Here is a 230,686-nt window from a genome sequence, read left to right as displayed (position 1 = left end):
ACGAAGATAATTTTTCATATGCCCGATCATGCTTTTCATCGCATAGGGTTCAAATGGAATCCCCAACTCGCTGTTGTACTGTTGAAGCAAACGAACCAACGCCATTTCGCCCACCTGGTACAAGTCCTCGTACAAATCCGGACGATTGCGGGCAATTTTGCCGGCGGCCATTTTCACCATCGGATCGTATTGGCGGATGAGCCGAGTGGCGATTTCGTTATCCTTGGTTTGCTGGTACAGTCTTATCAAACGAGTTGATTCGTGGAAAGACTCTTGGGGAGCCGTTCGGTCGGTCATACCTTCTCCTCGCTCTTCTGGAGTCGGCGGACCATCATCACCTTCGTTCCTATTCCGGCTTGCGTCTCAACGCTGACGTCATCCATCAACGCCTGCATCAGGTAGAAGCCTAGTCCTCCGATCGGAGCCTCGCTCAACTCTTTCTCGTGCAGTGTCACATGTCCCGCTTGCCCCCACGGTTCAAAGCTCTCCCCTTCATCTCTGACCGTAATTGACAAAGCATCCGTTAATACCTCGAACGTAATCTCCATTTTCCCAATTTCTCGCTGGTACGCATACAATACGGAGTTGTTGCAGGCTTCCGACACTGCCACCTTCATATCTTCGATTTCCTCGTACGAAAATCCCATTTTCGAGGCTACGCCGTATAAATTCAACCTAACAATATCCACGTATTCTGCTGTAGCCGGAAGGCTGATGACGATTCTCTCTACTTCCTCTATCATTAATACTCGATCCTTTCCTTAGTGGGAGTTCTCCTGCTCCGCGAAAAACTTAGCTATCCCGGTCATTTCAAACAGTTTCCGGATATGATCCGGTACATCCCGCACGTAAAACCTTGAATTCATTCCTTGTCTCGCCTTTAAGATAGACAGAAAAATACCAATCCCGGTGCTGTCAATATACTTCAGCTCTTTCAAATTCAAGACCAAATCTGCGTCATCTTTGCCTACCAACGGGTCCATGACCTTACGGAAATCAGGGGCTACGGACAAGTCCAGCTCGCCGCGTAACGATACGGTGCATATTCCATTCTCCAGTTGTGTCGTGGTGGAAAATTTCAAACTTTTTCTCGTATTCATGAAAATACTCTCCCTGAAATAGGTTTTCTTATTACTACATAACCCAGCTTGTCCGCCGCTGAATCAAAGGGATTCAGTCACACCAGGAGCACGGCTCCAAAGTGTAACCGAAAATGTAAAGACTGTGCCGTTCTCTTCCAGCGGCTTCGTCTGAAGTTCGCCGCCTAACTGATTCACCAGCTTCTGGCAAACGGCTAGTCCCATACCCAAACCGCCATATCTCCTCGTCATCGCGGAGTCAAACTGGGTGAACGGTTCAAACAACCGGAACATCTTGTCCTTGGGTATACCAATCCCCGTATCACGGATTGTAAAACTTAATTTGATTCTTCCGCTTTCGGCAGGTGTTGAGCCTGTGATCAGATAAATCCTTCCTTGATCGGTGAATTTGACGGCATTGGCCAGCAGGTGCATCAGCACTTTACGAAGTCGACGAATGTCGCCATAGAGGAGATCTGGTATCTGCTCTTCAACCGCAAAATACAACTCCACCCCCTTGCCTGCAATCTCTTGGTGGAATAGGGCAAGGATATCCCGTATCGATTCCCGCAGTGCAAACGGGGTTTCCTCCTGATTCAGCCCCTCTTGGCCCAACTGGGTAAAATCAAGGATATCATTAAACATCGACAACAAGGCATTCGCATTATGGTAGATCAAGCCAGCATATCTCTTCTGTTCCTCAGTCAACTCCGTCTCCAGCAGTAACTCGCACATCACAAATACTCCGTTTAGCGGTGAACGAATTTCATGACCTATCATCGCCAGAAAATCCCGTTTGGCCTGATCTCCTGCTGTAGCCGCCGCCTTGGCCTTCGTGAGCTCGCGGTTTAGGAGCTCTATTTCGCGTCCCTTTTGTTCCAACGCCCGTTTGCTGCCGTCCATATCCTTCATTTTAGCGAAATCCACACCAGGCATTTATCGTCTTCTCTTTCCCGCGGTACGGTTTCTTCAAGGAACAATTGGCTCATCGCATCGCGGTCGAAATCATGACTGCAGGTGTTCAGCCGATCCTCCAGCCATGCCTGCCGTGCCTCGGCGGATTCCTCCTGCGCGTCAATCAATCCGTCAGTATAAAGCACCAAATGACCCGGTCCTTCATAATGCAGCGTCTGCGGATCCGTTTCAATACCGTCAAATAAACCTACGGGCGGCCCTACTTTATCCAGGCGGACCTTTTGTCCGTTCTCTGTGAACAGCATGGCAGGAGGGTGTCCGGCGTTGACGTATTCAATTTTCTTATTCCGGGTATCCACCACGAGATAAATGGCGGTGAAATAATATTGAATCAGTTTGCTCTCAATATGTAGCTGGATGAACCGGCGATTCAACTCTTGAATCACTTTCTCGGGCTCCACATAAGTATGGACGGTGTCTTTCAGAACGGAGGAGATGAACATGCAGAATAAGGACGAGGAAATGCCGTGACCCATCATATCTAGCAAAATGACCGCATACTTACCCTCGCCAAGTGAATACCAGGAATATAAGTCTCCTGCCAGCTCATAGGAAGGTTTGTAAATGGCATCGATTTCGATTTCGGGATCGCGGATTGGAGAGCTAAGTACCGCATTTTGGACAAGCGACGCCAGCTTTAATTCTTCCTGGATTCGTTGATCCCGGTTGCGATGCCAATCCTTCTCCAGCTTAAGCCTCAAAGCCAAACGGATCCGCGCCATCAGCTCGACCTTGTTGATCGGCTTCGTCACATAATCAACGGCCCCGGCATCCAGTGCTTCCGCCAGTTTGTTGGAATCCCCTACCGCTGTGACCACAATGATCGGAATTTCCTTCAGTTGCTCAGAGCGCTGCAAGATCCGGCAAGCTTGGATACCGTCCATCTCCGGCATCATGATATCAAGCAGAATTAAATCGACATCAGACGGCCCGCTTTCCTCAACCGCATCCAAATCCTTTACCCCAAGCCTCTCAAACATTTCCCGTGCAGAAGTGACCGCAGCGGTGTTACGGTAATTTTCCTTCTTCAAGATCTCACGAATGATAATGGTGTTTGTCGGATTGTCGTCAACGATCAATATTCTCATGTTAATCTCCTTAGAATGAGCTTGAGCAATGAGTTATGTATAATCAGCGGTAAAAGAAAAAACGGGGCGCTTTCCCCGTTCCTTCTTACTTAATAGTGTACATTACCCCGCCTAATCAAGGTTGAAACGGCCGCTCGGAGTAGCCGTCGAGCGCCGTCTTAACTCCGATATTTCTGCCAGACATCGGCGGCTACATCCACCCACTTAATCCAGCCTGCGGGTTTGTGGTTCGCCTCCTGCGCGGGCAGCCCGCCCTCGGCTTTCATCGGCTGGACCGGGGATTCCGGTACTGCCGAGCTTTCGGTTTGAGCCTTTCGTTTCGCCATTCGAGGCCGGCTTGCGATTCGGCTGGCCAAAGCAGCCGAAACCTGCTTGGTCGCTAAAGTGACTTCGCTCAGCACCTCCCCGGCATGTTTAACCGATTCCATCAGCGGATCAATTTGCTTCATTTTATGCTGGATATCGCCGGTCAAATCGTTCGCTTGCCGAACAACTTGCCGGACCTCGGTTCCCAGCTCATCAATCGTTTTTTGTACCTCTCGGAGCGTTTCCGTCGTTGTTTGGAGCGAATGCTCCGCCGCTCTCAACGTTTTGACCAGATATACGACAAGCACCACAAAAGCCGCCGCAGCAACCGCCACGCTGATCTCCCAAATCATATCACGTTCCTCGCTTTCCGTCCGTATGCGTTAAGCCGTCTTTCCTTAACTATACACGAAAATGTGCGGAAGATCAGTTGTTTCTTTAGGCGTTGTACCAAGACGAAAAACCGCTTTGCCCGTCCTCTGTAGACAGAGAACGAATCAAAGCGGAATGGATTTTGTTTATTTCAAGACGCTACCGCCATACATGAAGCGGTATACCCAGGAGCCGTCGAGTTGATCGACGATCACTCCTCCAGACTCCGTTGAGTAGGTGTGCAGAAGTTGTCCGTTGCCAAGGTAAATCGCCACGTGGGTAATCCGCTGGCTGAGTTTGTCGATCCCGGCATAAGACTTGGCCGAAGAGCCCTTATAGCTCATGAAGAAGACCAAATCGCCACGTTTCAAGTTGTCGATGCTGTAAACCGCGGTGCCGTTATCCTTAATGTAATCCCCTTGTTGGCGGGAATCCGCAGGAAGCGTAAGGCCTAGCGCATCCCTATAGGCTTGTCTTACGAAATCAGAGCAGTCAAACGTTGAAGTGTTACTGCGGCTTGAGCCGAATTCATACGGCGTACCCAGGTATTTCATGCCCGCCTCAATAACTTGTTCGATCTGTTGGCTAATTCCATTAGACGGTGCCGGAGCTGGCGTTGGCACGGGTTCCGGAGCAGGGGTAGGCGTAGGTACCGGTGTCGGTATTTCAGCTTGTCCTTCAATTTCCAGATATTTGTCCTTCGTACTAACGTAACCTATTGTTCCATCCGCCGTCTGTACTTTATAGAAATAATCATTGCTTTGCTCGAGGATCGTCAGCACTGTACCCGTACCCAACATCGTAAGGACATTCCCCGAGGTGGACGGCTCATCACGCATATTCACGCCATACGTCACCGTAGCCGGCCAACCAAGCGTTGGCTGGGAAGGTGTTGGGGCAACTGTATCGATCTGAAGGTACTTCTCATTGGTGCTGACGAAACCGGTTTGTCCGGCCGCAGTCCTTACTTTATAGAAATATTCGTTACTTTGTTCGAGAATGGTCAGTTGGGTCCCTTTGCTCAACATGTCGATGACATCACCTGCCGTGGACGCTTCATTCCGCATATTGACGCCGTAGATTACCGTAGCGGGCCAACCTAAATAAGGTTGGGGTGGGGCGATAGTTACCTTTTCCACCTGGATGTACTTATCACTGGAGCTGACGTAACCAACCGTTCCGTCAGCGGTTTTCACTTGATAGAAATAACTATTGTTTTGATCCAATACTGTAACTTCAGAACCCTCTTTAAGGAATCCGATCACTTTGCCCGAAAGGGAAGGTTGGTCACGAAAATTGACCCCGCCAACAATATACCCCTTGGTAATGGTTTGGGCGGTGGCGGTGGCGGCCGCGGCCTGATGAGGAACAGCTGTATAAGTAGAGAGAAGAATGGCACTCAACAATGTGATCGCTACGCTTCGTTTCATAAGTAATGTCCTGCCTCCTAATGTAAAATCTAGTTGTTAACCTTCGTTCTAACGTTCTCCTTTCTTTGGTCTTGCCCCCATTATATCCCTTGTCGAAATCAGTCTAAATCGGTCGAATATCACAATGTCCGAAAGCGCATTCAAAGACATTGGCCCTAGTTACCATCCGCCTAAAATAGAGGCAAGCGGCCTATTAATTCCGACCTGAAACCAGCCGATGAAAACGCATCCCGGCGATAAAAAGCTCCTAATATGTATCGAAAGTACCTGATTTTGAAACCACCCCGATCGTTTTACTGTTAATTCCAAATTATCCAATCGGACTATTTATTAGGGATAAACGCCCGGTTTTTAACCCAAAAAAGCCCAAACGGCAGGCCTGGTAAATGTTTCCCTGGCCTGCCCATTTGGGCTTTGTTTCCTTATGTAACTCCCGGTTCGTGTCCACGCACCAATCGGGTCTCCTTATCCCTCTTTGGGCTCAACATGAACATGAACATGCATCACGTTTTGCTTGATTCTCATTCGTTCCTCAACCCGGTCGCTAATTTTATGGCTCTCAATTACCGTGAGTTGTGGATCGACTTCGATCACCACGTCAACCAGCACATGATTACCATGAACGCGAGCTTTCAGGTCTCTAATGCCTTCAACCCCTTGGGTCCTCGCGATGGTGCTGCGCAGGTCACCCAGTTCTTTCTCATCAAACCCGTCGGTTAGATTATGCGTTGATTGACGGAAGATGTCCCAGGCGGTCTTACAAATGAGCAGACCCACCGCTATCGCAGCCACTACATCCAGCCACGGCAACCCAAATTGCGCACCGATGATCCCGATGGCAGCCCCTACGCTGACCATAGCATCCGACAAATTATCCTTCGCAGCCGCCATCAGTGCCTGGTTGTTGATCTGATTGGCCAATCTCCGGTTGTAAGCGTAGACCCCGCCCATCGCCAATGCGCAGACAGCAGCTACTGCAGCCGAGAGCACATCAGGCTGGCTATGTTCACCTGCAGCCAACGAACGGATTGCGTCTAGAATGACTTGAATGCCAACCATCGCCATAATGAAAGAGGCAACCAACGCGGCGATCGTTTCCGCACGAAAATGGCCATAAGCATGATCCGAATCCGGCGGTTTTTGCGAGATTTTTAGACCGATCAGCACCGCCACGGAAGCCACGATATCCGTGAGGTTGTTAAAACCGTCAGCCAATAAGGCGTTGGAATCAAAATAAAAACCGCTAACTAATTTAAAAGCGGACAGCAACAAATAAGCGGCAATGCTTACCCAAGCCCCGCGCTCCCCTTTTCGTATATCGTCATAAATATCCAAGTCCCGCACCTCCAGACTTCTCCCCGAAACCATTGACCTACTTTTTCGCAAACCTAAGATGACATTCCATGAAAAGCGTTTAATCATCGTAGCAAATAAACCCCGAGTAAGTCTAGAGAAACAGTGTTGCCTCCGGGAAAAGCCAACCTTCATCATTATTCCCGTTGTACGCGCTTTTAAAAACGTATAAAATAGGGACAGCCCCTTTTTTACTTACGAGGAGATGATATCGGTGACGGAAGATAAAGAACCACGCAAAATCGATTTAGCCGAAGCAATGCGCCAAAAGCTGCAACAGAAAAAACAACAGCAACAGGCGGGAAACAAGCCTGGGATGAAGGACAATCTTCAAACCAAGGCGCTCAAGAGCCAAAATAATAAGAAACCGAACAATCAGCGCCGCCGGACAGGTGGTTCGTAAGAACCCAAGCAGCGCAAAGAAGCCGCACGGAGCAGGTCCCTTTGGACCCGTCCGCGCGGCTTTTATTATTCGGCTTATCGTAGATCCGTTTAGACTTCTTCCGGATACATCGATTTCCGCAGGTTTTGGATTTCTTCGCTTTCCAGGTACTCATCGTAAGTCATGACGCGGTCAATGATCCCGTTTGGCGTAATCTCAATAATACGGTTGGCGATAGTTTGAATAAACTGATGGTCATGCGATGTGAACAGGATCGTTCCATCGAAGTCGATCAGCCCATTGTTGAGCGCTGTAATCGATTCGAGGTCCAGGTGGTTGGTCGGTTCGTCGAACAGCAGCACGTTGGCCCCGTTCAGCATCATTTTGGCCAGCATACAGCGGACCTTCTCGCCCCCGGACAACACGCTTGCTTTCTTCAGCGCCTCTTCACCGGAGAATAGCATCCGTCCAAGGAAGCCGCGCAGGAACGTCTCGTCCTGGTCGTTCGAATATTGGCGCAGCCATTCGACCAGATTCAGATCAACACCATCGAAATAACTGGAGTTATCCTTTGGAAAATAAGCCTGTGACGTAGTAACGCCCCAGCTGTATTCTCCGCCATCCGCTTCCAGCTCGCCCATCACGACTTGGAACAACGTCGTTTTCGGCAGGCTGTTTGGTCCGACAAACGCGATTTTGTCGCCTTTGTTCACGACGAAGCTGACATTATCCAGCACCTTATCGCCTTCAACGGTTTTGGTCAGCCCGTCGACCGTCAGCAACTGCTTGCCGGCCTCGCGCTCCGCTTTAAAGTTAAGGAACGGATACTTCCGGTTCGAAGGTCTCAGATCATCCAGCGTTATTTTATCGAGCTGCTTTTTCCGGGAAGTCGCTTGCTTCGATTTCGAAGCGTTCGCAGAGAAACGCTGAATGAACGCCTGCAGCTCCTTAATCTTCTCTTCCTTCTTCTTGTTGGCGTCCCGCTGCAATTGCAATGCGAGCTGGCTGGATTCGTACCAGAAGTCGTAGTTACCGACATACATTTGGATTTTGCCGAAATCGATATCCGCAATGTGTGTACATACTTTGTTCAGGAAGTGGCGGTCATGGGATACAACGATGACGGTACCTTCATAATCCATCAAGAAGTTCTCAAGCCACTGGATCGATTCAAGATCCAAGTGGTTCGTCGGTTCGTCCAGCAGCAGGTTGTTCGGGCGTCCGAACAACGCTTGCGCCAACAGGACGCGGACTTTCTCATTGCCGCTGAGCTCGGCCATCTTCTTATCGTGCAGCTCGCGCGGGATCCCAAGACCAATCAGGAGCGCGGCCGCATCCGGTTCGGCGTCCCAGCCGTTCAGCTCGGCGAATTCGCCTTCCAGCTCGCCGGCACGCATGCCGTCCTCTTCGGAGAAGTCCGCTTTGGCATACAACGCGTCCTTCTCTTTCATAATCGAATACAGCCGGCTGTGGCCCATAATGACCGTTTCCAACACTGGATATTCGTCGTATTCATAATGGTTCTGCTTCAAGACGGCCATTCGCTCACCCGGCGTCATAAAAACTTCGCCTTGATTCGCCTCAATTTCGCCGGAGAGAATCTTTAGGAACGTCGACTTACCTGCCCCGTTCGCCCCGATCAAACCATAGCAGTTACCGGGGGTGAATTTTATATTTACGTCTTCGAAAAGTGCCCGTTTTCCGTACCGGAGCGTTACACCGTTAGTGCTGATCATGTTAGGCATTACCATCCTTTTATCATAGTGAGTGCGGACTATCTCAAATAGTCGATACTACTGGCGTATTATATCATAGATTACCAGTGAAATTGAACCTAAAGCGCAGAAAGCCTGAAATCAACCCCCATTAGCTCGTCTTCTGCAGGGTCGCCCACCTGCCTGCGTCATCTACCAGGATCACCCACCTGGTCACTTGCCTGAGTCACCCACCTCAGTCACCTACCTCAATCACCCACCTCAGTCATCCACCTCAGTTACCCACTCAGTCACCTACCTCAGTCATCTACCTCAGTCATCTACCTCAGTCATCTACCCGGGTCCATCTACCTGGGTCGTCTACCTGTGGCGACTATCTTGCCCCCAGTCCTTCCATAGCCCTTTGCCCCTTTTGCACGATTATCCCTTTCGTTCAGTAGGGTTGCTATGGATACTAATTAATTGAGATTTTTTCCTTGTCACAGGAACATACGTTTGGTATAATGGAAACAAAAGGAACGAATGTGCGTATTTTGGATTTAGAGGTGGACGGACATGGAAGTTAATGCGAGAATGGGTCAACATACAATTAGCAGCAGTTATGACAGCGAGGAAGCTTGCATGGAGGCGTTAATCGCAATGAAGTGGCGAAAGGGCTTCGTCTGTCCGCGTTGCGGTTACACCCAATGTACCCGCTTGAACTCCCGGCGAATCCCCTTGTTTGAGTGTGGAAGTTGCGGGCATCAAGCGTCACCTTTGGTCGACACGATTTTTGAAGGAACACATCTGCCTCTCTTGAAATGGTTCCACGCTCTGGAACTGTTCCTACTTCCCGACGGGATCTCGGCAATGCGGCTAAGCCAGGTGATTCAGGTCACCTACAAGACCGCCTGGTTAATGCTGCACAAGATCCGCCACACCCTCGGAGAATCCGATGCTCTCGAGCTCTTGAGTGGAGACGTGAAGGTGAACTGTGATCGATATGGGGGAGATCCGCTTCGGTGCAATCAGTTTCCTCATCCAAATGCCTTAGCAGTCGTGGCTGGGTGTACGATAACGGAGGCGGGCGAACCGGAGCAAGTGAAAATCCATCTGATCTCGCAAAAGAGAGGGGATAGAATTGTCCATCGTCACGAACTCGCTAAATTTATTCATCGACAGGTGGATATTTCCACGTCGATTATTCTGTCGCCCCCTCTGGCATTTAAGCTGTATATACCTTTGCGTAGAGTGGTAAGAGAAGCGTGGGATTCACTTAAAAGTACCTATGTTGCCTTGGGACCGAAGTATCTGCAGGCGTACTTGAACGAGTACACCGGACGCCGCCAGCTGCGCCGGTCCGATGCAGAAGGCACGGTGTTGCAGAAGTTGCTATGCATGTGTATGGCCATTCCAGCGATCTCTTACCACAAGCTGATCGCACGCCAATCGAAGCTGCCCCTTCTCGCTACGGCTTGATCAACGCCATCTGAATCAGCCAAACGAGAAGGATTAATTACAGCAATTCCTCCTGATCAAACGGGATAATCATGCAAAGAGGGTGCCAGACAGATCCAATTGCACCTCACAGCTTCAGGTAGCGCTAGATAGCAACAGACAGTGAACGCGCAGCCACCCTCCCGCCAGCGATTATTATTTGATTCGTCCGCTCAACTGCGCAATTCTCTCCGTAGCACCTGGCGGCGGCGTGACCGTCGGTTTCGGCGTCAGATGAGGCAGTCGCAGTGTCTCCCCATGATGCAGCAGCCGAACTTTGTCTTCGGAAATATCGCGCCGTTTCCGGTCTGCTTCTAAGCGATCAAGCGCCTCCTTAGCCGTATCATCGGCCAGTCTGAACGTGCCGTAGTGCATCGGAATCATCAGTTTCCCTCTGACATCAACGAATGCCTGAAGCGCCTCCTCCGGAGTTGTATGTTGGCTGGTCATAAACCATTCCGGCTCATACGCACCGATCGGCAGCAGCGCCACATCAATTTCATAACGACTCCCGATCTCGGCGAAGCCCCGGAAATACCCGCTGTCCCCGGCAAAATAGATGACTGGCGGCTTTTCCTCAGCCTTAGACTGCACCGGTTCCAAGACATACCCGCCCCAATGGGACGTATTTGTATCGAACGGCGTACGTCGCGTCCAGTGCTGGGTCGGCACAAAGGAGATGTCAACCTCCCCGATCCGCACCTTCTCCCACCAGCTCATCTCTTGCACACGTTGGAACCCTTTGCGGCGCATTTTTCGCCCGAGTCCGACGGGGACCAAAATCATGGTATCGCTGCCGTACAAACGACGGATCGAAGCCATATGCATATGATCGTAATGGGAATGGGAAATCAGGATCACGTCGATCCGAGGCAATTTGTCGATCGGGACACCCGGTTCACATAACCGGCGCTGGAATCCCATTCGCATCGCCCATACCGGATCCGTCACGAGATTGAGTCCCTGATACTGAATAAGAAACGTGGAGTGGCCGATCCAGGTCATCGTGGTCTCCACGCGGTTTTGATGTAAGTAATCGAGCTGCGGCGGCTGATTAGGGATGACATAGGAATAGTCCTTCTTTTTTCTGCGGCGTTCTTCCCGCCATTGTCTGATCTGCTTCAACGTCTTGTCAGTGCTTACGTTATCGATGTTGTTGTAGCGCGTTCTTCTTGGCATCGCTCCGGCTGCTCCTCTCCGCATTTCTTTTGCTTTTCTCCTATTTTAGAGTAATTTCGGCGGCAAACCAAACTTCTTGTTTCAATCCATCCGGTCCTTATATTTCCAGGCATAAATAAACAGGAATATAACTGCTCCGACAACAACTAGCCCCGGCGCCACCATCATCATAAACCACTCCATCGCGATCACCCTTTCCCCGGCGAGCTGCCCCGTACGTATTTTGCGTCAAACAAAAACAGCCGCATTAACAGGAACAAAGAAGGAATAAGGATGCACAAGCCCGCGATAAAAGCCGTGATCAAGGCGACAGCCATCGTCTCGTTCGTGAAGCTCTCATGGATGCTGACCTGCTTGTAGAGAATATAGGGCAGGTGGCTGCGGCCATATCCGTACCAAGCAAACGCAAACTGCAGCATGACCAGCAGGAATGACCAGCCCAGCCGTCGCTTTTTCCAAACCAATGCAACGGCTCCCAAGAAACAGGCTAACGAGGCGATAAACATCCACGCTACCTCCAGCATATGAGCGTAATGCTCCGGATTTTGCCGGTTAATCTGAAAAAAGGCGAATACACAGGCCAGAATTGTCGGCCCGCTCCATAGCAACGCATAACCGCGCAGCACTTCGAATGCCCGTCGATCCCCTGCTTTATCCGCGTAAAACGCAAGAAACATCGCCGAAATGTACAACACGGACACAAGCGCCAGCACAATTACCGACCAGGTATACGGATTTCCGAAAAAGGCGGCCCAATTCAATACCACCTTCCCCTCGCTCTCGCCAATGATCCCGCCTTCTGATATCGCCAGGATCGTCGAAAGGGACGCCGGAATCAACAACCCCGTTGCCCCATAAATTCCCATATAGGTTTTGTTGTTCGCCTTGCTGCTGCCATATGTATTGTAGGCGTAATAGGCGCCTCGCAAAGCGAGCAGCACAGTAACCAGACTGCCGGGAATCAACAATGCGGTGCCGTAATAATAGGCGGAATCCGGAAAAAAACCGACTAAGCCTACCACAAAAAAGATCAAAAATACGTTGGTCACTTCCCACACCGGGGACAGGTAGCGCTGAATGATATCGTGAATTTTATTCTCATGGCCTGTAAGCACGCTGTAGTAGCTAAAAAATCCTGCCCCAAAATCGACAGAGGCGATGATTAAATAACCAAACAAAAACGTCCATAATACGGTAATGCCTACAAGTTCATAGCTCATTGTCCTTTCCCTCCTTCGAGCCCAGCTTGGCGCAGCTCCGTCAATACGTCCTTGTTCCGGAACATCCGGGACAATACGAGAATACAGGAAAGGCACAGGACCAGGTACAGCACCGCGAACAACAACAGCATCGGGCCGACGCTTTCTGAAGTGGTAGCAGCCTCACCCACCTTCATATAGCCGCGGATGATCCACGGTTGACGGCCGAACTCGGCAAACATCCACCCCAGCTCGATTGCTACCATCGCCAGCGGACCCAACGCCAAGATTCCGAGCAGAAGCCACACCGGATAACCCTTTTTGCCGCCAGGCAGGTAACGGCGCAGCAGATACAGGAACGGAATCAGGACAAGCAGCGCCCCAATCGTGACTTTGAGGTCAAACATATAATGGATCAGCAGGGGCGGACGCACATCTTCTGGAAATTCCTCCAGCCCGATCACCCGGGTGTCCGGCGAGTTTCCCGCGAGGATACTGAGCGCATAGGGAATTTCCAGCGCGTATCTGACGTTCCCGGCTTCATCCAGCACACCGCCGTAAATCAGCGGAGCCCGTTCCATCGTTTCAAAGTGCCATTCCGCAGCGGCCAGCTTCTCCGGCTGGTACTTGGCCAGAAACTTGCCCGAGAAGTCGCCAATCATTGCCGTAGCCAGGGCAAACACGAAGGAGGATACCACCGTCAGCTTTAGCGCCTTCTTGAAATAGGCGTGTTCCCGTCCACGCAGCAGACTGAAAGCGGCGACCCCAGCCAAAATCCCGGCACTGACGGTATACGAGGATGCCAACACATGGGCAACTTTGGTCGGGGTTGCCGGATTAAACATCGCTACCAGCGGCTGAAAGTCAGCGATGACTCCGTTCTTTAGTGTAAATCCCTGCGGCGTGTTCATAAAAGCGTTTAACGTCGTGATGAAAAACGCCGACGCAGAGGAGCCGATGGCTACTGGAATCAACAGGAGGAGGTGCAGAAGCTTATTTTTGAACCGATCCCAAGTATACAAGTAGATGCCAAGAAAGATCGCCTCCACGAAAAAGGCGAAGGTCTCCATAAACAACGGCAACGCAATCGCCTGCCCGGCAACCCGCATGAATGTTGGCCATAACAGGCTGAGCTGTAATCCGATTGACGTGCCGGTCACGACACCAATCGCTACAGAAATAACGAATCCGCGAGCCCAGCGGCGTGCAAGTAAGGTATAATGCGGATCGGCGGCGCGAATTCCCCGCCATTCCGCGAGCGCGATCATCAGCGGGACACCTACGCCAATCGACGCAAACACGATATGTACGAACAAGGTCAGCCCGGTAAGCATCCGGCTTAACGTGACTGGATCAAGGTTTGCCATGACGAAGCTCCTTCAGGAGAAGTAATGGAGGAAACGGATAACGCTTTTGATAAAGGCATACAACATGATCACGGCCACGAAGAGGCATACGATCGCTAGAGTTCGCTCTTGTTTCTGAAACATGTCCTCGCCTCCTTGCCACTTTAGTGTGTCGCCGTTGTTCCTTTTTATTCCTTCTGACGCTTGGGCAAAGCGGTGCATTGAGGTACAATAAGGTGGAAAGGAGATGTGGACATTTTATGAAAATTGTATTTATCGAACCGACCCCCAGCCCCAACTCTATGAAGCTGCATCTGGACGAAAGCCTAGAGCCGGGGATTCGGAAAACATATACACTGGACAACGAACGCTCTGCCCCGGCCTGGATCCGTGGGTTACTGCATATCCCAGGAGTCAAAAGCGTGTTCCATACCGCAGACTTCGTTGCATTGGACCGCAAGGGAAACGCTGATTGGGCGGCTATTCTGAGCGAGGTGCAGAAGCAGTTTGGTCAGGAAGGGGTCGAATCGGCCTGGAGCCCGGAAAGCGGGGAAGCGTTGGGATACGGTGAGGCGCAGGTGTTTGTGCAGTTCTTCCGCGGTATCCCGATGCAGATCCGGGTGAAGGCGGGGAATCGCGAGGAGCGAATTTCGCTGTCCGAGCGGTTCGTGAACGCCGTAACTGAGGTGGCCAGCGCCACGCTGATCAAGGAGCGCAAGCTCACCGACTACGGCGTCCGCTACGGCGAGTTGCCCGACATCGCTCGAGAGATCGAGCAGGAGCTCGAAGCGGCATTTCCGCCGGAGCGGCTGAAAGGGATCGTGGCGCAGGCAATCGCCCATGGCCGCAGCGAGACGGAGTTCGTTGAGCAGCGGCGCGAGCTGACCCTGGACGAAATCCGCGAGCGGATGAAGGACCCCGATTGGCGCGTGCGCTACGCCGCGCTGGAGGCACTGCAGCAGCCGGGCGCAGACGCGCTGCCGCTGCTAGGGGAGGCGCTGCGCGACCCGCAGATGCAGCTCCGCCGGCTCGCCGTCGTTTACCTCGGCGATCTGCGGACGCCTGAGGCGATGGAGCTGCTGTACGAGGCGCTGCGCGATGCCTCCGCCGCCGTGCGACGCACCGCCGGCGACACGCTGTCCGACATTGGCGATCCCGCGGCCACCGGGCCGATGATCGCGGCGCTGTCGGACAGCAGCAAGCTGGTCCGCTGGCGCGCGGCCCGCTTCCTGTACGAGGTCGGCACTGACGATGCCTTGGAAGCGCTGCGCGCTGCGGTAGACGACCCTGAGTTCGAGGTCGGCTTACAAGCGCGCATGGCCGTTGAGCGCATCGAATCCGGCGAGCAAGCTGCCGGAACCGTATGGCAGCAAATGGCAGGCCGCGATCGGGGAGACAGCAAATAACCATATGTCATTATTTTGACATTGCCTGACAATCCCCCATACGCTATACTTTGAAAATGTAAATTTCATATGACCTCATCATTTCTAGGGTGAGGTAGAGGTCGCGATTGTGAAGAGTACACCGGAGGAGGCGTGAGAAGCCGCCCGTGAGACCGGTCGAAAGGCACCGTCGCCGAAGCTTGGCTGCCGCTTCTGTTGGCATTCGGGCTGGGGCTGTTACCGAAAGGGACAGAACTGTCACGGCTATTCCTGTCACCCGGTGGATGTCGTGTTGAGCTATCTTCATGGAATGGTGCGGATTAACGGTATAACTATGGCCGCGGAGTCCTTTCCGCGGCCTTTTTTCTATGGAGCTCTATAGGCCTGTCGGCGCATCGGAGACGGGATACGGGGAAAACTATGAGCTTAGAAGGAGTGTTTCACCCATGAGTAAACAACAAACGTCGGACGATCGGCTTCAGCCGGGACTTAAAGCTCGCCACATGACGATGATCGCCTTAGGCGGTTCGATCGGGACCGGTCTGTTCCTCGCAAGCGGCGGCGCGATTGCCTCCGCGGGCCCTGGCGGAGCACTGCTCGCTTATGCCGCCGTCGGCATCATGGTCTATTTCCTGATGACCAGCTTGGGCGAGCTAGCTACCTATATGCCGGATTCCGGCTCGTTCGAAACTTACGCTTCCCGTTTCGTCGATCCCTCCCTAGGCTTTGCGATGGGCTGGAATTTCTGGTACAACTGGGCAATCACCATCGCGGCTGAACTGTCCGCAGCAACATTGATCATTAAATATTGGTTCCCCGACAGCCCATCACTGCTCTGGAGCGTGTTGTTCCTGGCTCTGATCTTCCTGTTGAACGTCCTCTCCGTGAAGGGTTACGGAGAATCGGAATATTGGTTTGCCATGATCAAGATCATCGTCGTCATCGTATTCCTCATCATAGGCGTACTTATGATCTTCGGAATCATGGGCGGCGAAGCGGTTGGCTTCTCCAACTTTACGATCGGCGATGCGCCGTTTCATGGCGGATTCTTCACCATCCTCGGCGTATTTATGGCTGCCGGCTTCTCGTTCCAAGGAACGGAAATGGTTGGTGTCGCCGCCGGGGAAAGCCATAACCCTAGGGAACATGTGCCCCGCGCGATTCGGCAAGTGTTCTGGCGTATTCTGGTCTTCTACATTCTGGCCATTCTTGTCATCGGCATGCTGATTCCATACACCAATCCGAATCTGCTGCAAGGCGGGATTGAAAACATCGGCGTCAGCCCGTTTACGCTGGTCTTCGAAAAAGCCGGACTGGCCTTCGCCGCCTCCGTCATGAATGCCGTCATCCTATCTTCCGTGTTGTCGGCCGGCAACTCTGGGATGTACGCCTCCTCGCGGGTGCTGTATTCCCTGGCCTTGCGCGGGAAAGCTCCAAAGTTCCTGGCGAGACTGAACTCCCGCGGCATTCCGATGAACGCGCTCTTTATGACAACGCTCGTCGGCATGGTCGCATTCTTCGCCTCTCTGTTCGGCGACGGCGTGGTGTATAACTGGCTGCTTAACGCTTCCGGAATGTGCGGCTTTATCACGTGGCTTGGTATTGCCATCAGCCACTATCGTTTCCGTAGAGCCTATGTGGCCCAAGGACGGGACCTAAATGACCTGCCCTACAAAGCGCGTTGGTTTCCGTTTGGCCCACTGTTTGCTTTTGCCCTTTGCTTTCTGGTCATTCTGGGGCAGAACGTGTCCGCGTTTACCGGTGAAACCATCGACTGGTATGGCGTCGCCGTATCCTACATCAGTATCCCGCTGTTCCTGTTAGTCTGGTTAGGCTACAAATGGACCCAAAAAACAAAGGTCATTCCGCTGCAGGAATGCGATCTCGAGGTACAACCTGTGCATACCGAGACATAATTGCTAAAAAAACGAGCGAGAGTCCTGACTTCAACGTCATCGACTCCTGCTCGTTTTATTTTTACTCCCAATGGATCTCCACTCGTAAATCCTCCGTGCCTTCCAGCGGCTGCATCAGATAACGGATATTGCGGATACCCAGGTCATATAACCCGGCTAGGTCCTCCAACAGCTGTTCATCCGAACCGGCGTAACGTACGGTTACCGTACCTTTTCCAGCTTTCAAACCGTTCTTCACCCGATCCGTTAGCCCTTTGGCATTGGACACAGCCGCGTCGGCGTCATACAGGTCATAACCTAAACTCGTTTTCAGAGCAAGATAAGTTTCCATCTTCGCCCCGCCCGCCTCAATCAACTTCTGGAGTGTCGTTAAATAAGGCACGGACGCGAGAGGATAATGCGCTGCGACCCAGATGTGATCCTTCCGCATCTGCTCATCCGTTCGCAAATAATACGTATAGTTGACTCGCTGCGGTACATCAGGGACCGGATCGTCCCAAGTCGTGTCCAGATGGTACCAGCGATTATCGAGCCGCACGAGGTTCCAGGCATGAAGTTGGTCACCGGCTGTACCTTCGACCAAACGGTTCTCGATGCCGGCTTCCTTCAATAGCTCGTAAGTCAGCAAGGCATAACCTTGACATACCGCTTCGCCGGTTTTCAGCCCTTCATAAGCCGTATATTTTTGCAAATCGGTATCATATTTCAAATTCACTACGACATAATCGTGAATCGCTTTGATTTTCTGATGCGTATTCATGCCCGGTTCGATCAGCTGCTTCAGGATTTCCTTTACCCTTTGGCGCACGTACGCAGTCTGCTGGGCCGTTTCGCGGTAGTGGACCTGCAGCGTAATTTTGGCCGAACCTGAGGTCCCTCGCCAGGAGTACACATAGCGATCCACGATATATTTCGTATACGGGTCAGCATCAAGCGCCTCGTTAACGGCCTGCTTCAGCTGCTTCTCTAAATTTTTGGTCGATCCTTTATATTTCAAAGTAATCGTTGTACTCCGCGCCTCCATCCCTTCCGCTAACTTGGTTTGAAGTTGCTTGGAAGTGGTGACCGTAGCTGGCTCCGCAGCCGCATGAACCGGGACAGCTACCCAGCCGAGCGGTTCAGATCCCAGCAGTATACCACCGATCACCCCGGTTATGAGCCAAACCTTCGAAAGTTTCCCGATTTTCTTTCCCAAATGGCTTCCCCCACCTTCCGGTCAAGCTGCATAAAGTGTACTTCTCCCGGTCTTTCAAGCCCATTGTAACACAGCGGTTCCCGCAAAAGCTTTCTAGTTTTGTCGAACGAAAGGAAGGTTTCGGACAAATTCCCAAATCACGATTATTCGCAAAAACGACGTCATTCTGACGCCTAATTTTCACATTCAGCTTCTACAAATACAAGCCGGGCTTATGTATAATAAAAAATATCAACTTGTGATTTATATCATTGCATAATTATACTAACATCCACAGGAATGGAGAATTGGATCGGATGACTATCGTGAATATTTCGGATATATCCGTGGAATTGTTTATTGCCGTTATGTTTTTTTTGCTTATTGTCGCCCCCTTGGTCAGTCTCGGTGTGCTGAGACTATTTCAAGGGCGCAAACGATCCGGCTTTACGTTGATCGGCAGCGGCGTGTTGGGATATTTCGTCTTTCAGCTGGTTGCCGGACTGTTCAGCTAAAGCTCCGTACGATATAAACGTAAAAAACGGCGATACAGGTCTTGACCTGTATCGCCGTTTCGTTGTGCCGTTATTTGACGGCCGCAGCAGCTGTTTCATGTTCCGTGCTCTCGATAAACTTCTCGCAGTCGATGGCGGCCATACAACCGCTTCCCGCAGCGGTGATCGCTTGGCGGTAACGAGTGTCCTGTACGTCGCCGCAAGCGAAGACGCCAGGAACGTTGGTCTCGGATGTGCCGGGTTTCACCACGATATAGCCATTCGCATCAAGATCGATTTGCCCGCCCAGGAACGAGGTGTTCGGGTGATGGCCGATCGCCACGAATACGCCGCTGGCCGGAATCACTTCCTCATTGCCAGTCTCGTTGTTACGTACCTTCAGACCGGTAACTCCGTGTTCGCCGGCGATGACTTCAAGCGGCGTACGATTCAGCGCCATCTCGATTTTCTCATTCGTGCGCACACGATCCTGCATGATTTTCGATGCGCGCAGCTCGTCGCGGCGGTGTACCAACGTGACTTTCGAAGCAAAACGGGTCAAGAAGCCGGCTTCCTCCAACGCGGAGTCGCCGCCGCCCACCACGATAATCTCCTTGCCGCGGAAGAAAAATCCGTCACAAGTCGCGCACGTGCTTACGCCGCGCCCTACATTCGTCTCTTCGCCCGGAATGCCCAGGTATTTGGCCGTAGCCCCTGTCGACAATACCAGCGTCTCGGCAACGAGCTCGCCGAGCCCCTCCACTTGCAGCTTGAACGGACGTTGGCTCAGGTCCACGCTGTTCACCCAACCGGTGCGGAATTCGGCGCCGAAACGTTCGGCTTGCTTGCGCATATTATCCATCAATTCCGGGCCCATGATCCCTTCCGGGAACCCCGGGAAATTCTCCACTTCCGTCGTTGTCGTCAATTGGCCGCCAGGCTGCGGACCTTCGATAATCAGCGGATTCATGTTGGCGCGTGCCAGATAAATTGCGGCGGTCAACCCTGCCGGGCCTGTGCCGATAATAATTGATTTGTACATATCCTCAAACCCCTTCAAATGGACTTATCCGAATAAAATAAGAATCATTATTGCTTGATTCTAATTATGTGAAGACGGCGGCTCCCTGTCAATCTTTGTAACGGAAGGGTTCGGTGAAGGTTAAATGAAGGAATGATGAAGGGCTCTACGCCGACCAGGCAAGAACGCCATTACCGAAGCAGTCGTAACCCGTTTAGAATAACCAACAGCGTGCTGCCCTCATGACCTACTACGCCCAGCGGCAACGGAATACCCGCCGCAAAATTGCTTAATATCAGCATCAAGATGACCGCTCCGGCAAAAATCAGGTTCTGCTTCACGATCCGCCGGGCCCGCCGGGCAAGCGATATCGTCTCTGCGATCCGCTCGATGCTGTCGTTCATCAGCACAACGTCCGCCACCTCCAGCGCCGCCCCGCTGCCGCCGCCGCCCATAGCGATGCCCACGGTCGCCGCAGCCAGCGCCGGCGCGTCGTTTACCCCGTCGCCGACCATGGCGACGCTGCCGTAACGCTCCCGAAGCGCCTTCACGTGCTCGACCTTTTCCTGCGGGAGCAAATCGCCGTACACGAGGTCGACGCCGATCTCTCCGGCCAGCGCGTTTGCGGTCACGCTGCGGTCGCCCGTCAACATCGCGACGGAAAGCCCCATCTCGTGCAGCCGGTCGATGGCCGCCTTGGCCTGCGGGCGAACCTCGTCGCGGAGCGCGATCAGGCCGGCGTATTCGCCGTTCCGCTGAATGGCGGACACGGTGTGACCTTCGGCGATCCAGGCGCGAAGCTGCTCGGCCAGCGGCCGTGGCAACATCGGATCACCGTCGTCCACCTTGCCCACGCGCCACGTTGCGCCGAACACCTCTGCCTCGATGCCCCAGCCGGGCAGCGCCCGCAGTTCCTCCGCCCCGCGAAGCGGGACCCCTTCGGCCTCTGCCTTGCGTACGATCGCCTTAGCCAGTGGATGCTCCGACAGGCTCTCCGCCGCAGCGCAGGCAGCCAGTACCTCCCGCGGGGCAAAGCCCTCCGCGGTGTAGAGCCCGGTCACGACCGGCGAGCCCTCCGTCAGCGTTCCGGTTTTGTCGAAGGCGACGACCCGGATGCTGCCCAGATGATCCATATGGGCCCCGCCTTTAAACAACACGCCTTTGCGGGCACTCTTCGACATCGCCGAGAGCATCGCCGGCATGACCGACGAGACGATCGCGCACGGCGATGCGACGACGAGAAATACCATCGCCTTATAGAAGGCGAAGGACCAGCTCCAGCCGACCAACCACGGCGTGAGCAAGATTAACGCCAGCGTGGCGGCCACGATCGTTTTGGCATAAATCCCTTCGAGTCGTTTGATGAATCTCTGCGTCCCCGGCACCTCCTGCTGAGCCTGCTCCACAAGGGTGATGATCTTGGAGAACAAGGTGCCTTCCGCCGGACTGGACACCTCGACGTATATCGCCCCTTCTCCGTTCAGCGTCCCGGCATTCACGCCATCGCCGGGCTGTTTATCAACTGGAATCGATTCACCGGTGATCGCCGACTGATTCACCGCGGAGCTCCCGGTCCGGATCGTTCCGTCCGCCGGAATTACCTCGCCCGGTTTAACGAGCAGCAGATCGCCGACGGCCAGTGCCTCCACGGGGACCTCCTCCATCCCGTCTCCGCCGACACGTAACGCGGTTTCCGGTTTCATCGCGATTAGCGCGGAGATGTCCTTACGGCTACGATCGCTGGCGAACGATTCCAAAGCGCCGCTCAAAGCGAAGATAAAGATCAGCATCGCCCCTTCGTACCAGTAACCGATCGAAGCCGCGCCTAGGGCTGCAGCGATCATCAACAGATTAACGTCCAAATCCCGCTCTTTCACTAACGTGATCAGACCTTCCCGTGCCTTCACATATCCCCCGACCGCATAGGCGGCAATATAAAGCGCCATGGATACCCATGGCATCGCCCCTTGCATCCCCCAGACCCAAGCGGCCAACATCAACCCGCCGCTGCTTAACGCGAGCAACATCTCCTGATGGCGTAAGAGACGTAGCCAATCGAACCGGCGTTTTCTGCCTGGGTTAGGTTGATTCGCAGTTTTTTGCGCCTCTTGTATCGTTCTTCTATGCACAGCTTCCAAAGCGATCTCCTCCTTATAAGTGACTTGCGCTGAGAATGAAAATTATTGTTAACCCCCTAAAAATGGCGCAAGCTGCCCCGGGAAAATCCCGGAGCAGCTCACAATTGAGAACGATAATCATTTTTGTATTAGGACAATAATTTTGGTTGAGTGAAACTTTACTTATATTTTATGCCAATTCTCCCGCCGTGTAAACACCCGGTTGAAAGCTCTTAAACCCGTTTAAGCTCCCTCTAGCCTCGAAAGTTGCATTTAGTACAACATTTTAGTGTGATTCCAGCCGATTCCGGCGAAAACCCCATCCACGCGCAAAAAAAACCGCTGACCGGGACGATTAATACCGTACTCCCGATACAGCGGCTTCTGTAAAATAACGGATTAGGCCTGGCTGGCGGCAATCGCCTGCTCCAAATCATAAAGGATGTCGTCGATCGACTCCGTCCCTACGGATAAGCGAATCAAGCCCGGTGTGACGCCGGCGGCCAATTGCTCCGCTTCTCCCAACTGCTGGTGTGTGGTGCTGGCCGGATGGATGATCAGCGACTTGGAATCGCCGACGTTGGCCAAATGCGAGAACAACTTCACGTTTTCGATCAGCTTGCGCCCGGCGTCCACGCCGCCGCGGATTTCAAACGTAAGGATGGCGCCTTGGCCTTTCGGCAAATATTTTTGCGCCAATTCGTAAGATTCGTGACTCGGCAGTCCGGCGTAGCTGACCCACTCGACCTGCTCGTGCGCTTCCAAGAACTGCGCCACTTTCAAGGCGTTCTGGCTATGGCGTTCCACGCGCAGGTGCAAGGTTTCCAGCCCTTGCAGCAGCAACCAGGCATTAAACGGCGATAATGAAGCACCTAGGTCACGCTGCAGTTGAACGCGAGCTTTAATGATGTAAGCCAACGGACCAACCGCTTGCGTGTAAACGACACCGTGATAACTTGGATCGGGTTCGGTCAGACCCGGGAATTTCCCGCTGGCAGCCCAATCGAACTTACCGCTGTCAACGATGATCCCGCCGATTGAGGTGCCGTGACCGCCGATGAACTTGGTTGCCGAATGCACGACGATGTCGGCACCGAAGTCGATCGGACGCAGCAAGTACGGGCTTGGGAACGTATTATCGACGATCAACGGAATGCCATGCTCATGAGCAATCGCGGCGACCGCTTCGATGTCCAGCACATCGCCTTTCGGGTTGCCCAGCGTTTCGGCGTAAAGCGCCTTCGTCTTGTCCGTGATCGCGGCGCGGAAGTTTTCCGGATTCGAGGAATCCACGAACTTTACGTTAATGCCAAGCTTGGGCAGCGTTGTTGAAAACAGGTTAAACGTGCCGCCGTACAGCGTAGTGGAAGAGACGATCTCGTCACCCGCTCCAGCGATATTCAAGATGGAGAAAGTGATCGCTGCCTGGCCAGAGGCCGTTGCGAGCGCCCCAACACCGCCTTCAAGCGCAGCCACGCGCTTCTCGAATACGTCATTGGTCGGATTCATGATACGAGAATAAATATTGCCGAATTCCTTTAAGCCAAACAGGTTAGCCGCATGCTCCGTGTCGCGAAAACCATAGGACGTTGTTTGATACAGCGGGACCGCCCGAGAGTATGTAGTGGGATCGATCTCCTGACCGGCGTGGATCGCCAGCGTTTCCGGGGCATATTGACGCTCTTCAGACATGGATAATTCCTCCTTCGAATACTTGCACTTCGTTCAGTACAGAGTTTTTTTCCTATTCTCTCACATCTCATGGAATTTGAAAATAGGAAATCCGATAATTTTTATATGAATTATCCAGTTTGAGCTCTACGGCTGATATTTGCGGATAAAATACGCTTCCCCAAACGTGGGCTTGCACGCTTTGAGTCCCGGAAAAGGGGGATTCTCCCCCACCAGCTTGACATAAATACCACCCGATGTTTCCCGAAACTCGATCAGGCCCGCCTCCGGACAGAGGTCGAATTGCTCTCGCGTAAGTTCGCCCTCCCAGAGCGGGCAGGGCAGATCCGCCAACCAGGACGTTCTGCCGCCGTAAAAACGTACTTTTCCCTGATCCAGCCACAGTACATGATCGGCCGCCTCCTCCCATTCGCTCAGCTCATGTACCGCCGCAATCACGGTCCGCCCTTCCGCATATCGATTCAGGTAGGCGATCGCCAGCTTCCGCTCTCCGGTATCCATGCCGTTCAACGGTTCGTCGAGGAACAGAAATCTCGGGGCGGCCAGCAATGACTGAGCCAAAGTGACCCGCCGCTGCACGCCCCCAGACAACCGCTTGATCTTCGTGTGACTGTAAGTCTCCAGTCGAAAATCACGAAGCAGCTCGCCGGTCCGCTCCGAATCGAATACCCCCTTCAGCTCAGACAAGTACAGAAGCAGTTTATATGGAGTCATGTTTTCGTACAGCTCGATTTCTGAAGGCACATAACCGATCTGGCTGCGCACTAGCGGCAAATCCGACTGGGCCGACTTCTCTTGGTAGAGGATTTCTCCCTTGTGCGGCAGGTTTACCGTCGCCAGCAGCTCTAGCAAAGTGGTTTTTCCCGCTCCGTTGACCCCAACGAGCAGGGTTAACCCCGGCTTCAATTGCAGCCGGTCAATTTGCAGGATAAATCCGCCGGCAGGGCGCTCTCGCAGCCCCTCGATGCGAATCATGGCTGCGCACCGCCCTGCGCACCGCCTGTCTGCAGGTTCCGGCTGCGGATATACGAACGGAACAGCAGGAGGGCGCCAACCAGCAGGAAACCTACGTTCATCGCGATCCCTGCGCCTACTCCCAACCCAGCCCCCGTCTCAGCGTTTAAGCTGATCGCCGAGGTCTGGTCGATAAGGAGCAGCCAAAGAGCGTAGACGCCTCCCGCGAACAACATCCCCGCTTGATGACCGTAACGAAACAAGGCGTACATCGCCGCCCCTCCGGTGAGCAAGGAAATCCCCAACCATTCCAGCAAGAAAGGAATGAACGGCAACCCAGCTTCTCCGGCAGACGCCACGCGGATGCTCACCGCAAAAGAGCTAACCAGCGCCCAACCAACCACCAACGCCATGACCATCAGCATACGGCTGTAGATGACCAGCGCCGGCGGATAAGGCGTAACGCTCTCGATCGCGCGCATCCCCCGGTCCCAGGTGCGATAGCTGTACAGCATCGAAGCGATCAGCATGAGTGGCGTGATCATTGAAAACATGTTGGGCATCCGGTCCCCCAACAGCCAATTGGACACTGGCTGTTCCGGATCAACCAATAACACCAACATGATAAACACAAACGCCCCGGTCATCATCAACGAACGGCGATTCATGCGGAATTGGCTGCGCAGCAGCCGGCCTAAGGACGGCGGTTCGACCCGCGCGTTAAAATCAAGGGATGCGGCAGCATTTTGTGCCTGCAGGGCGGCGAACTCCGGCTGCAATGCTTCGATTAACGCCGCGGTTTCCAACGGGGTTGGACCCGGTTGCAGCGCTTGCCGCAGCGGCTCACGCAACTCCCGCTCCAGCCGCTCCAGTTCTTTGTCAATGGATGGTTCCATGAGTAGGCACCTCACTTTCCTCTTCGCGAATTTTGTTCTTGGTGTCCCAGTCCAAATGAGGATGATCGACCGAACGGGCCAACGCCCGCTTCAGCTTGCGCAATCCACCGTACAGATGCGATTTCACCGAGCTCAGCGGCAGCTCCAGCAACTCGGCGATCTCCTGCAGCTTCAAGTCATGGAAGAAGCGCATGCGTACTACCTCCTGCTGGACCTCCGGCAACTGAGTCATCGATTTGGCCAGCTGCTGCACCGTTTCCTGCCGTTCGATCAATTCCTCCGCTCTTGGCGCCGGGTCGGCATCCTCCGGGATCTTATCGGTACCGGTATATTCCGAACGGTAAGAGGCGCTGCGCCAATAATCCCGACATAAATTGAGTGCCACTTTATATAGCCAGGGGCGAAGCTGCTCCATCCCGCCATGTCGCTTGAGATGGCGGATTAGCCGGATAAACGTTTCCTGGACGATGTCCTCCGCTTTGCCCCGATCCTTCAATTGGCTCGTGACATAGGACAACAGCGGTCCGTGGTACCTCGTGACCAGCAGCTCGAACGCTTCCTGGTCACCGGCGGCCATTCGCTCGGCCAGCAGCGAGTCCGATATCATGAAGTTTCCTCCCCCTTTGCACTTCTCTTATTCCTCTTCTACGCTGATCCAACGTTCCCTCTTCCCAAATAACCAGACGGCCAAAATAAGCAAAATCATCGACGCGACCAACAGGCCGATCCGATTGTGTGGAAAGGAATACGTTTTTTTCAAATAACTTGCGTATAAGGTCCACCGCCCCAACCATTCTCCCGAGCTCATCGTATCGAGCACCCAAACGGCAAAGCCGAGCACTAATCCTCCATAAATTCGGCGAAACGCAATAACTCCGGTGGTACTTAAGGAGATCAACAACACGTAAGCCGGAAGGTTCTGAAGAATCAGCGAGCCAGCAGTCATCTTAGCTTTAGGGTTCACCTCGGCGCCGTTCCACGGATATTGAGCCGTCCATATCCCCCCAAAATGCCAGGCATATACCGACATTAGGATCATCCCTAATCCCGCCGTCAACAGGATGGCTAGCAGCCATCTTCGGAAGACCAGCATTCTTAATGAAACGGGATACGTGGCGATGACCTCCATGCCGCCTCCACTAATTTCCCGCTGGAACAGCAATAAGGGAATGATGATCGCCAGCGAAAACAGGGCCATTTCCGAGAAATAATACACATTTCTTGGTCGACCGGGATCACTAAGCAGGATGCTGAGAATATAGACGACGAACAGCAGCAGTGCCAGCCACGCCATCGGTTGTTTCTGTACTTTTAGCTCCAAGGTCAGTCCGCGTAGCCAGCTTCGTGCATCAGTTCGCATCTGCATCATGCATCACCCGCTTCCATTCCTGTTCCCATTCGGCATACGGAATCGGTCTAGGTCCGCCCTCTGCGTCGACTTGATTAGGGATTTCCAATCCAAGCGCATAGAAATGGTTTAACACCTCTTTCACCTGTTTGTTCTTCCCTTCATCCAGCGCCCCGGCTACTTGTGCCGCCATCCGCAATCCCACGTGATCCGGATCGGCATCTTCCGAAGGCTCAAACAAGTTGTACAACAGGCCGCCCCCAGAACCTTGCTTCAAATCATCGGCGGTATACCCTTTATACTCTCGGTAATACATATACCACATCAAGGCGCGAAGCTGCGGACGCACATCCTCGGATGCCTTCAGAATGTTCATTTCCCCTTCGTTCGTACCGAGCAGCATCGAGTTCATCAGTTGGTCTGCGAAGTAATCCACTTCGCTCACCAACCAGATCAAGTAATAGGTTTTATTCTCTATGTCGAAGGAGTGGTTGTTGTTCATCGACAGCATCAGTACTTGATCCAGTTTAGGATCCAAATGGTTGACCCATCCGGCAAAATATACGTACTCCCCGGCCCATGCTTCCAACAACTTTTCGGCCGTTTTGACGTCGTAGGGCGTAGTCACGAGGCGAACCGGCAGCTTCGGGTTGCTCACTTCTTCAAACTCCCCACTGTAAAAGCGGATGACTGCAGCAGACTTGCCTTCAAACACCTGCCCTTCGCCGGTCTGTTCCATATGTTCCAGGTTTCCGTATACCTTAGAAGCGAACCCGGACGTGGAGATCCGGAATTGGGAGGTCGGAAGGTGCCAGCCGCCAAAATCAACCGCTGCCTGCAAAGAGTCGCTCCCGCCGCTGTTCTTCATATAAACCGGAAAATCCCCCGGCAGTGGATACCATGCCATATAGCCGGGCAGGAGGACGTTCTCCCCCTTAACGAAAGCCAGATACGAACCTTCGGTATAATTCTGGGCTACATAATCCATGACTTTACCGGCATATTCCATTTCGACTTGGACCGTCTTGTCTGCGTTTAAAGGAGCGGTCAATGGAACCGTAAGCCTCTCCCCTTCATGAGAGAACTTGACGGGAGAACCCGACACCGTTAACCGGTTCACCTGGAACGTACGATTAAGCGTGAACAATAGCTCGCTGCGTCCCGTTAACTGGCCTGCCGGAATATCCAGCGCCGCCTTGATTTTCAAGCGATCATCCGGCTCCCGTTGCAGGTTGATATCATACCGCTCGATCTGAAACGTTTCGACTTGATGATCTCGGAGTGCCTCTACGGTCTTGACCCCAGGGTCGCTAAGCTTCGCATGCAATTCGGCATAACGTTCACCCCAAATGGAGAGATAGGGAACGAAGGCACCGACCGCTAACACCAAGGCCAAGCCCCCGGCCACCCAGTTACTTCGCCGAAAGGCAGTTGGGCGGATCCGGTTGAGCAGGAGCACGCCGGCCGTTAGCAACAGCAAAGCAAATGCCAACACGAACCAACGGGAAGCGGCTAACTCATCCGCGATCAGCCGGATCCCCCACGTTTCAGCATCGGCATCCCCAGTCACGAACAGTTGATTTAAATGAAACGTGCGCAGCACATACCACTTGTTGCGATCGAGCAGGAACATATCCAGAAAGAACGTTCCAAACATCCAGGCGCAAAATGCAATCAAATAGACGGCCCGATTGGCGATACAAATGGCGAGCAGCATCGCCAGCGCCAAGGTCACCAGATAGGAAACCTCGAAGGTTAGCAGATAATAAACCGCAAATTCCCGGGTGATTGAAAACGCTACGTCCATCCTCGCAGAGTTCCAGGCGAACGCGGCTCCGGCCAGCACCGAAAATATCGTAAAATACAGTACTGCTGCCGTATATTTCGCTGAAATCCTGGACATATAGGACACCGGCAGCGCCGCATTCCATTCATAGGAGGTACGGCGAATGTCTCGGCGGATTGTCATCACGCCAAGGAGCATCGTCAGCCCCAGGCTCATCGTGTGCAGCAGCGTCAGGCTGGTGTACGAACGTTGAAAAAACAAAATTTCACGTCCTGGCAGCCGTTCAAGATTCCAGAACACGAGCAGGCCGAACACGATCGGCAAACCCAGCAGCCACCGGTTTCCGAACAGCATGCGAAGCTCGAATTGAAACAATCGTCTCCATTTGTTCATCCCCGAGTCGCCCCTTCCGTCTGGCCCTTTCGGAGCAGGGCCAGATATCCGTCCTCCAGGGTCGGCGGAACGAGCGTGGCCTCTTGGGCTCCTTCCAGCGGGACTTCGCCGATGATTCGGCATAACAAGCCGCCTTCCGTCGGACGCGTGGACACGACGGACATCGGATCCAGCCGGGCGAATTGGCTCTCGCTGAGGCGAACCTCCCACACCTTGCCTTGTCCGAATTCCTGCAGTTCGGACAGATCCCCGGACAACTTGACTTTCCCTTTGTCGAGAACGGCGATTTGACGGCAATTGCTTTCGATATCGGCGACGATATGTGTCGACAGCAACACGATCCGTCCCAGACTGAAGCGGGTCAACAGATTACGGAAGCGGACGCGTTCCTCGGGATCCAAGCCGGCCGTAGGTTCATCCACGATCAGCACCTGCGGGGAACCAAGCAGCGCCTGGGCGATGCCGAGACGGCGTTTCATACCGCCGGAATAGGTCTGCACTCTTTTTCGCGCCTTATCCTGCAAGTTTACTTGTTCCAGAAGAGCCTCAATCTCCGCTTTACGTTTCTTCTTGTCCGTCATCCCTTTCATCACCGCGACATAATCGAGGTATTCTACTCCCGTTAGCTGCGGGTAAACCTGAAATTGCTGCGGGAGATAACCGATCATGCGGCGGATTTCCTCCGCCTGGCGCAGCGAGACGCCAAACAGCGTCGCCTCGCCCGAAGTGGGTGGCGTGAGCGTGGCCAATATACGCATCAGCGACGATTTCCCGGCACCATTGGGGCCCAAAAGACCCACCATACCTTCGTTTAGCGTTAAGGTCACATCATCTAGCGCTAGACCACCACGCGTATATTTTTTGGATAAATGATCAATGTGTATCATACTGTTCCTCTTTTCCAAGCGTTTTATCAAGTGACGCCTTCCGCGGGAGACATCTGTAGCTGTAACGGAAGACGTCCATAAAAAGTTTGGATAAACGGAAAAAGGGTGCCATTTCCACATTCGCTCTGGAATAGCACCCTGTTTCTCCCTCATGTAGCTTTCTTGCGCCAGCCTTCGCCGGCCCTTGTCTTAATAGCTGTTTTGACTGGTTTGCCCTTGGGCGATAGCCACACCGGCACTGGTGCCCAGGCGCGTTGCCCCCGCCTTAATCATCGCTTCGGCATCTGCCAGCGAACGCACGCCGCCGGACGCCTTCACGCCGACGTTTGGACCCACCGTTTTGCGCATGAGCTCGACCGCTTCCACGGTCGCGCCGCCGGTCGAAAATCCGGTTGAGGTTTTCACGAAATCGGCTCCGGCTTCGACGGATAACTTGCTTGCCCGAACGATCTCCTCGTCGGTAAGCAGGCAGGTTTCAATAATGACCTTCACCAGCGCTTTTCCAGCGGCAGCTTGGACAACCCCGGCGATATCGCGGCGTACGAGTTCGTCGTCACCGTCTTTAAGCGCACCGATGTTAATGACCATATCAACCTCACCGGCCCCCTCGGAGATAGTATGAGCGGCTTCGAATGCCTTCACTTCCGGCGCCGAAGCGCCAAGTGGGAAACCGATCACCGTGCAGACTTTCACAGGAGATTCTTTCAAGATCTCTGCCGCAGTTTTCACCCATGTAGGGTTAACGCAAACCGATGCGAAACCGTATTGCTTGGCTTCTTCAGCCAGCTTGATGATGGCGGCGCGTCCGGCGTCCGCTTTCAGCAGGGTATGATCGATCATGGCAGTGATGGATTGGGAATGAGTAGACAAGGGAATTCCTCCGTTCGTTTTATCAAATCTAGAATTCTGGCTGTGCGGATCTTCAATATAAACTGGAAATCGTCACGCCGCTCGGCAGCTTGAACGGGTGCTCCGCATTGATATGATCATAAAACATGATGCCGTTCAAATGGTCGATTTCATGCTGCATCACGATGGCATCAAAGCCTTTAAAACGCAGCTTGACCTCGTTGCCCGCCTCATCGCAGGCTTTGATCTGAACCTTCTCATAGCGTGGAACGAACCCTTGCACCAGGCGGTCTACCGACAGGCAGCCTTCGCTTTCCGGCAAATACGTCATCGCCTGGGAATGGCTGATGATCTTCGGATTATACAGGGCCAGCGGCCGGTCCTTGCCGTTCTCGTCCGTCAGCAAAGCGGCGAACATCCGCTTGTTCAGCCCGATCTGGTTCGCCGATAGCCCCACGCCTGCGCGCAGCTTGTATTTCTTCGCCACCTCCGGGTCCTGGCTGTTCTTCAGAAACTGCAGCATCGCTGCCATTTCCTCGCGGTCTTCCTCGGTCGGAGGAACGCTGACGGGCTCCGTCACCACTCGAAGAATAGGTTCCCCTTCTCTAACAATATCATCCATCGTTATGATGTAATCGCGGTTGAATTTACTCATAAATAAACAGTTCATCCACCTTCGTCTGCAAAATATGCGCAAGCTTGAATGCAAGCTCAAGCGTCGGGTCGTACCGGTTATTCTCCACGCTATTGATCGTTTGGCGCGTCACGCCGCATTCCGCGGCCAGCTCGTTCTGGGTTAAGCCCAGGCGTTTCCGGAGCTGCTTGATCTTATTGTTCATCGGCATCACCAGAATGTCAAAAGTTTTGGACTTCACCATGGTATCACGACCCGATAGACCTGTCAAAATCAAGATTTCATCTTGATCCCCCAAACCGAATCCTTCCGAAATCCGGCCGCTTCGCGCAGCATCGGAAGCCGCTCATCTTCCGGATAATGCTGTTCTAAATAAAGAACATAAGCCTCTCTCAAGCGGATCTCTTGATCCAGCTTGTTATATTCACTTGGATGCTTCTCCAGCCGTGCCAATGCGGCATCCCAGCGCGCCAGGTCCGCTTTCGTGGTTCTTCCTTTGCGGGTCCGATCCGAGAGCGAGGTTAACTCCTCATAAGATTCCCGGAGCTTGGCGGAATATTTAAACTTCTGGTTAAACAAACCCAGCAACACAATAATGAGGAAAAAGATGATCCACGCCCCGATATGCTCCATTCGCTGCCCCTCCTTCGCCGTTCAAACAAAAATAAAAGCTCCCGCTTCCAGGAGCCGTAATTACTTTGGGGTTCAATGCAAGTTGTTATTTATATTTATGCCAGTCCTGTTCACTCGTATTTAGCAGGTGTTCGAAATCATTCTCGAGTCGCTTCTGCTCGGCGCGGCGCGCTTCTTCCTTGCGGATGCGAGCCTCCTCCTGACGCCGTTCCTCCTCTTTCTTCAACTCATTGGCCTGCGCCTTCAGCTTGGCCAACGTATCCTCGCCAAGCAGATCCTTCAGCGTAGCCGGTTTATCTGCCGCGGTATTGGCCGGCGCCTCTGGACCGGAACGTCCCTTCTTCTTGCTCATGGATGCTTCACCTCGGTTCCGACGATCCTCTTTAGTTCAAGCCTAAAGTATCATAGTCGAAAAAACGTTGTCAATACGGCGTGAGTTGATCCAATCCACGGAGGAACAGGCGAAGATTAAATTCCAGGCTGTCCCTAAGCTCGAGCGGCAAGCCAAACGCTCCGCGGCGGTCCAGGGAGGCGAAGCCGTGAATCAGACTTCGCAGCCCGCGCACGGTGTGCAAAGCCTGATCCTCCGTTAAGGAATAGCTGCCGAGATAACCCAGGATCAGACTCACAATGCGCCCACTTGCTTCCTGCAACGCCACATCCGGACCGGGTGCGGCTTGCGCCGCATCGTACAACCCGGGATACGCATGTGCGAATTCGAGATACGCCTTGGCAAAATTGCGGATTGCGGCTTCCCCCGATGCTTCTCCGGTAGACGTTGAGATGTGCTCATAAAGCCGATCCAGCGCGTATTTCGCCAATTCCGTGCGGATTTGCTCTAGGCCGCTCACGTGGTTATAGAGAGAAGGAGGCCGAATCCCCAGCTTCCTGGCGACCGTGGTGATCGTCACAGCTTCTAATCCTTCCGCATTTGCCACGTCTACGGCAGCTAACAGCACCGCCGTGCTGTCAATCCCGATTCTTGGCGACATGTTCATCCTCCTTCCGGCCGAAATCAGCCGCTGCGGTTGCAGACGGCGCCATCCCTAGCGCGCGTTCGGCCGCCGCGATCGCTTTGGCTATGGCGGCGGCTGGCTGCTCCAGCACCGGCCCGTGCCCGACCGCCAGCAGCGATGGGTTCAGTGAGGCCAACTTGCGGGCGCTGGTCAACGCAGTTTCCTTATGCCAGGTGGCCAGCGCGGGGAACGGAAACAGCGGTCGCACAGTGCCGCTCACGGCGATGCCCGCCCGAGTCTGGAAAGCGTCGCCCGCAATAAGCGCACCGCTGCGCGTGTCGAGCAGGGCAAACGTACCCGGCGTATGACCCGGCGCCGCTACCGCCTGCAACGAACCGATGCGATCCCCATCCATAAACGTGACGTCCGCACGGGTGACCAGCTTCTTCGGCACCCCGCCGCGGATGGGGGAGGACGGCTCGCCCGGATCAAGCGAAACATCGCCGTCCATCAGGCGCGCATCGCGAGCGGACACATACACCGGAATCTCGGGAAACCTTGCCTTCAAGGCATCAAGCGCGCCGACGTGATCGTCATGCACATGCGTGAGGACGATGCGCGTCAGCGGTTTGCCCGTTTCTTGTACAGCCTGAAGAATCCCTTTGGCGCTATACGGCAGAGCCGCGTCAATCAGTGTTACGCCATCCTCTTCTTCTATCAAGTAACAATTCACCGGAAACAACCGGGGCATAAACGACAATTGCTGAAGTTGTCCGTACTTCGTTATTTTCATGATTATATCGCCTCTCTTCATTAACTAATACCTTTAGTTATAATCTAAACTAAAGGTATTAGTTTTACAAGAGGTATTTTATCTATTTAAATGTCGTACAAGCGTATCTGTCTGAATATGCTGTACAAGCAGCTTTATTTTACTTCTATTGTTGGAGGTTTCGCCATGAACAGCTTTCTTAGCTATGTGCTACTCGGTTTATCTTTATCCGCCCCTATTGGGCCGGTGAATGCGGCTCAGTTGGACAAAGGCATCCGCGGCGGGTTCCTTCACGCCTGGTTTGTTGGCCTTGGCGCCTTATCCGCCGATCTGGTGTACATGCTACTCGTTTATTTTGGCGTGGTGCACTTCCTGAACACTCCGTTCATGAAAACCTTCCTCTGGTTGTTTGGTTTCTTCGTACTCACCTATATTGGCATCGACAGTCTGAAGCAAGCCGGCAAAATCCCGGAGGGCGAAATGAGAGGCAGCGAGCCGCTGCGGAAATCGTTCCTGTCTGGATTTCTCATGTCCGTCAGCAACCCGCTGTCCATTTTGTTCTGGTTGGGGATTTACGGTTCCGTATTAGCCCAAGCCTCGGCAAACGTACGAGCCCAAGATCTGATCATCAACAGCAGCGCCATTATCGTCGGGCTGCTGCTCTGGGATTTCACCATGGCCGGGTTTGCCAGCGTGTTTCGCAAGCTGCTGACGAACCGGATCCTGGTCCTCATATCGGTCTTGTCGGGCGTGTCCTTGATTGGCTTCGGGCTTTACTTCGGCTATCAGGCCGCCGTACTGCTGGCGCAGCGGTTATAAAGTTTACGTCGTCCGCTTGGGGCGCAGCACCAGCGACTTCGCCTGGCGCCCCCGCCGCTTGGCTTGCTTCTTCGGCTTCCAGATGACAAACTGCATAATTAGCGTCACAATCCCGATCACGCCAACAAACGCCAAACTACCCCAGAAGCCCGGCCGGCTCGTGTCATGGAACAAGGTTCCTGTCACCGCCAATGCAATCAATGCCATGCCGCCCCAGCGTTTGACCTGTCCAAATCCGCTAAGTTTCAGGAGCTTACCGGAGGTCACTAATATAAAAAACCAGTTGTAAAGCAGAAGCAATCCGGCCGACGTCGTAATGTACTCATAAATGCGTCCCGGCATCACAAAAGACAGCACTACGGAAGCTGCAAGTCCGGCGGCAGTTAAGCCGATAGCGTAGAGCGGACGCTCCCGCCAGGCCTTCCGAGCAAACAACGGAGGCGCATCCTTGTCTTTTGCAAGTGTGACCAGCATGGTCGTCACTGCATATAGGGAGGCCACCATGGTGGAAAAACCGGCCACGATCAGCACGCCGTTAAACACATGAGGGATAAAGGGCAACGGATATTTTCCTAAGGCCGTAACGAACGGACTTCGCTTGGGGTCGATGGCGTTCCAGGCAACCATGGTGACCGCTAGCCCGATCGATAATAAATACACCACTGAGAGCAACAGCAGCATTATCGTTCCTGCTTTTGGGGCTTCCTTCGGGTCGCGCAGACGAATGGCCATCATCCCCATCACCTCGATGCCGCCGAAGGCATAAAACGCAAAGATAAATCCCGACCACAACCCCATCCCTCCTGCCGGGAAGAAGGTCTTGGCCGTATGCGGAAATTCCGGTGCTTTACCGCCGCCCCCGGGAATCCAGCCCATCAGCGCAGCTCCAGCAACCACCAAGAACATTAGAATGGCGGCAATTTTGATAACCGACAGAATATTTTCCATCGAATCGAATACCTTGTTGCCCAACAGAATCACGCCAAGTCCCAGCACGGCATATCCGATCGCAAAAATCCACATCGGCACGCCGGGGAACCAGAAGCGCGAGAACAACGATAACGCCGTCAACTGGCTGCCCATGATGAGCAGCTCCGAGCTCCAATACACCCAGCCGCTGCCAAACCCCGCCCAGCGTCCAAAGGCCCGTTTCGCGTACGAACGGAAGGAGCCTTGCTCCGGTCGATCCGCGGTCATTCGTGCCAACACCTCAAACACAGTGTAGGTGCCAACCGCAGCCAACAGGAACGCGATCAGGATGGATGGACCCGCCATACGAATGCCGATGCCTGAACCGAGGAAATACCCGGTGCCTATGGTCGACGCCACCCCCAGCAAGGAGAGTTGCCACCAGCGTAACTCTCCTTTTTTTCCCTCACCGTTTTGCGCCTTCGCCATCCCACTTTCCCCCGTTTCATCGAAATTCAGTACCCTGCCATCCACCTATTCTGCGGTCAGAGAGAAGGAAATATGTAACCTTGCTATTGTCAAAAAAAGCACCCGAAGCCCGCCTACTCAGCGGCACCTCAAGTGCTTCAAAAAGTTGTTGTCGTCTGAAGAAATTTGTTATTTCCCCGTGTCCTTCACCGGCTCCGGCCCGGATTCCTTGGACGGCCAGAAGGCCGCCTTGCCAAGCAGCATCGTGATGGCCGGCACAAGGAATGGACGCACGAGGAACGTGTCAAGCAGCACTCCAACAGCGGCAATGATGCCGAATTGCACCAACACTTGAATCGGCAGCGTTGCCAGTACGGCAAACGTTCCGGCTAGGATCAGACCGGCCGAGGTAATAACATTCCCGGTTTCATTAACGCCTTCGCGGATCGCATCCTTCAGCGGCATCACCTTACGTTTCTTCCAGATGCTCGAGATCAGAAAGATGTTGTAGTCCTCACCAAGCGCGACAAGGAAGACGAAGGCATACAGCGGAATCAACCCTTGGATCGCGGCGTTGCCCATCAGGTCGTGAAGGACAACCCAACCGATACCCAACGCGGCGAAATAGGATAATACAACAGTTAGGATCAAGTAAATCATTGCGACAATCGAACGGAGATATACAAGCAACAGCAAAGCGATCAGCCCAATAACGATAGGGATAATGACCTTTGTGTCTCGAGCATTGGTGTTCTCAGTATCGTATTGCGTAGCGGTTTGTCCGCTGATCCACACCTTATTCTCCGGTTCGCCGATGCCTTTGGTTGCTAACAGGCTTTCCGCTGTCTTCCGCAGCTCTGGAATATGCTTCATCGCTTCGTTTGAATATGGATTGACATTAAACTGCAGCTCAACGGCCCGGATATTGGGGTTGGTCTTGCCTTCGGCCGGAGCAGATACCTGACTGACAAAAGGCAAGTTGCTGAACATGTCTTGCAGGTTGATATCTTTACCTTCCGTATCCACCATCAGCTTAACCGGAGCTAATTCCCCCGGCGTAAATTTATCGGCGATCACCGCAAATCCTTCCCGAGAAGGCGTATCCTCCGGGAAGGAAGAGAGCAGATCCACGGTGTATTCAATGCGGGTCGCCTGAGAAGCCAATACTCCTAGAAGCAGCGTTGTCACGATAAAAATCGTCCATGGCCGTTTCGTTACCGTTCGGCCGATCCAACCCGTCGAGGCTTTAGCTTTGGGCTGGCGTACCGGTTTCTTCCGCAACTTGACTCGTTCGGCTTGCATTTCCGGCGTGCGCGGAACAAACGGGAAGAAGGAGGCGCGGCCCAAAATGGCCAATAACGCCGGTACAAGCGTCAAGCTGGCGATCCCCATGATCAGAATCGACAAGCTAAATGGCACACCAAATCGTTGTACAGAGCCGTATTTAGCTAACAGCAGCACCAGCAGGGCGATCACGACGGTAAATCCGCTCATGGCGATCGCGCCGGAAGACCCTTTAACTGCGGATGCCAGGGCTTTCGTCTTATCCTTCTCCTCCGTCAACAGCTGCCGGAAATGGGAGATCAAGAACAAGCAGTAATCGGTTCCCGCCCCGAATAACAGCACAGTCATAATTGAAATGGCTTGCGAGTCGACAGTGATCCAGCCTTGCTCGGCCATTTTGCCAAGGATCGGTCCGGCTACGCCGTAAGCAAAACCAACGGCAATCAGCGGAATGATTGCCAGAATTGGCGAACGGTAGATGAGCAGCAGGAGAATCAGCACGATCAAGACGGTGGCGATCATCAGCGAAACGTCGGCACTCGAGAACAGCCCCACCGCATCGATCGAGATGCCCGCCGGTCCGGATACTCGGGCAATGAGCCCATGGTCTCCGAGCTTAACGGCAAACGGATCATTCCCAAAAATCGTCTCGGCTTGGCTGCGGATCTCTTCCATGCCGGTCTTCATCACCTCGGTTTCCGTCCCCTTGGCGAAGAAGAACGGCAACACCCACGTTGTGCCGTCTTCGGACGCCTGCTGCTTGAGCGCCGGCAACGGCATTTGTTCGAGCGGGAGTACAAGTTCCACCCCTTCTAACGGATTATCGGTGAAATACGAAGTCAGCGCCTGCAGGCGGGTGTAATCTTCATCCGTCAGCCCGCCTTCCCGCGTCCAGACCGTTAGAGCGGGAATGCCGCTGTCGCTCGGAAATTCCTGCTCTGCCAGCTGTTCGGCTATCACCGAGGGCTGGTTCGCATCCAAGTTGGCCGCATTATTACGCTCCATCGAGTTGACGCTGGGCCATAGGGCGCTTAATCCGCCGGCAAGCAGAATCCAGACGGCCAACGTAATCCACTTGGTTCTTCGTCCAGCCACCAGTCGGGCTAGTCGACCTAGTATTTGATCCATTTATGATTCCATCTCCTTGTCTTTATTGCAGTTCCACGTGATTTAAATCACTCTGAGTATTAATTATATATACCGGTAGGTTAATTATCAAATGAAAAATATGATATAATGTTTGCTCAGTACAAGTTGCTCGAGGTGATGAAGGTTGACCCCACCGCATAAACGATCTTTGGGACGGCCCGTCCAGCAGCCGGACGCCCTGGCGACGTCCGAGCAGATCCTGCGCACCGCGTCGCTCTTGTTTATGGAGAAGGGATATAAGTCCGTGTCCATGAATGAGGTCGCCGAGCAGTGCGGGATCACCAAAGCCAGCGTCTATTATTATTATCCGACGAAGCAGGATTTGTTTGTCGCCTCCGTCGCGACGACGCTCGCGCGGGTAAACGGGCGAATTCGGAAGCTGCTGGTGGAGCCCGGCACGTTTCGGGAAAGACTCCTACAAATTACAATCAACTATTTAAGAATCCCTCGGGTTCACATGGATGAGATGTTCCGCAGCATTCAGCATCATTTGTCCGGAGAACAGCAGGAGACTTTAATTCGCCATGAAAACGATTTGTACGAAACGCTTCGCGAAGGGTTTGCCCAAGCCGCCGAGTCAGGTGAAATCATCTGCAGCGACCCGAACCTGGTCGCCCATCTGTATGTATCCATGTTGCGGGTGGGAGAACGCCAATATGCCGACAAGAACAAGCTGTTTCCTTCGGCGGAACAGGCGGCTGAAGCGATCGTTAATTTTTTATGGAGAGGCATTCATAACTAAATTAAAAGGGCAAAGGAGGAGAACTAGGCTGTGGCATTCGGCGTGTCGAGAGAGGAATTAGAAGCATGGAAACAGACGGTGGCCCGAGGAGAAATCGGCTTCTTGACTCATTTTTGGCTGGATCCACGATTTCCTGAAGCCAAGACGGTCACCAAGGTCGGCTGTTCCGATTTGGAGCGGCTCAAAGCCTGGTGCGAATCCCACGACCTTCCCGCCCGATATATACATCACCGTTCGCTATTTCCCCATTTCGACCTGATTGGACCGAAACAACGGGAAGTGCTGCGGGAAGAAGGGCTCTGGGGTCAACTGGAGCGGTTTCGCCTCCTATAAACGAAGCAAAGGCTGCTCGCTGGGGTTAACCCATGCGAACAGCCTTTTTTTGTTCTTTTAGTGCCCTGAAGGAGCAGATAACCCTACCCGTTCAATCAACCTTGTGCTCTCCTCGTTTAATCCAATGATGCGGATTTCTTTGCCAAGTTGATGATATTTGAGAATCAGCTTCGAAATCGCATTTACGGCGGACTGATCCCAGACATGCGACTTCGAAAAGTCCACCGCCACCCGCTGCGGATCGCCGGCCGCATCAAACTCCAGCAGAAAATGACTCACCGTTCCGAAGAAGAGCTGTCCAGCGACGACATAGGTTTTGGCTCCTTGCTCCTCACGGACGGAAGTCCGGATTCGGGCCATTTTCCAGGCAAAGGATAACGCACTGAGCAAGACTCCTATCCCCACGCCGATGGACAGATTATCCGTGGCGACCACGGCCACCACCGTCACCACCATAACAAGCGCGTCCGACACGGGAACCTTGCGAAGTGATTTCAGGGAATTCCAATCGAAGGTGCCGATCGATACCATAACCATGACGCCAACAAGCGCCGCCATCGGGATCTGTTGAACTACGTCCCCTAACACGATGACTAGGAACAGAAGGCCCACGCCAGAGACCAACGTCGACAACCTCGTCCGACCGCCGGATTTCATATTAATCATCGACTGGCCGATCATGGCACAGCCCGCCATCCCCCCAAAGAATCCGGTCACGATATTCGCCAACCCTTGGCCCTTCATCTCACGGTTCTTGTCACTTGAGGTGTCCGTGATCTCATCGATCAGCGTTGCGGTCATGAGCGATTCCAACAGCCCCACGAAAGCCAGCGATAACGACACCGGGAAGATAGTCTTCAACATGTCCCAGGTTAATCCGACTTCGGGAAGATGGAACGCCGGCAACGCCGACGTCATTGCGCCCATGTCGCCGACCGTCCTCACATCCAGATGCAGGGAGATGGTTAATATGGAGACCGCAATAATCGCAACCAAGGCCGAAGGTACCGCTTTGGTCAGCCGCGGAAACAGATAAATGATCGCAAGTGTTAACGCCACTAACCCGTACATCAACCAACCTTGTTTTTCGAAATGGGTGAGCTGCGCCATAAAAATCAATATAGCTAATGCATTCACGAACCCCGTCATTACCGGGTGCGGCAAGAAGCTAATAAATCGGCCCAGCTTGAGATAACCCATGAGTAATTGCAAAATTCCGGCCAAAACGGTGGCTGCAAACAGATACTCGATGCCATGGTCGCGAACGAGTCCGCCCATCAGCAGCGCCATCGCGCCGGTAGCCGCAGAGATCATACCCGGTCGCCCGCCGGCGAAGGCAATCACCACGGCGATACTAAAGGAAGCGTACAATCCGACCATGGGGCTCACGCCGGCTAGAATCGAAAACGCGATTGCCTCCGGGATCAAGGCAAAAGCTACTGTCAGTCCAGACAACACATCGCTTCGGGTATTCGCAAACCAAACCCGTTTTATATTTAAACGATGAAGCAAGTAAAATCCCCCCTCTTTCATATCTCTCAAACAGGACCGGTGCAACGCGCAACGTCCTAGATTATATTAAAGATCGAATCGCCACTCAAACCTCCAACCCTGCATTAAAGCGCTTAAGCGGGGTAATTTCTCGGCTTTCCTGCCCGCAGCCCCGGAATACTTTAAATTTGATTAGTCACGCAACAAAAAAGAACCCTGCCGTCAGGCAAGGCTCTCGGTCATTCAGAGAATATTATCGTTTATTGAAGATGTCCGTCAGCACCGGTACGATTTGCGATTTACGGGACACGACGCCCTTCAGCACCGCTTTGTTGTCGGCCAGCTTCACATTATAAGCTTGCTCCACCGCATCGGCCGCTTTACCCAGCGCCAAACCAACGGAATCATTGTTCAAGATATCGGTCACGACAAACAAGAACAGATCCAGACCTTTGCTGGCGATGATACCGTTTAGAGCTGCCTCGACTTCGCTTTGACGGGACAAGACATCGTTTACGTCCACCGCATTCACTTGGGCGATTTCCACTTTGGCTCCGCCCATTTCGAATTCTTTGGCATCCAAGGAAATAAGCTGCTCAATCGTCTTATCACTGAGGTCTGCTCCAGCCTTCAGCATGTCCAGCCCGTACTCTTCAGCGTTGACGCCAGCGATTTGGGCCAACTCACGTGCAGCGGCGACGTCCTGATCCGTGCAGGTCGGCGATTTGAACAGCAAGGAATCAGAAATGATGGCAGACAGCATAAGGCCGGCGATATTGGCCGGTACGGCTACGCCGTTTTCTTTGTACATTTTATTCAGGATGGTTGCGGTGCAGCCCACAGGTTCAGCCCGATAGTACAACGGTCCGCTCGTTTCGAAGTTGGCGATCCGGTGATGGTCGATGACCTCGGCCACGCGCACCTGATCGATGTCGGAGACGCTTTGTTGACGTTCGTTATGGTCGACTAAGATCACTTCCTTGACTTCACCGGCTACCGCTTCAACCAGACGAGGCGCTTCAAAACCGAAACGCTCCAGCGCAAACGCCGTTTCCCCATTGACGCTTCCCAGGCGCACGGGCTCCACATCCCAGCCCAATTTGGACTTCAGGTCCGCGTACGCGATCGCCGAACAAATCGTATCCGTATCGGGATTCTTATGACCGAAAATCAATACTTTTTCCATCTCATTACTCCCCTTTAACATGAATTCATGTCAAAAGTATAGCTTATTAGCGGAGGAGCAATCAAGAGCGCATCCCCGCGCGATATCTGCGATTTACATCCCCGGACAAACCGGGTACGATCAACACATGGCTTTTGCGCGCAGGACCTTCTCCGTTGGTGCTCAGTCGACCTTCAGTCGACATTCAGCAAACGCTCAGCATCATCGCGCATAATGGAGACATCAGCGTTTGAATGACAACGAATGGATAGGTGCAAGGGGGATGACTTCAATGAACCAGGTCAAAGGGGCAAAAGTGCTGCTAGTAGATGATGAACCTCATATCGTACAGTTCCTCGAGTTGGGGCTACAGAATGAAGGCTTTGAGGTACGTACCGCCGGCGACGGCATGAACGCGGTCGCGATCGCAGCCGAGTTTCAACCGCATGTTATCGTGCTGGATGTGATGATGCCAGGGATGGACGGTTGGGAAGTCTGCCGGCTGCTGCGGAAGAACGGCGAGAACGTAGCGATCATCATGCTGACGGCAAAGGACGAGGTGGAAGATCGGGTTAAGGGACTGACCCTCGGCGCTGACGACTACGTCGTTAAACCGTTCAGCTTCGAAGAGCTGCTGGCTCGAATCGGCGCGCGACTGCGCAATCAGTTTCCGGCGCTGTTCGGCGAAGTGGCCATCGGCCCGTTCCGCCTGGACGATCGACGCAAGGAAATTTCTTATTCGGAACGGGTGCTTGAATTATCCCCGACCGAATACGAATTGTTGAAATATTTAGTGCTTAACCATGGGATCGTCTTAAGCAAAACGACGATTTTAGATAAAGTCTGGGGTTACGACTTCGGTGGCGAGGAGAATATCGTGGAGGTCTATATCCGCTCTCTCCGTGAAAAATTGAATGATCGGGAGCATCGGTTAATTCGAACGCTGCGCGGCGCGGGTTACCGCGTCGATCTGCCATGAAGCCCCTTGCCGGCGGAAGCCGGACAAAGACTGGCGGAAAGCGGATCGTTTACGCCGGGAAGCGGTTGATCGGAGGGCTGCGAAGCCGGTTCTCCCCGAGCTCGCTCCGCTTTCAGCTGCTATCCCGATCCCTGCTGTTGTTAGCCGCGCTCCTGATCCTGATCGGTGTATTCCAATATGTGATCATGAAAGACTTCCTATATAAGAACCAAGCCGAATCGATGGCCTCACAGATGCGCGGCCCGCTCCGGGACGTCTTCACACGGGCGGGACGGCCGGCTGAACATACGGGGTTGCCGAAGCCGGAGGCGGATGCCGCCGGGACTGGGACGAATGGCGGACGTCCTCCGCAATTGTTCATCCCCAACACCTCGCTTGCGATCATCAACAACGATAGCGGGTTCATCGACTTGAACGCCGAATCCGGCGCAGTTGCGCCCCGGCTGTCTGATACCGAATATGCCACCTTATTCGAAAAGGATACGCCCGGGCGGCCGGAATCGGAGAGTTACCATGTGATCGAGGATGAGGACGGGAAGGAGCAGCTGGTTGTCTTCCGTTCTATCGGTTTGCCGGGCGAACAAGGCGAACGCGCCTGGCTTGTACAAATGGGCACTTACACCGCGCCGCTGCGCGAAGTCGTGATGCGGCAGCTGCTGACGTTCGTCGGTCTCTCTCTCCTGGCATTGGCCGGCGGACTAGCGCTGTATCTGCCGATTTTGCGCAGGGCCTTAACGCCGCTTAACCAAATGGTACACACCGTGGAAGATACGAACGCCGGTAATCTTGGCAACCGTTTCACGACTGCATCGGGCCAGTCGGAAATCGATCGATTGGGGATCTCATTTAACGGGATGTTGGAGCGGCTCGAGGAATCCTTCGAAGCTGAACGCGAAGCGAAGGAACAGATGCGCCGGTTCGTCGCCGACGCTTCCCATGAGCTGCGAACGCCGCTCACCTCGATTCACGGCTTCTTGGAGGTGCTGCTGCGAGGAGCCGCCAACCGGCCGGAGCAGTTGCATACCGCGCTGAACAGCATGCTGGGCGAATCGCAGCGAATGAAGAAGCTGGTCGAGGATTTGCTGACGCTGGCTAAGCTTGACCGCACCCCGGTCGTCCAGCGGACGCAGGTGCAGCTGGACGAGGTGGTCGCGGAGATGGAACCGCATCTGCGGATGCTGGCTGGGGAGCGCGAGGTGCGGTTCGACCTCCAGCCAGGGCTGATCGCGATGTGCGACTGCGACAAGATCAAACAGGTGGTTCTGAACCTGTTCCACAACGCCGTACAGCACACGGACCCGCGGCAGGGGACGATCGCGGTGCGCCTCTCTGGCTTGCCGGGCCGGGCCGAGCTGGAGGTGCGGGACAACGGGCCGGGCATCGCCGCCGAGCATCTGCCGCATGTATTCGAGCGGTTTTACCGCATCGATGCTTCGCGCACGCGCAAACAAGGCGGAGCCGGGCTCGGCCTGTCGATCACGCAATCGATCGTCGAAGCCCACGGCGGCACGATCGAGGTCGACAGCGAGCCGGGCCAAGGCGCGGCCTTTAAGGTGACGTTGCCGGCGGTATAGCGGGAGCTTTGCAGTTAACGGCTAACAGACCGTAATGACGTTATTTGCCTATTTCCCGGACATTTCCCGATGTAGCGGACCCAAATGCCGTTATTTAGCTCCAGTTAGTGGACTGACAGCCGATTGTTGCAGAATAACGTCATCTCAGTCCGTTAGATCTAAGAAACCGTGTCGTTGAGGCTAATAACGTCTCTGGAGTCCGTTAAAATTGCTACAAAAAATGGGATGCTGCATTATCGCAGCATCCCTTTGTATATTCCGGGCACCGAGCCCTCGATCACGATCGCGCCGGCCGCTTTGGCGTAGAAATCCTTCGGGCCCGCACCGCCGATCACGGCATAACCATAGCCGTCCATCCGCATCAAGTAGAGCGTATAGAGCAGCAGCTGTTTGCCAATACCCCGGCCCCGTTCCTGCTCATCCACGCCAGTCGGGCCAAAGAACCCTTTCATCGTGGTGTCGTAGCAGGCAAAGCCAAGCAGTTTGTCGTTCTCCGTGGCGATGATGCAGGTGATCGGCGCGCGGGCGAACCCCACTTCGCATTCGCTGACCCAGCGCATATCGAAGTGCTCACCCACCCACTTCGAGACCACGTGCTTCTCCGGGGCAATGGCCCGGCGGATGGTAATCCCGGTACGCGCCTCGTAGTCCTTAACCGATTCGAATGGGGGCAGATCGTATAACTTCACTAACATATCGGACATGCGTATCGCTCTCCTTTGTTAGAAAGACGTGTTTTGTGGGCTATTATACGTCTTACGTTCCCATCCGACAACCGTTTTTCGAACCATCCCTGCGCAATCACCCCGGCCACCTCTTCGTCTCCCGTTACTCCGCCGCTTCTATGACATACTCCTGGTATCTTCCGTAGTCGCTTTGCCGGCACTCCAAAGTCAGCTTCGTCCCTTCGGCTTCATAACTCGTATCCAGCACGTTGGCGTGTTCGTTCAGATAAGATACCAGCGATCCTTTATCGAAAGGAATCAGCATCGTACATTTCATGTAATCCTTGAAAATCCGACTGCGGATTTCGCCCACCAGTTCGGCGATCCCAATGCGGGGTTTTGCCGCGAGATAGATAATATCTCCCTGTACGTCCGGAATCGCTTGTTCCGTCCGATCGGACTTATTATAAGCATAAATCGCCGGGATATCGGTGATGCCGATTTCTTTTAACGTCTGATGAGTGATTTCGATCATCCTTGCAAATTCCGGATTGGAAAAATCAACGACATGGATCAGCAGATCGGCTTCGGAGACCTCTTCCAGTGTAGATCGGAACGCCTTGACCAGATGATGCGGCAGCTTGCTCACAAATCCAACGGTATCCGTCAGGAGGAACGCCTTGTTATCCTCCAGCGGGATATTGCGGACGGATGTCTCCAGCGTGGCGAACAGCATATCCTTCTCAAGCACCTGCTTCTCCTGCCCCGGGCTGTACGTTTCGAGCAGCGCGTTCATAATCGTCGACTTCCCGGCGTTGGTATAGCCGACAAGCGATACGACGGGCACGTCGTTCTTCTTGCGCTGCTTGCGCTGCGTTTGGCGGTGGGCAACCAGCGTCTCCAGCTCACGGCTGAGCGCGGTGATCTTCTCCTCGATCCGCCGACGGTCGAGCTCCAGCTTCGTTTCCCCCGCGCCGCGGTTCTTCGTGCCGACTCCGCCGCTCTGGCGGCCCAACGATTCCCGCAGCCCGATCAGCCGCGGTAGCATGTACTTTAACCGGGCCACTTCGACTTGAAGCTGGGCCTCGCGGGTTTTGGCCCGCTCTGCAAAAATATCCAGGATCAGCAGTGTCCGGTCAATGACCTTGCACTGCAGATCGGACTCCAGGTTACGGAGCTGCGACGGGGACAACTCGTCATTGAAGATGACGAGATTTCCATTGTGCGCTTCCATGAGCGCCCGCACCTCTTCGATTTTGCCCGTGCCGATATAATGCGACGGGGTAACTTTAGGCAAATTTTGCGTGAGCACGCCAACGACTTCAATGTCACAAGCCTCCGTCAAATTAGCCAACTCTTCCATGGAATAGTCGAAATCCGCCTGATGATTCAAATTTACGCCAACCAAGATGGCTTTTTGCTCCAATGTTTGTTGTTCCGTCATATCTGAGTTCCTCCCTTTAGGAAAAAAATAAACACAGGCACGGCACCTGTGTTTACGCAAACGGTTCCCAAAACAGCCCGAAACCAGCAAACTGAGGATATCGATCCCCGTTCGCGTTCCCGGCCAAATCAGGCATATTCTATTCTAAGGTTCCATGCGGTTCCCTTTATCATAGCACACCTATCCCGTTCGCCCTGCACAGGTGCAGAGCCTTTGGCAGTATTCAATTAGCCGCGCAAAGTGGTAAAACGGAATTTAATGTACAACACGGGGAACCCTCCGTTCTTTTCATAGTGATTCCAGTTTATCACAATTCGTATTCGTTCACAATCCAGGGAAGTCCGTCCACCCAGGTTTTGGGGTAGGCCTGAAACAATACTTCCTTTTTCGCGTATATAAGGGAGAAAAGGAGGCGGAACTTATGGGCGGATTCGATCCCTCTCCGTTTGGCGGAGGCGGTTTCGGGGGTGGCGACATCATGTTTACGATCGTCCCCGTATTTATGGTTATATTTTTTGTGATCTTCATCGTGCTGATCGTTTCTAGTGGGGTCCGTTATGCAAAGAACGCCCGCTCTCCGCGAGACACGAGATATGCGCGAATCGTTTCGAAGCGGATGGACGTGCAGCACAGTTCCAGTCACATGAGCGATAATAACGCGATGCACAGCTCTTCTTCCCGAACGTATTACTACATCACGCTGGAGTTCGATAACGGCAGCCGTCAGGAATATTTGGACGTGAAGAATCTGTACGGCCTCGTCGCCGAAGGCGATGTCGGTTATGCCGCCGTCCAGGGCGACTGGATCGTGGCATTCGAACGCGATACGGCGCAGCGCCCAAGCGGCGGCACGTATTAATTGGAAGCAAAAGGAGGTGTCCCAAGTGTGATCTTGGGGCACTTCCTTTGCCGCGTTGTTGATGACCAATTGAACCCGATAAGGTGAAAACTTAACGCTATTTCAACCCTTCCTCAAAGATTTAGCCTCAAGACCAACTCGCTTGCGTTTACGATATCCGGACGGGGTCTCCCCGTAAACCTGGCTGAACATTCGCGCAAAATGGTCCGGACTGTCGATGCCGACATCCCCAGCAATCTCCGCCACTTGCCGCGTGGTGTAGGCCAGCAGCTGGGCTGCTTTTTCCAAACGGATCTTGTTAACGGTGCCGATGATCGTATCCCCTACCTGCTCTTTAAACAGATGCGACAGTCGGGAAGGCGACATGCAGCTGCGCTTGGCCAGGTCCGGAATGCTTACCCGCTCGCGATAAGACTCCCGCAAATACCCGACGACATCGGCTATTCTTGGATCAATAGCAGCTTCGTTACTGTCCTTGGCAACCTCCACGCGGAGCAACAACAAGGCTTCCTCTAACGCCAGCTCCGCTAATCGATGATGAAGCTCGGAGTTACCGCCCGAGCTGCTGTACCGAACCATCCGCTGAAGGGCTTCGGCGAAGCCGTTAGGTCCAGGACTGCCGTCAACCTGTAAACGGACGATGCCCTCCGTTTGCTGCGGAAGGTACAACCATGGGCGAAAGGAGGGGTCCGGAATAAAATGAACCCAAATAAACTCCCACTTCGCTCCCGCCGTGCTGTAGTGGTGAGGCAAACCGGGCAATAGGATGACCGCGTCACCTGAACGGCATGGCGCAACTTCCCCGGCGACATGAACTTGCCCCTCTCCGGTCAGCGTATACATCAGTAACCAACCCACAGGATCGGGTGGGCGGTGTATCGAATAACCCGCGGTTTCCGCATAATGCCCGGAAATCAGAATTCCGTAGGGGCGCTCCTCGTTAATAGCATAATTCGTCGGTTTTTTAGCCATATCCTCTCTTCCTTCATCCGGCAATAAACATCTAAAATGAATATAACCGATGTGGACATCCACATCCAGATGCAACATGATCCATCGGATCTAATATCCTTCAGGAGGCAGTTTTCCCATGAAAAATGCAAACACTGTCTTAAAACTCGAAATCAGCCAAGCCAACAAAACGATCCGTCCCGGCAAGCTTGCCCTGCAGGCGGGAAGCAACCCCAAAGGAGAATCGTTTGGATTTACGAACTTCTATATGACCCGAAACGGCGAGCCCTTTATTCCCGTTGTCGGCGAGTTTCATTTTTCCCGTTTCTCTTATTTGCATTGGGAGGAAGAGTTGCTGAAAATGAAAGCCGGCGGCGTACATCTCGTCGCGACCTACGTATTCTGGAATTACCATGAGGAAGAAGAAGGCGTGTTCGATTGGAGCGGTAACCGCAATCTACGGCATTTCATAGACCTCTGCGCCAAGCATGAGCTTCCGCTGATTCTACGGATTGGCCCGTTCTGCCACGGCGAAGTCCGCAATGGCGGCATCCCCGATTGGGTATTTCGCTATCCCTTGGAGGTTCGTTCCAATGATGAACGATATTTAACGCTTTCCAGACGTTTGTACCGCGAAATTTCCCGGCAAGTTCAAGGCACCTATTATCAAGAAGGCGGCCCGGTGATCGCCGTGCAGCTGGAGAACGAGTATATGCACGCCGGCGCGCCGTTAGACGCTTGGGGATACAGCGGCGACAAATACGTAACCGCAGGAACCGGAGGCAACGAGCACTTGGCGGAATTGCGCCGGATTGCGGAGGAAGTGGGAATCCGCCCGTTATTCTTTACTGCAACGGCTTGGGGCGGGGCCGCCGTCCCCGAGGAGGGCACGTTACCGATGCTCGCCGGGTACGCCTATACGCCGTGGATCCCCAACCAACCGCCGAGTCGGGAGTATCTGTTCCAGGATCTGCACGTTACACCTGCCGAGCCGGTGAATTACGACAGTATGGAGTACCCGGTGGCCTATTGCGAAATGGCAGGAGGGATGCAGGTCAGCTATAAAGCCCGGCCTTACGTGCCGGCTGACAGCGTCGAAGCGATGACGCTGGTGAAGCTGGCAAGCGGCAGCAATCTGCTGGGTTATTACATGTACCACGGCGGCTCCAATGCCGTAGGCCAAAAGACGTTCCTGAACGAGTCCGGTTTGCCGAAAATCACCTACGATTATCAATCGCCCTTAGGCGAGTTTGGTCGGGTTGGCGAATCGTATGATCGTATCCGTGTGATCTCGCTGTTTCTGCATTCCTTCGGACGATGGTTGGCTCCGATGGGCACCCTGCTGCCCGATGGTCAAGAGCAAATCGCCCCTGAGGATACCGAGCGCGTTCGTTGGTGCGTTCGGCAGAAGGACGGCTCCGGATTTGTGTTCCTGAACAATTTCCAGGATCATGTCGAGCTGCCGGATCGCCGGTTGCGAATTGAATTGGATACGCCTCAGGGGAAGGCGTTGTTCCCTCATACCGGTGAGCTCACACTTCGGAGCGGACTAGGCGTCATCCTGCCGTTCAACCTGAAGCTGGATGGATTGTTTATTGCGAGCGCAACCGCGCAGTTGCTGACCCGGCTTGTAGCAGGGAACGAAACGGTGCTGGTGTTCTATGCCCTTGACGGAATGGCCCCTGAGATCGTGCTTCGCAAAACCTCGGGTTCCTCAGTCGAAGCTAGCAATGGTAGTGGGGTTGTAAATGAAGATGACGCCCATTGGATAGTTCGCCCAACGCCCGGGCAACAGCACCAGATCCTCGTTAAGACGACCGAGGGTAGAGCGGTACGACTTGTGACCTTAACCCGAGAGGAAGCGTTGCAAACTTATCGTTTCGACGGGCTGTGGGGCCAAGATACGCTCGTCCTTAGCACGAGCCATCCGGCGATGAAGGACGGGCAGTTGATTTGCACCTCACCAGGACAAAACAACGTGACCTTATCTCTATTTCCCGCTCCTTCACCATCCTCCGGATTGCGGAGCAGCACGGGGGAGTTGTGGGAATCTGAAAGCGGAGGAGGACTGTTCCGGTCGTACACCTTGGAGTTCCCAGCTTATCAGCCTGAGATGAAGCTCACTTCCCTATCGGATCGATCGGTGCTGCTGGAGATTCCCGCTGATTGGCCGGACGACGTTGTTGACGTATGGCTGAAGGTGGATTATGGCGGCGACGTGGCGGCCGCCTATCTCGGTGACCGGATGCTGACGGATCATATCCATTACGGACAACCTTGGGAGATTGGACTGAAGCAGGTCCGTCACGAGTTGGAGAACCATCCGCTGCAGCTTTCGATTACGCCGCTGCGCCAAGGCACGGTGCATAGCTTCGTGAATCAAGCCTATGTGGAACGGTTCGAAGGGACCGAGATTGCCAAAATCCACGATATCCAGATCATCCCCCATTATTCCGCACGTCTTTGGCCGCGGATCGAGTAGTGTGAAACACAACAAGCGCGGGTGCAGGAGAACTCTCTCTTGCACCCGCGCTTTTCGTGCGTTGCTCAATTCACCGGAAGTCCCCGCTCACGTGCAAAGTTGCCCCAATGCGGTTTCCGGCCATCGATGTCGATGAACCTGTATTCGTCGGACAAGTCCCAACTGGTCAGCGCTTGGCCGGCCTTGTCGCGCACGTTCGGATCTCCGGCCAATGCGGCCACGGCTTGCCCAACGAAATATGGCGTTTCCGATTCGGCGTATAACGGTTCCTTCTCAATAGCGTCCCGCCAATTGGCTTCCTGGACGCCAAAGTAATCCAGCATCTGCTCAGAGCGCAAAAATCCGGGGGTCACCGCCAACGCGGTCACGTTATGCGGCTTCAATTCCTCGGCCATGGCAGCGGCCAGGTGGATCGGGGAGATTTTCGCCAGACTGTAGTACACGTTGCCTCGATAATTGTAGGTTGAGCCGTCGGTGATTTCGATAATCAGCCCTTCCTTCCGCTTGATCATCATCGGTACCCCGTAGTAACTCGTAATCAGGTGGGTTCGGACGGCCCGTTCCTGCATCAACAACCCGTCGGCCAGCGGCTGCTCCCAGAACGGGGTGTTCCAGTGAGTGAGGCTCTCGCCGCCCCAAATATCATTCACCAGAATATCTAAGCGTCCGTCCTGCTCCTTCTCCACTCGCTCGAACAAAGCTTTAACCTGTTCCGACGAAGTATGATCTGTGCGGACGGCGATCCCGTTTCCGCCACGTGAGGTCACCAGCTCCGCCGTTTCGTCGATCGTCTCCGTCCGACCGATGTCCGATGCCGCTCCTCGCACGCTACGTCCCGTGCAATAAACGGTCGCCCCGGCCGCTCCTAACATAACCGCAATCCCTCGGCCTGCTCCACGCGTTGCCCCGGCAACTACGGCCACTTTTCCCTCTAATGGTTTCTTGTCCATGGTTATATTCGCTCCCTTTCCAGCTCGAATTTCGCACGTGCCCTTGTAGAATAACAAAGTATATATGTCATCTATTGTCTTATATCCGTGATATAATCATTCCAAAATACTTGTTGCGGTCGAGGGGGAAGTTTAGTGCGTGCGGATCGTCTGCTAAATCTACTGCTGTTATTGCAGAACCGTGGAAAAATGAGCTCTCGCCAGCTGGCTGAGCTACTGGAGGTGTCGGAGCGTACGATCACCCGGGACATCGAGGCGTTAAGCGCGGCGGGCATCCCGGTGTACGCGGAGCGCGGCTCTCGGGGCGGCTGGGTGTTGTCCGACAGTTACCGAACGAACCTGACCGGCATGCGTCCGGAGGAAATCGTCTCACTGCTGTTGACGAACCATAACGAGCTGTTGAGGGATCTCGGGATTCAAGGGGATTTTAAGGCCGCCTACCAAAAGCTGTTGGCCGCCGCCCCCGCGCCGATTCGGCAGGATGCCGAGCTCATCCGCGAACGCATCCATATCGATGGGGCCGGCTGGCACGCTTCAGAGGAGGCGTTCCCATGGTTGTCCGCCGTGCAGGAGGCGGTATGGACCCAGCGGAAGCTGCAGATACGCTACCGCAAAGAGGAGAACGCTGCCCAGCGCATCGTACGTCCCCTGGGGCTCATCGCCAAACGTAACGTATGGTACTTGGCCGCCGAACAAGAGCCGGACGGCGAGCTGCGCACGTTCCGTATCTCCCGTCTGGAGGATGCTCGCATCCTCGAAGAAACGTTCATTCGGCCGGATGGATTTGATCTAGCGGCGTACTGGGAGCAATCGACCACTCGCTTCAAATCCGAGCTTCCTCGGTATCTTGCCCGCATAAGAGCGACCGAGTTCGGGGTGAACCGGTTGCGCCGAGAACGATTCGTCAAGGTGGATCATACGGAAGGCCCGGACAATCAGGGCTGGCTGCTGGCGGAAGTCGACTTCCAGACGCTGGACTGGGCTTGCGGCGTGATCCTGGCAGGCGGCAGGGACGTCGAGGCGCTGGAACCAGCGGAGCTGCGAGAGCGAGTGAGGGCCGAGGCCCAGGCGATTCTTGCTTTGTATGAAAGGTACTCTTAGGTAAAACCTCACCGCCGGACGCTTTGCATGATTATCCCTTTGGATCAGACCGCGTAAAATCAAATCCACTCGGGAAGAACATGTAGAAGGAGAGCATACAGGAAGAGTGCATCAGCTCGAACCTAGCTCCCCTGAACGAAAGGGATAATGGTGCAAAGCAGCCATCCAGAGCCCCCCCACATATCAAACTTGCTATATTAAAATAGCCGGCCAGGATGAAAACTCCTGATCGGCTATTCATTTCCACTGTTTACGGTTGCAGGAATGCACGAGGCGAAACGTAGACGAATCGCTCGCCCCGAGCCATGACATGACCTTTCTGCTCGGGAAACTGCTCATACATATATTCTACGAAATGCCCCGGTTTCTCCGCATTCACCGCAAACAGGTCATAATGCAGCGGGATGACCGTGTCCGCCCCGATTTCTCGGGCGAAATGCGCCGCCTCCCGGTAATCCATGTTGCCGACAATTCCACGCTGTTGGCGGAAGTAGTCTCGCCCATTAATCGGCAGCAGGGCGATGTCCGGCTTCAGGGCGCTAACGCGCGCGATGAGTTCCGGGTAAACGAGCGTATCTCCGGCATGGTAAAGCGTAACGCCGTTTAGCTCCAGGACGTACCCGACATACCGGGGGCAGCCGTCCGCATCTCGCTCCAGCTGCTCATGGGCCGCCGCGATGGGCGTCAATCGCAGCTTGGAGAATAACTCCAGCGGCTGACGGTCGTCCGCAGTAATGAGCCCGGAGGCCGGTATGCCCATCTCCAGCAAGGCTGACTTACAGCAAGCTGGCGCTACGATCATCGCTTCCGGACTGCTCCGATGCAGCCAAGGCAATGTCCTCGCATCCATATGATCATCATGTTCATGCGTAATCAAGCAGAGATTGACTCCTTGAATCTCTTCCGGCGCGATCGGCGCTGGAAATACGCGCCGCCAATCGCCGGTATCCAGATCGCCCGATAGATAGGGGTCCACGTAAATGGTGATTCCGTCCCCTTTGATGATCACGCTCTCCTGGCCGAGATACCATATGGCCAAGGTTCCATAAGGAGCTTCTGTCCGGGCGATCTCGCGAATGAATGCGGCGCCTTTTCGATCTTGTTCTGTCATTTGGTTGGGGTACTCCTTGTCTTTAGGATCCCGCTACAATCGAACGTATGGTTTCCAAAGGGACCTTCGGCTTGCGGTCATAGGTCAGCAGGCCGTTAATTTCCTGCTCCACGTCCGTAAATTGGGTATAGCAAAAGCCTTGAACCACCGGAGATTGCAGCATCGGTACGATAACATTCTGCAGCCGCTGCGCAAAATCCTCCTCATTCTCCGCACCCGAGTATCCCCAGCCTTCCCAATCGTTCACCTTAAAGGAAATCCCGCCAAACTCCGTGACCAGAATCGGTTGCCCCTCGTAAGGGAAGCCGGGCACCAGGATCATCCGATTGCCGGGCTGCACGGTCAGAGCGGTTTCGACAGTTGCATACCTCTCCGTCAGCACTTCCTTACGCCACTCGTAATCATGAATGGTGACCAGATCTGTGGCAACCAGCTCCCATCCGTCATTGGAGATGACCGGCCGCGTCGGATCCAGTGATTTGGTCAGGTGATACAGCGATAATGCATGGTGTTGTTGCTGCTTGTCGATCAAAATGTTGGTCACGCCCCAGCTTTCGTTAAGCGGAACCCAAGCCACGACACAAGGATGGTTGAAGTCCCGCTCCACCGCCTGCATCCACTCGCGCGTCACCCGGGCTACGTAAGGCTCCGTAAAACGGTAGGCATTGGCCATTTCCCCCCACACCAACAAGCCCAGCTTATCCGCCCAGTACAAATAACGGGGATCTTCGATTTTTTGATGTTTTCGGACTCCGTTGAGCCCCATTTCCTTCACCAGCTCCACATCCCGGCGTAAATCCTCATCGCTTGGCGCGGTCAGCAGGCCGTCCGGAAAATAACCTTGATCCAGCACCAGCTTCATATAATAAAAACGATTATTTAAGTGCAATTTACCCGCTTCCACGGAAATTTTGCGCATTCCGAAATAACTTTGAACCATATCCACGGCCTCACCGTTAATCAGCAGTGTAAGCTCCAAATCGTACAAATTTGGCCGCTCCGGTGTCCACCAACGCCCCAGACCATGATCGTTAAAATCGTCTAGGTGAATATCCCGGCGGCCCGACTCGTGACTCAAGGAGAAGCAATCCTCGGCAACAAATTCGCCGTTAAAGGTGATGACGACTTTCATGCTGGCTTTGATAGATGCGTTATGCCCCGCCAAGAACACCTCCAGACCGATATCATTCTTATCGATGTCCGGAATTAGCCGAATCCGATCAATGCGTGTCTCTGGCACCGGCTCGAGCCAGACGCTTTGCCAGATCCCGGTCGTCCGCGTGTAGAAGATCCCCTCCGACTGGTCCTCCCAGTATTGCTTGCCCCGCGGAAGGGACACATCGCGGCTGTAGTCGGTCGCCTTCACGACAAGGACATTCTCGCCTTCATTGATCACATCGGTGATGTCGGCCGTAAACGGGGTATGTCCGCCTTCATGCATCGCTACCAACTGTCCGTTCACCCAAACCTTAGCCTCGTAATCGACGGCGCCGAAATGCAGCAGCAGGCGTCCGGTCTTGTATGCCTCCGAAACGATAAACGTTCTCCGGTACCAGACCTGGTCATGCACAGCCGGATCGCCGATCCCGCTGAGCTTACTCTGATAACAGAACGGTACATTAATGGTTCGGCTGAAATCACGCCCCTTGTTCCAGCCCTCTCTTTCGCCGATTCCTTGATCGTCAAATTCAAACTCCCATTCCCCGTTCAAGCTCATCCAGGTATCGCGAACAAACTGAGGACGGGGATAATCATTACGCAAATATGGATTTGTCATTTTTCCACTCCCTTTGACTGCTTATATTGTTTTTTTGTTTTAATACACATTTCTTGTATTATTTAAGCTAAATATATCCCCCAAACTCACTTTTGTCAACGCTTACAATCAATTTCATCAGTAAAATAGGGTGTTTTTGTTTTACGGTATTTTTGTAATTAATTGTCCGTGGAACAAAAAGAACCATCGTTCCAAGAAGAAACGATGGTTCGAATGAACTTAGGTATTAGATTGCGTATCATCATCAAGCGTGTAGGCGACCTGAAGAACCAAATCCTGATCGTAGTCGCCGAACTGCTTCCCAAATAGATTCACGCCGCCTTTATGGATCGCATCCGGTTTGACGCCGATTCGAACCCGTAAACTCGGACGTTGATCGAGCTGCAGATCACTAATAGCGATATCGGAGATCTTCTGCATATCCAATGTCGTACGTTCGTGGTCAACTCGCCATGTCTTCAACAAACCGTATTGCGTCGTCCAGTCTTCCCACCAAGAAGGATTTAATGCGCCGCGTCGGTCCCCAAAGTCGCCGGGACTCGTCCACATGCCGATCTCGACGCCATTGACCCAAACGGAGATGTCCGAGGGCCAGTCATTGTCGTAGTTCGGCGCCTCTGAGCACATTTCCATCGACAACTCCAACGACTGAATTCGTGCATTTTGCGGAACCTCCAACGGGAACCGGTATTCCACATACCCTTTGCGAAACCACAAAATCTGCGCCCCTACATGCTTAGGGTGGTAGAAGCTGGCCGGCTCGTCTTCTCGAACCAGCATCCCTTCGCTGGACGCCATGCCACAGGTAGGATGAACCTCGCAATCACTATAGTGACCAATTGGCATTTCGACCTCATAAAACTTCATACCGTCCTTCGACGTCCGGATGCTGGTATTCAAGGAGAACAGAATATCATCATAATTCCGGCTGCATACCTTCATCGCCCCGCGGACGGCCGGAAGCAATTCCGTATTGATCAGTTTGGCCGCTTCCAGCACCTTGACGTTGTTCGCTACCGTTGACACCGGCAGTTCTAGCGTCTCGGCGAGTTCAATGATATTCATGCTCCGCGTGTTAAGCAGGCGAAGAATGTCCACGCGGGACCGCGTGGAGAGAGCGTGAGCCACCTGAACCAACTTATCCGGTTCGTGTATACCGACTTCCAGCATAGGAACCTCCGTATCCGTATTCCCAAATCATGATCTTACTTTCTTGACTTTACTACAAAAAGCTGTAATAAATCAATATTCATAAATTTTATCACGATTCCGGAATCATCAACGGCATGATGTCGAAGGAATCCAGCTCAAACTCCCCGCGATCCTTGGTGAACCGCAATTTGTTCACCCCGTCCTTCAGCTGAATTCTCGCGGTGGCCAACCCCCAATTTCCCCATCCCTTCGGCAGGACGGCAAGCGAGACGGGCGAACCCCGATTGACGCTTAATTCAACATAGGCTACCTCGCCGTCAAGACTCCCGTTCGCAGCTCTTACGAACAAGATATATTCTCCCGCCGCCGCTTGGACGGAGTATTCTGCATGACTATCCGCCTCATAGCGAGTACGCCCCACCTCTCCTGAAGGCAGGGACAACGGTACGTTCGGGTCAACGGGAACACCGAGATTTGGCGTGTTATCCTCATTCCAGGTAAAAGATTGCGCCCGTACTTCCCGATTCCAGCCGGCATCCTTATATTTGGCCACATGATAAACGATCCAATCTTCCGTACCGTCAGGTGACGTGGTGAAGGAATGGTGCCCCGGGCCGTACAGCCCGTTGCCGGAGACGAAAATCGGCTCATCCCTCTTGTGCCACGAGTCCGGATTCAGCAAATCACTGCCAACCTCGGCCGTGATCAATCCTAAGCAATAGTCGTTCGTCCAGCTCCCGCTCGCCGAATAGACGAGATTAATAGTTCCGTTTCGAATCGCCACCTGCGGACCTTCATTCACATACGGCGAATGGTTGGTTTCCCAGTCATAGGTCGGCCGGGCGATTTCCACACGTTCCGAGTCGATCGTCCAAGGGTTGCTCATATGGGCGATGTATAGATTTTGACTGACATTGACGTCCCCTTCCCAACCGGACCAAATAAAATATAGCTGTCCATCCAACTGTAAAACCGTGCCGTCGATCGCCCATCGGTTGGTTGAGTCGGTGATTTGTCCTTTTTGCTTCCACACGCCTTCGGTCGGATCGGCCGAGGTATTCTCCATTACGTACATCCGATGGTTCACGTTGTCCCCGTCATCCATCGCGTAGTAGATATACCAGGCTCCCTCAATATAATGAAGCTCGGGAGCCCAGATGCCGTGACCGCCCGTGGGAATCACCCTCCGGGGAGCCGCATCCACGCCAGTCAGGCTGGCGGATTTCCAGACCGTCACATCGCCGCCGGTCGTCTTCGTGAAGTAGTAATAACCGTCTGTATGCTTATAAACCCAAGGATCCGCCCCATCCTGCATCAAGACATTATAGAAATCGTCCCGCTCCGCACCGCCGGTGCCGGAGCCGGTACATCCCACCTGTGAAATGAGAAATAAACAAATGGCGGGCAGCAGCGCTTTTCCGAATCTTCTCTTTTCCATCCTTATGCTCATCCTTTAATCGATCCGACGTAGACACCTTTAACAAAATACTTCTGCAAGAAAGGATACACAACCAGAATCGGTACGGTGGATACGACAATCGCGCAATATTTCACCAACTCCCGGAAAGCGGTCGAACTTTGGGCACTGTCGATGACGACGCCGCCCGCGCTGCCGATCGTTGTTGCCGTCGAGTCGTTGGCGACCAAAATTTCCTTCATTAATAACTGCAGCGGGAACAGCTCCCGATCCTTCAGCAGCACCATGGCATTAAACCAGGAGTTCCAGTTCCCCACCAAGTAGTAGAGGAATATTACCGCCAAGGTAGCCTTGGACAGCGGCAAAATCACTCGAACTAAAATAGCCGCCTGGCTCGCACCGTCAATCGTTGCCGCTTCCTCCAGCTCAGCCGGCAGCGCCTGGAAACTCGTTCTTAATATGATGATATTCCAGGTGCTTAGCGCCGTTGGCAAGATCATGGCCCACAGGTTGTTGTATAAGTAGATATCTTTCATCAATAGAAACCATGGAATCAATCCGCCGCCAAAAAACATCGTGATCGTGATCAGAATCATGATGAAGTTTTTGAAGTAGAGATCCTTTCTCGATAAGACGAAAGCGCCCATAATTGTCATAACCATATTGATCAGCGTACCCAACCCCACGTAGATGATCGTATTTTTGTAACCGACCAACAGACTGTTATCTTTAAAAACCAGTTTATATCCGTCCAACGTGAATCCGAGCGGCTTCAATAAGATTCCGCTGTGCGCCATAAGTGCGTTTGGGTTGCTGACGGAGGCAAGCAAGATATGAAGTAGTGGATAGAAGCAAATCAATGTGATGGCAGTCAGCAAGGTGTAGTTCATGGCGTCAAAAACACGATCCCCGGTCGTTTTCGGCTTCCAATGCCGGGATCTCAGCTTTTTGCGACCGGACAAGGCCATCCCCTTCTCTACCATAAGCTCACCTCCGAAGTACGTCTGGCGACCCGGTTCGTTGCCCACAGCAACGCAAAGTTGATCACAGCGCTAAACAAACCGACCGCGGTCGAAAAGCTGAGACTGGCCTCTCGTAAGCCCCTTCGATAGACGTAAGAGGCAATAACATCCGCTGTATCGTAAGTGAGAGGGTTGTAGAGCAAAATAATTTTCTCGTATCCGGAAGCCATCAGTCCGCCAATCGCAAAAATAAACAGGATGACGATAATCGGGGTAATTTGCGGTAACGTAATGTACCACATCTTCTTGATTCTGCCGATACCGTCGATCTCTGCTGCTTCATATAAGGCAGGATCGATCGAACTCATCGCGGCCAGATAAATAATGCTGTCCCAGCCGATGTTCTGCCAGATGCCGGAGAACGTATAAATCGGCCTGAAGAAAGAGGAATACCCGAGAAGCGAAGTGTAGTCCTTACCCGTAATCCATTGCAGAACTTGCGTCACGACACCTTCATCCGCTGTGAAGATATGGATAATCCCGCAAACGACCACCAAGGAAATAAAGTGAGGCATATACGTGATCGTTTGGACGGATTTCTTGAATTTGCCGTCGCGAATTTCGTTCAGCATTAACGCCAAAATAATCGGCGCGGTAAACCCAAACACGATTCCCCACACATTCAGGAGAAGCGTGTTTTTGATGACCCTCCAAAAGTACGGTCCCTGAAAGAAATCAATAAAGTGCTTGAATCCGACCCAATCGCTTTCGGCAAATCCAAGCAACGGCTTATAATCCTTAAAGGCGATGAGAACCCCCCACATCGGGCCGTAACAGAAAACAAGGAACCAAGCGACCACCGGAATGGCCAGTAAGTAGACAAACCAGTTTTTCTTCAAATCCTTCTTGATCGTCTTTCTCGTAGGATTGGGCTTAGGCGCCTTGGCGGAAGGCGCGATATTTCTTAATTTACGGACGATCTCCATGAACGAACCACACCCCTTCTTATTCCGAATTCACTGAAACAATAACGAGGGGCCCAAGCTCATCCAAGCTCGGTCACCCTCGTTATCTTTCATCATTCATCTCAAGCCGTGCGACTGGTTCTTATCTTGTGTTATAACGATCCAGCGCAGCCTGATGAATGCTCAGGAATTCGTCCAGCCCCATCTTCTTGGCTTCGTCCAGGAACTTGTCGTAAGCGTCCACCGGCAGCTCGCCTTTGATGATTTTGGCGAAATATTCACCCCGTATGGTGGACAACTGGTTGCCCAGCTCCGCTTCTCGGGAGGCTTCTTCTTTCGTAAACGAAATCGGAGGGATCGCCATACTCGTATCCATGTTTTCGGTCCAATACTTTCTGATATCGCCGGAATAGCTGCCCTTGGCCACAATCAACGCATTGGAGTTATGTTCGTCGCGGATGTCCGGCCAGCTGTGTCTGCGGTATTTATCCAGCGCAACAGCCACCGGTTGGCCGTCGGGATCATTGTACATGTAGCTATTTTCCGGATAATAAGGTTTGCCGCTTTCATCGATCAGATGTACCGTACCGTATTCGCCGTAGTTATAGACTTCCCAGCCCTTCTTGGTATAGGCAAAATCCAGCCAAGCCATCGCAGCTTCTACGTTCTCGGCTTGCGTCGTGATCGCCGCCTCAGTCCCCGTTCGCTTGAAGTTCTTGTAGGTTGTTGCGGCTTTATCCCCTTTGTTCAGGACCGGATTCAAGGCGCCAACAAAATCGATATTATTCTGTTCCTTCCAATAACTCCACATCGTATCGGGTGAATCCATCATGACGGCCGTCTTGTCGGAAATGGCACCGGACATTCTTTGATTGAAGTCGGCGGTTGCCCAGTCTTTGTTCAACAGTCCTTCTTTATTCCATTGCTGCATCATGGCCAGGTATTCCTTCGCCTTAGGTTGAGCAGGGCCCCAAGCTACCTTACCGTTGCTGTCCAGGAAAGTCCAATCCCACACGCCATAAGCGCCGTTCAGGATCCCGGTGAAGATTTGACCGTAGTTCGATCCGTAGTTCAGCGGCTCGCTGTAACCCACTTCCTTGGCTTTAGTCAGAAAAGTATGCCACTCGTCAATCGTTTCTGGCACGGGCAGCCCAGTCTTATCCAGCGCTTCCTGCTTGATCAGCATGCCGAACCACATCCACTCCGAATAAGGAGCGATCCCGTAGAAACCGAGTAGTTTACCGCTATCGGTGACCGTCGTTTTTCTTCTCGTCTCATCGGAATTACGCCAAGCGCTATAGTTCGGGGCGTTCTTCTCCATCAAATCGGTGAGATCCAAATACGCTCCATCGTTAACACCCGCCTCGAAGCCCCCGGGATACCGGCCAGGCTCGATGATGATGTCCGGCAAATCACCGGAAGAGATCATCAAGGTGAACGCATCCGCTTCCTGTCCTACCGGCGGAGTGATGAAGTTAACCTTAATTCCCGTCAATTTCTCCACTTGCTTCTGAATCGCATGGTTATTCATATCCGGGATGTTGCGGTTCGCAGGCATCCAGACATCCAACGTCACGTCCTCTTTGAAGGGATACGCGGAGTAGTCATTCGGAATTTTCTCATCGAAAATATCACCCAGATACGTATCGTTCAACGTCGTGTTGATCTCATTGATTTGTTCCTGAGTAGGTGCCGTATTTCCGCGGATGTCCTGACTCATGTCCGTAAACGTCGTTTCATTTTTGGGCTGCTCTTCGGAGACATTCTCGGTGGGCTTATTCTCGGAAGCCTTGTTCGCACCACCTCCGCTGCACGCCGTTACCATCGAGATAGCTAGAATAAGAACGAAAAGAAAACCAAAGAAACGTTTCGATTTGTTATTCATAGGATCCTCCCATATATTAATCTCAAACTCAACGAACCCCCGCGACCACCACTTTCTCCATCACCTCTGTCGTATTGGCTCAACCCCCTCCATATTCACATCGACCACCATGAAATAATATTATTGTTTTATTACAATAATTTTGTATCTTTTCGTTGATTATAATCCCCTGTCGCTCTGATGTCAACGCTTTCATTTAATTGATTTCTGGTTTTTATGAATGAACTCATATGATATCTCAGTACATCAGATTAGTTCCATAAAAGTTGTAACAGTATCCATGAATTTCATTCTCCGGCAGGTCGCGAAACAGGTACGCCCACACCCGTTGGAACCCCGAAATCCGGAAGCCCGTTTGCTTTCCATCCAAAACTTTGGATTCTTGTGCTGCGAAGAGAACCTGCTGAGCGTGGTTGTTCCGTCTCCGAATAATCATAAGCGTGATAAACGATCCAATCCTCGGAGCCGTCCGGAGAAACGGTAAAACTGTTGTGCCCCGGTGCATAGACTCCGGCTGACGGATGTTTGGCAAAGACGGGTCCGTCCTGTTTGATCCAGGAGTTGGCGTCAAGCAGATCGGCAGATTCCGGAATCCTCGTCATCCCAAGGCAGTAATCATCCGACCACGTGGCACTCGCTGAGAAGATCAGGAAAATCCACCCATTGCGCCGCAAAAAGACCGGCCCTTCGTTAATCGCCATCCCGCCTTGCTTCTCCCATGGCTCTGTCGGGGCCGAAATCAACACATTGGGACCTGTCAGCGTCCACGGATTGGTCATGCGGGCAGCATAAATCGCCGATCCGTAATCGGGAAAGTTGCCGTAGCCGGAATAAAAGAAGTACAGCTCCCCCTGGTGCTGGAGCACGGTTCCATCGAGGCCCGGAACTTCCGTGTTTACCGCGCCCTTAAAACACCACTCGCCGTTCAGCGGATCATCACCCTGAAGTTCAAGCACGCAGATACGTCTTGTGTCGTCCCCGCCACCGTCGTTGGCGGTATAGTAGATGTACCACCGACCCTCAATATTGTGCAACTCCGGCGCCCATAGGTTCCAGGAAAAGGGGCCGTCTGGCTCAGGAACCCATACCGTCTTCGGGTGAACCTGACCGAGTCCGGTCAGCGTTTGGCTATGCCAAAGGGCAATCCGGTCCCCTAACGTGACCGACATATAGTAGCTTCCATCGGGATGCCGAATCACCCAAGGATCGGCACCGTTTGACAAAATCGGGTTAGAAAATGTACATCTCTCCATGTTCTTCCTCCTCATTTTGAAATAGCTCTAACAGACTGGTTAATTATTTGTTTTATTACAAACATTTTATTTTGTTCTCATCACCATAATCCCATCTCAGATGATTGTCAACGTTTTCATTCGGAGTGAGGGTGGGGAAAACAAAAAGCCATCCGCTTCCCCGCAGGGGCAGATGGCTTCATTTTACTTTTGGGACCGCTGGAGTGCCTTTAGGAGCAACGCCTGCTGTTCCAGGACATCATTTAGCATTTCGAACAGGGTGTCTAGAGTGACCTCGGTTGATTTGAGGTTTTGTTGTTTGCGAGAAGTGGATTTATGTTGGATCTCCTCCACCTTCACGCGAAGCGGATCGGCTGGAATGTGAAAATGAACCTTAGCGGCCAGCTTCTTAGTTGCCATCTACGAACACCACCTTTAGATCACCGTTGCGATCGAGACCCACTGTTTTTAAGGCGTAAGCCCCTGGTTCGTCGCTGCTGATCGTGACCTCCGCAACGCCTTTCGCCGCCTTCACCGTTTGCCGTATCCCGTTTAATTCAACAGCCACTTCGTTGTTAAACTCCTTTTGCACCTGTCCTTGCCAATCAACGACGGTGATTGTTACCGTTACCGTATCTTCACCATCCGCCCGAATTTGAGTCTTATCCGCCTCCATGCGGACGAAATCCCCCGTGAAGCCGCCATCGGCGTACCGCGTAAACAGCAGGTTTCCTCTTTTGTACTGCTGCTCACTGATCGGGACCAGATTCGGCGATTCTACCTCTCCGGACAGTTCGCTCACCGCAAACACCCGGCCTTCTTCATCAATTTGTGCATAATAATTAGGCAAACTCAATCACCTCCCAGGAGATCTCGGCATAGGCCTCGTAAAATCCCTCATAGAAGTTAAATCGCAATTTATTGCCGTCGACCAACCTTGCACAAACCGAACCGTCCATCATGGGTGAGGTTTGGAACCAATGAGACAACCCTGATGTGGTGATGTTGACGAATGTCTTTTGCGGATTTACCGCGGAGATCGTCACCTCTCTCACTGTGGACCCCGTTCCATTCGGATAAAAATAGGAAATACTCGCCGAACCTCGCTGAACCCCTTTAATCCCCACGTCCTTCCACCCCCATCCCTCAGAATATTGCAGCGATCCCTTATGGATTCGAAAATCCGGACTTTCTTGAACATCTCGGCTGAATACGCCAAATCCCGAGACGTAAGCGATATTGGTCTGATTCCCAGGTTCCGTCAGCGTCAGCCGTACATACGAACCATGAAACAACTGATCGAATGGATGGTATTGGGGAGGCTGCTCTGTGCCGCTATGAGAATAGGTGTACGCTCTAGTCCAGTTGGTATTGTCACTGCTGATTTCAACATAGAAGTTTCGTGGCGGGGCGACCCAGTTATTTTCAAAGCTGATCCCTTCAATCTCGTAATATTCGGTTGTGAGATTCACGGTTATCGATTGAGGGAACGGAACCGAGCTTCGATTGACCAGCCAATAGTTATCACCGTATTGACGATACGGTGCAGTCGGTACGCCAACGACCACACCTCCTGTAACGGTAAACGGCTTGTATTTGGCGACGTTCCCACTGAGCCGCCCGGATTTCAAATGCCTGCGGCACAGCGTTGCACGTGCGACCCGATCTCCGGTTACAGCGGATAAAGCGATCCGGTCCGACGTAACCGCCCCGACAGCGATCCCTTCGGTGCCGATTTGCGGTGCATCGCCGGCTTTCCCGGTATGTCGATGACCTCCAGTCGCACGAAATAAAGCATCGATCGCTTCGATATTTTCGTTCTGAGCCGTTCTTCTGACGGTATCTGAAGGCTCAAATGTAGTTAAACCGCTAGGCAGTTTTGGCATAAGTACTCCCCTTTCTTAAGTAACCTCATGATCGTTTAGCCCCCGGCTTCCATACTTCCAACTCGTCCCAAGACATGTCGAGTGCGTCGAGTTTCTCCCATGTTAATTCGGCCGCATCCAGCTCTTCCCAACGTAAATAAGTAAATTGGAACACCAATTGGAGATGGGCTGGAACGATTTCACGCAGCGCGTTTTGCATATCCGGTAAATTTGGCGGAACCCCGCGCTTACCGATAAAAGTGATCACCACTTCGTACTTGTTGAAATTTTCTTGAACCTGGATTTCCCCGTTTTCAAACGAATCCGCCACCTCTTTGATGACGGCCAGCGTCACGGTTCCAGCTCCCCGAATCTTCGACTTAATGACCGAGCGCCGTTGTTCCTGAGGTTTGCCTTCGTCAATCGGAATGCCGCAAATGGCTTCCCAAGTGGCTAATCCCCAAGTTGCCCGATCGATAAAAAATTGATCCAATACCTCCCGGATCTCGGCGTTCAGATCAACCAACTCTTGAGCTTCGCGCGTGATCAAATTACCGACGAGGCCCGGCTTCCCGTTGGCTTCCCTCGGCATATAGTAATCAGGTAAATCATCCATCATCTCATTTTGGATATTTCGAACCATAACAGCTTTGCTTGGACTAGACAACAAAATTCACCGTCCCGGCCACGGCAACCTGCTCATCGCCAATATTCAAGTTTTGATTGGCCACGCCGTTAATGGTTAGGTTCTTGAAATCCGTAACGGCCTCGATATCGAGAAGCAAACCAAAAATCCGGTTATAAGGGACAACTGGGCTTTGGAAGGCCAAGTCGGCCAGAAACGCCTTTAATTTATCGCTGAAGAGCGCCTTGACGTTCGCCAATACCGCACCTGAAGCCAGCGTCACGTTCGCCGTCACATTAATCTTCAATTCCTGGGCAGGCACCACGGTGACTGAGGCTCCTACAGGCCTCCGGGCATCCACTGCCTCCCTTACATCCTGTACGATGGTGGAGTTAGGAGCAATTTTATCCTCCGACAATACACACAACTTCACGGTTCCGCCGCCGTTCCACACAGGGAACACCTTAACGTCGCCCACCCCGCGCACTTCCAGTGCCCATTGGCGGTAATGCCAGGCATTGCCGCTGGTTGCGGGCCGGCGTACCCGGTCGAAATAACGAACCAACAACGACTCATCCGATTCGGTTTCCGCACCGTTCACGAATTCCTCGGGGTTGGTCACCGTTACGATCCCGGACAGGTTCCCCAGCACCAGCTTGACACGTCCCTTATCCACGTTGCCTCGTTTACCGCCGGCAGCAGCCACCGCTTTTACCGTCGCCTTCTTCTGCTTGATGATCCCAGGTTCGGTCGTGATAAAAATGACGGCCTCCTCTTCATCTGTCGATACAGCAGTTCCTTCCGGGATGATCGTGTCCTCATCTCCACTAAACACCAACTTCCCTTCCGCCTTCACGCTTGGACGGCGAGTTAAGCCAAGTTCTCCAGCGCGGAGATCCAGATACTCGGAAGGCTGCTCCGGGCCGGCGAAGCCGAATTTCAGAACATGGTCCAGCTCGATGTAGGCGTGTGCCAGCTCAATGGCCGCAGGGGAGAGCAAATCGTAGGTGATGGACCCCTGACGGGTATCGATCTCCTTCGGCGAGGCGTCCCGCATCCGCTGCAAAATGGCTTCTTTCGTTTGATGTTCAAACACGTTTATATCCTCACCTCCTGCTGAACGTCTCCTTCTGTCGTATGAACCGTAAAGGTCACGAACAGCTTATCGTTCTCCCTAACGATTTGAAATTGATCTACTGAGGCGACGCGATCATCTTCCTGCAGCGCTTCGGTAATCACCCTCGTGATTTCACTCTTGAGCAGCTGCTGGGAAATGTCCTGGCCCAGCAAACTTTCGATTTCGCAGCCATATTGGCTGTTGTAAATCAAATACCGGTAACGTGCCGTTTGAATCGCCTTGCGGATAAATTGACGGATGGCCTCCGTTCCATCAATGATCCGCTCGACCACTTGACCCGTTTCGAAATCGAGAGCATACGTCCGGGAAGGAAGCTTCTCCGGCTTAACTTCCGCATAACGCTCCTCCCTTCCTTGCAGCGGAGACAACGCCATCAGTACATCACCGCCCGATCCAAAATAAGATAGGTTTGGCCTTGATGAATGCCGGCCACGATCACGCGATCGTCTTTCTTCAGTTCGTCCGTGAATTCAAGTTCGGCTTCTTGCACCGTCAAATTTGCGGAGGACATGCCGAAGGAAGTAAATTTTGTGATCTCACCACTCCCGCTTGATACGACCAAAACGGATGCCTGAGTGATGGAAGTGGAAGACACCTCCGTCTTCCCCTCGCTCTTCACGTTCGCCTTCCGCGTGTATTTCGTTAACGACTGAGCCACGATTAAATCATCCTTCTCCAGCTCCACGTTCATATGATCCACCTTAATCTTCAGCTCAGGCGGCGGCGCCGTCACTGTCGCCAACTCCAAGGTAATGTCCGAGTTGTAGCCGATGGCTCGGATTAATTGCACAAGCTGGCTCGCCCCCGAACCTTCGATGCGTTCCATTAACCGGCCCCCTTCTCTTCCTTGTATTCCAATTTGGGAATGTCGTCCGTCGCCGACAAGGTTAAAGACATCGTGTGTTTGCCATGCTCGAAGCGATGTTCGTCGGCCGAAACGTAATACCCGCCGAGAATGCCCGTTACGGATTCCTTGACGTAAACGCACGAGCCGGAAACCACGTCGGCGATCCCCAAACAATCGATGCGGGCTTGATCCTCGATGGTCGCCAAATCCTTAAGCAGTTGCTTGGCGCGCTGCTCCATCTGCGAAGAGGTCATCGCCTGATCCGGTTTCTCCAAATGCTGCATGATACCAAACTTCCGGATCAGTTCTGAATCCTTGGCACTGGCAGACAGCTCCTTCTTTTTCCCGTCCTTGCCGACGACCTTGATTTGGGTGCGTGTTTCTTCAATGGATTGCGAGTAACTGGCTCCTAGCAAGTTCACGCCATTCTCCAGCACCCACTTTCCCTTCTGTTCCTTACGCGCCAGTAGCTGCAGCTTACCTTCCTTCGACGTAATCCAGAATCGTTGTCCGTTTTGCTTTTCGGTTTCGGTTAAGGCCGTCACCATCATTTCAAACAGGGTCTTGTCGCGTAAGACCAGCTTCGGGATGACGTAACCCGTATCCTGAATTTCCCCCATCGGAACGGAGAACTCGTTGCACAGTCGCTTCACCACCGCAGAGGCCGTTTGCCCGCGAAAGATTTTCGTATCCTTACTTTTGGTCAGGTAGATGTTTTCGTCGTAAGCCGTTAGAGACATCTGGCCTTTGGAGTCGATCTCATCGGCAAACAGGACGCCGCGAAACAGCTCTTGATCGTCCAGGAGAAGGCGCAGCTCCCCGCCTTTCTGGAGCTTCATATACAGCTCGCGTAGATCTCCGGTATTGGACAACTCGACCACCAGCTTGCGAGCGGCCTGTTTGATATCACCGGACCAATTGACGGACTTGACGATCGGATCCAAAAAAACGTCTTGCTCCTGATCTTTATAGGTCACGCTCCAGTTCATGAGGGAATCACCAGCTTCTGGCCGGGAACGATCCGGTTCGGGTCTTTCCCGATCACGGTTTTGTTTGCCGCGTAAACTTCCCTCCACCGGTCACCGTTGCCGAGCGTCCGCTGCGCGATTTTCCACAACGTATCCCCAGGGATGACAACATAGGAGGCCGGAGGCGTCTTCGTGTCAGGGCGATATTCACCCGTAATCACCATCGCTTTCCCCGACCCGGATGTCTCCACCTGACGGAACTGCACTTCCTTGTATTCCTTCAACTCCAGTTCGAAAAAAACATCGCCCGGGTTCCCCGCGCGTTCGCTGTACTGGAAGGAGCGGATGGTCACCAGCCCTTTGAGCTTGGTTCCCGTAATGTCGAGGCGCACCGGACGTCGGCTTCTCATCCAGCCCTCAATTTTCTCCACGGTTGCCCAGGGATCGGGCAAGGACTCATATTCGCAATATCCGGGGTGGTAGTCGCGCGGAAAAAAGGAAGCAAACGAATATTCCTTCAGGACCGCCTCCCCGATGACCGTGTATTCTCCCAACTGCGTAACCTGGATATCCTCGTAGCCGTGAGAGCTTTTGACCGACACCTGCTCCGGGTTCACCGGCAGCCAGAGCCACTCCTTCTCATCGATCGTCTTCAGCCAAAACTCCAGCGATGCCATTACGCCATCAATCCTCCCGCCGCTTTGATTTCGCGGGCCAACGCTCTAGCGATTGCATCTATATCGGATTCCTGGCGGACATGAAACGTATTGCCCGTAATCGATATGGCGGCTCCCCCGCTCGCCCCGTTTGAGAATTCCCGGTTCTCAGCGGCCGTCATAATGCGTTCACCCTTGTGCAGCCGGGCCATCATTCCGTCGTAAGGCACATAAGACATGCCGTGATAACGGCTCGTCGGCGGACCGCCGTTCGATGTCGCTGTATTTCCGCCGGCCCCCCCATTTTCGTCACCGCTGAAAATATCGAAGACGCTGAGGAAGGAGCTGATTTTATCCTTCACTTTGTTAACCTGCTCCACGATCCAATCCATGTGGTACTTGAACACGTACGCCAATCCTGCGACGGCCACCCCTACCAGCAGGACCGCTGCGATTATTGGAAGAAACGGCGCAACGGCCGCCCATCCCGCCACCGCAGAAGCCCATAAGGCCGGTGCAAAGACGCCAAGCAGCAAGGCGGCTATAGAGCCGATCGTAGCCAGCACGATATCCCCGTCCCGAGTTAACACTTCAACGATGGAGGCCAGGGCTTCGCCGAGGGGCAACATCGCTTCCCCTAAGGGCGCCAAAGCGACCGTAATCCGGTTCTGGAGCATATCCCATTTATCCCCGAAGGTTTGGACCTCGCCGGCTTGGTTCCGAATCGCGTTGCCGGCCGTACTCATCGCCGCAACCACACCGCCGAATTCAACCTGCCCGTTCTTCAGGGCGGCCACCAGATCGCCGCTGACGCTGTGACCAAAATACTGAGCAGCCAAAGCCGCAGCCTCCGACTCAGTTGCCGCCGCTTTGATCTTAGCGGTAATAGCAGCAAGGCCTTCGCCTTTCACATCCTTCCGGAGCGCATCCTGAATCGGGGTTAATCCAGCGGACTGCCACTTGGCCATTAAGGCCATTGACTGTTCGAAACTAAGTCCCATCTGTTGCAGAGGCAGGCCGAGCGAACCCATATTTTTGAGCAAATCGCCCATCCCCGCCCCGCTGACGCGGCTAGCAGCGAAGAACTGATCCATCATCAAGGTTCCTTCGCCGGCCTTCTTGCCCCAAACGCTCATGACCGAAGCGGCCGCGTTGGCCGCTTCGGCGCTGTTTGCTCCACTTAACCGTGAGGCGTCCAGCACCGTTTTGGACATTGCGGTCAAAGTTGTCCCCGTAAGTTTGGCTTTGCCGCTCAACGTCCCCATCACACTGGCGATCTCGTTCAGATTTTGTGGCACCTGCCCGCCTAGCTCTCGCAGCGACGCGACCATCCCTTTCATTTGGCCAGGGCCGGCCATCGAAGCCCCCCGCAGCGTACCAACCGCCGTGCTGAATTCCTTGGCTGCCGCAAGCGAACGATCCTGCAGTTGACCGAGTAGGCTGCCTGCCGTGCTAGCCGCGGACGAGAGCATCTTCTTCCGGTCTTCCGGCAGGTTCTGAATCGCGGTGTTGCCTGCGATATTTTGCAGCCGTTTGATTCCTTTTAACTTTGGCGGAGCGTTGGGTCCCACGGGAAATCCAAGCTTCGCGGCCAAGGCGTCGTCCGCCTTCTTCTTGGCCGAAGCCGCTCTCTTGTCCTGAACCTTCTGCCACATCCCGGCAAACGGCTTGCCAAGCGCCTTCGCCCCTTTGGAGACACTTTCCGCTTTGGCCTTAACTGCCCAAGACAAATCCAGCATAAAGTTGTCGACGGCCGGCTTCATCGCAGCCAGCTTCTTCCGCATGATCCCAGCGGTAGCACCTGTGGCGAGCTGGAGCGAAACAAATTGTTTGGCTACCTTGGCACTGGTGCTCTGCGTCGCTTCCAACTCTTTCCCGATGCGGGCAAATCCGCTGACCTGCTCAAGCTGGGATGTTGTTTTTTGCAGCTGGCTCATCATTTTGTTGAGCTTGTTCAAGTCGTTTAACGTTGCTTTCGAAAAGTCGGGAATACCCCCGCCTGCCGATGAGCTCAACCTCCTCGCCTCCCCTGTTCAGCCTTTACGGCTTCAGCCTGCGGGCGGCTCTCTCCTGCTCCTTGCGCGCCTTCTCCTCCTCTTCCAACTGCAGCATCATCGAGGCGTACATAAACCGTTTCACGTTCTCATCTTTGTTGTACACCTCATCCGGCGGCAGGTGATGGCGTTGGAAGATCAGATGCAGCAAGAAGGCTTCTCCGCCCGCTTTGATCAGTTTTTTATTTCATCTTCATCGCTGTCGAAACCGCTAATCTCCAAAATTTCTGCGGACAGCTTGGCGATCTCACCGGCCAGCAGCAACCCGAGGATTGCTTCGGTTGGCGTCCCGTATTTCTCAACCAATTCCTTGGCGGACCAATCCGGGATTAGGCACGCTTTCTGGATGACTAAGGCGCCGAACTGTTCATCGTCGAGCACTTTTTCCCGCTTGGGCCCTTTTCCGGTAAAGTGGGTGCACTGCTCCTGGATTCTATGAATCGTTTTGCCGTCCAGCGCCTGAATTTGAAAATCCACGCCCAGCCGTTTCATCGGAACGTCCTTTTTCGGTTTACTGTCCGCCCCAAGCAAAGCTTGAAGCACGTTGTTTTGTCGGTTATCCGTAATCGCCATCGATCTTCATCTCCTTAAAATGGTGTATGCCAAAATGGATGGGGGCAAGTACGTAAAATGTTCCTACGATCGAGAAATCCGGAACCAAAGGCGACCGCTCCGCTTCTTCGGAATCAATTTACTCCCTTGCCTGCATCGCATTCATTAATTCAACGGATCCCCTCGCTCGTTACTCCGCGACGAGTTTATCCAACAATTCGTAGCCGGTAAAATTAAAAGGCAGCTCTTCCTCCACGATGGAGCCGACTTCAAAGTGCATCAGCGGGATTTTATCAAATGTAACCCCTTTAAGACGGACCCGGTAAGCTCCGTAGGACTCCGGATCCTCCAGCTTCAAGATCAGCTCCGTCGTAAATGCACCTTGTTTGTCATCGGCGATTTGTCCGATGAGCTCGACGAATTCGGATGTTACTTTATATCCGGTTATCGTCCCGGATCCGCTGAGCCCGGTCACTTTATGCGCTGTCCAGCGCGTACCGGACCGTTTGATTTCCTCCTTGGTAATTTCCACGTTGGCTTCGGCCGATTTGACGTTGGTCAACCAGCGGCCATCATAATACACATATCCGAAAGTTCCATTGATCACTCGGGTTGAATCCAGCACTGATACCCCTCCTCATGAGATTGAATTCCTCTTCTTGCTACACCTTAATCGTCAGGAAAATCCGCTCCATGCTGTCGATCTCCGTAAAGGCGATCAGCAAATACACGGTGTCGCCTTCCGACTGCCGGTCCGGATCCAGAGTTACCGCGATATCCGTCAGCACGTTGTTTAGCTCCAGCCGTTCCAAATAAGCCTTCACGGCCGAGATCAGTGCAGCCTGCCCATCGGCGTTGTTATCCAGCTTGCCGATATAAGCATCGGCCGCCGCCTTCGTAATATCGGTGGAGATCGCTTGACGCGCCCGCATGGCACGAACCTTCTTCCGGCTCGTGACCAGGCCTTGTTCCACCTTAACCTTCTCTCCGTCATGAACCAGCACAAGCGACCCTTTCTGCAAGGCGGCATGGATCTCCGTATTCCGCAGCCGTTTGGCCACGTCGCCTGCATACACCGGAGCATACGTAATCGATTTGTTGATTCCGGTCCCGGCGATTAATCCGGCGACATAAGGGGCGTAACTCGCGGAACTGTATACCGTCCCTTCGATATTAACGCCGCTGATTAAATTCACCGCATAATCGTCTGCCAAGTCCACGCTGCGTTGGTTACCCTTCGCAGGATCCAGATCGTCTTCAGCTTTACCGCCGAATACCGTCAGGAAGTGCTTGCCTTCATCGTCGCGGCTGTCCGCGCACCATTTCAGCGTCGCCTTTTGCTCACTGGCGGGTACTTCACCTGGAAAAACAAATACGTTAAAATGCCGGGTGCTAAATACGTCGCGAATCGCGGCGTAATCAGCAGCAGCTGGATCCCCTCCGCCACTCGGTACAGGCACCGTATAAACGAGCACCTCTTTCGCCCCTCCCAAGAGGGAAAAGCGAATCGGTTCCACAAACGCGTCGCCAAACCATTGGGCTGCTTCGGATTCTTTTTCCACGGTAAAAAATTGACCTGCGCCAGCTCCCTCATACTGGAACAACGGCATTGCCACCGTTCCCCGGGCGCCACCTTTGATTTGCGCTGCTGCCGCCTCCACGAAATTGATGTACAAACCAGGTCGTACCGGCAAGCTGGTTGTATCCCATGTTCCACCCATGACCTCACGCCACCTTTCAGTTGTTTGTCGTGCGAAATTCCATATGTTTGATTTTGTCTTGCGATCGGAAACGAATCGGTTCACGCGATTGAACCAATAGCGCCCCCTGGCATTTCTGTAAGCCGTTCTCAAGCGGTTCGGCTGAAGTGATCGTAAATGAGTCCACTCGAATGGATAACGTCCCGGCACTTCCTGCTTCACCGGAATCCGTACTTTCGTTCATCACGTATCGACTGAGCGACTCCATCTCATATAACGCCGTTTCCACCGTGCTCGCATAATACCCGATCGCATATTGGCGTTCGAGCAGCGTATGGCTTCTCGAATCGCTTCTGCGGACTTCCTGCTTCAGCAATACTACAAATTCCCCGGCCACAGGTTCGGCAGGCTCCTGGAACCAATGAACCGTAGAGTCGGGAAACCTTCTCGTGATCAACTCCGTTAAACCGCCAACTTCATCGGCCAATAGCACGTCACGATCCCTCCCTTGGGTCGAAACCCTTCTGCCGCTTCCTGAGTACTTTTATAAATTCATCCCCCGTTTCTTCGCATCGTGATCATTTCAGCTGACCATTCGGCCGCATTACGGATTATAGAGCGTTCCTCGACACGCCGAATAGGATGAAATTTCTTCACCTGGGGGTGAAGATAAATCATCCTGTTGCGGGGATCCGATCGTTTGTTATACTGGACTTACTTGTAAACTTCTGTAAGAGGAGGCTGGGAAATGGAGCCGATCCGTGTCATGCTGGTGGAAGACGATCCCTTCTGGAGGGATCATATCAGTGCGGATTTAAGCGATGAGCCAGATATTGAGGTGGTTGCCGTGGCGGCCACGAAGGAAGAAGCGCTTGAAGCCGCAGGTCGACGGAAGATCGACGTGGTGCTGATGGACATCAATTTGACGGGCAACCAGCTGGACGGCCTTGAAGCAGCGGAGCGAATATTGCGGCTTCCCTTGCAGGATTCGGTAAAGATCATTATGTTGACCTCCATCACGGAGGCGGAAGTCATCCTAAAATCGTTTCGCCTCGGCGCCATCAATTACATCAATAAGGCGAGTTATCAAGATATCCTGCAAGCGATTCGCGAAGCCCAGATCGGACGCGCCTCTATCCATTCGGACGCCGCAGGGATTATGCGCAGTGAAATGCAGTTGATGGAGTTATCGCCAACGGAACGCGAGGTATTCGACCTGCGCCAGAACGGCCTTAGTAAACGGGAAATTTCCGAACGCTTACATAAATCGACCAATACGATTAAATCCCAGCTGCGCAGCATTAAGAATAAACTGACTCATTTCAAGATGGATTAGCCCGATCGGCCCAAGCGCGCAGCTTGCTGGTTGCCTTCAGCCTGCGGGATGGATTGCTCGGCCGATAGCGAATCGCCGGAAAGTGCAGGATGAACGTTGTCCCCTTTCCTGATTCGCTCGAGACGGTCAACTTACCTCCATGCTTGCTGAGAACACTTGAGCAATAGGATAAACCGAGACCGTAATTCAAGGCGTTTTTTTTCGTCGTAAAAAAAGGTTCGAAAATCTTGGACATATACTCCTGGGGAATGCCGTTCCCCGTATCGCTGACTTCAATCCGAAAGTCTCGGCGTGAGGCTGCCGAACGCAGGGTAATCGTACCGCCGGAAGGCATGGCATCCAGAGCATTGCGAATCAGATTCGACAGTGTTTCACTGATATGAACGGCATCGCAAACCAGCCGGCCATCGGCCCCATATTCAGCGGACAAGGATACCGGACGATTCTCCACCAGCGTGGCTGCCGACTGGATCACGGAATCCATCAACGAACCAACTTCGTATTCCCCCTCGTCAAGGACGATATCTTCGGCTTTATCTTTGATTCGATTTACCATATGCAGCAGATGGCGGGTTAACCCATGAACCTGTTCAATCGTATGGACGGCTTTGCCGGTCTGTCCCGATTGTAGGAGTACACCGCATTTTTCCGCCAGATAGTCGATCTTCTGGATCTCGTTCTTAATCGTATGGTTCAGAATCGATACCCCCATCGTCAGCGTGCGAATGGAATAATCCAGACGTTCCCGTTCGATGCGCAGTTTAATGCCCAGGAATCCGTAACGCACCGTGTAGAACAGGATGAGCGATACGGCGCCCAAGATAACGATCACATTGCCATGCCACATGCCGTTGCTTTCCAATTCAAGGCTCCACCACCCCAGCTTTAACGATTCGAAGCCAAGATAATCGCTGGTATACGCCCAGATCATAATGACTGGAAACAGCAGGATTCTTCTCCGGACGCGCCGCAGTTGCACATCTTTTTCCCGTGCATAGGCGCGGTAATAGAAATAGCAGCCCAGACCCACATAGATCCCGTCCCAATAACGAAATCGCTCTACCTCAAACGTATTCCAGGGTTCAAATCGCAGATGAGCGAGGAGTAAGGCCAGCGCGCCAACAAAACCGATGATCGACAGCCCCTGCTTCAACCGAAGCCCCATCGACTCGTTTAACCATAAGCCGCCCATGAAGAACGTAAAGGGAAGGAGATAGAAATGAATGTTCATGGCCACCACGGTGGAGATATAAAGCCATCGGCTAACCGTTTCGGGCAGCCATTCGGCTCCTTGAACGACCGGCATAATGGTCAGATGCATCGCGAAGGCGTAGCTGGCGGCCCCGCCGAGCAGCAGCGTTAACGCAATCCATAGTTGGCTTCTCCTGCGGTGAAGCAAAAAGACGAGGCCTAATGACCAAAGGGATAAAAACATCAGAATATATAAGATTTTCATGAATCGTAAACTCCTTCGCCTCAGCGTTATTCCAAATTTACTATTATTTTATATTCTTGAATGGATTCCCTATGAATTCAAATAATTCCTGCTATCCTTTTGGCTATTTTTTTGTGAGCGACTAGGTTTGTCGGCATGGCAAAAAAAGACTCATTTCTACTCAACAAGTCAAGTAGGAATGAGTCTTTCATATATTTCTGCATGCTTAAGTTTATAAGAAGCTAAATAGGTTTTAACACATCCAGCGCCGGCAGCCTATTCCCCTCATAATCAAACAACGTCAGGTTGGCCCAATTATTGTCATGTCCGACGGACCACTCCGCTTTGGCGGGGATCCAGGCCGGCTCCCACCAGTAGAATCCGGTTCCCAATCCGCCCGGCGTGTCCCGAATAATCTGGAGAAAATCACGCAGATAGGCGGCTTGGCCCTCCGGCGAAGCCGGATAACCGGCATGGGTCTGCTCTTTGCTGTTGACGATGGGTTCGGGGATCGGCCCTTTCTGTAATGTCCAGGGATACGCCGTTTCAACCACGTTGATCTCCTTGCCAAACGTGGTCGCCAGCTTCGCGAGATTGGCGCGCAAATCGTCCAGTGTCCCGTGCCACCAAGGGTAAAACGACAGTCCGATTGTATCGAACTCGACCCCGTTCTCCTGGAACCGTTCATAGAAAGCCACGCTGGCTGGCAAATCCCCGCCCCGGTCGATATGGATCATGACGTTGATCGAAGAGTCGACCGCTTTGGCTGCGGCGGTGCCGGCTTTGACCAGCCGGGTGAACTTCTCCCATTGTTCCGGCGTGTTGAATTCCCCGTCCACCTTGCCGTCATTCCAAAGCATCCCGGGTGTGATTTCGTTGCCGATTTGTACCATGTCCGGCAATGTTCCTTCTGTTGCAGCGCAATCAGCACCTGTGCGGTATAATCGCCCACCGCATGAACCAGTTCGTCAAACGACAGCTTCTCCCACGCCTTTGGCTTGAACTGCTTGGCCGGATCCGCCCACCTGTCGGAATAGTGGAAATCCAAGAGAAAATGCAGCCCCAACGCCTTGATCCGTTTCGCCATGAGCAGCGTCCGTTCCAGATTGCAAAACCCGCCAGGCGGTTCGTTCCAGATGCGCAGCCGGATCGAGTTGACTCCGCTGCGCTTCAAGATAACAAGCAAATCCTCCTTCGCTCCGCCCTCTGTGAACGTCCCTCCGGCAACTTCGATTTCGTCCAGAAACGACACATCCATCCCATTGATAAAGGGCAACGTCATCGGCTTAAACCTCACGTTTCAAGATAACGATACCGTTGACCGGCAGCTCGATTGCGCCCTCTACCGCCCGGCCGGTTTCGGCATCGGTATAGCTTTGGCGATCGAGCTCGACGCGGGCGGCGCGGCCGGAGAAGTTCTGCACGAAGACGTACTCGTGCGCACCGTCCGTCCGCGGGGTTGCGGTAACCCCCGCCGGCAGCTCGGTATCCAGCGCCCGGTGAACGCCGGCATCCTGAACAAGCTTGCCGTAAAGCGCCTCGTAGAAGGCCAAGTCGCTAACACGGGCGGCCAAATAATACGCTTTGCCTTGGCCCAGCTCATTGACGGTCAGGACCGGCTTCCCTGCGTAGAAATCGTCACGGTATACGCCAAGTACCTTGGAACCTTCCGCATGGATATGCTCGCACAGCTCATGGATTTCATACGTCCCGCTGAGGCCGAGCGAATTCCCGTCTTCCAAAATCAGCGCGTTGCGGTCATGGTCATGCAGGCCGTCGATTTCCTCCGCCCACACGCCTAACGTCTTGCGCAGCGGTCCCGGGAATCCGGTTAAATGACAGAGGTCGTTCTCATCAACGATGCCGGACCAATACGTGACAAACAAGGTTCCTCCGTCTTTCACGAACTGCTCCATCTTAGCTCCAGTTTCTTCCCGCAGCAGATAAGCCATCGGTACAACGAGCAGCTTGTAGCCGCTAAAGTCATCAAACGAGCCGATGATGTCCGTCGGCACACCCAGTTCCCACAAGGCGCGATACTGCTGCATGACGGTCTCTTCATAATGGATGCCTTTGTTGCGCGGCCCCTGTGAATCATGGATCGCCCAGCGGTTATCCCAGTCGAACAGAATGGCCGCTTCCGCCGGAACGGTGGTGCCCAGCACTTCCGTCAACCCGGCGAGCGTTTGGCCCAGCGATGCAACGTCCTCGAACACCCGCGTATGCTCATGCCCAACGTGGTCGATGACCGCGCCGTGGAATTTCTCGCTGGAACCGCGGCTTTTCCGCCATTGGAAGTACTGCACGGTATCGGAACCGTGAGCCACCGCCTGCAGGGAGGACAACTTATGCATGCCCGGACGCTTCAGCTTGCTGACCGGCTGCCAGTTCGTGAGGGACGGGGTGCTCTCCATCAGCATAAACGGCTTTTGCTTCAGCGAACGGAACAAGTCATGGTTAAAAGCAAACCAGGATCCCACGCCGGCGTCGGAATCGGTCTCATGCCACATCGGGTAGGCGTCCCAGGAAATAACGTCCACCACTTTCGCGAACTCGCGGTAATCCAGCCCGTAGAACAAGTCCATCATATTCACGGTGCACGGCAGTTCCGGGCTGATCCGCTTCAGCGGTTCAATTTCATGCTTGTAGAAATCAATCGTCTGGTCGGATACGAACCGGCGCCAGTCGAGATTCTGCCCATGCACCATCATTTCGCCATGCGGGGCCGGGGACTCCACTTGCGACCAGGACGTGTACGTATGACTCCAGAAGTTCGTCCACCAGGCACGATTGAGCGCGTCCAGCGAGCCATATTTCCGCTTAAGCCAGTCGCGGAAGGCGTCCTGGCAATAGTCACAGTGGCACTCCCCGCCGTATTCGTTGGACACATGCCAGCCGACTACCGCCGGATGTTTGGAATAGCGCTCCGCCAGCTTGGTGTTCATCTGCGTGACTTTTTCCCGATAGACCGGGGAGGTAAAGCAGTGGTTATGACGCATGCCGTGGAGGTTGCGGACTCGATTCTTCTCGACACGCAGCACTTCCGGATATTTCTCCGACATCCAGGCCGGGCGGGCACCACTTGGCGTAGCTAACCAAGCGTAAATGCCGTTCTCGGCAAACGTATCCAGCACGCGATCCAGCCATTCAAACTGGTAGACGCCCTCTTCCGGCTCCAGCGAAGCCCAGGAGAAGATCCCGATGGCCATTACGTTACAATGGGCCAGCTTCATCAAGCGGATATCCTCCGCCAACACTTGCGGATCGTGTAGCCATTGGTCGGGATTATAGTCGGCACCGTGCATGAAGACTGGCAATTTGTCGCTGATAGGCGGGTATTTCATTGGTTTTGGTGTTGAGCTTCTACTCATCAGAATATCTCCTCTCCGTTTCTGATCTGTATGACTTTAGTGGAACTACGTCTTCCGGGGGGAACTGCATCTCCCAGGGGAACTATACCTCCCGAACGGAACTGTATTTCTCGGGCTGAACGGTCTCTCCCGGGCCGAACCTTATCGCCCGAAATGCAAAAGTGCAGTTGATATCGAGCAAGTGCCCTAGTTACATCCGCTCAACTGCAAAAGTGCAGTTCATTTCCGGTAAAATGCCCCAATTGCGGCTGCTCAATTTCAAAAGTGCAGTTTATTTCCGGGCAAACAGCCCTTTTAACCTCAAACGTCACCTACCGGCTGTACAATTGCATTTCACACGCTGATATCAGGGGATTTTCTCAAATTCAAATGTACTTTTACAGTTCGACACTCTCCCCAACGGTCCTTCCTCCAAACATCCTTCGACGTTGCCATGAAAGAAAAGGAGGGGACGGGCGTCCCCTCCTTTCACCCAAGTCGCCTATCTTATTGAACTTGAGCAGCTAGGAATGCGTCGATTTGGCTCTGCAGTTCTTGTTGAATTTTATCCAGACCGGCCGCTTTCAGTTGTTTGTTCAGGTCAGCTTGACCTTTCTCCAAGTCTTTGATCAAACCGTATTCCAGCGGAATAGCGTAACGCAGCATCACGTTGCCTACGTTCGCAACTTCGTTCTTCACTTTGGAATCGTCAAAGACGAAGGTTTCCAGCGGGAAGTGGTACACTTTGGACTGCCAGTCGGCCAACATTTTGTTGCCTTCTTCCGGGTAGGAAGAGTCGGTGCGGTTCAGCAGCGAGTTCCAGCCCCATACAGAGTAGCCCGACAGGTTGTAATTATTGAAGCTTGGTCCTGGGCTGTACTTGTCGTCGCCAATTGGCTCGTAGTGTTTACCAGCGACTCCGTACATCGTCAAATCATGAATTTCCTTATCGTTTTGCAGCAAATCGATCAGCATCAACGAACGTTCAACATTTTTGGAAGTCGCGTGGATCCCCAACCCGTTTTGCGTGGAAATCGCACCGATCTTCTTCTTGTCCGGCGTCAAATCGGCAATATTCACTTCCATTTCCGGCTTGTCGCGGCGGATTTCGCCGATGTTGCTCGAGATGGTCCCCAGGTTTTGCGCATAAGAGGAAGTTTTGCCCGCTTTGATGTCTTGGAAAACGTCGTTTTTGTTGCTCACGATGTTCTTGGACCAGCCATTGTTGTCGGCCAAATCCTTATAGTATTGAATCAGCGCGGTGAATTCCGGCGTATCGTATACGTTGAAGACTTTCCCTGTTGCATCGTCCAATTTGTAAGCCAACGGGAAGTTGTAGTCGACCAGGTTCCATTCGTTTTGCTGCTCCAGCAAAATTTGATCCAGCTCATGCCATTTCCATCCGTCAGCCGGTTTGGCGCCAAAAGGACTGATGCCTTTCTCGCCGGCCCCGATCGCTTTCAAATAAGCGGCGTAGGTTTCCGGACTGTTGACCGGATCCAGGTTATACTTCTTGCGCAGGTCCTCCCGAACCAAAACGACTTTGTCGGTCACTTCTTGGTTGTTGTTCGGCACCATATACTGCTTGCCATTCACCTTAGATTGATCCCAAGAGGCTTGCGGCATCGCTTCCCAAGTCTTCGGAGCGTACTTCTGCAGCATCTCGTCCGTCAACTCTAGGAAACCGCCCTTCAGCACCTGGTCGTTATAGAACGCCCAGTTCGCCGTGTAAGCGATGTCAAAATCTTCATTCGCTGCGAACTTCAGCGGATATTTCTGGGTCCAGTCGGCCCAATCCAAAAACTCGGTTTCGACGGTTGCGTTGATTTTCTCTTTCAGCAGCTTGTTAAGCTCGCCGTACACCTCGTCATAATCCGCCGGTTTGCTGCCGACCATCAACAGCTTCAGCGTCACTTCCTGGGACGTATCCACAGCTCCGTCAGTTGTTGCGGTATTGGTCGTCGCGTTGTTCGGAGCCGCCGCGTCCGGAGAATTGCCACTACCCGCGTTGTTATTCCCGCCGCCGCAAGCGGACAGTAAGGTCGTCAACGCCAGTACCATAGCCACAAGAAACGTTGCTTTCTTTTTCAGTTTCATGACCGATGTTCCCCCTAAAATTGTGATGGATGAAAGCTTTGAATGAATGAGAGTTCAAAAGATTCAGGTTATGATGATTCTTTTGAGCCTCCTTTATGTGATAACCGGGTTGCCCCGAGGTCACCCTTTCACAGCACCAATCGTTAAACCTTGCACGAAATAACGTTGGATAAACGGATACACAATCATGATCGGGCCAGTCGCCACGATCGTCATAGCCATCTTCAGGCTCTCCGTCGGGATATCTGACGAGACGACAGCTCCCGCTGCCATCATGGCCTTGCGCATCCCGTCCATGTTACCCAGCAAGCGGTACAGGTAGTACTGCAGCGGCATCAGGTCGGAGTTGGAGATAAACAAGAGCGCATTATACCAATCGTTCCAGTAGCCTAGGGCAATAAACAACCCGATGGTGGCCAACGCCGGCTTCGACAGCGGAATTACAAACCGCAGGAAGATCGAGAAATCGCCCGCTCCATCGATTTTGGCCGACTCAATGATCGCCTCTGGGATACTGCTCATGAACGATTTCATGACGATAATGTAGAAAACGTTCATCAGCATCGGCAGAATCAGCACGATCAGCGTATCCTTCAGATCAAGATAATTGACAATCAGCAGGTACCACGGCACGAGCCCGCCACTAAACAGCGTGGTGAAGAAGAAGAAGAACGAGAAGTGGCTGCGCCATTTAAAATCCTTACGTGCCAGCACATAAGCTGTCATCGAGGTGAGGAACAACCCGAACAGCGTACCCAGCAAGGTGACGGAAATCGTGATGCCGTACGCCTTCAGCATTTCCTGCGGATACTTGAACAGGATGCCGTAAGCTTCCAGCGAGAACGCGGTTGGGATGAGCTGGAACCCATTCTCGATGATTTTGCTCTCCTCCGTCAGGGAAGAGGAAATGACCAGGATGAAAGGAAAGAGACAGAAAACTGCCAGCAAAGTGAGTGCAATATATCCGATAATCTGCAGCAGCAGTCGGTCCATCGATCTGCGTTTACGGGCCTCCGGCTTAGCGGCCGGTTGCAAGTTTGGTGCCATCGTACTCATAAGCGTTAACCTCCACTCGTTTCAATCGTGTTGATGGTTCATCCGGTTGCTCTAACACACCTAGAACAAAGCGCGGTCCTTGTCGTATTTGCGTACGGCATAGTTCGCCAGCATAATGGTCGCGAAGCCCAGAATGGACTGGTAGAATCCCGCCGCGGCGGACATCCCGATCTCGTTCGAGGTCGTGAGCATCCGGAACACGAAGGTGTCGATGACATCGGTCGAGGAGAATAATAAGCCGTTGTTGCCAACCATGTTATAGAACATTCCGAAATCCCCGCGGAAAATATTCCCGATCGCCAGCAGCACCAAAATGATGACCGTCGGATAGAGGTTCGGAATCGTGATTTTGCGAATCCGTTGGAAGACATTGGCGCCGTCGATTTCGGCGGCTTCATACATCTCGGTATCAATGCTGGTGATGGCTGCCAGGTACATGATCGTCCCGTAGCCCAGCGTTTTCCACGCCGATACAATGACGAGGATGACCGGCCAATAGGCGGCCGTATTATAGATGTCGATCGATTCCAGCCCGATCGCATTCAGGAGGACATTAATCGTACCGTAATCGAAGTTAAACAGGTTATAGGCGATCGCGCCAACGACAACCCAGGAGATGAAGTAAGGCAAGAACATCACCGTTTGCGTAATTTTGCGGAACCATTTCCCGGCCACCTCGAACAGCAGAATCGCCGCAAAAATTTGAACCACATTGTTGACCACGATAAAGGCGATATTGTATAAAGCCGTGTTGCGAGTTACCCGCCAAGCATCTCCGGAATCGAAGAAAAACCGGAAGTTATCGAGCCCGTTCCACGGACTTCCGAACACCCCGCCCGTATAGTTGTATTGTTTGAATGCCAGGACGATCCCCGCCATCGGCACATAGGCAAATAGCAGGAAGAACAGGACGGCCGGCGTCAGCATGAGCAGCAGAACTTTATATTTCTTTACGTCGTTCCAAAATCCGCTTTGCTTCATGTTTCGAACTCCCCTCTTGGTTGTCTCTATATTCTTCAGTATAGTGGAGAGCGCTTTCGACCGGGATTCAGCGAAACAACAAAAACTAATACAAATTCCACGATGACGAAGTTTGCCGAAATAGAAAAGACCTGCCTCCGCAAAATACCGGCGAGGGCGAGGTCGGTGAAGTTTGATGAACATGTTTATATTTTTTTCGTTTTCCGGTACTCCCCGGGCGTCATCCCGGTCGCTTGCTTAAACTGCCGGTTAAAGTAAATGATGTTCTTATAACCCATCCGCTCGGCGATTTCATAGATTTTCAGCGTTGGATCGGTCAGCAGTTCGCAGACGCGTTTCGTTTTGAGCTCGTTCAGATAGTCGGTGAAATGACGGCCCGTTTCCTCCTTAAACAAGTATCCCAAATAATTCGGAGTGAAATCGAAATGGGCTGCGACATCCTTCAGCGTCATTTTTTGCTCGAGATTGTTTTCGACATACACCATGATCTCCTGGATCAACTTGCGTTTCTGCTTCTGCTTCTTCACGTACAACAGCTCGGACAATTCAAAGAACCGCTTCCGCAGCCAGGACGTAATGTCATGGATCGTCTCGAATTGGAACAACAGCACCGGCTGGTGCGAATCCCATTTCAAGAGCTCATACAGATTCTCATTTATTTCGCGCAGATCGGCATGCAGCTGAGTCGTGATCCGGATGATCAAATCGTAAACATCGTTCTTCTGGGCCAGCGGAGAACCTTGGTAGAACAGCTCCAGCAAGCAGTCGTCGATCGTGACAAGGTCATATTGCAAAATCGCCTTCAGCATCCGTTCAAGGATTTCGTCCGTCCGGGCCCCGGCAAAGCGGCTTTCGCCCGGGTGCACCCGGCTTTCGCGGATCAGCCGGTCCTTGCCGACCAGCCACTTGGCGCTGAGCGCGGCCTGTGCTTGACGGTAGGACGCCCGCAGGCCCTCTTCATCCAGCGCGAAACCTCCGACCCCAACCGTCACGGAGAACGGGGATATCCCCCGAACCGCCCGGATCAGCTCCTCCAGCAGCTCCAGGAACGCCGTTTCCGGTACGGACGCAAGCAGGACAAACCGTGTCGGTTGGCTGACGATAAACGTACCCAGTTTCATTTCCATGGAAAAATGCCGGATGAACGCCATGACCTTCTGAATTTGCTTGCGCCGCTCCTCCTCCGGCATATCGCCGGTCTTCCACTCCAGGTCGTCGATTTCGACGAGGGCTGCCGCCGTTCCCGTTTTGAAGAGCGTCTGCAGAAACCCGCGGATATGCCCCTCCACCTGCTCCGGGGAAATCTCGTTCAGCCAGCGCAGCAGCAATTCCTCGTTCACGAGCGTAAGCGCCTCCGTAAACGTGCGGTCCTGATCCCGTTCCCGTTCGATCGCGGCGCAGAGCTCGCCCAGCATCTTATAGAGCTCCTGATCTTCCACGGGCTTCAGCAAATAACCCGAGGCGCTGATCTTGATTGCCTCTTTCGCGTATTCAAAGTCTTCGTGCCCGCTGATGAATACGATTTTGACGCCGGGATGAATCTCTTTGGCTTTGCGGGCGAATTCGATTCCCGACATGATCGGCATGCGGATATCGGAGAGAATCAGGTCGATCCGCTCCTGCTCCATCGCTTTGAGTGCATTAAAGCCGCTATTGGCCGTCGCCGCTACCTGCAGGTTCAGCCCGCTGCCCAGCACTCTGCGCCGCAGCCACTCGAGATCGACCGCCTCGTCGTCGACAAGCAATACGTTGATATTCATGGCCGTCATTCCTTCTGGTATTTTTGCTCCTTAACTCGAGCATACTTGTCGTTCTTTGCCCTGAACATAGCGATTTGCAATGAAAACCTATACAAATCCACCGATTTCCCGTATTGATTCGCTCGAATCTCCGAGGTTACTCCATGAATGGAAGCTCCCCAGGGTTCGCCGGAAGGACGATCTGGACCGTCGTTCCGCCGCCGTAGATGCTGGCGATGCGAATTCCGTACTTGTCGCCGTAACGGAGCTTGATCCGTTCGTTGACGTTCTTCACCCCGTAGCCGCCGGATTGACTTGGACCGATAAGCAGTCGCTGCACCGTTTCCGGTTTCATCCCGATCCCGTTGTCGATCACTTTCAACTCCAGATTATCGCCTTGCCGTTCCCCCGTAATGACGATCGCGATGGATTCGCCAAACCAAGCGTGTTTAAACGTATTTTCCACGAACGGCTGTAAGATTAACTTCATCACCTGCACCTGCAGCAGCTCCGGATCCACATCCATGTAGACGGAAAAAGCGCCAGCGTATTTCACCCGCTGGATATCCAGATAAGTCTCCACCTGCATCAATTCATTCTCCAGCGGTGTAAATACGTTCCCTTGATTCAAGGTTAGCCGGTAAAACCGCGACAAACCCTGAACCATGTCCGTCACCTTGGCCGTTTCACCCAGATTAGCCAGACTGCTGATCGTCGACAATGTATTATACAGAAAATGCGGATTAATCTGCGCTTGAAGCGCCTCCAGCTCGGCTTGTTTCTTCTGAATCCCCTGCACGTACACGCTGTTGATCAGCCCTTGGATATTGGCGGCCATGACGTTAAACGCATCGGCGATATGCACGAATTCGTCGTTGCCCGAGAAGCGGATCCGCTTCTGGAAGTTCCCTTCCTGGAACGAGCGGACAAGCCAAACGATCCGTTTCATCTTCCGGCCGGACAACCGGGCCACGATATACCCGATGAACGCCATACCGAGGAAGCTGATCCCGCATACGGTAAAAATCACGCGCTGCAGTCTGCCGGCATCCTTGGTCAGATACGCCTTCGGAACCAGCGCTTCAATCACGAAATCGGAACCTGGAATCGGTTCGTGCAGGCTCAGATAGTCGTCATGCCTGGCTCCCATTTCGGCGTTGCCCCGTTGATAGAGCAAGGCGCCGTCCGACGCCGCGTTAATCAAGCGCACCGTGATCCCCTGTTCGACGGGAAACGTGGAGAAGTCGCCGAATAAATCATCCAGGGAAGCCGTGATGCGAACATACCCGATCACGGTCATGTTCCCGCTGTACGAAACCAAACGGCGGATATGGGAGATGTTCCCGAGCCGCTGATCGGTGTCGATCTGCAGCCAGATGTTGTCCCGTTCGGAATCCTTGAATTCCTGATACCAGGCGCTGTCCTGGATATCCTCGAACGGCAGGATATAATAATCGCTGTCCTGGATCGGCTCTTCCAAATTGTCGCCCGAAACGATGTTCAGCTCGCTGTTCAGCGTATACAGCATCAGCCGGATATCGTTGCCGAACAGTTTGAGCGGCGCGGTGATTTCCGGAACGATTTCATCGAGCATCACCAAATAGATATCATAGGGCTCGCCCTTGGCCTGCAACGCCCGCTGAAACGCCAGGTCGCCGAACAGGGTGTCCGACATCCGCTGGATTTCGTCCATCTGATAGCGGATGTTGTTTCGGGCTTGTTCCATGCCGGTGCGGATGTTCGTCTCGGCCATCTCCGTTCGGGATTGGATCAGCATCGTGTACGATGCGTAACCGATGATCGCGTCCGTCAATAAGACGAGCAGCAGGTAGGGAATCAGCATTTTATAGGTGAAGGGAATGTATTTTTTCATCGGCCCCAGGCTTTCTCATCAATTTAATCGCTTACACGAATCCTCATCTCCATCATATCGGCCCTTGTCCGGAAAATAAACAGCAAAAAAATAACCAATCCGGGTTGATGGCCTTCTCTTGGCCAACCCAAATTGGTTTATGGGGTGTTCTTATAAAATTTCAGCGTTCTTTACGGCATGTTCCCAGCTGGGGAAATAAAACAAAGCGTTGCGCATCAACTCTGGATCGTTTTGCTTGACCTGTTTCTTGCTTAGTGAGACCCCATCATTCTGCAACCGTTTGATTCGGCGGACCACTTCATCCGCCCCTAGAGTAGCATCCATACAGCTTTGCTCCTTCCGTATCAAGTTGCTACTAGGTTTTCTATATTTTCCCTCAGATATACCTTGGTTGCTAGTTTTTCTTCATAAGGTTGCGTGCTCGCTTCGATCGCCGCCAACAACCTGCCGGTCACAGCGTAACGCCATCGCCGGAACGAGGGAGCTTGCCGCCCTTCCCGGTCAGGAAGACCCGAATCGCCTGGCGATTGGCGTACGCCAATACCAGCAGGTTCACCAGCCATACGCCCCATAAAGCGGGAGGAGCACCGGAAACCAGGAGATAAACCGATAATAGCGCCATGCCGGCCACGACCTGGAAGCCGTCGGCTTCCCGTGACGCGTATTTCCCTTTTTTATAGAATGAAAATCCCGCAAGCAGCACGGCCAGAATCACCGCATAGGCCAAAGCAGCCTCAAATCGGGTTAACGCGCTCCAAACGCCGAAGGTTACCGCAATCGCCTTGCCCCCCTTGAATTTCAGAAAGGGCGAAAAAGCGTGGCCAAGAATCGGCGCGGCGGCGACGATCACCATTCCGTAATCCCCTCCCAGCGTTCCCGATTCGATCAGAACTACCAGCGGCACATATCCTTTCAGGAAATCCAGCGCGATGCCCGCCAGCCCCCAGCGGTAACCGGCGGCCCGCCATAAGTTGAATGCCCCAGGGTTGCCGTCCCCGACGTGCTTCAAGTCTTTCCGGGCCACCTTGCCCAGCCAATAGGAAAACATCAACGCCCCGCATAGGAACTCGGCGACAGCCAGCCATAGAATCATCGGTCTCCCCTGCTTCCTACCTGCACGTCCCGGCCTTTCCAGGTGACCGATCCGCGAAACGCCACCTGATAGGCCGAATAGAGCAGCACCACCAGAAAGAAGAGCGTTGACAACACGTGAAGCAAAGGCATGAATAAGCCGAACTTCCCTACATAACGCACCAGAAAATAAAGCTGCGCCGCATACAGCAAATACCCGAACAGCAGCGGATAAGCCCATGACGTATGCCAAAGGAACAACGCGCCTTCGGAAGCGATCAGCCCGATCAGCCACGCAGCAACCAGCAGCGTGGTGGCCGGCCTAAGCTTGGCGGTGCTCAGCACCGCGCCTTTGCCGAACCCCTCCAGCTCGCTGCGAATCCCGTTCGGATACATGCGGAAGGAGACGAGGCCGCCGCCGAGAAAATTGGACACGGAGATCCCCGCCGCCCGGAATTTGGCTCCAAGGTTCAAATCGTCCAGCAGCTCCGAACGGATGCTGTCATGGCCTTGGATCGCATCATAATCGCGGCGCGTCGTTACGATACAGGAGCCATACAACCCCTTATTCGGGCTGTTACGTTCAAACGGCGATGTAAATGCAAATACGCCCAAGACGTTGGTAATCAACGCCAGGCGTTCGTAGAACTTCTCCGTGACATGAAACGGCACGGCGGATATGACGCCTCCCGCCTCAGCCCGTGCCCGCAGCAACGACTCCAGCGCCCGGGGCGCGAGGCGGATATCGGCATCCAGGAAGGCGATCATATCTCCGGTTGACTGCCGGTATCCGTTCCATACCGCCCAAGTCTTCCCGGTCCAACCGGGAGGCAGCGCCTCGTTCCGGATCACCTTTACCCCGTAACTCGCGGCAATGTCATAGGTTTCATCCTCCGAGAAATCGTCCACCACGATAATCTCATAGGGCGGATAGGTTTGCTTTTGCAGCGAACCCAGCAGTTGCGGCAAATTCCCCGCTTCGTTCCTCGCAGGAATGATCACCGACACCTTCTCGCCTCGGGGAGCAGGCGTTACCCGTTCGGGAAGCATAACCCTGCGAAATAATATCCATCCCGCAATCCATCCGATTGCCCATACGATCCAAAATCCCATCGCTGCCCCACCTCTCCGCTTGCCGGAAATAAAGTGAAATCACGTATATGAGTATTCTATGTCCGTAATAGCGTAGATGTCCGAAAAAGTATGAGAGACTACCGCTAGTGTAGTCGACATTCCCGGATTTTTCAACGAATCCGGGCAATAAAAATCTACATGGGTTCTCCATACTTTCCACACAATTGCTCTGTAGAATGGGTTATGACTCAAATAACTTACTTGGAGGAAACGAAACATGAGCATGACGCACTACATGTCTTTGCTGGCGGATAACCAGCCGTGGAACTTGATTTTATTCATGGCGATCCCCGTTATCTTTGCAGAGACGATCACCGTCACCGAATTTATCATCTTGTTTAACCGGGGGCGGCAGGGCGGCCTCAACACCTTCAATAAAATCTGCAGCATCTTGGCAGGGCTTTATTTTACCGGCATTTTCCTCTATTTGTTCCCTACGGCGTTCATTCCTTTGACCGTTAACGGCGAATGGCACACCTGGGTGGATGTCGTGGCTGTCGGGTTCTACCTGAGCGGGGCGTTCTTCCTGCTGCCGCTGGCGTTGCTTGAACTCGGCGTCATTGGCCGCAAACGTTCCGAGGACGAGAAGCTGAAGCTGCACTTTATCCTCGTCAGCGGATTCCTCATCGTCGCCCACATCGCCATGATCTTCGGGATGGTCAATCCGGAAATCGTCGGCGGCATGGCCGGGATGTCCCATTAAGCGAGCAAAAGCCCCTTTCGGATGGAAAGGGGCTTTTTTATTGCATCTGCTTAGCTTAAATTCCTAACCCTATGATTTTATGATAACGTGCTAAAGATGTCGTCCAGCGGAATATCCGCGACCGCCATCACTTCGTCGGCCGCTCCGTAATACATGCGGACAGTATTTCCGACCAGCAGCGCACCACAGGAGAACACGACCCCGCCGAAAAATCCGTTCACCTCATAATCCGCTTCCGGCTCGATAATCGGCCGGATCGATCGCCCGATGACTTTCCCCGGATCTTCCAGATCAAGCAGCACCGCCCCCATACAATAACGATGGTTGGCATCCGCCCCGTGGTACAGTGCAAGCCAGCCGCGCTCCGTACGGATCGGAACCGCGCCGCCGCCCATTCTCGCCGAATCCCAGCCTTGCTCGCTTAGGCCCATCAGAAAGCGGTGGTTGCCCCAATGCAAGAGGTCCGGAGATTCGGCGATCCACATCTCGGGCGCGCCGAACGATTTCGGAACCGGACGGTGCAGCGCATAGTATTTCCCGCCTATTTTTTCCGGGAACAGCATGACGTCTTTATTCTCGGGAGCCAGCATAAGCCCGTGCCGTTTGAACGTGCGGAAGTCCTTCGTTTCCGCCAGGCCTGCGCCAACACCGCGAACGGACGCGGAACTGTAGGTGATGTAATACGTATCCCCGATTTGGGTTACTCGCGGATCTTCAATCCCCCAAGCTTCCAGGGCGTTCTCCGGGAACAGGGCAGGCTGCGGATCGATGTCGAAATGAACGCCGTCCCTGCTTCTTGCGACACGGAGATGGGAGAGGGACGTAAGCATGACCACCCGTCCGTCCTTCGCCACAAAGCGCGTATCGGAGAAATCGTAACGCGGATCGGTATCTTCATAACGCTCCACGATCACCTCGGTCCCCGCTTCGTTTAACCGGGGTACAAGCACTTCGCCGTTCCGGACCGAAACCGGCGCTTCCGCGACACGAAGAAGCAAAATCGTTTCGTCTTCGTATTGGGCAACACCGGCGTTAAATGCTCCCAACACTTTAAAATCAGGGCGCGAGGGCTTGACATCCTGCGTTCGGATCAAGGGATTTTGCGCGCAGCGTTTCAAATTCATAGATGATGTACCTCTTTCTGTTTTGTTATTTACCGGATACCACGGCATCGATTTGCGCTTGAATCTCATCGATGACTTTCTGCCCGCCTACGCCCATGATTTTCTCCTCTAACATCGCTTTGCCTTTATCCGCAGGTAGTACGCCTTGGGCCAGCGGCAGGAATAAAGAGTCGTGGAACGGCGTGATTTTGGCGTATTCGGTTTTCACTTTTTCAGCATCAAAGGTAAACCCTGCCGTTGGGCTGAGGGTAAAATTAGCCGGGTCGGCGGAGAAATCGAACCACTTCTTGTCATCCGCCGTCATTGTATCCGGCGTGCGGTTGAGCGTCGGACGCCAGGTCAGCGTATAGCCTGGGAAAACATAACCCGAAAGCACCTTATAACTCGTATCACCAACGGGTTCCCAATCCTTCCCTGGGATACCGTATTCCATTAAATCGTGGTTTTCCTTGATCGACAGCCAGTTGGCAACATCCATAGCTAAATCGGCATGCTTGGAGGATGTGGGAATGCAAAGGAAATTCCATTGTTGGAAGGCGGTATACGGTTTAGCCTTATCGCCGTTCGGCACGAAAACCTCCAGCTTATCGCTTCCGTCCTTCAGCATTTCCGCATATTTCAGCCCTTCCACACCGTCAGCCGCATAATAAGTAGCCGCGTATTTGCCTTGTTTGAACAAGGTTTCGGCATTTTGCTCCTGGGCGATGTTTTTGGACAATATACCGTCTTTATAGTACTTGGTAACGCGCTCAAAAGCGTCCGCGATCATCGGGCTTTCCCATTGTCCGACGACTTTCTTGTCTTTGGTGGAATAAGCGAACATGTTGACGCCGATTTCAAGCACTTCATCCTGCGCCATATTGGCGGAATCGCTTAGGATAAACGGCAATTTGTCCGCTTTGATTCCGTTGATGACAAACGGTTTGATGTCCTTTTCGTTTTCTTTAACCGCATACAAAAACTTCTCCAGATCGGCCAGCGTTTTCAGCTCGGGCAACCCGTATTTTTCGCGCAAGTCCTTGCGGATCAGTAGACCGTATACCGATCCTTGCGTCGTTCCGAGCGGAATACCCATAATTTTGCCGCCGAACTTGTTGTATTCCCACATCTCGTCGGGAATGGATGCCTTCAGCTCAGGCCGTTCCTCTACCATAGCGTCCAACGTTTGGAGCGAATTGCTGGCGATCATCTGGTTCATAGACAGCCATGGCGCATCCAGGTACATGTCGAAATCCTCGCCGGCGGACATTTTGACCGCTACTGTATTGCCGTAATCCGACCACGGGAGAAAGTTGATATTCAGCGAGGCGCCGACGTTGTCCGTTTTTAATTTGTCATTGACAGCCTGCAACACCTCATCGAAACCGACCGGTTTATCCCCCGGAAGATAGGCCTTCAATTCCACGATTTCTTTTGGGGCATTGGTAGCAGCGCCTGCACCCGCATTCGCATTACCCGGTTCCGCATTCCCGCCGTTGCCTCCGCAACCGGCCAGCAGCAGCGCTGAAGCCAATACGGTAGCCATGGCTGTGCCAAACATTTTTTTGAATTTCACTTAGTTAACCTCCCTGTTAATTGTGTGTTCAAAAAGTCAGGTTTTTAGCACCGAGAAGGTTGGATGAAGCTAGGGACTGAGTAGCGGAGCGTACGTTTTGGGTACGTGAGCAACGGAAGTCCCGACTGAATTCAAGATTCGATGTCGACGCCACTTCCTGACCCGCTTCGTGATCAAAAGATGACTTTTTGAACAACCTTTTAAATCAATCATCTATGCTTAACCGGAAGATTCCGGTTAATGCCGGAATCTTCGGTTACCCTTTCACGGCCCCAACCGTGAGACCTTTGACAAAGTATTTCTGCAGCATCGGGTACAGCAGAATGATCGGGCCGATCGTCAGAACGGTCGTTGCCATACGCACGCCGTAAGTCGGCGGCGTGATCGCGATGGCCGCGCCCGAAGGAATCAGGTTTTTGGCGGCCTCCATATTCGATACCATTCGACGCAGAATTAACTGCAGCGGAAACAATTTTTCATTATCCACGAACATGAGTCCCATAAACCAGTCATTCCAGTAGTTCAGGGCATAGAACAAACCGACGGAAGCCAGGATCGGTTTCGAGATTGGCAGGATGATCTGGAAGAAAATCCTTACTTCGTTGGCTCCGTCGATCCGGGCGGCTTCCTCCAGTTCTTCGGGAACAGTGCGGAAGAAGCTGACCAGCAGAAATACGAGAAAAGGCTGGCATAACATTGTAAGAATAAGCACCCATACGGTATTTTGCAAATGCAGCCACTGGCTGACTACGATATAGAATGGAATAATGCCTCCCGAGAACAACATCGGCAGATAGCAGAAGAGCAGGAAAGGCGTCCGCAGGACATTCCGTTTATTCGCCAAAGAGTATGCAAGCATGGCCGAAATGCAAAGGGCACTTAGCGCCCCGACGGCGGTGACCAGAACCGTCACTTGGTAGCCGCTGAACAAGACATCCGACTGGAGCACCGCCTTGTACGCGGCTAAAGAAAACTTTTGCGGAAATAAGGTATACCCGTGCGCGATCAGTTCGCCCTCATCGGTGAAGGAACCGATGACCATCAGCAGAAAGGGGAACAGACAGAATAAGGTGAACAATAGAATGATCGTATAGGCAGTCACCGAAAAAATCCGGTCCGGAACACTCTGTCTCATCGTTTTGCCTCCTAAAAAAGTGTGCGTTTAAAAAGTCGGGTTTTCAGGACTAAAAAAGTGCGGATTCTTTGGATACCTTGCGGGTCACCCCGTTGGCGACGAGCACGAAAATCAGGCCCATCACCGATTGGAACAGCCCGACCGCCGAGGACATCCCGAAATCGTGCAGTTGTCTCATCGAGCGGAACACGAAGGTGTCGATGACGTCGGTTGTTGGATACAGCAGGGAGTTGTCCCCGATAATGGCGTAGATCATCGCAAAATCCCCGTTGAAGATCTTGCCTACGGAGAGCAGCGTCATGATCATGATGGTTGGCACCAGCAACGGCAAGGTGATGCGGAACATAATCTGCAGCTTGGAGGCTCCGTCGATTCGGGCCGCCTCATATAAATCCTCCGAAATGCCGGTAATCGCCGCCAGGAAGATAATCGATAGATACCCCGCCCCTTGCCAGACCCGAATCACGGTAAGAATAGCGGGCCACAACCTCGACTCAAACATCCAGTTGACTGGTTCCATACCGATATTTTGCAGCCAAGTATTAATCATCGGCTCTTCCCCGCCGAACATGGACTGAACGATCATCCCGACCACGATCCAGGACATGAAATAAGGCAGGAAGATGAGAGATTGCGAGATCCTCTTAAAATATTTGTTGCGAATTTCATTGAACATCAGCGCGATAAGTACGGCGGCAACTGTCGTAAAGAAGATAAACAGCGCGTTCAGCACTAATGTGTTGCGTAGGACAGTCCAAAAATCGTCCGAGGTAAAGAAATAATCGAAGTTTTTGAAGCCAACCCATTCGCTTCCCGTTATCCCTTTAGAGAAGTCATAATCCTTAAATGCAATCGTGATCCCGTAGATGGGAAGATAACTGAATACGAGGAAAAATAGCAGGCCAGGAACGGCCATCACGTAAAGGAAAGGATTTCGAGCGATATGTTTTAGTTTGGATCCTCTCCCTTTGTTTCGATCGTACTGCATGGTTTCAAGTCCTCCCTTATGTGTCTAAAATCGGGTTCCGGTGTTGTGTTGTCTGCGGTCCGATGTCGTCACCATATCAAGCCCCAGGTCGGGAGGACAATTCCGGCAAACTCGGATTCTTCCCGCAAGCGCGGATTTCGCCTTTTCCCAAAAGCATCACTTTTCCAAAAAGGAACGATTTTGCTGACGGAAATTCGCAATATGCTACAATAAGTCTGCGCTTTAATGCTACCTCTTTAACAAAGAGAGAGAAGTAACGGGGGTTTTGGCATGTCGAAATTAAATTTTTCGCTCCTCGCTTCATTCAAGAAACATCCAACTTACATGAAAATCATTTTTTATTTTGTCGGCGCGAACGTACTCGTCTTGGCCATCTCCTTCCTGTTGCTGTACTGGCAGTCATCAAGAACGCTGCTGAAGGAAATCGGCGACCATTCCGAATCGCTTCTGCTGAATAGCGCTCGAAATACAGCCGGACTCATGGAATGGTCCTTGGATTACAGCTACGCCTCAAGCAATGACAGCGACCTGAAAGTGTACGCGCTCTCCGATCATTACACGGATTTTGAGACTTATAACGTATGGAGCCGGCTGGGGAAGATCAAGAATGCCAACCCCGCGATCGATTCGGTCTACTTGATCAACGACTACACCGACACGGTGGTCGATTCCCGGTTGGGTATCAATGACGCAGTCACTTTCTACGACCAGGATATTTTGGAGCGGCTGCGCGATTCGAGACTGGCGGACGGGGCCGTTCCCTTACCCAGGACACTGACGCTTCCCCTTAGCGGTAAGGCCACCAAAGAGGTGATCACCATCGTCAGACTGTACGAAAAGGGCAGTTCCATTTCCGCCTTCGTCATGAATATAGATACCGATAAATTAATGAACTTGCTTCAGAATAATTCGAACTATCCCAACCGACAAGTTACCGTGTTGAATGACCGGAATGAAGAGGTATTCAGCACCGCCCGCCTTAGCGGCGAGCAAATCTTGGAGCTTAGCCATCAAGGGGAATTAAGAAAAGGCGGTTGGGAGTTGTTTAAGCCCCATGATCAGGAAGAGCAGCTTATGGTTTACTCGACAACTTCGATTAAAGGAATTCAAGACTGGACCTTCATTGAGAGCATTCCGAAGGCGGTCATTCTGGGCCGAATTGCCGTGCTCCGCAACATCAGCCTGTTCTTGTTTCTAGGCCTGTTCGTTGCTTCGCTGACCGTCATCATCCTGATCTCCAAGCGAGTATACTCTCCCATTCAGGAATTGGTCAGCAGTGTCATGCGGCAGTATCGGGCCGAGCGGCTAGAGGATCGTAAATCGGGAACTGAGCTTGATTATTTATCCAGTGTCTTTACAGCCCAAAAAGAACAGATCGATGAATTGACCGAGCATTGGCGACATAACAAAATTCTCGGCAAGGAACGGTTCCTGCGCGAATTTTTAGGTGACGAGGCCGGCTCCCCTGCTGAAATCCGCAGGCATTTCAAAGAGTGGGAGATCGATCTGCCAGAAACCAATTTGTCTGTTGCGATTTTTCGGATAGATCGCTTTGTGGAATTTACGGGGATCTATTCGGAGAAAGACCGTCGGCTGCTCCGCTTCGCGATGGCGAACATTATCCAGGAGTCGCTCCAAGCCTCGGATCACCGGCTGCAAACGGTCGATATGGGGAACGATCATATCGCCGTCGTCCTGTCTGCAGCAGCACTGTCCCCCGATTTCGCGGACAAGCTGCGCGGATCCCAGGAATTGCTGCAACAGTACTTGTCGATCGGAACGACCGTGGCCTGGGGAAGAACGCTCCATAGCCTGACCGACATGCACGAGGTGTATTTGGAAACCTACGAATTAACGCAGGAGCGATTCCGGTTTGGTCACGGCGCGATGATTCTTATGAGCCAATTGTCCGGCGCCCCCGGCCTGCTGTTCCATCTTCCGCTGGAGAAGGAGCGTCAAATGGCGCAAGCGATCCAGAAAGGGAACCGGGATACGGTACTGCAGATTATGGCCTTTGCCGTAGAAACGCTGAGGGAGTTGCCCTATTTTGAGTGTAAAATGTCGCTGATCGCTTTGTTTAACGATATGCGCCGGTTGATGCAGGATCAGCTGCATCAGCCGTTGCCAAGCTCATGGGGATTGACCTCGCTCGAAAATCAGATCATTCGGCTAGAGACGCTTGAAAGCGTAGCCCTCTGGATGGAAAAGCTGCTGGACAAAACGCTGGAGGACATCACGGCTGCTCGCAGCCTGTCCAGGAACGCGGTGCTGATCGAGCAAGTGGAGCGTCTGATTGGAGAACGGCTAAACGATCCTAACCTTTCCTCTAAAATGCTGGCCGATGAGCTGGGGTTATCCGTGAACTATCTGCGTAGCTTATACAAAGCGGAGACGAACCGATCGATCACGGACACGATTTCGGAAAGACGGTTGGATTTGATTTGCCGCGAGTTACTGGCTTCCGATTCGCCGATTGAACCGATTATCCAAAACTATGGGTTTTCCTCTTTAAATACCTTCTACTCCGTCTTTAAAAAGGTGTACGGAATGACTCCGGCTCAGTATCGGAGATCGCATAAGAAGGACATGAAATAAACGTGAAATACAGGTTGTCCATCCACAAAAATCGTTAATTTTTGAAATCGTGTTGTTTTTGAGAAGTTCGTAAATCTGCGCTTGCAGAAAAAATTGGAGCTTGCTGGAATTGTCGTCGCAGCGGGGGCTTGGTAAGGTTACGACACAAATAACGGGACGCGGCTGCGATGCCGGTCTCGAGGAAAGGAGAACGAATCGGAAAGCGTTGTCATTAACTTTTTGAGTTTTTAGTTAAACAAAGGAGGTCATGTGGATGGCTAACCAAATGCAAAGATGCTTAATGGGATTAATCTATCTTGCTACTCAAGGGGGATGCGCTCATGAGTAATAAGAACATCCCAAACTGGGCGAAAGGCGCAATTGGTTCGCAAGCTGGGGATCATGAGCGGCCGCGGCGATAACGAATTCGTTCCGAACGGTACTGCGACCCGGTCGGAAGCGGTAACCCTATTGGTTCGAATACTAGAACAATAAAAACATAAATAAAATGCAGGCATAGCGCAGGAACAGAGTTGTTCCTCATACTGTGCCTGCTTTTTTGCTGTTATCTCTGCGGGTTTCCGCTATCGGGAGCGGTTAAACGAGACCGGTTCGTCTCACAAACCCAATAACCCCTTCAACAAAAACCAGACCACCGGCACCAACAACGCCGGCAGCATGTTCAAGGTTTTCGCCTCGATGATTTTCAAAATCGATAACCCCGAGCTTGCAATCAGCACGCCGCCGACGATGGAGATTTCGGTCAGCAACGGGGCCGTTAGGAAAGGCGCCAAATAGTCGGCGCTCATATAAATCGCTCCCTGCCAAAGAAAGAGCACGACGGCGGTTAGTGCAATCCCGATGCCATACGAGGAGGCCAACACCATGGAGGTCACGAGATCCAGGGTTGCGTTCATGTACAGGTAGGTGTGATTTCCGTGAATTGCGCTTTCGATCGGTCCCAGGATCGACAGGGTCCCGATGCAAAACAGCAGAATTCCCGTGGACAACCCCTGACCTAGATTCGAGGTGGAGAAACGCCCGACCAGCCTCTGGAAACTACCGTCGATATCCAGCGCCGTCCCGATTAGACTCCCCGCCGCCAAGCTGATAATGAACAGCACGGGAAACGAGCTGTCCTTCATATTCGTCACCGCGGCGTTAATCCCCAGCAGCGTAGCGGCCAAGCCGATCGCGGTAAACAGCGCGGTCTGATACTTTTCCTTTAGCCCTTTCTTGAAAATGCTTCCCAGCACGCTGCCCGCCAAAATCGCCGCGGTGTTCACCAATGTCCCGATCATATGCCTGCTCCCATCCGTACAAGATCTTTAGTCTAGTAAATGATAGCGCAATGCGGATTTGCCGTCTAGCTAAGCGAGTCGTTCCGACCCAACAACAGATCCACGTCCACGGTGATTTCCGCGCCATCTCGATCCGTAAACGCCGCGATTTTCGCCTGCTCCGCGGACCAGGCGAGCGGGCTCATGCGCACGAAATCACGCAAGGCCTCGGTATCTAACCACTGCCGGTACTTCAAATGCACCACTTCCATCTTAGAAAAATGTTGGCGGAACAACGATACGATGTTGGCGTTGGAGTAATCCCTTTTGTTGCTGTCGCCATGCAACGTCTCTCGCAGCTCCCGCAAGTAGTCCGCACCCGGAACGACTTTGACGAGAACGCCCCCCGGAGCAAGGATTCGCTTAAACTCCCGATAATTGGCCGGGGACAGCAGGTTGAGTACCACTTGAACCGATTGGTCCTGCAGCGGCGCATGGGCCAAATCCGAAAAGACCCAAAGTCCATCCGCATACTGTCGGGCAGCCAAACGGATGCCTTCTTTGGACAAATCGACTCCCAGGCCAATCCAGCCCGACGGACCCAGCCCATGCATAATTTTCTGCAAATGCGAGCCTTCCCCGCAGCCCATGTCGACGACCAAGCCGCCAGAAGCAGGGTTGCCGGCTCGGTTCGCGATCATTCCTGCGATCGTCTCGTGCAATGGGGCGTATAGACGGCTCCCCGTAATGATGCTCCGTCTGGCGTCAAAGAGCTCCTTGTCGTAATGGCTATGAGCCGGACGAATCGTCAGGTTAAAGTAACCTTGCTTCGCCATATCAAACGCATGCCCTTGGGGGCAGATCAAACTTTGCGGGCCGTTCGCGTCAAATCGCCCTCCGCATACCGGGCATTTTAAGATCGATATATAGTTTCTCGCGCTTCTCGCGCCGTTGATAGGAAAATTCATGCATTCCCTTCCTTTCCTTTGCCTCGCGGTACAGAGTAAAAGGGGAAGAAATGCCCAAGAACATTGAAGCCCGATCGAAAAGCCCTAATAAGGCCTAATGGGCGCAAAAAAAGAAAGACAGCACGGCCGCCTTCCTTCATTCACCTATTGAATATATCCGATGAAGAGTTATGAAAATGGGCAGACTGATCCCGTTTACCCTGTTCCGGCGAACAGAGCCTTTGAACATATGAAATTACTTGTTCAAAGCGGAATGACGCAGTCTGATGTAATGCACCATTTTCCCTACCCCTCCTTATCTTCGTTCGATCATGCATGTTAATTATAACGAAACTTCAAACAAAAACATAGTTCGATCGCCAATTTCAGTATCTCCTCTCTTTATGGATCGGCGAAAGTTTTGTTATACTGGGAACAAACCAACCAAGAACGGGGGTCTGGAAATGAAAGACCAAGACATGCTGGCCGTACTGAAGGTCCTCTCGAATGAGACTCGGCTTAACATCCTATGTTGGCTGAGGCAACCGGAGAAATTGAGATACGAACTGCCGGATGTCATCAAAGAGGAATTTCCAGGAAGCGTATGCGTCGGCTCCATTCAGGAAAAATTCGGATTGGCACAATCCGTGATTTCTTCCTACTTAGCCAGTATGCAAAAAAGCGGACTGTTAGAATCGCGCCGTCATGGGCAATATACCTATTATCGGATAAATGATGAAGGGATCGACGCCTTCTTGGAGCATTTCGCCGCCAAGTTGAAACCAAACAAATAATCAGGAAAATTCTACAATTTCCCTTGCCTATTTATAAGTTTATCTATATATTTAGATATATGTATGGAATATCGTTAGAAGGAGAGATCACCATGTCCATTTCCAAAACGACAACCGCCCTATTCCAACCTTTTGAAGGCGGCGGTCTAAAGCTTGCAAACCGGGTCGTCATGGCCCCCATGACCCGGTCTTTCTCGCCGGACGGCGTTCCCGGTCCTGACGTGGCCGGCTATTACCGCCGCAGAGCGGAGAACGGCGTCGGACTGATCATTACGGAAGGCACGGTCATTAACCACCCGGCAGCACCTGCGGATCGGGACGTGCCTCATTTTTACGGTGAAGAGGCATTGGCAGGGTGGCAGAAGGTCGTCCATGAAGTGCATGAAGCCGGGGGCAAAATCGCTCCCCAAATTTGGCATACCGGCACGGCCCGCCAACGGGAGACATTCCCTGAGTCGAATGTCGATCCCATCGGCCCATCCGGCCTTAGCTTAACCGGCAAGCCGGTCTCCGAACCGCTGACGAAGCAGGAAATCCGGGAGCTGGTTCAGGGTTATGCTCAATCTGCCGCTGATGCGAAGCGCCTCGGCTTTGATGCCGTCGAAATCCACGGGGCACATGGCTATTTAATCGATCAGTTTTTCTGGGAGGTCACCAATAAGCGTACCGATGAGTACGGCGGCGACCTTGTCGGGCGTACCCGCTTTGCCGTTGAGGTCATTGAAGCGGTCCGGGCCGCGGTTGGGCCGGAGTTCCCAATCATTTTCCGTTTCTCGCAATGGAAGCCTGTCGACTACAGCGCCAAGCTGGCCGCTACCCCCGAGGAACTGGAGCGCTTCCTGGCTCCTTTAAGTGCTGCCGGCGTCGATATTTTCCACGCCTCCACTCGCCGCTTCTGGGAGCCGGAGTTCGCGGACTCGGAGCTGAACCTGGCCGGCTGGACGCGCAAGCTAACCGGCAAACCTACGATCACCGTCGGTTCCGTCGGCTTGAACTCCGAGTTCACCAGCTTGTTCGAGTCGGGCCAAGGCGGGGAAACAACCGGGATTGAGCAACTGGTCGAGCGTCTTGAACGCGGCGAGTTCGACCTCGTTGCCGTCGGCCGCGCGCTGCTGACCGACCCGGCCTGGGCGGCTAAGATCCGCGACGGCCGCGTAGAAGAGCTGAAGCCTTTTACGAAGGAATCTCTCGCCACGCTGAGCTGAGGGGCTGAATTGAAACTTTCTTAACAATAGGAAGACCTCTTCGAAACGTTCGAAGAGGTTTTTTTTATGAATATGACACCCAGTTGTCATATTCACTCCCGTATAGTTGATCCTGCAGACCCAATCAAGATCAACTATAGAGGAGAGATACTCATGCAAGGCTTGAATTCTAAAGTCATCATCATAACCGGAGCTTCCAGCGGAATTGGCAAAGCCACCGCTCAATTAATGGCCGCTCAAGGAAACAAAGTCGTATTAGGCGCCCGGCGGGAGGATCGTCTCCGAGATTTAGCGGCCGAAATTGTCCAAGCCGGAGGAGAAGCCGTCTTTTTGAAAACCGATGTCGCCTCTTATGCCTCGATGCAGGAACTGGCCCGATTCGCGATGAACCGTTACGGGCGGATCGACGTGCTGGTGAATAACGCCGGGATCATGCCGCTCTCGATGCTGAACGAGCTGAAGGTCGACGAATGGGACCAGATGATCGACGTCAACATCAAGGGGGGGCTATACGGCATCGCCGCAGTGCTTCCCGTGATGCGGCAGCAGCAGTTCGGCCATATCGTACATGTATCATCCGTCGCTGGGTATCAGGTCTCGCCGACTTCCTCCGTTTACAGCGCGACGAAAATGGCAGTGAGAGCGATCGCCGAAGGGCTGCGCCAAGAGGAATCTCCGGCTTCCCGCATCCGTTCGACTCTCATTTCCCCCGGCCTGACGGAAACGGAACTGGCGGATGGAATCACGACTCCCGAAATCAAAGCGATGGTCGGGCAAATGAACCAGGTAGCCATCTCACCGGACAGTATCGCACGGGCAATCGCTTTTGCGGTCAACGAGCCCGAGGATACGGGCGTCAACGAGATCATTATCCGCCCGACCGTGCAACCGTCTTAGGTGAGATTGCCGTTTCATAGCCGATGGCTATCTCCGGGCTCGATCCCAACGTCTTGCTTCGCGATGATCGCCGAGCCGTCGGCGAGCTGATCTCGGACCCCAGTCGAAACGCTCAGCTTGATTTAGCAGTATTGGACTAAATTCAAAAAAGACCTTTTCGGTTCTTCCCGAAAAAGGTCTTTTTGCTTACGGGGCACTGGTTACGCCTGTCCCACCCACCCGTGGCTGCTGCCGCGCACACCCTCGGCCTGCAGGTTCGATGAAGCCGTAAACTTGCCGCTTAACAGCCCCATCGCCAGCGGAGAATTATTGATGCTGCTCAAACCGTGCCGCTCGCACAATTCCACCATGGCGCTATCGTTGGATAGCACATTAAAAGGATGCGGAAACGACCGGAGGGAGCTTCCAGCAGCCCAACTGAGTTGCTGTTCTGGTGTTTCTGTAGCTCTTTTCACGTTTATCCCTTTTGTTCAGACGGGGTAGTTGTTCTGGTACACGCGTTTTGAAATTTACATTTCCCGATTTCTTTTACCGTTCGTTCTCATATGCTAAGATAGGGTGGAAGGGGTGACACGTTATGGCACGCAGCAAGGAGTTTGAGGAAAATGAAGTCCTCCTGAAGGCACTGCACCTATTCTGGGAACAAGGGTATGAGAAGACTTCGCTTCAGGATCTGGTTGAGCATATGGGGATTCATCGCCGAAGCTTGTACGACACGTTCGGGGACAAGCACACGCTTTTTATCAAAACGATGGAGCGGTATGCAAAGCTTACGGACGCTACCCTGAAAGCCGAAGCCCAGCGCGGTCGTACGGCAAAGGAATCCATCCGCCTGATCTTCGACTATCTGATCGAAGCCAAAGGCGAGCAACCGATCGGCTGCTTCTTTGTGAACTCGGCAACCGAGTTGGCCTATAGAGATCCTGCCGTAAGCGAATTGACGAACGAGGGGTTTAGCAAGGAAGAGCAATTGCTGGAAGGGCTCATCCAACAGGGGCAACAGGCAGGGGAAATTTCGGCCAATCAAGAACCTAGCTTGCTTGCGTCAAGCTTGCATACGACCATGATTGGAATCCGGGTCCTACGACGTACATCCGCCGATAAAAAGAAACTCCATCAGATTGCGAACGTCTCGATGTCCATGCTCGATAAATAAGTAGTCGTGTATAATCAAACAGAAAGCCCGCAAACGAAACGTTTGCGGGCTGGTCATTAGATCCCCATTGGAAATGGATCAGGCCGTTTCGATCCGAACCGCTTGCGTCTGCGCCTCTATGCATAAAGCCGCCGCTTTAAACGCATGCTCCTGTGTCATTGCGTTTTCCGTTCCGTTCAGGATATCCAATAGGAATGCGCCAAAATAAGGGTACCCCACTCTCCCGGAGCAATCATAGTGGAATTCGCCTTCGTGATTAACCAAATAAAGATGATTGCCGGACACTTCCCGGGCGATGTCGATGTATTTGCGAATTTCGATATAACCTTCCGTCCCCAAAATGAGGGTTCTGCCGTCGCCCCACGTCCCCAAACCGTCGGGAGTCAGCCAATCCACCCGAAAGTAGAAGGTCGCCCCGTTATCCGCTACCAGCGTCGCGTCGCCGAAATCCTCGAATCTGGGATAGGCCTTGAATTTGTAATTGGCGACCTTGCTGTGCAGCACCTTCGCATCCTTAGCCCCTGCGTAATGCAGGAACTGCTCGATCTGATGGGACCCGATATCGCATAAGATCCCGCCGTAACAGTCAGGGTCGAAGAACCAATCCGGCCGAGCCTTGGGGTTGGCGCGATGCGGGCCTGTGCCGATCACCTGTACGACCCGGCCGATCGCGCCTTCCTCGATCAGTTGGCCGGCAAACACGGCGCTCTCCACGTGAAGACGTTCACCGTAATAAATTCCCCATTTGAGCCCGGTCTCTTCCGTTTTCCGGCGCGCCCGATCGACCTGCTCCAACGTGGTAAAGGCCGGTTTATCCGCAAAATAATGCTTGCCGTGCTCCATCGCCCGAAGCCCCAACGCGCAGCGTTCGGAAGGAATGCAGGCCGCAGCGATCAATCGGATCTGCGGATCCTTCCAAATCTCCTCCTCGGACGCGGCCGCCTCCGCTTGAGGAAACGTCTCGATGAATCGCTTCACCTTCTCCGGATCCGGATCGTAAACCGCTGCGAGCTCGGCTCCGGCCTCGATCAATCCGTTGCACATTCCGTAGATATGTCCATGATCCAATCCGATGGCCGCAAACCGGAATTCGCCCTCCCCGACTACCGGGCTCGGCTTTCCTTTCGGCGCGTAGTTCATGCCGTCCTGCTTCTTCGTCATGTCGTTTGCTCCTTTCCCCCTTTAGCTATTGCCTCCCGAGGTGATGTTGTTGTCGCTGAAATTCTCCACGCTGGTCTTCTTCTCGTAAAAATAAGTCGCGTTCTGCAAAATCCCCTCTCGCGTATAAAAAGGACTATCCGGACCCAGCGGCAGCTTCACCGTTTGCCCGGTGCTGGCCGACTGGTAAATTGCCGTAATCAGCTCCAGCGTTCTTCGGCCTTGAATGCCGTCCACCAGCACGGGCGAGCCCTGTTCGATCGCATTCAGGACGTCGTGGATTTGGCCGCGATGACCTTCATACGGAAGCTCGGGTTGCTCGTCGTACGCTTGCTGAATTCGGGCTTCCAGCTCCTCATCCTGCTCGGGGAATCCGTTTGGCTTCGAAACGGAAGCCGCCACCTTCCAAGGTGCGGACACTCGCGCGTGCTTCCCCTGGAAGATCAACTGCTGCTCCTGGCCGTGATGCACGACGGAGCTGGTCAGTTGGGCTAATGCCCCGTTATCGTAACGGGCGATGGCGACAGAGATGTCCTCGACCTCGGCATTGTCATGGGAGGTGTTGCTCATCACCGCGGTGATCTCGGCTGGCATGCCGTTCATCCATTGAAAAATATCGATATGATGCACCGCATGGTTCAGCGTGCAACCGCCGCCTTCCTTCTCCCAAGTTCCTCTCCACCACAGATCATAGTAACAATGGCCTCTCCACCAGTAAGAGTCGACTTGCGCGTGCACGATCGGCCCCATGAGCTTCGTGTCCAATACCCGCTTCAGCTTCATCATGGGGGTGGTGAACCGGTTTTGCGCCACGACGGATAACATTCTCCCGCTCTGCTCCGCCGCCTCGTTCATCCGGTCACATTCCTCCAGCGAAGAAGCCATCGGCTTTTCGACGATCACGTGCTTACCTGCTTTCAAAAAAGCGATCGCCGTCTCCGCATGGGTATACGGAGGCGTGCATACGGATACCAGGTCGATGTCGCTGCGTTGGAGCATTTCCGAGTAGTCGGCGTAAATTTCCGCATCCAGTTGAAACTGATCCGCTTTTTGCCGCGCCTTCTCTGGATAAATATCGCAGATTGCCACAATGCGGCACTGCTCCGGGAACTGCAAATACGCTTGAATATGGGCCGGCGATATCGCGCCGGCGCCGATTACCGCTACCTGTATCAATCGGCTCCCCTCCTGTTACTTCTTGTAAAACTCGTCGTAGGCCGCCTGTTTCCCTTCCATGACCGCCTTGCCGCCCATGGACATATATTCCTCGACCTTCTGGTCATAGACCTTGTCGAATTGATCCGGTTTGGCCGTGACGATCTTGGCCAGCATTTCTTTTTCGAAATCCTCCAGGATTTTGGCGTATTTGATTTCGGCATCCACCGCAATATCCACGCGAGGCAGGGTATACCCGTCGTTGGTGCCTGCTTGAATGCTCTTGACGGTGAAATCCTTAAAGTCAGGATCGAAGGCATTGGCCGCAATGTTCTTGTTCGGGTCCTCCGTCGAAATGTACTTGCCATTCAAAATAATGCAGTAGTCATAGTAGTTGTACAGCAAGTTCTGAGCCTCCGGCGTATTCAGCAGCAGCGGCAGCCCCTCTTCGCTCATTTCGTAAGATACGCCTTCCTCGCCGTTTTGCAGCACCAGGATGTTGTTCGGATCAGCCATCCAGTTGAGATATTTCACGGCTGCCTCCGCGTTTTTGCTCGTCGCCGGGATCATAATGTAAGCGCCGGTCGGGTCATAGATCGGCTTCGGATGTTTCCCGTCGGGAGTGGAGAACGGATCGATGGCCTCCAGCACCGCGTCCGGATTATTCGCCTTCAGGTTGGCATAGTAGCCGTTATATACCGGTTCATTGGTGTTCGGCGTGCCCGCCCCGGCAACGCTGTTCACGACTTGCTGGGCGAACGCCTGGCTAAAGTCGTCGCTGAGCGCAAAATCCGGATCGATCAGTCCTTCGTTGTACATCTGGTTCAGCAATCGGTACCCCTCTTTGCTTCCCGGCTGCAGCCAGCGGGGAACCGAATACAGATTCTTATCCGTAATTTCGTCCCATTTCCAGAAGGAATTGACCAGCGGCATCATATGAAACACGTCGATGTAGCTGTAAGGGACGACCTTGCCTCCCGTTTTGCCAGGATCCTTCTCTTTAAAGGCACGCATGGCATCCACGAATTGCTCCGTCGTTTGCGGGAGCGGGAGATTTAATTGATCCAGCCAGTCCTTGCGGATGAAGGTAGTGGTCTGAGCTTGAATCACGCGCAGCGCAGGAAGGGTATATTGCTTCCCGTCAAACACGCCGTAAGGCAGAGAAGGCTCCAGCACTTTCTTCAAGTTCGGCCCATGCTGATCAATGAGCGGTCCCAGGTCGGTTAAACCTCCGCTTTTCACGTAGTTTTGCACGGTGGGCTTATTATACGTGAACACGATGTCCGGAGCGGAGCCCGAGGCCATCAGGACGTTCAGCTTATCCACCTCTTCGGCGCGAGGAACCGTGACGAATTCGACGTCGATATTGTTCGGGTCGCCGAAATTTTTCTGGATATACTGGGTCATGAAGTTATCCGTTATTGGCGGCTCCCCCGCCGGCGTATTGTTGCGGTCAAACAGCTCCACTTTTAAGGTAATCCGTTCCCCTTTCGGTTCGGATTCCTTGGCATTATTCGTCGCCGCGGCATTCCCGCCGCCGTTCCCCCCGCCGCCGCAGCCCGCCAAAGCCAAGCTCGCGGCCAGGACCAACGCAACTAGGGCGAACATCGAGGAGCGTATTGGTTTGCGCATGGTGTTGCCTCCCTTTTCAATTTGTTTATATATAGTGACCTTCGGCGTTGCCGTCGATATGGAAGGTTTCGCCCCGCCGAAAGACAGCTATCGATGTGATCCCTGCCGTCCTACCCTTTGACGGCCCCCTGCAGCATGCCGGAAATGAAATATTTCTGCAGCCAAGGATAAACCAGCAATATCGGCACGGTGGCAAACATGATGCTGGCCGACTGAATGCTCTGAGGAATCGGAGTCGCGGCATTAAAGCCTTCTTGCGCTGTGGCATCATTCACCTGGCTGTTGATGACCATCTGATATAACTTGAGCTGGAGCGGGTACAAATTTTTATCATTGATGTAGAACAAAGCGTCCTGAAACATATTCCAACGGTCCACGGCCGAATACAACCCGATGGTTGCGAGAATCGGCAATTGAAGCGGGAGCACGACCTGCAGCAGAAACCGGAAATGGCCGCAGCCGTCCATCCAGGCCGAGTCCTCCAGTTCATGAGGCACGCCGGAGAAGGACGTTCGCATAATAATCAGCAAGAACGCATTAATCATCAGAGGCAGAATGAGTGACAATGGCGAATTAAGCAAACCCACCTCTTTGACGAGCATATAATTGGGGATAATTCCAGGATTAAAGAACATCGTTACCACGATCAGGCCGAACATCACGTTACGGCCTTTGAAGTTTCTGCGGCTTAACGCATACGCAGCCATAATGGTCATCACCAAGGCTACCGCGGTATAGACGACGACCAGAATCACCGTCAGCACCAGGGAACGCATCATGGAAATGTCCCCAAATACCGCCGAATACGCATGGAAGTTCCACTCAACCGGCCACAGAAACACTTCTCCCGACATAATGGCCCGGTTGCCGCTGAAGGATAAGGCGAAAATATGGATCATCGGCACGACGCAAAATAAAGCAAACAAACCGATGAATACGATCACAAGGCTATCGATCACTCTATCAACCGGATTCCGAATCACGAGAGCTCCCTCCTTTGCTAGAAGATGCCTTGCTGGTTCACTTTTCTGGAAATGAGCTCGGCGGTGAGCAGCAAGATCAGTCCGATGACGGACTGGAACAATCCAACGGCCGTCGCCAGCGCGAATTGCGCCGACTGAATTCCGACCGTGTACACATAGGTGCTGATGACCTGAGCGACATCCATGACGTAACCGTTCTGCAAAGCATACGGCTGCTCGAAGCTGATATCCGCCATATGGCCAATCTGGATAATAAACAACACGACGATCGTCGGCTTGATCCCGGGGAGGGTAATATGCCAAATTCTTCGCATCCGGCTTGCCCCATCCACTTCGGCGGCTTCGTACAGCTCCTTATTGATTCCTGTAAGCGCTGCCAAGTATAGGATCGTTCCCCAGCCGGCATAGTGCCATACCCCGGCCCCCGTGTACGTAAGGATCCACAGCACCGTGTCTTCCAGGAACGGAACCGGTTGACCGCCGACACTTTTGATGAACTCATTTACGCTGCCGGTATGGGTAGCCAGCAATTGAATGACCATCCCCCCGACGATAACCCATGAGATAAAGTGGGGTAAATACAGCAGCGTTTGGCTTACGCGTTTGTACCATTTGACGCGCAGCTCATTCAGCATAATCGCCAGGATGATCGGAATCGGGAAGGTAAGTAAGGAGATGACATTCAGCATTAAGGTGTTGCGCAGCGCTTTATAAAACTGCGGCATCCCAAAGATCTCCCGAAATACATCCCATCCAACCCACTCGCTGGCCCAGACCCCCCTAAAAATGTTGTAGTCCTTAAACGCAACCACGACGCCCGCCATGGGAATGTACTTAAATACGAGAAAGAACGTCATTGGCGCGAGCATCAGGAGATACAAAGGCCATTGCCGCTTAAAGGCGGCCATGCCATTAAGCCGCTTGACGGGGAGCGAAGAACGCGCCCGCCTGACTTCCGTTTGCATCCGCATCCTCCTTTCGAGTGTAAGTCCATGGCTTGGTTGCTGCTTACTATACCGCAGGAACGAACATTGGGAAATTCTCCTTTTTTGGGGGCTTCTTCTCTTTTAAAAGAAGTCGTTTCACCTTTTTTATATGCCTAACCTTTGTTGAGATAGCGGGCTGGAAGGGCGGTTCAGTCAAAAGAAAAATCGCCCCAAGAAGGAAAAACTCCCTCCTTGGGACGACTGGACTTCAACGCGTTCATCTGGCTGATTCAGTTTAAGGTGTTCCGCTGCTCTGCGCTTGATATGCTTGGTGTTTCTCCTCACGGACCTGCTGTCCGCCCATGGATAAATACTCCGCCACTTCCTCGTCGTATACGGCATCGAATTTCTCCGGAGATGCCGTAATGACTTTCACGAAGACCTCGTCGTTCTTCTCATTCAAGATGGCGGCATACTGAATATCGGAAGGCAGGATCGCATGAATGCGCGGGGTCTCAATACCGTCGTTCATGGCGTACTCTACGCTCTTGCGCGTAAACTCCTCGAATCGCGCGTTGGAGGCATTGGCTTTCAGATTCAACCGTTCGTCCTTGCTGCTGACATATTTCCCATTCAAGATGATGCAATAGTCAAAATAATTAAATAACAAACGGTCCGCATCCTCGCTCTCCAGGGTGACCGGCACGCCATTCTCCATCTGGTACGTCACCCCTTGTATGCCGTTCTGCAGCGTGATGATGTTCTCCGGCTGCGCCATCCAATTCAAGTATTTGATGGCTGCCTCCGCGTTTTTGCTCGCTTTCGGAACCATGATGTACATGCCCGTATCTTCCAGGATCGGCTTGGGCTTCTTGCCGTTGACGTTCGTAAAGGGATCGATTGGCGTCAAGATGGCGTCCGGATCATTCCTTAACAATTCGGCGAGATATCCCATATATACCGGCTCATTCGTATTCGGTGTTGCAGCTCCGACTCGGCCGTTTATCAGGTCTTTCTGAGATTGCTGGGCGAACCGGTCCAAGTGGAAATCCGGATCGATCAGCCCCTCATGGTACAGACGATTCAGAAACCGGAACGCTTCTTTGTTTCCGGGCATCGTCCACCCCGGCTCGGCGTACAAGTCCTCCATGGTGATCTGGTCCCAATCCCAAAATGAGTACTGTAGCGGGGCTGTATGATAGTAATCGATTTGACCGAAGGGATAGATGATTTCTCCGTCCTTTCGCAGCCGGTCTTCTTTAAATGTCTGAAGCGCCCTGTAGAAGTCCTCCGTCGTCTCCGGTAAAGGCAAGCCGGCTTCCCGAAGCCAATCCTCCCGGATCAAAGTGGTGCTTCGAGCCGTCAATACCCGCTTAGCCGGGATCGCAAACTGGGTTCCCTCGAGCCGCCCGTAACTCAAAATTTCCTCCCCCAGAAGCTGCTTCAGCCGGGAGCCGTATTGATCCAGCAAAGGCGACAAATCGGTTAATTTGCCTTGCGTGTAGAAATTGTAGACCGTAGGCAAGTCGTAAGTGAACACAATATCCGGCGCTTGATTCGCCGCCATCAACACCTGCAAGCGCCTGACCTCCTCCGCACGGGGGACTGTAACGAATTCGATCTTGATCCGTTCTGGATCTCCGAAATGCTCTTGAATGTACTGCGTCATCGCGTTATCGGTAATGGTCGGCGCGCCAATCGGCTTGTTGCTTCGTTCAAACAGTTCGATTCGAAGTGTGCCCCAGCCGTCATCGGCCGCCGCGAATCCGTCCGCTTCGAAGGAACGGATCGGGTCCGACGCCAACCCCAGTCGATCCGTATCCTCAAATCCGCTGCAACCCGCCGCTAATAAGCTCAGGATGACGATGACCGCCAGCCTCGATAACCACGACCTCGCAAGCCGCATAAAGCTTCCTCCTCCCACGTTAGGTTGACTAAGCTCTAAATCGTACGATACATGTTGCGGTACTCTCCCGGCGGGATGTCCTGAAATTTCTTGAAGGCGCGGTAGAAGGAGTTCACATTCTGGTACCCGATGTTCTCCGCAACCGATTGAATCGAATCCTCGGTTTCCAACAGGAGCTGTTTGGCGTGCTGCATCCGAACCTTCAAGACGTAATCCACGAATTTTTCTCCCATTTCCTCTTTGAAAATAAGACTTAGCGCGCTGGGCTGGAGGTTCAGATAATCGCTGACTTGGACCAGGGAGAGGCCGGGATCGGTATAATGCGCATCGATGTAATGTTTAGCCTGCATCGCTAAACTATGATGTCTGCGGGCTTGACGATCCTCTTCCACGCACGCCTCGAACTGGTTCATGAGGCTCATGAACTGTTCCTGAAATTCTCCTAACGATTCCGCCGTCTCCGTCATCCCCGCGAAACGCTCCTGAAAGTCGCCTTTCCAGCGTTCCTGGATCGAGGAGGATAAAGCCAGAACCGCCTTATCCATTCGTTTGAGAAACGCCTGGGCAAACTCCGCCATATCGCGCTTGCGAAACCGCATTTTGCCAAGCTCGTTGAAAATCTGCGATAATTTCTCCCGCCATTCGGTATCATTCATGCGGAAAGACTGGGCGGCATAATCCAAGGCTTGCAGATAAGCGTATCGGTCCAGATTGATAATAGCCGCGCTTTTGCGATTATCTATAATCGAATGGATGCCGAAGAGGGTTTTGAGCTCCACGTTCTCCTGCGCGTTTCGATAGGAATCCGCGATGGTTTCGATCGACTTGGAGTCCGCCCCGATTCCGATCGAAATCGTCAGCTCCAAATGCTGATGAATCCATTTCTTGAATTCCTCCGCAAATTCCGCCGCTGCTAGATTGCTGCGCGGTTCGGACGCCGTATGATGCACCACGAAAGCGATGCGATGCGGCTCCATCCAGGCATGCCATACAAAGGAATGATGGCTATGTCCCAAATCGCGGAAGGCGCTTTCGATAATAAACTTAAGCAAGTACTGGTCCTTGACCTTATATTTATCCGTAAACCAAGCATACCGGTCCAACTCTGCCACCATCACACCTAATCGGTCATAGGGGACGGACAGATTAAACTCAGCCAACTGCTGCTGAAATTCTTCATCGGACAGAACGAGATGCCCGGCCAACAAATCGTGAAAAAGCCGCTGCTGCCGCAATAAGCTGTCTTCTTTATGTAAGTTCTCGTAATCCAGCGAACGCTTTAACAGATGGTCTAATGCCATCTCGATGAAGGTAAACTCATTGTTCGCCCCCTTGATGCCAAGCTCCTCACTTTTTCGGTATGAAAATTGGCTTACCTTTTCCATAATCGATTGAATGGGTTTGTAATGGATATGGGTCACGATCGTGAAACCAAGTAAAGCCAGCAGAATCAGGACGACCCAAATCACCATCCATGCGTTGGAGAAGAGGGAGAGCCAATTATAGCCTTGATCATGCACTCCCTCCGAGACATAAGTCCAGCCGGTATAATCGGATTGAACTTGAATTGGACTCATGGCCGGCTCCGAATCCGGGGATTTATCGGTCGCAGCATCGATCAAACGAACTCGATTGTAATCGCTTTCACTTAGCGAGTTGAGATATTCCAGAAAGGAACGCTGATACACGTTTACGACAAGGGCTCCCCGCATGTCGTTCCCGGTAAAAGCAAACTTCATCAGGGAGACGACGGGCTGTTCTTCTTCCTCTCGGGGCAGATAGGCAAAGGATCGCGGATTAAACCAACCTGCGGATTCCTTATTGCCGTAGCTCGCCGTCAAGAAGTCTGCGTCACCAAACGCATTCAGTGAATACGATCCCAAGTCTGAGATAATCCGCTGCTCGGCTTCATTATAAATGTAGATGGTGTTGGCAAACGGCAAAGCCAAGCTTAATTCGATCATCTTCTTCTGCAGCAGGAAGTCATCCAGCGCATCCTTGGAACCCTTCGTGAAGTAGTCCTGGATCTCGCCATCCATCAACAATTTGCTGACAACATTACGCTCAATCAGCATCAGATTCGCATCTGCATTAAATACGATCCGATCCAGGATCGCTTGGTTGGTCTCCAGGTATTTGCGCTCGGAAGCGTTGTTGAGAGCCAGGAATATCATGAAGATCATGGAGGAAATGATGACAAAGAGAATCGGAGCATAGGAAAGAATCGTACGGTAATACCAGTTCATTCGCATAAAGCCAACTCTCCCAAACCGTTTCATTCATTATAAATGATCCCATTGGTGTTGTTAATTAACAATTTATTCGGGGCTCTCATTTTTTATTTAAGATTTTAGATATTTATTGCGTTGCGTTGCTGCAGGACCGCCGTTACAAAAACCAAAGCAACTAGTACAAATGACACAGATTAATATGTCAAAGGCAGGTATAATGGTTAGGCCTTATTACCCAAAAAAGACTGCATAAAGGACGGCGTAAAACATGAAGAATTTGTTTAACCTGCATTCCATCCGGCTAAAACTGTTAGGTATTCCCCTCGCAAGCGTATTGATTGCGATTCTGGTTATTGCTTTTAGCGTGACCAACATTACAGAACGAAGTCTACTAAACCAAATGAAAAATGACGGGCTCCTGATCGCAAATCAAGCGGTCTCGCAGCTTGAAATGAGCTCCTCAGCACTCGAAATCATCAATTCCTCTACAGAAGCTGATATCCGAACGTTAGGCGGTTATCTGAATGCAAACATTCAGTCGGCCACCAATAATGAATATTTGACTGCCATTGCCAAGCAATTTGAAGTCGACGAGATCAATTTGGCTGACGCGTCCGGTACGATCGAATACTCCAATCTGCCCACCAGCATAGGAACCGTTTTCGGCAAAGAACATAAGGCCCAGCAGGTTCTTGGCGGCGGAGCCGCTTTCTATGTGGAAGACATCAGAAAAAGCAAGGAGACGGGGGACTACTATAAATACGGATACGTGAAACGAAGCGACGGCGGAGTTATTCAGATCGGTATTTTGGCCAACAAAATCCAGGCGTTTACAGACAGTGTTGGGTACCAGTATTTAATCAACAATCTGAGCAAAAACGAAGAAATCGTATATGCCCTCTTCATCGATCCGAACTTGAAGGCGACCGCCCATTCAGATCCGGAAAGAATCGGCATTTCCCTGGATGATGAGGGAAGTAAGACGGCAATACAACAAGGCAAGACGTACACTTCAACGTATTATTACGAGAAAGAGAAAACGAAGGTCTACGATATCATTCTCCCAATCAAAAAGGACGGCAAAGTTCTTGGCGCAATCGACATTGGACTTTCGATGGAAAATACGGAACAAACCATAAACCAGATTATGTGGCTCACAACGGTGGTCAGTGCGGCTGCTTATATTCTAATCTCGCTCATTTTGCTCTTTATTACCAATCGGGTGATCAAGCCGATCCAACAGTTGGCCAAAGCCTCCAAGGAAGTGGCTGACGGCGAACTATATCACGAGATTACGGCAAAAGGCAAAGACGAAGTTGGTGCCTTAGCTTTTAGTTTCAGAGACATGGTCATCCATTTGCGAGGCGTCGTATCCGGCATTCAGAGCAAAGCCGATCAAACGGACGACATGTCCGCACAGTTGGCTACGGCCTCCACCCAGTTAAGCTCTGCTTCCAGCGAGGTCGCGACCGCGATTCAGCACGTGGCCGAAGGAACGGCTTCGCAAGCGGACGAGCTGACGCAAATGGTCGAGTTGATGTCGGAATTGGCGGAACATCTCGATGGAATTCAGGATAAGATGGCTTCGGTGAAACATCATGTTGATGGAGCAGAGGACAAAGCCGGCGTAGGCAAAGAAAACATCGAGATCGTCTCTTCCTCCAGCGGAAGCTTGACGGCAGCCGTCCAAGAGGTCCACGTCAAACTGACGGCGCTCGCAGACAGCGTCTCGCAAATCGGCATGATTACCCAAACCATTAACGGAATCTCCAATCAAACGAATCTGCTAGCATTAAATGCCGCAATTGAGGCGTCCAGAGCCGGGGAGGCAGGGGCAGGTTTCGCTGTCGTCGCCGGAGAAGTTCGCAAATTGGCGGAGCAATCCAAAATCGCTACGGAACAGATCCAAGCATTGATCGAATCCATTGCCGTTGAAACGAAGGAAGTCCTTCACACGTCTCACGAAGTGGAAGACCTCATGGGTAACCAGGTGCAATCGGTTGAGCTCACGACTGATTCCTTCCGGGATATTCTTGAAGCGATATCGGCGATTGCTCCATTGATCGAAGAAACTTACCTTAACATCCAAAACACGCTTCAAACCAAAGACACCGTCGTCGATAAAGTATCGGCCGTTTCGGCCTTTGCCCAAGAAATGTCCGCCTCTTCGGAAGAAATCTCCGCCTCGTCCGAAGAAATGCTGGCCAGCGCCCAGGAGGTCTCCAGCCACGCGGGTCAACTCAACGACATTTCGGTATCATTGAACAATCAGATCAAGCAGTTCCAACTGAAACCTAAATCTTAGTCCACCAAGGCCTCAAAACCCACGAACCCGAATCATCCTGCAATGCTGCAGCGTGGTTCGGGTTAACTACTTCTCGGCCGCTTCTTCAAGCCTTACTTCTGATCCGCCCAACGCCACCATGCCCATGTCCCGAGATAACCCGCAAAGCCCACAACGATAGGGATGATATAGCTTACCGGTTCCAACGGGAATACAGCCCCGCCGCTCTGCGCCAGCTGAAGAGCCGGGATTGACCATGGGAGATAGGCGCCTAGACGCGTCGGTCCCCCGATTAGGGCAACCATCAGCGTACAAAAGGCGAAAGCCATCGGAGCCAAGTAACCGCGTGATACACAGGCGATCCATATCACCGGGCCGCACATGAACAGATGTATAGCGGAAATAATCAACAATTGGAGCACAAGATGCAGCACCTTATCCATCGAAAAGCCAGGCACACCCACGACAAGACCCAACAAGAGCGCAAAGCCCACGGTGATCAGAACGACCACCAGACACCCGACAATCGCCGACATCGATTTGGCGGCAACGATTTTCCCCCGTGATACGGGAAGTGCCAGCAAATCCTTCATGGTACGGTCAGCATATTCTCGTCCAAACGTCCAACCCGCAACCACGCCAAAGCCGACAATACCAAACACGCTCGCAAACATAAACACGACATTACTAAGATAAGTATTCCAATCCCCCTCGCCAACGCGAATGGCCGTAACGAACAAGAAGAATACCAGGGTTCCCCACAATACATAGGAACGGTATAGCTTCGTATTTTCGGTCCGAATGGCTGCAAGCAAAGATCTCATTCTTCCGTTCCCCCTTTGGCTCCAATTGTTTTGAGAAAATAATCCTCCAAATCCTCTTCCTCCACCTTCAATAGAGCGAGTGGAAGACGCGCATCCGTTAGCAGCTTCGCCACGTTCTCCGGTTGTCGGATGGCGTGTTCATCGGATACCTCCAATTCCCCGTTATCGGTGACCCGGACATGATAACCGCCACTTCTCAGGACGGTTCGCGCGGCCTCCGTCTGATCGTTGACCCCGATATAGAGGCGTTTTTGCCGGAGTTGTTCAAATTCGTCCGCCGATAGTTCCTGCAGAAGTACTCCGCGATGAATGATTCCGATTCGTGTGGCGATCTTCGAAATCTCTTCTAAAATATGACTTGAAATAAATACGGTCACCCCATGCCGTTCAGCTAAATTTCGTAGCAGTTCGCGGACTTCAACGATTCCGGCCGGATCGAGCGCGTTAGTGGGTTCGTCGAGAATCAAGATCTCCGGATGATGTAGCAGCGCTTTGGCTAATCCGAGCTTTTGTGCGTTGCCCAGCGATAAATGCTTAGCCTGAGTGTCGGCATATTCGCTCATATTCAGTTGCTCCATCACCGCCTCCACGGCACTCCGCTCCCGAATTCCACGCAGCCCCGCGAACAGCTTTAGGTTCTCCCTTACCGTAAATGTGGGATAGGCAGCCGGGGTCTCCACCAGATAACCCACGCGTTTCCAAAACGCTTCTCCCCCTTGGGTAAGCTTTCTACCGAATAAATAGACCTCTCCTGAGGTAGGTTTATTCATCCCCAGTAAGCAGCGGATCGTTGTTGTCTTACCGGCGCCATTTAGGCCGAGGAAGCCGTAGATTTCCCCTCTCTTTACTGTCATCGAAACCTCGTTAACGACGGTTCGGCTGCCATAACGTTTGGTCAGATGCTCGGTGCGGATGATTTCTTCCATCGCAGATGCCCTCCTATTTTTACAGATACATCTTATTTGATTGAACGTTCGTTGAGTAAAATAGTCAAAAAAATTTACTTCGCCCACAGTTGTACATAAAAACGGGCGATCCGCTGCATCTCTTTCTGGGACAGCTCCCGGCCATTCAGGATTTCCCGGACAACAGATACTACAACATGGGATAGAAATTGCGAGGCGGCCATCTCAAAATCCATCTCCCGGACATTTCCCTGGGCGGATTGCTTCGACAGGTAATCGGCTAGGGCCGCAAACGGTTGTTTGGTCAGCTCATCCAAAGCATCTTGCTGCTCTTGTCCAAGTAATTTCCGTTCCCGCATCAAGATCTGGAAGTATTGTTGATCCTCCTGGATACGCTGGGCAATTCCGTAGGTGAGCTGAAGCAAAACCTCATCCAGTACCTTCCCGCCTTGGAATAGTTCCTTGAAGAAGACCACAAACTTGGAGATTCGCTCCTCCTGAGCGGTTTGCAGTACTGATTTCAGGATTTCCAGCTTGCCCCCGGGAAAATAATGATAGGTTAACGCCTCCGCCATGCCAATCTCTTTATTTAATTCGCGCATGGAGGTCGCATGATATCCCTTCTCCGCAAACAGCCGTTTTGCGATATCAAGGATTTGCTGCCTGCGTTCAGCCGCTTGCAGATCCCGGCTGGTTATTCGGTTGGTTCTCCGCTCGGTTGGCATTCGTAGACCTTCTTTCCTTTCACTAAACGATCGTTGAGTAAATCATAACCGCTGGATGTGTTGGAGTCAAGTTGTGCTAATCTCAAGCAACGCCGCAAAGTAAAAAGCCGTCGAGGCACGGACCTCGACAGCCTAAGCTTACTGTTTGGTAATCATCCACGTGACGCCAAATTTATCGATCACTTCTCCGTAATGAGCTCCCCATGGTTGAAGGGCGAACGGATACTTACTCTCTCCGCCCTGACTTAAGTTGGCATAGGCCGTTGTGGCTTCCGCCAAATCATCATAAACGATCGAGATACTGGTGCTGCGATTGTACGATACCGGCTCAAGAGAGTCCGCAAACATTAAGGTGTTCGTCCCGGCTACGGTCAAAGCCAGATGCATGACCTTCTCCTTCATCGCCTCAGGTGTTCCCGGCGCTTCCCCGTAGGTAGCCAGAAATTGAATTTCTCCGCCTAAAGCCGCTATGTAGAAGTTGGCCTGGCTTCTTGCATCCTCCGACATCAGATAAGCGTAAATTTGGGCTCCCATTCTAAATCAACAACCTTCCTCATTAATTTGGTCCTTCTGTACATGTAGACGAAGGAATAATGCGGAATTCATCGGTGGTGATTAATTAAATTTGGTCGATTTGTAAGCCTAGAAATCTAAGAAGTAGTTTCCATTCGGAAGCTACTTCTTTTTATCGCACCCTCTCAAGCCTTCTGAACCATAGGTAAAGCCGAATAAAATACATCACGATGCATATGCCGAATTTTGTCCCAATTGCCGGGATTCGTCGTATCTGGAGAGCGGTGCTCCAGAATGGCCTGATATAGCAAGGTTTTCTCTTCCATATGAGCTACATGCCGTTTGGCTTCTTCGAGCTTAGCGATCGCCGCTTCTTTATGCTCCATCATAAGAGCGAAACGTTGCGGAATCGTCGCATCCCCTTCGAGACAGAGATCAACGTACGTTTTGATCACTTCAATTGGCATCCCGGACTGCTTGAGACATTTGATGCCATGCAGCCAATTGATCGATTCTTCATCGAACATCCGAATGTTGTTCTGATTCCGTTGTAAGCTTGGGACCAACCCTTTATCCGTGTAGAAGCGTATGGCGTGCTCGGTAAGCCCCGTGATCTGAGCGGCTTCTTTGACCGTATACATGCGTGATCCTCCTTGCAATAAAATAAATGCATCTCGCCTATCTTCGTGTAACACGAAGTCCATAAGCTTAAGAGGACTTGCTCGTAAACGTGGAACTTCCGGTAGGCCATGTGGAGAGCGCTTGCTCCGCAACAGCTTCCAGCATATCGCGACTGAAGCCGGCCTTGGCTTGGACCGCCATCCCGTGGAGTACAGCCATCACAAATGCGGCTAGTGCAGTACAGTTCGCGGTCTGCGGCAGATCCCCTTCTTGCTTTGCCCGTTCCAGGCGATCCCGCAGCAACGTCTCTCCCTCCGCACGCGCATCGATTAAGGCCAGGCGGATCGGCTCAGACTCATCCGAGCCAGCCAAGTCGCCGTGGACATATAGACATCCTCTATGATCCGGGTAACGAGTTTGCAAATCGGCCGCGCTGCGGAAGAGGTGTGCGACCACCTCCCTCGAGGTCGGCAATGCTATCGCCGCCGGGAAGAAATCATGATAGTGCTCGTAGTAACGTTCCAAAACTTGGCGGAACAACGCTTCTTTATTGCCAAACGCCGAGTAAAGCGCGGGGCGTTCGACACCCGTGGCCTGCGTCAGGTCGGTGTACGATGTACCCTCGTAGCCCTTGCGCCAAAACACGCAAAGTGCCGCGTCCAGTGCCTGTTCCACATCGAATTCGCGAGTACGTCCCATCCGTAAGATCACCTCTATTTTTTCTGTACGTTATCATAACACACGTTACGAATTGCTGCCAGCCGTTCGATCGGACAAGAGCCTGCAGTAAACGTGCGCTGGAAATAGCATGATAGATTCTGTAATTGAGTAATTGACAGTTCCCACCAGATTGGTTAACATGATATAACATAACGACCGTTATGATATTTCACCAAAACCCCGGGGGCGTGGACATGGCTTAAAATTTTCAATAAAGGAGCAGGGATGATATGTCGAAAAGCGTAGGAAAGTTTAGTGGTAAAGTTGCCTTGGTTACAGGAGCAAGTCGTGGGATCGGTGCTGAAATTGCCAAGAAATTAGCGGCAGGCGGCGCGGAATGGATCGGCGTACATTACGCCAACAATCGGGAAGCGGCTTTAAAGGTTGTTGATGAACTTCAAGCATTGGGCTCAAAGGCAGTAGCCCTCCAGGCAGAACTAAATGATGGCCTTACCGGTGTAAAGCAGCTGTGGAATACACTTGAGGAGGCGGTCCGCTCGGAAATTGGAACCGTGCACTTGGACATTTTAGTTAACAATGCAGGAATTGCGCCGGCCATTCCTTTTGAAGAAACGACAATTGAAACGTTTGAAGAAGTCGTTAATGTGAACCTGAAAGCTCCTTATTTTCTTATTCAAGCAGCCAGTCCTTTTATACGTAACGGCGGACGAATCATTAACATTTCTACAGGCTTTACTCGGGTTGCCGGTCCAATGCAAACCATTTATTCGGCTTCCAAAGGCGCTGTTGAGACACTGACCTTGGCTTTGGCGCCACATTTTGCGGCAAAAGGAATTACAGTGAATGCGGTAAGACCGGGAGTAACGGCTACGGATATGAACAAGGATTGGCTCGCCCTCCCGGAGGCTCATGCTGAAGCCGCTTCAATGTCTGCATTCGGGAGAGTGGGAACTACCGAGGACGTTGCGGATATCGTTGCGTTTATAGCTTCTGAGGAAGCACGATGGGTTACGGGGCAGTTTATTGACGCTACTGGGGGGACTAGACTTTAAGAATAAAAACGCAACGGCCTTAAAACGTTGAAGCGAGCGTTCTTAGGCCGATTTTGGGTCGTGATCGGCATTTCAAAATCGAGTAGCCTTTTTTATTGAACCAACGTGCAGTATTGGTCAATCGATTTACTCGCAATGTAAAGTCGTTGGGACCTTCATTGTATTGAATTCATCAGCTCATAGTAATATTTAGAATCATTAGTCTTATTAAGGTTATACCAGTCGTCTAATGTTTTTGGAGAAAACACATCCAAAGCTTTCAAGATGTGTGTAGAAAATTCCAACTGAGTTATTCCAGATGCTGTGATCAGTTTTCCATCAGTTACAGCAGACTCCATCTTGTAATAATTTTCTCCATTATAAGTGGGACAGATCATTTTGAGGTATTCCAGATCATTACTTGTATGCCCACGTGAATTCAGCAATCCTGTCTGGGCAAGTCCCATTGTAGCACCACCGATCTTTCAATGCTGCACTCATCCAAATTGATGTCAGGCAGTATTTCAATCCGCCCATTGTAGTTACTGGAGTCTTATCAATTCCCACGGTGACTATTTTTGATGGGGCCAGCCCCTTTTTATAAAATCTTCCCGAGTTCAGTTCGGCAGTTAAGTAGCCTACTTCCCAGTCTGCCATTGTGTCAAAAACATAAAGATATACCGTATTATTCATTTGCAAGTTCTCCTTATTTTACAATTCATCAAGTGATACCAATCATCCATCGGTAATCCATGATTATCATCATAATAAAATGACTTCACTGACATCCGCTGTCAGTGAAGCTATTAAAGTTGATAATATTCCATTAGCTCAAGCAATGAACCCGTCCTTGCCGACTAAATCAGGTAATAGATTTCAAGTCTCCTTATAAAGGTTATTATCAATTCTCCGAGTGAATAGGAAAATCATAGAGGCGAACAAATTTAGTGCATATGCACAATTATATTCATTGGAATATCAATTGTTTGATTACCTAATTCTTAATATAATGAAACCGTATTCAAGTTAGTGAATTTAGGAACTTTTAAGGAGGGATAACTTTACCACATCGCAATTGCACAACAATAGATAGAGACCGAGGCTATGTGAATGAGGTTTAATAGTACGGTGCATTGTAATAATAGGGTCACCGAATTAGAACAATCAACCTGAGGAGGATTTTTTAGATGACAGCAGCATTAGATATATCCTGGATTGGCGCTTTAGCGGGTTTGGCGCTAGCGATTATATTAATTTTGTTGAGACTAGCGCCCACTTATGCACTAATTCTAGGAGCAATTGTTGGTGCGTTTATAGGCGGTGCGAATTTTTCGGAAGTCATCAACATCCTGATTTCTGGAACTCAAAGTGTACAAGGTACCGTTATACGAATTATCGCTGCAGGTGTTTTTGCCGGCGTGATGATGGAATCGGGGTCAGCCGGAACCATTGCAGAATTCATCGTTGATAAACTAGGTGGAACGAAAGCGATGCTATCCCTTGCGCTCGCTACCATGGTGATCACAGCAGTAGGGGTATTCATTCCTGTGGCCGTCTTGATTGTTGCTCCGATCGCGTTATCGGTAGGTAATAAAATGGGGTACTCCAAAATCGCTTTGCTCGTAGCCCTCTCTGGTGGAGGTAAGGCGGGCAACATTATCTCACCGAACCCAAACACTATTGCAGCAGCCGGCGGATTTCAGCTCGATGTAAACCAGGTCATGCTTGGTGGAGTCGTTCCTGCGCTTGTTGGATTGGCCGTTACTGTCATTATCGCATCATTCAATAAATTTAAAGGCACGAAAGTAACAGATCAAGAAGCAGCTGAATTGGATAAATCCAGTTCAAAGAACCTGCCTCCTTTATCCAAAGCTTTGGTAGCTCCAGTCATCGCGATTGTGCTGTTGATGATTAGTCCCATTGGCTCGATGCTTGGCGCAGACTTTTTAGAAAAGCTTAAGATTGATTCATTGTTTATTTTACCGTTTGCCGGCGTAGTCGGTGCCTTAGCTTTAGGCAAATCGAAAGATATACTGAACTATTGCACGGCCGGTTTGAATCGAATGACTCCAACGATCTTGATTATTATTGGGGCAGGTGCCATTGGTGGATTGATTACGGCTTCTACCCTACCCGCAGAGGTTGTTGCATTGGTTGAATCGTTGGGCATCTCCGGAGTCTTCTTGGCACCTATCGCAGGCGTGTTGATGGCTGGGGCAACGGCATCGACTTCAACAGGGGTTATTTTGGCCACGGGCTCCTTCTCGAATGCGATTCTTAATACAGGCGTTGCTCCTCTATCGGCTGCAGTAATGACCCATGCGGGTGCTACGGTCATCGACCACCTGCCGCATGGAACCTACTTCCACGTGACACGGAATGCGATGGGCATGAGCATGAAGGATCGGATGAAGGTTGCCTTGTATGAAAGCATCGTCGGTTTAGCAATGACGATCGTAGCCGTGGTTCTATTCGGATTTATCTTATAAAGGAATGGGGAATCATCAATGAGTAAAGTATTTATGCTGGCTCCGGACTCATTTAAAGAAAGCATGACGGCAAAAGAAGTGTGTGAAGCTATGGAGATCGGCATCAAAAGAGCTATCCCGGATGCAGAATGTATTCATGTTCCTATGGCGGATGGAGGTGAAGGCACGGTTCAGTCGTTGGTGGATGCAACAGGTGGTACCATCATTCGGAAAGAAGTGACAGGGCCTATTGGAACGCCAGTTATCGCGCATTATGGAATTTTGGGAGACGGCAAGACAGGTGTCATCGAGATGGCATCTGCTAGTGGAATTCATCATGTAACGAAGGAAACCAAAAACCCTCTCATTACGACTACCTTTGGAACGGGTGAACTAATAAAGGATTGTATTGAAAGGGGGATTACGGACATCATTCTAGGCATTGGTGGCAGCGCTACGAATGATGGAGGAGCAGGTATGGCTAGAGCGCTGGGATATAAATTCCTGGATAAGGAAGGGAAAGAGTTGCCGCTTGGCGGAGGAAGCCTCCTTGCACTGGATACCGTTGATACCACTGACGTGCATCCGCAATTAAAACATATTCATATCCTGGTTGCTTCCGACGTGACCAATCCACTTTGTGGTGAAAAAGGTGCCTCCGTAGTCTTCGGGCCCCAAAAGGGGGCCACTCCGGAAATGGTTGCCTTGTTGGATGAGAGCTTAAGACATTATAGCAACGTCATTAAGCAGCAACTAGGAGCGGACATTCTAGATTTACCTGGAGCAGGCGCCGCAGGCGGCCTCGGAGGCGGATTGCTGGCCTTCACGAACGCAACCATGAAAAAAGGAATTGAAATTGTCATTGAGTATACGGGACTTAAAGAAAAACTCCAGAATGTAGATTATTGCTTCACTGGTGAAGGCGGGATCGACTTTCAGACGAAATTCGGCAAAACCCCTTATGGAGTCGCTAAGGCAGCAAAAAGCGTGAACAGCGATATCAAGGTGATCGCTTTGGCGGGATCTGTCGGCCAAGATGTAGAGGCTTTATACGATGAAGGGTTTGATGCCATCTTTGGTATTGTTCCAAAGGCAGCCGATCTTGATACCTTATTAGCAGAAGGCAAGGAAAATGTTGCTCGTACATCGGAAAATATTTCGAGATTGTTAAAATAACACTTGGAGGACGGCTTCAGCATTATACGGCCGTCCTCATTTATTCTACTCGGTTAATCAGCATCAGGATGAGTTCCATGAGCTCCATGACATTTTTGGGATCTTTGCCCGTAGCTTGATTGATTTTGTTTAATCGATAGTTTAACGTGTTCCTGTGGATCATCAGTTTACTGGCAGTTTCATTTAAGTTAAGGTTGCAATTAATATAAATCTGTAGCGTTTTGATTAATTCATAATTTTGTTCAAGCACATGGGCTAGACGCTCTAATCTGACATCATTTTTGAATGATTTCAACATATCAACGATTAAATCACAATTCGCGTAGGATATATGCTTTTGGTTCGTGTAGACCCCCTTCAGCACGCGCATCGCCGACTTGGCCTGCGCAAGCCCATCGGCAATCTTATCATTCCAATTACTCATCGATATCAAGGTGTTGGGATAGTGCTTTTCTAGCGCCTGTTGAAGATCTTCGATCTGATCTGCTACCTGAACGACGATACAAAGTGAAGTTTGCGTCATTTTGAAAAAGGGGACACTTATTGCAAAATGCTCGTCAATCTCTGTGGGAGATTCCACGTAAATGATCTGGAAAGGTCTCGTCAACTGAATACCATAGATCAACGCCTGATCGATCATTTCCTGCGTATAAGCAGTTTCCGCATTGATGACTTGGGTAAAAAACTCTTGTTTGAGATTTTTCTGAACGTTCTTCTTTTCCATAGCGATGCTATTGTCGATTAACAAAATCACGGCTGACTTCAGAATGTTACCGAAGGGTCTCGTTACCTCTACTTCACCGCTGATTCCTACTACTCCAATAATGTTGCCATTCAGCTCAATCGGTAAGTTAATTCCCTTCTTTACGAACTCCTCATCTTCAAAAATTTCCACGATCCTTCGTTTTTGTATGGCTTGTACTGCACCATGGTGCAGCGTGCCGATTCTATCTTTATTTCCACTTCCGATGATCATGCCAGTTCGATCCATAATGTTAATATTATAGGGAATGTCTTTCATCATTCGATCGACAATGCTCTGGGCCTGAATATGTGTTAACTCATACATGGAAGCTTCTCCTTCTTCGTTCATTAATCGACTCTCACAATAACCCGTGCGATAGATGAATCTGTGTATTTTCTAATATTGTCTCTAGTGATCTAATTCACTTAGAGTCCCCTAAGAGATATCTACCCCGTTTGAAAGTTCCGTTTGTTCATCTAGTTAGTTCTATCCAACTTCTCGAATTCGCTCCTCGAGCTTGGCTTCAATCCCTTCTAAAAACATCTCGATGACCAAATTAGGCATCATCGGGACTCTTTTAGCAATCCCACACTTTTGTCAATAGTTCCAGACCCTTTTACTGGTTCCACACATTTTTGCCACCAGACATACTTTTATGTCTCGAAAATAAAGTGGTATCAAAGGGTAGGGATAAAGAAAGGAAAAGGATCGGGTTACAAGGCACAGAACTACCTTGGGTAACAGCCTGAGCAAAGGCCTGGGTAGACTAACCCCACCGCCTGAGAAGCCTTGAATAGCCTGAGAACGACTTCTGAGATTAGATTCGAGAAGTACACTGCATTCCCCTTCATTCCCCCCTATTCCCTATCCCCTAAAACAAAGAAAAGCTGAGCAAATGCCAGGAAATAATCCTGGATCTGCTCAGCTTTGATACGACTTTATTTGCTTTGATACGAGTTTGGATACATTAATATCAGTTTATTTGCTATTCACACAAAGTTGTTATTCGGTATTAAAGTTGTGTACTCATTTCATTGATTTTAATAGCTTTTTTTATATAATACTATGGATTGTCGGCAAAGTCGTGTACTGGCCACTATGAATAAATTCATGTCGCAATCAATGCTTGACTTTTTCGATGAAATAGAGCCACCATTCCGGTCATGGGTGAGCCAAGCCTCCGTCGAAAATAAGCTATCCCTCCGGTGAAGGTTCCACCTATGTGGATATCAATCCCGAGAGATCCATGGAATCCACGCTTTAGACCGTTATCGAGGGTATTGGGTCGAGAGTTGCATCGGCAAGCGTGCTTTCACTTATTTTTCTTTGCTAGCCGCCCGAAGCGAATTGAGAGCGCAAGATGGTGGATCCGATTTGATGGCGCGCTTTCTTGCAAGTCCTGAGCCTCCCCAGTTAATCTGCTAGATTTGAGCGATCACGGGGTGGCTACTGGAAGGTTCCCCGTTCGAGACGGCGATAAAACAGCCAGAAGCCATTTACATCCCAATTTAGGATCTTCAGCTTGTCTCGCTGACGGTTGCAGAACACAAACAAGCTGCTCGAAAGGGATTGTGTGCATAAACCTCCTGCATTAGAGCTGCTAAGCCATCGATTGATTTGCATAGGTCCGTGCTGCCACATGCCAAATACACCGGAATGCTGGTTGTTTGGCGTAGGGATGGGAAATATGCGTGCCGTCCAGGTTAATGACATCACCGTCCTAAAGGCGAGTCGCCTCATCCTGTTGGGATGATCGAAGTGACAATTAGCCCAAACTGGCCTTAAATCTTTAAAAGAATCAAATTTATATGTTTTTCTAATTTAGTAGAGCGAAGCGGAACAAAATGATGGATTACCTTCATCTATTTTAAGAAGTACTCCACCCATTTTAAGCTTCCATCGTGATCGGTATTCTTAATGAAAGATGAATACCTAGAAGTAAGTGTGTTATATTTCAATACTGGCACAACTCCACTTTTAGTCGTTTCTCCATCGATAAAAAAATGACTGTTCTTGTCCCAAAATACTTGATGAAAGTCTTTTTCTTTCGTCAGTGAACTTGTGCTTATATGACCGGCAATAATATCCTTATGAAATTTCCCAAAGGTAGCAGGGAACTTACTCAAAAAATACTCATCTGTTGTTCCATACCTCCAGTATTCCTCCGCTTCTTCATCTATTCCGGCGTGAACGAAGATTTGGGCTTCTGTCTCATAATAGAGCGGCAAGCCTTTTACCCATTTTACGAGTTCTGAATGGTTCTTCAAGATGTCCTCTTTAATTATTTTCGAGATACGAAACAAAAAATCATGATAACCTTTCTCGGACTTTAGCTGTGATATTTTCTCTCTGGTAGATATCGAGATGAATGAATTCACCGTTGCAAATCCATTATCAGAGTTTAGCCATTCAACATTCCAAATATCGCGATCCTTTGCACTTATGAACTCAAGAAACAATTGATCATGATTCCCTTTGAGTACAATGACTTGATTAGGGTAGTTCTCAGCCAGCTGTTTTATTGTATACAAGACTCCACAACTGTCTGGACCGTAATCGATATAGTCTCCGCAAAAGACCAACTTGTTCGCTCTATCGGATTCTAGATCGATCAATGCCAAGGCTTCTTCCAATGGATGCAAATGTCCATGAATATCTGAAATTGCATAAATCATTGGCATAAACCGACACCTGCTTTCAACGGAATGTACGTATTAGTATACTGCTGATTCACTGATTTGTTTCAATTTATCTGATTTCATGGTGCAAAAATAGACCACCGATTTTCTTATACTAACTTTAGTGGGTTCATTGTTCCTTGATAAAGAAAGCCTAGTGAAAACGCGGCAGTATAGAAAATGAGAAAATACTAAATGAAGAGGTGGCTTGAAGAATGGACAAAACACAACATAAGGTTCTAACGGAAGAAGAAGCTCGGAAACTCGGAGAACATATCGTTGTCATTCCAGAAGGATACACTCATATCGGACAAAAAGCTTTCTATTGTAGGAATATGATTGCTGTGCACATCCCGGAAGGCGTAACAACCATCGATGATGGAGCATTCCTCTTCTGTGATAACCTCGAATACGTAAATATTCCGAATAGTGTAACGCATATCGGCATGAATGCATTTGATAAATGCAATCAACTAAATACCATCACGATTCACGCCGATATTACAAGCATAGGCGAGGGTGCATTTTGCAACAAGGGTTTGCAATGGATTGAGGTCGACAAGAATAATCCTTATTTCTCAAGCGAAGAAGGGATTCTGTTTAACAAGGATAAAACGACCTTGCTTGCCTATCCTTCGCAACGAAAGTGCCCATTCTATTTAATCCCAAGCAGCGTCACTGAAATAGCGGATTGTGCGTTCGGATGGGCCAATATTAGACAAATCTTTATTCCTGACAGTGTGACGAAGATTGGTGATAATGCTTTCTACGGGGGTCACTGTTTTGTAGATACGAATAACCCTGCGTATTCAAGCAAAAATGGTTATTTGTTTAATAAAGATCAAACCTATCTGATTAATATCCCTGAGGAAGCGGACAAGATTTTTATTCCTAAGAGCGTTAACAGAATCAATCTAATGATATTTGAAGGTTGCGACCCCTTGAAATTCGTAATCTATTGCTATGCCAATTCTTACGGCCATCAGTTTGCAGAAGAATATGAGTTACAATATGTGTTGATTGATGGCGGAGTGCAAACCCAAATCAATATTGAGGTGAATGTATGGGAACGGACCATCCCAAAAAGATGAATGTATTAATGATCATTGAAATTCTTAAACTGTACAGCGATGCCGAGCATCGGCTTTCGCAGCAAGAAATTGCGGAATTGATCCATCAACGCTATCAGGTAAAGGTTGACCGCCATGCTCTGAAGAGAAATTTGCTGAACCTAATTGATTTTGGCTACGACATTGAATATACAGAAACGGTACGCAGGAAGAAAAATGGTGAGGATGAGGTTCTTTATTCGAATTGGTACCTCAACCGCGAGATCACCGATGCAGAGCTCCATATGTTAATCGACAGTATGCTGTTTTCAAAATATATTCCGTTCGGACAAAACATCGGATTGGTTAAGAAACTGAAAGGCTTATCCAGCAAATACTTTCGATCCAAGCGAAAGCTTCCAGAAGGGCGACTGGAAAACCAGCATATTCAACTCCTGCTTGCAACCGAGGTTATAAACGAAGCGATGACGAAGGGGAACAAGGTGGCTTTTCAATTTATCGAGTACGGAGTGGACAAGAAGCACCAAGTCGTATTGGGGAAAGACGGCGCACCCCGAATATATAAGGTTAGTCCTTACGAAATTGTCGTTACCAACGGGAGAAATTATCTGATTTGCGCCCATGACAAAGGTGACTCATTATACAATTACCGGCTTGATTATATGTGTGCGATAGAACAGGTTGAAGACGAAAAAATTCGCTCCTTGGATGAAATCCCGGGTTATGAGCATGGGTTAGACTTGTCCAAATATATGGAAGAGCATATCTATATGTACGGCGGCAAGAGTGTGCGGGTGAAATTTCGTGCCGATCTTCGTGCCAACAGGAATATAGTCGGGCATATCCTAGATTGGTTCGGGACGAATGTGCAATTCTCCGACATTACCGAGGATGCAATAACAGCGACTGTCAGCGTCAATGAGATGGCCATGTTCTACTGGGCGCTTCAATACGGAACATCGATAGAGATTGTGGCGCCGGTAAGTCTACGCGAGCGTTTGCGAGAGGCCGCAAATGCAATATCAGAGAAATATAATCGCGAGCTATGAAGTGGGAAAGAGATAATCATTATTTTGCAATGAAAAATAAGTATACGGAGGCGCGAACTATGAGTAATGATCGTTTCGAAGGCCTAAACCTTATCACCTATGACTTTAAGAATGAAGATCCTTGTGAAGAAGTTAGAGATGAAAAGGACCCCTTTCGTAAATTCGAGTTATATAAAAATAGCAAGTCGAATTTTGATTGCGATAGCTCCAAGCTAGCATATCGAATATATAAACTACTGTGGGGATGGAATTATCGAAATAGATTTAGCATTCCCGATAATCTTAAGGGAAAGCTGGAAGCAACCAAATGGGAGAGGCTTGGACCTGATACGATGAACTCGTTTCTTACAACGTATAATCACGCTTGTAAAATCTACTCTCAAGACCATGACAAGGTTCGAGATAACTATTCTCTTAAAAAGTTTGCTAGTCTGACTCATTCGATTGGTAATTTTACTTTGGTACCTTTCAAACTTGATTTTCGGCAGGATGTCAAGTCATTCAATCAGAATAGAGGTTGGCATGGAAGTGAATATTTTGTCTACGATTACTTCGATCTTTCACTTAAATTGATAAAGGAAACTGTCAGTGAGACTGGGTTTAAAGCCTACATTGACACATTCTACCTTAACGATTATGTCGATCATAAATATGACATTATTCCGTTATTTAGGGGTCATGTAGAATTATTGAAGGAAGATAAACTTCTTCTTGAAAATCCTAATAGGTTTCTGCCAACTACTGAAGCTGAACTTATCGAGTATTTAAGGAATGTTCTTGAGAAAATCGAATCTCGCGGGATTAGAATCGTTAAGGAATTATTAAATAAAAATCTGATCATCCCACTAGCTCAGAATAGGTTATCGTACGAGCGGAAGCACAACAAGATAAGAGACGGTTAAAGCCTTCTCCCCTGAATTTGCGGCGATTAAAACGGTAACAGAATTCATTCAAGTAGGCTTGTAGATGTTTTTCGCCTAATCCGTGATAGGTCCCTGCTAAAAATGCTTTTACATTCGAAATGATGGTATGAAGCCACTGTAGATGATCCGGGTTTTCAACAGGATTAAATTCCTTCGGTTCATGCTGAAATCCCTCTTTCGCTAGCGCTCGGTATGATCGATAAGCATCGCTGTTAATCGTACTCCCAGGTTGGATCGATTCATTCGCAAATTTCACTAGCGTACTGCCTTTTACATCTGGTATGACCTCCATTTTTGCATACTGAGGATGGCCACGCTCATTTAGAGAAAGTCCGACCAGAACGGTAGCTTTTTCTGTGCCGCGTCCACGTTTTCCGCCTTCTGTCGGGGCACCGAAAAATGCATCATCGAGTTCTACAATTCCGGCCAGGCTATAGGAAGCATCGCGTTTGCCCATCGCTTTTCGTATCTTATGGAGGATTAGCCAAGCTGTTTTATAGGTTATATCAAGTTCCTCCGAAAGCATCGTTGCAGATACACCACGCTTGTCATGGGCAACCAGAAAGATTGCAAGGAACCATTTCGTCAGATCTGTTCTTGTTTTCTCCATAACAGTACCAACCGTAACCGTTGCTTGATAACGACATTGTTTGCATTCGTAAAGGTTTAATTTCCTAGTTTTGGTTGTGTAATACTGATTGTGTCCACATTTTTCACAGACATAGCCATTCGGCCACTTCATCGAAAATAGGTGGTCTTGACAAGCATCATCGGATACAAATCTCTTTTGAAATTGTATAAGATTCATTGTTTCATGCTTGGCCATCCCCAACACTCCCCGAACGTACGTTTTCTATTATTATAACAAACGTATGTTCTTATGGATAGTGCTTTCTGAGCCAAAGGGATGATCAGAAATAAAAAATTATGATTACTTCTATGTTTACAGCTCAATCAACTTATTAAAGGAGAGCCTAACTGGAGGTTACTCCAGGGGCTCACCCTTTACCGAAGGGTGGTACAAAAACTCCAGAGACGTGGCTCTCACTCACCGGAACGATGGCTCAATTTGCTCCGGAGTATTCATCAATGCTTCGCCCTTTTATGAAAGATGGCCTACTCATTACTTATTGTCTCGTTAGAGCTAATTGTATTTTTGTACTATAACTTTAATTTGAAAATTTGTTTGTTTTGCAAACCGCGGATTATCGGTGTCCATTCCTCGTTGTCAGGGGTTATTCCAAACATATCTTCAACCATTTGCAGTTTTGCATCCATTGCATCTATATAATGTAGAGCTACCGCTTCTGGTAATTGAGGCTGCACCGGGCTTCCCCATTCACCTAGATTATGATGGGATAATACCAAGTGATGTAAAGCCAGGACGATATTTGATTGCAGATCGATCCCAAGTTTAATTGCGGCTTCTGTAATCCAATTCGAAGCCATACTTATATGTCCAATCAATTTTCCTTGGTTACTATAATCGATTACCATACCATACTCCGAAACCATTTCTACTGGTTTAGCAATATCATGTAAAATTACACCTGCCTTTAGCAAGTCCGAATTGAGAAATGGGCGCTGCCGACAAATAAATTCACTCAGTTCAAGCATCCGAACGATATGGTATGCCAACCCCCCATAATATGCATGATGATGAGATTTGGCTGCGGGTGATGAATGCATGTTATCTTTGACTTTCTCAAAACAAAAAGAAACAATCGTTCTAACTTCATCATTACTTAAACTGTTGATGGCTTGTTCAATAATAGAAATGAGCTCTTCTGATCCTACAGGAGCTGAACGAATAAAATCTGTTATGGATATCCCGTCTTGTTCCGTTGCTTTACGAATTCGTATTACTTTAACTTGTAGTTTTTCACGATATACCTGAACCAAGCCTTGTACCTTAACAAGACACATCGGAAAGAATGTTTCAATATCGGTCTTGCTGGCATCCCAATACTTCGCAGAAATATTTCCACTTGAGTCGGCGAGTACAAGATCTAAGTAATCTTTGGGGATCGAACTATTTGTTTGTTTTGCTTCTATTTCTTTGATTAAATAGAATCCAACAATTTCATCCCCATCTTTTAATCCCTTTATCAAAGTATTTATGGACACAACTCCACCTCTCGTTCTACACCAAATGCAAAAATGTTCCTTAAAGCTTGTGCAGTAATTAATTATTTACATTAGAGTTCGCCGCGGCTTCATTTGTGCATTCAAGGATGTTAAATATACATGTTTAAAACCTTCGTTTCCGAATTTTCTTGCTCAGATTCATCGAATGCAAACTTGATATCCCAGCCCTTGTCTCTGAATATGTTTATTTCATCTTGATTAATGTAGCTAGCATTCATACCAAATGCAAATAAATGGGTAGGCCTACTCATAGCAACATATAAAAGATTTCTTTCAACCCACTCATTATCATAATTAGTGTTATCAAGACAATAAAATGACTTAAGCATTTTCGAATGTATCATGTCAGCTTCTTCCGAGTCTATCAATAAAACCGATCTATGAGTTTCACCTTTAGCAGAATGAATGGTACCAAAAATCAATGTTTGATCGTCATCTTCATTAATCTTAGATACGTCAGAGTTATTGATTAATTCCAGCACGCTCGATATTTTTCCAAAAATTGCATTTGTAGCATTTATAGCTCCTGAGTCCTTCTCGATAAGTATGGAATTTATAGCAATTTTCAAACTGTCTTTATCAAGTTGTCCTCTTTTTATGCCTTTTATTAAACATTTTTTTATATCAGTCTGTTTTGGATGCTCTCTTACCCATTGTCTATAATCTATTTCAAACTCTTCAATATTGGAAAGTTTATTATAGATAAGATCATTGACTAACTTTGATATATGACCAGTATACGATTCGCTATTTTTTATCTTATAGTTCGTGACACTTTGGTGGTTACCATCAGTTTGATACCCATTAATCGCCAATTTCCTTATTGATAGAATACTATCTTTTTTCGTACTCCTTGAAAAATTCTCATCAGCAAGATACTCCGTAAATATTTTCTTGTAGTAAGGAATTAATTGCTCATTTCGATTATATAAAATTAACAATGGATTAAAGGATTTCTTCTCTTTAAAGCACTCTACTTGTATCCCATTTATTATATTAGGGAGATGTTTAGCAATCTCATCTCCAAATCTATTGCAAATTTTTAATTCAAATTTATTTTTATTGTCAACACTTGGCATTTGTCCATAGAAATCAAGAGTTTGGTTGGGATCACCAACAACCTGAAGAACGTTACCCTCATTTGAAAAGATATTTTTTAATATAGCAAGGCTACTTGCTTTTGTATCTTGAAATTCATCAATGAAAACGTATTTAAATCTTTTCCTTAACAAGGATATGTTTTTTCTATATCCCAGAGCTGCTTCAGCGAAAAGAAAAGTATCATTAAAAGTAAAAAAGCCGAGCCTTTTTAATTCCCATTTAACATTAAACATATGAGTATGATGCCTTTCAAACCTATCCCAATTTACTGTGTTTTCTAAGATGATTTTATCTGTTTTCTTATCATAAATTAGATTACAATCTTGAATTTTTCTGATCACAGCACTTTTAGGACCACTACTCCAGCCCCCGAAATATGAGTTTTTATGAACCAATGTGGAAATTAATGATGAATAATCGTCGTCTTCAGCAAATCGCAAGTTAATCGGGTTTATATGCTTTTTTATGTAAGGAATAGCCAAAAAGGTGTTGAAGAATTGATGAACCGTCCCCACAAAATGTGGGTGATTAATTTGCGCCAGACCTAGCCTTCTTAAGATTTTATTTATCTCATCAACCGCAACATTGGTTTGTGTAATAATACATACTGCATCCTTTGAATTCGAACTAGCTAATTTCATCAAGAGTAAAACTATCTTTGCTGCTAGACAAGTTGTCTTCCCAACACCCGGCCCAGCGATTATATATTTAGATTCCATTAACTCGATAAATTCCCGCTGATTTTCATTGAACCTTTTGTTGCCTAGTATAGTTTTTTCAACTAAGTCAAAATCATCTTGGTTAAAGTACATCTACTCACCACCTGTTACATGCTTTATAGCATCAATTAAATATTTTAACTTTGGGTCGTTAGCAAGAATTGTAGCCAATTCGCTTTTCTTATCCAAGATCTTCGCTGATAACAATTGTGACACAACTGATTTTGATACATTATGATCAATCATAAATTGATAAACTTCAACAGCTCTTTTTTCAGAATCAGGTATTATTTCCCATTTTTCCTTTTTCGAATTTCGGTTCCTCGCCTCTTTATAATTCGCTTCCAATATAGAGTCCTGTAATAATGAAGATAACCCGCTTTCGGCTATTGCGAATTCCAATGTCCATGGAGAACTGATAAATACTTTTGTTTTCTCAACTTCATGCATATAACTACTTTGTATTTTCTTTGCTCTAGCTGTTATTATTTCTTCATACTTCAGAGTGTTTTTCTTCGTTAAAATATCATGTATTGCTTGCTTTTGTTCTGTAGTCATCTTCCCATCAATAATTTTGTTTATTTTAATAATAAGACTATCGAAATTACTGAATAGGCCTATAAGTGACTCATCTTGCACAGGAGAAATGATCTTTTTAATATCCTGTTCATCTTCGTGGTCAATCTCAAAGTAGCACAAGTTCTCATCATAATAAGATACTGGTTTCATGTCTAAATCCGTCACAATAGAAACCGGGAAGTTAAGTTTAAGATCATCTTTTCTAAGAAAAATAGATGCATATCGCTTAAATGCCAAGTTTCCTACATTTATAATCGAAACTCCATAATCATAAAGTGGTCTGTTGATAACTTCCGCCAAAGTAGGAATTAATAAATTTTCGGCATCCCCTTCGACACATATTATCCCTTGCGCAAAAAACATATTTGATTTTGTTGCATCCAAGAATCTCTCTAGGAATTTGTAGTCGTCACTTTCCAAATGCGTTAAACCAGACCTCATAGGGAATGCCGCGCTATTGTAAATAAGAATAATATGTTCGAGTGAAATCGATGATGCTAATATAGGACTATGTGAAGTAAGAATGTATTGAATCCCTTCTTCCTTACTTTTCCGTTCGAAATATTTGATTAACCTTAATTGCGATTGCGGATGTATGTGCGCTTCTATTTCTTCAATCAGAGCAATCTTTGCCCCTATAGTATTATCACTTAAAAGAAGTAATTCTGCGGCCATAAATAATAAATTTGAACTGCCTAGTCCACTACCGACATCGCCCAAACTTAATTCTAATTTCTTCAACGCCTCTTCGAACTTCATATTTTTCGGCTTTATCTCTGGGCTTTTCTTTCGATTCTTCTCAAAAAAAGCCTCGATAACCTTACTCATCTTTTCAAGTACTGGTTTATCAATTATTTCCTGTATTTCACTAAAAGCATTTGAAAGAATATCTTCAATTTTGCTTTTTGATGCACCACTATCATTTTGGAAGTAACTCAAGTTTTTAAGAATCTGAGCAAATCTAGACCTACTTCCAGAACTCAACTCTAATTCGGCATCTCTTAATGGCTTTAGATATGTGACCGTTAAAAGTTGTTTGACACTGTCACTTAACGGCTGCTCCCTTTCTTCCTCTCCACCAGATATACTTCTAATTATTTTAGATTTCATATTTATATCTACTGTTTGCTCTGCTTCCAATAAAATTCTTAAATACGAAGCACCTTCTCTGAAATAAATCCATTCAAAGAAAAATGCCTCCTCATCCTCAGTTAAAGCTTTGAAAATGTATTCTATTTTTATTGATTTACTATTATCATGAAAATCAGTATCTCTGATCCATAATGAATCTTGACTATTTGTATTCAGACCCAATTTTATTGCATCAATTATTGCTGTTTTTCCAGAATCGTTTTCACCAACAATTACGTTTAAGTTAGCATTAAACGATACTTTCACCCCAGGCTGGCCATTTTCACGTTCTCCAAACTTTCTCCAATTCCATATACTCACAGTATCGAGATACAATATGATCAGTCCTTACGTATTTTTATTTATAAGTCCGCATCATCACAATTATTTGATTTCATTTTAGCAATTCGACACATATTAGCTTTTTCCTACTTTTTCCTCATTCAACTTGTTTCGGAATGATGGAAACTCCTTACCCCAATGAAATAATAGACTACAAAAAAAACAACCCCCGCCAATAGACGAGGTGAGAAGCGGTTATTCAAATTATCCTTCACTTTCAATCTACAAAAAACTCCAACCAGCATATCATGACAATATACCTGTTTGAATAAATATATGCAAAATTTCACCCCTGTTGTCTGCTTACATTTATTCTAATGTTAGTGAGAATTCCCAGTCTATCGATCCACGCATGTCCCGAACATCATTTCTCCATCATTATTTTTTCAATTAGATCAAGAGTTACTTTTTTCATTATAAGACCCTGTTCTGTTTTAATAAATAGCACTTGTTCACCTACCGTTAAATCCATTTTTTCACGAACTCCTTTTGGAAGTGTGACTTGATACTTATGAAGAACTTTTGATACTTCAATTTTCATTAGTCAACAGCCCCGCTTATTTGAGGTGATTTAAATTTCGATTTCGAATACAGTGAACTGACGATCCTTTTTTTCTATAAGTTAAAATCCTTAGTTTAACCCCAGTCTTCTGTGAGATCCAACTTTCTATTACAAACATCGCAAAACACATAGATGACAGTACCAAGACTTGTTGGAATAAATGTATAATGTTGCCGCTCATTTTCCATGTCGGGAGAAGAGCGGTTTTTTCTTGCCAAGAGTGGCGGAGATAGTAGACAATGATTGGCGGGTGCAGCCGGAGGCTGCGCCGACAATCATTGTCCAAGGAGCGGCACAGCTAAAATAAAAGAGGAATACGTTATGGGCTGCAACCCCGTATTCCTCTTCCCAACGGCTATCGCCAACATCATCGTAATGGATTGGAATGAGTCTGTCCAGAGCTATTTTTCGATTGTAGTTGTAAATGGGGGCATTCCCCATCAAGACAGACCTCGGCGTTGTCCTCACTGTGGACAAGAGCACCAGCTTCTATATCGCCATGGTCACTTCACGAGAACCGTCATTACTTTGGAAGAAACTCGTGAGATCCCCATCTACCAGTTCTATTGCCCATTACCGGAATGCGGGGGGACCTTTGGCTTAATCCCCGACTTTGTAGAGAAGTATCATCAAGTAGCTCTTGACGTGAAGGAAGAGGTCATTCGCCAGCATGACCAAGGCACTTCCCTAGCTCAGATAGCCACCCAAAGCGATTCCCTCCCCTGCGGTCCATACTCCGAGAAGACCCTCTGGCGGTGGACCTCCATTTGGAGAGAGCGGTTGATTCAAACATCGTTTTATCTATGGAGTTGGATTCTGACCCTGCTCCCTCATATGGAGCTATGGTCGGAACAAGCACGCAGACGCTCCCTTTGGGGCGGCTTCTTTGAGTTGTGGGACAGGGTGCAGTCAAAGCTCCGCCAGTATAGTGATATTCGTTTCGTTCATATCCTGCATCGGCATGTCCGTTCATTGGAGTTGGCGGTACCGGTACATGATCCCAAAAAAGATGTCCATAGCTGCGGTAGCCGCCTGCCTTCACAATGAAGATACGGGATTCCCCCCCATCTTTCATTGATAAAGGAGCGTACCCAACCGATGGAACAACAAGTAAAAGAACAAATGGCCGCTTTTCGTTACAGCCTAATCGCCCCGATTGTCAGTCGGCAGACCCCGATGGCACCCGGTGAGATCAAGGCTTATTTGGAGCAGGCTGCACAGCAAACGTACCACATACCCGGAAGTACAAAGACCCGCGTCAGCATCCGATCCCTTGAGCGGTACTTGTCTCAGTACCGAAGCGGACAATGGGAGGCCCTCAAGCCGAAAGGGCGGTCAAAGAGAACGGCCACCGGTATTCCTGCATCTGTCCTGCAAGAAGCCATCCGGCTGCGAAAGGAACGGCCGGAGCGCAGTGTGGAACAAATTATCTTCATGCTCAAGGAGAGTGGCCTTGTAGCCCAAACCGACATTGCAGCAAGCACGCTGGCTCGCCAGTTGAAGAAGGCAGGAGCAAGCCGCAAAGACCTGATTCAGTCGCAAGCCGCCAAGGGATTTCGGCGCTTCGAGGCGGAGGATGTCCATGTGTTGTGGCAATTTGACTTCCAACATACACTGTATCTTCCTGATCCGGCAGACCCGAAGAAAAAGAAGAAAGCCATTCTGTTTGCCATCCTGGATGACTACTCGCGTCTGATTACTCACGCCCAGTTTTATTGGGACGAGAAGCTACCGCGTATGGAGGACAGCCTGAAGAAGGCGATTCTAAAGCACGGCATTCCGGAACAGTTCTATTGCGATAATGGAGCTGCTTTCTCCTCTCAGCACCTGGTCCGAATATGCGGGAAGCTGGGCATCCGCCTTTCACATAGTACCGTATTTCGTCCTCAGGGACGCGGTAAAATTGAACGCTTCTTCCATTTCATTGACACCAGCTTCAAACCCGAAGCGTACCAACAGATCGAGCAAGGGCGCATCCTGACATTGGAAGAACTGAACCAGGGCCTTGCTGCTTGGATCGAGGGGTACTACCATATCCGGGAGCATGGCTCAACGAAGCAGCCGCCGAAAGTGCGGGCTGAATCCAGCAGCCGGAAGCCACGCCGGGCCACGCTGGCGGAGCTCATGGACATCTTCCTCTGGGAAGAGACACGAAAGGTAGACAAGACCGGCTGCGTGAGTCTGGCCGGTAATGCCTACGAGGTTGATCTGGAGCTCTGCGGGGAGCGTGTGCAACTTCGGTACGATCCATTTGATCTCTCCCGTATTCAAGTGTGGCACCAAGACAAGCAATGGCCTGATGCCACCGTCATCGACCTTACCCGCCGTTACGACAAGAGAGTAAAGCCGGAAGCTGTGCAGCTGGTAGAAGAACATGATGGACAGCTCTCGTTTCTCGAATTGGCAGAGCAAAAGCGCCAAGCAGCTCTTGCGGAACAAGATCCGGTATCCTACGCCGCCGGGGGAGGTGGACAGGCATGATGACGACCCTGACAGCCCCCGTTGTACAACCGTTTAGCAAAGAACTGAATACGTCCTGTTGCTTCGAATCTCGCAGCTACAAAGAAGCGTTAGCCCGTCTAAACCTTATGATTCAAAACCGCTATCTGGGTGTGCTCACTGGGGAAGTAGGCGGCGGGAAATCCACATTGATCCGCCGATTGTTTGCCGATTTGGATGATATGACCTACGCCCCCATCTATCTCTGCAAGGCCGGACTCAAGCCGAGAGATTTCTACGGAGCGATGCTCACTCACATGGGTGTAGAGCCTTGCTACAACGTAGGGAAAGCCCGACAGCAATGGGAGGAAGCCTTGCAGGCGCGAACGGCGCAAGGTGAGCGCATGATGGTGGTCGTGGTGGATGAAGCCCATGAGATGAGTGATGCCATGCTGAGTGAGCTCCGCTTCGTCATGAACCACAACATGGATTCCTGCTCTCTATTTCCGTTGATTCTGGTTGGGCAGCCGGAGCTGCGGAAGATCCTGCGATTGAAAAAACACGAAGCGACGGTCCAGCGCATTGGCATGCAGTACCACCTGACGGCCATGACGAAAGAAGAAACCTACGGCTACATTCGGCACCACATGAAGGTAGCCCAGATGGACAAGCCCCTTTTTGCTGAAGGTGCCCTGCAACGGGTTTTTGCAGCAAGCCAGGGACTTCCGCGGGTGACGAACCAGATTTGTACCCAAACACTTCTCGACGTTACAAACAAAGACCTGGAAGTGATTGAGGAGAGCCACATTGCCCGAGTTCTGGCCGATATGGACCGCCAACGGGGCATTGGCGGGTCATCTTCATAACGTCGTGCAAATGCATCCCCGGAGATTTCCGAGGGATGCATTTGCACCACCCTATGATTGGCGCTTCATCTCTCACTGTGCTGGCGGGTTGGCATTATATTTCTTCCGTCATTGTCGGTGATTTCTCACCCGCCAGATTAGCTGAGAAGCGACAGGTTGAGTTGTTCTTGGCCTTGTAGAGCCAATACTTTAACTGGTCCGTCTTACAACCGTTGGCCGCGCACCATGCCGACATTGTTAAACCACTGGCACGATAATCTGAGATTCGAGCCTTCCAGTGCTCGCGTGTCTCCTCAATTTTCTTCATCTGACGATCACCCTTTTTCTAAGATGAGCCTATAATCTCATGATTAGAAGCCACTTAGAAGGTGGGGAGGATTTGACGCTTACCAACAAAACAAACTCCTACGCCCGCCACCTCTTGATCTGGTATAGTTGAACAATCACAATAAACACTTATAGTCTGCCGATCATGTAGAATACATTGCATTTCCTTTACTCGCTCGATCGGTATTTTCGATAACGGATGTTTTGATTCTGTATATCTTAACATTCGACTTTTCATCATAAACCCTGCCTTCCTAAATACATTCTACTCCGTTATCTGTGGGCCTTCATTTTTCACACACGTGCATATTCAAGCGTTTTTTTAAATATACTCTGATCCCAGATCCCCCAATTATTTATTGGTTGTCCAGCGTTCGTCATACACGTCCTTTGCTTCATTTGAAGACATTTTCTCAAGAGGCTCTTCGAACTTAAGAATGACAGCAGCTGCATCTACTGATTCTGAATATCCAGCCTTATCGAAGGCGCATATTAATGTTCCGTCCGCTTGTTTTATGCTGATTTGAACTTGCAATTATAAGCCGCATTTTCAACAAATAGCCGCTAGTGTAAACATGGCATGAGAATAAGAATATTGAGAAGTATTGGGATTACAAGGACATTTTCACTTCGGTGACCTTCTCGTATGAATTTTTGCTCCGACCTTTTAAGTATAGGTTATTTGTCTTCGGAATAAACAAGACTAAGTGCAGGACGCTAGGGTATGACGTAGCACATTAACTATCATCGTTTTGCAATCTTTTCAAAACACAACCCAGTTCTCTACGAAAATCCATTACAATAATATGTATAAACGAGAGGAAAACTCATGCGTTTTAATAAGTACAGAAAATAGTCTAAATAGAATATTAGCAGGTTAATAATATACTTCGGTCATTTAGTCACCTCTGTGCGCTAATAGTTGCAAACGGCAATTGCATTTTCTCTAAAAGATAAAACTTAAATAGGTCGTGATCGTATGCTACACAAAGCTGCTTTATCATTTGAATTTTTTATTAAAAACATTCTTAAAGAAGAATTTACTCGCTGGATGACATCCATCAAGGAGATAGACAATAACGGAAGCACAGCATCTTGCAAATCATATTTGACCATTAAAGAAATATCGGAATTAACAGGAATCGGTACTTATACCCTACGACAACTAACTTATGCCCGAGCCATGCCACATCTTTTAGTAAAGTCCAGGATCATTTTTGACCACTCTAGCATCGCAGATACTATTGCAAAATTTAAAGAAGAAGGTTGGAATGATCCTGATAAAATGTGGGATGTAAAAAGGGTCCAGGAGGATATAAGAAACTTTTCGTCAAAAAAGGAGAATCAACAACCCATGATCGATGAAATTATCCGTAATATCATAAAAGAAGAGTTAGCTGCTTTTTCTGAAGATATCCTTAAACAAACGAAGAAAAGTAAAGAAAGCTATTATGGGAGAACGATTTTAACTATAAAAGAAGCTGCAGATTACTTTCGTACAAGCACTTCAACAATTTATAGCTTGATCAAAGAAGATGGAATGCCACATCTTAAAATTCAAAGTAGGTTTTATATTGTAATGGAGGAGGCTGAAGCCTTCTTGTGGAGAGAAACAGCAAAATCATATGCCACATCAGGTAACGTATATTGGCAACGGTTACTTCAACGATTAGATTGGGAGGAAAAAGAACGTGAGATTGCGTATCAAAATGCTTTAAAAAGGTACGGGAAATGAAATGCAAATGGCCGAGCAAAAATCTTCGTCTACAAAAAGTTATGAGATTTAACTGGTCCCTCGTAGGATGGAGATATAATCACACGTTTGATCTCAACCTATTTTTTAGTTCAACTATTTCAATAATCTCAAGCTTATCATAATCATTCAATTTTCTATACCCCTCTAATAATTGCTCCTCACTAACGTCTTTATATGTAGTTCCATCATCTGCTTCGCTACCAGTCAATAGCCAGTTAAGATTTACATTATATTGTTGTCTAAGTGATATTAATGTTTCCGCAGATGGATTAATATTGCCCATTTCTATTTCGCTTAAATTACCTTGAGAAATCCCAATACTCTTCGCAAATTGTGTTTGGTTAAGATTGTTTTCTTTCCTAATGCATTTTATTCTGTATCCTATGTCTTTCATCCAAATCCCTCACTGTTCACTTATGTAAATTAAGTTAGTTAGAACATGCTTCGACGCACTATGTCTAATTGTAGAAAAGGGGGCCCTTCATAATTCTCATCGGGCCCCCACTAGTTGCTTCTTACATTTCTCCAAACATGTAGTTCCATACTTACTTGTCCCACACATTTAGTTAACTGGCATTTTCCAATTCAAAATGTAACGTGGAGACCCTGGTCAAACCAGGTTCTCCACTCGCCACTTATAATCATCAGTACATAACATTAAACCCTTAGTACACAACTTACTTGCCTAGTACACAACATTAATACAATTAGTACTCGACATTTAGGTTAGTACACTACATATTTACATCTGGTACACAACACTAATACCAAATTCCAGAAGTTACAAAGCCATAATGGACTCATATTCAGCGATGGTGTCTTCCTTAACTGGCGGCTGTGATTGGACGTAATTCTCCCACGCATCCACGTCCAACTGGATATTTTCAATCTGGAGCAAATAGCCATCCGATGCATTTGTCAATTGAAAGTGATCATGGTAGGGCTCCAGCGTTTTTCGTATATGATAAATTGTCGTATATAATTGCGAGTATGCTTTATTCGGATCTTGCTCCGGCCACAGCAGCTCGATAAGCAGCGATTTGCGGACCAAGTGCCCCCTGTTCTGCAGTAAATAAAGAAACAATTCCTGAGCCTTGGATGTTCGCCAACGAAGCAGCGTGAAATGGTTCTCATCGGACTCAATCATGGCTTGTTGAAACATCTTCATATTGATCGTCGAGTTTAGCGGGGATATCTTGTTGAAATGAACAGCTTTTACAGCCCCTGCCCTTAAACGTTCTTGAATACGCTGCAGCGTCACCGTTAATCGTTCAATGCCAACCGGTTTCATAAGATAGTCGAGGGCGTTTAATTCAAACGCTTTGATCGCATATTCATCATATGCTGTACAAAAAACAATATTTAATTCCGGCTTGCTCTCCAGTATCCGTTCGGCTAATTCGATTCCATTTATTTCAGGCAGTTGAATATCCATAAAAGCGACATCCGCTTCATGATGAAGAATAAATTCGAAAAAAACTTGTGGATCGATAAACTTCTCTATAATCTCAATATCCGCAATTTTTCGAAGTAGATGCTCCAAGTAGTTCAAAGCTAGCTTTTCATCATCTAGTAGAACAACCTTCATGATATTCTCCTTTGACTACATCCCATTTCGTACTATTCCAAATTATAGCATATAACGAAAAAGAAGCCGAGCGATCTCAGGAGCAAATGCCTGATTTCGGCTCGGCTATAGGTTGAAAATATGCAAAAATCCTTTAAGGAACCTCTACCACAAAAGGTACTGTAAATACTTTGCCGTCTCTTTGGAATTGCCCCCATATTTTATAGGTGCCTGAGCTTGGGAAGCTCGTCATGAACTTCGCGTCCGGTCCCGTCGCTTTCTCTTCCAGCGGGTGGACATGGAGATACTCTTCCGTATCCTCGCTCAGAATAACGACATGCCCCACCGCTCCCAAATACTGCTCCAAATCCGTTATCGGCTCTTTCGTCTCCGCATCGGCAAGCTTAAAGGCTAACTCGAAATCCTTGCCCGCTTCCGGATGATCGTTCACAAGCGTTACTTCTACTCCGTCCACGACTTTGGAATGGGATTGATCCTGCGTTAGAGGCACTGCCTCGGCAGCAGCTCCGTCAATGGTGATCCACTCGGTCTGGGTCGTCTTGCTTCCGCCGGACGGAACATAATCGGCAATCAACTTATACTCCCCGCCGGCAGGGAAGCTGTTCGTGATCACGAATTCGCCTTGGCCGTTATACTCGGGATGAATATGGTTGAAATACGACAGATCCTTGCTGACCACGATCAGGTGCAGCAGCTTCTCATGCTCAATGTCGAAATCCTCGACCGGATTTCCCGCTTCATCCTTAATCTGAATACGGATAGAGGTCTCTTCTCCTGCTTTCGCATTATCCGCTTGCCAGAACGCCTCCGTCACAATGGACTCCGCCTCGTCGCTGTCGCTTCCATGCGCGTCAGACGCGCCATGCCCATGTCCGGCCTCCTCTTGCTGCGCCGGTGTCTCTCCATTATCCGCCACAGGCGTATTCGCCTGTCTGCCGAAGCCATAGCCGGCAAAGAACGTCATCACAACTAACAACAATATGATCGTAAACTGTCTTCTGCTCAACCGGTCGTTTCTCTCCTCTGCTTTTTTATCGACATGCTGTAATCGAAGGGCGTTAAGCACAACGCTTACCGAACTCAAAGCCATTGCCGCTCCAGCGAGCCAAGGCTCCAGGTAGCCCATAGCCGCAATCGGAATGCCAATCACATTGTAAGCCAGCGCCCAGAACAGATTTTGCTTGATGTTGATCATCGTCTTCTTGCTCATGGAGATCGCGTCGGGAATGCTGTTCAAATCGCCGCGCATTAACGTCACATCCGCAGCTTCCATCGCCACGTCCGTTCCCGTCCCGATCGCCATTCCGATATCCGCGGTCGCAAGCGCCGGAGCGTCATTGATGCCGTCTCCGACCATCGCTACCTTCTTGCCTTGCTCTTGGAGCTTTTTCACTTCATTCGCCTTGCCGTCTGGAAGAACTTCCGCACGTACATGGTCGATTCCAACCTGACTTGCGATTGCCTTCGCGGTACGCTCATTGTCGCCGGTAATCATGACAACTTCGAGACCGAGCTCTTTCATACGGGCAACCGCCGCGCCGGATGTTTCCTTGACCGTGTCCGCCACGGCTACCATCCCGGCATACTGGCCGTCGACGGCAACCAGCATAGCCGTCTTGCCTTCGGACTCCAGTCTGCCCATCTCTTCGAACGCTTTGTCCGCCTTCACGCTGTATTGCGCCATGAGCTTACGGGTGCCGATCATGATGCCCCGGCCTTCTACCACGGCCATAATGCCGTATCCCGGTATCGCTTGGAACGATTCCGCCTGCGGGAGGGCAATTCCTTTCTCCCGGATGCCTGCTACGATCGCTTCAGCGAGCGGGTGCTCGGAATTTTTCTCCGCTGCGCCAACCCAAGCGAGCAGCTGCGACTCTACAAAACCGTCTTCGACCCGAACATCCGTCAATTCCGGCTTGCCTTTCGTTACTGTACCTGTTTTATCCAGTATTACCGTAGTAATGCGGTGGGTATTCTCCAGGTGCTCGCCGCCTTTGAACAAAATGCCCATCTCAGCTGCGCGCCCGGAGCCTGCCATAATCGACGTCGGCGTTGCAAGACCCAGCGCGCAAGGGCACGCGATAACGAGCACGGCGATCGCTTTCTCAAGCGCGGCGGCTACATCGCCCGGTTCTACGGCGAAATACCAGATCAAGAAGGTTAACACCGCGATGCCGACAACGATCGGAACGAAGATCCCGGATATAACGTCCGCGACCCGCTGGATTGGAGCCTTGGATCCTTGCGCTTCTTCTACGACTTTAATGATCTGCGACAGCGCCGTTTCTTTGCCTACCTTCGTTGCCTGTACCTTCAAAACCCCGTTTTTGTTCAGCGTCGCCCCGATAACCGGTTCGCCCGCCCGCTTCTCCACGGGGATGCTTTCCCCGGTTAACATCGATTCGTCTACGGCCGAGACGCCTTCGACAACGACACCGTCGACCGGAACCTTCTCGCCCGGCTTCACCAGGAACACATCGCCGACAACGACGTCTTCTACCGGCACATTCATTTCCTCGCCGTTCCGAATGACGGTAGCCGTCTTAGCTTGAAGGCCCATCAGCGACTTGATCGCTTCGGAGGACCGCCCTTTCGCTAACGCTTCGAACAGCTTGCCGAGCAGGATTAAGGTAATGAGCACCGCGCTCGTCTCGTAGTACAGCGCCTCCGGCACTTCCCATACCGTAACATACAAGCTGTAAAAGTAAGCTGCCGACGTACCGAGCGCCACCAGCACATCCATGTTCGCGCTGCCGTTCCGCAGCGCCTTATATGCCCCGACGTAAAATCTGGCTCCGATAAAAAATTGAACGGGCGTTGCCAGGGCAAACTGGAACCATGGCTCCATGAATATGTCAGGCGACCATATCCAAGATGTGAAGGAGAAGTGGCCGACCATTGCCCATAATAACGGGAATGTTAATATCGCAGAGATGACCAGCATCCATTGCTGACGGCGAATTTCCTTCTGCCGGTGGTCGCCGTCGTTTTTGGCTTCCGCCTTGAGCTTGGCTTTATACCCCAGCTGCTCCACCTTTTTGATCATATCGGAAGGGCTGACCATAGAGGACATGTATTCCACATGGGCGGTCTCAAGCGCGAGATTCACTGTCGCCTTCACGCCCTCCAGCTTGTTAAGCCCTTTCTCTATGCGAGTCGCGCAAGCCGCGCACGTCATGCCCGTAATATTGAAGTCGACGGTTTCCTTCACCGTGCCATAGCCCAAATCTTTAATCTTCTGCTCTAGGCTGGACATATTCACCTTATCCGGATCGAATTGAACGGACGCTTGCTCGAGCGCAAAATTGACATTTGCTTGGGACACGCCCTCGAGCTTGCTCAGCCCCTTTTCGATTCGGTTAGCGCAAGCCGCGCATGTCATTCCTGTAATTTGAAAAGTAGCGTTTTGATCGGCATTGCCTGCTCCAGACTGACTCATCTGTATCACCTTTTCCGAAAGGCCTTAACGGCCATATTGTTAAACTACTTCGTACCCTTGATCCTCGATCGTTTCCTTAATCTTATCCAGTGTTAGCTTCGTTTCGTCGAAATAGACCGTTACGCTGCCGGATTGCAGATCGACCTTCGCCTCCGCCCCCAGCTTTCCTACCGCGCCTTCAATGGAATTGACACAGTGGCCGCAGCTCATTCCTTGCACATTGAATCGTACGTTTTGCATCGTTCATTCCTCCAATATTTATCATCTGACTCCATAATAGTATACCCCCCTATAGTATGTCAAGCGTATTTTCGCTCCTTTTTTCCGCCCAAAAAGATCGCCCAAAAAGAAAAGGTTCGTCCTTAGGAGCGAACCTCTTTACGCCTCTGTCGCCGCAACCGCGCAGAAAGCCGTTACTTCATTAATTTGTTAATGGTGACCAGCAGCTCGTTAATGATATGAGGATCGCCTTCCTGGATCTTCTCCACGACGCAGCTCTTCATGTGCTCCTCCAACAGAAGCTTCCCTACCCCATTCAAGGCCGATTGCACGGAAGCAATCTGATTGAGCACGTCGTCGCAATACGCGTCCTTCTCGATCATGCCTTTAATGCCGCGAATTTGCCCCTCAATCCGATTTAAACGGCTCGTTAAGGTCGCTTTCTTCTTATCGGAGTTCGGACTGTGATGGTGATGATGCTTATGTTTGCCTGTTTCCGCTGCCGTTTCGTTTTCCATGGCTCATCCCTCCTAATGTATAAATTATACCCTAGCCCCCTACTCTAAGCAAAGCGCATTAAGCGGCGGCCGGCAGATTTCTTCTGCGGAAGAAAATCAGCAGGATGATGCTGACTGCGGATACCGCTCCGCTAACGATAAACAGAGGCTGGAAGCCGTTGTCATAGGTTGCGAGGAACAAGCCCGCGATGGTCGGTCCCATCGTGGAGCCTAAGGAACGGAACAGACTAATGTATCCTACGGCCAAACCCGTCTCTTGGGGAGGCACCACTTGCAATATAAGCACATTCAGCGGAGCGCCGATAATGATCCCGATTCCGAACCCCATAATAGCGATCAGCGGGTAGAACAAGCCTAATGTATCAACCCCGGCTGCCATTGCCGCTCCTGCTGCAAGGGTTAAGGCGAATCCAAGGATAAGAACCCGTTTCGCTCCTGCTTTATCGACTAAATATCCGCCGACAAGAGACGCGAGTACGGAAGCGATAGCGAGCGGCGTCACGCTCATGCCGGCTGCGCCTTTGGAAAGGCCAAGCACGGTTTCCGAGAAATACGGGATCAGATTGGTAGCTGACGCCATGACAAAGCCGGATACCATAGACGTTAGCAGCAGGGCTAATGTGCTCCCATTCGTGAAATAGGCAAGCTTCATAACTGGATCCCGCGATTTGCGTTCGATCATAACGAGAAGAGGAATGAGTACGACTCCGAGTCCCAGGAATCCCGTGCTTTGGAGAGTTATCCCTAACATAATCGATAGAATGATGAGGGTCAGGACGACAATGCCAGATACGTCAACCTCTTTCTTCACGATCGCCTGTTCTTGCTTCATTCTAGCGACAAGGACCAGAATAACCGCCGAAATCGGCACGTTAATGAGAAAAATCCACTGCCACTCCATATTTTCTATAATCATGCCGCCAAGCACCGGTCCTAATATCGTGCCCAAGCCGAACACCATTCCGATCAAACCAAGCATCCGCCCTCTCTGTTCAGGCGGGTAAGACATGGCGATCTGCGCGGTAGTAATCGGGAATATACCCCCGGTGCCTATGGCCTGAATAGCCCGTCCGATCAGAAACACGGTAAAGCTTGGGGCCAGGGCTGCCATAACAGAGCCCAGGGCGAACATCGTAATGCCGAAGGCAAAGGTTTGTTTCCGGCCGAAGCGGTCCGACAGCTTGCCGAGCACAGGAATGCTCACTGCGAATAGCAGCGTATAAACCGTAAAGCTCCATACCCCCCACTCGGTATTTAGTTCAAACTCCTGCAAAATGGAGCTTAACGCCGGTCCTACAATGCCATGGTCCAGCGCCCCCATAAAGATTCCAAGAAGTAAGGTTAGAACGGTTGCTCCCCTTGATAAGCCTTTCGAATTAAGCTGCGACATGTCTTTTCTCTCCTTCGTTCACTGTTTATATCGATAATATAGTATACCCCCCTACCCTATGTCAATGAGTAAATTAAAAATATTCCTCTATACGCAAAAAGCTGCCGGTCAACCAGCAGCTTTGCGTAATCGACTACAGCTTTACATAATCGCTGAAGTATTGAATATGCCCTTCCACTCTCTGCTGAAGCTCGTCCGTTTCTTTGTTGTCGAACTTCAGCAGCAAATATTCCGTCATCATCGCGAAGATCGGATATTGATACTCGACGGCCAGCATCCTCGGACTGTACGCGTCCTTGATCTTCTTCTGCTGCTGCAGCAACTGGAAGGCCGACTCCAAAAAATCAATCGTGCCTTTATAAATATAAGTCAATATGACCTCCCGCGCCCGCTGGTCGCGATACTGCTCGATATTCAGGATCCTCCAGATTTGCGTTAAAAGCGGATTCTCGATGGTTCCCTTAAATTGTTCAAAGCCTTGCCGCAAAAAGTCGTCCAAATCCATATGCTGCAAAATCGACTCGAGCTGCTCGGGAGTGGGAAGCGAATTGCCTTCGCTTGCGTTCGTGAATAGCTGATAAATGGATTGCAGGATCTCGTCTTTTGTTTTGAAATGATTATAGAGGGCGCTCTCTTTGATCCCGACATGCTTCGTAATCTCGCGAACGGACACGCCGGAGTACCCGTTCCGGGAAAATAATTCGATCGCCACTTCAAGGATGCGCCGCTTCGTCTGGCCCGTCTCCCTGCTCGGAAACATCGTCTCCATGCTAGATCCCCCTCTTATTCCGGGGCCCGTTACGATCCCGGCTTATTACCATGTTTACCTTCCAAAGCTTGAATATACCGTTCGGCGGATCTTTGCACAGACTCGGAAGCATGAGCTTTGACCGCTCGGTGGAACGCGTTATAAATCCGGTCAAATTTCAATTCCTTCACTCTGTCCGCGATAAGCTTCACCTTGAAGGCAGGCAGCGGAATAAGATTCGGATAGCTGTACATAAAGCTCACCCATCTCGTGTCCTGCACGACTTGAATGATATCCCCGGTGAGCAGAATGCCTTTGCCGTCATTGCCCTGCTCCCAATGCACGACGGTCCCTCCGTCAAAATGTCCGCCTAGACGATGTAAGGCAAGACCCGGCGCGAGCTCCAGTTTTTCTCCGGACCAGAATTGCGTGGAGGAATCCTGTCTCACGACCCACTCCTTGTCGGCTTCATGCAAATAGACAGGGACGTTCAAGGCCTTCGTCCACTCCACATGCGTCGTGTAGTAATGCGGATGCGAGATCGCGATCGCGTTAATGCCGCCCAAGTCCTTTAAGGCTTGCAGGGTTGGTTCATCCAAGTAGGCAACGCAGTCCCATAGAAGCTTAAAATCGCCAGCCTGAACGACATACGCCGTTTGACCGATTGCCAATCTTGGCTTTGTCGTCAGGCTGTAAAGACCGTCTTCCTCTCTTATGAACTCGTTCATGTATGTTTGACTCTCCCTCAGCTCCTCCAAAGTCGTCCAGGACTGCCCATTCGGATTAACGTATTGCCGCTCTTCATCGCAAATGGAACAGCGTTTAGGAGCAACCGGGCTAGAAGGATACTGCGTACCGCATGTCGTGCACAAAAAATACATTTCCGCCACCTCCGGCATCATCATAAAGCTTCGTATATGAATTATATTAAAATGGATCTATCAACACAATAGTTAACGTTCGTTCTTTAGGGTCCAAAAAAATAGAGTTCATTTCATGAGCTGCTTAACCGCGCAACCATGCTCTTCGAGCATCTCGATCATCTCTACAAAATAAACGGTTTGCGAATCATAAGATAAGCTGACCAGACCCTCTTGTACGTTTGTCACCGCTATGATACCGATACTAGCGAAAGTGTTCTGGATTGCTGCTTCTTTGCAGCCGTATAAATGTTCAACCATTAAATTTACGTTATTCATGACGTTCACAACTCCTAGCTAATTACGTTTAAATCGAATATATAAACAAGGTAATGGCAAGCTGTAAATCCATTACATAATGCGCCAAGGCGATCGGCAGCAATCTTCGCGTGCGGCTGAAAATAAAGCCAATCGCGATGCCAAGCGGGATAAACGCGACGAATCGCCACAGCATATACGGCACGTCCGCCACAATCGGGAGGACGATGTGTTGGAAGGCTAAAGCAAGTCCAGCGAGCAGGATGGCTAGCCACTGCTTACCCGTAATCTTCTTCAATCGCGGAAGCGCGTAACCGATGTAGGTCGGCGTTTCAACGAGACCATTGGATAACGGGAAGATGACGAGCGCAATGACGGCCGCCCATACCGGCAAAGGCTGGAACATCAGATCCGGAGGCACGAAGGAACCGAGAATGACAGCCGAGAAGACGTACAGCGGAATCCCGCCGAGCGCAAAGCCTACTGCGAGCAGCCAGGCAAACTGTTTCAAATCCTTCCCTAGACGCTTCTTCTGGAAATCAAAAATACGGCTGTAAGCCTGGCCTTCCCGGCGAAGGAACGAACGAAGAACAATAAACGTCGCGAGGTTGGCCAATATCGCCTGGAAGGGCCACCATCTCTCGGCGGCTTGAAGCGGATGTTCATTCCCAGCCAGCGCGGAAGCGCCGACGATCAACAGGCCAAACAGAATGAAAAAGATCGTGCGCATCAGGAGGGAAGACCATACGAATGCGATACTCATTTGTTTCAACTCCTTTTCGATTAACCTATAAAATTTGGTAACCACATAATAAATGAACGAACGTTAACATGTCAATAGTTAACGTTCGTTCATAAGAAATATTATTTTATGTCCTTAAACTTAGCATACTATCTCAATAGACCGAGTAGGTTTGCCCGGTTTGAATTCCTTCCACGCTTTTCCGGTAAGCCTGAGCAACTCTGCCGGCAGGCACAGGCACAAAGCCAGGGAAATACGGGCCGTACTTCTCGATAGACTCAATCACCATATTGGGACTAACATTGTTAATCCGTATACCGCGAGGCATCTCGCATGCGGCTGACTGGACAAAGGCTCTGATCGCGCCGCCCGCCATCGCGGACGACACGCCGCCTTTGATGGGATCATCCATGATGATTCCCGTTGTCAAAGTAAAGCTGCCTTTATCCTGAACGTGATCGAGTCCAAGCAGAACGAGGTTCACTTGTCCTTTGAGCTTGCTTTGGATCGAAATCTCGTTGTTCTCCGGCGTAAGCTCTTCAAGCGCGCCAAAATAAGTGCTTCCCGCGGTACAAATTACCGCATCCACTTGACCTATGGTCTCGTACATGGCTTTCATGCTTTCTACGGAGGCGATGTCCACCTCAACATCCGCGCCATTGCGGCCCGCCGTAATGACCTCATGCCGTGTTGCTAACTCATCGCGGACCGCGCTTCCTAACGTCCCCGAAGCTCCAACTAATAAAATTTTCATAAGTGCGCTCCTATTCCTTACTCCGCCACAACATATCCCTTATCATGAATGAGTTGAATAATGTTAGCTAATTGCAGCTTCGTTTCATCGAATTGCACGTCTACAGTCCCTTGTTCAAAATTGACCTGCGCGTTTACGCCGCTTTGTTCAAGCGCGCCTTCAATCGAACGAACGCAGGAACGGCAGGACATGCCCGCTACCTTAAGTGTTGCTGTCTGCATTCGGATTCCCCTCCTTTCATCATGATCTAATAAGATAATAGTATACCCCCCTACCCTATGTAAAGTATTTTTTTCTTTTCCGAAAAAAAAACCGACCGCCCTATTAAAAAGGAACAGCCGGTTTAATGATCATGCCATCGAGATCTTTACCTTTGTACGGACTTCTTCAATCCGCCGCATTTTGTTATCCCAGCAAGCTTGGCTTAGGCTCACCGGATATTCGGCTGGATTTAACGTGCGCTTATATTCATCCCACAGCACATTCAGATTGGCCTTCACGAATTCCCGAATTTCATAAAGGCTAGGGATCTGATACACCAGGCTGCCGTTTTCAAAAATGGCATGGTGCAGCTCCCTCGCTTCGAATCCTGTCGCATACTTGGACAAATAGGTGTGTACGGGATGGAACATATGCAGGCGTTCTTCATTTTGCGGCTCTTCGTGTTCCAATGCGATGTAGTCGCCTTCCGACTTGCCGCTCGTCTGATTTACGATCCGGTAGACGCGCTTCAATCCCGGCGTCGAAATTTTTTCCGGATTCGAGCTGATTTTGATCGTATCCGCCATGCTCCCATTCTCGTCTTCAATCGCTATCAGCTTGTAAACAGCGCCCAAAGCAGGCTGATCATAGGCTGTGATGAGCTTGGTCCCAATGCCCCACACATCAATTTTCGCCCCTTGCGCCTTCAGATTAATGATCGTTTGCTCGTCGAGGTCGTTCGAAGCGTAGATCTTCGCATTCGGATAGCCCGCAGCATCAAGCATCCGGCGCGCTTCCTTCGATAGAAAGGCCAGGTCGCCGCTATCTAGTCGAATGCCCAAGAAGTTGATGCGGCCGCCGAACTCGTTCGCGACTTTGATGGCATTCGGAACGCCCGAATTCAGCGTGTCATACGTATCGACAAGGAACACGCAGTCCTTATGGGTTTCGGCATATTTGGCGAAGGCCTTGTATTCGTCGCGGTATGCCTGCACCATCGAGTGAGCGTGCGTCCCCGCCACAGGAATGCCGAACAGCTTCCCGGCTCTGACGTTCGAGGTCGCCTCGAAGCCGGCCAAATAAGCCGCTCTTGTTCCCCAAATCGCGGCATCCATCTCCTGCGCCCGTCGCGTGCCGAACTCCATGCTCAGCTCTTCGCCAACCACTTGTTTGATACGGGCAGCCTTCGTGGCGATCAATGTCTGGTAGTTCACGATGTTCAAAATCGCCGTTTCGATCAGCTGAGCTTCGGCAAGCGGAGCCTCGATCCGCATCATCGGTTCATTCGCGAACACGATTTCGCCTTCCTTCATGGAGCGCAGCGTGCCCGTGAAGCGGAGCGTCCGAAGATATTCGAGAAACCCATCGCTGTAGCCGTCTTCGCGGAGATAATCCAAATCGCTCTCCGAAAAGCGGAAGCCATGCAAGAAACGAATGACGTGCTCCAGCCCGGCAAAAACCGCGAAGCCGTTGTGGAACGGAAGCTTGCGGAAGTACACCTCAAACACCGCTTTGCGGTTATGCATGCCGTCCTGCCAATACACCTGCGTCATATTGATTTGATATTTGTCCGTGTGAAGAGCAAAGCTGTCATCATGGTGATCTAACTTAGGAAGCGCAATCTTGTTGGTCAACTTATATGAACTCCTTTTTCACGACCGTTGCCCCGATCGAGCCTTTGAAATGCCTGAGCGCCCATACATGCCCATCCGGGTCAAAGCTGGCGACAGCATCCTCATGAATTACGATCTCGAACCCTTTGTTATAGGCGTCAACCGCGGTATGGAGCACGCAAATATCGGTACAAACCCCTGCGAGATGAAGCTCGGTAATTCCTCTTGCCCGCAGCTGAAGCTCGAGGTCGGTTCCCGCGAACGCGCTGTACCTCGTCTTATCCAACCAATAGACATGGTCGGCCTTCTTGTTGCGCTGATACACATCCTCCAGCTTGCCGTAAAGCCTGCGGCCTTCCGTCCCCTCAATATTATGCGGCGGGAACAGCTTCGTTTCCGGATGGAAAGGATCGTTCACTCTATGCATATCGATCGCGAATACGACGAAGCCACCGCTCTGAACGAACGTTTCCGTTATCGCTGCAATCCGTTCCTCAATCGCCTGCCCCGGCTCTCCGCAAGTCAGCGCCCCGTCAGCCGCGACAAAATCATTCGTGTAATCGATGTTAATGAGCGCTTTTTTCTTGTCCATCAGGCTCGCCTCACTCAATAATAAATTTTCATGCCTCCGTCAATTGTATAATTCCCGAACTAATCTCATAAGCATGCTCAATGGTAAGGGTAAAGCTATTGCACGTCAACTGCGTATCCGCTGCTCGGCACCCGATCCTGCTGAGCTCGGAATCCCGGACGTGTGGCACAATAATTGACGGACCGCAGCCTGCTCCCACCTGGAATCGCCCAACCATTTCGTACGATATACAATATTTTGGATATGCTGCCTAGTTCCTTCATCTTTTTACTAAGATTTTAACACGATCTGATCCCAACAAAAAAGCCGAGCAGCAATGCTGGCCGGCTTTACTTGTTAAGCATGCTTAATTTTCACCTTCGGATTCGCTGCTGGCGGATTCTTCTTGCGATTGCGGCGGTTCGTGAACAAGTGCTTCAAATACGGAAGAAGATAGTAGTCCGCACCGAATTTACCGGCATTTGCGCCTGCCGCCAGAATGATCGCACCAAGGAGCACCATCCAAGGGTTCGTCGATACGGTACCGGCAAACATGAACATGAAGTTCATCATCAGTCCGAAGAACATCGCCGCCGTCGTCAGCGCTCCAAGCAGCAATCCAATGCCAACCAGAAATTCTCCCCACGGAATCAAGACGTTGATCAGCTTCACATTTGGAATCGCGAAGTTTTCCAGGAAGGCTGTAAACGTTGGATACACCAGTTCGTTAGTTCCTTTATCAAGGACCGGATTAGCGACAGCGCCGTTCAAGAACCCGCCTGCGTTAAAGCCCCCCGTAATTTTGTGCCAGCCCGCCGTCATCCATTCCCATCCCAGATATAACCGAACTACCGTGAACAGCATTGCAGCATACTTGTTTTCCCTAACAAATTTCATCATTTCAACCATCTCCTTGTGATTTCTTATGTATTCATCATATCCCCTGACACGTTGCTTTCCTATCGGGAGAATCACTGAAAACATGCAAGAATCTGCCTGAAATATCGTTAGGGAAACGAAGCGCAAACCGGGGGAAAAACGATCAGAATCCCTAAGGGAATTCCCTCTTACTGGTAACGAACTAGCAATGCCGCAAGTCCCCGTCGAATCGACTCCTTCAATTCCTGCGGCTCCACCAGTTCAACTTCATCTCCTAATCCGATAAAAAAATCCGTATAAAAAGGCATATCGCGCAGCGACACATCGGCATCGATTACGCCGCTTCCGTCTTCAAGCACTTGCAGCATGGGGGCGAGCCACAGTTCGGCCTCGCAGCGCTGAGCTCCGGATCTGGTGAGCCGAGCACGAAGACGAACCGGATCGCTTGGCTTGGCATGTTCCTGTCTGGAAAGGCTAATGTCTCCTAAATCGAGCGGCTCGATTCCGGACTTATCAGCCGCCGCTTCCCGGATCTTGTCGCACCGAAACACGCGAAACCCCTCCCGCAGGAAGCAGTACGCCTTGCAGTACCATAAACCATTGTTCGCATAGAGTCTGACCGGCTGGATCTGGCGGCAGCTCATCCCCTCCTCCCTCGAATCGTATTCGATCGAAAGCACTTTCTGATGAACGGCCGCATCGAGAAGGATGGCCAGAAATGGCGCATTGACGCTCCTAACCGGAGTAACAAAGTCTACTCTCCCCTTCATGCCGTCAATCCGATCCCGAACATCTCCGGGCATATGTAGATAAAACTTGCTCAGCGCAGAGGCGGATTCCGCTTCAAACGGCAATGAAGAGTAATGACGCAGGGCATGCACCGCAAAAAACATCGCCACCGCTTCTTCCTCCGTAAACGCAATAGGAGGGAGCACTCTCTCCCTTATCACCTGATAACCTCCATGCGGTCCTACTTCCGAATATAGAGGTACGCCAAGCTCGCTGAGCTCCTGCAAATCCCTAAGGATGGTTCGTTTCGAAACCCCGAATTCATCGGCAAGCTCCTGAACCTTAAATCGCCGCTTTCGATTGACGGTCATCATCAGTTCCATCAGCCTTTTGGACTTGTGCATCCGAATTTCCCCTTTTTTTTATTGTTAAAACAGGTCCATGACAAGTTCTGTCACCATTATGCCTTACGATAGACTATGCAAGCAACGCTATACGAAATAGGAGTGATTGTCCATGCGCAACTATACCGCGTTATTCTTCCTCATCATGTTCATGATTGGAACCGATACGTTCCTGATCTCGCCTCTGCTCCCGACTCTCCAGATAGAATTCGGCGTCTCCACGGATATCGCCGGGTGGATGCTTGGCGCATACACACTTGGATCGGCTATCTTCGCGCTGATTGCCGGCCCACTCTCCGATGGCTGGAACCGAAGAACGGTTCTGCTATGCGGATTGCTGGGATTTTCGATCTCCACGATTCTATGCGGCTTCGCCGATAGCTTCTGGACGATGTGCCTATTCCGCTTTCTTGCAGGCGTCAGCGCAGCGTTCACTGCCCCGCAAGTATGGGCTTCCATTCCCGCTGTTATGCCTCCTGCCAAAATATCGAAAACAATGGGCATCGCCTTCTCCGGGCTGGCCGCTGCTCAGGCGCTTGGCGTTCCGATCGGGAGCTGGCTCGCAGCCGCTCATTGGTCCGTTCCATTCTGGACGGTTGGCATCGCTTCACTGCTGCTGAACATCTTCGTGTTCTTCATGCTGCCCGATATGAAGCCTGCAGTGAGCGAGCGGACGTCCATTCTTCGAAGGTACGTTCCACTGATCCAGAGCAGCAAAGCCAGAAGCGGCTTTCTTGCTTATCTGATGCTTCACTTGGGAAGCGGCACCGCTTTTGCTTTCGCCGGCAAGTGGATGGCCGACAGCTTCGAGCTTCCGATCGGGCAGATCGGTACTGTCATGATGGTTCTCGGACTAGGCACGCTGCTCGGTAGCGTTATTAGCTCGTATGTCATTCAAAAGCTCGGCCGTGTAAATGCGGTGCTAACAGGAATGCTGCTAATCATCATGCTTTATGCGGTTATGCCGCAGCTGACGAACCTCCTTATTGTGACGGTCGGTTATCTGATCATTTATACGACGCTTGGCGTTTTGTTCCCTACAGTCATGGAGGCACTCACGGCGCTTAACGCCTCCATTCGGGGAACGATATCCAGTCTTGCCAATTCGACGATGAACGGCGCGAATACGCTCGGCGCATGGATTGCCGGTATCATCTATGTTCAGCTCGGCGGTTATTCATCGATTGGCATCTTCGCCGCTGTGTGTCTAGCGATATCACTTGGAACATTTCTGCTTGGTGGTGTGCTTGGGAGAACGCAAAGAAAGAAGGTAGCGCTTCCCGAATAAAAGGTCGCCTTCGACATTGATGGTCGGTTGAATGCTCAGCCAACGTCACGCACAGTCTAGCATCCGAACGAAATGGACGTCTATTGCACATTTTTGGACCCGGGGCTCTACGGAAGGATGGTACATAATTGCCGTTTTTCACTTTTTTGCAATGTGGTAAACTATTGTCATCCCGTTTAGAAAGGCGGACAAGCGATGGAGTATCCATTTACGATTCAACCTCTCGCCTTCGAGGCGTTCGAGAATGACAGCCAGGCGCAACTTGAGAAGTGCAAGGAATGGGGGCTGCTCTCCGAGAAAGCGGTCAAGATGAAAAGCTTCTACTACAAAAGAGACGGCATGAGCCTGCCCTGCGAAATTGCCGGCTTCGTCGACAAAGCAACTGCAATCATCCGCTTCAGCAACGGGCAGCTGCACTGCATCCATCCGTCCTACCTGAAGGAAATGCAGGCCTCGAATTACGGCGTGAAATCCGCTGCGGCTGAGACAGGAGACGTTGCTGCCCCTGCCGATCAGTCCGATACGGCTTCCGAGGCGATAGCATCTGAACCCGCTCAGCCTGCCGAGCCTGTTAGCGGCGCCGCGTCCGCTGCTCCAGAGGTCAAGGAAGCACCTAAGAAAGGCAAAGCCAAGAAGGAGAAGCTGGAGCTCCCGGAAGGCAAGGTTAGCATGACGGCGACGGTTCAAGAATTCACCACCGTGCCGAATAACTTCTCCGACAATGATGACGAGGTCGTGATCTATGAGGCGGTATCGATTGTTGACCCCGCTTTGGAGCTCGGCACTGCCTGGTCCAGCCACAGCGCTACACTGAAGAAGCTCGAGCTGGCTATCGGGGATACGATCACTTTCGATGCCAAGATCGTAGCCAAGAAGCTGACCAAGCATCCCGTTCCGTATAAAATCAACAATCCCGCCAAAATTCAAAAAGTGAACAGCTAAGCCCTGTAAATCTGATCCTGCCACTTGAAATAACCATAAATAATAACAGCTTCCGCTACGAAAAGAAGCCAACGTTCCCAAGAGGCGATATTGATCAAGGTGTAAATCCCGAGTACATCTTGAAATATGAAGTGGACAGGAAATACGGCAAACATGAAATCCAATATAATATTCGTCAGCAAATATACCCAAAACTTCCGGTATGTAAAACGAAATATCCATAACACGATAACGGGAAAGCCGCCAAGAATTAAGGACGCGAATAACGGCCGTAACGCTGGAAAAATGACCGTATGAATTTCCCAATGCTTTTGATTAAAGGCGTAAACGTTATACAGGATCATTAAGAAGGTTGCAAAAATGGCGACAGGCATGAAGCGTTTAATATCTTCTTTCTTCATGAAAAATAAGCTCAACCATGGTCCAATGAAGAGGATCCATAAAACAATCTTATTCAGCATATACTCGCGCCCTTTTTCTGGTAATAAATGTAGGGTTCGCCGAGCGTAACCATCTTATTCAATAATTAATAAGAGGGGCTGTTTGGAGAAATACTTTTTATGGAGTGAGACTGGAGGTGAGCGATCATTACAAAATTCAAAAATCCCGATAAAAACAACCCAAAGCATACGACGTCACGATCTAACGATCCGAACGACCAAGGAAAAGGCAACCTGCAAAAAAATTCGAAGTAATGATGGCATACCAAGCGGCAGCCCAGAGTTCCAGACTGCCGCTGGTATCGCTATAACACCGACTTGAATGAATGCCGAATCACATCACCACGGCTAATGATCCCTACGAGCACGCCGTTCCGTTCTACCGGAAGTTTTTTAATATGCTTTTCCCCCAGAACGGCAGCAATCGTCTCCAGCTCATCGCTCCATTGCGCTTTTATAACTTGTTTTTTGGCAATCGCCATAACATTTAATTTTAAGATGCTTTGTAAGCGCTGATCGAATTCTTCATCATCGCCTTTAAATAAATAGGAGAAGTAGACGGAGGTAATGATCCTGTCCTGATGCTTGCCGATATAACGCATGATATCACCGTCGCTGATGTATGCGACAATTTCGTTGCGGTCATTAACGACAGGAAGGCCGCTAATTTGGTGGTCGATAAACTTCTCGATCACCGTCCTGACCGTATCGCCTTCCTTAACCTTATGCACTTGGCGAATCATAATCTCGTAGGCTTGCATCATAGCACCCCCTAATATTTTCTTTATCATACACAAAAATATCAGGCCAGGTCTGTGCAAATCTACATTGACATGTCGAAATTATAGTAGTCCTGTGCATGCACCGCTTTGAACCCAACGGATTCGTATAACCCTAGAGCATGGTCGTTTTTCGTTTCAACCTCTAAGTGAATTGAATACCCGGCTGCGCGCTGCTCTTGAACGACTCGGCTTAGCGCTTTTCTGCCAATTCCTTTTCCGCGGTACTCTGGCAAAACAGCAAATCCATAAATCCACGCTTGCCCCTCATCCCTGCTCACCCGAATTTTCCCAACCGTTCCTACGTCCCCTACAATCATGAGGACTTCGGTGTTATCCCCGTACTCCTTACCTTCCATCGCCTTTGCGTCTTCTTCGTCTATTCCAAACCCTGTAACGGATAAACGTACGCGCATTTCGTAATCCTCTGATGTTGCTTTCCTCAAAACAATATCGTCCGATTCTCCAACAGCCTTAGCCTGCCACTCCATCTGATGCTCCGAAAAGGCGTACTCCGCGCCTTGTTTCATCAAAAAAGCTTTTCCCGCTTCCGAGCTCGCAGGCGCGTTCAATAATATTTTCTTGTATCCGTATTGCTTGATTGCTTCCATTCCTTGATGGAATAAGCGCTGGAAATGTCCCTTTCGCCGTTCGCTTGGCTTCACCATGCCGCATACTTCAACGGTTGAACCAAATGGATACAACCCTAAAAACGCGATAAGCTCGTTATTTTCATAGTGAAAAAAATCCAGATTATCCGACTCGCGTCCTCTGAGCATTTCCCAGTTCAGCTTCAGCTGCAAGCGGTCATGCGTCTCGCACTCTTGCTGCAATTGTTCGATATCTTTTAATTGTTGGATCCGTAACATCGTTTCCTCCTAATTACCTAAAGAGATATTTATAATAAGCCGGGAATTCTCGTATGATGGAGTACATATCTCTCCACTCAAAGAACTCCGCATGAGCTGAATATACTTCATCCATATCCATTTTTCTAAATGCTAATTTTGTTCGTGGCACATGGAAATATTGCGTTATAACCATAACGGAGTCCAAATCCAATTCTTTCATTAACCTGCTGGAATTCTGGGCGGTCATATAGGAGTTGTATCCGTTATTATCCTCTAAAATGATTTCTTCCGGTATCCCCTTATCAACTAAGTATGATTTCATGACCTTTGCCTCATCGAAACCTTCCTTGCCTAAACCGCCGCTTACAATGATAAAAGTAAAATAGCCCTCAGCATAAAGCTCTGCGGATTTATCTAATCTTGCTTCTAACCGCGCAGAAGGCTGACCGTTAACTTCCACCTTATTCCCGAGCACGACAGCTGCGTCCACAGGCTTCAGTTCGTCATTCAACCCATCTATGATCACGAAAGCAGTATGTATGATAAACCAGGCGAAAAGAATGGCTGCTAGGAGTGCAAACCGCTTTATGAACACAACGTTCATCCTCTCACCTCTTTATATGGACTAAATTGAATTAGTTTTAGTTTACCATGGGCAACCCAGATTCCGGTTATAAAAAAACAATATAATGCAGCATAAAGCACAATAAAAGCAGCCGGCCTATCGGCCGACTGCCCTTGTCGCGAAGTCGCTAACTAACTCGTTAGCTTACTTAAGGTTGAAAGCTCTGCGCCGCTGATCGTTTCAACGAAATGCGGAGTACCTCGTCCCGGCTCCGGGGCAGGATGCTGCGCAGGCTCGGGGCCTGAAACGCTCAAAATCCATGCCGCGTACCAGCGGCCAAGGCCTTTAAGAAACAATGGCAGCAGCAACGTCAATAGGACACCGACTCCACAAGAGATCCAGGAGCGCTGGGCAGACGTCAGATCCCAGTCAAGCAGCCGGTCCAACAACCCCCATTCGCTTGAAAACAAGTTGAAATCAAACGCCTGCATACCTACCTCGTAAGCAATCGGCGACAGCAGAAGCGCAAATGTCGTTACGGGCAGCACGATAGCGAAGGTAAACGCTGCGATGCTGATCGGAAGCTGCATTATCCCGAACAAGATGCCGCGATACGATCTGCCATCCTTCAGAACGGACAGCAGCCAAGACCGCCACCCCTGCTGTTCTCCGGCAGCCTGCCCCGACTCCGAAGGAGCGGAAACGCTAGGATGCTCCCTTCCTAAAAGCCAGGCCGTCACATCTCTCACTTCTCCAGCCATGATCATCCGGCACAGGACAAGTGTCGCAGCCAGCAGGGGCACGCCGATAAGAAATACTGACAGCGGAAGGCTTACAGACAATCCCACAACCGCAATAACAAATGCCGCGATCCCCTTAGGAAGCGACAGGACGAGCATATTCCACGCTTGCAAAGCACTTTGTTTCTTCATGAACATAACCACGCTTTCTCGTATTGTTGCTCTCATTGTAGCCCTTTCTGCCAGCCCTCATCCTCCTCCTGGCGAACGGAATCGGAGCCGGACCTTAGTCCAGCTCCGAGGCCGTTTCCCTGCTTAAGCTGCTTTCCGATTGTATGCTCGCACCGCAAATAGATAGGCGACGATCAGTATCCCCAAGCACCACGCAAGCGCGACCCAAATATCATTGCCTACCGGCTGACCTGCCAGGAGCGCCCGAATGGCATCCACGATCGCGGTTACGGGCTGGTTCTCGGCAAAGGCGCGAACGACCCGGGGCATCGAATCGGTCGGCACAAACGCCGAGCTGATGAACGGCAGGAAGATAAGCGGATAACTAAATGCGCTTGCGCCTTCCACCGATTTGGCGGTCAGTCCGGGAATAACAGCGACCCAAGTCAACGCTAAGGTGAACAGCACGAGAATGCCGGCTACGGCAAGCCATGGCAATATGCCTACCGACGAACGAAAGCCCATCATTAACGCTACGGCAACGATGACGATAAGAGAGAGAACGTTGGATACGACCGAGGTCATCACATGCCCCCACAGTACGGCGGAACGCGCAATCGGCATGGAGTGAAATCGCTCAATGATGCCCCGTTGCTTATCCAGGAACAGCCGGTAAGCCGTGTAGGATATCCCGCTGGCAATCGCAATCAGCAGGATGCCAGGCAGCAGGTAGTTCACATAGTTATCGGTGCCGGTCTGGATGGCGCCGCCAAACACGTAGACGAACAGCAGCATCATCGCGATCGGGGTGATGCAGACGGTGAAGATCGTGTCCATACTGCGGAAAATATGGCGCATGGAACGTCCAAGCATCACGCCCATATCGCTGAAAAAGTGGTTTTTTACAGTTTCCATTTACATAGCCTCCTTGTTGCCGATGATCGAGAGGAATATTTCCTCTAATGTCGGCTGTTTTTCAACATACTCCACCTTCGCGGATGGGAACAGCTTCTTCAGCTCGGCAAGCGTGCCGCTGGCAATAATTCTGCCCTCGTGCAGAATGGCAATTCGGTCGGCAAGCTGCTCGGCTTCCTCCAAGTACTGCGTCGTCAGCAGGATCGTCGTGCCGCCATCCGACAGCTCCTTGACGATCTTCCACACCTCGATGCGCGCCTCGGGGTCCAGCCCGGTAGTCGGCTCGTCGAGGAAGATGATCTTCGGATTGCCCACAAGGCTCAAGGCGATGTCGAGCCTGCGGCGCATGCCGCCCGAATAAGTGGCTGCCTTGCGGTCGGCGGCTTCTGTCAAGCCGAAGCGCTTCAGCATGTCGTCCGCCACCTGGCGAGGGTCCTTGAGGTGACGCAGCTTGGCGATCATGATCAGATTTTCCCGTCCGGTCAATATTTCGTCCACGGCGGCGAATTGCCCGGTCAGACTGATCGACTGCCGTACATGGTCAGCCTGCGCCGCAACATCGTATCCGTTAACGGTCGCCGTTCCGCCGTCTTGCTTGAGCAGCGTCGCAAGGATTCGGACCGTTGTTGTCTTGCCCGCACCGTTGGAGCCGAGCAGCGCGAAAATGCTGCCCTTCTCCACCTCGAAATCAACGCCCTTCAGCACTTGATGCTGCTTGTAGGACTTTTGCAGTCCCTTCACTGCGATTGCATTTTCCATCCTTATTTCCCCCTTTTTTGGTTAGATTCTTGATAGATGTCAACGAACGTTTTGGAATCTTTGATGAGATCGTCGCAGAAGGCCGCTACGTCTCTGCCCGTCACATCGAGCACGCCTTTTCCCGAGGCTGCACCTTCTTCAAACAGATCGACGATTCCCGAGAGCAGCCCCGTCCCTTCGGCTAGTTCCACAGGGCCGACCTTAAAGAGATATTTTTGAATCTCTTTATACACCACTTGATAATCCTGCGGGAGCGCTTTGACGCGCGCCACATGCGCTCTCCACTGTTTTTTGCCTTCGATCATATCCCGTATGCTCATCTTTTTTACCCTCCTATTTTCTTTGCGATATTATGGTTGAGCTGCTCGCGCCACTTGTCGCGATAAGACTTTGCCCCTTCTTCGCCGGCCAGCGCCGAACAGAAGCCTTCGATATCGTCGCCCAAAACCTCTTGGACGCTCTGACCGTCCGCCGCCGTTTCTTCGAGAAGGCAGAGCACGCCGTCAAGAATCGGCATGAGGTTGCGACCGGAGAAATTCGAGTAATGCCAAAGATTGGCATCAATTTCCTCCCATGCCGCTTGATATTCAGCCGGCAGCTTATTGACACGCGATTCAAAAACTTTCATTTCTCTCTTCATGTCGCTGCCAGTCACTTTTTCCCAAAAATTCATTGTTTTCTCTCCTTTAACTCATTCATTTTTGATGATACGAACTCCCATTTCTCCCAAAACTTCCGCAGCGCCTCACGCCCATCGTCGTTGAGCGTAAAAAACTTTCGCGGCGGACCCATGTCGGAGGGCTTTTTGGTGACTTCTACTAACTTGTTTTTTTCAAGCCGAATCATGATGGTGTATACCGTTCCTTCCACAACATCCGAGAAGCCGAGGGCATTCAGCTGCCGCGTGATTTCGTAGCCGTAGGTTTCATTGCGGCTAATGATTTCGAGGACACAGCCCTCAAGCACGCCTTTGAGCATTTCCGTTAAGTTTTCCAGCACAATCACCTCTTTCGCTATTCTGTATGACTGGTATTCTGTATCACTGGTATTTTGTATTACTTACTACAGCTATAAAGTAACACGTAGTACCAAGAATGTCAATAGCGTTTGCTCTTGTGATTTCAAAAAAATTTTTGAATAAAAAAGGCTGCCCTGACTATCAGGACAGCGCCGAACAGAAAACGAATTGGACTATTATTCCCCGTTGCAGAACCGGATAACCGGCTCCCCGTCATCTGGCTTGACTCCATATGTGTCTCTTCCAGCAAAGCAGAGATCTTCTGCATTGCCTCCAGGATGGAATGCGGATGGAATGGGTCTCGGTGTCCCCATCATTTTAAATGCTTTATTCCTAATCGTAATCTTTCATTGGCCGAGAAGGGCATGACAAATTGTCATGACATCTATCAAATTGATCTGTATAAATGGATGAATATGGGTGGACAATAAAAAGCGGAATCATACCGCGGTAACCGGTCAATATCAAATCGTTGGGAGGGAGCCCTCATGGAGATCAATAACAAGGAAGCTGCCCTGCTAAAGGAGAGGTTCAACGCTTCAGGCGATTTTCGAATCCGGCATCTGGCCAAGGACCAATGGACTCTCCAGTACTATTATCTGTCGTCCCTGTGCGATGACAATCTGCTTCATAGCATGATAGAGAAGCCTTTTCTTGCGAGTCGGACGCCTGAAGATTTTACTGTTTCCTTGCTTGCCTTCGGAGCCGTGAAACAAACCGCCGATTCGAAGCTCCACGACCGAGTCACCGATGGGAACGCCGTTATACAGCACATGGGATGCGTGTATTCGATTAACGTCAAGAAATCGCTGAATGATCAAAGCGAAGATGTAAAGATCGAGCATGCCCTCATGGGGCCCCAGAAAGCGTTATCCGAGGATTTGTCGGCGAATGTCAATATGATTCGTTCACGCTACAAGAAACAAGAGCTGCATCTGGAGCAATATGTGCTGGGTCGCTCCTCCAGGACAGATGTTGCCCTGCTGTACGATGCCCGTCTAGCAAAAAAGGATATTCTGGACCGCGTGAAGGCCAAGCTGCTCTCCATTGACGTGGACGTCTTGCAGTCAACGGGGCAGCTCGAAATATTAATGAACAATCGCAGGCTTTCCCTATTCCCGACGATGATCATCACGGAACGTCCGGATCGGATCGTCTTGAATATTTCGCAAGGGAAAATCGTCATTCTGCTGCAAGGCTCTCCTTTTGCCCTTGTCTTGCCTGCTATATTCTTTGATTTCATGTCGGCGATGGATGATTTGTATCAAGCGTATTGGATATCGAGAGGGCTTATTGTCATTCGTTATATCGCATTGGCCATTGCTCTGACGCTGCCGGCTTTGTATATTTCTCTGATCTCCTACAACCCGGAGGTGACGAGAGTGCAGCTGACGATGTCGATTGCGGGAAGCCGCGCAGCCGTGCCTTATCCCTCTTATTTCGAAGTCATCTTCATGCTCTTTCTCATTGAAGCCTTGGTGGAGGCCAGCCTTCGCCTGCCCAAATTTATCGGCTCGACCGCTACTACCGTGGGAGGACTGATCCTTGGACAAGCCGCGCAGCAGGCCGGTCTCGTGAGCAGTATCATGATTATTATCACTTCGGCTGTGGCCATATCCAATTTCGTCATTCCGATCAATACGATGAGCGCGGCCATGCGCTTTGTCAAATATCCGCTCATTATACTCGCGATCCTATTCGGCTTTATTGGAACCATTGCCGGCATGTTCTTCCTGATTGGATATTTGGCGAATATACGCAGCTTCGGCGAGCCCTATCTCAAATTATTCATTGGGGAGCATCGATCCAGCCGCCCGGATAAAAGCAGGTGAATCATACCATGATGCGATATTTCTATTACATGGTCATCATGTGCATGATGATCAATGTCATGCTTAACGTGCCCACAATCCTCATAGAGAAGAGGTTCGACGGCGCCGTTATGGCCATAATTGCGGCCATCCTATCCGGAGGCTTGTGCACGATTGTATTTATCAAGTCGCTGAAACGGTTTCCGAATCTGGGACTTCCCGAAATCTTTCGCGCGTATCCAGTATGTCCGCAAGCCTCCGGATCCCGAATCTGTCTCCGTAGCTTCCTATCTCTTCACGGGCTACATTAATATGGCCGTCTTTAACCGCTATTTTGGCAAAAAGGATAAAATTCCAGGACTGTGGCTTATCCCGATTCTCGGCAGTGCCGTAATGTTCTCTACGTTCTTTATCCCCATCGGCTTTCATGGCACGGAAGGCGTTGAGTCTTTCATCTATGTATGGATCAGCACAGCCGATTCGATGCGGATGGAATTCGGCTTCGTCGAGAGGGTTATCTACATAATACTGCTAGTCTATTTAAGCTTATCTTTATTGTTCATTACGGTAACGTGGCATGTCGGAGCCGAGCTGTTGAAGGATGCATTCGCCAAAAAACGGTGGACGCCGGGCGTCGAACAAAAATTCGGCTGGAAGCTTTGGATCATCATCATCCTGTTCAGCACCCCCTACCTGTTCATGGTCAAGTTTCTGGATGAGAAGCAATTTTTCGAATTGATTCGGGAATGGCTCAATCTGCGTTATCTGAGCGAGATAGCTCTCGTTATAATCGTATTCTGGCTGGGAAGGAAGGCTGCCAAATGATTCGAAGGCTGATCCTCTGCGCGTTGGTTCTCATGATCGGCGGCTGCAGCGGCTTCAAGGATATTGATAAGCGTTTTTTTGTTGTAGCCGTTGGCCTGGATCAAACCGAAAATAAAAAAAAGCCGTACCGCGTCACGCTCAAGCTGAGCATACCTTCGCCGAAAATCGAACCCGGAGAGACCAATAAGTTCGAGCTTGTCTCGGAAGACGCGGCGTCTATTCAAGAGGCCATTCGGCTTATCAAGTCGAAGGTGGACAAGGAATTGGACTTCGGACATGCCAAAATACTGCTGTTCGGCAAGTCGCTTGTGAGCCGTTCGATCCGCGAGCCGCTTGATTGGTTTCTTCGAAGAAGGGATATCCAGCTGATCGGCTTCATGGGCGTCGGCGATCCAAGCGCCAAGGAACTGCTGAGCGTGAGCCCAAAGTCGGAGCGGCTCCCCGCCAATTCGCTTATGCTCAGCTTTGCTCAAGAAGGAACGGAATCGTCTTATATCGTGACAGAAAGCCTGTCCGATTTTCATCGCCGTTTGAAGGAAAGGGGCAAGGATCCCTATCTGCCTGTCATTCGGCGCCGCGACAGCTCTTTTATTATCGATAAGGCGGCCCTGTTCGACAAAGAAAAGATGGTGGGGATGCTCACTCCGGATCAAACCAGGGTGTTTAATGAGCTCATCGAGAGCAAGATCAAGTTTGAATTCAAGACGGTAACGCCGAAATTCAGATACAATATATCGGTCCCAAGATATAGGATCAAATATAAATTGCTGAACCTTGATACGGACGAGCCGACCATCAAATTCAGCATTAGAGCCGAAGGCCAGGTTGAAGAGTCGACATCGCCTCTATTCTATGAAAATTGGAGCAAGCTCGAGCAAATGGCCGCGGAGCAAATGGAGCGGCGGTTCCTGAACGTGCTAACCAATCTGCAAAAAAAGAAGGTGGATCCGATAGGCTTCGGTCTCCGGTACCGTGCGATGGGCTACATCGAGGAGCGTGATTGGGAGCATTGGCTTGAGCTTTACCCCCGCGCGAAGTTCGATGTAGCGGTTGACATGAGGTTAGTCGATACAGGGGTCATTAAGTGAGAGGGTCACAAGCTGCTGTGCCGGAATATAAGAAGCCGCTCCGTTCAATCGGAGCGGCTTCCCTTATGTCTATTCGTTAATGAAGCTTAGATGCTCCAGCATGTGGCGAAGCATGACGACGCACTGTGCGCGTGTCGCGGCGGCTTCTGGCGCGAAGCTATTCTCCGAGACGCCGAGGATTACATGTAATTCAAGGAGTCTGCCGACCGCAGGCCTCGCCCAACCGGATATGGCCTCGGCATCTTCGAACGCCGCCGCGAAGGCGGCTGCTTCGGTCGGACTCTCGCCCGCGAAGGCGATCGCCCGGTCGATCATGACCGCCATTTGCTCGCGCGTAATCGCTTCGTTCGGACGGAACGTTCCGTCCTCGTAGCCGGTAACGAGCCCCGCATCGAGCGCTGCTCCAGCCGCTCCGGCATACCAGACGTCCGGCGTTACGTCGGCAAAGCCTGCACCGCCGGACGTATCGGCGATGCCGAGCGACCGGGTCAGCAATGCCGCGAATTCGGCACGCGTTACTAGACCTTCCGGATCGAACGTCTTATCCGACTTGCCGTCCACAATCAGCTTGCTTGCAAGCCGCTCGATATCAGGCTTCGCCCAATGCCCTTGCACGTCGGAGAACGACCGTTCCGAGCGAATAACGGTATAAAGGCTGTTATGCATCGCATAGAACGCAGCCTCGGAATCCCCGTTCGCGGCGGTCTGGAACACCGAAGGCATGGACCGCGGCGATCCTTCGCCGCTCAAGCGGATGACGGTCGCCGTGTACGGGTCGGTCTCGCCGCTGAGCGCAATCGTACGTTTCGTGTATGCCCCTCCCGGCTCCGTCTGCTCCTGCCCGTTCAGATAAATCGCGAATTCGACGGGCGCGGCAAGCATCTCCAGCCCTTGTCCGGCCAAGGCGTCCTTCACGGCGCTTGCGTCCGCTTCAGAAGAGGCCGAGATCGCGATCGTAACCACGCCGTTCTCCGGCAACGCCGGCCAGTAGCGAAGCGGAAGCCGGTAGCTTGCCCCGTTGATCTTAAGCTCCAGCTCAGCCTCGGGACGATTCTGCTGCACGTCGCGAAGCGCAGCCGCCGGCAAATCTAGCTTCACTACCGGATCCTCGTTATCGACCGTAAGGATAGCGAGATCGCGGCTATCGAACAAGGTGCTGACCGCTGACGCATCCGCGATCAGGCGCAGGACGCTTCGGCCGTCGGGGGCCGTCTCTTTCTTGAAGGAAAGCTCAAGCGTCTCGCCGTTCCAATCGACCCTCAGCTTATCGGGCACCGGCAGCGTCACGATCGGGCTATAGTCACCGCTTCCCGAGCCGACGGCCGTCAACGCGATTTCTCCGACGTCAATGGATGTTCCAGCAATGACGGTGACCGCGGCTTCCTTCGCGATGTAGCCCGATGCCTCCGCGCGCAGCGTCTTAGCGCCCTGCGCGACGTTCGCAAGCGTGAAGCCGCCCTCCGCATCGGTCGTCGCTTGCGCTGTATCGATCGAGACGATCGCCCCGGCGAGAGGATCGCCGCTCGCATTGTACACCGATCCCGTTACCGCCCCGACGGACGATTGGATATGGCTTGCGTCCAGCAGCACGCTCCGCCAAGCCTGAATGCCCGCGGCTCCGGCTTCGTACAGGGTCAGATAACGGCCAACGCTCACCGCCCCGATATCGTCGCCCGGCGTATACGCGATCGCCCCAGCAGGGAGGGAGTCGCCAATTTGCGGCCTGGCGTCGATGGAATCGGTAAGCGTATAGTAGAATGCATGTCCCGAGGAACCGAGCGTCGCGGAAACCTTCGCCGTTCCGTATGCCGTCCCTGGTTCGATCGCGAAGTCTGCCGGCTCCGGCGCGTACGCGAAGACAATCAGCTCGAACGTCTTCTGGGCGGTGAGGTTCCCGGCATCGACAGCCGTCACTACGATATCGAACGTACCGCTCTCGGTCGGCGTTCCTTCGAGCTTGCCGGATTCGCTCAGCGTTAAGCCACCCGGAAGTCCGGCAGCGCTCCAATCAAGCTCCACGTCCGCGCCGGCAAAAGCCCCGAGCGTAAATGCATAAGGTTCATCCTTCATCGCGGCAGGCAGCGCTTCCGTGACAATCTCATGCCGCAAATAAGGATATCCGTCGTTCACGTTCGAGTGGATCGCCCACCTATTCGTAAAGTCCCAGCCGGAATAGCTGGAGGCCTCCTTCATCGAGGCGTCGCTCAGTCCAACCGCCCCGCTTGCTCCTCCTTCTGTATGTTCGCTTGAGGGAATAAGGAAATAGGAGCCGGAGACGGCACCTGAGTCGGCTTGGAAACCGAGGAAGCGTTTCACATAGCTCACCTGTTCGGAGGACACGTCCCAGGTGGTATAGCCGCGTACGATCGAGCCTGTGATCAAGAAGCCTGCAAATCCGCCTGAGTAAACCGTATGATAGTCCGACTCGAACGTCGCTGTACCGCGCGCATAGGCGTCTTCGACGCGCCCCACTCCTTTGCTCCCGATAAGACCTGCGGCGTATTGATTGGGCGTCGAAGCGCTAAACGCGGAGGCGATCGAGTAGGAGCGCGTAATGTTGGCGTTCGCCGAACCGATCAATCCCCCGGCTACCGAAAGTTTGCCGCTTGGCGGCTTCGCACGAACGGTGCCTGTCGAGAACGACCGGTCGACGCTGCCGCCTTCCTGCAGTCCGATCAAGCCGCCGGCATAAATGCCGGCATGGATGTCGACCGACACACCGACGTTCTTCACGATGCCCGTCGACTCGCCAAAAAAACCGGCATAATCGTAGTTGTCCCCGTCGTCGGCTGCGTCATCGACAATCGAGATGCCGGTAACGCGATGACCGCCGCCGTCGAACGTACCGCTGAAGGGCGCATGGCCATTGCCGCCTAACGGTCTCCAATTGTCGACTCCGGTAAGAGCAATGTCATTCATTAATCGAATCTGGGCGGCCAAATAGTCCGCCTGATGGCCGCTGATATACAACAGCTGCTCAGCTGTCGATACCTCTACCCAACCGTCGGCGACGGGCGGCGGATCGGTCACGGCAGCATAGGCTACAGGCGCATGCAAGCCCGGCGGCAGAACGAGCAATAACGCGAACAGCCAAGCGAAAGCGCGAAAAGAACGTTTCATCGGCAATAGTCCTCCATTATGAGCGAAAAATTTATTAAGTTCGTTAATAGTATACATGATTTAATAGATTCTGGAAGTTTCGTTTTGGGCTCGGGTTGTTCTATTTCACGATTCGTTGTACTTTTAAAGCAATAGCTGCTCTTCAATTGATCCTTCCCGATGCTGCCGGCTACAGTCAAGCTGCAAGCTATACTCTATCGAAAAGGGTGGTTTCGAACATGATGACTTCCGATGAAATACGGCTGGCAAGAACAGAACGGACGGAGTGGTTCCTGCGAGACCGCTTCGGGATGTTTATTCACTGGGGACTGTATGCCATCCCCGCGCGCGGGGAATGGGTGCGGAGTGTCGAGAAGATGGATTCGCAGACGTATCAAGCCTACTTCGAAGCGTTTCATCCGGAACGTTACGATCCGCAAGCTTGGGCGAAAACGGCAAAGGCCTCCGGCATGAAATATGCGGTGCTCACAGCCAAGCATCATGACGGCTTCTGTCTCTACGACAGCAAGCTGACTGATTATAAATCTACGAAAACCCCTTGCGGCAGAGATCTGGTAAGAGAGTTTCTGGATGCTTTCCGTCATGAGGGCATCAAGGTCGGCTTGTACTACTCCCTCCTCGACTGGCATCACCCGGACTACCCGGCTTATGGAGACCGGCATCATCCGATGAGAGAGAATGAGGCCTACAAAAACCGAACACCTGACTTCGAGAACTATTTGGCCTATATGCACGGGCAAGTTAAGGAGCTGCTGACGGATTACGGCAGGCTGGACTTGATGTGGTTCGACTTTTCCTATGACGGGATGACGGGCGAGACCTGGCGGGCAACGGAGCTTATTCGAATGATCCGTTCGCTGCAGCCGCACGTCCTGATCGATAACCGCCTGGATGCGAGCGGAGAGTACGGCGGCAGCATCAAGTCCGCCGACCCTCTTGAGTACTCGGGAGATTTCGCGTCACCGGAGCAGATTATTCCGCCAGCGGGCGTCGTCGATGCAAGGGGATGCCCGGTGCCTTGGGAGGCGTGTATCACGTTGAATAACAATTGGGGCTATCACGCGAACGACCCTATGTACAAATCACCGAAAACGGTCATTCGGAAATTAATTGAATGCGTCAGCAAGAACGGTAACTTACTGCTCAACGTGGGGCCGAATGCGAAGGGCGAAATTCCGGCGGAGTCGAGGCGGATTCTTGCCGAAATCGGCGATTGGCTGACCGCAAATGGCGACAGCATCTATGGCTGCGGTGCGGCGCCGCTTGAAAAGCCGGAATGGGGACGTTATACCAGGAAGGGAAATCGGCTGTATGCCCATATTTTCGAAGAAAGCGTCGGTCCCGTCAATCTGAATGGGCTGGCCGGAGTAATAAAAAGCGTGAGGCTTCTCGCCGACGGCTCCGAGCTGACACTCGTCAGGCCTTGGAACACGGCAGAATTCCGAGCGGATGCTTTCATCAATTTCGGCACGCCGGAGCATTTTTCATACCCGCTGCCGGATGATCGGGCCACGGTTGTGGAAATTACATTGGAGGAGCAGGAACTTAAATAAGGGTTCGAACGAGCCTTCCGCGCTCCCCGTCCATCTCCCCTTGGCGGGGATCGGGCATTAATCGCGCCCTTAAAGAACTATCTCGTTATTCCACACAATCGAAAGAGCTGCCTCTCGGCAGCTCTTTCTTGAAAGGAAGCTTGCTTCCTCGCGCTCTTCTCTTACGCAAAGGATTGAGAAAAGAATGGAGTCTGGGGAAAAGAGTGAAAGAAAAGCCGAAGGATAATCAGGAGGAAATCCCGAAAATCGGTCGGCTCAATGGTAAATCTTTAGTGGTTAGTGGCAGACTGAATTTGTGGGCTACAGGCGTGCTTGTTATTTGGTATTAAAGTTGTGTACTGAAAGTGTTATATTTGCTGACTTTCTTAAAATTGATTAATTTTAAGTTGTGTACTCTTTCAATTAAGATTGTTTAGTGAAATAATAATTAAATTCTTAAAAACTGCATTACTAACAAGCATTTTAGGTTTTTTTATCTGTTTTGCATGTTACACCGCATTACAATTTTTGATCGCTGAAAACATCCAGGACGGGAGGCTATTCCGTGCAAGGCATAGGCATCTTACAATTAAATATATTCAAAACCTTCTTACATGTTTCCCAACTACTCCTTAGGGGTCAAGAATTACGCAGCCCTATTGAAAAAAATCGAACTGTACCACTAACAATTTTCCAACTCACTTAAGAAAGGGGCTATTTTTACTTTACCAGTATTGTTACTAATACCAATTTTTTTTGCGTTTATAATTTTGAATATCTCATTTTCGTTGTACCAATAATTAATATAAAATATATTTTTAAAGGGTTTTTTGAGATATTTCAATAATGAGTCTAGTGATTTCAAATCTATCGAATTGATTAATGTTACATCCGCAAGCTTCTGCCGAAACCTTAAGGCATTCGAATTTTCGTAAATTTTCCAAGTTTGATTCGGAATTGCTATTGAGATTACAAGGATTTTATCTTCATTCCAAATATTTTGAAATCTCTTCTGAACTTCAAAATTTAGAATACCGTAAGGTATTACAAAAATAGCTCTAAATCCTTTTAAAAGCACAGTTTTTGCTAATTCATAATCCTTATTATTTTTCAAACCAAGTAGTAGTACCGCGCTGTCTATAGGAATTTCATTTATTACAGTTAACAAGGATTCTATTTCTTTTTCGGAGGATTTTGCATTAGCTAAAATTGAGAGTTTCTTCTCCCTCAATAAAGCTGTATTTCCAATACAATACAAGTTAAAACCTGCACGTCCGGCAATTTCCCTTGGATACAACTCGTCGTTAGGAAAGATAGTAATTACATTATGTTTAGCAAGTTGTTCAAGCCATTCCTCATTTTTTTTGTTACTTACTGAGCTTGTGGGATTAAATACAAGAATTTTTGCATCAAGGCCACCTAAAAAGTTAATAATCATTTCTTTAACTTTATCCCAATTGAGACCACCATGACCACAACCTAATGCGGGTAGCGTTACTGTAGCTTCCTTGTGTTCAACAAGATAGTCTCGCAACCAAACTAGACCCTTTTCGATATATTCGTATTCTGAAGGGTTTTTCCAATGAATTTTTGTCGGGAAATTTATAATAGTACAAGTCGTTAGTAGATCCGACTCTATCCAAACGTGCGGCTTGCCCGGAGCAACTTCTTTATTCTTACAAGCCAGGACGTAATCATTAAACATTCGGGGGTATTTATTTTTAAATGCCAGTGCAACCCCAGCACCCATTACCCCTACACAATTTACGGTGTTAACTCGAATGTTTGCTTTATAATCAAAAAAATCGCCTGTTACAAACTCTAACACTTTTCACACTCCCTTCGCTACGAAAATGATCAATTTTCATTTTTACTTTTCCTGTTCGTTTAATTGTCTAGTATTTCTTCAAGAAGATCAGGAATCTTCTCCTCTATAGTATCAAACCAATCACTATTAATTGATTTAATATCAGCTAGTGTTATTGCTGCCAAAATATCTAATTCATTACTACATAGTTCAAGGTCTCTTATTTCTTTTTCACTTCTTCCCTTTCCTAGTATTTCACCAATTAAGTCATGATAACCTACTAGAAGGCAAATTAAATTTATCTCGTATTCTGATAATTCCTCAAATTCCTCAACAAGTATTCTTTCCATCATCTTTAAAGAATCAACCGGGTGATCTGCGTATGATGGTTGCACTCCATCCTTCCATTTTGATTTCGGTCCCTTACCTATATCATGGAAATATGCCGCAAGTTTTACAATTGATTTATCCTCAGCATCAAGTCCAATATAGTAATCATTTGAACTTAAATTTTTCACTACATCCTTTGTATGTTCACAAACTGTATTACTATGAACATCGTTTTTTGTCTCTAATTTGTTGATCCCTTTCAATTCATCAATAATACAAAAATTATTCTTAATTTTAACAATAGCATCTTTCACATTAAGAAATGATGGGTTTGAAGGTTTTACCTTAGATCTTTTATCTAGTATTTCTTTAGTTATTTCATTATACAGAGCTTTCAACATTTTTGGACCTGTAACAAGGGACTCATTTCCTCTGTCCTTAAAGTCTTTGGTATCCCTAAAAAAGAACTTTGTGAAATAAAAATTTGTATCATTAAATGGTTCATAAGTAATTTTTGGTGCATCTAAGCCCTTTTCCTTGAAGAGCTCTTTAATTCTTTTTTTGCATAACTCATTAAAAACAATAAAACATTCTATCCAATCTAACGGTACATTGTTATAGACCAGAACCTCGGCCATTCTTGCATTCAATTCACCTTTTGGGGTTCCCCATCTTTTGGAATCTATTTGTGTCCAATTCAAATTATCCAAGTATTGTGGATCACTATAGAAATTAGGAGGGGTAATTGTGTTCGCCGAAGCATCCGTGTATATAACATGTTTTTCTTTTAACTTATTTATTGATACAGCTATATACACTACGTACGGCTGGTCTATATTTTTATTATTTAATACAGAGAGTAGCATTGGATTAGTCCCTGCGAAATAGAAGGGGACATAATCATGTATACTGCCATGTGGATGACAAGGAACTTGGGTACCACTTCTCCTATTTTGAATATTTTTATTGGCTATGTTTACATGATCTATCCCTCTTAATTTTTTTTCATTTGTTGAAATTAAACCGTTATCAATAATTGATTCTACATTCTCCATGTGTGTAAAATGATAAAAATATCTATTAGCATGTTTTCCTGGAATCAAACGAAATCCCCTCCAATTTATTTCGTTATTATACATAGAAGTGCTTCAACTTGTTAAGGCAACATTTTCTTAGTAATTGGAAACCCTTAGAGTTTGCTGTAGAAATTGCCGTAGTGGCTTCCGCTTGAAAACTTTTATGCTACATTATTCAAGACTCATAGTATGTTGTGCACTCTTAACATATCTATTGCTTCTGAGAGGTAGACTATACAGCATCACACCGCGGTGTATGTCCATTAAGCATAAAATGCCATCCTAACTATTGGCTATAAATAACCCTTAACTGAATTCCGGTAATCTCTAAAATATATTCGTATGCCATGTCAAAATATTCATCTGCTCTCCAGTCATTTGTCCCTTTGATAAACCCGGTTAGACTTGTTTATTTCTACAACCACAATAGTGTAGTTAGTAAATGAGACCTCTGTTTACGGAGAATTTAAGCTCATAGAATCGTCCATAGTAGTCAAAATGACCTACGCTGTTATTTCACCATTTTACAAAGGAAGGATAAATTTTACAATAGATAACCAATGAATTGAATTATGAAAATACCCCCCCCCCCATTTAGTGAGGCGTTTGAGCCATCTTACATGGTGGATCTTCTTACCAATATTATTTTCAAAGTCAGGTAGGTCAATCTCCATTTGCTTAACCTTTATTCACATAATAAGGGACAGCCACCTTGCAAGCTGCCCCGGAAGTTATTCATCATCAGCATCGTCATCCTTACTGTTGCTGACCAGATAATAAATGTTACCTATTAGGTTCACAGTCCGAAACCTATAGTTTAAATTTAGTGATTTCTCTCGAGTTATTATAATTACATCTTTTCGAGCCGAGGGATTAGCTGCTTCCGCCTCTTTACTTTGGTCTGAGGTGATTGCCTTAAATACTTGTCGACCGGACAAAAAGAAAACTGGACAAACACTGATAGAGTCCGTCTTAACGTAAATTGCAATAACAATCACTATAATGGCGAGTGTCACCATCAAATTTACAGCTGAAGCTTGATCTATAGATACTAATGGAACCAGTAAAGTCATTAAGAAAAAAGAATAGTCATTTACACTTAAACGCTCATACTTCCTGACCGAAACATTCTTACCTAATTGTTTAGTCTTTAATTGACGATCATAGTCACTGAAAAGCCAAACTGCGACCAAGCGGTATATTACTAGCGAAATCAGGATAATCACGGCCATAATAAGTATGTCAAAGACAGTCTTATCCAGATACTTTGCGAACCATGTTGCCCATTCGGTTTTCTTAAAGTAATCTTTACTGTCGATAAAACGGTAGACCATTATCAGGATTAAGGGAAGGTATGCTGCCGCCCATAAAATAACCTGTTCTCGTTTGCCCCACATTTTCGATCTCCCTCCCAAAGAGGAGAACCATCCCCCCTAAGGATTACTCATAGGCAACTGCCACCTTGTAGTCTTCAGTTACAAATGATTTGACAATCTTATTTGCAAAAAAATGTATCAGTGGTTTTGGTGAGGCATCCTCAGTGAAAATGACTTTACGGTTCTTCAAGTCTATATACTCAAATAACCCCCACAATATACCGTACTTCGCGATATATCGTTCTTTTGCAGTCTGGTCTTTGGGTTCATTCTCTTTAATTTGAGACAATTCCTTACATCTCGCATCAAAATTCTTCTGAACAGCTGCCATCGTTTCAGAATTAATATTCGCTAGTGTTCTCGAATAAGCATATTTCTTACAAGACTCTTGAAACATCTTGCTGTTAGAAGCTTCACTATCGAAAAATGGCATTGAGATAATCTGTTCAATATTTTGGTCTCGGCGTTCAATCATATGATCACTATAAACAAATGCATTTTCAAACCTTTGAGCACTCACGATATAGATGTAATTGTTGACAATAAAGAAATCAATACTTCCCCCGAGATCAATCATAGTGTCATCCACGAACTCATACTGACTAGCATTCTTGTACACCAAAATCTTTTTCGAGGAAGCTTTCATGCTGTTTTTCTTAATACTTCTGTAATAACAGAAATAAGCAGTCTCATTATTGAATGTTAATTTAACAATTTGAAACTTTGTATCCTTCTCGGGATACTCGGGGTCTGGATTGCTTAAGGATGTGGTCAGTTTTCCAACTTTATCAGAAAGTTCCTTATACTCTTCATTAACTGTAAATTTGGCAATTTGATCGTTTATAGAAATCTCGTGATTGTAGTCCCCCACAAGAAAAACCTTATTCTCGGTTTCATCTGCTTGCTTTAAACCATTCAAACTTTTCACTACATTCTTCTTAAGCCAAGTTATTACATCAGGTGCCAGTTGAATCTCTGCAGATTGGTATAGTTGGTCAGCTTCTTTTTGCAGTCTAACCAGATGAAACGACAAATCTACATCCTTTAATTGCTCATCGGACATATTGCTGAGTTTATAAATCAAATTATCATTATGGTTTATGTCCATGATAATCCCCTCCAAAGTCAATGATTCGACATAAAGGAAGGAATTACCTCTTTTGCAATTTCCGAATTGTGCTGAAATGTGGAGGGTGTTAGCAAAAGAATCCTTAGTTACCCTTAATTGTAGAGTGAATGTCATCGTGCAAAGTTAATCCGACCTTACCCAACCCGATTCCCGTTACTTTCTTGTAGTTCATTTTGCTTGTGTCCTTCCTAAAAAACATGATTTAAAAACCCCATTCCTCCATCAGTTCCTTACTCAAAAACGCAATGAAACCCTAATACTTTTTTGAATCCAGTGATTTTGCTTTCTTCAACACTTTAACTTCCCTCTCCTTCAAGATAAGCCCGTATCTTCTCTTTTACTTTTTCGGAACAATTTTTGAATCTATGAGATCCAAGCAGCATACCAATAGTGACATTGCTATAATGCCTTTGGAACATCTTAACTGTTTGTGGGATTACTCTGAGCTGAAAATCTTCCTCTGTTTCTAAATAACTCTCCAGAACCGCAACGGATCTTGGAAATTTATCACCCTTTGTTAAAATTCGTGCTTTGTCTTTTACTGACATATTATTTAAAATTGTATATCGCTTTATCTGCATAGTAGGGGGATTTTCGTAAATGTTTTTGCATTCTCGTATTAGTTCAGTTGATAATTTCATATCCTCTTCAATCCAGTTAGGACTTTTAAAATTATGATCGGCTGGAGGTAAGACACTTTCCATCCAGTCTCGTTCCTGCTTCATGAGAGTATAATATTTTCTCCGTCCCATAAGCTTTCTTAGTTCCGATCTGCTCAAATTGGGATTATCCCTAACAAGGGACAATAATTGATCCCTCGGTTCCAAAGCCGGCTCTGCAATATCAATCGCCGCGGCAGACTCTTTCAAGGAAGGTATAATTGCTGCTTCATAAGCTTCTCTTTGATTTATGTATTTATACACTACCCTTTTGTCAGTATTTAAATGTAGTGCGGTCTCGTACACACTTTTTGTCTGATCATAGACCTGATATAGCTTTTCAAGCCACTCTGGACTGCCTTTGAGGTTTTTAACCGTATTGGTATTATAAATGTCCTCGTCAAAATGAAAATGGATGTATTTTTTTATAGTGCTTCTATCAGCTCTCAGAATTTCCGAAATTGCTTTTATGCTTTTCTTTTGTTTATATAAATATTTCAATCTATCATGCCATGTTGCCCCATACTCAACCACTTTCGTTTTTTGAATATCAAATTCTAACGATTCATCTGTACAGTTTGACTGATAACTCATCCCACATTCCTTACATTTGAATAAACCTATATACTTCTTTAATTCCCTCGAGTAATGCCAGTCACAAAAATGAATCGTTTGAGATAAATATTTATGGCAAGTCTTGTTAATGCATGGCCACGCTCCCTTACCAAAGGGAATTCGCTCCTCATTCAGCCTTTCAAAATCGGCAAACTCAATTAATCTCTGTAATCCCCCTATCAATTTTTGAATAACCAGCATATGGACCATGGGGTTTTTCAATGCATTTCTCTCATCAAATATCCTTAATGCACTGCGTGATTCTAGCTGCTCAACAGGCGCATTCAACCTTTCTAATATTTCTTTTGAATAAATGTCAATGACTTCATTGCGAAACTTATGGTTGATATACCTTCCGCCTTTATGTTGATATCCTTTTTCCTTGGCTAAATAGCCGTAAACATCAAAAAGGTTCTCCAACCTTAGGTCCCCGTTTAAAAGAAGATGAATTTCTTTGGCTAACAACAACTTTATCTGGCTAAACTCTTCGTCTTTATCTATCTTTATCGGCTCCGATAGCGAATGTCCATTTATACACTTAGTGGTCCCTAAATAACTATCTCCGTATAGTTGTCCTAGAACCACATTACATGTTCGGCACCTGCTGATTAACTGGGAATGATGGATATGGCAAACATCTACTCCAGACACTTGATGAGATCGGTGAATGTACACTTCCCCAAACTTCTCTTTGTCCTCTTCCATGCACATTGGGCAATACCTAATTTCTTTCGATATTATAGAGGTAACCAAAGAAGCGGCTCTCGTTTCACCTTTCCGGTATTCCGTCATTCTCTCATATAAATGCGCCCGATTACGACCAGAAAGAAACGGGGAGTACAAAGGATAAAATGTATGTTTCTCAATTAATGCATTGACCGATGGAAACAACGAACGTGGAAGCTTTTCATACAAATGCAACATGTTATGGGGTAAAAATGGTATCCTCCTTGAGTTAATCCCAAATAGGTCCTGCACTCCCTCAAGAAAAGAGCATCCTTTTCGAAGGACATATCGGTAAATAATACTTCTTAACTCTTCATCAGGATATGGAGTAGGAAAGGTTGTAATATTGTTAGTCATGGTCCACCTTCAGTCATGAACTTTTGGAATTCCTCGTTTTTAAATCGTTGTAATAATCAACTTGATTCTGGACTTGAGCACGCAGCCTCTGGGCTGCTTCCTTTCTTAAACCCGCTTCTCGTATCACTCTCCAGCCCAAGACTACCGGTTCTTCTCTATATATTTTTTCAGCGGCAATTTTTATTCGTCTAATTTGAAATTGCTCAGAAGTTTCTATTTCTTCTAATATGAGTTTTCTAGACAGCGGCAAACATGCAATCTTCTTCTCCAGCCAAGAACGTCTACCAATGCGTCTGCCAATTTCCGATATTGTCACCCTCATAGGGTGATCAACGATTGATTTAATCTCATGGGTAGCCTTGAGGATAAGGGGGATTAATTTTGTATCCCTTTCCTCCCAATCAACCCTTGATGAATTGATTGACTTCTTATCCCTTTTGAAGGACTGCAGCCATTCCGAATCATGTCTATATAGCCATGCATAAACGTGAGCGGCTTTATGCCTAAGTTCAGTAACCGTTGATTCTGGAAAATCAGTTGATAATGCTGTCCATCGTTCTCTATATGACTCCAACTGTAGAGTATCGGTATCCATACATTTTAAATTCTTCGGCTCATCAGAGGCTTGAAATTTTTTCCCGATGGTTGAAAAATGAACACCTAGGATATTTGCCATCTGCCTTAGTGAAATGTCTTTTGTAACCTTAAGCTCATTGAATCTAGCTTCCCATACATCGCCAAACTGTTTAATTCGTCCGACTTTAAATCTATCATTGAATTCGGAATCTGGACCACGCCGGCTGTATACAAAACCGCAAGAGCATTTGAACGTCCCTACCGGCAATCGTGTATTCGTACAAGAAGTTACTTCACAATGGTTAATAACATCTCTCCTGAAGTGTTCACAAACATTGTTCAAACAAGGCCACGGACCCATTCCAAACGGATGGTAGGATTCAAACCCTCCTCGGGCAACTGTTTCAAAAGTTTCATTGAGAAAAAAGAGCATCAGTAGATGCCTTAATGGATGCCCTGAATTATCTTTGCGTATCAACTTATGTAACCAAGTATCATCTGAGTTCGTGTTTATTGTAGAGAACAATATCTCGAGTACATTTGGGTCAATTACTTCTAGGAATCTATCCCTAAGTTTTTCGAATCGAATACTTCCACTGGGCGTAATCATAGCATTCTCATATAATTTGCTTAAATAAAAATCGTGCAGCGATTCCAAACTGACCCGCTCATAATCCGTGTGCAACAGCTTATACGACTGTTTCGCTATATAAATAAAAAGCTCTTTATATTGTCGAGCTACTGCTTCATCTAGTATCATCTCTCCCACTTGCTTTTCATTAAGTGCTACAAACTCATGTCTATTTCGTCTCATAGTAGTTGAGATAGTTGATTCTAGCAATTCACACTTATGCTTGTGGCAAAAGTGAACACCAGGGATTTGGTGCGACCTATGCCAATAAGGGACTCCATACTCTTCAATATCATCTTTCAAGCATTGGCCACAGTATTTAAGATTTGGTGGTATTTTAACCGCACTAGCCAACAATCCTAATCTTGCATGAACAGATCCCCCCGAGTCCCCGGTCATGGTTTGCTCCATAAAATGGATACGGTTGTCAGGGAGAAAACAAGCGAAGTAAGGAAATAATGTATGGTTAACTATTAATTCTTGAGCCGTGACTTTTCCTTTCATGAGAAGACTGATCTTTTCTATATGAGCGGGCAGACCAGTAACTGCACAAACACTTGATCGATCATAAAGGTCTAATATTGTCGCCTTGGTACTAGTATTCCCGACAAAAAGATGGTATCTTGCTAGAATGCTATAAAGCAATTCATCAGGGAAAATTGAAGGGAAGAAACTACTCAGTATAACCACATCCTATTGAGGTTTATACTAATAGTTTTCCCCTTCTTTATAGGTTTATAACAAAATCCCTCAATTTATTGTGATTTCCCAGCCGGAAAAAGGATATCTCCCGATCCAGTGTAACCTGCATCAACAAGAGACTGATGAAACTCCTCCGGAGTTGTTCCTGCAGATTTGGGTACGTGATTGCGGAGATCCGCCGGATCAGCTTCTACAAAACCAGCCATCAAATGTTTGGCCACTTGCATTCGCAGGACGGTTATATCAACATGCCCTTCATGCTGTTTTATCGTATGTAATGAGATTTCTTCTGCTTTATCGGGTGAGGCCCCTAGATTCATGGCTAGTTTAACAAGCTCAAGATATTTGTTTCGATCATGGTCAATATTGCTTTCTGGCATTGTTTTTGTTCGAAGAACGCCATGGATACTTACCTTTTCTCCAACTTCCGAAAGGTAACGGGAAAAATCGTTCCACTTCGGATATAAGTCATCTATATCGTACAGCGTCGATCTGTTGTTTGTTTTCAATGCTTTAATCATGGGTTGTACCAACTGAAGATGTTCAGCCGCAACTTTTTTGAGTCTGGAAACTGTGATACGCTCATTTCCTTCGCTTTCTCCAAATGCTATCGCATCCCATTGAACCAACATGTACAACTTGACCGCAATATCGACGATACCTTGGGTTAATTCATATATGGTTCTTCTAATAGGATCGGACAATTTTGTCTTTGTTGCCGTCCATTGATATCTCCATAAACTTGATACGAAATAGTCCCAATCTTCGCCTTCCGACATGCGATCAATTATTACGTCCCCTTGTCCGCATCCCCTTCGAGCTTGACTGAATGAACCACCAAACAGTTTAAGAGCTTTATAGGTTCCTACTAAGACAACGGGAACCCCAATTGTATTAATCAACTGTGTGAAAAAATTCAACATTTTTTCTGACCCGCCACTCTTGGCATGGCTTAAATTTTGTATTTCATCAATAACTAAAGTGCCAAGACAATGAAGCGATGCTATTTGTGCCATTTGGGGAATTAGTGTATCTACAGTCGAACCTCTTGAAACAAATTTTTTGAAGTAATTAGTTCTCAATACAGCATCTACGGCTTGAAAGAAATTAATGCAAAGTCCCTTTATTGATCCATCAAACGGACAATTGAGCTTTAGCCAAACCAACTGATCCAATATTAAAGGCTTACCCTTATATTCTGAATGCTGAATAACTTGAGGATAGAGGAGCAGGTTCAGATCCACAGCTGTACTTTTCCCCTGCCCGCTTACTCCGATAATGTTAAATCCAGCGGCAGTCGATCGAATTCCTGCAGTATTCTCCCCATTTTCGTTAACGCCCGCTTCCAATATGTTCCCGAAGCCAATATGAAACTGTTGTGCGTACTCCTTACTAAGTGGACTTCGCGCCACATATCCGTGTCTGATCATTCTAGAAAACCGCTGTTCTATGAAGAGGTGAATAGGGAGGATTTCAACATAATCACTTAATTGCTGAACGCAGTGAAGCCTCAGCTTTCTGCCTAAACTACGCTGCGATTGATCATAATCGGGATAACAAGGAATTGCATTTAATAGTTCATCCTCCTCAAGAATATGCGGTAACGATTCAATTAGCGGATTTCCGAAATACGTCTTAATTACTTGTTCATGATTGTACTGTGCGCTGACTATCTTCCCTTTAAGGACAGGATTTAAAGTATATTGCTCGTTAGTTACCATCAGTTGGTCCCCCACCAATAATCCATTTTGAAATTTGCCATCTTAATTGGCAGAAAATTTGTCGTGTAGTTCTCGTTAGCTGTTAGAAGTCATTTTTTCTTTTTTTGTCGTTGCCCAGTTATTGATGATTGTATTTAACTCATCAAGGGTTAAGAATCTCTGTTCGGATGCATTCCCTTCGTTACTATTATCAATATTTTGCTGTATATCTCTTATTTCACGTTCTGCGTTAAACTTATTTCTTTCAGGCACTAATGAAAATGCAAAGTTGTACTTGGTAAGTAGTTGTTCAATTCCTGGCTTTATTGAACTCTTTGAAATCTCAAAGCAAGCAGGGATTTGCTCCTCTTTATTTAAAATGATGGCTTCCAATAATGCTTTATGTGCCTCTTCTAAATTACCATCTATTGATAAATGGAACGCCCTGATCATTCTGATACTTTTATCAATAGCAAAATATAATGTAGGTCTACCAATGACCTTACTCCGATCATGATTAGATACAACATATTGATCGAGAACACAATCAATAATAACCGTTCGGTTATTTACAGCGCCTTCAAATAATTGGTTAAAATATTCTGAGTTAATCTTCATCTTCTATCTCCTCACTTTTCTTTCTCCTTAGTTTTTCAAGCAAAGACATTCCTTTTAGTTCTTGCTCTACATCACTCTGGTCGTGGTTATCTTCAGCAGTTGAATTATCTTCAACATATAAACTATTCTCGGCATCTCTGATTGGATTGGTTTCTACTCCCAAAACAAATGCTTGATTGGCCTGTAACTCTCTTCTGACATCGGCTCGTTTTTCTTGAATGTTAGCTTTAAATTCTGTATTTGTAATATCAGTATTTGCTCTCGCCAGTTTCGATAAAGTAATTTCCTCATTTTTAATTCGCTTGATTTCCTCGTTCATTTTAAACTTAGCTTGATTTTGAATATCCTTATGTTCAGCAATTGCGAGCTTCTCTTCTTCCTGCAGCAACTTAATTTCCTCGAGACTTAGATCCGTAAATCGATCTGAGACTTCTGCGAGATCACATTTGTAGAAACCCAAGCCGTCTGGTTTTTTCACATACACATGATTCATACATCTTCTATCATAAGCAACTGCTACAGACCGAGAATCTCCTTTAATAAAATATCCTGCGTCAATTAACTCATCGCTTCTATAATGAATACCTTCTAAAGTAATTCCTAGTCGATTTGCTGTTACATTTCTACTAGGTAGGATATTTAATCGGATAATATCCCGGCTCAATGTTCTCAAATGCCCTGCCCGATTCTCGATACCCCAATTCCATAAATGTATAGGTACCGCCATTACAGAGTCAGGAATCATACTTGTATCCAACGGATAATTATTTATTATTTTGCTGTTATTATGGAAAAGGATATAATGGATCATTAGCTTAATGAACCCTCGGAGGGACATCTTTGCGTCCAGTACATAATCTTTACCGCCACGCTTTTTAAAATCAGGTTGTACCGCTCCAGGGGCCCATTTCTTAATTGTTGTATTCACAGTCTTAAAACTTGACTCCACAATTCCTTTCCAATCTGCCCGATAAGGTGGTTCATTTTTAATTACAATACCTAGACTAGCAGTTAACGAATCTGCATTCTTACTTTCTAACTCACCTCTATCACCAATTATAACTTCAGGTAAGTGATGAACAGGCCACTGTGATTCTTCGATATGTATATCGTACTCTGCGCAAAACTCAACTTTATTAGTTGTTGCATTTTCTAATGCCATCATAGCCCCTTGCCAAGAAGGTCCCTCTAGGCCGACATAAAAACCGACAATCATTCTACTAAAGACATCGATGACGAGATAGATTACCGGTCTTCCAATGACTTTAGTACGATCTTTATGGCTAACAAGATAAATATCCCCAATAGTTGCATCTATCTCATAAATGCTTCCTGGACCGGCTGCCCTTCTAGTGGCATTTCCTAAAACCGGACGATACTTTAGATTAAAATTACGCAGCCCTTCTCTTGCGATTAATATTTCTTTATATTCCTCTGTTTGTTCATAGTGGTACCTAAGTTGATCAATTGTCGGTACTTTGTAACTGGGCATCGGTACTATTTGCGTTACACCATCAACTATTACTTCCTCAAGAAAATAGGTGTGCCACATTTGTTCGTGCACAAATTCTAAACTATTTTTATTCGTCTTTTTATACCACTGTGATAGGGATGCTGTCATTTTTCTTTTGATCTCATCGGTTATGACTATACCCACCAGTTTAGGATCATCCTTATTTCTTTTTGCCCTTATGTTACGCTTGCCAACTTTAACGTCATTCTTCCTCTTTTTATCGGGGTCATCCAGTTTGCCGCATTTAAAATAGTGAGGCAATAAAGCATACTTTATCTTTCCACCCGTCCAATAAAATCTCAAATACTTATATATTAAGCTTTTACTCTTTTTACTTCTTGAAATTAGATCCGCAATAAACTCCCCCCGAAAGGCACGGTCATACGCAGCTGGCTCATTCTCAACCAGGTCTTTTATCAAGTTCCACTTTTCTTCGAGGTCGCCCCCGTACTTATTCAAATATTCTGAATTTGGATTCATTAGTATTGCGTAAGGGTCAGCCACATCCTTCGAGTAGATACCATTCTGTAATCCCTCTTTTATCTCACTAAATTTCCTCAGTTCTGGAAATGGCTTTTTTTCTGTAAGGGATATGGTAAATACGCGGCTTTTATCCGGGTATATATAAAGAACCCTCTCGATAACCTCCTTATCATCAACTTTATATTTAAGCAAAGTATTAACATTAATTTCCCGCTCGCTGCTCATTGTTTTTCATCACTGCTCCCAGAATATTGTTATTAGCCCAACTAATTTGAATTGGCTCTAAAGCAGGATTGATTCTAATATTCATGTCCACTAACCATCTTTTGTTGGCTAAGAGATGCCTTAGTATAAATAGACAAGACCCAATCGGTAAACCAAATTTTCGGTCACATTCAGCTGCTACTTTTGCGCATGGTTTAACCCGATTCATAAATGCTACAAATAGCTCCTCCTCGATTTCGTTAATAATGTTCTCATTAAGATGGTTCATGCCAATAAGCCGGCGGGCGGAATGAATCCACATGACGTTTTTAACCAAATTATATTGAATATCGTCTTCCGTAATTAATCTCCATTTCACTCCTTCATCTGCAAAAAACCTTCTTTCGATTTCAAACTTTTCCAGCGTTCGCTTGGTCAATTTCGACTTCGGCTTGACGGTATGTGCCCAATATTCCATGCCCTGTTCTGTCTTTACAGTTAGCATGAAATCTGTAGTCATAACAATTGGTTCTCTTGTATTCGGGTCTTTTGGATGTCTAATTCCTAGAGTTTCAGCAATATGCAAAGTTTTCTCCAGCGGAAGAAGAGGGAATTGTTCACGGATATCTGTCGTGCTTTGGGACCACTCACACATATAGAAGTATGCTGTCTCCAAATGCTCTGAAAATAAATGATGAATTCTTCCCGTCTTCCATCCCTTAATTCGGCTTGCAAGCCCGATTGACGGAACATCATGAATAGTAAGCCAAGGTTTATAATGTATACCTTGCCCCTGTCCCCGTTTCTCTTTGATTTTCCTTATAATAGAACTTCGAGTAGTTGCCCGTTTACGCTTAGCCATAGTAGTTAAGCTCCCTTCTAGGGTATAATTCTAAGTTCCACAATTTATCTGAGTTTATCAATTTTTAATCTACTAATTAAATTAGTTATGTAATAATAATTTACAATGATGATAGACGATTAATAATACACTTGTCAACACCTTTGTTAAACCGTTTGCAACTTTCGTGGCAATATGCTACCTTTAACTAAAATGTTCAGTTTTGTATTCAGTTTTATATGTAGAAAAGTGAAAGTTCATAGGTAGGTGGATTTATGTTAGTACTAGGGGAAAGAATAAAAAGTTCACGTATATCAAGAGAGTGGACTCAAGAAGAACTAGCTAAGAAAATCGGCACAACTAAACACGTTATTTCGAATTGGGAACGTGACAAAGCTAACCCCGATCCAGCCCAAATTGTTGCATTAGCTGATGTTTTTGAAGTTTCGACTGACTACTTGCTTGGGTTATCAAACTTTCCTCAACCCCACTTCTGGGACCCATTTGGTCAGCTGTCTATAATGCCTGTGATTGATTACTCTTTTGTCCAAGGAATGGCATGGGACCTCCCCAGATTGATCAATTCAGGCATTACACTAACTGTAAATGGTACTGAAATTGCTCCTAAAGACAAGAAATTGATTACCACCATCATTGAACTCACTCTTGAAAGAATTAAAGAAGCTCAACGTGAGATTTAGAAGAGGGACCTTCGAGTCCCTACCCCAATATGAACAAGATTCCCTGCTATGTTTATGTAATGCTAAACCAATTACCAATCTTCTGTTAAATCTAAAACCCTCTTGCAGATATCACATTGCACCTTGATGACAATTCCCACTCCCGTGGGAATGAAGGTATAAGCGAATTTCGCACCAGTAGCATCAATTGGTTTACACGAATCCCAATCCTTTATCTTTTGAAATATTTTTTCTGTAATCGTGAAAATCATGGTTCACCCCCATCTACCTTTAAGCAGAAATGCCTTCAAGTTGTTCGATCCTGCTCTCTAAGCACTTTATATAGGTCAACATTGCATCGAGAGTTCTAGGAGTCACAAATCCTGGCACGCCATTCTTTTCATTCTTAATCCTGTCATCAAATTCCTTGCTTCTCCTCGGTTCAATTGGCCCCCAGCGTTCTTTTCGATACTTCATAATTTTTTCCAAACAGTTTGTCCAAACCTCAAATGTCTTCTGAAGCATCATGAGTTTGTAGTAGTGATCCGGGTTATTAGTAAATGGGTAGTCATAGTACTTCTTTTGCCGTTCTATATTTAGTTTGTATTGAAGAATTACTTGTTCCACCTCTTCGATTAGTTCATCCACGTAGCAGTTCTCCTTTATTTCGACTTTTATAATTCTTATTAGCCTTAAATTTCTCCCGTAATGTCTTCAGTCTCTGAATACTTTGGAAATAGCGCTGAAGTTTGATTTCTGACGGATTATTGCTATTACCGATTAAATAGCATTTCTCGAGTTCCTCAACATCATTGACTAGGTAAATAACGGATTCAATCTCATGCTTATAGGCGACCTTGACTCTCCAACTCTTTCCTAGCACGGCCCTCTCAAACCACTGTTCACGAATTGCCCTAGGACATGTAAATCGATTACCTCTAAAATAAATGCCTCTGGCGGTTACTATACCGCAGCCGTTTTTGTACATATCACCGATCAACTCCCCAACAATATATTTTAATCCTAATATATCCAATAAACTATAAACTTAAACAAATATCTAATATTAGATTTCTTTGTTAAACTGAATGTCGTTAAATAGACCTATTATGTTAATGAGAGGGGCCGCCAGTGCCTAAATAGCGTCCGGAAAATTCATAATCAGTTAATTCAACCTATTTGCTTTGACGATCGTATTGATGAATATTTTGTTTAAAAGAGCCATTCCGATAGGTATTGGGCTGCCCATTGGGAAAAATAATTCATTTCTCCAATACCCGGGGCCACCATTTATCAGTTCAACCGGGCGATATAGAGATCCATGGGATTTCCAAACTATGACATACGCCCAAGGGCATGGTATTATAATGGGATGAAGCATGAGGTGAAAAAATATGGCGATATCATTCCGGCAAATGGCGGAAGAAGCATTACATAGGACAATGCTTCATAACAGCGAGACAGAGATAGAAAATCTGACAAGACAAATGGAGTTGCTAGATCAGCATGGAATGAGTAATCTCAATCAAACGCTGCTGCTAAACGCAAGAGGAAGTACTCGAAATATCCCCGATTTTATTGCAGAGCATAACTTTGGTGCTGATCTGATCCGTCATGACCCGCAAGGCGTACATTTGTATGAGCCTCCCGGATACGTCCGACCGCCTGATTTTGTGCTGCCACGGGGCAATACAACCTTTTATTTGCAGATGAAAAGGCTTAATCATGGTGAATTTGAAAATCGCAGAGATCATATGCTACGGCGAATTCAAGATCAACTACGAACGATTCCCTTTGGCAAATTAGCGGAAGATTTTACGGAGCAAGATGTGAATCCGCTTGTCCGTTTAATCGAAACTGCCGCCCAGGCTGATGACGCGTCGGAGATTTCATACCCGGATGAATGTGATCCGAAAGCCACTTTTTTCTTGTTTGACCCGCGAAACACTCCACTGGCTCATTTGACGCTCGGCAGCACCGCGGACATGGATTGGCGGGATCTTACTGGCGAAGCCGAAGCCCAAATCCGCTCAAGTCTTGATAAAGCTATCGGTGCTTTTACATGGAATAACGATACGCAGCATGTAAATCTGATTATCATGGAAGCGGATCGGTATGACGATACGGACATTTCGCAAGCTGTATTCGGTGAGGAAATCTATACTGTGAATCCAGGCGTAGCTGCTTTGAGAACGGCGCGTGATACGGATGGCTATTTTTATCAACCCCAGAATGCAGACAAGCTTTGCGGTGTGATTGCACTCAGAAGAACCCAACGCGGATCCTTTATTTCTGGCTACCGGAAAACTTTGTATAACAACGAGCGTTTTGAGGGCTACGTAGTCCAAATTAGGCAGGAAGTCGGTATCGATGAAGTGGTTAGAGTAAATGATCGTCCTTAAAAAAGCTAAGGTTTCTAGGATTGTTGCATTAGTCTGAATCCGCTCGAGATCATGCCCCAAAATGTTAATGAGATGCCAACTGTTTAAACTGGCATCTCTTTTTCTTAAAAACCATTAATGAATTTATGCTAAAATAGATGGCTGCAATTTGTTTTCTTCCGGAATATCCAGTTCAGACTCAGTTTTCATCTGTCTCTTAATCGTCTCCTTCAATAAGCATCTTAGAACGATTCATTTGTCATTAACATCGTCATCTAAAATAAATCCTTCTCTTCCGATTACCCATCAGATAAATCAAAAAGTAGCGAATTACCGAAGTAACCCGCTACTTTTTTTGCTCATTGCCATATACTTTTAATTATCTCGGTTACTTCAGCAATTTCATCATTTGAGATAAAGGGCACTTGACCAAAAATTAAACCCGATTCTCCTTGCAGTCGTGCTGCCAGATGTCCTTTTCCTAACAATCTCTCAGCACCCTTTTCGCCAAGAGCGATCTCAGATGTCCCCACACTTTCTACGCGTAAGATCAACCGGTTACCAAGGTTATCACGTAGTTGGACGGGTAATACATTAGCATCAGGACGCTGTGCGGCGAAAATTAAATGAATACCCGCGGCCCTTGCCTTTACTCCAAGACGTTGAACGATAGACGAAACCGAGTTTCTATAAGTATCGATTAACATCCATTCTGCAAATTCGTCATGAACGAGAAACAATAACGGAAGTTTTTCTTCTTCTGAAACCTTCTCATTATAATCCTTCAAGTTGTTTACCCGTTGTTCCCGAAATGCCAGATACCTTCTATCCATTTCCTCAGCCAAGAACTCTAGTATATTTACTGCTCGTTGCTGATCAATAATAATACCTTCCGTTAAATGGGGCAGGTCTTCGAGCTGCTGATAATCAACCCCAAACTTTGGATCAATCAAATAAATTTTTGCTAATTGTGGTGAATTGGTAACACAAATATCTAAAATTAAATTTTGCAAAAGTACTGACTTTCCGCTCCCTGTCGCTCCAGCGATCAATGAATGTGGTGAGTGTTGTTCTAACCCTTCAAAAGGCCCTCCAAGATTTAAATATAAAATCTCTCCATCAACCTCTTTTACTCCAATAACAAAACTCATATTCATTCCGGAACGATTGGATTGAATACTGCGTGTCCTCCAAACATCCCCGAGTGAAATGGTTTGTCGTTGTGGCCGCGCTATCGAAACCACGATTTCACCCGGTAGTGCAATGATGTTAATAATATCGAGGGCATGTGTGGTCAACAATTGCGATTTTTTCTTCTCAATATCCTCAACCCGTAGCTGATCAGAGCCTTTTAACTTAATGACTACTGCGTTCGGTGTTAATCGATAATCCAGAACCTTTGCTTGTAAATTGTAGCTGATCAATGCTCCCTTTAATACAGTAACAGTATGATTAACCCATTCATCCGCTGCTGTATTATCATCCTCCGCAGACAAATGATTATAAATCCACGCACTTAATAATGGTTTTGCCCAAGGGATATCTGAAAGTTCGTTTACCTCGACGATTTGCTCCATTACATCATCTTCGTGCTCACTTCCAGAACCAACTTCATCTGTTGATTGTCCCTGTTCATTTGAGTCCATTTCAGCTTCATGCGTATTATGTGGAATGTCAGATTCGGTTTCATCATCAAGACCAAATAAGTTCACTCTTTTTGCTGGTAGATGAGCATGATAAGCTTCCCATGGACGTAAATCCCCGATTTGTTCCCGATTATTAATGACCGATTCACCACGATGAAAGGCTAAAACAAGCTCTTTTACCATCTCCCTTGAATATATTTCTTGGTAACAATGCTTAGTATTAGTAATCGGTATTTGCTCGCTCTCCATTTGCATGTCTACAGCTGTAGATAAGAACACATGAGAATAACCCTTTAATTCTATTGGGACCGATCCGTTTCGAATCCCCTCACGCCACTGTTCAATTGATAATGAAGAGTTTTGGGTGAATTCTAATCCGTCATTAAACATATCTCCCAAGCGAGATAACCATAGATCTCTATCCAGTCTACCAGGACTTCCAAAGATGGCGTTATTCATTCGAGAGATAGTGTCTCGCAATTGTTTCTGCGAATTTTTCTTAGCTTCAGCCGCACCTTTGACATCCACATATTTCGCTTCTGTAATCAATACTTGCAAGTAAGGTTGTCCATCTTTTTCTTTTGGACAGAGTGCTAAAATATCGGCGATCTGCTCTTCTTTTTGCCCTAACCATGAAGCATAATCATCTAGGAAGTACCAACCTACTAAAGAAGATTTTAATTCTGAAAGAATAAGAAGTTTACTTAAAACTACCCCGATTAATTCACCTGCAAAAACCCCACGCTTAGCGGCACGTAAGACAATATCACCAGAAATCCCATTCGCTTCTTCAATGAACTTTTGGGTTAAATTAAATAACCCCTGATCATCCAAACCCAAATTTAGTGATTCCAGCCTTCTCTTGACAAGTACTTGCAGTAAATTTAGCTTAGATTTTGATGAAACAATAAGATTAGGTCCTTGGGTTCGGCCATGTTGATACTTAATTACCTTAACACCCTGATTTTTCAATTGCCTCCTATCTAGGAGATCGTCATAGTTAACAACCCATTCACCAAGGGTATGAGCCTCATCAAAGATTCCTCGGACATCTTCATTTTGAAATGTTATTTGTCTTGCTGGTAGATAAAGTGTTGCGTCATTAGATTCTACCGCATTTATCATCGAATATAACGAACTTAAGTAAGTCACGCCAATATCAGGTTGGCTAGGGCAGGTTAGATAAACGGTTGATTTCAGATCATCTCTAGCTGCAGAACGTCTTCTAGCCCACCTAGGCGGGTAATGCATTAATATGTTAGGAGTGTTCACAACCGGTTCCTGTACCCAAACTAATCTTGCTTGACGTGAGATGACATCTTGTAAAAAGACAATATCAGCCGGTTTATCGTCCTTTGTTGCCGATATAGGTGCTGCGTCTGCCATAACTTCAACGCGAAGCCTTGCCATAAAATCCCGCGAGATTTCGCTTGCAACAAACGTATCGGGATCATTGTCGTCGCCTTCAACCATTTTCATGTATAGATCGTTTAGCTTTTCCGTATCCCGATGTCTTAAAATGACTTGGCACCTTACTTCTTCTTCATTTTCATGGAGAGAAGTTAAAGCTCCAACAATAGTCTCGGGCAATCGTTTTGAATCGCAGTTAAACAACACTACACTGAGATTGGTCCGTTCATGCGGTTGCAAATTTAAATATTTTTTAATTACCGAAAGTACCTTTGCACTTGCATCACGCGGGTCTTCATTCGTACCCTGATTCTCTTCTTCTTTCACGGGTGATTCCATTAAACTGTAATCATTGACAGAATCAGAAGTTGTCAACAATTGAGTTTGCTTACCCTTATAACCGACAGCTACTTCTGGATAATAAGGGTGTCTGATTTCTTCTCGATGATCGGAAAAAAATAGCCCTGAATCGCCAAAATCTACTTGGTTGGATTCCAAAATATAATTAATAATTCCGGTTAATTGCCGTGCTTTAATTGCTTTCGCTGCCATCCTCATTGGATGCCATGGAGCAATAATAGCGGCGGGAGTCCTTCCTTCCACTTGTACATTTCCGATTTTCATTATAGGATGCCAGAGTTCAATCCGATTAAGGTCGCCTTGAGCATAAAGCTGAAGGCATTTCAACAACTCATTGTAGGCATCACTCTGATCCAGTAAGGAATCGGCCGAAACACCTTTCGACCTCCAATCTTCTATTGCCTTGGTGTAAAGTGCCGAAAAAACTTCCCATCTCGATAAAATAACCTGAAATCCATCTGAAGAAATTCGTTCCTCAGAAAATGCTATTTTCAAGTTTTTCACAAAAATTTTGCTTAGGTCTTCCGATCTTGAAGACGGACCAATTAATGAGCCACGATCTTGCCCGTAAACTGCTTGGAACGTCCCTACGTCATTCAAGGAAAGGCTTTGTAGTTTTCCCTTTTTACTAATAGGATTTTTGCTGACTGTTGAATACGAAAATGGACGTTCCGAAAGGCGTTTTAAATCATCAGAAAGCTCCATTCCAATTGCAAGAGGCTTCCCTTGCCAGACAAGCCGAATCGAATTCTTTTTTCTACTCCCTGTAAAATCTGAATATGTCAACTCAATGTCGAATATAATTTGTGTTGCCGCTTTAGATGTCGATGTGTTCTTTTTAGGATCTGTTTTACTTTCAATTAACTCATCATATTCAAATAATTTTTGGGTTTCCCACTCAACAAGGCGATTCGTTAACTTTTCAATTCCACGGTAAGTCATACAGAAATACATGCCTACGTCTTCATTTAACTCTAACCATCTTTTTTTTCCATTTCCCCGAATAGTTCTAATCTTTAGAGTTTTCGCCCCATGCATATTTTCGCATTGGGAAAACAAACGTTCTACAGCCTCTAATAAACCCACATTAAAGTCATCGCATTCAATGGGCTTCCCGAATACAAATTTATCCCAATCTGATTTTAGTGGACGTTCTATTTCTAACTCCTGACGATGTCGTTCATAAAAATCCTTATCTTCTTCGTTCGCTGTTTTGTCTTTACGTTTTTCCAATGCCGTTAGATAGCTTTTCTCTTCGTCAGTCAGCACATCAGGATATTCGTCATCGAAAAATCGAAGCGTTCTTATTGCAAGATGTGGCTTTAAAACTTTAATATCTAGAAACAGTAGATGAATCTTGTCCCTTTCCCATTCGATGCTGGCTAATGCCTCCGAAGCCTCGGTCCATCCTGGTGCAGCCTCGATAAATGCCTCAATCACTGGATGGTGTTCTGATGGGATTTGATCTCTTTTTTCTAAATAGAATGCATTCAGATGCTCATTTTCGTATGTTTGACGCGATGGATTTTGCTTAACTAAATAGCAGGCCCTCTTATTAATAGCATCCTGAAATAACTTCTTCCATTTTGAAACATGATTAAGAGCCTTGTCAGGGATCGCTTCGAAATAAATGGAGTCTCTTGGGATCCGAAGCGCAGGTAAAGCCCAGCCAAGAGCATTAATAAGCGGTATAGCTTCTCTGGCCATAACATCACGTGTCAATACCACGTAGTTACTAAATTGCTCTAAGCTACACTCATATGCCTCTTGTAATCCCTTCAGTGCTTGTTTCCAATGTCCCTTTTGCTCTTCAGATATTAATAATTCTCTACCTGCAGTTTCAACCCAAATATCCGGAACAGCTTTTAGATCCCCTGCTCCTATCGTCGAAATGTCCCGCAAAGAAGTACCTTGATCGTCGTTTGTATTAGCAAGAATAAGTGCATCCTTGTTACACGCAGCATGTCGCCATTGAGTTGTTCTGAGATTTGTCACTACGTCATCTGGTAACCCCATTCCCTCAACTAGAGATTTGGGAACTTTGATTTCTACTCTAGGGTTCAACTGCGTGTCCTGAAGAATGTTCAGACAAATAGCCGATACAACTTCGCCGGTTAATCGATCAAGAAGGAACCTTGCCACTCCATCAGGGTTATCCGATGACTCATTTTGGAGTTGCCTTCTAAAAAATTCTTTCGCCACCTGGCCTATGAGTTGAATTTCATCAGTCATTGTTTAATTCCTCCCGAGATGCAAAAGGATTCTCCACATAGGCGCAGCCATCTGAAAGTCTTTTTAGAAGCCCCATGCTTGACAACCGTTGCTCAAGTCTCGATGCATTTTCCGAGAATGCCTCCTGATCAGCTCGACCTGAATTTATATAAGACGAGGCCTGCTTATCCCCAATAATAAATCCGTACTTCAAGAATAACTCCTCCAAAAAATCTTGAAACTCCATTCGGGAAGGCACTACGCATAAAACTAATGACTTGATTAATAGATCCTGCGGTGCATACCTATAACGTCGGCTACCTCTACGAGATGAAAGGCCGATTTCCCTGCTCCAAACATTATGGAATTTATTTAAGTGTTGATTATGTCGATTGATTGCATTTTCAAGTAATGCGTTTAATAGTTCCTGCGGAGAATCAAAATCGTAATCATCTTCTTTACTTTTCTTCGGCCATTCAAATTTCTTCTTTAAAATATCCCGACATTCCAATAGCTCATTAGAATTTATTGCAGATTGCCATTCATTAGTTTCACTTACCTGGCGTATATATCGTTCAACAGCGGAACGAGACAAAAGATTATTTTCATAAAACGAATCTGCAGAAAGTTCACGAACTACCGTTTTCTTAGGCGATACAATTTCCAATACAAATGTCGCTTTATCGGACTGCCCTAATACTTCCTTTGCACGGTTTAGACTATATATGAGCATATGAATTCCCATAACATTAATTAAATGTGGAATCACGTCGTAAGTAGGAATATTACATTCAAATAATCTTATCCAATCTTCCGCTATAGCTTTATATTCAGGCAAATCTAAATAAGGAAGATAAGCCCCTTCCCTTTTTATCGATGAGGAATGTGACAACTCTACGTCGGGTTGTATAGCTGACACTAAGCGGTTAAACTTGGAGTCATTGTTTAGAATTCGATCTTCAAAGTGTTTAAGAAGTTCCTCACCTTTCCCACTTCGGGCCAACATTAAATATAATAACTCACCAGTTCTCGCAAAAAATCTCCTATCCTGCGAAATATTAGTTCCTTTCACATTCAAATCTTCATAAAGACAGTCGGGTCCAAATGGAAATATGAATAATGAACTCCATCGTTTATTATTTTCACCTTCAATCGTGGATGAAGACAAAAACTCCACGACATCAATAAAATCTTCGAATGAGGAAAATCGGGATTGTAGATAAGAAAAATTAGGGGTTTGGATACCAGCGCTGTCGGCCCCCATTGTCTCTATCCACTTTTCCCACTGGGCATGATTGTCGTTTCTAAATTCTCGTTCAATAACCCTCATACGAGGATTATTGAAAAGTATATTTCGAAGATATAGTCTCTGTTGAGGTGAATATGATAAAGTATTTGGAGATGTTTCCTTTAACGCTCTAGCGGCATGCATTTCTGCATTTAGCACATTTAAAAACTCCATGAAGCAAAGCCAGGGGGTTTGCTCATCGTAAAGTCGATGTCCCCATATAGCTTCGTCTACCCACATATCCGAATCAATTTTTGCCGGACGTTCCAAGACAGCACGCATTAGTAAAGTACCTCCACTGTCTTTTTATCTATATTACCTTCTGCGTTGAGCTTCAAAATGTGTAACGACATACTATCGTCAAAATATTCGTTTTCTCCATCTTCCACTTTTCTTCGCTCAAGTTGCTTTAACAGCCGGCTCTTAAACGCCAAAATGTCTTCATAGCATTCTCGTGAAAAACTACCTGGGAGAGCTCCTTCAGCAACACGAGACAAAAACTCATAACGTATGAGATGTAAATACAACTTCACAGCTGGGATGGAAGGACTTGACGATAGACTAACTTCTATATTGATCTTACCATTGCTATCAGCTTTTATCTGAACGCTTTCGCCACGATCTCTCATGACTGATATTGAGCTTTCGAATATTTTGCTTAACCTTGCTTGGGAATGACTACCCGAAGTAGCTAAAATCAATTTATCCAGCGTTTTTGTAAGCAAACCAGTCGATATCCGATTAAGACCTTTCACTAAACGGGAAATAACTTGTGAAGAGGCTCTTCCCCCTTGCTGAATTGTTCGATATACTTTCGTTAAAAACTCTCCAGCATAATGGAATGTTGTGAGTTCCCAAAGTTTAAATTCATCCACTCTTCCTTCTGGTATGCTAAAAAACAGCCGTTGGCGTTGAGAACGGACTAGTTGTAGGAAATTCGCTCCCTCATCTTCTGAAATGCCCTCTAAGTACTCCTTCTGATGAATTTTATATGTATAATCGGCTCCATAATACGTATCTGAAAGCATTAATTCTTGGTAGTTATTTTTCAATTCCGGATCGTCTTCGCCAAAAATCAAAATATTATCGATTTTATTACTCGTTTCGTTGCCGATTCCAAATCGACCTAACGTTTCAAACACGGCAGTTGATTCACGTCGACGCTCCGGCAGATTTTCACCGAATATATTTCGGTAGATGCTTGCTTTTGCAGTTGTTCTTTTTTCAATGATATTAGGAATCTCCTGGCACCTAAGTAATCTATCTCTGGCTTCGGGATGACCTAAGATCATATTGGAAACAAGCAATAATAATTGACGAATAGGTAGATGAACTCCGTTGATTTCGCATAACTCCAACAAATCAATCAATCTTGTTCGGAGAACGCTATTAGCCTGCTCCCCTTCAAGCCTTTTCTTATTTTCCCAAATCGGACAACGAAGTTCTACATCATGGTGATCACGAAAGACGCAATGGTCACATTCTCTCCATCCATCATGTGCCGTCACTGCTTCAATCACCCGCGGTAACGCCCAAGCAGCACTAATACGGCTTAAATTATACAGGCGTAAATCAAACCGGGGGTGCTCCGGAAGGTCCGTAACCATCATATCTTCGATGATATTTAGTATTCCCTTAGCATCATCATCTTCGTCTACTTGTTTTAATGCTTCCAAAAGTTGACCATCATTCGCAGCGATCAGGAACAACACATCTGCCCTCTTACCCTTAATACATTGTGCAAATAATATAAGGATATCTCGTTCTTCAGGTGCTAGCTCACTTAAATCTTTTATAACGTATAAAGTTTTACCGTAATGAATTGATATTTTTTTTATATTGCCCGATTCTTCCCATTGTTCAAATGTGCCACCAAGTTCATACCATGTTTCTCGACTATGATACGTTTTCCCATCGCCCGCTGTTCCCGTAAGTATAATCGACTTTGGGTTCTCTGAATTAAAGTTCTCAATTAACTCAGCTAAATATGGAGCCTCTATAAGAATTGGTTCAATTCCCTTTTTTTTAACAATACGTTGAATAGTCTCGTCATACATATTGTCGTTACTTGGAATGGGTCCATATTGACGCAAAAAATTAACCCATGATGAATTTGGAGTTGATGTGGTCATTTAAACTTCACCTCACCGTGTATCTGTTTTCCGGTAAAAAATAAAGCTACTATATATGATTTCTACTTAAACTGCGCTTATCCTTTAATTTTCAAGAAATTCCAATAAAAAAAGCCCTTATTCAGGGCTTGGGGCTTCATTAGCTAAACACACAAACACAAGGCACTTCATCTTCTTCTGTTATATCGCTACTTCTTAATCGTTGACCAGACTCAATTTCTTCTCTAAACTCTTTCAAAGCCAATGGTTGGCTATTCCGTTTCAGTATAGTAACATTGCCTAGCATTTCCCGAAGCTTTTCTTCCATCTCCTCTTGCTTTTTATAAACTTCGGGCCATGTTTTAAACAAATGTTCGTAATGATTTAAACCGCCGCGGACACAGCGTCCACCACAGTTCGCATGTGAAAAACCTAAATAGTACATTTCTGGTAGCTTGATTTTCCATTCATTTTCGATAACCTCTTTTAAGTTAATATCTTTAATATTGGCATCAATGAGTGGAAATCTTGTTTCTACCGGTTCAAGGGCATGATGAGCATAGAGCTCAGTCAAGTTTTGTTGCCGATGTTTTTCGTGTGGCCCGATGCCAAAATATAGAATGGGCTCGTACCCCTCATCACGTAGCTTTTCAATATAAACAACTGTCTGCTTCACCTTCAATTCCGAGGAACATTTAGCAAGCCTAGAATTGCCTAAAAACCTTGTTTCAATAAAAACATCTTCTGGTGTCCTTAAATCCTCATCTTGTACGTGGTTGAAATCTATGCCAATATAATCAGCCACATCATACATAAATCTATAATTATCAGGGTGTTCCCACAGAGTGTCAGTAAAAAACAGCACGCTGTTTTCTTTTCCATGCTTTTGCACCATTAAGTAAGCAACATATGCACTTGCGGCACCCCCGCTAAACATTGCGACATGCTTTATTTTTCTGTTCATATTGGCAACTCCTCTCAATTAATCCTCTGAGATTTCTTTCAATAATTCCAAAAGTAAAATCTGTATCTCAGCCTTAGGGACCTTCCTCTTCATTTGTACCATATTTGCCCTTGTTGAATTAAATATAGCTTGTGATTTCTCCGACAAACTAACTTTAGGGATTGCAATCGAACTATTACCAACTTTTATTTCAATATACGATGCTACGTTTATTTCACTCTTTAGATTTTCTAGATAGGTATTTACTTGTGAAATAAAAAGTTGGTCTGTTGTATCGGACCAGTTTTCTCTTTTTACCCCTACTACCTTTTCGCACAAGTGATCGACCCAGTTCGATACTTGAGCTGTTAGAATCGATTGTACGAAAGGATTGCTAGCTTTAACTATCGCTTCTTGTTTTTCAGCCCATCCCTTTAACTCATCAAACGATAATGCATTTGCTGCTTGAAGAATGCATTTACCGATATGGTTTTTATGTGTTTCATTATAATCCTCGCACTCGGAGCGTACACTACTTAAAACCTCCATCTTATTAATACTTTTACATAATTGATGAATCCGCTCTATAGAAGTCTCCGGTTGAACCTCGCCTTGACGAATACATTCTTTTATTTGGTTCGCGAGTTCTGATAACTGGCCTGTGTTTTGCGTAATCCGCGGTAATGACCGCAACCATCTTAATAACACCTGATTAACAAATACGGCAGGGTGAAGGTAATCATCTTCAATTTGAATAAAATCTTCAAATAAACCCTTGATAATTTGTAATAAACCATTGTACTTTGAATTGAATGGTAGATACTTAAAGGTATATTGCTCTGGATTGTCTACTACATAGTAAAGTAAATCACCATCAACTTTAGCATTGAACATGCCATTGTGATAAAACATTAAATAATTCCATTCATGATGTAACAGTGCCGCGAATAGTATGGGAACTACTGGTTTCCTAACGCCATACGGTGGATTCGAAATGATTTTAATTAAATCTGAAACCTTTCCACTGCCTTGCTCTATGATATCCAGCAGCTCATTTCTTAGCTTCTTCAAACTTTCATTGTCGGTAATTTCCGGGTGATCAAAATTGATACGATTATTTTTAATTACCGTAGCAAAAATCAAATAATCCGGTCCATACCCTTGAATTTCTATATTTTTTGTTTTATGAATTTGTATGATCTTATCCAGTACCTGAATTGCAGCCTTTCTCTGGACCTTTGTTATTGTATTCCTGTTAAAGGCTTCATTACGAATTTCGGGCGTGTCGGAATAAATTTTCTCCATAACATCTGATAAGAATTGACTCAATGCCATACCACTCTTTACGGTATGGTGCTCTCCCTTATAAATCCAAGAACAATGTTGAAATTTTGTAATAGGTTCAAGTGCCTGGTTTAATTTAAAAATAGTATGGCTAATGATTGTCTCAATTTCGTCCAAAAGATATTTGTCTTGGCTAATGAAATATTTATCATCACGCATCAAATGCAACATCGCTAGCCTTTCTATATCTCTATCAATTGAGATACCCTCATTCGCAGTGACAAATAGTATTTTTTCTTTTTTCACACTCCACTCTTTAATGAATTTTCTTAAAGATTCGTTATCTGTATCCGTGTCATTGAATACGTAAACTATCGCTGCATCTACGTTATCGTAGTCAGCAAAAACTGATTGGAAAGAGCCTTCGTCATTTAGTTCTGATTGATAAATCGGAACTACTGGTGCAAATCTAGTGATACTTTTCTCATCGTTATACTGTTTTGGAAGGACGTATTTATGAATAAGTACCGATCGCAGCAAATCCATTCTTTGCCGTTTTTTTAAAGGGTGTGACTGAAGTCTTTCGTCGATTGAAGCTTCAATATCAACACTACTACCCTCAAATAATTCCCAATAATCAAATGCACTGTTAAAACGAATTACTTTTTTGGAATGTAGCTGTTCTAGTATGAGCCTTGTCCACGAAATCTCCCATGCAAAAGCAAATGAAATAAACTCCTCATTTGGATCTTGCTGAGGATATAAGCCCGAAATGTTCCAGATTGCAAGTAATTTAAGGACCTTTAACTGATCAGAATAAGTTGGCGATTCAGGCAATCTCTTTTGCAATCGGTGGTACAATGAATAGGCCTGACCTGTTAGAGAATCCAACTCGAATTCGCCAAATGATGGTTCAAAATAGTCAAAAACACTGTCAATTCTGTACCAATCTTTCTTTCGTTCGTAATAAGACTTTAAGCCCCCACGTTCATCACTTTCTAGAAAAGTGAATAACGTTCTCTCATTTTGAGCAACAAGATTCGCTAGTTGTGGAAGTACAAATAACGAAACGGGATGTAAAGGATATGATTTTTTTATTACGAGTGAATCAATTTCAAATACATTTAAATCAGGAAACAAATTAAAATACCGAAGTTCTTGGACAAAGTCATCAACTTTAATTTTATCGTTTCTATAGTCTTGTGTTAGTAAGCTTGATAAACGAATAAATGTCGATGGATCTGCTTTTGTATAATAAGTATTATAACGTTTTTCAATTCTTTGAAATTCTTTTTGTAATTCTTCATTATAACGTAAAGCATACTGTCCTAAATTACGATGAGTGATCAGCAACATGTTTAAATTGTTGCCTTGATCTGAGTTTGAAAATTCGGCTAAATCCTGCAATTCCTGCATTGTTTCATGCACTTCAGTAGGCGGTAGTGTCTGTAAGAATCGACCAAACTCATCATAAATAATAAACAAACCAAGATTTTTCGCCCGTAATTCACTAAGAATATATTTTAATTGGTTAATAATATCTTTATCAAAGTTGATGCTTAAATGAGACCCCGACGTAAGTACCGGGTAGATTTTTTTGAACCATTCAATAGCGCTAACATTTACTTTCTCTATGTCTTTGCGCCATGTGTCAACAGTCCACTTCATTTCCTCCAACAAAACGATAAATTGATTGTAGGTTGATTCATACTTATCTTTCCAAGTGTCAACGATCCTTAAAATATCCGCAACTATAATTGGTTCTGAAAAATTAAGATCTTGTTCCCGCAATGTATTATATAAAGCTGATAAAAGACTCCTTCTAAAGTTACCTTCGTTACCATTTAGAAACACGGGGATAAACGTTTTGTTTGTTTGCTTAACATCAAGTAAAAGACTATGTATCTGATCATCTACAGACTGAAATTTTTTCAAAACTTGTTGAAACAACTCGTTACTGACATTCTTAGAAACAATACCAGCCAAAATAGTTCCTACCAACGACTTACCCGAGCCATATGGACCTACAATGATATGCGCCCGAGTTCCTTCTCCTAAAAATCCTTTAAGCAGCCCCTTCAAAGCATCAGCATGTGAAGGAGTTGGCAAATATCTCTCATACAAAATCTGTCGCCCATAATCGAACCGAATGTTTATACTTGGCTGAAAAAATACCTTCTCCTTAATCATATCCGTTCCCTCACATAACGCTTATATTCTTCTTCCAAATATTCAAGTGGACTAATTTTTGGTAATAATATAGTATCTAGTCTGTTTGTACGATCAAATCTGATAGGCCTGTATGGATGGTGAGTTAACGAGTCGAGGGCTTTAATGATTTCATTTCTAGGGAGATGAAATACTTTGCCCCAAAGAAAATCTTGTTTCTGAATATCCTCAACCGATATCTGATTTATACCGGTTTTAATTTGGTAATCTAATAATGTGTACATAAGTGCGCCAAGTCCTATATCGGAATACTTTAGATTTTTTTTCGTAATAACCGACTTTTCTTCTATTAACAGACCTATGCCACTTAAAGGGCTTTGGATCACTTCTTCGGGATCTTCATTCTTTCCCTTGTCACAATAAAGTCGAACCAAACAGTCAATATCCCGTTTAATTGAGTTTACTGAGGGTTTTTTAGGCTCATTTTTATCTAACCAAAACAAGAAATCATCGATAATTTCTTCTTTCGTCGATGATTTCTTAGCATAATGATTAAAATACCAATACCATGCCGTACTTGGTTCCACCGCATCAACCAAATGGTAATGTATAATGCTTGCTGTATCAATTAATTCGACATAAGGATCATAGTCGTTCATTAATTTCCCAAATGCTGATATTTCCTGTTCAGCCTTGTTATTGACCTCGGCAATCCCGGTTGCGACCACCCAATGCCGCAATGACTGAACCATGTTTTTACCAAGTCCAATCTTTTCTGCTGCTTCCTCTCTGTAAAGAAATTTATTATCATTTTCGATATTTTTGATGGCTTTCCTCAGCCAATTAATCCGCAAATAAAAACTTTGGTGCTGACCATATCCCATACCCAAAACCCTTTCCGCTGGAGACTACCTTCCAGAAATGAGTATACCACATTTTGAACATCAAAGATATTGCGGTTATTACGTAACAAGGGTCTATTTAAATAGAAATCCTATTACTAGGATCTCTTTCAAAATTTTTCTCATACTAATCCGTCATATTCCGTCGATAACTATACAGTGCTATACTTACTACAATGAAAGCTTGTTCAAAATTTCAGTAAATACGTTCATCTTTTAAAAAATAGAGAGGTGTGCCCTTTGAAAAAAAGTGAAGTACAAACTCACCTAGAAGCCCTTTATATTGATTACTATGATGGTCTTTATACAGACCAACAATTAAAACAAATGCTTACAAAACTTTACAAATCGGTTGATCTAACTTCGCAAGAATGGTCAGAAATGATTCTTGATGCTCAGTGGAAATACGCTTCTGATCGGGATTATGAATTGAAACGATTGCAACTTTTTAGGAATAATCAGGACACACCCACAAACTAAAAATCGCGGAGTTTGTGGCAGTTAAATGGTAAATATATGTTCATGTCCTCCGACATTTATTGTCAGAGGACATGCTTGACCTTTCTCCTATAGATTACCGAGACCGTTTATACTGTATTACCCATGGGTACGAAATGAATATGCAACCCCACGTCTCTTCATTATTCTTTGCCTTTCTCAGACCATCGGAAAAACACCCGCGCACCGGCCTCTACAATTCGGTACAGTTCCTTGTTCGCGCCGGCATATGGATTGGAAAGCCAGTGGAACTCGGGTTTATCGAACACGTTTGTTATGAATAGAACGACAAACTCCTTCGTCCGCTTGCTAGCGTCTTCGATTGCCCTGCGCTGTTCCGTGGAACCGAGTTCAAAATAAGGCTCTCTGCCTCTCGTCGCTTTGACCTCAATATGATACGTTTTTCTATTTTGCGTGATTTCAAAGTCATATCCCAACCGGTCGTCACCAGTCTCCCCTCCGAAACGGTACATACGGTTTTCGGACTTCCAGCTATCCGTGCTGCAAGCGTTTGGGAATCGTTTCTGCAAATACCGGTAAGCCCACAACTCGCCGACAATGCCAACCGTCATTTCAATTTGCTTGTTCTCTCTCACAATCGTACCTTTTGTTTGTATGCCCCTACCGCTTCCGTTTCTTTGTCTTCGTGGACCCATCTTTCCTAATTCTATAGGATTAAGAATGTCACCATATACAGTATCTTCCGGCAAGGTCATGGAATCGACCAGGTTCGCCAATTGATATAAATTGGATTCTTCAGTATCAAATGGTCGGCCAAAAATTGTAGCCGTTCGTTTTGCCTTGTTCGCTTTCTCTTTCTCCTGCTCCAATTTCTCTTCAGCCTGTTCTAGGTCGCCATCTTGGACTTGAAGCAAGGTCAATAACTCATGCCGTGACTTTACCGATACGATTCCTTCCGGCAAGAAGTGACCTAACTGCCCCATTGAGGGACTCGCTAGGATAAATGTATAAGCATCTTTATCTTCCCAATGCACAAGTTCCATTCGCTCCTCGAGACCTTCACGCAATATATTTTGGAACAGAGTCGTTTCGGGGACATGAAGCACGCTTGGCGTATTCAAGCCCTTTACTTGATAATGCGCAAGAAAGGCGGATAGCATGACCTTAATTGTGTTGCGAACCAGGATTTGATTGCTCTGTTTTATCTCATATGCGGACACATTGATATCGGGAATCGTTTGTGATAATAAGTCCTTAATATCCGTGAAGTACGACACCCCACGGATTGAGGCCAACAGATTGAAATCAACTCTCATCTCGTGCAAAACCTCCATCAGGCTCCCCACAAATACCTCTTCCGGCAACTGCCAATACAAAGTGCACCAACCATTTGGAAGCTTCCAACTCTCGTATTCAGCTTTGCTAGCAACATATTCATCAATGCCCTGCCGACCTGAGCGGACTTCATATCGAAGAATGCCGTACACTAAATCCCTGAACAGCCCTTTCAGACTGTTGAACTCCTGTATGAGTTCACCATTTTCGATGATTCTTCTCGGCACTGTCATCCCTGCGAGCGCTTCATTCCAGACTGACAATGGGACATCGAATTCGTCAAACAAACGTTGTCCCATTTGGAAATCATTTGCGGACTCTTTAGCAAACCTAAGCAGATTCGTAGATTTTATAGTATCAGGAAGGACTTCATCCAACAACTCTTTCAAATCGCCCTCTTCTGTTAGCTGTTTGTCTAGAAGAATTTCTCCATCCCCATACAGCCTAAGTACAGGAGCTAGCCTATCGATCACCCAGCCAAGGTTGTGATTTAACGCATGCTCGACCGACTCAAAATTTTCTTCCGAGATCTTGATGGATTGAAGCGCCCTGATCAGTGCCTGTCGGTCCGGAACGACGCTGCGTAAATCGAAATCAAGCTTGGAAAATGCATGCTTTAAATACATTTCCATTGGCACATTCTCTAGATATTCCGCTAATGCCGTCGCAAGCTCTTCTTCATTTCCGCGGGTTGCTTTTTCGATAAAAATCGTTTTATGTTCCTTACTAGCATGGATCAGATGACGCGTCTGTTCAAGTGAACCGGAGTGCTTATCTTCCAGCGAAATTACAATACTTTCACAGAAAACGATCCTTATCCCCTGCAGCTCGGATAACAATCGGTTATAAGCGGGGGATGAAACGTTGATGTAACTATCCTCGCGGAATATAGCTACTGTCAATAGGAAAGGCAGTAACCATTGGCGATCGCCTTCGATAAACATTTCGTCCGACTCTGACGGTATGTCGCTGTTCCAGTCACTGTCGTCGATTCGAACCAACTGTGTCAGGTCAGAAAGCAGAGGTAGCGCTTCACCATACATCGACTTGAGCAGTTCCGCATAACCTGGCCGTCCGTCGATCAAAAGGATGGACACAAGTGGGTTTCGCTCTAAACGGACGACTAATTTCTTGTCATCAGGGATGTAGATTCTTTCCGACGTTTCACCCAAGTCCGCCACGTGAACTTTTCTAGCTTTGGTGTACAGAATTTTGGACGGAGGCGTGATGTCCGCATGCCGGTGTTGATCGCCCATCTGCTGTAGCAAAGTATCCCAGGCTGTCCGATAATGGCCTTTCAGGTAATTCATCTGATTTGGATTCACTTTGTCTTCAAAGTGTAATGTAGCTAGCAAATCGAGCAGCTTGACAGCTTCCTTTGCGCTCGTGGCTCTGAATTTGTTCAGACCCAACTTGCAAAACAACTCCAATCGCCCGTCCTGCTCGAGCTCCGAAACGACAAATCTGTCCATATAGGGGACAAAGGAGAAGTTTGCCCTGGATGCAGTTAAATCGGCCGCGGGGACATACCATGTATCAGCTATGCGTCGGAAAGTGAAATCCTCCAACTTGTCAGCTGGAACAGGAACCCAGGCAAGCTGCTGTAGCGTCACATAGACGAGAGAAGGTGCAGTTAGATAAGGAGTTGCACCCCGCATTTTGTGAATACGAAGCCACCGCCATTCCCCTGTCTCCCAGTATGTAGCGGAGTACACGACCAAGCTGGCGAACAATCGCTTTACATCATCTGAGAAATGCTCATACCCTTTAATGCCATCTATATTCATGACTTCCCTTAGCTCATACTCAAAATCACCTTCATAATTGCAGCGGGCCGCCTCTACTGCTTTCTTGAAATCTAACATTTGCCCCTTTTCAAAATAACCTTCCGTAGGGGTGTTGAATCGGTAACGATTCCCCCACCCTCTAAATGATATCGTTCCCCCAGGTACAGCAGGAACCAGCTTTAAATAGTCCGTAGCCCCACAAATTTTAAAGAATCGTGCAACCCTACTTTCTCCAAACTTCTGAAAAGAATGAGGCAGTTCACTCATGTTTAACAACTGCCGGCCCAAACCACCATAATAAGCTGTTGCTTCGAAGAATCGCGAGAGCATTCCGGCGTGGTTTGTCACACCAGTACGGTCCCAGTCGGCGGAGAAGTATGATTCGATTGCCGGTATCCATCCTGATCGTGACGGAAGCCAGAGCCGTAAGAAACGATTCTGATAGGAATCTGTCGCTCTCGAACCAAAACATAGATGCATCGCCCAATCCAACAACTCGAACAGTTGATCAGATTTGGTTGTCCCGTATGGAACCCGTCTGCTTGGCATTTCCGGGAGGATGATCTTATCCAGAAACGTCTGCACACGGAAATCCTCGACGAGATTGCCATTTCGCAGATACTTCAACAAATCGCCAGTTCTCTTGCCCCCTTTCTCACGATGCTTGTCCAGTTCTTCATTTAAATATGCGATTTTGTACCGCATAAAAGAGGGGATTTTGTCCGGATCATGCGATGTTGCTTCTTCCCCATTGGCATCCGTAGACTGAGAGGGGGATAAGAACACTTCGCCCAATTGCTCCTCATCTCCGGCTAAGTGAAGTTCACCGTCCTGCCCTAGAAGTACATAACGGCGTTGCAATCGCTCGGGATCGGGAATCAGCAGCATCACTTCGTCGTAGAACAGTTGCCAAACGGCGATAGAACTATCTAGACTTCGTAGTAACCGGGCGTACGTCTCGATCCATTCCGCTTTATGATTATCGTCTGGATACATGTTGATATTCGCATGTTTGGCGAGCATATCGAGAGCCGGATACCGATCATCACTGACATCGCAGACAATGCCGATTCCTAACTTTCCAGATAGATCTTCTCTCGAAAACAGACGATAGGACCACATTTTCGGAAGACAGATCAAATCTGCCATGGTGCCGAATTCTTGCTGATTGTCCACGTTGCGAAAGGGTAGAATCGGCCAATGCGCCAACTCGATCTGATCCTCTTTCAGAATACGGTCTACGTGCGAGGCGAGGATGCGGCCGGGCTCACTCTCACCAAGGTTCGAGCGGAAGCTAAGCAAATCGATGACCATATCCCCTGATTCTGGCGGTTGGAGATCCAGTACCTGCCGGACTGCTTCCAGGAGGAAGCTTGCCAATTCCGACAGAAGCAATCCGTTCCATCTCTTCCCGTGGTCAATTCCGCCGCGATTGATCTGTCCAAAGAACGGAGCATTTAAATGCGCAGCGAGTCCAGTTGACTGCCTTGTAGGCAAATAAATATAGATAAGACCTGTTTCACGACGCCCTCCTTTGCGAACTGCCACTTCAATTCGTGCTTCATCTAAATCCGCCCAGCTCTGATGCAGCTCGCTCACTGCCTGGAGGATTTTGTTTCTCATTTGAGGGTCACCAATGCCTCCGATCGTCTTCGTCCAACGCCAATACAATGCCGGCTCTTGTTCTTCCGACCAAATCAGGACCTCCGAGAGTTTGCTGTCGCGATCTATCAAGGTGGTCTCCTTTTTGTACATCTTCTTCTCTTGCACTAGAAGACCATCTTCTGCCCGATGCTCTATTTGTAGTTCTGTGATATGATCCAGAAAGAGCCATGACTGTTCGTTGAGATCGAACATGGCTTTCTTGGTAAGGTCTAACGCATCGGGTTGATTGAGCTCTAAACGGATGATTGTGACATACCCTTCCTCTCCGAGTTGTTTAAGGATAGGATCTGCGTCATTCGGACTTAAGGGAAACGGAAGCGAATATGGAGACAGATGCTTCATTTCCGAGTAGAAAAAATGTCTGATAGCATTCTCCCTGTTCGGATACAACCGATGTACAATCTGCTCTAACTCTTCAATTTGTTGATGTGGCCAATGCTTCATAGTGACAGGTACGCCGAAGATATCGCCGAAATCGGGAACTTGTTTCCTTTCCACCATTTCGATGATTTTTTCAGTCAGTAATTCAATCTTATCCGGCGTAAATTCGAAGCAGAATCCGGAGAAACCCTCTTCGTCTTCCCACTTACCCGAATAGACTTGCGGTGACATGCAGACCTGCAACACACTTTTAAACCCTACTCCCTTGTTACCGACAGACTCTGAAGGTTTCTTGTCGCTTAACGCGAGACTAGACAGAGATTTGAAATTATTTTCCGTAATGGGTCTACCTGTGTTGGCAAAATAGAATACGGAATGACGACCACTGTTCTCTGAAAGAACCATTTTTATTTTGCCGTTACACGACGGATCATCCAATCGTCCACTACATATGGCATCATATCCATTCTGGAGTAGCTCGATAACAAATCGATTTGCATATTCGTGCTTCATGTGATCGATAACATTTGACAAGCTCCTGTAAGTCTGATTGTCGTTCAATACCTGATTCAGAAAAACTTGCAGTTCACCCATCGTCTTAGTGGCAATCGTAGTTAACCTGTCTTCGGTTTGAAGGATCATGCTTATCTGCTCCTACATATTTTTTATTAAGTATTTATTCGAGCAAAACACACTCTTACCTTTTCGGGTGAACAAAAAATACTGATATGCATCAAAATCAGTGGAATTTCTCCAAAACTATTAAAAATGCAGTAAACCCGGACTGATATGCAGACTGGGCTAGAGTAAAGTCGTATATAATGAATTGAGCTAAGACTAATGAACTACTCTTTAAAATGGAGATCAAATGCTACAAATCAACCTCCTCCGAAATTAATAGTTTTACCCTCTTTCATCATAATCCAACACCACTTGGGGAGAGGATCCCCCAAGTAACAAAAACAGCCTTATTTCTAAAGGCTGAATTGGACTTCCGTCTATTTGGCACTCCTGGAACGTCTCCTGATGAAACGAGGTAACTCAGCCTGTCGTAAAAAACTTGAACTTGGTCAAACTCTTCAGTTCCCCCTTCGTAAACAACGTTCATTTTTTGCCGAGCACCCGTCTGGCTGAATTATGAGCTGCACTAAAATATACATTGTGTTTCTTCTCCGTACCGATATAACTAACCATTAAATCATATCCCTTGAGTTCTTTGCTAATCTCCGCCAATAATTGCCGGAGATCTGAAACAGCTTCTCGCATGAATGCTCTTCTTGGCATGCTGTCTGTATACAGTAAACGTTCTATATGATCGCAGTCCGAGTAAATAATTATTCGTTCCGGCCTTACCAGTCTCCTTGAGTAAAATCCCAAAATTTTAGGTAGTGTTGACACCGCGAAGGATACCGCTTTCAGTTCTGCGTACATTGGAACATTCACATAGCCCATATATAATTTCTTAGACTCCACCTTTGTTTCCCCGTCTCCAACAAAACAAACTCCTACGCCCGCCACCTCTTGGTCTGGTATAGTTGAACAATCACAATAAACACTTATTGTCTGCCGATCATGTAGAATACTTTGCATTTCTGCTAATCGCTCGAACGGTATTTTCGATAACGGATGTTTAGATTCTGTATATCTTAGCGTTCGACTTTTCATAATAAACCTGCCTTCCAAAATACATTCTACTCCGTTATCTTTGGCCCATTATTTCCATACATGTGCATTCTAGCGATTTTTAAGGCAATCTCCAGGCCCTCCATTTTTCCTTGAATGACTTCATTGATCGAATCATTTTGGAACTCCAGGTAAAGCTCATCAAAATAAGATTCTAAATGCTCAATAAGATCCCCCAAAGAAGGCTCTTCTTTATTGGTTGTCCAGCGTTCGTCATACACACCCTTTGCTTCCTTTGGAGACATTCTCTCAAGAAGCTCTTCAAACTTAAGAATGACAGCAGCTGCATCTATTGCTTCTGGATATCCTACCTTGTCGAAGGCGCCTATTAATGTTCCAACCGCTTGTTTTATGCTGATTTGAACTCGCAAATTATTAGCTGCATTTTCAATAAGTATGCCGCTAGTGGAAACAGCCGCCTTTTGAATAATTGGGTCCTTAGTTTTCAGAAAAAATCGGATTGTTTCGAGATAATTTGCAAAATTGTCTTCGCGAGGAAGTTTATCAATATGATCATCCAGAATTGAAATTAGTAACTTCACTTTTTCAGAATCACTTAATAATGACATGGGCTACCTCAATTCTCCATAAATGCACATGAAAATAAGGTTATTGATAAGAAGTATCGGGGTTAAATGAACATTCTGCATTTCGGTAATTTTATTTTTAGCTCTAACCTCATAAGTATAGGTTATTTGCGTTCGGAATAAACAGATATCTGCAGGATGCTAGGGGATGACGCAATACGTCGACCATTCTTCATATTTTCAATTTTTCAAAATAAAAGCCAATTTTCTATGAACATCCATTACAATAGGTATAGACGATAGAAGAAATACTTATGCGATTAAATGAGTTTGGAAAATGGACCAAGCGAACGAGCAGGTTAATTTATTTGTTCACGAAACACTATGGCCATTAAATCATCGGTGAACGCTAATAATTGCAATCACATTGAGAGGGCAGTTGCTCTTTCTCTAATGGATAAAACTTAAATGGGATCGTGATCGTATGCAAAACAATGATGCTTTATCCTTTGAGCTTTTAATTAAAAATATTATTAAAGAGGAATTTGACCTTTGGATGACATTCCTCAAAGAGAAGGACAGAAACGAAAGCACCTCTCGTAAATCATATTTGACCATAAAAGAAATATCAGATTTAACAGGAATCGGTACTTATACCTTACGACAACTAACCTATGCCAGAGCTATGCCACATCTTTTAGTAAAGTCCAGGATCATTTTTGACCACTCCAGCATCGCAGATACTATTGCGAAATTTATAGAAGAAGGTTGGAGTGATCCTGATAAAATGTGGGATGTAAAAAAGGTTCAGGAGGATATAAGAAACTTTTCGTCTAAAAAGGAGAATCAACAACCCATGATCGATGAAATTATCCGTAATATCATTAAAGAAGAGTTAGCTGCTTTTTCTGAAGATATCCTTAAACAAACGAAGAAAAGTAAAGAAAGCTATTATGGGAGAACAATATTAACTATAAAAGAAGCTGCAGAATACTTCCGTACAAGCACTTCAACAATATACAGCTTGGTCAAAGAAGATGGAATGCCACATCTTAAAATTCAAAGTAGGTTTTATATTGTAATGGAGGAGGCTGAAGCCTTCTTGTGGAGAGAAACAGCAAAATCATATGCCACGTCAGGTAATGTATATTGGCAACGGTTACTCCAACGATTAGATTGGGAGGAAAAAGAACGTGAGATAGCGTATCAAAATGCATTAAAGAGGTATGGGAAATAAAACACAATCGGCAAGCATAAATCTCGTCTACAAAATACCGACGAGATTACCTCGTATTAGGGTGGAGGTATAATCATATTGTTGATCTTAACCTATTTTTTAGTTCAACTATTTCAATAATCTCAAACTTATCATAATCATTCAATCTTCTATACCCCTCTAATAACTGCTTCTCACTATCGTCATTATATGTAGTTCCATCTTCTGCTTCGCTACCAGTCAATAGCCAGTTAAGATTTACATTATATTGTTGTCTAAGTGATACTAATGTTTCCGAAGATGGATTAATATTGCCCATTTCTATTTCACTTAAATTACCTTGAGAAATCCCAATAGTCTTAGCAAATTGTGTTTGGTTAAGATTGTTTTCTTTCCTAATACATTTTATTCTATAACCAATATCTTTCATCCCAATCCCTCACTGTTCACTTATGTGAATTTAGTTATTTGACAATAATAGAATCTCTTGAGATTATGCTGCGACGTAATATGTCTAATTGTAAAAAAAGAGGGGGAACCTTCAATATTTCTCATCAGGACCCCCTCTAGATGTTTATTAAATTAAGCCAAACATGAGCCAAACATGTAGTTCCATACTTTTTTAACTGGTTCCACACATTAATATCACTGACATTTATCAACTCAATATGTAACTTGGAGACCCTGGTCAAACCAGGTTCTCCACTTGCCACTTATAATCTTCAGTACATAACATTAATACCATCAGTACACAACTTATTTTCCTAGTACCCAACTTTAATACAATTAGTACTCGATTTTTAAGTTAGTACACAACATATTTACATTTAGTACACAACACTAATACCAAATTCCAAAAGTTCCGCAACGTTACTCCCGCTTACTCCACCGTCACGCTCTTCGCCAAATTCCGCGGCTTGTCGACATCGTTCCCGCGAGCCAGCGCTGCGTAGTACGCGAGCAGTTGCAGCGGTACGACGGACAAGGCCGGCGTCAGCAGCGGCAACGTCTTCGGAATGGCCAGCGCTTGGTCAACGGACTTCAGCAGGTCAGGCACGTTCTCTTCGTGCGTAATCGCCATGACGTCCGCCCCGCGGGCTTTCACTTCCTTGATGTTGCTGACGGTTTTCTCAAGCACGGTTTCCTGGGTCGCAAGCGCGATGACCGGAACCCCTTCTTCGATCAAGGCCAGTGTGCCGTGCTTCAACTCGCCAGCGGCGTACGCTTCGGAGTGGATGTAGGAAATCTCTTTCAGCTTCAACGAGCCTTCCTGCACGACGGAATAGTCAAGGCCCCGGCCGATAAAGAACAGATGCTCGTGGCTGGCGATTTGCTCAGCGTAAGCTTTCACCGTATCGGCTTGAGCCAACATGCTCTCTACCTGCTCCGGCAGCGAATGCATCGCGGCGATGACATGGGCTACATCGTCCGCGCTTTGCGTACCGCGTACTTGAGCCATGTACAGGCCAAGCAGATAGAACGCGATCAGCTGCGACGTATATGCCTTCGTCGAAGCGACGGCAATTTCCGGACCGGCCAGCGTAGCAATCACATCGTCCGCGTCGCGGGCGATCGAGCTGCCAACCACGTTGGTGATCGCCAGTACATGCGCGCCGTTCGCTTGCGCTTCACGCAGTGCCGCCAACGTATCCGCTGTTTCACCGGATTGGCTGACCACGATCACAAGCGTCTCTGGCGTGATCAGCGGCGAGCGATAACGATATTCCGAAGCAACGTCGTTCATCACCGGAATGCGTACCAGTTGCTCGATCGCCGTCCCGCCGACCAGACCGGCATTATAAGCCGTACCGCAGGCGATAACATGAACCGAGTTCAAGCTGCGGATTTTTTCGTCCGACAGTTTAAGGCCTGGAAGCACGACCTTCCGTCCACTTTCGTCGATGCGTCCCAGCATCGTGTCGCGGTAAGCCTTCGGTTGCTCGTGGATCTCTTTCAGCATGAAATGATCGAAACCGCCTTTTTCCGCGGTCACGGCGTCCCAATCGACACGAATCATTTCCCGAGAAATAAAATTCCCTTCGATCGTCATCAATTCGACAGCATCCTTCGTCAATACTGCCATCTCACCGTCGTTCAAGATATACACGTTCCGCGTATAATTCAACAAAGCCGGAATGTCGGAGCCGATAAAGTTTTCACCTTCACCGAGACCGATAATGAGCGGGCTAGCTTGACGAACGGCAACCAGCTTCTCAGGTTCATACTCGGTCAGAACACCAAGTGCAAAAGCGCCGCGCATAAAACTGATTGCTTTCTGAACGGCTTTCACGATGTCGCCTTGATATTCGCGAGCCACCAGATGGGAAATGACCTCGGTATCCGTTTCCGAGACGAAGACATACCCTTGCTCAATCAGTTCTTCCTTCAACTCCAGATAGTTTTCGACAATCCCGTTATGCACGACCGAAAACTTCTGAGTATGGTCGGTATGCGGATGGGAATTCACGTCAGACGGTTTGCCATGCGTAGCCCAGCGGGTATGACCGATCCCGGCCGATCCTTTGAGCGGTGCACCTTCCAATTTCGACTCCAGATTGGCCAGACGTCCCAACGATTTCGCGATTTTCAAGCCGTTCGACGTAAATACCGCGATCCCGGCCGAGTCGTACCCGCGGTACTCCAGCTTCTTCAATCCGTCAAGCAACACCGACTGCGTATCCCGATTCCCAATATATCCAACAATACCACACATAATATTTTATCCTCCGTTTCATTCTTACAAGATGGTTATTGGCCGTAAGAAGCGGAACACGGAAGAAGAATCACGCAGTGTACTGAGACAGAACTATTCAATTGTCAAAAAAACACCTCGGTAAAAAGCAGACGATTCTGCAATTTTCAACCACTTTTTCACGAATGCCCAGATTGCTCCGTCCACCGCGGATTTCTTCCGCGCTGCTTGCTTACGTACATTCATGAAAGTCCAATGAATGTGATGTTCCATCTGCCCGCACGGTTTGTGGGAACGGTCGCCCATTCCTTTTGCCGATGCGGTTACGGTGCGATGAAGCACCGGGAGGCCCCCGCCGAACATTCCGAACACCTCCACCTCGTCAACTTCGCTTTGCCATACGCTTGGGTTCGCTAACGCCTCAAGATTCTCTGTGGTCACCGGCAGAATGGCCTTCCGCCTCTGCCTTAGCGACTACATCTCCTAAGAGCGCCTGGTTGCCCTCTACGATCCCAACGTACGCGCACAATGAAGTTCTGGCGCTTAACTTCCGGTAAACCTGACAACCCTCGCTTTCTTTGCTCGAATATTCTTAATTATATGCACCTTCACCCGATTTGGCAATGATCAACTTGTCCTGTTTCAGTAAATCATGCCTTTTGTCCTTACGACCCAAACGCAAAAACCGCCAGACAGGAAAACTCTCCCATCTGACGGCCTTGAGGTCCTATAAGAATAACGATGAAACCAGGTCCAGTTCGTTATACCAGCTGCTTCTCCACGACCTCCACGATTTGCGCGACCAGTTGCTCCAGCTCCGCCTTCTCCGGCCCTTCAGCCATGACGCGGATAAGCGATTCCGTCCCCGACGGACGAACCAGCACCCGTCCGTTATCGCCCAGCTCTTGCTCGACCTCGGCAATCGCTTCGGCAATCTGAGCGTTTCCGGCAAACTTGCTCTTGTCCTGTACACGAACGTTTACCAGCACCTGCGGATACTGCTTCATCACCTTCTTCAGCTCGCTAAGCGGCTTACCGGAAGTCAGCAGCGTGTCAACCAGCTGAATCGCCGTCAGAATCCCGTCCCCGGTCGTATTGTAGTCCAGGAAAATCACATGCCCGGATTGCTCTCCGCCTAGATTGTAACCGCCTCGCAGCATCTCTGCCATTACGTAACGGTCACCCACCGCAGTTTGTTGGGTAGCCAGCCCCAGTTTCTTAGTCGCCTTGTAGAAGCCGAAATTACTCATCACGGTCGATACGACCGTATTGTCTTTCAGCTTACCCGCTTTATTCATGGCGTCGCCGCAGATACATAGGATGTAGTCGCCATCCACTTCTTCGCCTAACTCGTCGATGGCGATTAACCGGTCCGCATCACCGTCGAAAGCAAGTCCAAGATGCGCACCCAGACGCACGACTTCTTCCTTGAGCCGCTCTGGATGCGTGGATCCGCAATGGTCGTTAATGTTGAGGCCGTTCGGCTCGGCGGCCAACGTATGCACTTCGGCGCCCAGCTCGCGGAACAGCTTCGGTGCAAGCTCATAAGCCGCCCCGTTCGCACAATCCAGCACAACCTTTAGCCCTTTGAACGAAGAACTAATCGTCGTTTTCAGGTGATCAAGGTATTTCAGCTTCGATTCGTTATCGACGGTTACCGTACCCAAACCGCCGCCGATCGGTCGTGGCAACTCGTCGACAGCTTTATCGAGCAGCTCTTCGATTTGCAATTCCGTATCATCTGACAGCTTAAATCCGTCGCTGCCAAAGAATTTAATCCCGTTATCCTCCACCGGATTATGGGAGGCGGAAATCATGACGCCCGCATCCGCTTGAAGCAAGCGGGTCAAATAGGCCACCGCCGGAGTCGTTACAACACCCAGACGAATGACATCGGCGCCGATCGACAGCATCCCCGCCACCAGCGCAGACTCCAGCATGACGCCCGAAATCCGCGTGTCCATGCCGATAACAACTTTCGGTTTGGAAGACTGCCCAGTCAACACATAACCGCCGCAGCGTCCGATCTGGTAAGCCAGCTCAGCTGTCAGCTCTTGATTCGCAATTCCTCTTACGCCATCCGTTCCAAAATACTTCCCCATGGTTTCACTCCCTCAATATTTTGCCAGCACCGCACTATTCTCCACATCTCCCGGGTGGCGACTGTCCGGTCTATATTCTTGGTTGTCCGCTAATATTCTTGTTACGTACCGTTGCCCGAGGTAACGTCCTCTGTCGCATTGCCGCCTTCCTCCTGATGGGTTGGCGTTCCGTTTCCAGCCGGGTTTTGTGTACCGTCCGCCGGGTCCGGATGCTCCACAGGTTCACCGGAGGTCGGGTTCCCTTTCTCCGTCAGCTCCACGTCAACGGTCATTGAAGTTGCCGTGTCGGCCAATTCCACACCTTCTGGCAGTTTCACTTCGATCGGTACCGTGTGGGTTCCCGCCCCAAGATGCGCCAGGTCAGCTGTAATCTGAATGTCCTCCGGCTGAAGAGCATCCAACGTCCCGCTGGGCCCGACCACCGTCAAGCTCAGCTTCGCATCAGCCGGTAGGATCCATTTGACGTCGTACGAAGATCCAGCGTTCTTTAACGTGACCGGGACACCGTCAAGCTGCTTTTGCCCGCCGGGCTTGACATGCAATGTGATCGTGACAGAGCTCGGCTCGATTTTCTCAAAACCTTCCGGAGGAGTCAAGTCCACCGAGTATTTAGTCTCAGTCGACCCGTCAGAACGGCTCAGATCGACCGTCACCGGATAGGAGGATATACCCTCCAATGCTTCTTTGGAGCCGTACAGAACAACGCCTTCCACATCGGTTTCGACACCGGTTAAGACATATCCGGAAGGCAGCTGCCCCGCTTTGCGTACTTCGAGCGGCACATTTTTGTACAGTTTATTGATCGGTACTTCCACATCCACGGAACTAGGCGAAATTTTCGCATTTTCCATCGGTTGCCCTTGCTTATCATATGCCGTCAGTTTGACGCTTTTGCCTTTAACCGAATCCTTGAGACCGCTGACGTCAACTGTGCCCTCCACTTTACTCAACTCTTGGACTTCACTCGCCGGCAGCGTCACATCAACGGTTCCAGCTCCGGCAACAATTGGAGTCCCAAGCACTAATCCATCGGCCGGCTCCCCTTTTGTGACAATGGTCACGGGGATCGTCCGAGTCTCTTTAGCTTCGATCGTCACTTTCACGATGGAGGGGTCCATCGAGATTAATTCAACTCCAGGTGGAAGCTCATGGGTCAACGGGAGCGTAAACGTTCCGGGTCCCAGATTTTCAAGATTCAACCTTGCCTTATAATCGGAGAAGTTCGTCGTCAAATCAATTCGCTTTCCTTTGACTTCCATACGTACCGTGCTAGGCTCAAGGTCATACAAAATATATTTGTCCTCGTCAAATCCGGTCACTTCGATTTTGACGTTGTCGATGAATCGCGGCTGCGCCAGGGTCGTAGAGTCAACGGGGGTCCCGCTGTCCAGATGCACCATGGCCCACAGAATAATGCTAAAGACAAGTGCGAGGACCTTGGCAAAATTGTTATGAGTCAGCCATTTATCCATTTTTGCCGGCCTCCTTCCGTCTGCGGAACGGGCTGCGTTTCTCTTTCGTGTTCGAGTTGGGACCTAATTCCGCATACAGCTTGGAAATCAGCGACTCCTCGTTGATATCCCGAACGACTTGACCGTCAATCGCCAGCGATATTTGCCCCGTCTCCTCAGATACGACGATAGATACGGCATCACCGACCTCACTAATGCCAATCGCCGCCCGGTGCCTTGTACCCAATTCCTTACTGATGAAAGGATTCTCCGACAGCGGCAAATAGCAGGCGGCAGCTGAAATCCGATGTCCCTGGATAATCACCGCCCCGTCATGCAGCGGCGTATTCGGGATGAAGATGTTGATCAGCAGCTGCGAAGAAATGATGGACTGCATCGGAATCCCCGATTCGGTATATTCATTTAAGCCCGTATCGCGTTCAAAAACGATAAGGGCCCCTATCTTTCTACGTGATAAATAATTCACGGCCTTAATTATTTCGCCGATCTCTTTGCCAAATTCCTCTTCGTCCGCACTGTTCCTCCCGAACAACTTGCCCCGGCCGAGCTGCTCCAACGCACGTCGAAGTTCTGGCTGAAAAATGATGAAGATCGCCAGCACCCCAAATGTAAACATCTGATTCATCAGCCATTTCAGCGTGTATAAGTCAAACCAGGTACTCACGGCCCAAATAAACACCAGGACCAGAATCCCCTTGAGCAGCTGAACGGCACGTGTTCCCCGTACGAGCAGAATCAGGTGATAGATGATATAGGTAACGATGAGGATATCGATAACATCCTTAATGGTATCCTGCCAAGTCAGATTCACAAAATAGTTCATGCTGCGACCCCCGGAATGTTCCTTGCGGACGTTACGCCCGCCGACTAGGAAACGATATGTACAGCTATACAAGCTTGTCTCTATAAGTTTCCCCTAAGTACTAGGTTATAACGTTCACAAGTTAGATGCAAGCGTTCAGTAAAAATAGGTTCATTCCGTATCAACTGTTAATTTCTTCCTGCCCCGGCCAAATAAAAAAGCGCCCCATCCCGAAGGGAGAGGCGCCAATTTATTCAACATTGTTCTACATCACCTATAAGCGACTTCCGTAAACGTATTGATGATCCTGTACCAGATCCAGTCCAGCGCTTGATCAATCTGCTTGACTTCACCCGAGACATGCGCCGTGGAGGCTTGGTAATAGGAGCCGTCAATCACCGTCAAATTGCCTTGTACCTCGCCGTAAATTTCGGCCTTGCCATTCTCGATTGTTAAGTTCCCGACAATTTTGGACTCGCTTGGTACGGTGACCGTGTCGCCTTGAATAATGACCTGATCCAGGTCCGCTCCTTTAACGACGAGTTGATCGTCGCTATCCCAAAGAGATACCGTACTGAACAGCATGACCAGCAGAAACATCGCTGCCGCCGTCAACGCCGGATGGCGTCTGATCCATTGGATCCATGCCTGTTGCTTGGGCTGACTCGGGATCTGGCTGATGATCCGGTTCACCAGTTCATCAGGAGCCGACATGTTCGTATGCTGCTTAATCGTCGCAAACAGCATCATTTCGGTTCGTTCCAATTCCCTGAATTCCTTTAGGCAATCCGGACACTGATCTAGATGCAGCTTCAGCTGTTCGACATGGTCGCGGCTCAATTCGCCGTCCAGGTAATCATGCATCATGGATGAGGCATGTTTGCATTCCATATCAGCCAATCCTTTCAGTAGTACTAATCTATGCGAAAAGCGGAGGGCACGGCTAGAGATCATAGTCGTCCTACCTTAACATACGTAACGGTTCACATTTCGTTTCAAAAAATAATATCGTCAGAGGAGTCCTCATTTTATAGCATTTTATGTTCCAGCTTCTTACGCAAAAATTCCCGCCCGCGATGAACGCGTGTCTTGACCGTCGTCACCGGCATATCCAACACGTCGCTAATCTCTTGCAGCGACATTTCCTGCAGATAACGGAGCACGATCACCGACTTGTATTTGGCAGGTAAGCCGTCGATGGCTTGGTGGATGGTCTGCTGCGTTTCCGACAGCAAGTATTCCGATTCCGGCGTCCGTTCATCCCCGGGAATCAAGGTATATCCGTCCATGCCTTCCTGATCGTTCATTTCGGCGTCCAGATAATAACTCGGCTTCCGCTTGCGCAGCCGATCAATGCACAAGTTCGTCGCGATCCGGTAAATCCATGTTGAGAACTTCTGTTTATCGTCGTACCGGCTCCAATTTTTGTGCACCCTTAAGAACGTCTCCTGCACGACATCCTCCGCCTCGTGACGATTGGACAACATCCGGTATGCGAGATGATAAAGCTTATCCTTATATAAATCAACAAGTTCGGCGAAGGCTCCCTGGTCTCCTTTGCGGGCCAGCTTCACCAGTCTTGCATCAAAATGTTCCACCACCATATTTTCCCCCAAATCGGTTGGAAGGGCTCAGGTACATGATATCCAAATATTATACCCTGCCTGTCCGGCTATTCGTCCCCAAAAGGGTACTTCCAGTCGTCGGCACTTCATTCAAATGTTAAAGCAACTTTTCACAAAATGCAATACATTCAGCAAAAGCAGCTTGCAAAAAAGCCGGACCTTCTCATGGAGAAGGCCCGGCTTGGTTATCCTGTTGATCAACCTAAAGGTATCAGCCTGTATTACGAAGACCGGCAGCAATTCCGTTAATCGTAAGCAAAACTTCACGCAGCAGCTCGGCATCATCCTGTCCTTGGTCTCGCACCGTGCGCAGTTCCGTTAAGAGCTGAACCTGCAGATAGCTAAGCGGATCGACATAAGGGTTACGCAAGCGGATCGATTCTTGCAGCCCTGGAATGTTATCGAGAATCTCGGTAATCCCCGAGATTTTCAACACCATGTCCCGTGTCAAGCGGAACTCCTCTTCGATTTGACTGAGGATGCGATTCTTCACCTCGTCATCTGAGCACATTTTCGCGTACTCTTTAGCGATCACCAGGTCCGCCTTGATCAGCGCGAACTGCAGTGTATCAACCACCGTCCTGAAGAAAGAGAAATGCTGGTACATATCTTGAAGAACCTTGAGGTTCTCTTCGTTGTTTTGGTAGAAGTCCAGTAGTCCGGTACCCGCTGCGTACCAAGCCGGGAATAAGTACCGGCTTTGCGTCCAAGCGAATACCCATGGAATCGCCCGTAAATCCTCAAACCGGTCACTGTTCTTACGCTTGGAAGGACGGGAGCCGATGTTCAGCTCGCCCACTTCGACAAGTGGCGTCGATTCGCGGAAGAATTTCAAGAAATCCGGTTCTCGGAAAACAAGGTCCTGATACTTCTCAAGCGACTTCTCGGAAATACCCGCCATAATTTCTTCCCAGCGTTGCTCTTCCGGACTTGGGCCTTGATGCAGCTTCGCTTGAATCGCTGCGGTGATCAGCGCCGAGGTCGCTTGTTCCAAGCTGCGGTACGCGATGCCGCGTAAGGAATAACGCGAAGAAATCACTTCGCCTTGCTCGGTGATCTTGATCCCCCCGCCAATCGTTTCTGGCGGTTGTACCAGGATGCTGCGGTTCAGCGGCATCCCACCGCGTCCAAGCGCGCCGCCGCGTCCGTGGAAGAACTTTAGCTTGACACCAAATTCATTGGCCGCCGCCGTAATTTGTTTCAGCGCCACCCGCAGTTCCCAGTTTGCCGTAACCACACCGCCGTCTTTATTACTATCGGAGTAGCCCAGCATAATCTCCTGGAGGTCGTTCATTGCCGCGACCGACTCGCGGTAGATCGGCATATTGAACAACTGACGCATGATCCCTGGCGCTGCATGCAAATCGTCGATCGTCTCAAACAGCGGGACCGATTGCAGCGTGCAAACGACCGTACCATCGGCGTCTTTGCGGAATAAGCCTACCTCTTTCGAGAAGACCATCACCTCAAGAATATCGCTAGCCGCTTCTGTCATACTGATGAGATAGCTGGTGATACACTGCTGACCGTATTCTTTTTGCGCGAGATAGACGGTCCGGTAAACATCCAAGCATTCTCTCGTATTCTCACTGTAATCCTGATAAGGAGAAGTGAGTGGCCGCGGGTCGTTTAACAAACGTTCCAGCAACTCGATCTTGTCTTGCTCCTCCAGCTCGGCATAGTTGTCTACGATGTTCATCTTCGCCAAAATTTCCGTCATAGCGTTCTCATGCTCTTTGCTGTGCTGGCGGATATCCAGCGTAGCTGTATGGAAGCCAAACAGCTCTGCCTGGCGAATTAGCTTCTTAATGTGGGTATCGGCGACATAGTCAGCATAGTGATGACGCAAGCTGCGGTCGATGATTTTCAGATCCTGGATAAACGCTTCAACACTCGGGTAACGTTCCGGCGTGTCCTTCGTGCTGTCGTCCAGCACATTGTGCAGCTTCTCCGTCAAGTACGTCAGCTTAATACGATACGGTTCTTTGTCGTTATTCCATTGCTGCGTTTTGCGCAAAGTGACTTGAAGGCGATCCCGTTGGATCGAGGCCATCAGTTCGTCCGTAACGTCTACGATGCTGGTGCTGAAGCTGAGGTGCTTAAACAACTCAGACAAAATCCGCTGATATTCGCGTACCGACAGTTTACGCTGCATCCGCAACGTCTCCCACGTAACATCTGAGGTAACAGATGGATTACCGTCCCGGTCGCCGCCGATCCAAGAACCGAACCGCAAATACGCGGGTACGTGCCAATAATGTTCCGGATAGTATTTAGTCAAACAGCGTTCCAGCTCCTGATACACTTCAGGCAAGACATGGAATAAGGTTTCATGAAAATAGTACATGCCGTTTCTGACTTCATCCAGAACGGTGGGCTTACGATCGCGCAACTCATCGGTTTGCCAAAGCGTAATTACCTCGTTGAGCAGTTTCTCCCGCAGCTGCTCGCGTTCACGGAACGTGAGCGTCGGGTTATCCAGCTGCATGACATCGTCTGCGATACGCTTGTGGATGTCCAGAATCGCACGACGCATCGCTTCCGTCGGATGGGCCGTCATGACCAATTCCAGAGACATGCCTCCCAGGATTTCCTGGGCTTCAGCATAGTTGAAGCCTTGTTCTTTCAGATCGCGGACAGCTGCTTCGATCGTACCGGTCTGAACGGTCTCCCCGGCTGACAGCTCATAGTCACGTTTGCGGCGAATCCGGTGGTTCTGCTCTGCAATATTCACCAGTTGGAAGTAGATCGCAAATGCACGGATCACTTGATGACGGATTCCGGGCTCCAAAGAATTGATCATTTCCTTAAATTCTTCATGCAATTCCGGCAAAAATACAGCCCGCAGGGATTTACTGGCTTCACGTATCTTCTCGACAATATCCAAGAGCTCATTGCCGCCCTGATGTACCAGGACCTCTCCTAGAATATTGCCCAAAAAACGAATGTCGCGCCGAAGCAAGTTATTCGAGTTGCCTTTTCCTGCGGTAACCGTTAACTCTGTCATGTTTCTCCCCCATTTCATCCCTAATGCAGCAAGCTTCCTTCCGCATAGTCATCATCTTTGTCGTTTAGACCAAATGGCGTTCGCAAGGCGTTTCTTAACATCATACAATAAACTTCCCTGAAAATCTTCACTTAATTTGTAAGAAATATGGTCGAAGACTACTGTGCACGAGCCGCGAGAGCTATTCATTTCAACTCCACTTACCCTAACACGGTAAAGCAGTAAAATGCAAGGGTATAAGTTAATGATAGAAAACTTTTATACCCGGGTATGAGGTAATGTTAAAATTATAACAAAAAACATCATCTTATCCGATGATGTTGCTGTTATGTATGGAGCGGGTGATGGGAATCGAACCCACGCTACCAGCTTGGAAGGCTGGAGTTCTACCATTGAACTACACCCGCACCTTAAAGAAATGGTCGGGATGACACGATTCGAACATGCGACCCCCTGGTCCCAAACCAGGTGCTCTACCAAGCTGAGCTACATCCCGTCAATAAGGTGGTATTGATTGAAAAAATGGCGCGCCCTAAGAGATTCGAACTCCTGACCTTTTGATTCGTAGTCAAACGCTCTATCCAGCTGAGCTAAGGGCGCGTATTTAGATGGAGCGGACGACGGGAATCGAACCCGCGACCCTCGCCTTGGCAAGGCGATGCTCTACCGCTGAGCCACGTCCGCATTAAAGATGGTGCGCGTGGAGGGACTTGAACCCCCACGTCAAAGACGCTAGATCCTAAGTCTAGTGCGTCTGCCAATTCCGCCACACGCGCACATTATTAAAACTGGTGAGCCATGAAGGACTCGAACCTTCGACACCCTGATTAAAAGTCAGGTGCTCTACCAACTGAGCTAATGGCTCTCACTAAGAAAGATGGCTGGGGATATAGGATTCGAACCTATGCATGACGGAGTCAAAGTCCGTTGCCTTACCGCTTGGCTAATCCCCAATAAGATGGTGGAGGCTGAGGGGATCGAACCCCCGACCCTCTGCTTGTAAGGCAGATGCTCTCCCAGCTGAGCTAAGCCTCCATATCTGAGATCTACATATACGAAGATGGTGACCCGTAGGGGATTCGAACCCCTGTTACCTCCGTGAAAGGGAGGTGTCTTAACCCCTTGACCAACGGGCCTTATGTAGAGAAGCTCTCAACCGGGATCGAACCGGTGACCTCATCCTTACCATGGATGCACTCTACCTACTGAGCTATGAGAGCATATGG

General features: G+C 48.9%; 198 protein-coding genes, 10 tRNA genes, 4 pseudogenes and 1 riboswitch (1 of these 213 cut by a window edge). Of the genes and pseudogenes, 42 read left to right on the top strand and 170 right to left on the bottom strand.

What is annotated here, in order from left to right:
* The 8 genes from M0651_RS08405 to M0651_RS08370 form a co-directional block, all read right to left on the bottom strand.
* Positions 1-297, bottom strand: the 5' portion of a protein-coding gene (locus M0651_RS08405; RefSeq protein ID WP_248551391.1) for a sigma-70 family RNA polymerase sigma factor. 477 nt of this gene lie to the left of the window's left edge; only the first 297 of its 774 coding nucleotides appear in the window; its start codon is at positions 295-297; the stop codon falls past the left edge of the window.
* Positions 294-743 carry an anti-sigma B factor RsbW gene (gene rsbW, locus M0651_RS08400; RefSeq protein ID WP_248551390.1) on the bottom strand — a complete coding sequence of 150 codons (450 nt, stop codon included), beginning with the start codon at positions 741-743 and terminating at the stop codon, positions 294-296. Before rsbW ends, M0651_RS08405 begins: the two co-directional genes overlap by 4 nt.
* A gap of 18 nt (positions 744-761) precedes the next feature.
* A complete protein-coding gene (locus M0651_RS08395; protein ID WP_248551389.1) occupies positions 762-1,100 on the bottom strand; it encodes an STAS domain-containing protein in 339 nt (112 codons plus the stop codon).
* 63 nt (positions 1,101-1,163) lie between these two features.
* Positions 1,164-2,015, bottom strand: coding sequence for a sensor histidine kinase (locus M0651_RS08390; protein WP_248551388.1), 852 nt, complete (start codon positions 2,013-2,015; stop codon positions 1,164-1,166).
* Positions 1,988-3,142, bottom strand: coding sequence for a PP2C family protein-serine/threonine phosphatase (locus tag M0651_RS08385; RefSeq protein WP_248551387.1), 1,155 nt, complete (start codon positions 3,140-3,142; stop codon positions 1,988-1,990). The genes M0651_RS08390 and M0651_RS08385 overlap by 28 nt, the downstream gene beginning before the upstream one ends.
* 158 nt (positions 3,143-3,300) lie before the next feature.
* Positions 3,301-3,801 carry a DUF948 domain-containing protein gene (locus M0651_RS08380; protein ID WP_248551386.1) on the bottom strand — a complete coding sequence of 167 codons (501 nt, stop codon included), beginning with the start codon at positions 3,799-3,801 and terminating at the stop codon, positions 3,301-3,303.
* Between the two features lie 165 nt (positions 3,802-3,966).
* Positions 3,967-5,250: a C40 family peptidase gene (locus M0651_RS08375; protein WP_248551385.1), complete on the bottom strand. Its 1,284-nt coding sequence runs from the start codon at positions 5,248-5,250 to the stop codon at positions 3,967-3,969.
* A gap of 465 nt (positions 5,251-5,715) precedes the next feature.
* On the bottom strand, positions 5,716-6,585 hold the full coding sequence (locus M0651_RS08370) for a cation diffusion facilitator family transporter (protein ID WP_248551384.1): 870 nt from the start codon (positions 6,583-6,585) through the stop codon (positions 5,716-5,718).
* 232 nt (positions 6,586-6,817) lie between these two features.
* Between M0651_RS08370 and M0651_RS08365 the strand changes: the two genes are divergently transcribed.
* Positions 6,818-7,006: a hypothetical protein gene (locus M0651_RS08365; RefSeq protein WP_248551383.1), complete on the top strand. Its 189-nt coding sequence runs from the start codon at positions 6,818-6,820 to the stop codon at positions 7,004-7,006.
* Positions 7,007-7,095: 89 nt separating this feature from the next.
* On the opposite strand, the gene M0651_RS08360 is transcribed toward M0651_RS08365, so the two are convergent.
* On the bottom strand, positions 7,096-8,721 hold the full coding sequence (locus tag M0651_RS08360; protein ID WP_248551382.1) for an ABC-F family ATP-binding cassette domain-containing protein: 1,626 nt from the start codon (positions 8,719-8,721) through the stop codon (positions 7,096-7,098).
* Positions 8,722-9,273: 552 nt separating this feature from the next.
* Between M0651_RS08360 and M0651_RS08355 the strand changes: the two genes are divergently transcribed.
* Positions 9,274-10,158: a transposase gene (locus M0651_RS08355; RefSeq protein WP_248551381.1), complete on the top strand. Its 885-nt coding sequence runs from the start codon at positions 9,274-9,276 to the stop codon at positions 10,156-10,158.
* Positions 10,159-10,332: 174 nt separating this feature from the next.
* Here M0651_RS08355 and M0651_RS08350 read toward each other — a convergent pair whose 3' ends face one another.
* The 4 genes from M0651_RS08350 to M0651_RS08340 form a co-directional block, all read right to left on the bottom strand.
* Positions 10,333-11,355 (bottom strand): MBL fold metallo-hydrolase, encoded by a 1,023-nt coding sequence (locus M0651_RS08350; protein ID WP_248551380.1) that lies wholly within the window; start codon positions 11,353-11,355, stop codon positions 10,333-10,335.
* Between the two features lie 81 nt (positions 11,356-11,436).
* A complete protein-coding gene (gene cydS, locus M0651_RS24270; RefSeq protein WP_372490909.1) occupies positions 11,437-11,538 on the bottom strand; it encodes a cytochrome bd oxidase small subunit CydS family protein in 102 nt (33 codons plus the stop codon).
* Positions 11,539-11,543: 5 nt separating this feature from the next.
* Entirely contained in the window at positions 11,544-12,575 is a 1,032-nt protein-coding gene (locus M0651_RS08345) for a cytochrome d ubiquinol oxidase subunit II (RefSeq protein ID WP_248551379.1), read from the bottom strand.
* Entirely contained in the window at positions 12,572-13,921 is a 1,350-nt protein-coding gene (locus M0651_RS08340; protein ID WP_248551378.1) for a cytochrome ubiquinol oxidase subunit I, read from the bottom strand. Before M0651_RS08340 ends, M0651_RS08345 begins: the two co-directional genes overlap by 4 nt.
* A gap of 239 nt (positions 13,922-14,160) precedes the next feature.
* On the opposite strand from M0651_RS08340, the gene M0651_RS08335 reads away from it, so the two are divergent.
* Positions 14,161-15,306 carry a virulence factor gene (locus M0651_RS08335; RefSeq protein ID WP_248551417.1) on the top strand — a complete coding sequence of 382 codons (1,146 nt, stop codon included), beginning with the start codon at positions 14,161-14,163 and terminating at the stop codon, positions 15,304-15,306.
* Positions 15,307-15,393: 87 nt separating this feature from the next.
* Positions 15,394-15,593, top strand: a riboswitch (Lysine riboswitch).
* Between the two features lie 138 nt (positions 15,594-15,731).
* On the top strand, positions 15,732-17,201 hold the full coding sequence (locus M0651_RS08330; protein ID WP_248551377.1) for an amino acid permease: 1,470 nt from the start codon (positions 15,732-15,734) through the stop codon (positions 17,199-17,201).
* A 61-nt stretch (positions 17,202-17,262) separates the two neighbouring features.
* Here M0651_RS08330 and M0651_RS08325 read toward each other — a convergent pair whose 3' ends face one another.
* Positions 17,263-18,396 (bottom strand): transglutaminase domain-containing protein, encoded by a 1,134-nt coding sequence (locus M0651_RS08325; RefSeq protein WP_248551376.1) that lies wholly within the window; start codon positions 18,394-18,396, stop codon positions 17,263-17,265.
* Between the two features lie 296 nt (positions 18,397-18,692).
* On the opposite strand from M0651_RS08325, the gene M0651_RS08320 reads away from it, so the two are divergent.
* Entirely contained in the window at positions 18,693-18,890 is a 198-nt protein-coding gene (locus M0651_RS08320) for a hypothetical protein (RefSeq protein ID WP_155607845.1), read from the top strand.
* A 70-nt stretch (positions 18,891-18,960) separates the two neighbouring features.
* Here the strand turns inward: M0651_RS08320 and trxB are convergent, their stop codons facing one another.
* The 16 genes from trxB to M0651_RS08240 all read right to left on the bottom strand — a co-directional run bounded on the left by trxB (position 18,961) and on the right by M0651_RS08240 (position 33,828).
* The gene (gene trxB, locus M0651_RS08315; protein ID WP_248551375.1) at positions 18,961-19,911 is read right to left on the bottom strand and encodes a thioredoxin-disulfide reductase; all 951 of its coding nucleotides are present in this window, start codon (positions 19,909-19,911) and stop codon (positions 18,961-18,963) included.
* Between the two features lie 170 nt (positions 19,912-20,081).
* Positions 20,082-22,028 carry a heavy metal translocating P-type ATPase gene (locus M0651_RS08310; protein WP_248551374.1) on the bottom strand — a complete coding sequence of 649 codons (1,947 nt, stop codon included), beginning with the start codon at positions 22,026-22,028 and terminating at the stop codon, positions 20,082-20,084.
* A 378-nt stretch (positions 22,029-22,406) separates the two neighbouring features.
* Positions 22,407-23,699, bottom strand: coding sequence for a homocysteine synthase (locus M0651_RS08305; RefSeq protein ID WP_248551373.1), 1,293 nt, complete (start codon positions 23,697-23,699; stop codon positions 22,407-22,409).
* 126 nt (positions 23,700-23,825) lie between these two features.
* On the bottom strand, positions 23,826-24,674 hold the full coding sequence (locus M0651_RS08300; RefSeq protein WP_248551372.1) for an ATP-binding cassette domain-containing protein: 849 nt from the start codon (positions 24,672-24,674) through the stop codon (positions 23,826-23,828).
* The gene (locus tag M0651_RS08295; RefSeq protein WP_248551371.1) at positions 24,671-25,549 is read right to left on the bottom strand and encodes a hypothetical protein; all 879 of its coding nucleotides are present in this window, start codon (positions 25,547-25,549) and stop codon (positions 24,671-24,673) included. The genes M0651_RS08300 and M0651_RS08295 overlap by 4 nt, the downstream gene beginning before the upstream one ends.
* On the bottom strand, positions 25,533-26,156 hold the full coding sequence (locus tag M0651_RS08290) for an RNA polymerase sigma factor (RefSeq protein WP_248551370.1): 624 nt from the start codon (positions 26,154-26,156) through the stop codon (positions 25,533-25,535). Before M0651_RS08290 ends, M0651_RS08295 begins: the two co-directional genes overlap by 17 nt.
* 27 nt (positions 26,157-26,183) lie before the next feature.
* The gene (locus M0651_RS08285; RefSeq protein WP_248551369.1) at positions 26,184-26,918 is read right to left on the bottom strand and encodes a hypothetical protein; all 735 of its coding nucleotides are present in this window, start codon (positions 26,916-26,918) and stop codon (positions 26,184-26,186) included.
* Positions 26,899-29,076 (bottom strand): ABC transporter permease, encoded by a 2,178-nt coding sequence (locus tag M0651_RS08280; protein WP_248551368.1) that lies wholly within the window; start codon positions 29,074-29,076, stop codon positions 26,899-26,901. The genes M0651_RS08285 and M0651_RS08280 overlap by 20 nt, the downstream gene beginning before the upstream one ends.
* The gene (locus M0651_RS08275; protein WP_248551367.1) at positions 29,073-29,963 is read right to left on the bottom strand and encodes an ABC transporter ATP-binding protein; all 891 of its coding nucleotides are present in this window, start codon (positions 29,961-29,963) and stop codon (positions 29,073-29,075) included. Before M0651_RS08275 ends, M0651_RS08280 begins: the two co-directional genes overlap by 4 nt.
* 189 nt (positions 29,964-30,152) lie before the next feature.
* Positions 30,153-30,803 (bottom strand): deoxyribose-phosphate aldolase, encoded by a 651-nt coding sequence (gene deoC, locus M0651_RS08270; RefSeq protein ID WP_248551416.1) that lies wholly within the window; start codon positions 30,801-30,803, stop codon positions 30,153-30,155.
* An 82-nt stretch (positions 30,804-30,885) separates the two neighbouring features.
* Positions 30,886-31,467, bottom strand: coding sequence for a peptide deformylase (gene def, locus M0651_RS08265; RefSeq protein ID WP_248551366.1), 582 nt, complete (start codon positions 31,465-31,467; stop codon positions 30,886-30,888).
* Positions 31,460-31,651: a helix-turn-helix transcriptional regulator gene (locus M0651_RS08260; protein ID WP_248551415.1), complete on the bottom strand. Its 192-nt coding sequence runs from the start codon at positions 31,649-31,651 to the stop codon at positions 31,460-31,462. Before M0651_RS08260 ends, def begins: the two co-directional genes overlap by 8 nt.
* 68 nt (positions 31,652-31,719) lie before the next feature.
* Complete coding sequence (locus M0651_RS08255) at positions 31,720-32,079, bottom strand: hypothetical protein (RefSeq protein WP_248551365.1); 360 nt, start codon at positions 32,077-32,079, stop codon at positions 31,720-31,722.
* Between the two features lie 85 nt (positions 32,080-32,164).
* The gene (locus M0651_RS08250; protein WP_248551364.1) at positions 32,165-32,431 is read right to left on the bottom strand and encodes a YqkE family protein; all 267 of its coding nucleotides are present in this window, start codon (positions 32,429-32,431) and stop codon (positions 32,165-32,167) included.
* A 70-nt stretch (positions 32,432-32,501) separates the two neighbouring features.
* Complete coding sequence (locus tag M0651_RS08245) at positions 32,502-33,071, bottom strand: TetR/AcrR family transcriptional regulator (RefSeq protein ID WP_248551363.1); 570 nt, start codon at positions 33,069-33,071, stop codon at positions 32,502-32,504.
* Positions 33,049-33,828, bottom strand: a complete 780-nt coding sequence (locus M0651_RS08240) for an MBL fold metallo-hydrolase (protein WP_248551362.1) — start codon at positions 33,826-33,828, stop codon at positions 33,049-33,051. Before M0651_RS08240 ends, M0651_RS08245 begins: the two co-directional genes overlap by 23 nt.
* A gap of 165 nt (positions 33,829-33,993) precedes the next feature.
* Here M0651_RS08240 and M0651_RS08235 point away from each other — a divergent pair, with 165 nt between their 5' ends.
* Complete coding sequence (locus tag M0651_RS08235) at positions 33,994-34,626, top strand: LysE family transporter (protein ID WP_248551361.1); 633 nt, start codon at positions 33,994-33,996, stop codon at positions 34,624-34,626.
* 3 nt (positions 34,627-34,629) lie between these two features.
* On the opposite strand, the gene M0651_RS08230 is transcribed toward M0651_RS08235, so the two are convergent.
* Positions 34,630-36,024, bottom strand: a complete 1,395-nt coding sequence (locus M0651_RS08230) for an amino acid permease (protein ID WP_248551360.1) — start codon at positions 36,022-36,024, stop codon at positions 34,630-34,632.
* Between the two features lie 168 nt (positions 36,025-36,192).
* Positions 36,193-38,415 carry an MMPL family transporter gene (locus tag M0651_RS08225; protein ID WP_248551359.1) on the bottom strand — a complete coding sequence of 741 codons (2,223 nt, stop codon included), beginning with the start codon at positions 38,413-38,415 and terminating at the stop codon, positions 36,193-36,195.
* A 145-nt stretch (positions 38,416-38,560) separates the two neighbouring features.
* Between M0651_RS08225 and M0651_RS08220 the strand changes: the two genes are divergently transcribed.
* Positions 38,561-39,178, top strand: a complete 618-nt coding sequence (locus M0651_RS08220) for a TetR/AcrR family transcriptional regulator (protein WP_248551358.1) — start codon at positions 38,561-38,563, stop codon at positions 39,176-39,178.
* A 30-nt stretch (positions 39,179-39,208) separates the two neighbouring features.
* Complete coding sequence (locus tag M0651_RS08215) at positions 39,209-39,511, top strand: hypothetical protein (RefSeq protein ID WP_248551357.1); 303 nt, start codon at positions 39,209-39,211, stop codon at positions 39,509-39,511.
* 57 nt (positions 39,512-39,568) lie between these two features.
* Here the strand turns inward: M0651_RS08215 and M0651_RS08210 are convergent, their stop codons facing one another.
* Both M0651_RS08210 and M0651_RS08205 read right to left on the bottom strand, forming a co-directional pair.
* Positions 39,569-41,023 carry a SulP family inorganic anion transporter gene (locus tag M0651_RS08210; protein WP_248551356.1) on the bottom strand — a complete coding sequence of 485 codons (1,455 nt, stop codon included), beginning with the start codon at positions 41,021-41,023 and terminating at the stop codon, positions 39,569-39,571.
* 232 nt (positions 41,024-41,255) lie between these two features.
* The gene (locus tag M0651_RS08205) at positions 41,256-42,188 is read right to left on the bottom strand and encodes a manganese-dependent inorganic pyrophosphatase (protein ID WP_248551355.1); all 933 of its coding nucleotides are present in this window, start codon (positions 42,186-42,188) and stop codon (positions 41,256-41,258) included.
* 271 nt (positions 42,189-42,459) lie between these two features.
* Between M0651_RS08205 and M0651_RS08200 the strand changes: the two genes are divergently transcribed.
* Both M0651_RS08200 and M0651_RS08195 read left to right on the top strand, forming a co-directional pair.
* A complete protein-coding gene (locus M0651_RS08200) occupies positions 42,460-43,146 on the top strand; it encodes a response regulator transcription factor (RefSeq protein WP_248551354.1) in 687 nt (228 codons plus the stop codon).
* Positions 43,143-44,720 carry a sensor histidine kinase gene (locus tag M0651_RS08195; protein ID WP_248551353.1) on the top strand — a complete coding sequence of 526 codons (1,578 nt, stop codon included), beginning with the start codon at positions 43,143-43,145 and terminating at the stop codon, positions 44,718-44,720. The genes M0651_RS08200 and M0651_RS08195 overlap by 4 nt, the downstream gene beginning before the upstream one ends.
* A gap of 233 nt (positions 44,721-44,953) precedes the next feature.
* Here M0651_RS08195 and M0651_RS08190 read toward each other — a convergent pair whose 3' ends face one another.
* Both M0651_RS08190 and hflX read right to left on the bottom strand, forming a co-directional pair.
* Positions 44,954-45,424: a GNAT family N-acetyltransferase gene (locus M0651_RS08190; RefSeq protein WP_248551352.1), complete on the bottom strand. Its 471-nt coding sequence runs from the start codon at positions 45,422-45,424 to the stop codon at positions 44,954-44,956.
* 124 nt (positions 45,425-45,548) lie between these two features.
* Positions 45,549-46,829, bottom strand: a complete 1,281-nt coding sequence (gene hflX / locus M0651_RS08185; protein ID WP_248551351.1) for a GTPase HflX — start codon at positions 46,827-46,829, stop codon at positions 45,549-45,551.
* 421 nt (positions 46,830-47,250) lie between these two features.
* Here hflX and M0651_RS08180 point away from each other — a divergent pair, with 421 nt between their 5' ends.
* A complete protein-coding gene (locus tag M0651_RS08180) occupies positions 47,251-47,688 on the top strand; it encodes a DUF2500 domain-containing protein (RefSeq protein ID WP_248551350.1) in 438 nt (145 codons plus the stop codon).
* Positions 47,689-47,790: 102 nt separating this feature from the next.
* On the opposite strand, the gene M0651_RS08175 is transcribed toward M0651_RS08180, so the two are convergent.
* Positions 47,791-48,660, bottom strand: coding sequence for a helix-turn-helix domain-containing protein (locus tag M0651_RS08175; protein WP_248551349.1), 870 nt, complete (start codon positions 48,658-48,660; stop codon positions 47,791-47,793).
* Positions 48,661-48,778: 118 nt separating this feature from the next.
* On the opposite strand from M0651_RS08175, the gene M0651_RS08170 reads away from it, so the two are divergent.
* The gene (locus M0651_RS08170; RefSeq protein ID WP_248551348.1) at positions 48,779-51,121 is read left to right on the top strand and encodes a beta-galactosidase; all 2,343 of its coding nucleotides are present in this window, start codon (positions 48,779-48,781) and stop codon (positions 51,119-51,121) included.
* 65 nt (positions 51,122-51,186) lie between these two features.
* Here M0651_RS08170 and M0651_RS08165 read toward each other — a convergent pair whose 3' ends face one another.
* Positions 51,187-52,071 (bottom strand): SDR family oxidoreductase, encoded by an 885-nt coding sequence (locus M0651_RS08165; RefSeq protein WP_248551347.1) that lies wholly within the window; start codon positions 52,069-52,071, stop codon positions 51,187-51,189.
* A gap of 135 nt (positions 52,072-52,206) precedes the next feature.
* Here M0651_RS08165 and M0651_RS08160 point away from each other — a divergent pair, with 135 nt between their 5' ends.
* Positions 52,207-53,172, top strand: coding sequence for a helix-turn-helix transcriptional regulator (locus M0651_RS08160; RefSeq protein ID WP_248551346.1), 966 nt, complete (start codon positions 52,207-52,209; stop codon positions 53,170-53,172).
* 250 nt (positions 53,173-53,422) lie between these two features.
* Here M0651_RS08160 and M0651_RS08155 read toward each other — a convergent pair whose 3' ends face one another.
* From M0651_RS08155 to M0651_RS08045, 23 genes are all read right to left on the bottom strand, one after another.
* Positions 53,423-54,283: an MBL fold metallo-hydrolase gene (locus M0651_RS08155; protein ID WP_248551345.1), complete on the bottom strand. Its 861-nt coding sequence runs from the start codon at positions 54,281-54,283 to the stop codon at positions 53,423-53,425.
* A 22-nt stretch (positions 54,284-54,305) separates the two neighbouring features.
* Positions 54,306-56,060 (bottom strand): glycoside hydrolase family 2 protein, encoded by a 1,755-nt coding sequence (locus M0651_RS08150; protein WP_248551344.1) that lies wholly within the window; start codon positions 56,058-56,060, stop codon positions 54,306-54,308.
* 219 nt (positions 56,061-56,279) lie between these two features.
* Complete coding sequence (locus M0651_RS08145; RefSeq protein ID WP_248551343.1) at positions 56,280-57,230, bottom strand: ArsR/SmtB family transcription factor; 951 nt, start codon at positions 57,228-57,230, stop codon at positions 56,280-56,282.
* Between the two features lie 91 nt (positions 57,231-57,321).
* Positions 57,322-58,650 (bottom strand): family 43 glycosylhydrolase, encoded by a 1,329-nt coding sequence (locus M0651_RS08140; protein WP_248551342.1) that lies wholly within the window; start codon positions 58,648-58,650, stop codon positions 57,322-57,324.
* 8 nt (positions 58,651-58,658) lie between these two features.
* On the bottom strand, positions 58,659-59,597 hold the full coding sequence (locus M0651_RS08135) for a carbohydrate ABC transporter permease (protein ID WP_372490912.1): 939 nt from the start codon (positions 59,595-59,597) through the stop codon (positions 58,659-58,661).
* Positions 59,598-59,605: 8 nt separating this feature from the next.
* A complete protein-coding gene (locus M0651_RS08130) occupies positions 59,606-60,577 on the bottom strand; it encodes an ABC transporter permease (RefSeq protein ID WP_248551341.1) in 972 nt (323 codons plus the stop codon).
* Positions 60,578-60,698: 121 nt separating this feature from the next.
* Positions 60,699-62,441: an extracellular solute-binding protein gene (locus M0651_RS08125; protein WP_248551340.1), complete on the bottom strand. Its 1,743-nt coding sequence runs from the start codon at positions 62,439-62,441 to the stop codon at positions 60,699-60,701.
* 287 nt (positions 62,442-62,728) lie between these two features.
* Complete coding sequence (locus tag M0651_RS08120) at positions 62,729-63,694, bottom strand: glycoside hydrolase family 43 protein (protein ID WP_248551339.1); 966 nt, start codon at positions 63,692-63,694, stop codon at positions 62,729-62,731.
* A gap of 183 nt (positions 63,695-63,877) precedes the next feature.
* Positions 63,878-64,093: a hypothetical protein gene (locus M0651_RS08115; protein WP_248551338.1), complete on the bottom strand. Its 216-nt coding sequence runs from the start codon at positions 64,091-64,093 to the stop codon at positions 63,878-63,880.
* A complete protein-coding gene (locus M0651_RS08110) occupies positions 64,083-64,523 on the bottom strand; it encodes an invasin domain 3-containing protein (protein ID WP_248551337.1) in 441 nt (146 codons plus the stop codon). The genes M0651_RS08115 and M0651_RS08110 overlap by 11 nt, the downstream gene beginning before the upstream one ends.
* Complete coding sequence (locus M0651_RS08105) at positions 64,516-65,559, bottom strand: discoidin domain-containing protein (RefSeq protein WP_248551336.1); 1,044 nt, start codon at positions 65,557-65,559, stop codon at positions 64,516-64,518. Before M0651_RS08105 ends, M0651_RS08110 begins: the two co-directional genes overlap by 8 nt.
* 25 nt (positions 65,560-65,584) lie before the next feature.
* A complete protein-coding gene (locus M0651_RS08100; RefSeq protein WP_248551335.1) occupies positions 65,585-66,205 on the bottom strand; it encodes a putative phage tail protein in 621 nt (206 codons plus the stop codon).
* The gene (locus tag M0651_RS08095) at positions 66,198-67,259 is read right to left on the bottom strand and encodes a baseplate J/gp47 family protein (RefSeq protein ID WP_248551334.1); all 1,062 of its coding nucleotides are present in this window, start codon (positions 67,257-67,259) and stop codon (positions 66,198-66,200) included. Before M0651_RS08095 ends, M0651_RS08100 begins: the two co-directional genes overlap by 8 nt.
* A 2-nt stretch (positions 67,260-67,261) precedes the next feature.
* Positions 67,262-67,675 carry a DUF2634 domain-containing protein gene (locus M0651_RS08090; protein WP_248551333.1) on the bottom strand — a complete coding sequence of 138 codons (414 nt, stop codon included), beginning with the start codon at positions 67,673-67,675 and terminating at the stop codon, positions 67,262-67,264.
* On the bottom strand, positions 67,675-68,127 hold the full coding sequence (locus M0651_RS08085) for a DUF2577 family protein (protein WP_248551332.1): 453 nt from the start codon (positions 68,125-68,127) through the stop codon (positions 67,675-67,677). Before M0651_RS08085 ends, M0651_RS08090 begins: the two co-directional genes overlap by 1 nt.
* On the bottom strand, positions 68,127-69,137 hold the full coding sequence (locus M0651_RS08080) for an XkdQ/YqbQ family protein (protein ID WP_248551331.1): 1,011 nt from the start codon (positions 69,135-69,137) through the stop codon (positions 68,127-68,129). Before M0651_RS08080 ends, M0651_RS08085 begins: the two co-directional genes overlap by 1 nt.
* A complete protein-coding gene (locus tag M0651_RS08075) occupies positions 69,134-69,793 on the bottom strand; it encodes a LysM peptidoglycan-binding domain-containing protein (protein WP_248551330.1) in 660 nt (219 codons plus the stop codon). Before M0651_RS08075 ends, M0651_RS08080 begins: the two co-directional genes overlap by 4 nt.
* A complete protein-coding gene (locus M0651_RS08070; RefSeq protein ID WP_248551329.1) occupies positions 69,793-71,787 on the bottom strand; it encodes a phage tail tape measure protein in 1,995 nt (664 codons plus the stop codon). Before M0651_RS08070 ends, M0651_RS08075 begins: the two co-directional genes overlap by 1 nt.
* Positions 71,788-71,812: 25 nt before the next feature.
* Positions 71,813-71,977: a hypothetical protein gene (locus M0651_RS08065; RefSeq protein WP_204801157.1), complete on the bottom strand. Its 165-nt coding sequence runs from the start codon at positions 71,975-71,977 to the stop codon at positions 71,813-71,815.
* Between the two features lie 23 nt (positions 71,978-72,000).
* Positions 72,001-72,399 carry a phage tail assembly chaperone gene (locus tag M0651_RS08060; protein ID WP_193417745.1) on the bottom strand — a complete coding sequence of 133 codons (399 nt, stop codon included), beginning with the start codon at positions 72,397-72,399 and terminating at the stop codon, positions 72,001-72,003.
* 169 nt (positions 72,400-72,568) lie between these two features.
* On the bottom strand, positions 72,569-73,003 hold the full coding sequence (locus M0651_RS08055; protein ID WP_059040798.1) for a phage tail tube protein: 435 nt from the start codon (positions 73,001-73,003) through the stop codon (positions 72,569-72,571).
* Between the two features lie 37 nt (positions 73,004-73,040).
* Positions 73,041-74,099 (bottom strand): phage tail sheath subtilisin-like domain-containing protein, encoded by a 1,059-nt coding sequence (locus M0651_RS08050; protein ID WP_248551328.1) that lies wholly within the window; start codon positions 74,097-74,099, stop codon positions 73,041-73,043.
* 16 nt (positions 74,100-74,115) lie between these two features.
* A complete protein-coding gene (locus M0651_RS08045; RefSeq protein WP_248551327.1) occupies positions 74,116-74,571 on the bottom strand; it encodes a hypothetical protein in 456 nt (151 codons plus the stop codon).
* Positions 74,572-74,826: 255 nt separating this feature from the next.
* Between M0651_RS08045 and M0651_RS08040 the strand changes: the two genes are divergently transcribed.
* Entirely contained in the window at positions 74,827-75,414 is a 588-nt protein-coding gene (locus M0651_RS08040) for a response regulator transcription factor (protein ID WP_248551326.1), read from the top strand.
* On the opposite strand, the gene M0651_RS08035 is transcribed toward M0651_RS08040, so the two are convergent.
* From M0651_RS08035 to M0651_RS07985, 11 genes and pseudogenes are all read right to left on the bottom strand, one after another.
* Entirely contained in the window at positions 75,401-76,870 is a 1,470-nt protein-coding gene (locus M0651_RS08035; protein WP_248551325.1) for a sensor histidine kinase, read from the bottom strand. The genes M0651_RS08040 and M0651_RS08035 overlap by 14 nt on opposite strands.
* 221 nt (positions 76,871-77,091) lie before the next feature.
* Positions 77,092-78,107: pseudogene (locus M0651_RS08030) on the bottom strand (glycoside hydrolase family 53 protein).
* A gap of 28 nt (positions 78,108-78,135) precedes the next feature.
* Positions 78,136-80,220 carry a beta-galactosidase gene (locus tag M0651_RS08025; protein ID WP_248551324.1) on the bottom strand — a complete coding sequence of 695 codons (2,085 nt, stop codon included), beginning with the start codon at positions 80,218-80,220 and terminating at the stop codon, positions 78,136-78,138.
* A 486-nt stretch (positions 80,221-80,706) separates the two neighbouring features.
* Positions 80,707-82,296, bottom strand: coding sequence for an ABC transporter substrate-binding protein (locus M0651_RS08020; protein WP_248551323.1), 1,590 nt, complete (start codon positions 82,294-82,296; stop codon positions 80,707-80,709).
* A gap of 120 nt (positions 82,297-82,416) precedes the next feature.
* Entirely contained in the window at positions 82,417-83,352 is a 936-nt protein-coding gene (locus tag M0651_RS08015) for a carbohydrate ABC transporter permease (protein WP_248551322.1), read from the bottom strand.
* 60 nt (positions 83,353-83,412) lie between these two features.
* Positions 83,413-84,333 carry an ABC transporter permease gene (locus tag M0651_RS08010; protein WP_248551321.1) on the bottom strand — a complete coding sequence of 307 codons (921 nt, stop codon included), beginning with the start codon at positions 84,331-84,333 and terminating at the stop codon, positions 83,413-83,415.
* 185 nt (positions 84,334-84,518) lie between these two features.
* Positions 84,519-86,093, bottom strand: a complete 1,575-nt coding sequence (locus M0651_RS08005) for a response regulator (RefSeq protein ID WP_248551320.1) — start codon at positions 86,091-86,093, stop codon at positions 84,519-84,521.
* Positions 86,094-86,229: 136 nt separating this feature from the next.
* Positions 86,230-87,945, bottom strand: coding sequence for a sensor histidine kinase (locus M0651_RS08000; RefSeq protein WP_248551319.1), 1,716 nt, complete (start codon positions 87,943-87,945; stop codon positions 86,230-86,232).
* A 150-nt stretch (positions 87,946-88,095) separates the two neighbouring features.
* Positions 88,096-88,269, bottom strand: a complete 174-nt coding sequence (locus M0651_RS07995) for a hypothetical protein (RefSeq protein WP_248551318.1) — start codon at positions 88,267-88,269, stop codon at positions 88,096-88,098.
* 127 nt (positions 88,270-88,396) lie between these two features.
* Entirely contained in the window at positions 88,397-89,038 is a 642-nt protein-coding gene (locus M0651_RS07990) for a glycerol-3-phosphate acyltransferase (RefSeq protein ID WP_248551317.1), read from the bottom strand.
* Positions 89,035-90,129, bottom strand: a complete 1,095-nt coding sequence (locus M0651_RS07985; protein WP_248551316.1) for a glycosyltransferase family 2 protein — start codon at positions 90,127-90,129, stop codon at positions 89,035-89,037. Before M0651_RS07985 ends, M0651_RS07990 begins: the two co-directional genes overlap by 4 nt.
* Positions 90,130-90,367: 238 nt before the next feature.
* Here M0651_RS07985 and M0651_RS07980 point away from each other — a divergent pair, with 238 nt between their 5' ends.
* The gene (locus tag M0651_RS07980; protein ID WP_248551315.1) at positions 90,368-90,853 is read left to right on the top strand and encodes a DUF6803 family protein; all 486 of its coding nucleotides are present in this window, start codon (positions 90,368-90,370) and stop codon (positions 90,851-90,853) included.
* A 77-nt stretch (positions 90,854-90,930) separates the two neighbouring features.
* Here M0651_RS07980 and M0651_RS07975 read toward each other — a convergent pair whose 3' ends face one another.
* The 4 genes from M0651_RS07975 to M0651_RS07960 all read right to left on the bottom strand — a co-directional run bounded on the left by M0651_RS07975 (position 90,931) and on the right by M0651_RS07960 (position 95,655).
* Positions 90,931-91,977, bottom strand: a complete 1,047-nt coding sequence (locus M0651_RS07975; RefSeq protein ID WP_248551314.1) for a glycoside hydrolase family 130 protein — start codon at positions 91,975-91,977, stop codon at positions 90,931-90,933.
* A 25-nt stretch (positions 91,978-92,002) separates the two neighbouring features.
* Positions 92,003-93,532, bottom strand: a complete 1,530-nt coding sequence (locus M0651_RS07970) for a DUF3502 domain-containing protein (RefSeq protein WP_248551313.1) — start codon at positions 93,530-93,532, stop codon at positions 92,003-92,005.
* 256 nt (positions 93,533-93,788) lie between these two features.
* Positions 93,789-94,667 (bottom strand): carbohydrate ABC transporter permease, encoded by an 879-nt coding sequence (locus M0651_RS07965; protein ID WP_248551312.1) that lies wholly within the window; start codon positions 94,665-94,667, stop codon positions 93,789-93,791.
* A 49-nt stretch (positions 94,668-94,716) separates the two neighbouring features.
* A complete protein-coding gene (locus M0651_RS07960) occupies positions 94,717-95,655 on the bottom strand; it encodes an ABC transporter permease (protein ID WP_248551311.1) in 939 nt (312 codons plus the stop codon).
* 270 nt (positions 95,656-95,925) lie between these two features.
* Here M0651_RS07960 and M0651_RS07955 point away from each other — a divergent pair, with 270 nt between their 5' ends.
* Together M0651_RS07955 and M0651_RS24265 are read left to right on the top strand one after the other, a co-directional pair.
* On the top strand, positions 95,926-98,250 hold the full coding sequence (locus M0651_RS07955) for a helix-turn-helix transcriptional regulator (protein ID WP_248551310.1): 2,325 nt from the start codon (positions 95,926-95,928) through the stop codon (positions 98,248-98,250).
* 360 nt (positions 98,251-98,610) lie between these two features.
* On the top strand, positions 98,611-98,724 hold the full coding sequence (locus tag M0651_RS24265) for an S-layer homology domain-containing protein (protein WP_372490907.1): 114 nt from the start codon (positions 98,611-98,613) through the stop codon (positions 98,722-98,724).
* 122 nt (positions 98,725-98,846) lie between these two features.
* On the opposite strand, the gene M0651_RS07950 is transcribed toward M0651_RS24265, so the two are convergent.
* On the bottom strand, positions 98,847-99,530 hold the full coding sequence (locus M0651_RS07950) for a DUF554 domain-containing protein (protein WP_248551309.1): 684 nt from the start codon (positions 99,528-99,530) through the stop codon (positions 98,847-98,849).
* Between the two features lie 65 nt (positions 99,531-99,595).
* On the bottom strand, positions 99,596-100,477 hold the full coding sequence (locus M0651_RS07945; protein ID WP_248551308.1) for a putative RNA methyltransferase: 882 nt from the start codon (positions 100,475-100,477) through the stop codon (positions 99,596-99,598).
* Between the two features lie 443 nt (positions 100,478-100,920).
* Here M0651_RS07945 and M0651_RS07940 point away from each other — a divergent pair, with 443 nt between their 5' ends.
* From M0651_RS07940 to M0651_RS07930, 3 genes are all read left to right on the top strand, one after another.
* Positions 100,921-101,250 carry an ArsR/SmtB family transcription factor gene (locus M0651_RS07940; protein ID WP_248551307.1) on the top strand — a complete coding sequence of 110 codons (330 nt, stop codon included), beginning with the start codon at positions 100,921-100,923 and terminating at the stop codon, positions 101,248-101,250.
* A gap of 92 nt (positions 101,251-101,342) precedes the next feature.
* The gene (locus M0651_RS07935; RefSeq protein WP_248551306.1) at positions 101,343-102,455 is read left to right on the top strand and encodes an NADH:flavin oxidoreductase; all 1,113 of its coding nucleotides are present in this window, start codon (positions 101,343-101,345) and stop codon (positions 102,453-102,455) included.
* Between the two features lie 153 nt (positions 102,456-102,608).
* Positions 102,609-103,352 (top strand): SDR family oxidoreductase, encoded by a 744-nt coding sequence (locus M0651_RS07930; protein WP_248551305.1) that lies wholly within the window; start codon positions 102,609-102,611, stop codon positions 103,350-103,352.
* A 200-nt stretch (positions 103,353-103,552) separates the two neighbouring features.
* Here M0651_RS07930 and M0651_RS07925 read toward each other — a convergent pair whose 3' ends face one another.
* Positions 103,553-103,807 (bottom strand): hypothetical protein, encoded by a 255-nt coding sequence (locus M0651_RS07925; protein ID WP_248551304.1) that lies wholly within the window; start codon positions 103,805-103,807, stop codon positions 103,553-103,555.
* Positions 103,808-103,929: 122 nt separating this feature from the next.
* Here M0651_RS07925 and M0651_RS07920 point away from each other — a divergent pair, with 122 nt between their 5' ends.
* Positions 103,930-104,508 carry a TetR/AcrR family transcriptional regulator gene (locus M0651_RS07920; protein ID WP_248551303.1) on the top strand — a complete coding sequence of 193 codons (579 nt, stop codon included), beginning with the start codon at positions 103,930-103,932 and terminating at the stop codon, positions 104,506-104,508.
* Positions 104,509-104,586: 78 nt separating this feature from the next.
* Here the strand turns inward: M0651_RS07920 and M0651_RS07915 are convergent, their stop codons facing one another.
* From M0651_RS07915 to M0651_RS07885, 7 genes are all read right to left on the bottom strand, one after another.
* Positions 104,587-105,669 (bottom strand): Gfo/Idh/MocA family protein, encoded by a 1,083-nt coding sequence (locus M0651_RS07915; RefSeq protein WP_248551302.1) that lies wholly within the window; start codon positions 105,667-105,669, stop codon positions 104,587-104,589.
* Between the two features lie 21 nt (positions 105,670-105,690).
* The gene (locus M0651_RS07910) at positions 105,691-106,842 is read right to left on the bottom strand and encodes a Gfo/Idh/MocA family protein (RefSeq protein WP_248551301.1); all 1,152 of its coding nucleotides are present in this window, start codon (positions 106,840-106,842) and stop codon (positions 105,691-105,693) included.
* A 15-nt stretch (positions 106,843-106,857) separates the two neighbouring features.
* A complete protein-coding gene (locus M0651_RS07905; RefSeq protein ID WP_248551300.1) occupies positions 106,858-108,453 on the bottom strand; it encodes an extracellular solute-binding protein in 1,596 nt (531 codons plus the stop codon).
* A 110-nt stretch (positions 108,454-108,563) separates the two neighbouring features.
* Complete coding sequence (locus M0651_RS07900; protein ID WP_248551299.1) at positions 108,564-109,436, bottom strand: carbohydrate ABC transporter permease; 873 nt, start codon at positions 109,434-109,436, stop codon at positions 108,564-108,566.
* Between the two features lie 17 nt (positions 109,437-109,453).
* Positions 109,454-110,401: an ABC transporter permease gene (locus tag M0651_RS07895; protein WP_248551298.1), complete on the bottom strand. Its 948-nt coding sequence runs from the start codon at positions 110,399-110,401 to the stop codon at positions 109,454-109,456.
* Positions 110,402-110,657: 256 nt separating this feature from the next.
* Entirely contained in the window at positions 110,658-112,268 is a 1,611-nt protein-coding gene (locus M0651_RS07890) for an extracellular solute-binding protein (RefSeq protein ID WP_248551297.1), read from the bottom strand.
* A gap of 35 nt (positions 112,269-112,303) precedes the next feature.
* Positions 112,304-114,520 carry a helix-turn-helix domain-containing protein gene (locus M0651_RS07885; RefSeq protein WP_248551296.1) on the bottom strand — a complete coding sequence of 739 codons (2,217 nt, stop codon included), beginning with the start codon at positions 114,518-114,520 and terminating at the stop codon, positions 112,304-112,306.
* A 247-nt stretch (positions 114,521-114,767) separates the two neighbouring features.
* On the opposite strand from M0651_RS07885, the gene M0651_RS07880 reads away from it, so the two are divergent.
* Positions 114,768-116,804, top strand: coding sequence for a methyl-accepting chemotaxis protein (locus M0651_RS07880; RefSeq protein ID WP_248551295.1), 2,037 nt, complete (start codon positions 114,768-114,770; stop codon positions 116,802-116,804).
* Between the two features lie 92 nt (positions 116,805-116,896).
* On the opposite strand, the gene M0651_RS07875 is transcribed toward M0651_RS07880, so the two are convergent.
* The 6 genes from M0651_RS07875 to M0651_RS07850 all read right to left on the bottom strand — a co-directional run bounded on the left by M0651_RS07875 (position 116,897) and on the right by M0651_RS07850 (position 121,070).
* The gene (locus M0651_RS07875; RefSeq protein WP_248551294.1) at positions 116,897-117,607 is read right to left on the bottom strand and encodes an ABC transporter permease; all 711 of its coding nucleotides are present in this window, start codon (positions 117,605-117,607) and stop codon (positions 116,897-116,899) included.
* Positions 117,604-118,533: an ABC transporter ATP-binding protein gene (locus M0651_RS07870; protein WP_248551293.1), complete on the bottom strand. Its 930-nt coding sequence runs from the start codon at positions 118,531-118,533 to the stop codon at positions 117,604-117,606. The genes M0651_RS07875 and M0651_RS07870 overlap by 4 nt, the downstream gene beginning before the upstream one ends.
* A 74-nt stretch (positions 118,534-118,607) precedes the next feature.
* Positions 118,608-119,237 (bottom strand): TetR/AcrR family transcriptional regulator, encoded by a 630-nt coding sequence (locus tag M0651_RS07865; RefSeq protein WP_248551292.1) that lies wholly within the window; start codon positions 119,235-119,237, stop codon positions 118,608-118,610.
* A 138-nt stretch (positions 119,238-119,375) separates the two neighbouring features.
* Complete coding sequence (locus M0651_RS07860; protein WP_248551291.1) at positions 119,376-119,771, bottom strand: VOC family protein; 396 nt, start codon at positions 119,769-119,771, stop codon at positions 119,376-119,378.
* A gap of 164 nt (positions 119,772-119,935) precedes the next feature.
* Positions 119,936-120,391 carry a MerR family transcriptional regulator gene (locus tag M0651_RS07855; protein ID WP_248551290.1) on the bottom strand — a complete coding sequence of 152 codons (456 nt, stop codon included), beginning with the start codon at positions 120,389-120,391 and terminating at the stop codon, positions 119,936-119,938.
* Positions 120,392-120,458: 67 nt separating this feature from the next.
* On the bottom strand, positions 120,459-121,070 hold the full coding sequence (locus M0651_RS07850) for a TetR/AcrR family transcriptional regulator (protein ID WP_248551289.1): 612 nt from the start codon (positions 121,068-121,070) through the stop codon (positions 120,459-120,461).
* Between the two features lie 251 nt (positions 121,071-121,321).
* On the opposite strand from M0651_RS07850, the gene M0651_RS07845 reads away from it, so the two are divergent.
* Positions 121,322-122,104 carry an SDR family oxidoreductase gene (locus M0651_RS07845; RefSeq protein ID WP_248551288.1) on the top strand — a complete coding sequence of 261 codons (783 nt, stop codon included), beginning with the start codon at positions 121,322-121,324 and terminating at the stop codon, positions 122,102-122,104.
* A gap of 155 nt (positions 122,105-122,259) precedes the next feature.
* Here M0651_RS07845 and M0651_RS07840 read toward each other — a convergent pair.
* A pseudogene (locus M0651_RS07840) lies at positions 122,260-122,776 on the bottom strand (DJ-1/PfpI family protein).
* Between the two features lie 494 nt (positions 122,777-123,270).
* Between M0651_RS07840 and M0651_RS07835 the strand changes: the two are divergent.
* Entirely contained in the window at positions 123,271-124,572 is a 1,302-nt protein-coding gene (locus M0651_RS07835) for a GntP family permease (protein ID WP_248551287.1), read from the top strand.
* Between the two features lie 18 nt (positions 124,573-124,590).
* Entirely contained in the window at positions 124,591-125,727 is a 1,137-nt protein-coding gene (locus M0651_RS07830) for a glycerate kinase family protein (RefSeq protein ID WP_248551286.1), read from the top strand.
* Positions 125,728-125,767: 40 nt separating this feature from the next.
* Here M0651_RS07830 and M0651_RS07825 read toward each other — a convergent pair whose 3' ends face one another.
* From M0651_RS07825 to M0651_RS07820, 3 genes are all read right to left on the bottom strand, one after another.
* Entirely contained in the window at positions 125,768-126,820 is a 1,053-nt protein-coding gene (locus M0651_RS07825) for a CdaR family transcriptional regulator (protein ID WP_248551285.1), read from the bottom strand.
* 1,098 nt (positions 126,821-127,918) lie between these two features.
* Positions 127,919-128,095: an IS66 family insertion sequence element accessory protein TnpB gene (gene tnpB / locus M0651_RS24255; RefSeq protein WP_372490905.1), complete on the bottom strand. Its 177-nt coding sequence runs from the start codon at positions 128,093-128,095 to the stop codon at positions 127,919-127,921.
* Positions 128,096-128,334: 239 nt separating this feature from the next.
* Positions 128,335-129,153 (bottom strand): metallophosphoesterase, encoded by an 819-nt coding sequence (locus M0651_RS07820; RefSeq protein WP_248551284.1) that lies wholly within the window; start codon positions 129,151-129,153, stop codon positions 128,335-128,337.
* Between the two features lie 212 nt (positions 129,154-129,365).
* Here M0651_RS07820 and M0651_RS07815 point away from each other — a divergent pair, with 212 nt between their 5' ends.
* From M0651_RS07815 to M0651_RS07805, 3 genes are read left to right on the top strand one after another with little or no spacing between them, the layout of a single operon-like run.
* On the top strand, positions 129,366-130,241 hold the full coding sequence (locus M0651_RS07815; RefSeq protein ID WP_248551283.1) for a leucine-rich repeat domain-containing protein: 876 nt from the start codon (positions 129,366-129,368) through the stop codon (positions 130,239-130,241).
* Positions 130,214-131,269, top strand: coding sequence for a helix-turn-helix transcriptional regulator (locus tag M0651_RS07810; RefSeq protein WP_248551282.1), 1,056 nt, complete (start codon positions 130,214-130,216; stop codon positions 131,267-131,269). The genes M0651_RS07815 and M0651_RS07810 overlap by 28 nt, the downstream gene beginning before the upstream one ends.
* A gap of 59 nt (positions 131,270-131,328) precedes the next feature.
* Positions 131,329-132,171, top strand: a complete 843-nt coding sequence (locus tag M0651_RS07805) for a hypothetical protein (RefSeq protein WP_248551281.1) — start codon at positions 131,329-131,331, stop codon at positions 132,169-132,171.
* Here the strand turns inward: M0651_RS07805 and M0651_RS07800 are convergent.
* The 5 genes from M0651_RS07800 to M0651_RS07780 all read right to left on the bottom strand — a co-directional run bounded on the left by M0651_RS07800 (position 132,107) and on the right by M0651_RS07780 (position 138,753).
* On the bottom strand, positions 132,107-133,018 hold the full coding sequence (locus M0651_RS07800; RefSeq protein WP_248551280.1) for an IS1595 family transposase: 912 nt from the start codon (positions 133,016-133,018) through the stop codon (positions 132,107-132,109). The genes M0651_RS07805 and M0651_RS07800 overlap by 65 nt on opposite strands.
* Before the next feature lie 335 nt (positions 133,019-133,353).
* Positions 133,354-134,319 (bottom strand): 3'-5' exoribonuclease YhaM family protein, encoded by a 966-nt coding sequence (locus M0651_RS07795; protein ID WP_248551279.1) that lies wholly within the window; start codon positions 134,317-134,319, stop codon positions 133,354-133,356.
* 110 nt (positions 134,320-134,429) lie between these two features.
* The gene (locus tag M0651_RS07790) at positions 134,430-136,253 is read right to left on the bottom strand and encodes a UvrD-helicase domain-containing protein (protein ID WP_248551278.1); all 1,824 of its coding nucleotides are present in this window, start codon (positions 136,251-136,253) and stop codon (positions 134,430-134,432) included.
* A complete protein-coding gene (locus tag M0651_RS07785; RefSeq protein WP_248551277.1) occupies positions 136,254-138,206 on the bottom strand; it encodes an ATP-dependent nuclease in 1,953 nt (650 codons plus the stop codon). It abuts the gene before it with no gap.
* Between the two features lie 370 nt (positions 138,207-138,576).
* Complete coding sequence (locus M0651_RS07780) at positions 138,577-138,753, bottom strand: AbrB/MazE/SpoVT family DNA-binding domain-containing protein (RefSeq protein WP_248551276.1); 177 nt, start codon at positions 138,751-138,753, stop codon at positions 138,577-138,579.
* Between the two features lie 342 nt (positions 138,754-139,095).
* Here M0651_RS07780 and M0651_RS07775 point away from each other — a divergent pair, with 342 nt between their 5' ends.
* The 3 genes from M0651_RS07775 to M0651_RS07765 are packed head-to-tail and all read left to right on the top strand — an operon-like array spanning position 139,096 to position 142,079.
* Positions 139,096-139,821 carry a hypothetical protein gene (locus M0651_RS07775; protein WP_248551275.1) on the top strand — a complete coding sequence of 242 codons (726 nt, stop codon included), beginning with the start codon at positions 139,096-139,098 and terminating at the stop codon, positions 139,819-139,821.
* Positions 139,822-139,872: 51 nt separating this feature from the next.
* Entirely contained in the window at positions 139,873-141,255 is a 1,383-nt protein-coding gene (locus M0651_RS07770) for a Mu transposase C-terminal domain-containing protein (protein WP_248551274.1), read from the top strand.
* Positions 141,255-142,079, top strand: coding sequence for an ExeA family protein (locus tag M0651_RS07765; protein WP_248551273.1), 825 nt, complete (start codon positions 141,255-141,257; stop codon positions 142,077-142,079). The genes M0651_RS07770 and M0651_RS07765 overlap by 1 nt, the downstream gene beginning before the upstream one ends.
* A 94-nt stretch (positions 142,080-142,173) precedes the next feature.
* On the opposite strand, the gene tnpA is transcribed toward M0651_RS07765, so the two are convergent.
* Entirely contained in the window at positions 142,174-142,386 is a 213-nt protein-coding gene (tnpA, locus tag M0651_RS07760; RefSeq protein WP_248551272.1) for an IS66 family insertion sequence element accessory protein TnpA, read from the bottom strand.
* Between the two features lie 999 nt (positions 142,387-143,385).
* Between tnpA and M0651_RS07755 the strand changes: the two genes are divergently transcribed.
* Positions 143,386-144,141, top strand: a complete 756-nt coding sequence (locus M0651_RS07755) for a helix-turn-helix domain-containing protein (protein ID WP_248551271.1) — start codon at positions 143,386-143,388, stop codon at positions 144,139-144,141.
* Positions 144,142-144,220: 79 nt separating this feature from the next.
* Here the strand turns inward: M0651_RS07755 and M0651_RS07750 are convergent, their stop codons facing one another.
* From M0651_RS07750 to M0651_RS07675, 17 genes and pseudogenes are all read right to left on the bottom strand, one after another.
* A complete protein-coding gene (locus tag M0651_RS07750) occupies positions 144,221-144,556 on the bottom strand; it encodes a helix-turn-helix domain-containing protein (RefSeq protein ID WP_248551270.1) in 336 nt (111 codons plus the stop codon).
* Positions 144,557-144,943: 387 nt separating this feature from the next.
* Entirely contained in the window at positions 144,944-145,750 is an 807-nt protein-coding gene (locus M0651_RS07745) for a response regulator (protein ID WP_248551269.1), read from the bottom strand.
* 133 nt (positions 145,751-145,883) lie between these two features.
* Positions 145,884-146,534, bottom strand: a pseudogene (locus M0651_RS24360) (DUF8832 domain-containing protein); the annotation flags it as partial.
* Between the two features lie 252 nt (positions 146,535-146,786).
* A pseudogene (locus tag M0651_RS07740) lies at positions 146,787-149,189 on the bottom strand (heavy metal translocating P-type ATPase); the annotation flags it as partial.
* A 39-nt stretch (positions 149,190-149,228) separates the two neighbouring features.
* Entirely contained in the window at positions 149,229-149,429 is a 201-nt protein-coding gene (locus M0651_RS07735) for a copper ion binding protein (protein ID WP_248551268.1), read from the bottom strand.
* A 173-nt stretch (positions 149,430-149,602) separates the two neighbouring features.
* On the bottom strand, positions 149,603-149,926 hold the full coding sequence (locus M0651_RS07730; protein WP_248551267.1) for a metal-sensitive transcriptional regulator: 324 nt from the start codon (positions 149,924-149,926) through the stop codon (positions 149,603-149,605).
* 58 nt (positions 149,927-149,984) lie between these two features.
* Positions 149,985-151,316: an MFS transporter gene (locus M0651_RS07725; protein WP_248551266.1), complete on the bottom strand. Its 1,332-nt coding sequence runs from the start codon at positions 151,314-151,316 to the stop codon at positions 149,985-149,987.
* Positions 151,317-151,449: 133 nt separating this feature from the next.
* The gene (locus M0651_RS07720; RefSeq protein ID WP_248551265.1) at positions 151,450-152,085 is read right to left on the bottom strand and encodes a TetR/AcrR family transcriptional regulator; all 636 of its coding nucleotides are present in this window, start codon (positions 152,083-152,085) and stop codon (positions 151,450-151,452) included.
* A 29-nt stretch (positions 152,086-152,114) separates the two neighbouring features.
* Complete coding sequence (locus M0651_RS07715) at positions 152,115-152,945, bottom strand: MBL fold metallo-hydrolase (protein WP_248551264.1); 831 nt, start codon at positions 152,943-152,945, stop codon at positions 152,115-152,117.
* A gap of 108 nt (positions 152,946-153,053) precedes the next feature.
* Positions 153,054-153,263 carry a hypothetical protein gene (locus M0651_RS07710; RefSeq protein ID WP_248551263.1) on the bottom strand — a complete coding sequence of 70 codons (210 nt, stop codon included), beginning with the start codon at positions 153,261-153,263 and terminating at the stop codon, positions 153,054-153,056.
* 28 nt (positions 153,264-153,291) lie between these two features.
* On the bottom strand, positions 153,292-154,005 hold the full coding sequence (locus M0651_RS07705; RefSeq protein ID WP_248551262.1) for a CPBP family glutamic-type intramembrane protease: 714 nt from the start codon (positions 154,003-154,005) through the stop codon (positions 153,292-153,294).
* A gap of 133 nt (positions 154,006-154,138) precedes the next feature.
* A complete protein-coding gene (locus M0651_RS07700; RefSeq protein ID WP_248551261.1) occupies positions 154,139-154,738 on the bottom strand; it encodes a short chain dehydrogenase in 600 nt (199 codons plus the stop codon).
* A 17-nt stretch (positions 154,739-154,755) separates the two neighbouring features.
* Positions 154,756-154,959 carry a heavy-metal-associated domain-containing protein gene (locus M0651_RS07695; RefSeq protein ID WP_248551260.1) on the bottom strand — a complete coding sequence of 68 codons (204 nt, stop codon included), beginning with the start codon at positions 154,957-154,959 and terminating at the stop codon, positions 154,756-154,758.
* A 129-nt stretch (positions 154,960-155,088) separates the two neighbouring features.
* Entirely contained in the window at positions 155,089-156,573 is a 1,485-nt protein-coding gene (locus M0651_RS07690) for a nicotinate phosphoribosyltransferase (protein ID WP_282577821.1), read from the bottom strand.
* A gap of 1 nt (position 156,574) precedes the next feature.
* A complete protein-coding gene (locus M0651_RS07685; RefSeq protein WP_248551259.1) occupies positions 156,575-157,144 on the bottom strand; it encodes a cysteine hydrolase family protein in 570 nt (189 codons plus the stop codon).
* A 336-nt stretch (positions 157,145-157,480) separates the two neighbouring features.
* Entirely contained in the window at positions 157,481-158,023 is a 543-nt protein-coding gene (locus tag M0651_RS07680) for a DoxX family protein (RefSeq protein WP_248551258.1), read from the bottom strand.
* A gap of 167 nt (positions 158,024-158,190) precedes the next feature.
* Complete coding sequence (locus tag M0651_RS07675) at positions 158,191-159,135, bottom strand: helix-turn-helix transcriptional regulator (protein ID WP_248551257.1); 945 nt, start codon at positions 159,133-159,135, stop codon at positions 158,191-158,193.
* 112 nt (positions 159,136-159,247) lie between these two features.
* Between M0651_RS07675 and M0651_RS07670 the strand changes: the two genes are divergently transcribed.
* On the top strand, positions 159,248-160,423 hold the full coding sequence (locus M0651_RS07670; RefSeq protein ID WP_248551256.1) for an MFS transporter: 1,176 nt from the start codon (positions 159,248-159,250) through the stop codon (positions 160,421-160,423).
* Positions 160,424-160,618: 195 nt separating this feature from the next.
* Positions 160,619-161,365, top strand: coding sequence for a hypothetical protein (locus M0651_RS07665; protein ID WP_248551255.1), 747 nt, complete (start codon positions 160,619-160,621; stop codon positions 161,363-161,365).
* On the opposite strand, the gene M0651_RS07660 is transcribed toward M0651_RS07665, so the two are convergent.
* The 10 genes from M0651_RS07660 to M0651_RS07615 form a co-directional block, all read right to left on the bottom strand.
* The gene (locus M0651_RS07660; RefSeq protein ID WP_248551254.1) at positions 161,362-161,766 is read right to left on the bottom strand and encodes a hypothetical protein; all 405 of its coding nucleotides are present in this window, start codon (positions 161,764-161,766) and stop codon (positions 161,362-161,364) included. The two genes, M0651_RS07665 and M0651_RS07660, sit on opposite strands and share 4 nt — an antisense overlap.
* A gap of 344 nt (positions 161,767-162,110) precedes the next feature.
* Positions 162,111-162,566, bottom strand: a complete 456-nt coding sequence (locus tag M0651_RS07655) for a CBS domain-containing protein (protein ID WP_248551253.1) — start codon at positions 162,564-162,566, stop codon at positions 162,111-162,113.
* 62 nt (positions 162,567-162,628) lie between these two features.
* Positions 162,629-163,453 (bottom strand): GNAT family N-acetyltransferase, encoded by an 825-nt coding sequence (locus M0651_RS07650; protein WP_248551252.1) that lies wholly within the window; start codon positions 163,451-163,453, stop codon positions 162,629-162,631.
* A 13-nt stretch (positions 163,454-163,466) separates the two neighbouring features.
* On the bottom strand, positions 163,467-164,039 hold the full coding sequence (locus M0651_RS07645) for a YdcF family protein (RefSeq protein WP_248551251.1): 573 nt from the start codon (positions 164,037-164,039) through the stop codon (positions 163,467-163,469).
* A gap of 152 nt (positions 164,040-164,191) precedes the next feature.
* Positions 164,192-164,932, bottom strand: a complete 741-nt coding sequence (locus tag M0651_RS07640) for a sensor domain-containing protein (RefSeq protein WP_248551250.1) — start codon at positions 164,930-164,932, stop codon at positions 164,192-164,194.
* 123 nt (positions 164,933-165,055) lie between these two features.
* A complete protein-coding gene (locus M0651_RS07635; protein WP_248551249.1) occupies positions 165,056-165,826 on the bottom strand; it encodes an ABC transporter permease in 771 nt (256 codons plus the stop codon).
* Positions 165,827-166,585: an ABC transporter ATP-binding protein gene (locus tag M0651_RS07630; protein WP_248551248.1), complete on the bottom strand. Its 759-nt coding sequence runs from the start codon at positions 166,583-166,585 to the stop codon at positions 165,827-165,829.
* A gap of 2 nt (positions 166,586-166,587) precedes the next feature.
* Positions 166,588-166,905: a DUF1048 domain-containing protein gene (locus tag M0651_RS07625; RefSeq protein ID WP_248551247.1), complete on the bottom strand. Its 318-nt coding sequence runs from the start codon at positions 166,903-166,905 to the stop codon at positions 166,588-166,590.
* Between the two features lie 5 nt (positions 166,906-166,910).
* Complete coding sequence (locus M0651_RS07620) at positions 166,911-167,258, bottom strand: DUF1048 domain-containing protein (RefSeq protein WP_248551246.1); 348 nt, start codon at positions 167,256-167,258, stop codon at positions 166,911-166,913.
* A complete protein-coding gene (locus tag M0651_RS07615) occupies positions 167,255-167,563 on the bottom strand; it encodes a PadR family transcriptional regulator (RefSeq protein WP_282577827.1) in 309 nt (102 codons plus the stop codon). Before M0651_RS07615 ends, M0651_RS07620 begins: the two co-directional genes overlap by 4 nt.
* A gap of 528 nt (positions 167,564-168,091) precedes the next feature.
* On the opposite strand from M0651_RS07615, the gene M0651_RS07610 reads away from it, so the two are divergent.
* From M0651_RS07610 to M0651_RS07600, 3 genes are all read left to right on the top strand, one after another.
* Positions 168,092-169,435 carry a spore germination protein gene (locus tag M0651_RS07610; protein WP_248551245.1) on the top strand — a complete coding sequence of 448 codons (1,344 nt, stop codon included), beginning with the start codon at positions 168,092-168,094 and terminating at the stop codon, positions 169,433-169,435.
* A 291-nt stretch (positions 169,436-169,726) separates the two neighbouring features.
* Positions 169,727-170,239, top strand: a complete 513-nt coding sequence (locus M0651_RS07605; RefSeq protein WP_248551244.1) for a hypothetical protein — start codon at positions 169,727-169,729, stop codon at positions 170,237-170,239.
* Entirely contained in the window at positions 170,236-171,327 is a 1,092-nt protein-coding gene (locus M0651_RS07600) for a Ger(x)C family spore germination protein (RefSeq protein WP_248551243.1), read from the top strand. Before M0651_RS07605 ends, M0651_RS07600 begins: the two co-directional genes overlap by 4 nt.
* A gap of 69 nt (positions 171,328-171,396) precedes the next feature.
* On the opposite strand, the gene M0651_RS07595 is transcribed toward M0651_RS07600, so the two are convergent.
* Complete coding sequence (locus tag M0651_RS07595) at positions 171,397-174,447, bottom strand: S-layer homology domain-containing protein (protein WP_248551242.1); 3,051 nt, start codon at positions 174,445-174,447, stop codon at positions 171,397-171,399.
* A 218-nt stretch (positions 174,448-174,665) separates the two neighbouring features.
* Here M0651_RS07595 and M0651_RS07590 point away from each other — a divergent pair, with 218 nt between their 5' ends.
* Positions 174,666-176,000, top strand: a complete 1,335-nt coding sequence (locus tag M0651_RS07590; RefSeq protein ID WP_248551241.1) for an alpha-L-fucosidase — start codon at positions 174,666-174,668, stop codon at positions 175,998-176,000.
* Positions 176,001-176,661: 661 nt separating this feature from the next.
* Here M0651_RS07590 and M0651_RS07585 read toward each other — a convergent pair.
* From M0651_RS07585 to M0651_RS07540, 10 genes are all read right to left on the bottom strand, one after another.
* Entirely contained in the window at positions 176,662-177,807 is a 1,146-nt protein-coding gene (locus M0651_RS07585) for a macro domain-containing protein (RefSeq protein ID WP_248551240.1), read from the bottom strand.
* A gap of 59 nt (positions 177,808-177,866) precedes the next feature.
* Positions 177,867-179,219 (bottom strand): DarT ssDNA thymidine ADP-ribosyltransferase family protein, encoded by a 1,353-nt coding sequence (locus M0651_RS07580; protein ID WP_248551239.1) that lies wholly within the window; start codon positions 179,217-179,219, stop codon positions 177,867-177,869.
* Positions 179,220-179,923: 704 nt separating this feature from the next.
* Entirely contained in the window at positions 179,924-180,589 is a 666-nt protein-coding gene (locus tag M0651_RS07575; RefSeq protein ID WP_248551238.1) for a KwaA family protein, read from the bottom strand.
* Between the two features lie 43 nt (positions 180,590-180,632).
* Positions 180,633-181,676, bottom strand: a complete 1,044-nt coding sequence (locus M0651_RS07570) for a Kiwa anti-phage protein KwaB-like domain-containing protein (protein WP_248551237.1) — start codon at positions 181,674-181,676, stop codon at positions 180,633-180,635.
* Positions 181,677-181,993: 317 nt separating this feature from the next.
* Complete coding sequence (locus tag M0651_RS07565) at positions 181,994-184,054, bottom strand: TnsD family Tn7-like transposition protein (protein WP_248551236.1); 2,061 nt, start codon at positions 184,052-184,054, stop codon at positions 181,994-181,996.
* A gap of 13 nt (positions 184,055-184,067) precedes the next feature.
* Entirely contained in the window at positions 184,068-185,951 is a 1,884-nt protein-coding gene (locus M0651_RS07560) for a TnsD family Tn7-like transposition protein (protein WP_248551235.1), read from the bottom strand.
* Between the two features lie 65 nt (positions 185,952-186,016).
* Complete coding sequence (locus M0651_RS07555; protein WP_248551234.1) at positions 186,017-187,684, bottom strand: ATP-binding protein; 1,668 nt, start codon at positions 187,682-187,684, stop codon at positions 186,017-186,019.
* Positions 187,685-187,759: 75 nt separating this feature from the next.
* On the bottom strand, positions 187,760-188,281 hold the full coding sequence (locus tag M0651_RS07550; RefSeq protein ID WP_248551233.1) for a TnsB C-terminal domain-containing protein: 522 nt from the start codon (positions 188,279-188,281) through the stop codon (positions 187,760-187,762).
* Positions 188,271-190,502, bottom strand: coding sequence for a TnsB C-terminal domain-containing protein (locus tag M0651_RS07545; RefSeq protein ID WP_248551232.1), 2,232 nt, complete (start codon positions 190,500-190,502; stop codon positions 188,271-188,273). Before M0651_RS07545 ends, M0651_RS07550 begins: the two co-directional genes overlap by 11 nt.
* Positions 190,480-191,343: a TnsA endonuclease N-terminal domain-containing protein gene (locus tag M0651_RS07540; RefSeq protein ID WP_248551231.1), complete on the bottom strand. Its 864-nt coding sequence runs from the start codon at positions 191,341-191,343 to the stop codon at positions 190,480-190,482. Before M0651_RS07540 ends, M0651_RS07545 begins: the two co-directional genes overlap by 23 nt.
* A 254-nt stretch (positions 191,344-191,597) precedes the next feature.
* On the opposite strand from M0651_RS07540, the gene M0651_RS07535 reads away from it, so the two are divergent.
* Positions 191,598-192,023: a helix-turn-helix domain-containing protein gene (locus M0651_RS07535; RefSeq protein WP_248551230.1), complete on the top strand. Its 426-nt coding sequence runs from the start codon at positions 191,598-191,600 to the stop codon at positions 192,021-192,023.
* Between the two features lie 71 nt (positions 192,024-192,094).
* On the opposite strand, the gene M0651_RS07530 is transcribed toward M0651_RS07535, so the two are convergent.
* Both M0651_RS07530 and M0651_RS07525 read right to left on the bottom strand, forming a co-directional pair.
* The gene (locus M0651_RS07530) at positions 192,095-192,274 is read right to left on the bottom strand and encodes a hypothetical protein (RefSeq protein ID WP_248551229.1); all 180 of its coding nucleotides are present in this window, start codon (positions 192,272-192,274) and stop codon (positions 192,095-192,097) included.
* Between the two features lie 19 nt (positions 192,275-192,293).
* On the bottom strand, positions 192,294-192,650 hold the full coding sequence (locus M0651_RS07525; RefSeq protein ID WP_248551228.1) for a hypothetical protein: 357 nt from the start codon (positions 192,648-192,650) through the stop codon (positions 192,294-192,296).
* Positions 192,651-193,396: 746 nt separating this feature from the next.
* Here M0651_RS07525 and M0651_RS07520 point away from each other — a divergent pair.
* Positions 193,397-194,404 carry a hypothetical protein gene (locus M0651_RS07520; RefSeq protein WP_248551227.1) on the top strand — a complete coding sequence of 336 codons (1,008 nt, stop codon included), beginning with the start codon at positions 193,397-193,399 and terminating at the stop codon, positions 194,402-194,404.
* 338 nt (positions 194,405-194,742) lie between these two features.
* On the opposite strand, the gene M0651_RS07515 is transcribed toward M0651_RS07520, so the two are convergent.
* The 6 genes from M0651_RS07515 to M0651_RS07490 all read right to left on the bottom strand — a co-directional run bounded on the left by M0651_RS07515 (position 194,743) and on the right by M0651_RS07490 (position 208,689).
* Positions 194,743-200,031: an FtsK/SpoIIIE domain-containing protein gene (locus M0651_RS07515; RefSeq protein WP_248551226.1), complete on the bottom strand. Its 5,289-nt coding sequence runs from the start codon at positions 200,029-200,031 to the stop codon at positions 194,743-194,745.
* Positions 200,024-201,580: a methylation-associated defense system protein MAD7 family protein gene (locus tag M0651_RS07510; RefSeq protein ID WP_248551225.1), complete on the bottom strand. Its 1,557-nt coding sequence runs from the start codon at positions 201,578-201,580 to the stop codon at positions 200,024-200,026. The genes M0651_RS07515 and M0651_RS07510 overlap by 8 nt, the downstream gene beginning before the upstream one ends.
* Positions 201,580-203,430 (bottom strand): hypothetical protein, encoded by a 1,851-nt coding sequence (locus M0651_RS07505; RefSeq protein WP_248551224.1) that lies wholly within the window; start codon positions 203,428-203,430, stop codon positions 201,580-201,582. Before M0651_RS07505 ends, M0651_RS07510 begins: the two co-directional genes overlap by 1 nt.
* A gap of 139 nt (positions 203,431-203,569) precedes the next feature.
* Positions 203,570-204,373, bottom strand: coding sequence for a phosphoadenosine phosphosulfate reductase domain-containing protein (locus M0651_RS07500; RefSeq protein WP_248551223.1), 804 nt, complete (start codon positions 204,371-204,373; stop codon positions 203,570-203,572).
* 18 nt (positions 204,374-204,391) lie between these two features.
* Entirely contained in the window at positions 204,392-207,826 is a 3,435-nt protein-coding gene (locus M0651_RS07495; protein ID WP_248551222.1) for a hypothetical protein, read from the bottom strand.
* On the bottom strand, positions 207,823-208,689 hold the full coding sequence (locus M0651_RS07490) for a DUF4007 family protein (protein ID WP_248551221.1): 867 nt from the start codon (positions 208,687-208,689) through the stop codon (positions 207,823-207,825). The genes M0651_RS07495 and M0651_RS07490 overlap by 4 nt, the downstream gene beginning before the upstream one ends.
* 258 nt (positions 208,690-208,947) lie before the next feature.
* Between M0651_RS07490 and M0651_RS07485 the strand changes: the two genes are divergently transcribed.
* Positions 208,948-209,187, top strand: coding sequence for a hypothetical protein (locus M0651_RS07485; RefSeq protein ID WP_248551220.1), 240 nt, complete (start codon positions 208,948-208,950; stop codon positions 209,185-209,187).
* A 161-nt stretch (positions 209,188-209,348) separates the two neighbouring features.
* On the opposite strand, the gene M0651_RS07480 is transcribed toward M0651_RS07485, so the two are convergent.
* From M0651_RS07480 to M0651_RS07470, 3 genes are all read right to left on the bottom strand, one after another.
* Entirely contained in the window at positions 209,349-214,976 is a 5,628-nt protein-coding gene (locus M0651_RS07480) for a sacsin N-terminal ATP-binding-like domain-containing protein (protein WP_248551219.1), read from the bottom strand.
* Between the two features lie 462 nt (positions 214,977-215,438).
* A complete protein-coding gene (locus M0651_RS07475) occupies positions 215,439-215,999 on the bottom strand; it encodes a hypothetical protein (protein WP_248551218.1) in 561 nt (186 codons plus the stop codon).
* Positions 216,000-216,025: 26 nt separating this feature from the next.
* Entirely contained in the window at positions 216,026-216,586 is a 561-nt protein-coding gene (locus M0651_RS07470; RefSeq protein ID WP_248551217.1) for a hypothetical protein, read from the bottom strand.
* Positions 216,587-217,028: 442 nt separating this feature from the next.
* Between M0651_RS07470 and M0651_RS07465 the strand changes: the two genes are divergently transcribed.
* On the top strand, positions 217,029-217,781 hold the full coding sequence (locus M0651_RS07465) for a helix-turn-helix domain-containing protein (protein WP_248551216.1): 753 nt from the start codon (positions 217,029-217,031) through the stop codon (positions 217,779-217,781).
* 73 nt (positions 217,782-217,854) lie between these two features.
* On the opposite strand, the gene M0651_RS07460 is transcribed toward M0651_RS07465, so the two are convergent.
* The 19 genes from M0651_RS07460 to M0651_RS07370 form a co-directional block, all read right to left on the bottom strand.
* Positions 217,855-218,190, bottom strand: a complete 336-nt coding sequence (locus tag M0651_RS07460; protein WP_248551215.1) for a helix-turn-helix domain-containing protein — start codon at positions 218,188-218,190, stop codon at positions 217,855-217,857.
* A gap of 450 nt (positions 218,191-218,640) precedes the next feature.
* Positions 218,641-220,473 carry a glutamine--fructose-6-phosphate transaminase (isomerizing) gene (glmS, locus tag M0651_RS07455; protein WP_248551214.1) on the bottom strand — a complete coding sequence of 611 codons (1,833 nt, stop codon included), beginning with the start codon at positions 220,471-220,473 and terminating at the stop codon, positions 218,641-218,643.
* Positions 220,474-220,566: 93 nt separating this feature from the next.
* Positions 220,567-220,893: a hypothetical protein gene (locus tag M0651_RS07450; RefSeq protein WP_248551213.1), complete on the bottom strand. Its 327-nt coding sequence runs from the start codon at positions 220,891-220,893 to the stop codon at positions 220,567-220,569.
* Between the two features lie 320 nt (positions 220,894-221,213).
* Entirely contained in the window at positions 221,214-222,554 is a 1,341-nt protein-coding gene (glmM, locus tag M0651_RS07445) for a phosphoglucosamine mutase (RefSeq protein ID WP_248551212.1), read from the bottom strand.
* A gap of 101 nt (positions 222,555-222,655) precedes the next feature.
* Positions 222,656-224,026 (bottom strand): CdaR family protein, encoded by a 1,371-nt coding sequence (locus M0651_RS07440; RefSeq protein ID WP_248551211.1) that lies wholly within the window; start codon positions 224,024-224,026, stop codon positions 222,656-222,658.
* On the bottom strand, positions 224,019-224,849 hold the full coding sequence (cdaA, locus tag M0651_RS07435; protein ID WP_248551210.1) for a diadenylate cyclase CdaA: 831 nt from the start codon (positions 224,847-224,849) through the stop codon (positions 224,019-224,021). The genes M0651_RS07440 and cdaA overlap by 8 nt, the downstream gene beginning before the upstream one ends.
* Positions 224,850-225,098: 249 nt before the next feature.
* Positions 225,099-225,719 (bottom strand): zf-HC2 domain-containing protein, encoded by a 621-nt coding sequence (locus M0651_RS07430; protein WP_248551209.1) that lies wholly within the window; start codon positions 225,717-225,719, stop codon positions 225,099-225,101.
* Between the two features lie 137 nt (positions 225,720-225,856).
* Positions 225,857-226,432, bottom strand: a complete 576-nt coding sequence (gene sigW / locus M0651_RS07425; protein WP_155608456.1) for an RNA polymerase sigma factor SigW — start codon at positions 226,430-226,432, stop codon at positions 225,857-225,859.
* A gap of 232 nt (positions 226,433-226,664) precedes the next feature.
* Complete coding sequence (gene ppc, locus M0651_RS07420) at positions 226,665-229,460, bottom strand: phosphoenolpyruvate carboxylase (protein ID WP_248551208.1); 2,796 nt, start codon at positions 229,458-229,460, stop codon at positions 226,665-226,667.
* A 333-nt stretch (positions 229,461-229,793) separates the two neighbouring features.
* Positions 229,794-229,867: transfer RNA gene (locus M0651_RS07415), tRNA-Gly, on the bottom strand.
* Between the two features lie 12 nt (positions 229,868-229,879).
* Positions 229,880-229,956: transfer RNA gene (locus M0651_RS07410), tRNA-Pro, on the bottom strand.
* A 27-nt stretch (positions 229,957-229,983) separates the two neighbouring features.
* Positions 229,984-230,060 (bottom strand) — tRNA-Arg (locus M0651_RS07405).
* A 9-nt stretch (positions 230,061-230,069) separates the two neighbouring features.
* Positions 230,070-230,144, bottom strand: a tRNA-Gly gene (locus M0651_RS07400).
* An 8-nt stretch (positions 230,145-230,152) separates the two neighbouring features.
* Positions 230,153-230,236, bottom strand: a tRNA-Leu gene (locus M0651_RS07395).
* Between the two features lie 13 nt (positions 230,237-230,249).
* Positions 230,250-230,325: transfer RNA gene (locus M0651_RS07390), tRNA-Lys, on the bottom strand.
* A gap of 13 nt (positions 230,326-230,338) precedes the next feature.
* Positions 230,339-230,413 (bottom strand) — tRNA-Gln (locus M0651_RS07385).
* 6 nt (positions 230,414-230,419) lie between these two features.
* Positions 230,420-230,495 (bottom strand) — tRNA-Val (locus M0651_RS07380).
* Between the two features lie 26 nt (positions 230,496-230,521).
* Positions 230,522-230,596, bottom strand: a tRNA-Glu gene (locus tag M0651_RS07375).
* Between the two features lie 11 nt (positions 230,597-230,607).
* A tRNA-Thr gene (locus M0651_RS07370) sits at positions 230,608-230,680 on the bottom strand.
* Positions 230,681-230,686: the final 6 nt, after the last annotated feature.

The organism is Paenibacillus mellifer (genome assembly GCF_023195895.1).
In the GTDB taxonomy this organism is placed as follows: Bacteria; Bacillota; Bacilli; order Paenibacillales; family Paenibacillaceae; genus Fontibacillus; species Fontibacillus mellifer.
Note: the sequence above shows the minus strand (reverse complement) of the source record. Positions and strands in the feature narration are given on the sequence as shown.

Excerpts from the sequence above, each read along its gene's own strand:
- M0651_RS08090 (WP_248551333.1), bottom strand. The coding sequence starts at position 67,675 with ATGGCGTTGTCTCCGCTGCAAGGAAGGGAGGAGCGTTATGCGGAAGTT.
- M0651_RS07720 (WP_248551265.1), bottom strand. The coding sequence starts at position 152,085 with ATGGAGACGATGTTTCCGAGCAGGGAGACGGGCCAGACGAAGCGGCGC.
- cydS (WP_372490909.1), bottom strand. The coding sequence starts at position 11,538 with ATGGAGTGGTTTATGATGATGGTGGCGCCGGGGCTAGTTGTTGTCGGA.
- M0651_RS07515 (WP_248551226.1), bottom strand. The coding sequence starts at position 200,031 with ATGACTGATGAAATTCAACTCATAGGCCAGGTGGCGAAAGAATTTTTT.
- sigW (WP_155608456.1), bottom strand. The coding sequence starts at position 226,432 with ATGGTGGTGGAACATTTTGATGCAAGACTGGTGAAGCTGGCCCGCAAA.
- M0651_RS07570 (WP_248551237.1), bottom strand. The coding sequence starts at position 181,676 with ATGGACATAAACCATAATGATAATTTGATTTATAAACTCAGCAATATG.
- M0651_RS07905 (WP_248551300.1), bottom strand. The coding sequence starts at position 108,453 with ATGCGCAAACCAATACGCTCCTCGATGTTCGCCCTAGTTGCGTTGGTC.
- M0651_RS07960 (WP_248551311.1), bottom strand. The coding sequence starts at position 95,655 with ATGCAGTACGATCGAAACAAAGGGAGAGGATCCAAACTAAAACATATC.
- M0651_RS08275 (WP_248551367.1), bottom strand. The coding sequence starts at position 29,963 with ATGATACACATTGATCATTTATCCAAAAAATATACGCGTGGTGGTCTA.
- M0651_RS07820 (WP_248551284.1), bottom strand. The coding sequence starts at position 129,153 with ATGCCAATGATTTATGCAATTTCAGATATTCATGGACATTTGCATCCA.
- M0651_RS08330 (WP_248551377.1), top strand. The coding sequence starts at position 15,732 with ATGAGTAAACAACAAACGTCGGACGATCGGCTTCAGCCGGGACTTAAA.
- M0651_RS07615 (WP_282577827.1), bottom strand. The coding sequence starts at position 167,563 with ATGCTCAAAGGCGTGCTTGAGGGCTGTGTCCTCGAAATCATTAGCCGC.
- M0651_RS07870 (WP_248551293.1), bottom strand. The coding sequence starts at position 118,533 with ATGGAAGAAATCATCCGCACCGAGCATCTGACCAAACGTTATGGCAGC.
- M0651_RS07460 (WP_248551215.1), bottom strand. The coding sequence starts at position 218,190 with ATGAAAGATATTGGTTATAGAATAAAATGTATTAGGAAAGAAAACAAT.
- M0651_RS07700 (WP_248551261.1), bottom strand. The coding sequence starts at position 154,738 with ATGAAAATTTTATTAGTTGGAGCTTCGGGGACGTTAGGAAGCGCGGTC.
- tnpA (WP_248551272.1), bottom strand. The coding sequence starts at position 142,386 with ATGAAGAAAATTGAGGAGACACGCGAGCACTGGAAGGCTCGAATCTCA.
- M0651_RS07880 (WP_248551295.1), top strand. The coding sequence starts at position 114,768 with ATGAAGAATTTGTTTAACCTGCATTCCATCCGGCTAAAACTGTTAGGT.
- M0651_RS07555 (WP_248551234.1), bottom strand. The coding sequence starts at position 187,684 with ATGGTAACTAACGAGCAATATACTTTAAATCCTGTCCTTAAAGGGAAG.
- M0651_RS07780 (WP_248551276.1), bottom strand. The coding sequence starts at position 138,753 with ATGAAAATTGAAGTATCAAAAGTTCTTCATAAGTATCAAGTCACACTT.
- M0651_RS07725 (WP_248551266.1), bottom strand. The coding sequence starts at position 151,316 with ATGTCGCAGCTTAATTCGAAAGGCTTATCAAGGGGAGCAACCGTTCTA.
- M0651_RS07865 (WP_248551292.1), bottom strand. The coding sequence starts at position 119,237 with ATGCCAACCGAGCGGAGAACCAACCGAATAACCAGCCGGGATCTGCAA.
- M0651_RS08320 (WP_155607845.1), top strand. The coding sequence starts at position 18,693 with ATGACTATCGTGAATATTTCGGATATATCCGTGGAATTGTTTATTGCC.
- M0651_RS08140 (WP_248551342.1), bottom strand. The coding sequence starts at position 58,650 with ATGGAAAAGAGAAGATTCGGAAAAGCGCTGCTGCCCGCCATTTGTTTA.
- M0651_RS08010 (WP_248551321.1), bottom strand. The coding sequence starts at position 84,333 with ATGAAGCAAAGCGGATTTTGGAACGACGTAAAGAAATATAAAGTTCTG.
- M0651_RS08005 (WP_248551320.1), bottom strand. The coding sequence starts at position 86,093 with ATGAATATCAACGTATTGCTTGTCGACGACGAGGCGGTCGATCTCGAG.
- M0651_RS07660 (WP_248551254.1), bottom strand. The coding sequence starts at position 161,766 with ATGAAGAAAGAAGATATTAAACGCTTCATGCCTGTCGCCATTTTTGCA.
- M0651_RS07695 (WP_248551260.1), bottom strand. The coding sequence starts at position 154,959 with ATGCAGACAGCAACACTTAAGGTAGCGGGCATGTCCTGCCGTTCCTGC.
- deoC (WP_248551416.1), bottom strand. The coding sequence starts at position 30,803 with ATGATCGATCATACCCTGCTGAAAGCGGACGCCGGACGCGCCGCCATC.
- M0651_RS07830 (WP_248551286.1), top strand. The coding sequence starts at position 124,591 with ATGAGTAAAGTATTTATGCTGGCTCCGGACTCATTTAAAGAAAGCATG.
- M0651_RS07510 (WP_248551225.1), bottom strand. The coding sequence starts at position 201,580 with ATGCGTGCTGTCTTGGAACGTCCGGCAAAAATTGATTCGGATATGTGG.
- M0651_RS08145 (WP_248551343.1), bottom strand. The coding sequence starts at position 57,230 with ATGCTGGAAGTCGGTATACACGAACCGGATAAGTTGGTTCAGGTGGCT.
- M0651_RS07775 (WP_248551275.1), top strand. The coding sequence starts at position 139,096 with ATGGGCTGCAACCCCGTATTCCTCTTCCCAACGGCTATCGCCAACATC.
- M0651_RS08020 (WP_248551323.1), bottom strand. The coding sequence starts at position 82,296 with ATGAAACTGAAAAAGAAAGCAACGTTTCTTGTGGCTATGGTACTGGCG.
- M0651_RS07540 (WP_248551231.1), bottom strand. The coding sequence starts at position 191,343 with ATGGCTAAGCGTAAACGGGCAACTACTCGAAGTTCTATTATAAGGAAA.
- M0651_RS07755 (WP_248551271.1), top strand. The coding sequence starts at position 143,386 with ATGCTACACAAAGCTGCTTTATCATTTGAATTTTTTATTAAAAACATT.
- M0651_RS07530 (WP_248551229.1), bottom strand. The coding sequence starts at position 192,274 with ATGATTTTCACGATTACAGAAAAAATATTTCAAAAGATAAAGGATTGG.
- M0651_RS07845 (WP_248551288.1), top strand. The coding sequence starts at position 121,322 with ATGTCGAAAAGCGTAGGAAAGTTTAGTGGTAAAGTTGCCTTGGTTACA.
- M0651_RS07645 (WP_248551251.1), bottom strand. The coding sequence starts at position 164,039 with ATGAACGTTGTGTTCATAAAGCGGTTTGCACTCCTAGCAGCCATTCTT.
- M0651_RS07860 (WP_248551291.1), bottom strand. The coding sequence starts at position 119,771 with ATGGGAGCCCAAATTTACGCTTATCTGATGTCGGAGGATGCAAGAAGC.
- M0651_RS07650 (WP_248551252.1), bottom strand. The coding sequence starts at position 163,453 with ATGTTACGGATCCAACAATTAAAAGATATCGAACAATTGCAGCAAGAG.
- M0651_RS08120 (WP_248551339.1), bottom strand. The coding sequence starts at position 63,694 with ATGGAGAGATGTACATTTTCTAACCCGATTTTGTCAAACGGTGCCGAT.
- glmS (WP_248551214.1), bottom strand. The coding sequence starts at position 220,473 with ATGTGTGGTATTGTTGGATATATTGGGAATCGGGATACGCAGTCGGTG.
- M0651_RS08360 (WP_248551382.1), bottom strand. The coding sequence starts at position 8,721 with ATGATCAGCACTAACGGTGTAACGCTCCGGTACGGAAAACGGGCACTT.
- hflX (WP_248551351.1), bottom strand. The coding sequence starts at position 46,829 with ATGACGGAACAACAAACATTGGAGCAAAAAGCCATCTTGGTTGGCGTA.
- M0651_RS07915 (WP_248551302.1), bottom strand. The coding sequence starts at position 105,669 with ATGACGAAGAAGCAGGACGGCATGAACTACGCGCCGAAAGGAAAGCCG.
- M0651_RS07895 (WP_248551298.1), bottom strand. The coding sequence starts at position 110,401 with ATGCAAACGGAAGTCAGGCGGGCGCGTTCTTCGCTCCCCGTCAAGCGG.
- M0651_RS08230 (WP_248551360.1), bottom strand. The coding sequence starts at position 36,024 with ATGGCGAAGGCGCAAAACGGTGAGGGAAAAAAAGGAGAGTTACGCTGG.
- M0651_RS07670 (WP_248551256.1), top strand. The coding sequence starts at position 159,248 with ATGCGCAACTATACCGCGTTATTCTTCCTCATCATGTTCATGATTGGA.
- M0651_RS07815 (WP_248551283.1), top strand. The coding sequence starts at position 129,366 with ATGGACAAAACACAACATAAGGTTCTAACGGAAGAAGAAGCTCGGAAA.
- M0651_RS07675 (WP_248551257.1), bottom strand. The coding sequence starts at position 159,135 with ATGCACAAGTCCAAAAGGCTGATGGAACTGATGATGACCGTCAATCGA.
- M0651_RS07440 (WP_248551211.1), bottom strand. The coding sequence starts at position 224,026 with ATGGATAAATGGCTGACTCATAACAATTTTGCCAAGGTCCTCGCACTT.
- M0651_RS08135 (WP_372490912.1), bottom strand. The coding sequence starts at position 59,597 with ATGGCCTTGTCCGGTCGCAAAAAGCTGAGATCCCGGCATTGGAAGCCG.
- M0651_RS08040 (WP_248551326.1), top strand. The coding sequence starts at position 74,827 with ATGGAGCCGATCCGTGTCATGCTGGTGGAAGACGATCCCTTCTGGAGG.
- M0651_RS07800 (WP_248551280.1), bottom strand. The coding sequence starts at position 133,018 with ATGGCCAAGCATGAAACAATGAATCTTATACAATTTCAAAAGAGATTT.
- M0651_RS08125 (WP_248551340.1), bottom strand. The coding sequence starts at position 62,441 with ATGAATAACAAATCGAAACGTTTCTTTGGTTTTCTTTTCGTTCTTATT.
- M0651_RS07975 (WP_248551314.1), bottom strand. The coding sequence starts at position 91,977 with ATGAATTTGAAACGCTGCGCGCAAAATCCCTTGATCCGAACGCAGGAT.
- M0651_RS08260 (WP_248551415.1), bottom strand. The coding sequence starts at position 31,651 with ATGAACAATAAGATCAAGCAGCTCCGGAAACGCCTGGGCTTAACCCAG.
- M0651_RS07590 (WP_248551241.1), top strand. The coding sequence starts at position 174,666 with ATGATGACTTCCGATGAAATACGGCTGGCAAGAACAGAACGGACGGAG.
- M0651_RS08290 (WP_248551370.1), bottom strand. The coding sequence starts at position 26,156 with ATGATATCGGACTCGCTGCTGGCCGAGCGAATGGCCGCCGGTGACCAG.
- M0651_RS07465 (WP_248551216.1), top strand. The coding sequence starts at position 217,029 with ATGCAAAACAATGATGCTTTATCCTTTGAGCTTTTAATTAAAAATATT.
- M0651_RS07635 (WP_248551249.1), bottom strand. The coding sequence starts at position 165,826 with ATGGAAACTGTAAAAAACCACTTTTTCAGCGATATGGGCGTGATGCTT.
- M0651_RS07955 (WP_248551310.1), top strand. The coding sequence starts at position 95,926 with ATGTCGAAATTAAATTTTTCGCTCCTCGCTTCATTCAAGAAACATCCA.
- M0651_RS07765 (WP_248551273.1), top strand. The coding sequence starts at position 141,255 with ATGACGACCCTGACAGCCCCCGTTGTACAACCGTTTAGCAAAGAACTG.
- M0651_RS07945 (WP_248551308.1), bottom strand. The coding sequence starts at position 100,477 with ATGAATTTTCCTATCAACGGCGCGAGAAGCGCGAGAAACTATATATCG.
- M0651_RS08355 (WP_248551381.1), top strand. The coding sequence starts at position 9,274 with ATGGGTCAACATACAATTAGCAGCAGTTATGACAGCGAGGAAGCTTGC.
- M0651_RS07825 (WP_248551285.1), bottom strand. The coding sequence starts at position 126,820 with ATGAACGAAGAAGGAGAAGCTTCCATGTATGAGTTAACACATATTCAG.
- M0651_RS07850 (WP_248551289.1), bottom strand. The coding sequence starts at position 121,070 with ATGGGACGTACTCGCGAATTCGATGTGGAACAGGCACTGGACGCGGCA.
- M0651_RS07630 (WP_248551248.1), bottom strand. The coding sequence starts at position 166,585 with ATGGAAAATGCAATCGCAGTGAAGGGACTGCAAAAGTCCTACAAGCAG.
- def (WP_248551366.1), bottom strand. The coding sequence starts at position 31,467 with ATGAGTAAATTCAACCGCGATTACATCATAACGATGGATGATATTGTT.
- M0651_RS07980 (WP_248551315.1), top strand. The coding sequence starts at position 90,368 with ATGAGCATGACGCACTACATGTCTTTGCTGGCGGATAACCAGCCGTGG.
- M0651_RS07885 (WP_248551296.1), bottom strand. The coding sequence starts at position 114,520 with ATGCGAATGAACTGGTATTACCGTACGATTCTTTCCTATGCTCCGATT.
- M0651_RS08180 (WP_248551350.1), top strand. The coding sequence starts at position 47,251 with ATGGGCGGATTCGATCCCTCTCCGTTTGGCGGAGGCGGTTTCGGGGGT.
- M0651_RS07505 (WP_248551224.1), bottom strand. The coding sequence starts at position 203,430 with ATGACCACATCAACTCCAAATTCATCATGGGTTAATTTTTTGCGTCAA.
- M0651_RS08170 (WP_248551348.1), top strand. The coding sequence starts at position 48,779 with ATGAAAAATGCAAACACTGTCTTAAAACTCGAAATCAGCCAAGCCAAC.
- M0651_RS07995 (WP_248551318.1), bottom strand. The coding sequence starts at position 88,269 with ATGGATGCTACTCTAGGGGCGGATGAAGTGGTCCGCCGAATCAAACGG.
- M0651_RS07500 (WP_248551223.1), bottom strand. The coding sequence starts at position 204,373 with ATGAACAGAAAAATAAAGCATGTCGCAATGTTTAGCGGGGGTGCCGCA.
- M0651_RS07490 (WP_248551221.1), bottom strand. The coding sequence starts at position 208,689 with ATGGGATATGGTCAGCACCAAAGTTTTTATTTGCGGATTAATTGGCTG.
- trxB (WP_248551375.1), bottom strand. The coding sequence starts at position 19,911 with ATGTACAAATCAATTATTATCGGCACAGGCCCGGCAGGGTTGACCGCC.
- M0651_RS07685 (WP_248551259.1), bottom strand. The coding sequence starts at position 157,144 with ATGGACAAGAAAAAAGCGCTCATTAACATCGATTACACGAATGATTTT.
- glmM (WP_248551212.1), bottom strand. The coding sequence starts at position 222,554 with ATGGGGAAGTATTTTGGAACGGATGGCGTAAGAGGAATTGCGAATCAA.
- M0651_RS08150 (WP_248551344.1), bottom strand. The coding sequence starts at position 56,060 with ATGACAAATCCATATTTGCGTAATGATTATCCCCGTCCTCAGTTTGTT.
- M0651_RS08345 (WP_248551379.1), bottom strand. The coding sequence starts at position 12,575 with ATGAGCTATGAACTTGTAGGCATTACCGTATTATGGACGTTTTTGTTT.
- M0651_RS08250 (WP_248551364.1), bottom strand. The coding sequence starts at position 32,431 with ATGAGCAAGAAGAAGGGACGTTCCGGTCCAGAGGCGCCGGCCAATACC.
- ppc (WP_248551208.1), bottom strand. The coding sequence starts at position 229,460 with ATGACAGAGTTAACGGTTACCGCAGGAAAAGGCAACTCGAATAACTTG.
- M0651_RS07855 (WP_248551290.1), bottom strand. The coding sequence starts at position 120,391 with ATGTATACGGTCAAAGAAGCCGCTCAGATCACGGGGCTTACCGAGCAC.
- M0651_RS07810 (WP_248551282.1), top strand. The coding sequence starts at position 130,214 with ATGGGAACGGACCATCCCAAAAAGATGAATGTATTAATGATCATTGAA.
- M0651_RS07790 (WP_248551278.1), bottom strand. The coding sequence starts at position 136,253 with ATGTACTTTAACCAAGATGATTTTGACTTAGTTGAAAAAACTATACTA.
- M0651_RS07730 (WP_248551267.1), bottom strand. The coding sequence starts at position 149,926 with ATGGAAAACGAAACGGCAGCGGAAACAGGCAAACATAAGCATCATCAC.
- M0651_RS08200 (WP_248551354.1), top strand. The coding sequence starts at position 42,460 with ATGAACCAGGTCAAAGGGGCAAAAGTGCTGCTAGTAGATGATGAACCT.
- M0651_RS07705 (WP_248551262.1), bottom strand. The coding sequence starts at position 154,005 with ATGAGTATCGCATTCGTATGGTCTTCCCTCCTGATGCGCACGATCTTT.
- M0651_RS07890 (WP_248551297.1), bottom strand. The coding sequence starts at position 112,268 with ATGCGGCTTGCGAGGTCGTGGTTATCGAGGCTGGCGGTCATCGTCATC.
- M0651_RS08300 (WP_248551372.1), bottom strand. The coding sequence starts at position 24,674 with ATGATTCGCATCGAGGGGCTGCGAGAGCGCCCTGCCGGCGGATTTATC.
- M0651_RS07605 (WP_248551244.1), top strand. The coding sequence starts at position 169,727 with ATGGCCGTCTTTAACCGCTATTTTGGCAAAAAGGATAAAATTCCAGGA.
- M0651_RS08060 (WP_193417745.1), bottom strand. The coding sequence starts at position 72,399 with ATGGCGATTACGGATAACCGACAAAACAACGTGCTTCAAGCTTTGCTT.
- M0651_RS08155 (WP_248551345.1), bottom strand. The coding sequence starts at position 54,283 with ATGACAGAACAAGATCGAAAAGGCGCCGCATTCATTCGCGAGATCGCC.
- M0651_RS07550 (WP_248551233.1), bottom strand. The coding sequence starts at position 188,281 with ATGAAGATTAACTCAGAATATTTTAACCAATTATTTGAAGGCGCTGTA.
- rsbW (WP_248551390.1), bottom strand. The coding sequence starts at position 743 with ATGATAGAGGAAGTAGAGAGAATCGTCATCAGCCTTCCGGCTACAGCA.
- M0651_RS07665 (WP_248551255.1), top strand. The coding sequence starts at position 160,619 with ATGGAGTATCCATTTACGATTCAACCTCTCGCCTTCGAGGCGTTCGAG.
- M0651_RS08350 (WP_248551380.1), bottom strand. The coding sequence starts at position 11,355 with ATGCCAAGAAGAACGCGCTACAACAACATCGATAACGTAAGCACTGAC.
- M0651_RS07575 (WP_248551238.1), bottom strand. The coding sequence starts at position 180,589 with ATGTGGGGCAAACGAGAACAGGTTATTTTATGGGCGGCAGCATACCTT.
- M0651_RS08190 (WP_248551352.1), bottom strand. The coding sequence starts at position 45,424 with ATGTCCGATATGTTAGTGAAGTTATACGATCTGCCCCCATTCGAATCG.
- M0651_RS07475 (WP_248551218.1), bottom strand. The coding sequence starts at position 215,999 with ATGAAAAGTCGAACGCTAAGATATACAGAATCTAAACATCCGTTATCG.
- M0651_RS07745 (WP_248551269.1), bottom strand. The coding sequence starts at position 145,750 with ATGAAGGTTGTTCTACTAGATGATGAAAAGCTAGCTTTGAACTACTTG.
- M0651_RS08245 (WP_248551363.1), bottom strand. The coding sequence starts at position 33,071 with ATGTCGCCAAGAATCGGGATTGACAGCACGGCGGTGCTGTTAGCTGCC.
- M0651_RS07545 (WP_248551232.1), bottom strand. The coding sequence starts at position 190,502 with ATGAGCAGCGAGCGGGAAATTAATGTTAATACTTTGCTTAAATATAAA.
- M0651_RS07805 (WP_248551281.1), top strand. The coding sequence starts at position 131,329 with ATGAGTAATGATCGTTTCGAAGGCCTAAACCTTATCACCTATGACTTT.
- M0651_RS08305 (WP_248551373.1), bottom strand. The coding sequence starts at position 23,699 with ATGTCTGAAGAGCGTCAATATGCCCCGGAAACGCTGGCGATCCACGCC.
- M0651_RS07950 (WP_248551309.1), bottom strand. The coding sequence starts at position 99,530 with ATGATCGGGACATTGGTGAACACCGCGGCGATTTTGGCGGGCAGCGTG.
- M0651_RS07480 (WP_248551219.1), bottom strand. The coding sequence starts at position 214,976 with ATGATCCTTCAAACCGAAGACAGGTTAACTACGATTGCCACTAAGACG.
- M0651_RS08280 (WP_248551368.1), bottom strand. The coding sequence starts at position 29,076 with ATGAACAAATGGAGACGATTGTTTCAATTCGAGCTTCGCATGCTGTTC.
- M0651_RS08390 (WP_248551388.1), bottom strand. The coding sequence starts at position 2,015 with ATGCCTGGTGTGGATTTCGCTAAAATGAAGGATATGGACGGCAGCAAA.
- M0651_RS07640 (WP_248551250.1), bottom strand. The coding sequence starts at position 164,932 with ATGAAGAAACAAAGTGCTTTGCAAGCGTGGAATATGCTCGTCCTGTCG.
- M0651_RS08240 (WP_248551362.1), bottom strand. The coding sequence starts at position 33,828 with ATGAAAATAACGAAGTACGGACAACTTCAGCAATTGTCGTTTATGCCC.
- M0651_RS08295 (WP_248551371.1), bottom strand. The coding sequence starts at position 25,549 with ATGGAACCATCCATTGACAAAGAACTGGAGCGGCTGGAGCGGGAGTTG.
- M0651_RS08130 (WP_248551341.1), bottom strand. The coding sequence starts at position 60,577 with ATGGAGATCGTCCGTAAATTAAGAAATATCGCGCCTTCCGCCAAGGCG.
- M0651_RS07875 (WP_248551294.1), bottom strand. The coding sequence starts at position 117,607 with ATGAGATCTTTGCTTGCAGCCATTCGGACCGAAAATACGAAGCTATAC.
- M0651_RS08165 (WP_248551347.1), bottom strand. The coding sequence starts at position 52,071 with ATGGACAAGAAACCATTAGAGGGAAAAGTGGCCGTAGTTGCCGGGGCA.
- M0651_RS08380 (WP_248551386.1), bottom strand. The coding sequence starts at position 3,801 with ATGATTTGGGAGATCAGCGTGGCGGTTGCTGCGGCGGCTTTTGTGGTG.
- M0651_RS08340 (WP_248551378.1), bottom strand. The coding sequence starts at position 13,921 with ATGGCAAACCTTGATCCAGTCACGTTAAGCCGGATGCTTACCGGGCTG.
- M0651_RS07965 (WP_248551312.1), bottom strand. The coding sequence starts at position 94,667 with ATGAGACAGAGTGTTCCGGACCGGATTTTTTCGGTGACTGCCTATACG.
- M0651_RS07680 (WP_248551258.1), bottom strand. The coding sequence starts at position 158,023 with ATGATGAAATTTGTTAGGGAAAACAAGTATGCTGCAATGCTGTTCACG.
- M0651_RS07735 (WP_248551268.1), bottom strand. The coding sequence starts at position 149,429 with ATGCAAAACGTACGATTCAATGTGCAAGGAATGAGCTGCGGCCACTGT.
- M0651_RS08175 (WP_248551349.1), bottom strand. The coding sequence starts at position 48,660 with ATGGCTAAAAAACCGACGAATTATGCTATTAACGAGGAGCGCCCCTAC.
- M0651_RS08375 (WP_248551385.1), bottom strand. The coding sequence starts at position 5,250 with ATGAAACGAAGCGTAGCGATCACATTGTTGAGTGCCATTCTTCTCTCT.
- M0651_RS08385 (WP_248551387.1), bottom strand. The coding sequence starts at position 3,142 with ATGAGAATATTGATCGTTGACGACAATCCGACAAACACCATTATCATT.
- M0651_RS08195 (WP_248551353.1), top strand. The coding sequence starts at position 43,143 with ATGAAGCCCCTTGCCGGCGGAAGCCGGACAAAGACTGGCGGAAAGCGG.
- M0651_RS08395 (WP_248551389.1), bottom strand. The coding sequence starts at position 1,100 with ATGAATACGAGAAAAAGTTTGAAATTTTCCACCACGACACAACTGGAG.
- M0651_RS07935 (WP_248551306.1), top strand. The coding sequence starts at position 101,343 with ATGTCCATTTCCAAAACGACAACCGCCCTATTCCAACCTTTTGAAGGC.
- M0651_RS08025 (WP_248551324.1), bottom strand. The coding sequence starts at position 80,220 with ATGAGTAGAAGCTCAACACCAAAACCAATGAAATACCCGCCTATCAGC.
- M0651_RS08050 (WP_248551328.1), bottom strand. The coding sequence starts at position 74,099 with ATGGGTGGAACATGGGATACAACCAGCTTGCCGGTACGACCTGGTTTG.
- M0651_RS07920 (WP_248551303.1), top strand. The coding sequence starts at position 103,930 with ATGGCACGCAGCAAGGAGTTTGAGGAAAATGAAGTCCTCCTGAAGGCA.
- M0651_RS08075 (WP_248551330.1), bottom strand. The coding sequence starts at position 69,793 with ATGGCATCGCTGGAGTTTTGGCTGAAGACGATCGATGAGAAGGAGTGG.
- M0651_RS07495 (WP_248551222.1), bottom strand. The coding sequence starts at position 207,826 with ATGATTAAGGAGAAGGTATTTTTTCAGCCAAGTATAAACATTCGGTTC.
- M0651_RS08235 (WP_248551361.1), top strand. The coding sequence starts at position 33,994 with ATGAACAGCTTTCTTAGCTATGTGCTACTCGGTTTATCTTTATCCGCC.
- M0651_RS07600 (WP_248551243.1), top strand. The coding sequence starts at position 170,236 with ATGATTCGAAGGCTGATCCTCTGCGCGTTGGTTCTCATGATCGGCGGC.
- M0651_RS07770 (WP_248551274.1), top strand. The coding sequence starts at position 139,873 with ATGGAACAACAAGTAAAAGAACAAATGGCCGCTTTTCGTTACAGCCTA.
- M0651_RS08105 (WP_248551336.1), bottom strand. The coding sequence starts at position 65,559 with ATGCCAAAACTGCCTAGCGGTTTAACTACATTTGAGCCTTCAGATACC.
- cdaA (WP_248551210.1), bottom strand. The coding sequence starts at position 224,849 with ATGAACTATTTTGTGAATCTGACTTGGCAGGATACCATTAAGGATGTT.
- M0651_RS08035 (WP_248551325.1), bottom strand. The coding sequence starts at position 76,870 with ATGAAAATCTTATATATTCTGATGTTTTTATCCCTTTGGTCATTAGGC.
- M0651_RS07930 (WP_248551305.1), top strand. The coding sequence starts at position 102,609 with ATGCAAGGCTTGAATTCTAAAGTCATCATCATAACCGGAGCTTCCAGC.
- M0651_RS07715 (WP_248551264.1), bottom strand. The coding sequence starts at position 152,945 with ATGTATTTTTTGTGCACGACATGCGGTACGCAGTATCCTTCTAGCCCG.
- M0651_RS07750 (WP_248551270.1), bottom strand. The coding sequence starts at position 144,556 with ATGAAAGACATAGGATACAGAATAAAATGCATTAGGAAAGAAAACAAT.
- M0651_RS07990 (WP_248551317.1), bottom strand. The coding sequence starts at position 89,038 with ATGATTCTATGGCTGGCTGTCGCCGAGTTCCTATGCGGGGCGTTGATG.
- M0651_RS08255 (WP_248551365.1), bottom strand. The coding sequence starts at position 32,079 with ATGGAGCATATCGGGGCGTGGATCATCTTTTTCCTCATTATTGTGTTG.
- M0651_RS08015 (WP_248551322.1), bottom strand. The coding sequence starts at position 83,352 with ATGAGTACGATGGCACCAAACTTGCAACCGGCCGCTAAGCCGGAGGCC.
- M0651_RS07710 (WP_248551263.1), bottom strand. The coding sequence starts at position 153,263 with ATGAATAACGTAAATTTAATGGTTGAACATTTATACGGCTGCAAAGAA.
- M0651_RS08085 (WP_248551332.1), bottom strand. The coding sequence starts at position 68,127 with ATGGAACGCATCGAAGGTTCGGGGGCGAGCCAGCTTGTGCAATTAATC.
- M0651_RS08000 (WP_248551319.1), bottom strand. The coding sequence starts at position 87,945 with ATGAAAAAATACATTCCCTTCACCTATAAAATGCTGATTCCCTACCTG.
- M0651_RS08115 (WP_248551338.1), bottom strand. The coding sequence starts at position 64,093 with ATGGCAACTAAGAAGCTGGCCGCTAAGGTTCATTTTCACATTCCAGCC.
- M0651_RS08080 (WP_248551331.1), bottom strand. The coding sequence starts at position 69,137 with ATGAACTGGAGCGTGACCTATAAAGATCAGGAGCAAGACGTTTTTTTG.
- M0651_RS07940 (WP_248551307.1), top strand. The coding sequence starts at position 100,921 with ATGAAAGACCAAGACATGCTGGCCGTACTGAAGGTCCTCTCGAATGAG.
- M0651_RS07985 (WP_248551316.1), bottom strand. The coding sequence starts at position 90,129 with ATGGGATTTTGGATCGTATGGGCAATCGGATGGATTGCGGGATGGATA.
- M0651_RS07470 (WP_248551217.1), bottom strand. The coding sequence starts at position 216,586 with ATGTCATTATTAAGTGATTCTGAAAAAGTGAAGTTACTAATTTCAATT.
- M0651_RS07625 (WP_248551247.1), bottom strand. The coding sequence starts at position 166,905 with ATGAGCATACGGGATATGATCGAAGGCAAAAAACAGTGGAGAGCGCAT.
- tnpB (WP_372490905.1), bottom strand. The coding sequence starts at position 128,095 with ATGCAAATCAATCGATGGCTTAGCAGCTCTAATGCAGGAGGTTTATGC.
- M0651_RS08205 (WP_248551355.1), bottom strand. The coding sequence starts at position 42,188 with ATGGAAAAAGTATTGATTTTCGGTCATAAGAATCCCGATACGGATACG.
- M0651_RS08285 (WP_248551369.1), bottom strand. The coding sequence starts at position 26,918 with ATGATGCAGATGCGAACTGATGCACGAAGCTGGCTACGCGGACTGACC.
- M0651_RS07565 (WP_248551236.1), bottom strand. The coding sequence starts at position 184,054 with ATGACTAACAATATTACAACCTTTCCTACTCCATATCCTGATGAAGAG.
- M0651_RS07430 (WP_248551209.1), bottom strand. The coding sequence starts at position 225,719 with ATGGAATGCAAACATGCCTCATCCATGATGCATGATTACCTGGACGGC.
- M0651_RS08335 (WP_248551417.1), top strand. The coding sequence starts at position 14,161 with ATGAAAATTGTATTTATCGAACCGACCCCCAGCCCCAACTCTATGAAG.
- M0651_RS07655 (WP_248551253.1), bottom strand. The coding sequence starts at position 162,566 with ATGCAAGCCTACGAGATTATGATTCGCCAAGTGCATAAGGTTAAGGAA.
- M0651_RS08225 (WP_248551359.1), bottom strand. The coding sequence starts at position 38,415 with ATGGATCAAATACTAGGTCGACTAGCCCGACTGGTGGCTGGACGAAGA.
- M0651_RS07535 (WP_248551230.1), top strand. The coding sequence starts at position 191,598 with ATGTTAGTACTAGGGGAAAGAATAAAAAGTTCACGTATATCAAGAGAG.
- M0651_RS07610 (WP_248551245.1), top strand. The coding sequence starts at position 168,092 with ATGGAGATCAATAACAAGGAAGCTGCCCTGCTAAAGGAGAGGTTCAAC.
- M0651_RS07620 (WP_248551246.1), bottom strand. The coding sequence starts at position 167,258 with ATGAATTTTTGGGAAAAAGTGACTGGCAGCGACATGAAGAGAGAAATG.
- M0651_RS07595 (WP_248551242.1), bottom strand. The coding sequence starts at position 174,447 with ATGAAACGTTCTTTTCGCGCTTTCGCTTGGCTGTTCGCGTTATTGCTC.
- M0651_RS07835 (WP_248551287.1), top strand. The coding sequence starts at position 123,271 with ATGACAGCAGCATTAGATATATCCTGGATTGGCGCTTTAGCGGGTTTG.
- M0651_RS07520 (WP_248551227.1), top strand. The coding sequence starts at position 193,397 with ATGGCGATATCATTCCGGCAAATGGCGGAAGAAGCATTACATAGGACA.